This is a genomic window from Sphingomonas sp. Leaf28, assembly GCF_001421685.1.
Lineage (GTDB): Bacteria > Pseudomonadota > Alphaproteobacteria > Sphingomonadales > Sphingomonadaceae > Sphingomonas > Sphingomonas aurantiaca.
The window spans coordinates 1-227554 of the sequence record NZ_LMKX01000011.1 but is presented as its reverse complement, the minus strand read 5'-3'; the positions used below and the strand labels follow the sequence as shown (position 1 = coordinate 227554).

222 protein-coding genes, 3 tRNA genes and 1 pseudogene (1 of these 226 cut by a window edge) are annotated in these 227554 nt (G+C 65.9%); 119 read left to right on the top strand and 107 right to left on the bottom strand.

All coding sequences use genetic code 11. From position 1 onward, the window contains the following. The 3 genes in view from ASE79_RS18675 to ASE79_RS18665 are tightly spaced (at most 14 nt apart) and all read left to right on the top strand, a layout consistent with a single transcriptional unit that may run on beyond the window. Positions 1-1636, top strand: the 3' portion of a protein-coding gene (locus tag ASE79_RS18675; RefSeq protein WP_056420265.1) for a glycoside hydrolase family 127 protein. Its footprint begins 737 nt before the window's first position; 1636 of the gene's 2373 nt are visible here — the last part of the coding sequence; its start codon lies off the left edge, out of view; its stop codon occupies positions 1634-1636. 14 nt (positions 1637-1650) lie between these two features. After that, on the top strand, positions 1651-2652 hold the full coding sequence (locus tag ASE79_RS18670) for an Ldh family oxidoreductase (RefSeq protein WP_056420578.1): 1002 nt from the start codon (positions 1651-1653) through the stop codon (positions 2650-2652). 2 nt (positions 2653-2654) lie between these two features. Beyond that, on the top strand, positions 2655-4418 hold the full coding sequence (locus tag ASE79_RS18665; protein WP_321163348.1) for a DUF885 domain-containing protein: 1764 nt from the start codon (positions 2655-2657) through the stop codon (positions 4416-4418). Between the two features lie 115 nt (positions 4419-4533). Here the strand turns inward: ASE79_RS18665 and ASE79_RS18660 are convergent, their stop codons facing one another. Together ASE79_RS18660 and ASE79_RS18655 are read right to left on the bottom strand one after the other, a co-directional pair. Beyond that, the gene (locus ASE79_RS18660) at positions 4534-5709 is read right to left on the bottom strand and encodes a M24 family metallopeptidase (protein WP_056420259.1); all 1176 of its coding nucleotides are present in this window, start codon (positions 5707-5709) and stop codon (positions 4534-4536) included. After that, a complete protein-coding gene (locus ASE79_RS18655; protein ID WP_056420575.1) occupies positions 5706-6953 on the bottom strand; it encodes an NAD(P)/FAD-dependent oxidoreductase in 1248 nt (415 codons plus the stop codon). Before ASE79_RS18655 ends, ASE79_RS18660 begins: the two co-directional genes overlap by 4 nt. Before the next feature lie 76 nt (positions 6954-7029). On the opposite strand from ASE79_RS18655, the gene ASE79_RS18650 reads away from it, so the two are divergent. From ASE79_RS18650 to ASE79_RS18635, 4 genes are all read left to right on the top strand, one after another. Next, positions 7030-7932 (top strand): dihydrodipicolinate synthase family protein, encoded by a 903-nt coding sequence (locus tag ASE79_RS18650; RefSeq protein WP_056420256.1) that lies wholly within the window; start codon positions 7030-7032, stop codon positions 7930-7932. Continuing rightward, complete coding sequence (locus tag ASE79_RS18645) at positions 7932-8930, top strand: 4-hydroxyproline epimerase (RefSeq protein ID WP_056420253.1); 999 nt, start codon at positions 7932-7934, stop codon at positions 8928-8930. The genes ASE79_RS18650 and ASE79_RS18645 overlap by 1 nt, the downstream gene beginning before the upstream one ends. A 63-nt stretch (positions 8931-8993) precedes the next feature. Next, positions 8994-9647, top strand: coding sequence for a GntR family transcriptional regulator (locus tag ASE79_RS18640; RefSeq protein WP_056420250.1), 654 nt, complete (start codon positions 8994-8996; stop codon positions 9645-9647). A 15-nt stretch (positions 9648-9662) separates the two neighbouring features. Then, a complete protein-coding gene (locus ASE79_RS18635; RefSeq protein ID WP_056420247.1) occupies positions 9663-11084 on the top strand; it encodes an amino acid permease in 1422 nt (473 codons plus the stop codon). 4 nt (positions 11085-11088) lie between these two features. On the opposite strand, the gene ASE79_RS20560 is transcribed toward ASE79_RS18635, so the two are convergent. Genes ASE79_RS20560 through ASE79_RS18625 form a run of 3 tightly spaced genes read right to left on the bottom strand, consistent with a single transcriptional unit; the run spans position 11089 to position 12901 of the window. Then, positions 11089-11229, bottom strand: a complete 141-nt coding sequence (locus ASE79_RS20560; protein WP_082444318.1) for a DUF2256 domain-containing protein — start codon at positions 11227-11229, stop codon at positions 11089-11091. Beyond that, positions 11229-12329 carry a 3-dehydroquinate synthase gene (gene aroB, locus ASE79_RS18630; RefSeq protein ID WP_056420245.1) on the bottom strand — a complete coding sequence of 367 codons (1101 nt, stop codon included), beginning with the start codon at positions 12327-12329 and terminating at the stop codon, positions 11229-11231. The genes ASE79_RS20560 and aroB overlap by 1 nt, the downstream gene beginning before the upstream one ends. Continuing rightward, on the bottom strand, positions 12326-12901 hold the full coding sequence (locus ASE79_RS18625) for a shikimate kinase (protein ID WP_082445440.1): 576 nt from the start codon (positions 12899-12901) through the stop codon (positions 12326-12328). The genes aroB and ASE79_RS18625 overlap by 4 nt, the downstream gene beginning before the upstream one ends. A 79-nt stretch (positions 12902-12980) precedes the next feature. Between ASE79_RS18625 and ASE79_RS21920 the strand changes: the two genes are divergently transcribed. The 4 genes from ASE79_RS21920 to ASE79_RS18610 are packed head-to-tail and all read left to right on the top strand — an operon-like array spanning position 12981 to position 16812. Next, positions 12981-13115: a hypothetical protein gene (locus ASE79_RS21920; RefSeq protein WP_267904487.1), complete on the top strand. Its 135-nt coding sequence runs from the start codon at positions 12981-12983 to the stop codon at positions 13113-13115. Beyond that, positions 13099-14937 (top strand): hypothetical protein, encoded by a 1839-nt coding sequence (locus tag ASE79_RS18620; protein WP_056420241.1) that lies wholly within the window; start codon positions 13099-13101, stop codon positions 14935-14937. Before ASE79_RS21920 ends, ASE79_RS18620 begins: the two co-directional genes overlap by 17 nt. Further along, complete coding sequence (locus ASE79_RS18615; protein ID WP_267904488.1) at positions 14934-15833, top strand: tyrosine-type recombinase/integrase; 900 nt, start codon at positions 14934-14936, stop codon at positions 15831-15833. Before ASE79_RS18620 ends, ASE79_RS18615 begins: the two co-directional genes overlap by 4 nt. Positions 15834-15864: 31 nt before the next feature. Next, positions 15865-16812, top strand: coding sequence for an acetyl-CoA carboxylase carboxyltransferase subunit alpha (locus ASE79_RS18610; protein ID WP_056420238.1), 948 nt, complete (start codon positions 15865-15867; stop codon positions 16810-16812). 123 nt (positions 16813-16935) lie between these two features. Here the strand turns inward: ASE79_RS18610 and ASE79_RS18605 are convergent, their stop codons facing one another. Further along, complete coding sequence (locus ASE79_RS18605; RefSeq protein WP_056420235.1) at positions 16936-17109, bottom strand: Flp family type IVb pilin; 174 nt, start codon at positions 17107-17109, stop codon at positions 16936-16938. 146 nt (positions 17110-17255) lie between these two features. Then, on the bottom strand, positions 17256-17459 hold the full coding sequence (locus tag ASE79_RS18600; protein WP_056420233.1) for a Flp family type IVb pilin: 204 nt from the start codon (positions 17457-17459) through the stop codon (positions 17256-17258). A gap of 32 nt (positions 17460-17491) precedes the next feature. Here ASE79_RS18600 and ASE79_RS18595 point away from each other — a divergent pair, with 32 nt between their 5' ends. Next, positions 17492-17920 (top strand): (deoxy)nucleoside triphosphate pyrophosphohydrolase, encoded by a 429-nt coding sequence (locus ASE79_RS18595; protein WP_056420229.1) that lies wholly within the window; start codon positions 17492-17494, stop codon positions 17918-17920. A gap of 285 nt (positions 17921-18205) precedes the next feature. Here the strand turns inward: ASE79_RS18595 and ASE79_RS18590 are convergent. Continuing rightward, a tRNA-Cys gene (locus ASE79_RS18590) sits at positions 18206-18279 on the bottom strand. A 432-nt stretch (positions 18280-18711) separates the two neighbouring features. Here ASE79_RS18590 and ASE79_RS18585 point away from each other — a divergent pair. From ASE79_RS18585 to ASE79_RS18560, 6 genes are all read left to right on the top strand, one after another. Further along, positions 18712-19395, top strand: a complete 684-nt coding sequence (locus tag ASE79_RS18585) for a protein-L-isoaspartate O-methyltransferase family protein (protein ID WP_056420567.1) — start codon at positions 18712-18714, stop codon at positions 19393-19395. Between the two features lie 5 nt (positions 19396-19400). After that, positions 19401-20933, top strand: coding sequence for a TolC family outer membrane protein (locus tag ASE79_RS18580; protein WP_056420226.1), 1533 nt, complete (start codon positions 19401-19403; stop codon positions 20931-20933). A 36-nt stretch (positions 20934-20969) separates the two neighbouring features. After that, a complete protein-coding gene (locus ASE79_RS18575) occupies positions 20970-21566 on the top strand; it encodes a DUF2497 domain-containing protein (RefSeq protein WP_056420564.1) in 597 nt (198 codons plus the stop codon). 52 nt (positions 21567-21618) lie between these two features. Continuing rightward, entirely contained in the window at positions 21619-23244 is a 1626-nt protein-coding gene (locus ASE79_RS18570) for a histidine kinase famiy protein (protein WP_235517055.1), read from the top strand. A gap of 39 nt (positions 23245-23283) precedes the next feature. Continuing rightward, positions 23284-25989 carry a valine--tRNA ligase gene (locus ASE79_RS18565; protein WP_056420222.1) on the top strand — a complete coding sequence of 902 codons (2706 nt, stop codon included), beginning with the start codon at positions 23284-23286 and terminating at the stop codon, positions 25987-25989. 404 nt (positions 25990-26393) lie between these two features. Next, entirely contained in the window at positions 26394-27881 is a 1488-nt protein-coding gene (locus tag ASE79_RS18560; protein WP_056420561.1) for an MATE family efflux transporter, read from the top strand. Between the two features lie 137 nt (positions 27882-28018). Here ASE79_RS18560 and ASE79_RS18555 read toward each other — a convergent pair whose 3' ends face one another. The 4 genes from ASE79_RS18555 to ASE79_RS18540 all read right to left on the bottom strand — a co-directional run bounded on the left by ASE79_RS18555 (position 28019) and on the right by ASE79_RS18540 (position 31975). Continuing rightward, positions 28019-28783, bottom strand: coding sequence for an NYN domain-containing protein (locus tag ASE79_RS18555; protein ID WP_056420219.1), 765 nt, complete (start codon positions 28781-28783; stop codon positions 28019-28021). A gap of 10 nt (positions 28784-28793) precedes the next feature. Next, entirely contained in the window at positions 28794-29174 is a 381-nt protein-coding gene (locus ASE79_RS18550) for a DoxX family protein (protein ID WP_056420216.1), read from the bottom strand. 220 nt (positions 29175-29394) lie between these two features. Further along, entirely contained in the window at positions 29395-29871 is a 477-nt protein-coding gene (greB, locus tag ASE79_RS18545) for a transcription elongation factor GreB (RefSeq protein ID WP_056420559.1), read from the bottom strand. Between the two features lie 118 nt (positions 29872-29989). Continuing rightward, entirely contained in the window at positions 29990-31975 is a 1986-nt protein-coding gene (locus ASE79_RS18540) for a transglycosylase SLT domain-containing protein (protein WP_416354524.1), read from the bottom strand. A gap of 124 nt (positions 31976-32099) precedes the next feature. Here ASE79_RS18540 and dapA point away from each other — a divergent pair, with 124 nt between their 5' ends. From dapA to ASE79_RS18480, 12 genes are all read left to right on the top strand, one after another. Further along, complete coding sequence (gene dapA / locus ASE79_RS18535) at positions 32100-32984, top strand: 4-hydroxy-tetrahydrodipicolinate synthase (protein WP_056420209.1); 885 nt, start codon at positions 32100-32102, stop codon at positions 32982-32984. 170 nt (positions 32985-33154) lie between these two features. Next, the gene (gene smpB, locus ASE79_RS18530) at positions 33155-33637 is read left to right on the top strand and encodes an SsrA-binding protein SmpB (protein WP_055879372.1); all 483 of its coding nucleotides are present in this window, start codon (positions 33155-33157) and stop codon (positions 33635-33637) included. A 78-nt stretch (positions 33638-33715) separates the two neighbouring features. Then, a complete protein-coding gene (locus tag ASE79_RS18525) occupies positions 33716-34210 on the top strand; it encodes a DUF2062 domain-containing protein (protein ID WP_056420556.1) in 495 nt (164 codons plus the stop codon). 84 nt (positions 34211-34294) lie between these two features. Then, positions 34295-36370: a M13 family metallopeptidase gene (locus ASE79_RS18520; RefSeq protein WP_056420207.1), complete on the top strand. Its 2076-nt coding sequence runs from the start codon at positions 34295-34297 to the stop codon at positions 36368-36370. Between the two features lie 179 nt (positions 36371-36549). After that, entirely contained in the window at positions 36550-38595 is a 2046-nt protein-coding gene (locus ASE79_RS18515) for a M13 family metallopeptidase (protein ID WP_056420205.1), read from the top strand. 198 nt (positions 38596-38793) lie between these two features. After that, entirely contained in the window at positions 38794-41196 is a 2403-nt protein-coding gene (locus ASE79_RS18510; protein ID WP_056420204.1) for a response regulator, read from the top strand. Positions 41197-41217: 21 nt separating this feature from the next. Further along, a complete protein-coding gene (locus ASE79_RS18505; protein ID WP_056420202.1) occupies positions 41218-41568 on the top strand; it encodes a response regulator in 351 nt (116 codons plus the stop codon). Between the two features lie 142 nt (positions 41569-41710). Further along, positions 41711-41995, top strand: coding sequence for a hypothetical protein (locus ASE79_RS18500; protein ID WP_156359759.1), 285 nt, complete (start codon positions 41711-41713; stop codon positions 41993-41995). Positions 41996-42059: 64 nt separating this feature from the next. Beyond that, positions 42060-43781 carry a dihydroxy-acid dehydratase gene (gene ilvD, locus ASE79_RS18495; protein ID WP_056420196.1) on the top strand — a complete coding sequence of 574 codons (1722 nt, stop codon included), beginning with the start codon at positions 42060-42062 and terminating at the stop codon, positions 43779-43781. Then, positions 43762-44169, top strand: coding sequence for a hypothetical protein (locus ASE79_RS18490; protein WP_056420193.1), 408 nt, complete (start codon positions 43762-43764; stop codon positions 44167-44169). The genes ilvD and ASE79_RS18490 overlap by 20 nt, the downstream gene beginning before the upstream one ends. Beyond that, positions 44166-45656 carry an NAD(P)H-hydrate dehydratase gene (locus ASE79_RS18485; protein WP_056420191.1) on the top strand — a complete coding sequence of 497 codons (1491 nt, stop codon included), beginning with the start codon at positions 44166-44168 and terminating at the stop codon, positions 45654-45656. The genes ASE79_RS18490 and ASE79_RS18485 overlap by 4 nt, the downstream gene beginning before the upstream one ends. After that, positions 45653-46870 carry a class I SAM-dependent RNA methyltransferase gene (locus ASE79_RS18480; protein WP_056420554.1) on the top strand — a complete coding sequence of 406 codons (1218 nt, stop codon included), beginning with the start codon at positions 45653-45655 and terminating at the stop codon, positions 46868-46870. Before ASE79_RS18485 ends, ASE79_RS18480 begins: the two co-directional genes overlap by 4 nt. Before the next feature lie 55 nt (positions 46871-46925). On the opposite strand, the gene truA is transcribed toward ASE79_RS18480, so the two are convergent. Both truA and fmt read right to left on the bottom strand, forming a co-directional pair. Beyond that, complete coding sequence (truA, locus tag ASE79_RS18475; protein ID WP_056420189.1) at positions 46926-47684, bottom strand: tRNA pseudouridine(38-40) synthase TruA; 759 nt, start codon at positions 47682-47684, stop codon at positions 46926-46928. After that, positions 47681-48607 (bottom strand): methionyl-tRNA formyltransferase, encoded by a 927-nt coding sequence (gene fmt / locus ASE79_RS18470; RefSeq protein WP_056420185.1) that lies wholly within the window; start codon positions 48605-48607, stop codon positions 47681-47683. Before fmt ends, truA begins: the two co-directional genes overlap by 4 nt. A gap of 53 nt (positions 48608-48660) precedes the next feature. Between fmt and recR the strand changes: the two genes are divergently transcribed. From recR to rmuC, 3 genes are all read left to right on the top strand, one after another. Then, a complete protein-coding gene (gene recR, locus ASE79_RS18465) occupies positions 48661-49257 on the top strand; it encodes a recombination mediator RecR (RefSeq protein ID WP_056420182.1) in 597 nt (198 codons plus the stop codon). A 58-nt stretch (positions 49258-49315) separates the two neighbouring features. Beyond that, positions 49316-49840 (top strand): peptide deformylase, encoded by a 525-nt coding sequence (def, locus tag ASE79_RS18460; protein WP_056420177.1) that lies wholly within the window; start codon positions 49316-49318, stop codon positions 49838-49840. A 440-nt stretch (positions 49841-50280) separates the two neighbouring features. After that, positions 50281-51639 carry a DNA recombination protein RmuC gene (rmuC, locus tag ASE79_RS18455; RefSeq protein WP_056420175.1) on the top strand — a complete coding sequence of 453 codons (1359 nt, stop codon included), beginning with the start codon at positions 50281-50283 and terminating at the stop codon, positions 51637-51639. 392 nt (positions 51640-52031) lie between these two features. Here rmuC and rplI read toward each other — a convergent pair whose 3' ends face one another. From rplI to ASE79_RS18435, 4 genes are all read right to left on the bottom strand, one after another. Beyond that, positions 52032-52628, bottom strand: coding sequence for a 50S ribosomal protein L9 (gene rplI, locus ASE79_RS18450; RefSeq protein WP_056420172.1), 597 nt, complete (start codon positions 52626-52628; stop codon positions 52032-52034). 11 nt (positions 52629-52639) lie between these two features. Then, a complete protein-coding gene (gene rpsR / locus ASE79_RS18445) occupies positions 52640-52864 on the bottom strand; it encodes a 30S ribosomal protein S18 (RefSeq protein ID WP_031393978.1) in 225 nt (74 codons plus the stop codon). 2 nt (positions 52865-52866) lie between these two features. Continuing rightward, positions 52867-53301 (bottom strand): 30S ribosomal protein S6, encoded by a 435-nt coding sequence (gene rpsF / locus ASE79_RS18440; protein ID WP_055879421.1) that lies wholly within the window; start codon positions 53299-53301, stop codon positions 52867-52869. Between the two features lie 172 nt (positions 53302-53473). Next, entirely contained in the window at positions 53474-53830 is a 357-nt protein-coding gene (locus tag ASE79_RS18435) for an RcnB family protein (RefSeq protein ID WP_056420170.1), read from the bottom strand. 194 nt (positions 53831-54024) lie between these two features. Between ASE79_RS18435 and fabD the strand changes: the two genes are divergently transcribed. From fabD to mltG, 6 genes are all read left to right on the top strand, one after another. Then, entirely contained in the window at positions 54025-54984 is a 960-nt protein-coding gene (gene fabD, locus ASE79_RS18430) for an ACP S-malonyltransferase (RefSeq protein WP_056420167.1), read from the top strand. Positions 54985-55017: 33 nt separating this feature from the next. Then, positions 55018-55440, top strand: a complete 423-nt coding sequence (locus ASE79_RS18425; RefSeq protein ID WP_056420164.1) for a GxxExxY protein — start codon at positions 55018-55020, stop codon at positions 55438-55440. 14 nt (positions 55441-55454) lie between these two features. Then, positions 55455-56192 carry a 3-oxoacyl-[acyl-carrier-protein] reductase gene (fabG, locus tag ASE79_RS18420; RefSeq protein ID WP_056420162.1) on the top strand — a complete coding sequence of 246 codons (738 nt, stop codon included), beginning with the start codon at positions 55455-55457 and terminating at the stop codon, positions 56190-56192. Positions 56193-56269: 77 nt separating this feature from the next. Beyond that, positions 56270-56506, top strand: coding sequence for an acyl carrier protein (locus ASE79_RS18415; protein WP_031393971.1), 237 nt, complete (start codon positions 56270-56272; stop codon positions 56504-56506). Between the two features lie 119 nt (positions 56507-56625). After that, positions 56626-57888, top strand: a complete 1263-nt coding sequence (gene fabF, locus ASE79_RS18410) for a beta-ketoacyl-ACP synthase II (protein WP_055879441.1) — start codon at positions 56626-56628, stop codon at positions 57886-57888. Between the two features lie 72 nt (positions 57889-57960). After that, positions 57961-58929: an endolytic transglycosylase MltG gene (gene mltG / locus ASE79_RS18405; RefSeq protein ID WP_056420158.1), complete on the top strand. Its 969-nt coding sequence runs from the start codon at positions 57961-57963 to the stop codon at positions 58927-58929. 98 nt (positions 58930-59027) lie between these two features. On the opposite strand, the gene eda is transcribed toward mltG, so the two are convergent. The 8 genes from eda to ASE79_RS18365 form a co-directional block, all read right to left on the bottom strand. Continuing rightward, the gene (eda, locus tag ASE79_RS18400; RefSeq protein ID WP_056420155.1) at positions 59028-59648 is read right to left on the bottom strand and encodes a bifunctional 4-hydroxy-2-oxoglutarate aldolase/2-dehydro-3-deoxy-phosphogluconate aldolase; all 621 of its coding nucleotides are present in this window, start codon (positions 59646-59648) and stop codon (positions 59028-59030) included. Further along, entirely contained in the window at positions 59645-60613 is a 969-nt protein-coding gene (gene glk / locus ASE79_RS18395; RefSeq protein ID WP_056420152.1) for a glucokinase, read from the bottom strand. Before glk ends, eda begins: the two co-directional genes overlap by 4 nt. Positions 60614-60755: 142 nt before the next feature. Then, positions 60756-62570, bottom strand: coding sequence for a phosphogluconate dehydratase (edd, locus tag ASE79_RS18390; protein ID WP_056420149.1), 1815 nt, complete (start codon positions 62568-62570; stop codon positions 60756-60758). A gap of 2 nt (positions 62571-62572) precedes the next feature. After that, positions 62573-63277, bottom strand: coding sequence for a 6-phosphogluconolactonase (gene pgl, locus ASE79_RS18385; protein ID WP_056420145.1), 705 nt, complete (start codon positions 63275-63277; stop codon positions 62573-62575). Between the two features lie 171 nt (positions 63278-63448). Further along, on the bottom strand, positions 63449-64912 hold the full coding sequence (gene zwf, locus ASE79_RS18380) for a glucose-6-phosphate dehydrogenase (protein ID WP_056420143.1): 1464 nt from the start codon (positions 64910-64912) through the stop codon (positions 63449-63451). A gap of 36 nt (positions 64913-64948) precedes the next feature. Next, the gene (gene argC / locus ASE79_RS18375) at positions 64949-65872 is read right to left on the bottom strand and encodes an N-acetyl-gamma-glutamyl-phosphate reductase (RefSeq protein ID WP_056420140.1); all 924 of its coding nucleotides are present in this window, start codon (positions 65870-65872) and stop codon (positions 64949-64951) included. Next, a complete protein-coding gene (locus ASE79_RS18370) occupies positions 65869-66291 on the bottom strand; it encodes an SH3 domain-containing protein (RefSeq protein ID WP_234422718.1) in 423 nt (140 codons plus the stop codon). The genes argC and ASE79_RS18370 overlap by 4 nt, the downstream gene beginning before the upstream one ends. Next, on the bottom strand, positions 66215-66547 hold the full coding sequence (locus ASE79_RS18365; protein WP_056420547.1) for a MarR family transcriptional regulator: 333 nt from the start codon (positions 66545-66547) through the stop codon (positions 66215-66217). The genes ASE79_RS18370 and ASE79_RS18365 overlap by 77 nt, the downstream gene beginning before the upstream one ends. A 235-nt stretch (positions 66548-66782) precedes the next feature. On the opposite strand from ASE79_RS18365, the gene secG reads away from it, so the two are divergent. From secG to ASE79_RS18315, 10 genes are all read left to right on the top strand, one after another. Then, positions 66783-67181, top strand: a complete 399-nt coding sequence (secG, locus tag ASE79_RS18360) for a preprotein translocase subunit SecG (protein WP_056420137.1) — start codon at positions 66783-66785, stop codon at positions 67179-67181. An 85-nt stretch (positions 67182-67266) separates the two neighbouring features. Next, positions 67267-68901, top strand: a complete 1635-nt coding sequence (locus ASE79_RS18355; RefSeq protein WP_056420134.1) for a CTP synthase — start codon at positions 67267-67269, stop codon at positions 68899-68901. Between the two features lie 255 nt (positions 68902-69156). Next, positions 69157-71580, top strand: a complete 2424-nt coding sequence (locus tag ASE79_RS18350) for a TonB-dependent receptor (RefSeq protein ID WP_056420130.1) — start codon at positions 69157-69159, stop codon at positions 71578-71580. A 240-nt stretch (positions 71581-71820) separates the two neighbouring features. Then, positions 71821-72219 (top strand): hypothetical protein, encoded by a 399-nt coding sequence (locus ASE79_RS18345; RefSeq protein WP_235517052.1) that lies wholly within the window; start codon positions 71821-71823, stop codon positions 72217-72219. Between the two features lie 63 nt (positions 72220-72282). Continuing rightward, positions 72283-73143, top strand: coding sequence for a 3-methyl-2-oxobutanoate hydroxymethyltransferase (gene panB / locus ASE79_RS18340; RefSeq protein ID WP_056420124.1), 861 nt, complete (start codon positions 72283-72285; stop codon positions 73141-73143). A gap of 70 nt (positions 73144-73213) precedes the next feature. Next, entirely contained in the window at positions 73214-73954 is a 741-nt protein-coding gene (locus ASE79_RS18335; protein ID WP_056420121.1) for a tetratricopeptide repeat protein, read from the top strand. Beyond that, positions 73951-75273 (top strand): PQQ-binding-like beta-propeller repeat protein, encoded by a 1323-nt coding sequence (locus ASE79_RS18330; RefSeq protein WP_056420119.1) that lies wholly within the window; start codon positions 73951-73953, stop codon positions 75271-75273. The genes ASE79_RS18335 and ASE79_RS18330 overlap by 4 nt, the downstream gene beginning before the upstream one ends. A gap of 163 nt (positions 75274-75436) precedes the next feature. Next, positions 75437-76825, top strand: coding sequence for a ribosome biogenesis GTPase Der (gene der, locus ASE79_RS18325; protein ID WP_055879492.1), 1389 nt, complete (start codon positions 75437-75439; stop codon positions 76823-76825). Positions 76826-76840: 15 nt separating this feature from the next. After that, positions 76841-77050, top strand: coding sequence for a sulfurtransferase TusA family protein (locus ASE79_RS20555; protein WP_267904489.1), 210 nt, complete (start codon positions 76841-76843; stop codon positions 77048-77050). Between the two features lie 83 nt (positions 77051-77133). Beyond that, entirely contained in the window at positions 77134-77571 is a 438-nt protein-coding gene (locus ASE79_RS18315; protein ID WP_056420116.1) for an Hpt domain-containing protein, read from the top strand. Between the two features lie 87 nt (positions 77572-77658). On the opposite strand, the gene bfr is transcribed toward ASE79_RS18315, so the two are convergent. The 5 genes from bfr to map all read right to left on the bottom strand — a co-directional run bounded on the left by bfr (position 77659) and on the right by map (position 83404). Next, on the bottom strand, positions 77659-78174 hold the full coding sequence (gene bfr, locus ASE79_RS18310; RefSeq protein WP_055879504.1) for a bacterioferritin: 516 nt from the start codon (positions 78172-78174) through the stop codon (positions 77659-77661). Positions 78175-78276: 102 nt separating this feature from the next. Beyond that, positions 78277-78447 carry a (2Fe-2S)-binding protein gene (locus ASE79_RS21795; protein ID WP_037527780.1) on the bottom strand — a complete coding sequence of 57 codons (171 nt, stop codon included), beginning with the start codon at positions 78445-78447 and terminating at the stop codon, positions 78277-78279. A 65-nt stretch (positions 78448-78512) separates the two neighbouring features. Beyond that, positions 78513-79778, bottom strand: coding sequence for a DUF418 domain-containing protein (locus ASE79_RS18305; protein ID WP_082445437.1), 1266 nt, complete (start codon positions 79776-79778; stop codon positions 78513-78515). 450 nt (positions 79779-80228) lie between these two features. Continuing rightward, entirely contained in the window at positions 80229-82457 is a 2229-nt protein-coding gene (gene purL, locus ASE79_RS18300; protein WP_056420113.1) for a phosphoribosylformylglycinamidine synthase subunit PurL, read from the bottom strand. A 119-nt stretch (positions 82458-82576) separates the two neighbouring features. Next, positions 82577-83404, bottom strand: a complete 828-nt coding sequence (map, locus tag ASE79_RS18295) for a type I methionyl aminopeptidase (RefSeq protein WP_056420109.1) — start codon at positions 83402-83404, stop codon at positions 82577-82579. Positions 83405-83454: 50 nt separating this feature from the next. On the opposite strand from map, the gene ASE79_RS18290 reads away from it, so the two are divergent. Next, positions 83455-84213, top strand: a complete 759-nt coding sequence (locus tag ASE79_RS18290) for a competence/damage-inducible protein A (protein ID WP_056420104.1) — start codon at positions 83455-83457, stop codon at positions 84211-84213. A gap of 13 nt (positions 84214-84226) precedes the next feature. On the opposite strand, the gene ASE79_RS18285 is transcribed toward ASE79_RS18290, so the two are convergent. From ASE79_RS18285 to ASE79_RS18275, 3 genes are all read right to left on the bottom strand, one after another. After that, positions 84227-84646, bottom strand: a complete 420-nt coding sequence (locus ASE79_RS18285) for an HIRAN domain-containing protein (RefSeq protein ID WP_056420101.1) — start codon at positions 84644-84646, stop codon at positions 84227-84229. A 177-nt stretch (positions 84647-84823) separates the two neighbouring features. Next, a complete protein-coding gene (locus ASE79_RS18280; RefSeq protein ID WP_056420098.1) occupies positions 84824-85063 on the bottom strand; it encodes a hypothetical protein in 240 nt (79 codons plus the stop codon). Between the two features lie 219 nt (positions 85064-85282). Next, positions 85283-86071 carry a metallophosphoesterase family protein gene (locus tag ASE79_RS18275; protein ID WP_056420095.1) on the bottom strand — a complete coding sequence of 263 codons (789 nt, stop codon included), beginning with the start codon at positions 86069-86071 and terminating at the stop codon, positions 85283-85285. A gap of 185 nt (positions 86072-86256) precedes the next feature. Here ASE79_RS18275 and ASE79_RS18270 point away from each other — a divergent pair, with 185 nt between their 5' ends. Next, entirely contained in the window at positions 86257-87249 is a 993-nt protein-coding gene (locus ASE79_RS18270) for a M48 family metallopeptidase (protein WP_056420092.1), read from the top strand. Here the strand turns inward: ASE79_RS18270 and wecC are convergent. Next, the gene (gene wecC / locus ASE79_RS18265; RefSeq protein ID WP_056420087.1) at positions 87206-88516 is read right to left on the bottom strand and encodes a UDP-N-acetyl-D-mannosamine dehydrogenase; all 1311 of its coding nucleotides are present in this window, start codon (positions 88514-88516) and stop codon (positions 87206-87208) included. The genes ASE79_RS18270 and wecC overlap by 44 nt on opposite strands. Then, a complete protein-coding gene (gene wecB / locus ASE79_RS18260) occupies positions 88500-89687 on the bottom strand; it encodes a non-hydrolyzing UDP-N-acetylglucosamine 2-epimerase (RefSeq protein WP_082445436.1) in 1188 nt (395 codons plus the stop codon). Before wecB ends, wecC begins: the two co-directional genes overlap by 17 nt. A gap of 145 nt (positions 89688-89832) precedes the next feature. Here wecB and galU point away from each other — a divergent pair, with 145 nt between their 5' ends. Continuing rightward, positions 89833-90705, top strand: coding sequence for a UTP--glucose-1-phosphate uridylyltransferase GalU (galU, locus tag ASE79_RS18255; protein WP_056420086.1), 873 nt, complete (start codon positions 89833-89835; stop codon positions 90703-90705). Positions 90706-90872: 167 nt separating this feature from the next. Here galU and ASE79_RS18250 read toward each other — a convergent pair whose 3' ends face one another. The 4 genes from ASE79_RS18250 to ASE79_RS18235 form a co-directional block, all read right to left on the bottom strand. Further along, positions 90873-91172, bottom strand: a complete 300-nt coding sequence (locus ASE79_RS18250; protein ID WP_056420083.1) for a hypothetical protein — start codon at positions 91170-91172, stop codon at positions 90873-90875. Positions 91173-91379: 207 nt separating this feature from the next. Further along, entirely contained in the window at positions 91380-91907 is a 528-nt protein-coding gene (moaB, locus tag ASE79_RS18245) for a molybdenum cofactor biosynthesis protein B (RefSeq protein ID WP_056420079.1), read from the bottom strand. Between the two features lie 5 nt (positions 91908-91912). Continuing rightward, on the bottom strand, positions 91913-93799 hold the full coding sequence (locus tag ASE79_RS18240) for a lytic transglycosylase domain-containing protein (protein ID WP_056420077.1): 1887 nt from the start codon (positions 93797-93799) through the stop codon (positions 91913-91915). Next, on the bottom strand, positions 93796-94566 hold the full coding sequence (locus tag ASE79_RS18235) for a uracil-DNA glycosylase (RefSeq protein WP_056420075.1): 771 nt from the start codon (positions 94564-94566) through the stop codon (positions 93796-93798). The genes ASE79_RS18240 and ASE79_RS18235 overlap by 4 nt, the downstream gene beginning before the upstream one ends. Before the next feature lie 138 nt (positions 94567-94704). Between ASE79_RS18235 and ASE79_RS18230 the strand changes: the two genes are divergently transcribed. From ASE79_RS18230 to ASE79_RS18205, 6 genes are all read left to right on the top strand, one after another. Then, complete coding sequence (locus ASE79_RS18230) at positions 94705-96366, top strand: electron transfer flavoprotein-ubiquinone oxidoreductase (RefSeq protein ID WP_056420544.1); 1662 nt, start codon at positions 94705-94707, stop codon at positions 96364-96366. Positions 96367-96406: 40 nt separating this feature from the next. Beyond that, entirely contained in the window at positions 96407-97792 is a 1386-nt protein-coding gene (locus ASE79_RS18225; RefSeq protein WP_056420070.1) for a tetratricopeptide repeat protein, read from the top strand. A gap of 290 nt (positions 97793-98082) precedes the next feature. Continuing rightward, positions 98083-98958 (top strand): 4-(cytidine 5'-diphospho)-2-C-methyl-D-erythritol kinase, encoded by an 876-nt coding sequence (locus tag ASE79_RS18220; RefSeq protein WP_056420067.1) that lies wholly within the window; start codon positions 98083-98085, stop codon positions 98956-98958. A 232-nt stretch (positions 98959-99190) separates the two neighbouring features. Beyond that, positions 99191-100264: a recombinase RecA gene (gene recA / locus ASE79_RS18215; protein WP_056420064.1), complete on the top strand. Its 1074-nt coding sequence runs from the start codon at positions 99191-99193 to the stop codon at positions 100262-100264. Positions 100265-100855: 591 nt separating this feature from the next. Next, positions 100856-101692, top strand: a complete 837-nt coding sequence (locus tag ASE79_RS18210) for a class I SAM-dependent methyltransferase (protein ID WP_056420061.1) — start codon at positions 100856-100858, stop codon at positions 101690-101692. A 35-nt stretch (positions 101693-101727) separates the two neighbouring features. Then, positions 101728-102351 carry a glutathione S-transferase family protein gene (locus tag ASE79_RS18205; RefSeq protein ID WP_056420058.1) on the top strand — a complete coding sequence of 208 codons (624 nt, stop codon included), beginning with the start codon at positions 101728-101730 and terminating at the stop codon, positions 102349-102351. Between the two features lie 210 nt (positions 102352-102561). Here ASE79_RS18205 and ASE79_RS18200 read toward each other — a convergent pair whose 3' ends face one another. After that, positions 102562-103899, bottom strand: a complete 1338-nt coding sequence (locus tag ASE79_RS18200) for a dicarboxylate/amino acid:cation symporter (RefSeq protein ID WP_056420053.1) — start codon at positions 103897-103899, stop codon at positions 102562-102564. A 78-nt stretch (positions 103900-103977) separates the two neighbouring features. Here ASE79_RS18200 and ASE79_RS18195 point away from each other — a divergent pair, with 78 nt between their 5' ends. Together ASE79_RS18195 and alaS are read left to right on the top strand one after the other, a co-directional pair. Next, on the top strand, positions 103978-105252 hold the full coding sequence (locus ASE79_RS18195; RefSeq protein ID WP_056420541.1) for a M24 family metallopeptidase: 1275 nt from the start codon (positions 103978-103980) through the stop codon (positions 105250-105252). 287 nt (positions 105253-105539) lie between these two features. Then, a complete protein-coding gene (gene alaS, locus ASE79_RS18190) occupies positions 105540-108185 on the top strand; it encodes an alanine--tRNA ligase (RefSeq protein WP_056420050.1) in 2646 nt (881 codons plus the stop codon). Between the two features lie 295 nt (positions 108186-108480). Here the strand turns inward: alaS and ASE79_RS18185 are convergent, their stop codons facing one another. After that, on the bottom strand, positions 108481-110127 hold the full coding sequence (locus ASE79_RS18185) for a thiamine pyrophosphate-binding protein (protein ID WP_056420046.1): 1647 nt from the start codon (positions 110125-110127) through the stop codon (positions 108481-108483). Between the two features lie 122 nt (positions 110128-110249). On the opposite strand from ASE79_RS18185, the gene ASE79_RS18180 reads away from it, so the two are divergent. The 15 genes from ASE79_RS18180 (at position 110250) to nadA (ending at position 121907) form a co-directional block, all read left to right on the top strand. Beyond that, on the top strand, positions 110250-111149 hold the full coding sequence (locus tag ASE79_RS18180; RefSeq protein ID WP_056420044.1) for an SMP-30/gluconolactonase/LRE family protein: 900 nt from the start codon (positions 110250-110252) through the stop codon (positions 111147-111149). A gap of 53 nt (positions 111150-111202) precedes the next feature. Beyond that, positions 111203-111913, top strand: a complete 711-nt coding sequence (locus ASE79_RS18175) for a CoA transferase subunit A (protein WP_056420041.1) — start codon at positions 111203-111205, stop codon at positions 111911-111913. 101 nt (positions 111914-112014) lie between these two features. Next, positions 112015-112821 carry an HAD family acid phosphatase gene (locus tag ASE79_RS18170; protein WP_416354523.1) on the top strand — a complete coding sequence of 269 codons (807 nt, stop codon included), beginning with the start codon at positions 112015-112017 and terminating at the stop codon, positions 112819-112821. Continuing rightward, positions 112821-113144: a DUF5076 domain-containing protein gene (locus ASE79_RS18165; protein WP_162237063.1), complete on the top strand. Its 324-nt coding sequence runs from the start codon at positions 112821-112823 to the stop codon at positions 113142-113144. Before ASE79_RS18170 ends, ASE79_RS18165 begins: the two co-directional genes overlap by 1 nt. Next, positions 113144-113779, top strand: a complete 636-nt coding sequence (locus tag ASE79_RS18160) for a 3-oxoacid CoA-transferase subunit B (RefSeq protein WP_056420035.1) — start codon at positions 113144-113146, stop codon at positions 113777-113779. Before ASE79_RS18165 ends, ASE79_RS18160 begins: the two co-directional genes overlap by 1 nt. After that, entirely contained in the window at positions 113779-114672 is an 894-nt protein-coding gene (locus ASE79_RS18155; protein WP_056420032.1) for an alpha/beta hydrolase, read from the top strand. The genes ASE79_RS18160 and ASE79_RS18155 overlap by 1 nt, the downstream gene beginning before the upstream one ends. Before the next feature lie 115 nt (positions 114673-114787). Continuing rightward, positions 114788-116224 carry a 3-isopropylmalate dehydratase large subunit gene (leuC, locus tag ASE79_RS18150; protein WP_416354522.1) on the top strand — a complete coding sequence of 479 codons (1437 nt, stop codon included), beginning with the start codon at positions 114788-114790 and terminating at the stop codon, positions 116222-116224. Between the two features lie 97 nt (positions 116225-116321). Then, positions 116322-116951 (top strand): 3-isopropylmalate dehydratase small subunit, encoded by a 630-nt coding sequence (gene leuD / locus ASE79_RS18145; RefSeq protein ID WP_056420028.1) that lies wholly within the window; start codon positions 116322-116324, stop codon positions 116949-116951. Next, positions 116914-117912, top strand: coding sequence for an NADPH:quinone oxidoreductase family protein (locus tag ASE79_RS18140; RefSeq protein ID WP_200910413.1), 999 nt, complete (start codon positions 116914-116916; stop codon positions 117910-117912). Before leuD ends, ASE79_RS18140 begins: the two co-directional genes overlap by 38 nt. 112 nt (positions 117913-118024) lie before the next feature. Beyond that, positions 118025-118348, top strand: coding sequence for a DUF1476 domain-containing protein (locus ASE79_RS18135; RefSeq protein ID WP_056420021.1), 324 nt, complete (start codon positions 118025-118027; stop codon positions 118346-118348). A 1-nt stretch (position 118349) separates the two neighbouring features. Further along, the gene (locus ASE79_RS18130; RefSeq protein WP_056420018.1) at positions 118350-118580 is read left to right on the top strand and encodes a BolA family protein; all 231 of its coding nucleotides are present in this window, start codon (positions 118350-118352) and stop codon (positions 118578-118580) included. Between the two features lie 10 nt (positions 118581-118590). Further along, the gene (gene grxD, locus ASE79_RS18125; protein ID WP_056420013.1) at positions 118591-118914 is read left to right on the top strand and encodes a Grx4 family monothiol glutaredoxin; all 324 of its coding nucleotides are present in this window, start codon (positions 118591-118593) and stop codon (positions 118912-118914) included. A gap of 420 nt (positions 118915-119334) precedes the next feature. Next, positions 119335-120192 carry an MBL fold metallo-hydrolase gene (locus ASE79_RS18120; protein ID WP_056420009.1) on the top strand — a complete coding sequence of 286 codons (858 nt, stop codon included), beginning with the start codon at positions 119335-119337 and terminating at the stop codon, positions 120190-120192. Further along, a complete protein-coding gene (locus tag ASE79_RS18115; RefSeq protein WP_056420007.1) occupies positions 120174-120896 on the top strand; it encodes a DUF4230 domain-containing protein in 723 nt (240 codons plus the stop codon). Before ASE79_RS18120 ends, ASE79_RS18115 begins: the two co-directional genes overlap by 19 nt. A 27-nt stretch (positions 120897-120923) precedes the next feature. Then, positions 120924-121907 carry a quinolinate synthase NadA gene (gene nadA, locus ASE79_RS18110; RefSeq protein WP_056420006.1) on the top strand — a complete coding sequence of 328 codons (984 nt, stop codon included), beginning with the start codon at positions 120924-120926 and terminating at the stop codon, positions 121905-121907. Between the two features lie 53 nt (positions 121908-121960). Here the strand turns inward: nadA and ASE79_RS21145 are convergent, their stop codons facing one another. Beyond that, positions 121961-122107 (bottom strand): hypothetical protein, encoded by a 147-nt coding sequence (locus ASE79_RS21145; protein WP_156359758.1) that lies wholly within the window; start codon positions 122105-122107, stop codon positions 121961-121963. A gap of 166 nt (positions 122108-122273) precedes the next feature. On the opposite strand from ASE79_RS21145, the gene nadC reads away from it, so the two are divergent. The 3 genes from nadC to ASE79_RS18095 are packed head-to-tail and all read left to right on the top strand — an operon-like array spanning position 122274 to position 124360. After that, positions 122274-123122, top strand: a complete 849-nt coding sequence (nadC, locus tag ASE79_RS18105; RefSeq protein ID WP_056420003.1) for a carboxylating nicotinate-nucleotide diphosphorylase — start codon at positions 122274-122276, stop codon at positions 123120-123122. A 58-nt stretch (positions 123123-123180) separates the two neighbouring features. After that, entirely contained in the window at positions 123181-123654 is a 474-nt protein-coding gene (locus ASE79_RS18100; protein ID WP_056420000.1) for a hypothetical protein, read from the top strand. After that, positions 123644-124360, top strand: coding sequence for a ribonuclease T2 family protein (locus ASE79_RS18095; RefSeq protein WP_056419997.1), 717 nt, complete (start codon positions 123644-123646; stop codon positions 124358-124360). Before ASE79_RS18100 ends, ASE79_RS18095 begins: the two co-directional genes overlap by 11 nt. 29 nt (positions 124361-124389) lie before the next feature. Here the strand turns inward: ASE79_RS18095 and ASE79_RS18090 are convergent, their stop codons facing one another. Beyond that, entirely contained in the window at positions 124390-124815 is a 426-nt protein-coding gene (locus tag ASE79_RS18090) for a DUF4112 domain-containing protein (RefSeq protein ID WP_056419994.1), read from the bottom strand. 5 nt (positions 124816-124820) lie between these two features. Further along, complete coding sequence (locus ASE79_RS18085) at positions 124821-126017, bottom strand: ABC transporter substrate-binding protein (RefSeq protein WP_235517050.1); 1197 nt, start codon at positions 126015-126017, stop codon at positions 124821-124823. On the opposite strand from ASE79_RS18085, the gene ASE79_RS21790 reads away from it, so the two are divergent. Then, positions 126016-126216, top strand: coding sequence for a hypothetical protein (locus tag ASE79_RS21790; RefSeq protein WP_235517049.1), 201 nt, complete (start codon positions 126016-126018; stop codon positions 126214-126216). The two genes, ASE79_RS18085 and ASE79_RS21790, sit on opposite strands and share 2 nt — an antisense overlap. Positions 126217-126274: 58 nt before the next feature. Here the strand turns inward: ASE79_RS21790 and ASE79_RS18080 are convergent. From ASE79_RS18080 to rpsA, 3 genes are all read right to left on the bottom strand, one after another. Next, a tRNA-Leu gene (locus ASE79_RS18080) sits at positions 126275-126358 on the bottom strand. Between the two features lie 94 nt (positions 126359-126452). After that, positions 126453-126731 (bottom strand): integration host factor subunit beta, encoded by a 279-nt coding sequence (gene ihfB / locus ASE79_RS18075; RefSeq protein WP_055879632.1) that lies wholly within the window; start codon positions 126729-126731, stop codon positions 126453-126455. A 160-nt stretch (positions 126732-126891) separates the two neighbouring features. Next, positions 126892-128610, bottom strand: a complete 1719-nt coding sequence (gene rpsA / locus ASE79_RS18070; protein WP_055879635.1) for a 30S ribosomal protein S1 — start codon at positions 128608-128610, stop codon at positions 126892-126894. Positions 128611-128886: 276 nt separating this feature from the next. Here rpsA and ASE79_RS18065 point away from each other — a divergent pair, with 276 nt between their 5' ends. Further along, complete coding sequence (locus ASE79_RS18065) at positions 128887-129144, top strand: SemiSWEET family transporter (RefSeq protein ID WP_056419993.1); 258 nt, start codon at positions 128887-128889, stop codon at positions 129142-129144. Between the two features lie 246 nt (positions 129145-129390). Here the strand turns inward: ASE79_RS18065 and cmk are convergent, their stop codons facing one another. Together cmk and aroA are read right to left on the bottom strand one after the other, a co-directional pair. After that, positions 129391-130026, bottom strand: a complete 636-nt coding sequence (cmk, locus tag ASE79_RS18060; RefSeq protein WP_056419990.1) for a (d)CMP kinase — start codon at positions 130024-130026, stop codon at positions 129391-129393. A gap of 1 nt (position 130027) precedes the next feature. After that, positions 130028-131362: a 3-phosphoshikimate 1-carboxyvinyltransferase gene (aroA, locus tag ASE79_RS18055; RefSeq protein WP_056419987.1), complete on the bottom strand. Its 1335-nt coding sequence runs from the start codon at positions 131360-131362 to the stop codon at positions 130028-130030. A 99-nt stretch (positions 131363-131461) separates the two neighbouring features. Between aroA and ASE79_RS18050 the strand changes: the two genes are divergently transcribed. Both ASE79_RS18050 and ASE79_RS18045 read left to right on the top strand, forming a co-directional pair. After that, on the top strand, positions 131462-131788 hold the full coding sequence (locus ASE79_RS18050) for a TIGR02300 family protein (protein WP_031395784.1): 327 nt from the start codon (positions 131462-131464) through the stop codon (positions 131786-131788). 82 nt (positions 131789-131870) lie between these two features. Then, a tRNA-Ala gene (locus ASE79_RS18045) sits at positions 131871-131946 on the top strand. Positions 131947-132062: 116 nt separating this feature from the next. On the opposite strand, the gene ASE79_RS18040 is transcribed toward ASE79_RS18045, so the two are convergent. The 3 genes from ASE79_RS18040 to ASE79_RS18030 form a co-directional block, all read right to left on the bottom strand. Further along, positions 132063-133868, bottom strand: a complete 1806-nt coding sequence (locus ASE79_RS18040) for an autotransporter domain-containing protein (RefSeq protein WP_056419984.1) — start codon at positions 133866-133868, stop codon at positions 132063-132065. A 104-nt stretch (positions 133869-133972) separates the two neighbouring features. Further along, a complete protein-coding gene (locus tag ASE79_RS18035; protein ID WP_056419981.1) occupies positions 133973-134971 on the bottom strand; it encodes an inorganic phosphate transporter in 999 nt (332 codons plus the stop codon). A gap of 183 nt (positions 134972-135154) precedes the next feature. Further along, a complete protein-coding gene (locus tag ASE79_RS18030; protein WP_056419979.1) occupies positions 135155-136273 on the bottom strand; it encodes a DUF47 family protein in 1119 nt (372 codons plus the stop codon). Positions 136274-136467: 194 nt separating this feature from the next. Between ASE79_RS18030 and ASE79_RS21480 the strand changes: the two genes are divergently transcribed. Continuing rightward, positions 136468-136632 (top strand): hypothetical protein, encoded by a 165-nt coding sequence (locus ASE79_RS21480; protein ID WP_199860947.1) that lies wholly within the window; start codon positions 136468-136470, stop codon positions 136630-136632. A 39-nt stretch (positions 136633-136671) separates the two neighbouring features. On the opposite strand, the gene ASE79_RS18025 is transcribed toward ASE79_RS21480, so the two are convergent. Beyond that, entirely contained in the window at positions 136672-137997 is a 1326-nt protein-coding gene (locus ASE79_RS18025) for an MFS transporter (RefSeq protein WP_056419976.1), read from the bottom strand. A gap of 115 nt (positions 137998-138112) precedes the next feature. Here ASE79_RS18025 and pgsA point away from each other — a divergent pair, with 115 nt between their 5' ends. Genes pgsA through ASE79_RS18010 form a run of 3 tightly spaced genes read left to right on the top strand, consistent with a single transcriptional unit; the run spans position 138113 to position 139358 of the window. Continuing rightward, positions 138113-138664, top strand: a complete 552-nt coding sequence (gene pgsA / locus ASE79_RS18020) for a CDP-diacylglycerol--glycerol-3-phosphate 3-phosphatidyltransferase (protein ID WP_056419973.1) — start codon at positions 138113-138115, stop codon at positions 138662-138664. A gap of 2 nt (positions 138665-138666) precedes the next feature. Continuing rightward, the gene (gene moaD / locus ASE79_RS18015) at positions 138667-138924 is read left to right on the top strand and encodes a molybdopterin converting factor subunit 1 (RefSeq protein WP_056419971.1); all 258 of its coding nucleotides are present in this window, start codon (positions 138667-138669) and stop codon (positions 138922-138924) included. Continuing rightward, complete coding sequence (locus ASE79_RS18010) at positions 138921-139358, top strand: molybdenum cofactor biosynthesis protein MoaE (RefSeq protein WP_056419968.1); 438 nt, start codon at positions 138921-138923, stop codon at positions 139356-139358. Before moaD ends, ASE79_RS18010 begins: the two co-directional genes overlap by 4 nt. Before the next feature lie 124 nt (positions 139359-139482). Here the strand turns inward: ASE79_RS18010 and ASE79_RS18005 are convergent, their stop codons facing one another. The 3 genes from ASE79_RS18005 to ASE79_RS17995 all read right to left on the bottom strand — a co-directional run bounded on the left by ASE79_RS18005 (position 139483) and on the right by ASE79_RS17995 (position 141923). Then, the gene (locus ASE79_RS18005) at positions 139483-140103 is read right to left on the bottom strand and encodes a fasciclin domain-containing protein (RefSeq protein WP_056419965.1); all 621 of its coding nucleotides are present in this window, start codon (positions 140101-140103) and stop codon (positions 139483-139485) included. Between the two features lie 135 nt (positions 140104-140238). Then, entirely contained in the window at positions 140239-140865 is a 627-nt protein-coding gene (locus ASE79_RS18000; RefSeq protein WP_082445435.1) for a fasciclin domain-containing protein, read from the bottom strand. 155 nt (positions 140866-141020) lie between these two features. Continuing rightward, on the bottom strand, positions 141021-141923 hold the full coding sequence (locus ASE79_RS17995; protein WP_056419963.1) for a hydrogen peroxide-inducible genes activator: 903 nt from the start codon (positions 141921-141923) through the stop codon (positions 141021-141023). A 148-nt stretch (positions 141924-142071) separates the two neighbouring features. Here ASE79_RS17995 and ASE79_RS17990 point away from each other — a divergent pair, with 148 nt between their 5' ends. Further along, a complete protein-coding gene (locus tag ASE79_RS17990; RefSeq protein ID WP_055879693.1) occupies positions 142072-142617 on the top strand; it encodes a peroxiredoxin in 546 nt (181 codons plus the stop codon). Positions 142618-142747: 130 nt separating this feature from the next. Beyond that, positions 142748-143266: a carboxymuconolactone decarboxylase family protein gene (locus ASE79_RS17985; protein WP_056419960.1), complete on the top strand. Its 519-nt coding sequence runs from the start codon at positions 142748-142750 to the stop codon at positions 143264-143266. A 190-nt stretch (positions 143267-143456) separates the two neighbouring features. Here ASE79_RS17985 and ASE79_RS17980 read toward each other — a convergent pair whose 3' ends face one another. Then, complete coding sequence (locus ASE79_RS17980) at positions 143457-144230, bottom strand: sulfite exporter TauE/SafE family protein (protein WP_156359757.1); 774 nt, start codon at positions 144228-144230, stop codon at positions 143457-143459. A 177-nt stretch (positions 144231-144407) separates the two neighbouring features. Here ASE79_RS17980 and epsC point away from each other — a divergent pair, with 177 nt between their 5' ends. Continuing rightward, positions 144408-145112 carry a serine O-acetyltransferase EpsC gene (gene epsC / locus ASE79_RS17975; protein WP_056419957.1) on the top strand — a complete coding sequence of 235 codons (705 nt, stop codon included), beginning with the start codon at positions 144408-144410 and terminating at the stop codon, positions 145110-145112. Between the two features lie 16 nt (positions 145113-145128). After that, complete coding sequence (locus ASE79_RS17970) at positions 145129-145470, top strand: DUF2794 domain-containing protein (RefSeq protein ID WP_056419954.1); 342 nt, start codon at positions 145129-145131, stop codon at positions 145468-145470. Positions 145471-145606: 136 nt separating this feature from the next. Here the strand turns inward: ASE79_RS17970 and ASE79_RS17965 are convergent, their stop codons facing one another. Together ASE79_RS17965 and pncB are read right to left on the bottom strand one after the other, a co-directional pair. Next, positions 145607-148504 carry a TonB-dependent receptor plug domain-containing protein gene (locus ASE79_RS17965; RefSeq protein WP_056419951.1) on the bottom strand — a complete coding sequence of 966 codons (2898 nt, stop codon included), beginning with the start codon at positions 148502-148504 and terminating at the stop codon, positions 145607-145609. A 169-nt stretch (positions 148505-148673) separates the two neighbouring features. Beyond that, a complete protein-coding gene (gene pncB / locus ASE79_RS17960; protein WP_056420523.1) occupies positions 148674-149978 on the bottom strand; it encodes a nicotinate phosphoribosyltransferase in 1305 nt (434 codons plus the stop codon). An 82-nt stretch (positions 149979-150060) separates the two neighbouring features. Between pncB and ASE79_RS17955 the strand changes: the two genes are divergently transcribed. Together ASE79_RS17955 and ASE79_RS17945 are read left to right on the top strand one after the other, a co-directional pair. After that, positions 150061-150663, top strand: a complete 603-nt coding sequence (locus tag ASE79_RS17955; RefSeq protein ID WP_056419948.1) for a cysteine hydrolase family protein — start codon at positions 150061-150063, stop codon at positions 150661-150663. Positions 150664-150974: 311 nt separating this feature from the next. Then, a complete protein-coding gene (locus ASE79_RS17945) occupies positions 150975-151556 on the top strand; it encodes a Spy/CpxP family protein refolding chaperone (protein ID WP_056419943.1) in 582 nt (193 codons plus the stop codon). A 39-nt stretch (positions 151557-151595) separates the two neighbouring features. On the opposite strand, the gene ASE79_RS17940 is transcribed toward ASE79_RS17945, so the two are convergent. The 3 genes from ASE79_RS17940 to ASE79_RS17930 are packed head-to-tail and all read right to left on the bottom strand — an operon-like array spanning position 151596 to position 154468. After that, positions 151596-152294, bottom strand: a complete 699-nt coding sequence (locus ASE79_RS17940; protein WP_056419940.1) for a hypothetical protein — start codon at positions 152292-152294, stop codon at positions 151596-151598. 33 nt (positions 152295-152327) lie between these two features. Further along, positions 152328-153725, bottom strand: coding sequence for a sensor histidine kinase (locus tag ASE79_RS17935; RefSeq protein ID WP_235517048.1), 1398 nt, complete (start codon positions 153723-153725; stop codon positions 152328-152330). Next, a complete protein-coding gene (locus ASE79_RS17930; protein WP_056420517.1) occupies positions 153722-154468 on the bottom strand; it encodes a response regulator in 747 nt (248 codons plus the stop codon). The genes ASE79_RS17935 and ASE79_RS17930 overlap by 4 nt, the downstream gene beginning before the upstream one ends. Before the next feature lie 224 nt (positions 154469-154692). Here ASE79_RS17930 and ASE79_RS17925 point away from each other — a divergent pair, with 224 nt between their 5' ends. Further along, a complete protein-coding gene (locus ASE79_RS17925; protein WP_082445432.1) occupies positions 154693-155541 on the top strand; it encodes a response regulator in 849 nt (282 codons plus the stop codon). Positions 155542-155556: 15 nt separating this feature from the next. Here ASE79_RS17925 and ASE79_RS17920 read toward each other — a convergent pair whose 3' ends face one another. From ASE79_RS17920 to ASE79_RS17905, 4 genes are all read right to left on the bottom strand, one after another. After that, positions 155557-157350, bottom strand: a complete 1794-nt coding sequence (locus tag ASE79_RS17920; RefSeq protein ID WP_056419937.1) for a putative bifunctional diguanylate cyclase/phosphodiesterase — start codon at positions 157348-157350, stop codon at positions 155557-155559. A 65-nt stretch (positions 157351-157415) separates the two neighbouring features. Then, entirely contained in the window at positions 157416-159008 is a 1593-nt protein-coding gene (locus ASE79_RS17915) for a GGDEF and EAL domain-containing protein (RefSeq protein WP_235517071.1), read from the bottom strand. Positions 159009-159299: 291 nt separating this feature from the next. Then, on the bottom strand, positions 159300-160052 hold the full coding sequence (locus tag ASE79_RS17910) for an SDR family NAD(P)-dependent oxidoreductase (protein WP_056419931.1): 753 nt from the start codon (positions 160050-160052) through the stop codon (positions 159300-159302). A 92-nt stretch (positions 160053-160144) separates the two neighbouring features. Continuing rightward, positions 160145-160636 carry a TetR/AcrR family transcriptional regulator gene (locus tag ASE79_RS17905; protein WP_234422726.1) on the bottom strand — a complete coding sequence of 164 codons (492 nt, stop codon included), beginning with the start codon at positions 160634-160636 and terminating at the stop codon, positions 160145-160147. A gap of 213 nt (positions 160637-160849) precedes the next feature. Between ASE79_RS17905 and ASE79_RS17900 the strand changes: the two genes are divergently transcribed. From ASE79_RS17900 to zwf (ASE79_RS17880), 5 genes are all read left to right on the top strand, one after another. Next, positions 160850-162067: an efflux RND transporter periplasmic adaptor subunit gene (locus tag ASE79_RS17900; protein WP_056420511.1), complete on the top strand. Its 1218-nt coding sequence runs from the start codon at positions 160850-160852 to the stop codon at positions 162065-162067. 6 nt (positions 162068-162073) lie between these two features. Further along, positions 162074-165274 (top strand): efflux RND transporter permease subunit, encoded by a 3201-nt coding sequence (locus ASE79_RS17895; RefSeq protein ID WP_056419929.1) that lies wholly within the window; start codon positions 162074-162076, stop codon positions 165272-165274. 5 nt (positions 165275-165279) lie between these two features. Continuing rightward, the gene (locus tag ASE79_RS17890) at positions 165280-166833 is read left to right on the top strand and encodes an efflux transporter outer membrane subunit (RefSeq protein ID WP_235517047.1); all 1554 of its coding nucleotides are present in this window, start codon (positions 165280-165282) and stop codon (positions 166831-166833) included. Between the two features lie 253 nt (positions 166834-167086). Further along, positions 167087-168634: a cation:proton antiporter gene (locus ASE79_RS17885; protein WP_056419923.1), complete on the top strand. Its 1548-nt coding sequence runs from the start codon at positions 167087-167089 to the stop codon at positions 168632-168634. A 95-nt stretch (positions 168635-168729) separates the two neighbouring features. After that, entirely contained in the window at positions 168730-170229 is a 1500-nt protein-coding gene (zwf, locus tag ASE79_RS17880; RefSeq protein ID WP_056419920.1) for a glucose-6-phosphate dehydrogenase, read from the top strand. A gap of 52 nt (positions 170230-170281) precedes the next feature. Here zwf (ASE79_RS17880) and ASE79_RS17875 read toward each other — a convergent pair whose 3' ends face one another. Genes ASE79_RS17875 through ASE79_RS17865 form a run of 3 tightly spaced genes read right to left on the bottom strand, consistent with a single transcriptional unit; the run spans position 170282 to position 173269 of the window. Beyond that, on the bottom strand, positions 170282-170569 hold the full coding sequence (locus ASE79_RS17875) for a hypothetical protein (protein WP_055879746.1): 288 nt from the start codon (positions 170567-170569) through the stop codon (positions 170282-170284). A gap of 25 nt (positions 170570-170594) precedes the next feature. Beyond that, positions 170595-170825: a hypothetical protein gene (locus ASE79_RS17870; RefSeq protein ID WP_056419918.1), complete on the bottom strand. Its 231-nt coding sequence runs from the start codon at positions 170823-170825 to the stop codon at positions 170595-170597. Positions 170826-170884: 59 nt separating this feature from the next. Continuing rightward, complete coding sequence (locus tag ASE79_RS17865; protein ID WP_056419915.1) at positions 170885-173269, bottom strand: hypothetical protein; 2385 nt, start codon at positions 173267-173269, stop codon at positions 170885-170887. Positions 173270-173411: 142 nt separating this feature from the next. Here ASE79_RS17865 and ASE79_RS17860 point away from each other — a divergent pair, with 142 nt between their 5' ends. The 4 genes from ASE79_RS17860 (at position 173412) to ASE79_RS21785 (ending at position 178150) form a co-directional block, all read left to right on the top strand. Beyond that, positions 173412-175412, top strand: coding sequence for a Tad domain-containing protein (locus ASE79_RS17860; RefSeq protein ID WP_082445430.1), 2001 nt, complete (start codon positions 173412-173414; stop codon positions 175410-175412). After that, positions 175409-175996 carry a TadE family protein gene (locus ASE79_RS17855; protein WP_056419908.1) on the top strand — a complete coding sequence of 196 codons (588 nt, stop codon included), beginning with the start codon at positions 175409-175411 and terminating at the stop codon, positions 175994-175996. Before ASE79_RS17860 ends, ASE79_RS17855 begins: the two co-directional genes overlap by 4 nt. After that, on the top strand, positions 175993-176655 hold the full coding sequence (locus ASE79_RS17850; protein ID WP_235517045.1) for a TadE/TadG family type IV pilus assembly protein: 663 nt from the start codon (positions 175993-175995) through the stop codon (positions 176653-176655). The genes ASE79_RS17855 and ASE79_RS17850 overlap by 4 nt, the downstream gene beginning before the upstream one ends. 184 nt (positions 176656-176839) lie before the next feature. Continuing rightward, a complete protein-coding gene (locus ASE79_RS21785; protein ID WP_056419902.1) occupies positions 176840-178150 on the top strand; it encodes a hypothetical protein in 1311 nt (436 codons plus the stop codon). Positions 178151-178394: 244 nt separating this feature from the next. Here the strand turns inward: ASE79_RS21785 and rplL are convergent, their stop codons facing one another. From rplL to ASE79_RS17800, 9 genes are all read right to left on the bottom strand, one after another. Further along, entirely contained in the window at positions 178395-178769 is a 375-nt protein-coding gene (gene rplL / locus ASE79_RS17840) for a 50S ribosomal protein L7/L12 (protein WP_031392842.1), read from the bottom strand. A gap of 64 nt (positions 178770-178833) precedes the next feature. Beyond that, on the bottom strand, positions 178834-179349 hold the full coding sequence (gene rplJ, locus ASE79_RS17835; protein ID WP_055879768.1) for a 50S ribosomal protein L10: 516 nt from the start codon (positions 179347-179349) through the stop codon (positions 178834-178836). A gap of 277 nt (positions 179350-179626) precedes the next feature. After that, positions 179627-180400 carry a HesA/MoeB/ThiF family protein gene (locus ASE79_RS17830; RefSeq protein ID WP_056419898.1) on the bottom strand — a complete coding sequence of 258 codons (774 nt, stop codon included), beginning with the start codon at positions 180398-180400 and terminating at the stop codon, positions 179627-179629. A 5-nt stretch (positions 180401-180405) separates the two neighbouring features. Beyond that, a complete protein-coding gene (locus ASE79_RS17825; RefSeq protein WP_056419895.1) occupies positions 180406-180876 on the bottom strand; it encodes a hypothetical protein in 471 nt (156 codons plus the stop codon). Continuing rightward, positions 180873-181310, bottom strand: a complete 438-nt coding sequence (gene dut, locus ASE79_RS17820) for a dUTP diphosphatase (RefSeq protein ID WP_056419893.1) — start codon at positions 181308-181310, stop codon at positions 180873-180875. The genes ASE79_RS17825 and dut overlap by 4 nt, the downstream gene beginning before the upstream one ends. Continuing rightward, positions 181307-182494, bottom strand: a complete 1188-nt coding sequence (gene coaBC / locus ASE79_RS17815; RefSeq protein ID WP_056419890.1) for a bifunctional phosphopantothenoylcysteine decarboxylase/phosphopantothenate--cysteine ligase CoaBC — start codon at positions 182492-182494, stop codon at positions 181307-181309. Before coaBC ends, dut begins: the two co-directional genes overlap by 4 nt. Positions 182495-182503: 9 nt before the next feature. Further along, a complete protein-coding gene (locus ASE79_RS17810) occupies positions 182504-183592 on the bottom strand; it encodes a hypothetical protein (RefSeq protein WP_235517044.1) in 1089 nt (362 codons plus the stop codon). A 61-nt stretch (positions 183593-183653) separates the two neighbouring features. Beyond that, positions 183654-185186 carry a 2-polyprenylphenol 6-hydroxylase gene (ubiB, locus tag ASE79_RS17805; protein ID WP_056419884.1) on the bottom strand — a complete coding sequence of 511 codons (1533 nt, stop codon included), beginning with the start codon at positions 185184-185186 and terminating at the stop codon, positions 183654-183656. A gap of 247 nt (positions 185187-185433) precedes the next feature. Continuing rightward, complete coding sequence (locus tag ASE79_RS17800) at positions 185434-186183, bottom strand: class I SAM-dependent methyltransferase (RefSeq protein ID WP_056419881.1); 750 nt, start codon at positions 186181-186183, stop codon at positions 185434-185436. 56 nt (positions 186184-186239) lie between these two features. Here ASE79_RS17800 and mutM point away from each other — a divergent pair, with 56 nt between their 5' ends. From mutM to dnaA, 3 genes are all read left to right on the top strand, one after another. Further along, a complete protein-coding gene (gene mutM, locus ASE79_RS17795) occupies positions 186240-187055 on the top strand; it encodes a bifunctional DNA-formamidopyrimidine glycosylase/DNA-(apurinic or apyrimidinic site) lyase (RefSeq protein ID WP_056419879.1) in 816 nt (271 codons plus the stop codon). 94 nt (positions 187056-187149) lie between these two features. Next, a complete protein-coding gene (gene rpsT / locus ASE79_RS17790) occupies positions 187150-187413 on the top strand; it encodes a 30S ribosomal protein S20 (RefSeq protein WP_031394736.1) in 264 nt (87 codons plus the stop codon). Positions 187414-187858: 445 nt separating this feature from the next. Next, positions 187859-189343, top strand: coding sequence for a chromosomal replication initiator protein DnaA (gene dnaA / locus ASE79_RS17785; protein WP_056420507.1), 1485 nt, complete (start codon positions 187859-187861; stop codon positions 189341-189343). Between the two features lie 154 nt (positions 189344-189497). On the opposite strand, the gene trpS is transcribed toward dnaA, so the two are convergent. From trpS to secB, 3 genes are read right to left on the bottom strand one after another with little or no spacing between them, the layout of a single operon-like run. Continuing rightward, positions 189498-190505, bottom strand: a complete 1008-nt coding sequence (gene trpS / locus ASE79_RS17780; RefSeq protein WP_056419876.1) for a tryptophan--tRNA ligase — start codon at positions 190503-190505, stop codon at positions 189498-189500. Positions 190506-190514: 9 nt separating this feature from the next. Next, the gene (murJ, locus tag ASE79_RS17775) at positions 190515-192080 is read right to left on the bottom strand and encodes a murein biosynthesis integral membrane protein MurJ (protein ID WP_056419872.1); all 1566 of its coding nucleotides are present in this window, start codon (positions 192078-192080) and stop codon (positions 190515-190517) included. Positions 192081-192106: 26 nt separating this feature from the next. Beyond that, entirely contained in the window at positions 192107-192631 is a 525-nt protein-coding gene (secB, locus tag ASE79_RS17770) for a protein-export chaperone SecB (RefSeq protein ID WP_056419870.1), read from the bottom strand. Between the two features lie 212 nt (positions 192632-192843). Between secB and ASE79_RS17765 the strand changes: the two genes are divergently transcribed. From ASE79_RS17765 to ASE79_RS17755, 3 genes are all read left to right on the top strand, one after another. Further along, entirely contained in the window at positions 192844-193443 is a 600-nt protein-coding gene (locus ASE79_RS17765) for a Tim44/TimA family putative adaptor protein (protein WP_416354525.1), read from the top strand. Positions 193444-193676: 233 nt separating this feature from the next. Beyond that, positions 193677-194819, top strand: a complete 1143-nt coding sequence (locus tag ASE79_RS17760; RefSeq protein WP_056420504.1) for a murein transglycosylase A — start codon at positions 193677-193679, stop codon at positions 194817-194819. Continuing rightward, a complete protein-coding gene (locus ASE79_RS17755; RefSeq protein ID WP_056420502.1) occupies positions 194794-195423 on the top strand; it encodes a Smr/MutS family protein in 630 nt (209 codons plus the stop codon). Before ASE79_RS17760 ends, ASE79_RS17755 begins: the two co-directional genes overlap by 26 nt. A 17-nt stretch (positions 195424-195440) precedes the next feature. Here ASE79_RS17755 and dapE read toward each other — a convergent pair whose 3' ends face one another. From dapE to ASE79_RS17715, 9 genes are all read right to left on the bottom strand, one after another. Further along, entirely contained in the window at positions 195441-196604 is a 1164-nt protein-coding gene (gene dapE, locus ASE79_RS17750; protein WP_082445429.1) for a succinyl-diaminopimelate desuccinylase, read from the bottom strand. Then, positions 196576-197247: a glutathione S-transferase gene (locus ASE79_RS17745; protein WP_056419864.1), complete on the bottom strand. Its 672-nt coding sequence runs from the start codon at positions 197245-197247 to the stop codon at positions 196576-196578. The genes dapE and ASE79_RS17745 overlap by 29 nt, the downstream gene beginning before the upstream one ends. 73 nt (positions 197248-197320) lie before the next feature. Beyond that, on the bottom strand, positions 197321-198748 hold the full coding sequence (locus tag ASE79_RS17740) for a S41 family peptidase (protein ID WP_082445428.1): 1428 nt from the start codon (positions 198746-198748) through the stop codon (positions 197321-197323). A 101-nt stretch (positions 198749-198849) separates the two neighbouring features. Continuing rightward, positions 198850-199446, bottom strand: a complete 597-nt coding sequence (gene yihA, locus ASE79_RS17735; RefSeq protein WP_056420495.1) for a ribosome biogenesis GTP-binding protein YihA/YsxC — start codon at positions 199444-199446, stop codon at positions 198850-198852. An 80-nt stretch (positions 199447-199526) separates the two neighbouring features. After that, entirely contained in the window at positions 199527-201236 is a 1710-nt protein-coding gene (gene yidC / locus ASE79_RS17730) for a membrane protein insertase YidC (protein ID WP_056419861.1), read from the bottom strand. Further along, positions 201233-201481: a membrane protein insertion efficiency factor YidD gene (yidD, locus tag ASE79_RS20540; RefSeq protein ID WP_082445447.1), complete on the bottom strand. Its 249-nt coding sequence runs from the start codon at positions 201479-201481 to the stop codon at positions 201233-201235. Before yidD ends, yidC begins: the two co-directional genes overlap by 4 nt. Before the next feature lie 193 nt (positions 201482-201674). Beyond that, positions 201675-202052 carry a ribonuclease P protein component gene (rnpA, locus tag ASE79_RS17725; protein WP_082445446.1) on the bottom strand — a complete coding sequence of 126 codons (378 nt, stop codon included), beginning with the start codon at positions 202050-202052 and terminating at the stop codon, positions 201675-201677. A 2-nt stretch (positions 202053-202054) separates the two neighbouring features. After that, positions 202055-202189 (bottom strand): 50S ribosomal protein L34, encoded by a 135-nt coding sequence (gene rpmH, locus ASE79_RS17720; RefSeq protein WP_031393806.1) that lies wholly within the window; start codon positions 202187-202189, stop codon positions 202055-202057. An 87-nt stretch (positions 202190-202276) separates the two neighbouring features. Beyond that, positions 202277-202579 (bottom strand): hypothetical protein, encoded by a 303-nt coding sequence (locus ASE79_RS17715; RefSeq protein WP_056419855.1) that lies wholly within the window; start codon positions 202577-202579, stop codon positions 202277-202279. A gap of 118 nt (positions 202580-202697) precedes the next feature. On the opposite strand from ASE79_RS17715, the gene ASE79_RS17710 reads away from it, so the two are divergent. Continuing rightward, positions 202698-203639, top strand: a complete 942-nt coding sequence (locus ASE79_RS17710; RefSeq protein WP_082445425.1) for a YifB family Mg chelatase-like AAA ATPase — start codon at positions 202698-202700, stop codon at positions 203637-203639. Positions 203640-203653: 14 nt separating this feature from the next. Here the strand turns inward: ASE79_RS17710 and ASE79_RS22080 are convergent, their stop codons facing one another. Further along, positions 203654-203890 (bottom strand): helix-turn-helix domain-containing protein, encoded by a 237-nt coding sequence (locus tag ASE79_RS22080; RefSeq protein ID WP_082445692.1) that lies wholly within the window; start codon positions 203888-203890, stop codon positions 203654-203656. 798 nt (positions 203891-204688) lie between these two features. Between ASE79_RS22080 and ASE79_RS17705 the strand changes: the two are divergent. Continuing rightward, positions 204689-205359, top strand: a pseudogene (locus tag ASE79_RS17705) (recombinase family protein). Between the two features lie 69 nt (positions 205360-205428). On the opposite strand, the gene ASE79_RS17700 reads toward ASE79_RS17705, so the two are convergent. After that, the gene (locus ASE79_RS17700; RefSeq protein WP_056420491.1) at positions 205429-205935 is read right to left on the bottom strand and encodes a MucR family transcriptional regulator; all 507 of its coding nucleotides are present in this window, start codon (positions 205933-205935) and stop codon (positions 205429-205431) included. 532 nt (positions 205936-206467) lie between these two features. On the opposite strand from ASE79_RS17700, the gene ASE79_RS17695 reads away from it, so the two are divergent. Further along, complete coding sequence (locus ASE79_RS17695; protein WP_082445423.1) at positions 206468-207385, top strand: GGDEF domain-containing protein; 918 nt, start codon at positions 206468-206470, stop codon at positions 207383-207385. 213 nt (positions 207386-207598) lie between these two features. On the opposite strand, the gene ASE79_RS20530 is transcribed toward ASE79_RS17695, so the two are convergent. After that, a protein-coding gene (locus ASE79_RS20530; protein WP_156359755.1) for an IS5 family transposase occupies positions 207599-208362 on the bottom strand; the annotation gives its coding sequence in 2 pieces (ribosomal slippage) (positions 207599-208035 and positions 208035-208362; 765 coding nt in all). Between the two features lie 103 nt (positions 208363-208465). Here ASE79_RS20530 and ASE79_RS17680 point away from each other — a divergent pair. Further along, positions 208466-208750, top strand: a complete 285-nt coding sequence (locus ASE79_RS17680; protein WP_162237060.1) for a response regulator — start codon at positions 208466-208468, stop codon at positions 208748-208750. Positions 208751-208824: 74 nt separating this feature from the next. On the opposite strand, the gene ASE79_RS17675 is transcribed toward ASE79_RS17680, so the two are convergent. Then, entirely contained in the window at positions 208825-209469 is a 645-nt protein-coding gene (locus ASE79_RS17675; RefSeq protein ID WP_235517041.1) for a Crp/Fnr family transcriptional regulator, read from the bottom strand. A gap of 409 nt (positions 209470-209878) precedes the next feature. On the opposite strand from ASE79_RS17675, the gene ASE79_RS17670 reads away from it, so the two are divergent. Further along, positions 209879-211363 carry a PAS domain S-box protein gene (locus ASE79_RS17670; RefSeq protein WP_056419837.1) on the top strand — a complete coding sequence of 495 codons (1485 nt, stop codon included), beginning with the start codon at positions 209879-209881 and terminating at the stop codon, positions 211361-211363. 4 nt (positions 211364-211367) lie between these two features. Here ASE79_RS17670 and ASE79_RS17665 read toward each other — a convergent pair whose 3' ends face one another. The 3 genes from ASE79_RS17665 to ASE79_RS17660 all read right to left on the bottom strand — a co-directional run bounded on the left by ASE79_RS17665 (position 211368) and on the right by ASE79_RS17660 (position 214434). Further along, entirely contained in the window at positions 211368-211775 is a 408-nt protein-coding gene (locus ASE79_RS17665; RefSeq protein ID WP_056419836.1) for a response regulator, read from the bottom strand. 696 nt (positions 211776-212471) lie between these two features. Beyond that, positions 212472-213206: a Crp/Fnr family transcriptional regulator gene (locus ASE79_RS21140; RefSeq protein WP_156359754.1), complete on the bottom strand. Its 735-nt coding sequence runs from the start codon at positions 213204-213206 to the stop codon at positions 212472-212474. Between the two features lie 577 nt (positions 213207-213783). Then, positions 213784-214434 (bottom strand): recombinase family protein, encoded by a 651-nt coding sequence (locus ASE79_RS17660; protein WP_056419832.1) that lies wholly within the window; start codon positions 214432-214434, stop codon positions 213784-213786. Positions 214435-214702: 268 nt separating this feature from the next. Between ASE79_RS17660 and ASE79_RS17655 the strand changes: the two genes are divergently transcribed. Both ASE79_RS17655 and ASE79_RS17650 read left to right on the top strand, forming a co-directional pair. Continuing rightward, complete coding sequence (locus tag ASE79_RS17655; RefSeq protein WP_056420488.1) at positions 214703-214948, top strand: AbrB/MazE/SpoVT family DNA-binding domain-containing protein; 246 nt, start codon at positions 214703-214705, stop codon at positions 214946-214948. Further along, on the top strand, positions 214945-215331 hold the full coding sequence (locus ASE79_RS17650) for a PIN domain-containing protein (protein ID WP_056419829.1): 387 nt from the start codon (positions 214945-214947) through the stop codon (positions 215329-215331). The genes ASE79_RS17655 and ASE79_RS17650 overlap by 4 nt, the downstream gene beginning before the upstream one ends. A gap of 364 nt (positions 215332-215695) precedes the next feature. Here ASE79_RS17650 and ASE79_RS20520 read toward each other — a convergent pair whose 3' ends face one another. From ASE79_RS20520 to ASE79_RS17630, 6 genes are all read right to left on the bottom strand, one after another. Then, positions 215696-216166, bottom strand: a complete 471-nt coding sequence (locus ASE79_RS20520) for a GFA family protein (RefSeq protein ID WP_082445421.1) — start codon at positions 216164-216166, stop codon at positions 215696-215698. Between the two features lie 539 nt (positions 216167-216705). Continuing rightward, positions 216706-217035 (bottom strand): hypothetical protein, encoded by a 330-nt coding sequence (locus tag ASE79_RS21135; RefSeq protein WP_156359753.1) that lies wholly within the window; start codon positions 217033-217035, stop codon positions 216706-216708. Positions 217036-218200: 1165 nt separating this feature from the next. Beyond that, positions 218201-218593, bottom strand: coding sequence for a hypothetical protein (locus ASE79_RS17640; protein WP_235517039.1), 393 nt, complete (start codon positions 218591-218593; stop codon positions 218201-218203). Between the two features lie 269 nt (positions 218594-218862). Continuing rightward, positions 218863-219096, bottom strand: a complete 234-nt coding sequence (locus ASE79_RS21130) for a hypothetical protein (protein WP_156359752.1) — start codon at positions 219094-219096, stop codon at positions 218863-218865. Positions 219097-219331: 235 nt separating this feature from the next. Then, positions 219332-220078: a Crp/Fnr family transcriptional regulator gene (locus tag ASE79_RS20515; RefSeq protein ID WP_082445419.1), complete on the bottom strand. Its 747-nt coding sequence runs from the start codon at positions 220076-220078 to the stop codon at positions 219332-219334. 1281 nt (positions 220079-221359) lie between these two features. Then, positions 221360-222325 (bottom strand): hypothetical protein, encoded by a 966-nt coding sequence (locus tag ASE79_RS17630; RefSeq protein ID WP_056419816.1) that lies wholly within the window; start codon positions 222323-222325, stop codon positions 221360-221362. A 351-nt stretch (positions 222326-222676) separates the two neighbouring features. On the opposite strand from ASE79_RS17630, the gene ASE79_RS17625 reads away from it, so the two are divergent. Continuing rightward, positions 222677-223267, top strand: a complete 591-nt coding sequence (locus tag ASE79_RS17625; protein WP_056419814.1) for a hypothetical protein — start codon at positions 222677-222679, stop codon at positions 223265-223267. A gap of 627 nt (positions 223268-223894) precedes the next feature. Here the strand turns inward: ASE79_RS17625 and ASE79_RS21125 are convergent. From ASE79_RS21125 to ASE79_RS21915, 3 genes are all read right to left on the bottom strand, one after another. Next, positions 223895-224326 (bottom strand): hypothetical protein, encoded by a 432-nt coding sequence (locus ASE79_RS21125; RefSeq protein WP_156359751.1) that lies wholly within the window; start codon positions 224324-224326, stop codon positions 223895-223897. 694 nt (positions 224327-225020) lie between these two features. Next, entirely contained in the window at positions 225021-225167 is a 147-nt protein-coding gene (locus tag ASE79_RS21120; RefSeq protein ID WP_156359750.1) for a hypothetical protein, read from the bottom strand. Positions 225168-225562: 395 nt separating this feature from the next. Continuing rightward, positions 225563-225691: a hypothetical protein gene (locus ASE79_RS21915; protein ID WP_268796174.1), complete on the bottom strand. Its 129-nt coding sequence runs from the start codon at positions 225689-225691 to the stop codon at positions 225563-225565. A gap of 138 nt (positions 225692-225829) precedes the next feature. Here ASE79_RS21915 and ASE79_RS21775 point away from each other — a divergent pair, with 138 nt between their 5' ends. The 3 genes from ASE79_RS21775 to ASE79_RS17610 are packed head-to-tail and all read left to right on the top strand — an operon-like array spanning position 225830 to position 227323. Continuing rightward, positions 225830-226699 carry a glycoside hydrolase family 108 protein gene (locus tag ASE79_RS21775; RefSeq protein ID WP_235517037.1) on the top strand — a complete coding sequence of 290 codons (870 nt, stop codon included), beginning with the start codon at positions 225830-225832 and terminating at the stop codon, positions 226697-226699. Beyond that, entirely contained in the window at positions 226678-227109 is a 432-nt protein-coding gene (locus ASE79_RS17615; protein WP_056419811.1) for a hypothetical protein, read from the top strand. Before ASE79_RS21775 ends, ASE79_RS17615 begins: the two co-directional genes overlap by 22 nt. After that, on the top strand, positions 227075-227323 hold the full coding sequence (locus ASE79_RS17610; RefSeq protein WP_056419809.1) for a hypothetical protein: 249 nt from the start codon (positions 227075-227077) through the stop codon (positions 227321-227323). The genes ASE79_RS17615 and ASE79_RS17610 overlap by 35 nt, the downstream gene beginning before the upstream one ends. The last annotated feature ends 231 nt before the right edge of the window (positions 227324-227554 follow it).

The window sequence follows — 227554 nt, the reverse complement described above, 5'->3', positions numbered from 1 at the left end:
GTCGGCACGCACCGGCGACAAGACATGGCTGGCCGTGGCGGAACGGCTGTACGATCGCAAGATGCTCGACCCGATGGTCGCGGGCGAGGACAAGCTCGCCAACTTCCACGCGAATACGCAGGTGCCCAAGCTGGTCGGCCTCGCGCGCATTCACGAACTGACCGGCAAGCCCGCGCCTGCGAACGCCGCGCGGTTCTTCTGGAACACCGTCACGCAGCATCACAGCTATGTGATTGGCGGCAATGCCGACCGCGAGTATTTCTCCGCGCCCGACACGATCGCGACGCATATCACCGAGCAGACGTGCGAGCATTGCAACAGCTACAACATGCTCAAGCTCACGCAGCATCTCTATGGCTGGCAACCCGACGGCGCGCTGTTCGACTATTACGAGCGCGCGCATCTGAACCATGTCATGGCGGCGCAGAACCCGAAGACTGCGGGCTTCAGCTACATGACGCCGCTGATGACCGGCACCGCGCGCGACTATTCGACGGCGAAGGACGATGCGTTCTGGTGCTGCGTCGGCAGCGGGATGGAGAGCCATGCCAAGCACGGCGAGGCGATCTTCTGGGAGGGCGAGGGCATGCTGCTCGTCAATCTCTACATCCCCGCCGAGGCGCGGTGGCAGGCGCGCGGCGCGGTGCTGACGCTCGACACGCGCTATCCGTTCGAGCCGGAGTCGCGGCTGACGCTGACGAAACTGGCCAGGCCGGGGCGCTTCCCGATCGCGTTGCGCGTGCCGGGCTGGGCGAACGGCCGCGCGACGGTGACGGTCAACGGCGCGCCGGTCGAGCCCGTGATCGCGAAGGGCTATGCGATCGTCGAGCGCCGGTGGAAGGCGGGCGATATCGTCGCGATCACCGTGCCGCTCGACCTGCGGCTGGAGAGTGCGCCGGGCGACGTCGATACCGTGGCGGTGCTGCGCGGGCCGATGGTGATGGCCGCAGACTTGGGACCGGCCGAGGCGAAATGGGAGCAGGCGGATCCGGCGATGGTCGGTGCGGACCTGCTCGCGGCGTTCACGCCGACGGTCGGCACCGCCGCGACCTATGCGACAAAGGGGATCATCCGCCCGGCGGACCTCAGCTTCGTGCCGTTCTACAGCCAGTATGACCGTCGCAGCGCGGTGTATTTCAAGCGCTTCGGCGAGGCGGCGTGGACGACACAGCAGGCGGCGTTCCTGGCCGATCAGGCGCGGCTGAAGGATCTCGCCGCGCGGTCGGTCGACGTGATGCACCTCGGCGAGATGCAGCCCGAGCGCGATCACGGCCTGACGTCCGAGATATCCTATCCCGAAAGCTATCGCGGGCGGAACGGCCGCGATGCGCGCTCGGGCGGGTATTTCGAATTCGCGATGAAGACCCGGCCCGGGCCCCTGCTGTTGCAGGCGACCTATTGGGGCGACGAACGCGCACGCGATTTCGATATCCTCGTCGACACTGTGAAGGTCGCGACGCAGCATCTCGAGGCGGACCAGCCGGGCAAGTTCTTCGATGTCGAATACCCGCTCCCCGTCGCGCTGACCAAGGGCAAGACGAGCGTGAAGATACGCTTCGTACCGCATGACCGCTCGTCCGCTGGGCCGGTATTCGGGGTGCGGATGGTGGTCGCCAAACCGGGTGCGGCCGCGTGAGCGAAGACGTGCGGATGACGCTCGACGCGGTGCGCACGCTGGCGAGACGCGTGCTGCTCGGCGCAGGCCTGTCGCGCCCGCATGCCGAGGCGGTGGCGGAGACGATGGTCGCGGGCGAGCGCGACGGCTGCGCGAGCCACGGCATCTACCGCTTGCTGGTCGCGGCGAACAGCATCGCCAAGGGCGTCGTCGCGGTCGATGCCGACCCGGTTATGAGCGAGCCCGCACCGGCGCTGGTCCGCGTCGATGGCGGCGGCGGCTTTGCGCAACTCGCGTTCGAGCGTGGCCGCGTGCGGCTGGAGGAGAAGGCGCGCGGCTACGGGATCGCCGCGCTGGCGCTGACCAACGTCGTGCATTTCGCCGCCTTGTGGCCCGAGGTCGAGGCGCTGGCGGAGCGCGGTCTGGTCGCGCTCGCGGTCACGCCGAGCCATGCCTGGGTCGCGCCCGCGGGCGGCACGCAGCCGGTATTTGGGACCAACCCGATCGCGTTCGGCTGGCCACGTCCCGGCGACCATCCGTTCGTGTTCGACTTCGCGACCAGCGCGGTCGCGCGCGGCGAGATCGAACTGCATCGGCGCGCGGGCAGGCCCGTCCCCGGCGACTGGGGCTATGACGCGGACGGCCAGCCGACGACCGACGCGGCGGCGGTGCTGAACGGTGCGATGCGGACGTTCGGCGGGCACAAGGGCTCTGCGCTGGCGGCGATGGTCGAGCTGCTCGCGGGGCCGTTGATCGGCGACATGACCAGCCGCGAGTCGCTCGACGCCGACGCGGCGCGTGGTGGGTCGCCGATCGGCGGCGAGCTGATCGTCGCGATCGATCCTGCCGGGTTCCTCGGCGATGCGGTCGCCGATCACCTCGCGCGCGCCGAGGCGATGTTCGCGGCGATCGAGGGGCAGGGCGCACGCCTGCCGTCGCAACGGCGCTATGCGGCGCGGGCGCGAAGTCTGGCAGAGGGTGTGGTGATACCCGCGGCCTTGTACCGCGACATCATGGCGCTGGTTCCGGGAGAATGACGATGAAGGCGATGATCCTGCTGCTCGCGCTGGGCTCGACCGCGGTGGGCGCGATGCCCGCCAAGCCGCCGCAGACGGCCGCCAGGACGGGGGCCAATGCGCGGTTCAAGGCGCTCTACACGTCGGAATATGCGTGGCGGCAACGCCAGATGGCGCAGGGCGAGGACAATCCGGGCGCGGCGGCGCGCCTGCCCGACGTCGGCCCCGCAGCCCAGGCCAAGCGCCTCGCACGCTGGACCGACGTGTCGCGCCAGCTCGCGGCGATCGCACCCACCAGCCTCTCGTCCGCCAATCGCGTCAACTATGCGGTCTATGCGCAACAGATCGACGCGCTGCTCGCCGAGCAACGCTATCGCGAGTACGAAAAGCCGCTGACCGCGGATACGAGCTTCTGGGGCGATGTCGCCGAGGGCGCGCGCGGCACGTTCAAGTCGGTGAAGGACTATCGCGACTATATCGCGGTGATGCGCCAGATCCCGCGCTATTTCGACCAGCAGACGGGCAACATGCGCGCCGGGCTCGCGCGCGGTTTCACGCCCGCGCGCGTGACGCTGACTGGCCGCGACATCGGCGTCGCGCAGGTCGCCGAGGCGAAGACGCCGCAGGACTCGCCCTTCTACGAACCGTTCAAGACCTTCCCGTCAACGATCCCGGCGGCGGATCAGGCCGCGCTGCGCGCGGAAGGGACGGCGGCGATCGCGCAGGCGGTCGTGCCCGCCTATGCGACGCTGCTGAAATTCCTCCGCACCGACTATATTCCGCATGCCCGCGAGGGGCTGGCTGCGTACGACCTTCCCGACGGCAAGGCCTATTACCAGTCGAAGATCCGCGAATACACCACGCAGAACCTCACGCCCGACCAGATCCACGCGCTCGGCCTCGCCGAGATCGCCAAGATCCGCGGGCGGATGGACGGCGTGATGCGCAGCGTGAAGTTCGACGGCGACCTGCAGGCGTTCTTCAACCACCTGCGCACCGATCCGCAATTCTATCCCAAGACGCCCAACGACCTGCTCTACCGCGCGGCGTGGATCGCCAAGACGTTCGACGGCAAGGCCTCGCAATGGTTCGGGCATCTGCCGCGCAGCCGGTTCGCGATTCGGCCGGTGCCCGCGGACATCGCGCCCTTCTACACCGGCGGGCGCGGGGGCCCGGGCATCTATCTGGTCAACACCTACGCGCTGCCGTCGCGGCCCTTTTATTCGCAGGTCGCGCTGACACTGCACGAGAGCGCGCCGGGCCACGCGTTCCAGATGCCGCTCGCCGCGGAGAACACGGCGCTACCCGCGTTCCGGCGCGACACCTATCTGTCGGTCTATGGCGAGGGATGGGCGCTCTATTGCGAGACGCTCGGCGAGGACATGGGAATGTACGAGACGCCGTACGACCTGTTCGGGATGCTGAGCTACCAGGCGTGGCGCGCCGCGCGGCTGGTGGTCGATACCGGCATCCACGCCAAGGGCTGGAGCCGGGCGCAGGCGCAGGCCTATCTGCACGACAACACCGCGCTGTCGGACCACGAGATCGAGACCGAGGTCGATCGCTACATCGCGTGGCCGGGGCAGGCGCTGTCCTATTACATGGGCCAGATCGCGTTCCAGACCGCGCGGAAGAAGGCGCAGACCGCGCTGGGGGCGAAGTTCAACATCCGCGCGTTCCACGACGCGATGCTCGCGATGGGATCGGTCCCCGTACCGGTGATCGAGGCGCGCACCGACCAGCTGATCGCGGCAGGCGGCAGGGGGCCCTATCCCGACGAGGAGTGAGGGCGGGGGTGTGCTTATACCCCCGTCATCCCAGCGAAGGCTGGAATCCAGAGCCAAGCAAAGCCTGCGTCCGTGGCTCTGAATCCTGGGTCGAGCCCAGGATGACGGAAACTGCCTAGCCGAACGGTCGGTCGATCGAGGGTTGCGGCTCGGTGAACCAGGCCGCGCCGGTGTCAGTGACGTGGAAATGATCCTCCAGGCGTATCCCGAAGCGGTCCGGAACCACGATCATCGGCTCGTTCGAAAAGCACATGCCGGACGCGAGCGCCGTCCGGTCGCCACGCACGAGATAGGCGGGCTCATGGATCGACAAACCAATGCCGTGCCCGGTGCGATGCGGCAGCCCGGGCAGGCGGTAGTCGGGCCCAAGTCCCGCCTTCTCCAGCACCGCCCGCGCGGCGGCATCGATCGCTTCGCAGGGCACGCCCGGCTGCACCGCGTCGAACGCCGCAGCCTGCGCCTCGTGCTCGATATCCCAGATCGCGCGCGCCTCGTCGCCGACCTCGCCGAACGCATAGGTCCGCGTGATGTCGGAATGATAGCCCTCGACCTGGCAGCCGGTGTCGATCAGCACGAGCTGATCCTCCTCCAAGAGCTGGTCGCCGGGCAGGCCATGCGGGAAGGCGGTCGCGCGGCCGAACTGCACCGCGCAGAAATACGAGCCCGACGACCCGATCGCGCGATGCGCATCGTCGATGAAGCGGATGACGGCGCTGGCGGCGATGCCGGGTTGAAGGATCCGCGCGGCGCGGCGCTGGACGTCGAGCGTCATCGCCTTGGCCTGGCGCAGCAAGGCGAGCTCGGCCGGGCTCTTGATCATCCGGCACGCGTCGATCACCGCCGCGCCATCGCCGAGATCGAGCCCGGTCGCGGCAAGCGCGCTCGCCATCCCGTAAGGCAGCTGCGGATCGAGCAGCAGCCGACCGCGCACGGCATCGGCAACCAGCGCATAGGGGCTCTCATCCTCTTCCCAGAGGCGCAGCTCGGCCTCGATCTCGACCGCAGCCTCGAGCGAGCCCTGTTCAAAGCGCGGACAGACCAGGATCGGCTGGCCCTTCACCGGCAGCAGCAGCGCGACCAGCCGCTCGGTCGCGCCCCACGGAATCCCGGCGAAATAGCGCAGGCTCGCCCCCGCACCGATCAGCAGCGCATCCGCACCCGCCGCCTCGACCAGCGCGCGCGCCTTGTCGAGCCGCGCCATCCGCTCGGCCAGCGCGATGCGCGGCGCCGGCGTCGCCCAGGGGGCGATGGTCGCCAGTTCGTCGGCTATCGAAGATCCGCCGATGGTCATGCGCGAGGTCCTTTTTTAGCGAAGCGGTCGAGGTCGAACGGCGCGAGCGACACCGCCGGGGCCGTCCCCGCCACCAGTGCCGCGACCAGCTGTGCGGTCACCGGCGCCAACGTCAGCCCGAGATGCTGGTGGCCAAAGGCATAGACGAGGTTGGCGCTTCTGGTCGAGCGGCCGATCGCGGGAAGGTAATCGGGCAGCGTCGGCCGCGCCCCCATCCAGCGTTCGAACGGCCCCTCGATCGGCAGCCCGAGCGTGCGGACATGGTGTTCGAGCCGCGCCCATTTGCGCGGATCGGGCGGCGCGTCGGGATCGCCGAGCTCGACGAAGCTGGCCGCCTGCACGCAGTCGGCATAGCGCGTGACGATCATCGCATGATCCTCGAACACCAAAGGCGGCAGGTCAGCGGGCCAGCCATCGGCGCGCGCGCGGATATGATAGCCGCGCTCGGCGATCATCGGCACGCGGTAGCCGAGCGGTTCGAGCAGCGCGCGCGATCGCACCCCGGCCGTCACCAGCACAAGGTCGACGTCGTGCTCCGCGATCCCGGTCCGCCCGGCGTCGTCCGTCAGCCGCGCCGCCTCCCGCACGATCCGGCCGCCGCGGGCCGAGACGGCAGCCTCGAGCGTGGTCGCAAGCCTGCGGAGATCGACGATCTGCCCGCTGCCCGTGAACCGGATCGCCCCCCCGACCGGATCGGCAAGGAAGCCGAGCCGCCGCAACAAGGCGGGTTCCGCATCGACGATCCGCGCCGTCCCGATCGCGCTCCGCGACCAGCGTCTGCGGCCGGCCTGCGCCTGCGCGGGCGTGTCCCAGATCACGACATGGCCATCCGCGCGCACCAGGTCGGGCGCGCCGATCGTCTCGACCAGATCGCGCCAGGCAGGCATCGCCCCCGCCAGCAGCGGAGTCAGCGCCGCGGTTCCCGCCGCGAACCGCGCCGGCGTCGACGCGGCGATCAGTCGGACGGCGAAGGGAAGCCACCGCGCCGCCATCGACGGCGGCAAGGCGAGCGCACCGCCCGCGCTGAACAGCCGTGCTGGCACCGAACGCAGCGCGGCAGGCGAGGCGAGCGGTTCGACCTGCTCGACCGCGATATGCCCCGCATTGCCCCAGGATGCGGCGTTGTAATCGCCATCGGGTTCGAACACACTCACGTCATGCCCGCGATCGAGCAGCGCGACCGCACAGCACAAGCCGACCACGCCGCCGCCGACTACACCGATCGCGCGCCTGTTCGCCGTCACGTCATTCTCCTGTTGCACCGCGTCAGTCGCTTTCGTATACGGTATATATATTGAAACGCAGGAAGGTCGATACCCAATGTCTGTCGAATGGAAAGGCGTATTTCCGGCCGTAACGACGCAGATCCGCGAGGATATGAGCGTCGATCTTGCCGATACCCAACGCGTCGTCGACGACCTGATCCGCGACGGCGTGACCGGGGTAATCGCGCTCGGCACGGTCGGCGAGAACAACTCGTTCGATTATGATGAGAAGGTCGCGGTGCTGACCGCGATCGTCGAGGCGGTTGCCGGGCGCGTCCCCGTCATCACCGGCGTCTCCGAATATGATACGCGCCGCGCGGTGCGCTATGCGCAGGCCGCGGAAAAGGTCGGCGCGGACGGCCTGATGCTGTTGCCGCCGATGGTCTATGTGCCCAAGCCGCATGAGCTGGTGGCGCATTTCAAGGGCGTGGCCGAGCAGGTCGGCCTGCCGATCATGCTCTATAACAACCCGCCCGCCTATCGCACGCTGATCGACAACGACGTGCTCGCCGCGCTGGTCGACGTCGCGAACATCGTCGCGGTCAAGGAGTCGGCGCCCGACACGCGGCGGTTCACCGACGTGAAGACCGCGTTCGGCGACCGTTACGTGCTGTTCGCCGGGCTCGACGACGTCGCGCTCGAGGGGCTGTATCTGGGCGCGCAGGGCTGGGTGTCGGGCCTCACCAACGCATTCCCGCGGGAATCGGTCGAGCTGGTCAACGCGTTCGCGCGCGGCGATCATGCCAAGGCGATGGAGATCTATCGCTGGTTCATGCCGCTGCTCCACCTCGATGCCGAGCATGACCTGGTCCAGTCGATCAAGCTCGCCGAACAGGTCATGGGTCGCGGCTCCGAACGCGTCCTGCCGCCGCGCTATCCGCTGATCGGCGCCCGCCGCGCCGAGGTGATCGCGATGGTCGAGCACGCAGCCGCAACGCGCCCGGTGCTCTCGAACTGATGCGCCACACCTTCTTCTGCATCGACGGCCACACCGCCGGCAACCCGGTCCGCCTCGTCGCGGGCGGGGCGCCGTTGCTGAAGGGCGCGTCGATGTCGGAGCGGCGGCAGGACTTCCTCACGCGGTTCGACTGGATCCGCACCGGGCTCTGCTTCGAACCGCGCGGGCACGACATGATGTCGGGCGGGTTCCTCTACCCGCCGACGCGCGACGATACCGATATCGGCATCCTGTTCATCGAGACGAGCGGATGCCTGCCGATGTGCGGGCACGGCACGATCGGCATGGTGACGTTCGGGCTCGAGCACGGGCTGATCCAGCCCGCGCTTCCCGGCCGGTTGCGGATCGAGGTGCCCGCGGGCGTGATCGACGTCGCCTATGAGACCGAGGGCGCGAAGGTGACGGCGGTCCGCATCACCAACGTCCCCGCCTATGTCGCCGCGCGCGATATCCGCGTGGACGTCGAGGGGATCGGGCCGCTCGGCATCGACGTCGCCTATGGCGGCAATTACTACGCGATCGTCGAGCCGCAGGGCCGGTACACCGGACTCGACGACCTCGGCGCGGCCGAGATCATCGCGCTCAGCGGCCGCGTTCGCGAGGCGGTGCGCGCGCAGTTCGAGCCCGTCCATCCGCTCGATCCGACGATCCGCGGCGTCAGCCACGTGTTGTGGGCCGATGTCCCGCGCGGTGACGGCGCCGATGGCCGAAACGCCGTCTTCTACGGCGACAAGGCGATCGACCGCAGCCCGTGCGGCACCGGCACCTCCGCTCGGCTCGCGCATCTGGCCGATCAGGGCCGCTTGTCGGTCGGCGACCGGTTCGTCCACGAAAGCTATATCGGCAGCCGCTTCATCGGCCGCGTCGAGGCCGAGACCGCGCTCGGCGACACCCCCGCGATCATCCCGTCGATCGAGGGATCGGCGGTCGCAACCGGGTTCAATACGATCTGGATCGACCGCGAGGATCGTTTCTGGGAGGGGTTCCAAGTTTCGTGAACCGTTTTCCATGAATATTGGGCTATGCTGGCGCTGCACTTCTGCCCCCGGAGCCTTCTTCCTATGAGTATCGTCGTCCGCACGCTGTCCGAACAGGTGTTCGAGATCGTCCGCGAACAGATCGTCACGGGCAAGCTCGCGGGTCATACCGCGATCCGCCAGGATGCGCTGGCGACCGAACTGGGGGTCAGCAAGATCCCGCTGCGCGAGGCACTTGCGCGGCTCGAGCAGGAGGGCCTGCTGACCAGCCACGCCAATCGCGGCTATTCGGTCCAGCCGATGTCGGCGGACGAGGCGGACGACATCTTTGCGCTCCGCCTCAGCATCGAACCGCAGGCGGCGGCCTACGCCTCGACCGTCGCCAACGACTCGGATCGCGCGATCGCCATCCTCGCGTTCGAGGAACTCGACAGCGCGGCGTGCGAACGCCTCGCCGAGGTCGCGATCCGCAACCGCGTGTTCCACACCGCGCTCGTCCGGCCGGGCCGGCGCCTGCTGACGACGCAGATGGTCGAGCGGCTGGCGATCCTCGCCGAGCGCTACGTCGTCGCGCATCTGCGGCCCGCGGGGCGCGAGGACCGCGCGCATCTCGAGCATCGCCAGCTGCTCGACGCGTGGCTCGCGCGCGACGACGATCGCATGCTGACGCTGCTGACCAGCCATATTCAATCGACGCTGACCGATCTGCGCGCGCAGTTCGACGCAGTCCGAGACTAGGGAGCATAACCGGGGATGGGCATGTTTGGACCGCGTAAATCGTTCGAAGCGTCTGCCCATGGCCAGGACCACAGCTTGGCGAAAACGCTGAGCTGGCCGCATCTGATCGCGCTCGGGGTGGGGGCGATCGTCGGCACCGGGATCTACACTTTGGTGGGCGTCGGCGCGGAGCGCGCGGGGCCGGGCGTGATCCTCGCCTTCGTGATCTGCGGCGTGATCTGCGCGTGCGCCGCGCTCGCCTATACCGAACTCGCGACGCTGATCCCCGCCGCGGGCAGCGCGTACACGTTCAGCTACACCGCGCTCGGCGAGACCGTCGCCTGGGTGGTCGGCTGGAGCCTGATCCTCGAATATTCGCTGGCATGCTCGACCGTCGCGGTCGGCTGGTCGGGCTATCTGGTCGGCTGGATCGAGGCGGCGGGGGTGCATTTGCCGCATGCGCTGCTGGTCGGGCCGCATGGCGGCGGCCTCGTCAACATGCCCGCGGTGCTGGTCTCGCTTGGCGTCATGGGGATGCTGATCCTCGGCACGCGGCAGAGCGCGACTCTGAACATCGTCCTCGTGCTGATCAAGCTGGTCGCGCTGACGATCTTCGTGGTCTACGCAGCCCCCGCGTTCAAGGCGGACAATCTCCACCCGTTCATGCCCTACGGCTTCGGCTCGACCGAGCTCGGCGGGCACAAGCGCGGCGTGATGGCGGCGGCGGCGATCGTCTTCTTCGCCTTTTACGGCTTCGACGCGGTCGCGACCTCGGCGGAGGAAACCAAGAATCCCAAGCGCGACCTGACGATCGGGATCGTCGGCTCGATGCTGGTGTGCACCGTGATCTACATGGCGGTCGCGGTCAGCGCGATCGGCGCGCTGCCGTTCACGCAGCTCGCCAATTCGCCCGAGCCGCTCGCGCTGGTGCTGCGCCAGCTGAGCCAGCCCTTCGCCGCGCAGCTTATCGCGCTGGCCGCAGTGATCGCGCTGCCCTCGGTGATCCTGGTGATGATGTACGGGCAGAGCCGCATCTTCTTCGTGATGGCGCGCGATGGCCTGCTCCCGCGCGGTCTCGCCAAGGTCAGCAAGCGGACCGGATCGCCGACGCTCATCACGCTGCTCACCGGTCTGTCGATCGCCGCGGTCGCGGGGTTCTTCCGCCTCGACGAGATCGCCGAACTCGCCAATGCGGGGACGCTGATCGCGTTCATCTCGGTCGGGATCTGCCTGATGGTCCTGCGTCGCACCGCAGCCCATCTGCCCCGACTGTTCCGCTGCCCCGCGGCCTATGTCGTCGGCACCGTGACCGTCGTCGGCTGCCTGTACCTGCTGGCGAGCCTGCCGTCCTCGACGCTCGCCCGCTTCGTGATCTGGAACGCCGCCGGGCTCGCGCTCTACTTCGCCTATGGCCGGCGCAAGAGCGACGTCGGCAACCCGGTGGCCCGCACGGCGTGACGCGTCACCGTTTCTTGCGGCACGCGTCCGAGCAATAAATCACGCTATCCCAGTCGCGCGCCCATTTCTTGCGCCAGGTAAACGGGCGCTCGCACGCCGGACACACCTTGGTCGGCAGGTTCTGCTTGGCGACACCGTTGGGCATCAGCGGGCCTGCGCGTCGAGGAACGCCGCGACATCGGTGAGGTCGACGGTCTTGTCGAGATAGGTCCCGCCGATTCCGCGCGCGAGCAGGAAGGGCAGCGTCCCCGCCGCCATCTTCTTGTCGTGCCGCATATGATCGACGAGCCGCGCGCCGCTCGCGTCGACCCCCGCCGCCGCCAGCCCGTCGGGCAGCCCCGCGTCGCGCCAATGCGCCGCAACGCGCTGCGCGTCCTCGTCCGAACACAGACCCTGCGCCGCCGAAAAACCGAACGCCAGCGAACAGCCCGCCGCCACGCCCTCGCCATGGATCAGCGCCTGCGAGAACCCGGTCTCCGCCTCGAGCGCATGCCCGAACGTGTGGCCGAGGTTGAGCAAGGCCCGCGTCCCATTGGTCTCGTGCTCGTCCGCCGCGACGATCCGCGCCTTCGCCGAAACGCTGTGCGCGATCGCATATTCGCGCAAGCCCAGGTCGCCCGCGAGCAACGCCGCGCCATTGGCCTCGCACCATTCGAAGAAGGCGATATCGTCGATCAGCCCGTATTTCACGACCTCGGCATAGCCCGCGCGCAACTCGCGGATCGGCAGCGTGTCGAGCACCTTCGGGTCGATCAGCACCATCGCGGGCTGATGGAACGCGCCGATCAGGTTCTTGCCCGCGCGCGTATTGATCGCGGTCTTGCCGCCGACCGAGCTGTCGACCTGCGCGAGCAGGCTCGTCGGGATCTGCACGAACTGGCACCCACGCTTGAGGATCGCGCAGGCGAACCCCACGAGATCGCCGATCACGCCGCCGCCCAGCGCGACGACATGATCGCCACGCTCGATCCCGAGTTCGAGCAGCCGGTCGCACAGCATCTCAAGCGTCGGCCAGCTCTTGCTGCCCTCGCCGGGCGCCAGCACGATCGCCTCGGACTCGAGCCCCGCCGCCGCCAGCGAAGCCTGGAGCGTCGCCAGATGCATCGTCAGGTTCGCATCGCTGACGATCGCTATGCGCCGGCCCTTTGCCAGCGGCGCGACGAATTCGCCCGCGCGGCCAAGCAGTCCTGCCGCGATATGGATCGGGTAGGTCCGCGCGCCCAGTTCGACGGTAATGGTCTTCATCGGCCTAACGCTCTCAGGATTGCAGCGACGGTCGCTTCGTGCGGCGTCTTGTTGCTGACGATATGGATATGCGCCTGCGCGTAGATCGGGTTGCGGACGCGCGCCAGTTCGGCGAGCACCTTGCCCGGATCGCGGTTGCGCAGCAGCGGGCGGGTGTCACGCCGCCCGACACGCTCGACGAGGATGTCGGGATGCGCGCTCAGCCACACCGACACCGCGTCGCGCAGGATCAGCGCGCGCGTGTCGTCGTTGATGAACGCGCCGCCACCCGTCGCGATGATCTTGGGCGTACCGTCGATCAGCCTCGCGATCACGCGGCGTTCGCCGTCGCGGAAATATTCCTCGCCATATTTGGCGAAGATCTCGGCGACGGTCATCCCCGACGCCGCCTCGATCTCGTGATCGGCATCGACGAACGGCAGGTTCATGCGCAGCGCGAGGCGGCGGCCGACGGTGGTCTTGCCGACGCCCATCAGCCCGACGAGCACGATCGGGCGATCGATCGGGGCAGCGCGGCGACTGCCGGCAGGGCCGCCTGGAGGCCCACCTGAAGGGTTGTGGCTTTGCAACATCGTGAGCCGCGCTATACAGCGGCACCGCGCAAGGGCAAAAGCTCTTGGCGCCTGTTTGTCCACTACAAGGTTACGTCGCATGTCCCGTTTCATCGTCTCGGTCGTCGTCGTTCTTGTGGTCGTGGTCGGCGGCCTGTTCCTGCTGGCCGGCCGCGCGACCGAGCGTCCGCAGAGCCGCGTCGAGAAGGCCGTGACGCTTGCGAACCTCTCTTAAGGCGACACTGGCGGCGGCGGTTGCCGCCGGGGCTCTCGTCGCGCTGGCACCGGCGATCGGGCAGGATCGCCCCGAATCGATCCTGCCGCCCGGGTTCGGCGATCCGACCCCGGCGCCCGCGCCGCGGCCGGCGCCACCTGCGGGCACGCCCACGCGGCCATCCGGCACGCCGCAGCCGACCGTCCCGCAGCCGGCGCCCGCCGCGCCGTCACCCGGCGCGATGATCCAGCCGCTGCCGCCGACGACGCCGACCGGCATTCCCCCGGTGGCGCCCGCCGCGACGCCCGCGGCCATCGATCCCGCCGTGCTCGCGCGGTACGAGATGCCCGAATCGGCACGGCGCTCGCTCGCGACGGTCGGGCCGGTGGCATCGCGTGAGGGTGGGCTGGAGACCGACGCGTTCGGCGAGGCCGACGGCCATTATGTCGAGACGCTGATGCGTCGGCTGACCGCGCCCTTGCCGTCGCGCTGGATGTCGATCCTGCTGCGCCGCGCGCTGGTATCGCGCGTCGATACGCCTGCGCGCATCAACGGCGCGGACTTTGCGGCGGAACGCGCCTGGCTGTTGCTGCGGATGGGCGAATCGGTCGCCGCGCGCGCGGTCACGCAGAGCGTCGACACCGACAACTACACGCCCAAGCTGTACCAGGTCGCGATGAACACGGCGCTGGCGACGGGCGATCCCGCGGGCTTCTGCCCGCTCGTCCCCGGCGCGATGCGTCTTGCACCGGCGCGTGGCTGGACGATGGCGCAGGCGATGTGCGCTGGCCTCTCGGGCAACCCAGCGCAGGCGACCCCGCTGATCGCGACCGCCAAGCGCCGCAACGTCGCGAGCGGCGTCGACATGCTGCTCGCGCAGAAAGTCGTGGGGGCGGGGGCGCAAGGCCGCCAAGCGGTGACGATCGAATGGGACGGCATCGACCAACTCACTGCGTGGCGGTTCGGGCTTGCGATGGCGACCGGCGTCGCGGTGCCCGACGCGCTCTATGCGAGCGCGGGGCCGCAGGTGCGATACTGGCAGGCGCTGTCGCCGTCGGTGCCGCTGGCGGCCCGGCTCGCGCCCGCCGAATCAGCGGCGGGGCAGGGGGTGCTCTCCAGCGCCGCGCTGGTCGATCTCTACGCCGCCGCCTCGACCGACGACGATACGCAAAGCATTGCGGCCGCGGCCGCCAACGATCTGCGCACCGCTTATGCCGATCGCAGTTTCGAGACGCGGCTGAACGCCCTGCGCCAGCTCTGGGGCAGCGCGGACACGCGGCCGTCCTATGCGCGGCTCGTACTCACCGCACGCGCGGCGGCACGGATGAACCCGGCGCTGGCCAAGGCCGAGGCGGATCATCTTGTTGCGTCGATGCTGTCGGCGGGGCTCGACCGCACCGCCGCACGCTGGCTCGGCACCGTACCCGCGGGCGGCGACGCCTGGGCGATGATCATGCTCAGCGATCCCGATGCGCATCGCCGGCTGACCTATGCCGACCTCGCCTCCTATTCGGGCGGCGAAGGCGATTCGGCGCTCAAGCAGCGGATGTTGTTCGCGGGGCTCGCCGGGCTCGGGCGGCTCAACACGGGGGATATCGAGCGTGCCGCCCAGTCGCTGGGCGTACCGATCGGCGCGGACAATGCCTGGACGCGCGCGCTCGATCGTGCCGCGCGCGCCGGCCAGTCGGGTACGGTCGTGGTCCTCGCGGCGATCGGCATGCAGGCCGCCGGCTGGAAGGATATCCCGCCCGAGGCGCTGTACCGGATCGTCGGCGCGTTGCGGGCCGTCGGGCTCGACGGCGAAGCACGGATGATCGCCGCCGAGGCGATTGCACGGGCGTGACCCGCGCTACCGACCGTGCGCTGATCGACCGGTTCCTGGAGATGATGGCGGCGGAGGCGGGGGCGGCAGCGAACACGCTCGCCGCCTATCGCAGCGATCTGATGCTCGCGTCGCAGGCGCTCGAAGGCGGCTTGGTCGACGCGGATGCCGCCGCGCTCGCGACCGTGTCGGGCGGGTGGTCCGCGCTCTCGCGCGCGACCGTTGGCCGAAAGTCCGCGTCACTCCGTCGCTTCTTCGCGTTCCTCGCCGAAGAGGGGCACCGCGCCGACGATCCCGGCAAGGCGCTGCCCAGGCCCGGCCCCGCTCGGGCGCTACCAAAGGTGCTGAGCCACGCCGATATCGACCGGTTGTTCGCCGCGATCGCCGAGCGTGCCGCGCGCGATCCGCTCGACCCCAACGACCTTCGGCTCTCCGCGCTGTTCGAGCTCCTCTACGGTTCCGGCCTGCGCGCGACCGAGCTCGTCAGCCTGCCGCGCAACGCGGTCCACCCCGATCGCCCGTTCCTGATCCTGCGCGGCAAGGGCGGACGCGAGCGGATGGTGCCGATCTCCGACCGTGCGCGCGCCGCGGTGGCGCTCTGGCGCACCCATGTTGCCGCGGACCGTCTCTGGCTGTTCCCCTCGGGCAAGGGCCACCTCTCGCGCATCCGCCTGTACCAGATCGTCAAGGCGCTCGCCGCCGAGGCGGGGATCCCGCCCGACCGGGTCAGCCCCCACGTCCTGCGCCATGCGTTCGCGACTCACCTGCTCGCAGGGGGCGCCGATCTGCGTGCGCTGCAATCGATGCTCGGCCACGCCGATATCGCCACCACCGAGATCTATACGCATGTCGATTCGAGCCGCCTGGTCGAGCTCGTCAACACGCGTCACCCGCTGGCGGATATGCCGCCGCGTTGACGCGGACGGCGCCGCACCGTAACCGCCGCGGATGCCAAGCTTCCTCGACTTCGAGAAACCGATCGCCGAACTTCAGGGCCGGATCGACGAACTCCGCGACACCGCTGCCGAAGGCAGCGTCGACCTGGCCGCGGATATCGCGCGTCTCCAGGCCAAATCCGACAAGCTGCTGAAGGATACCTTCGCGCGGCTGACGCCGTGGCAGAAGGCGCAGGTCGCGCGCCATCCCGAGCGTCCGCACTTCAAGGACTATGTTGCCGCGCTGTTCGACGAGTTCGTCCCGCTCGCCGGCGACCGCGCATTCGGCGACGATCAGGCGATCCTCGGCGGCTTCGCGACGTTCCGCGGGCGCAAGATCATGGTGCTCGGCCATGAGAAGGGCGACGATACCGCGAGCCGCCTCCGCCACAATTTCGGCATGGGCAAGCCCGAGGGCTATCGCAAGGCGATCCGCCTCGTCGAACTCGCCAACCGATTCGGCCTGCCGATCGTGACGCTCGTCGACACCTCGGGCGCGTTCCCAGGGATTCAGGCCGAGGAGCGCGGCCAGGCCGAGGCGATCGCGCGCTCGACCGAGGCCTGCCTCAACGCGGGCGTGCCGATCGTCGCGGCGATCGTCGGCGAGGGCGGTTCGGGCGGCGCGGTCGCGCTCGCCGCGGGGAACCGGGTGCTGATGTTCGAACACGCGATCTATTCGGTCATCAGCCCCGAGGGCTGCGCCTCGATTCTGTGGCGCACCGCCGACAAGGCCCCCGAGGCCGCCGAAGCGATGCGGATCACCGCGCAGGACCTGAAAGCGTTCGGCGTCATCGACGATATCGTCGCCGAACCACTCGGCGGCGCGCACCGCGACCGTGCGTTGGCGATCGAATCGCTCGGCAATGCGCTGGCGTCGGCGCTCGCCGACCTCGTCGCGCTTGCGCCTGCCGATCTGCGCAAGGATCGCCAGGCCAAGTTCCTGAAGATGGGTAGGCTCTAACCGCGCATCGACCCGCGTCGGAGCACAAGAAAAGGGCGGCGGAACCGGAGTTCCGCCGCCCTTCTTCGTAGCGCATCGTGCTGGCGGGAGACTCGTCGCCGACTCGCCCGCCCGCTCAGCGGCTTACGTGGTCGAGCTGTTGAGCTTGGTCGAGACGTTGTTGAACGTCTTGTTCAGGCTGTTGCCCAGGCCCTGCATCGCAGCGATGGCGGCGACGGCGATCAGCGCGGCGATCAGGCCGTACTCGATTGCGGTTGCGCCCTTGTTGTTCTTGAAAAACTTGCGGATCGTCTTCATTCCGGTCTCCATCGTTGGATTGCTTCAGTGTCACCCGGCTGGACCGGACGGGCCGGATCAGCACAGACACGATTAGAAGTGGTGGGTTGAGAAAGGCTTAAGGTCGGCAGTTTTCGTCGAGCGATGTACAAAACCACCGCGCGCGGTCAGCGTGCCCCGGCGACCTTCGTATCGACCTTGCCCCACATGCCCGTCGTCGAATCGGCGAGCGCGGTCAGGCCGGCGATCATCGCGATGACGATGAACGCCAGGATCAGGCCATATTCGATCGCGGTCGCGCCGCGGGTGGTGCGCAGGGCACGCAGCAGCGTCCGGCCGGCGATCGTGGCTAGGGAAACGACAGACTTCATAAGCCCCAGTGTACGCAAAGGAAAATTAAGGAATGACCAACGATCGGCCCGTTTCGGGCGTGTCGTCCTTGTTGCCCGTCGTCGCCGCGGCGATGGTCGATCTCGAGGGGCGCGTGCTGCTCCAGCAGCGGCCCGAGGGGAAGTCGCTCGCCGGGCTCTGGGAGTTTCCCGGTGGCAAGGTCGAGCCCGGCGAGACCCCCGAGGCCGCGCTGATCCGGGAGCTGGAAGAGGAACTCGGCATCGCGGTGCCGCACGCCTGCTTGGCGCCCGCGGCCTTCGCCAGCGCACCGCTTGGCGACCGTCATCTTGTCCTGCTTCTATACATCACCCGAAAATGGACCGGCGTCCCCCGCGCGCTCGAGGCGACGGCACTCCGCTGGGTGCGGCCGAGCGAGATGCACGCGCTGCCGATGCCGCCCGCGGATCGCCCGTTGATCGGTCTGCTCGACGCGCTGATCTGACCAAACCGCGTACGGAAACGGGACGGTTTCCGCTCGGCGGCGCCGCATACTTCGCGTTCGAAAATATGCACTTGATCTGGTGTCGGCGGTGTCGCAAAGCAGCGTTTCCGGCGTGCGTCCCCAAGACCGCACGCAGGCGTTGGACCGCGGCTCGCGCGAGTTATTCCCTTTTCTCGAGCGAGCCGTTTCCGGTCTTGCTGCCGTCCGACGCGCCGCGATCATGTACGGTCTCTGGCGCCTGAGCGCGGCGCAGTCTCTCGACCGTCGTTCCGATGATGTAGCGATTGGAGGCCCGACCGGGAATCGAACCCGGGTGCGAGGATTTGCAGTCCTCTACGTCACCACTCCGCCATCGGGCCTCGATGCGGACGGCGCAAATGCTTCCTTTTGTCCGCGCGGTCAACCGCGACGTGCAACGCTGCGCGAATTATCCTTGTCCGGCACGTTGCAGGGGAGTCCGGGCGTGCAGCCTGACGCACTCCAAACGGGGTGTCTGGGAGGTGCCAAAAGCCACCCATGTCCCATTTTGGGCGACGCGGCCGGCATTCGCTGCTAGGAATCATCGCAGAGGTAGTGCCGTGGTCTTCCGCATGCGCCCTCGACGTCCCGCCCGCGACATCTTCGGTGTCACACGGGCGGGCGGGGCGTCTACACCGCAAAATCGGTCCATCTCGTACCCGCCGTGCACAACTCCGGCTTGGCGCGGCCGATGCCGCACGATACACATCGACGCGACAACTAGTGTATTGCATGGCTAAAACAGTTGTGCGACAGGATGGGTTATGACGACGATGAGCCTCGAGACCGAGACCCCTGCTTTGGCCCCCGCCGCGGCATTCGATACGATGCGTCACGCGATGGTCGCGAGCCAGCTTCGCACCAATGCGGTCAGCGACCAGCGCGTCGTCGCGGCGATGGCGCGCGTGCCCCGCGAGACGTTCATGCCAGAGGGCGTCCGGTCGATCGCCTATCGCGACGCCGCGATCCCGCTGGGTGGCGGTCGCTACGCCAATCTGCCGATGGCGACCGGCCGGTTGCTGACCGAGGCCTATCTCACCCCTACCGATCGCGTTCTGCTGATCGGTGCCGCGTCGGGCTATACCGCCGCCGTGCTCAGCGAGATCGTCGGTTCGGTGGTCGCGGTCGAAAGCGATCCCGCGTTGCTCGCCACCGCGCGCGCTGCGCTCGCCGGGGTTGGCAATGTCGAGATCGTCGCCGCGCCGCTGAACGAAGGGCACGCTGCCGGCGCGCCCTATGACGTGCTGATCGTCGACGGCGCGATCGAGGCGATTCCCGATGCGCTGATCGCGCAGGTCCGCTCGGGCGGCCGCGTCGTGTCCGGAATCGCCGAGCATGGGCTGACTCGTCTGGCGTCGGGCCGAAAGACCGATGGCGGGTTCGCGCTGGCGGCGTTCGTCGATGTCGAATGCGTCGTGCTTCCAGGTTTCGACACCCCCAAACCCTTCAGGTTCTAAGCCTTATGATCACGCGCACCGCTCGAATCCGCTGCTTGCTCGCAAGTGTTGCGCTGATCTATAACGCTGCACCAGTCGGTGCGGAGACGCTGCGTGAGGCGCTGGTCAAGGCGTACACGACCAACCCGATCATCACCGGCCAGCGCGCAACGTTGCGCGCGACCGACGAGAATGTCCCGATCGCGCGCGCCTCGGGGCTGCCCTCGGCCAATGTGACGGGCGACTATACCGAATATGTCGTGACCGCGGCGAACAGCTTCATCGCGCTGCCGCGCCAGGCGGTGGCGCGCACCAACGTGTCGGTGCCGCTCTATCAGGGCGGACAGGTCCGCAATTCCGTCGCCGCCGCCAAGACCAGGGTCGAGGCGGGCCGCGCGACGCTGCGCGGGACCGAAGCGGATTTGTTCACCAACGTCGTCGCCGCCTATATGGACGTGATCCGCGACGAGGCGATCGTCGGCCTGAACACGCAGAACGTCCGCGTGCTCGACGTCAATCTGCAGGCGAGCCGCGACCGGTTCCAGGTCGGCGACCTGACCCGCACCGACGTCGCGCAGTCGGAGGCGCGCCTCGCACTCGCCCGCGCACAGCTCCAGTCCGCCGAGGCGCAGCTGATCTCGAGCCGGGAAAACTATATCCGCTATGTCGGCACGCCCGCCGGCACGCTCGAAACGCCCCCGACGCTCCCGCATCTTCCGGACAGCCCCGCCTCGGCGGTGACCGTCGCGATCGAGAACAACCCGGTCCTCATCGCCGCAGCGAAGGAGCGCGATGCGACCCGCTATGATGTCGGGGTCGCCCGCGCGAGCCGCCTGCCGCAGGTCAGCGCGACCGGTTCGGCCAGCTATACCAACTATCTCGGTTCGGCCTCGACGACGGACGGCAGCGTCAACACGTTTCCCAACGCCAACAAGGCGGTGCAGGCGGGCCTCTCGCTGACGCTGCCGCTGTTCCAGGGCGGTCGCCCCGCCGCGCAGGTCCGCCAGGCCGAAGCCTTTCAGAGCCGCGCGATCGAGAACGTCACCGCGACCGAACGCAACGTGATCTCGCAGGCGCGCTCCGCCTTCGCCGTCTGGCAGTCGTCGGAACAGGTGATCCAGTCGTCCGAAACTGCGGTCAACGCCAACAAGCTGAGCCTCGAAGGCGTCCGTGCCGAGAACAGCGTGGGCACGCGAACCATCCTCGACATCCTCAACGCCGAGCAGGAACTGCTCAACAGCCAAGTGACGCTCGTCACCGCGCGGCGCGACGCGTATGTTGCCGGGTTCGCGTTGCTCGCGGCGATGGGGCAGGCCGAGGCGCGCGACCTGGGGCTCGACGGCGGGGTACTCTACGATCCGGTCGCCAACTATCAGCGCGTCCACCACAAGATCTGGGACTTCGGCGGCCATGGCGAGCCGGTGCCGGTCGGCACGCGGACCGTCCAATCGCCTGCGCAGGATGCGCACGTCCAGCCGCAACGCGATCCGTTGCTCGATACGCCAGTTGACAGGAACCCCGCCTTAACCACAGGTAAGAACGCGCCGAGCCGCCAATAGGGGTGTTGCGCGGCTACGGGGTTTGGGATGGTCCGGATGGGGGACGTGAACGGCGAGCCGTCGATGGAGGAGATTCTGTCGTCGATCAAACGCATCATCGCGGAGGAGGGCGACACGCCCGGCCGTTCGCGGCGTCCCGCGCGGACGAACGCGGCGCCTGCCGATCGCGATTCGGCCTATCATGAGCCCGCCTATCGCGACGCCGCCTATCTCGACGACGAGATCGACGACGATGAAGTTCTCGAATTGAGCGATCCCATGCCGATGGTCGACCGTACGCCCCGCCCGCCGAAATCCCCGGTCCTGACCTCGGTCGATGCCGCGCCCGAACCACGCCAGGCAGCGCCCAAGCCGCAGCCCCAGTCGCACGCGCAGCAGCCGCCGCACGCTGCGCCGGAGCCCACGTCCGAATCGATCGTCTCGCGCGAGACCGCCGCGGCAACGCGCGCGCCGCTCGAGGCGTTGACCCGGATGATGATCAAGCCCGACACCAACAGCGACGGCACGCTCGAGGGGCTCGTGCGCGAAATGTTGCGGCCGATGCTGCGCGAGTGGATCGACGCGAACCTGCCCAACATGGTCGAGGACATGGTCGCGCGCGAAATCGCCAAGATCATGAACCAGCAGCCTTAACCCCGGCGCACCCCGGCGGAACCAGCACGGTTCCGCCGGGGTTACGCTCTCCATGTCTGATCCGAGCGCGCAGCAACCAGTGGCCGGGATGGACCCGGCTGAAGCCCCCATACAGGGCGGGGAGTGGCGCGGCTCGAACGAAGCCATCGTCCCGGCTAAGGCGGGCAGCGATATCTTCTTTGCGGCGGTGAAGACCACGCGGATGCCGATGGTCGTCACCGACCCGCATCGCCCCGACAACCCGATCATCTTCTGCAACGAGGCGTTCTCGTTCATGACGGGCTACTCGCAGGACGAGATTCTCGGCTATAACTGCCGCTTCCTGCAGGGTCCCGAGACCGACCAGACCGCGATCGACGAGGTTCGCGCCGCCATCGCCAAGCGCGAGGAAGTCGCGGTCGAGGTCCTCAACTATCGCAAGAACGGCTCGACCTTCTGGAACGCGCTGTTCGTGTCGCCGGTGTTCGGCGACGATGGCGAACTCCGCTATTTCTTCGCCAGCCAGCTCGATATTTCCCGTCGCCGTGAGGCCGAGGAAGCGCTGCACGAGGCGCAGCGTATGGAAGCAGTCGGCAAGCTGACCGGCGGCATCGCGCATGATTTCAACAATCTGCTGCAAGTCATCCAGGGCTATGCGGACATTCTCGATGCACGGATCGGCCCCGACGACCGGTCGGCGCGACGTGCGGTCGATGCCATTTCCACCTCCGCGGCACGCGCGGCGACGCTGACGCAGCAACTGCTGGCATTTGCGCGCAAGCAGGAACTGCGCGACCGGCTGATGAACCTGAACCAGCTCGTCGGCGATTTCCGGCCGATCCTCGAACGCAGCGTAGGCGCCGGGATCACGCTGAAACGCGATCTTTCGTCCGACCTGTGGAATTGCCGCGTCGACCCCGTCCAGACCGAGATGGCGCTGCTCAACATCATCGCCAACGCGCGCGATGCGACCGGCGGTGCGGGCACCGTCACGATCACCACGCGCAACGCGGTGCTGCCCGAGGATGCCAGCGTCGCCAAGCTCGAACCCGGCGAATATGTCGTCGCCACGATACGCGACGATGGTCCCGGGATCGATCCGACGGTCGTCGAGAAGATCTTCGAACCCTTCTATACGACCAAGGAGATGGGGAAGGGCGCCGGGCTCGGCCTCGCTATGGTCTATGGTTTCATGCGCCAGTCGGGTGGGATCGCCACCGTCCAGAACGTGCCCGGCGGCGGTGCCGCGTTCTCGCTCTATTTCCCGCGCGCGAGCGGCGCGGTCGAGCGCAAGCCCACAGGCCCGGTCGCACCGCGCGCGGGCGGTGCCGAACGCGTGCTCATGGTCGAGGACCAGATCGAGGTCGGCGAGCTCGGCAAGACCATCCTCGAGGATCTCGGCTACGAAGTCGTGCTGGTCGACAGCGCGCGCGCCGCACTCGACACGCTGCACGGTGATTCGGATTTCCGGCTGTTGTTCACCGACATACTGATGCCCGGCGGCATGAACGGCGTCGCGCTCGCGCAGGCGGTGCGGCGCGACTATCCGCACACCGCGGTGCTGCTGACGACCGGGTTCGCGGACGAGGCGATCGACGCCGGCAGCCGCTCGTTCGAGCTGATCCGCAAGCCCTATCGCCGCAACGAACTCAACGAACGGATTCGCGCGGTGCTCGACAAGCCCGGCGCGCGGACGTGACGCTGGCCTAGCCCGGACGCGCTCGCTAAGGCTTCCGCCATGAGCGAGCTTCCCAAAACCTTCGACCCCGCCTCCATCGAATCGCGCTGGTATGCGCATTGGGAGGCCAGCGGCCAGTTCCGCCCCGACCGCCCGAATGCGGAGCCGTGGACGATCGTCAATCCGCCGCCCAACGTCACGGGCAGCCTGCATATCGGCCATGCGCTCGACAACACGTTGCAGGACATCCTCACGCGCCACGCCCGCCTGAAGGGCAAGGACGCGCTCTGGGTGGTCGGCACCGATCACGCCGGCATCGCGACGCAGATGGTCGTCGAGCGCCAGATGGGCGCGATGTCCCCGCCGCAGAAGCGCACCGACCACTCGCGCGAGGACTTCATCGCCAAGGTCTGGGCGTGGAAGGAAGAGAGCGGCGGCGAGATCACGCAGCAGCTCCGCCGGCTCGGCTGCTCGATGGACTGGGCGAACGAACGCTTCACGATGGACGAGGGCTTTTCGAAGGCCGTCCTCAAAGTGTTCGTCGACCTCCACAGGCAGGGGCTGCTCTACCGCGACAAGCGCCTCGTGAACTGGGATCCGGGTCTCGGCACCGCGATTAGCGACCTTGAGGTCGAGACGCGCGAGATCAAGGGGAGCTTCTGGCACCTGCGCTATCCGCTCGCCGACGGATCGGGCTTCATCGAGGTCGCGACGACGCGGCCCGAGACGATGCTCGCCGACATGGCGGTCGCGGTGAACGGCGCGGACGAACGCTACACTGCGCTAATCGGCAAGCAGGTGAAGCTGCCGATCACCGGACGGCTGATCTCGATCATCGCCGACGACCATGCCGATCCGGAATTGGGCTCGGGCGCGGTGAAGATCACGCCGGGGCACGACTTCAACGACTTCGAGGTTGGCAAGCGCGCCGGCATGGCCGCGGGCGCGATGCTCAACATGCTCGATGCGAAGGCGCGTGTTGTGCAGGTGTCCGACGGGCTGATCCCCGCCGACCTGCTCGGGCTGACGACCGCGGAGGCTCGCAAGGCCGTCGTCGCGCAGCTGAAGGCCGAGGGCTTCCTCATCGCGCACGTCGACAAGGAGGGCGTCGAGCACGACGCCGAGCCGCGCACGATCCAGACGCCGTACGGCGATCGCTCGGGCGTGGTGATCGAGCCGTGGCTGACCGACCAATGGTATGTCGACGCCAAGACGCTCGCGCAGCCCGCGATCGAGGCGGTGCGCGTCGGCGCGATCGATATCGTGCCAAAGACCTGGGAGAAGACGTTCTTCAACTGGATGGAGAACATCCAGCCCTGGTGCGTCTCGCGCCAGCTGTGGTGGGGACACCAGATCCCGGCCTGGTTCGGGCCGGACGGCACGCCGTACGTCGCCGAGACGGAGGCCGAAGCGCAGGCGCTGGCCGGCGCAGGCGTGGCGCTGGTTCGCGATCCGGACGTGCTCGACACATGGTTCTCGTCGGCGCTCTGGCCCTTCGCGACCATGGGCTGGCCCGATGAATCCGATCCGACGCTCGGCGGGCGCTACCCCAACGATGTCCTCATCTCTGGTTTCGACATCCTGTTCTTCTGGAACGCGCGGATGATGATGCAGGGGCTGCACTTCATGAAGGACGTGCCGTTCCGCACGCTCTACCTGCACGGCCTCGTCCGCGCGGCGGACGGCGCGAAGATGTCCAAGTCGAAGGGCAATGTCGTCAACCCGCTTGGGCTGATCGACCAATATGGCGCCGATGCGCTGCGCTTCTTCATGGCGGCGATGGAGAGCCAGGGCCGCGACATCAAGATGGATGAGAAGCGCGTCGAGGGCTATCGCAACTTCGCGACCAAGCTGTGGAACGCGGCGCGGTTCGCGCAGGCCAACGGCATCGTCGCGAGCACCACGCTCGAAGCCCCGCGTGCCGAGCTCGCGGTCAACAAGTGGATCATCGCCGAGACGATCGCGACCGTGCAGACGGTCGACCTCGCGCTCGCCGATTACCGCTTCGATGGCGCCGCCAACGCGATCTACCAGTTTGCGTGGAGCCGGTTCTGCGACTGGTATCTCGAACTCATCAAGCCGCAGATGGTCGGCGACGAGCGCGGCCAGATCGACGACGAATCGAAGGCGGTCGCGGGCTGGGTCCTCGACCAGATCCTCGTCCTGCTCCACCCGTTCATGCCGTTCATCACCGAAGAGCTGTGGCACGCGATGGCCGATCCCGCCCACCCGCGCGAGCACGACCTGATTGTCGCGCAATGGCCAATGGCGGATGCGCGCTCGCTCGATCCCGAGGCGAGCAGGGAGGTCGACTGGCTGATCCGGCTGGTTCAGGAAATCCGCACCGCGCGCAACGAGCTGAACGTGCCACCGGGCGTGCGTCTGCCGCTGCACGTCCGTGACGCCAACGCGGCGACTCTGGCGCGGCTCGAACGCCAGGCGCCCGCGCTCGCACGGCTCGCACGGCTCGCGCGCGTGACGCATGCCGAGGGTGAAGTAACCGGCGGCGCGGCGCAGGTCGTGGTCGACGAAGCGACCTTCGTCCTGCCGCTCGAGGGTGTGATCGACCTCGACTCCGAACGCGCGCGTCTGACCAAGGCGATCGCGGCGGCGGAGAAGGAGCGCGACGCGCTGTCGGGCCGGCTGGGTAATGCGAGCTTCGTCGAGCGCGCCAAGCCCGAAGCGGTAGAAAAGGCCAAGGCCGACCACGCCGACAAGGCCGCCGAAGCCGCGCGGCTACAGGCGGCGCTGGGCCGCCTCGGCTGACCCTGCTCCCCTCCCGCTCGCGGGAGGGGTTGGGGGAGGGGCGTGCCTCAAAAGCCGGACGCCAGTACGTACGTCGCACCCGCCCCTGACCCCTCCCGCGAGCGGGAGGGGAATGCGCATCCGGCCAAATCCCGTCACGCCAGCGAACGCTGAGGTGACCGTTGAGAGTGGTAGACTGGCTCGGCAGAGTTCATCCGACCGCCTCCTTGTTCTCCCGCGGAGGCGGGAGCCCAGTCTGGGTCCCCGCCTTCGCGGGGAAACATGGAACGCTCGCTCCTGAGGGGGGACCTGCCGACTTGTTCCCGCGTTCATTCCGCGGCTAGGCATGGAGCCTGAGGGGGCGTCCGCCCGTCCGCCGGTGGATACCGGACAATCCGGCCAGACGGAGTGACTGTGTGAGCGATCTGCCATCCAACGTCGACACAAGCGCTCACGCCACCCCCAGCCCCAAACCCGGCGGCAAACCCGGCCAGCGCGATCTCACCACCGGCCATATCGGCCGCACGCTGCTCGCCTTCGCGCTCCCGACGCTGGGCTCGAACATCCTGCAATCGCTCAACGGCTCGATCAACGCGATCTGGGTCGGGCGCTATCTCGGCGAGGGCGCGCTGGCCGCGACCTCGAACGCCAACATCATCATGTTCCTGACGTTCGGCGCGGTGTTCGGGTTCGGGATGGCGGCGACGATCCTCGTCGGCCAGAGCTTCGGCCGCCACGATATCGACGGCGCACGCCGCGCGTTCGGCTCGGCGGTGGGACTGGTGCTCGGCGGGGCGATCGTCATCGCCGCGCTCGGCTGGGTGTTCGCGCCCGAGATCCTGCACCTCCTCGCGACGCCCGGCGATGCGATGCCGCTCGCGCTCGCCTATCTGCGCGTGATCTTCCTCGGGCTGCCCGCATCGATGATGATGGTGCTGCTGATGATGGGCCTGCGCGGTACCGGCGATTCGATGACGCCGCTCTGGTTCATGCTGCTCAGCGCGATCCTCGACAGTGGGTTCAACCCGTTGCTGATCGCCGGGATCGGGCCGTTTCCGCAGTTGGGGATCGCCGGGTCGGCGATGGCGACGCTGATCGCCAGCCATGTCTCGCTGCTCGGGCTGGTCCTCTATATCTACCGGCGCGACCTGCCGCTGCGGCTGCGCGGGCCCGAGCTGCGCTACCTAATCCCCGAGCGTGCGCTGACCGGCACGATCGTGCGCAAGGGCCTGCCGATGGGCGCGCAGATGCTCGTCATGTCGACCGCGGGGCTCGCGATGGTCGGGCTGGTCAACCGGCTCGGCGTCGATACCGCGGCGGCCTATGCGGTGTCGCAGCAGCTCTGGACCTATATCCAGATGCCCGCTTTGGCGATCGGCGCGGCGGTCAGCTCGATGGCGGCGCAGAATATCGGCGCGGGCCGCTGGGACCGGGTCGGCGATATCACCAAGTACGGCCTGCTCTTCAACATCGCGCTGACCGGCGCGATGGTCGGCGTGGTGATCCTGTTCGACCGGCCGGTGATGACGCTGTTCATCGGCGGCGACAGCCCGGCCTTGCCGATCGCGCGGCATATCCAGCTGATCGCGAGCTGGAACTTCATCCTGTTCGGCATGACGATGGTGCTGTTCTCGACGGTGCGCGCAAACGGTGCGGTGATCGCGCCGCTGATCGCGCTGATCATCGCGTTGTACCCGGTGCGGATCGGCTTTGCGCTGTTGGCGAAACCGTGGCTTGGGCCGGATGCGCTGTGGTGGAGCTTTCCTCTGGGATCGGCGGCGACGCTCGCGATCGCGATCGGCTATTACCGCTACGGAAATTGGCGGAAGGGCGCGCTGGTGGTGCCCGAGGATTGCGAGGAGGGCGCGCTCGCGATGACCGAACCGGGCGGGCGGTTGCAGCCGACGGGGTAACCTGAGCTACCACCCCGGCGGAGGCCGGGGCCCAATTGGGAAGGTCGTAGTAACGAAGCGCCGCCCGTCGTCGTCGACGTCCCCCAATTGGGCCCCGGCCTTCGCCGGGGTGGTGCAGATGGTCTCGGCGTTCCGCCCTACCGCAGCCGCTTCACGAACGACCGGCCACCCTCGCGGCGCTCGTGCTGGAAGTTCGGGATCGTCTCGATCAAATCTGACAGCCGGTTGAACCCGTAATTCCGCGCATCGAAGCTCGAGCGGTTGCCCGCCAGCTGGCCGAGTTCGGCGACGCTCGCATAGCCCTTCTCGTCGCGCTTCACCGCGTTGTACGCGTCGATCAACAGCTTGATCACCTGTTCGTCGATCGGTTGCGCAGTCTTGGGGCGGGGGGCCGGGGCAGGCGCCGCTGCCTTCTCGCCCGCGACCGGTGCCGGGGCGGGCGCGGGCATCGGCTGCGACCTCTCGTTCAGCGCGCCCACGTCGATGAACCGCGTGCAGGCTTGGCGGAACCCCTCGGGCGTGCGGCTGGTACCGAAGCCGTAGACGGGGATGCCGTCCTGCCGGATGCGCGTCGCCAGCGGCATGAAATCGCTGTCTGACGACATGATCCCGAACCCGTCGATCCGCCCGCGGAACAGCAGGTCCATCGCGTCGATCGTCATCTTCATGTCGGTTGCGTTCTTGCCCTTGGTCAGGTCGAACTGCTGCTGCGGCTCGATGCCGTGCTTGATCGACATGTCGCTCCACGCCTTCAGCGCGGGCTTGGACCAGTTGCCATAGACCCGCCGGACGTTGACCGTGCCGAGCTCGGCAAGGACGGTCAGCACCGGGTCGAGCGTGGCGGCGGACGCGTTGTCCGCGTCGATCAGGAGGGCGACGTTGCGCGTTGTGGTATCGATCATGCGCGCAGGATTAGACGCGCCCGCGCCCCGCGTCCACGCTCCACGCGCCGCCGCCCGCCGCGGCAAGGTACAGGAAGACGAAGCAGTACAGCACCGCCGCCTCGCCGCCATTGGCGATCGGGAAGGGGCCCTGCGGCAGATGCACCATGAAATAGGCGACCGCGGACATCCCCGACAGCACGAACGCCACCGGCCGCGTGAACAGACCGACGATCAGCAGCCCGCCGCCGACGACCTCGATCACACCGGCGGCGGTCAGCAGCGGGGTCATCGGCATCGGGAACGGCGGCAGGCCAAAGAACTTCGAGATGCCGTGGCTGAAGAACACGAGCGCGACGATGATCCGCATGACGCTGAGCAGGCGGGCGGACCAGGTGGCGGGTATCGGCATGGGGAAATCCTCGGTGTCGTTGCGACCCCGAAATGTCCCACGCGGCACGTCTGGTCAATTTACGTAATTCGAAACGGATCGTTGACGGGCGTTCCAATCCTCCCCCGCCAGGGGGAGGTGGCACCGAAGGTGACGGAGGGGGAGGATACGGAACAGCCGTTTCGCTCACCGTCCCCTCCGTCTGGCAAGCGCCAGCCACCTCCCCCTGGCGGGGGAGGATTCAGGGATACGCGATCGCGATCACCTCATATTCACGCTCGCCCGCGGGCAGGTCGACGCGGCGCACGTCACCGATCGCCGCCCCGCGCAGCGCCCGCGCGAACGGCGAGTTCCAGCCGATCCGCCCGTTGCTCGCGTCGGTTTCGTCGTCGCCGACCAATGTCAGAATGCGCTCGACATCATCCTCGTCCGCGACCGTCACGCACGCCCCGAACCAGACGCGCGAACGATCCTCCTGCGCGGCGGGATCGACGACCTTGGCCGCCTTCATCCGCTTCGACAGCCAGCCGAGCCGCCGGTCGATCTCGCGCAGCCGCTTGCGGCCGTAGATGTAATCCCCGTTCTCCGACCGGTCGCCATTGCCCGCCGCCCACGAGATCGTCTCGACAAGCTTGGGCCGCTCGCCGACGAGAAGGTGTTCATATTCCTCGCGCAGCACGGTGTAACCGGCGGGGGTGATATAGTTCGGGCGATCCATACGCGTCCGTATCATGTTCTGCGCGACCGTCATCCTGACGAAAGTCAGGATCCAGAGCCACGAAGGACCATCGCGCGTTACCCTGGATCCTGACTTTCGTCAGGATGACGAAAAGGCCTCAGCCTGGCCGGTTCTTCCCCAGATACCACGACAACCTCGCGGCGCCCCGGCTCTTCGCCCGCGCGGGGTTCATCAGGTCGTACACCACCGCGTTTTCCAGCACACGCTGCACATAATTGCGCGTCTCCTGGTACGGGATCGCCTCGACCCAATCGACCATATCCACAGCCCCCGTGCGCGGATCGCCGTTCGCGCGAAGCCATTTGTTCACGTTGCCGCCGCCCGCATTATACGCCGCCACCGCAAGCGGATAGCTGCCGTAATTGGCGTAGACGCGCTGGAAATAGCTCGATCCCAGCATGATCGACATGTTCGGATCGGTCGTCAGCGCCGCCTGGTTATACGCCAGCCCGATCTTGCCCGACTGCTCGCGCGCGGTGGCGGGCATCAGCTGCATCAGCCCGCGCGCACCGGCGTGGCTGACCGCGGCGCGATCGAACTGGCTTTCCTGGCGCGAGATCGCGTGGATGATCGTCCAATTGTCCTCATATCCCGCGGGCACCGCGACCATCGGAAAGCCGACCGCGGAATAATCGCTTAAGCCGTTCGCCAGCGCGCTCCGCCCGACCATCACGCCCAGATCGGGGCGGTTGATGCTCTTCGACAGCTCGGCGGCGAGCAGGTGATCGGTGTCGGTCGTCGCGTCGGCGGCGATCTGGCGAACGAACGCGGTCTGGTCCTGCCAGTCGCCGATCTGGCCGAGGAACTTCACCGCGCGCACCACCTCGCGCCGGTCGAACGCGGCGCGTGCCGCCGGATCGATCGCCACCGACGCCACCGATGGCGGCGCGACCAGCGCGCGCCCGGTGCGCTCGTTCGCGAGTTGCCCGTAATATTGATCGCGGTACCCGGCCGCCTGCCCGTAGAACGCCGCCGCCTGCGGCGCGAGCCCCGCCGCTTCGGCCGCACGCCCCGCCCAGTAATAGCCCTTCGACCGGACCTGCGGCGAGCGCGAGCCACGCGCATAGCGGTCGAACAGCGTCATCGCATCCGCCGGCCGCCCAAGCTGTTTCATCGCGACGCGGCCGCCGAGCCAGGCGAGATTGGTATATTCGTCGCGCTCGGCATAGGATTTGGTCGAGACGTCGGCGCCGTAAGGATAGGCGTCGTCGATCTGCCGCGCGATGTCATAGGCGACCTGATACTGGCTGTCGTTCGCCGCGCCGTTCGCGTTGGTGACGAGCACCTCATACCATTCCGCCGCATTCCCCGGCCGCGTCGTCAGCGACCGCGGCCGCGCCAGCCACGCGCGCGCCGACGGGCTCGCGCCCGAATTGCGCAACCACTGCGCCCGGTCCGCGACATAGCCCGCGTCGTTGGCATACAAGGTCTGCGTCGAAGCCGAGATGTCCGAGGCATTCGGCGCATTCGTCCGGAACGCGAGCCGCGCCGCGAACACCGGTCGCCGCGCCGCGCTGGTCCATACCAGTTGCCGCTGCGCCGCTCCGGTCTGGCCCGCCCACAGCAGCGCATCCATCCGCGCGTCCTGATCGTCCGGCGTCAGCGCACCGGGGAAGCCCGACACGACCATCGCCTCGTCGGTCGGCGTCAGCCCGCTGCTGCGCCACGCGGTCCGCACCGCAGCATAGGCCTGATCGCGCGCGCCCGTCGCCTGCAGAGCCCGCGCATAAGCGACACCGCCCGAGGCCGTTTGCGGCGGATACCGGCGGAAGAATGCGGCGACGCTGGCGGGCGAACCCGTCGCCGCCTTGCGCTCGGCCGCACGCCGGTTCGCAGCCTCGTTCGGCCAACCCGGATGCGCCATCAGGAAGCCCGCATAGCTGTCGAACGGCAGCGCGTCGGTCTGCTGCAACGCGCGCCACTGCGCGATCGTCGCGGCGATCGCACCGTCGCTTGCCATTGGCTGCGCATTGGGCCCCATATTGGCGAGCTGCGTGCTGTAGCGATCCAGCGTCTGCTGCCCGCCTCCGGACGCGGCGACCGTCCCCGCCACGACTGCAAGAAGAAGGCTCGTTTTCAACATCGATGCTACCATGTGGACAGCATACGCCTCGAACCCGTATCTGTCCTGAACGAAATCCGGATTCCACCCGGTATTTGGCGCAACAGGCCAGACTTTTCTTCTCGCAGGGACGCAAGGCTACCGCATGTTTTCAGGATCGATTCCGGCACTCGTCACGCCGTTCGCCGCCGATGGCAGCTTCGACGAACCCGCCTATCGCGACTTCATCGAGTGGCAGATCGCGGAGGGCTCGTCGGGCCTCGTCGCGTGCGGCACCACCGGCGAGGCGGCGACCTTGTCGTATGACGAGCATTTTCACGTCGTCCGCGTCTGTGTCGATCAGGCGAAGGGCCGCGTCCCCGTGATCGCCGGCGCAGGCTCGAACGACACGCGCGTCGCCTCCGCCAATTTGCGCGCCGCCAAGGACGCCGGTGCCGACGCCGCGCTGATGGTCCCGCCTTATTACAACCGGCCGGGGCAGGAGGGCATCTTCCGCCATTTCGAGGCGCTCGCGCAGGCGACCCCGTTGCCGATCATCCTCTACAACGTGCCCGCGCGCACCGTGACCGACATCCAGCCGGCGACGCTCGCCCGGATCGTCACGGCGTTCCCCGCCGTGTTCGTCGGCGTGAAGGATGCCAGCGGCGTGCTCGCCCGCGTGTCGCAGCACCGCGCGGCGTGCGGCCCCGACTTCTGCCAGCTCTCGGGCAATGACGACCTCGCGCTCGCGTTCAACGTGATGGGCGGCACCGGCTGCATCTCGGTAACCGCCAACGTCGCGCCCAAGCTGTGCGCAGAGTTCCAGGCGGCGTGCCAGTCGGGCGATTTCGTCAAGGCGCTGACCTATCAGGACCGGCTGTATCCGCTCCACGAAGCGCTCTTCACCGACGCCTCGCCGGGCCCGGTGAAATACGCGATGACGAAGGTCCGCACAGGCTTCCCCGAAACGCTGCGCCTGCCGATGACGCCCGCCGGCGAGCCGTCACGCGCCGCCGTCGACGCCGCGTTGGCGCACGCCGGTCTGGCCTGATCCCACGCCGTCATCCTGACGAAAGTCAGGACCCAGAGCCAAGCAGCGCACCGCGCCGTAACTTTGGGTCCTGACTTTCGTCAGGATGACGTGGGGGCAGACAAGAAACGCACACCTGCGCCCCGCCACCGCTTCCCCTAAGCCCCGCGACCTCCTACATCGCGCGTCCCATGGCACGTCCCAAACCCCCCACCTTCGAGAAGACCAAGATCGTCGCCGAAAACCGGCGCGCGCGGTATGATTATTATATCGAGCAGGTGTTCGAGGCGGGCATCGCGCTGACCGGCACCGAGGTGAAGGCGTTGCGCGGCGGCGAGGGCTCGATCGCCGAGGCCTATGCCGAGGTGAAGGGCAAGAATGTCGTCCTGGTGAACTCGAACATCCCCGAATTCAGCCACGGCAACCGCTTCAACCACGAGCCCAAGCGGCCGCGCAAGCTGCTGCTCCACGAGCGCGAGATCAACAAGATGTTCGGCGCGGTCGCGCGTCAGGGCATGACGCTCGTACCGCTGATGATCTACTTCAATTCGAAGGGCCGCGCGAAGATCGAACTGGCGCTCGCCAAGGGCAAGCAGAACCACGACAAGCGCGATTCGGTGAAGGAACAGGACTGGAAACGCGAGCAGGGCCGGATCATGCGGGATCGCGGATAGCCTGTGTCGAAGGCGCCGGGCAGCATATTCTCGCGTCTCGCGGCGTGGTCGCATCGTAACCTGCCCACGCGCGAATCGATGGAGAAGAACCGTCTTCTCCGCCCCGTCGCGCACCGCGTGCTCGCGCCCGAACTCTGGCGCTTCACTCGCCGCTCGGTCCCGCGCGGCGTCGCGCTCGGGATGGTCGCGGGCATCCTGATCCCGGTCGCGCAGACCCCCGTTGCGGCGATCTTCGCGCTGCCGTTCCGCGCCAACGTGCCGACCGCGGCGCTGACCACGTTCATCACCAATCCGCTGACGACGCCGCCGCTGTGGATCGCAGCCTATTGGATCGGCTCGTCGCTGCTGCGGCTCGACGAGCATGTTCCCGGCCAGCCCGTCGCCGAGGCCGCCGCGCGGACCGAATGGATCCCTTGGCTGATGCAGGCGGGGCCCGCCACCGCGCTGGGGCTGCTGGTCATCACGATCGTCTGCTCGATCGGCGGCTATGCGCTCAGCGCGCTGGGCTGGCGGCTGTGGATCGCGCGCAAATGGCGGAACCGGCACGATAATCGCGGCGGCGACGTTTCGTAACATTTGACACCGGTTGGAATTGACGGACCGTCTTATCGGCGTAGAACACACCGTATCCAGACGGTCTTTTCTCCGAGGTTCTTGATGCGCAAGTCGATTGTTACCGTGATCCTGCTCGCGTCCGCCGCATCGGCGATCGCGCAGACCGCCCCGCGGACCGCCCCGCGCACTGCGACGCCCCGTTCCTCCACGCCTGCGCCGGCGACCAAGGACGCGAACAAACCGCAGATCGGCGATTTCGGATTCGACATGGCGGGCCGCGATACCAGCGTGACGCCCGGCACGGACTTTTTCGACTACACCAATGGCGGCTGGGTGAAGGCCACGCCGATCCCCGCCGATCGCTCGTCCTACGGTATGTTCCACGTCCTGCAGGACCTGTCGCTATCGCGCACCCGCACGATCCTCGATGTCGCCGCCACGAAGCCCGGCGACAAGGTCGGCGATTTCTACACCAGCTTCATGGACGAGGCGGCGGTCAACGCGAAGGGGGCCGTGCCCGTCAAGCCGATGCTCGCCGCGCTGCGTGCCACCAGGGACAAGACCGCGCTCGTCACCGAGATCGCCAGGCTTCAGCGCCAGGGCGTCGGCGGCCTCGTCGGCGTCGGCGTGCAGCAGGACGACAAGGATCCGACCACCTATGTCGTCGGCCTCGGCCAGAGCGGCCTCGGGCTGCCCGATCGCGATTATTACCTGAAGGACGACGCGAAGCTCGCGACGATCCGCACCGCCTATCAGGCGTATCTCACGCGGATGCTGACGCTGGCGGGCGAGCCCAACGCCGCCGCGCGCGCCGCCGCGGTGTTCAACATGGAGAAGGGCCTCGCCACCGCGCACTGGACCCGGATCGAGAGCCGCGATGCGGACAAGACCTACAACAAATGGACCGCCGCCGACTTCGCGGCAAAGGCACCGGGCTTCCCCTGGGCGCAGTACATGACCGCGATGGGCGTCGCGGGCCGTCCATTCTACCTCGTCGCACAGCCGACCGCGTTCACCGGCGAGGCCAAGGTGTTCGCGGACACGCCGCTCGCCGTGTTGCAGGATTACGCGATGCTCAAGGTGCTGCGCGCCTACGCGCCGTATCTCTCGAGCGATTTCGACAAGACCAACTTCGGCTTCTACGGCACCACGCTGTCGGGCACGCCCGAGCAGCAGGTCCGCTGGAAGCGCGGCGTCTCGACCGTGTCGGGCGCGATGGGCGAGGCGATCGGCCAGCAGTATGTCGCGAAATATTTCCCGCCCGCGTCGAAGGCCGCGGCAGACGATCTCGTCAAGAACGTGATCGCGGCGATGGGCGAGCGTCTCAAGAACCTCGAATGGATGGCGCCCGAGACCAAGACCAAGGCGCTCGCCAAACTGGCTGCGTTCACCCCTAAGATCGGCTATCCCGACAAGTGGCGCGATTATTCTGCGCTCCAGATCCAGCGCGGCGATCTCGTCGGCAATGTCTCCCGCGCCAACGCGTTCGAATATGATCGCGACCTCAAGAAGCTGGGCCAGCCGATCGACCGGGCCGAGTGGTTCATGACGCCGATGACGATCAACGCATACGCCAACCCGACGATGAACGAGGTCGTCTTCCCCGCCGCGATCCTCCAGCCGCCCTTCTTCGATCCGAAGGCGGACCCGGCGGTCAATTACGGCGGCATCGGCGCGGTGATCGGTCACGAGATCAGCCATCACTTCGACGACCAGGGCCGAAAATACGATCTCAACGGCAAGCTCACCGACTGGTGGACGCCGCAGGACGTCGCGCGCTTCAAGGTGTTCACCGATGCGCTCGTGAAGCAGTATGACGCGTATGAGCCGCTGCCCGGCCAGCACATCCAGGGCGGCCTGACGCTCGGCGAGAACATCGCCGATCTGGCAGGGCTGACGGTGGCGTACGACGCGTATCACAAGTCACTCGGCGGCAAGCCGGCACCGATCATCGACGGCACGACCGGCGACCAGCGCTTCTACTACGGCTGGGCGGGCGTCTGGCGCACCAAGTTCCGCGACGCAGCGCTCCAGCAGGCACTGCTCTCGGATCCGCATTCGCCGGGCCATCAGCGCGTGCTCACCGTCCGCAACCTCGATCCCTGGTACGCCGCGTTCGGCGCCAAGCCCGGCGAAGCAAGCTACCTCGCCCCCGCCAACCGCGTTCGGATCTGGTAACAAGACCCCGCCGCACACCCCGACCACGCACCCCACCCCGGCGAAGGCCGGGGCCCAGTTGGGGGACAGCCGTAACAGCGGACTGCCCCTCGTTACCGAGACCTTTCCCAACTGGACCCCGGCCTTCGCCGGGGAGGTCGTGTCGGTGGTATGTGCCAACGAAATTCTAGGAGAACCCCATGAAGTCCTTCCTCGTCGCCGGCCTTCTCGCCGCAACCGCCATCACCGGCGTCACCGCCGCCATCTCGCAAACGGCTGAGCCGACCCCGCCAGCGCAAGCCTCCACCGGCGCGCAATACGGCACGTTCGGCTTCGACGAGAAGGGCATGGACAAGACCGTCCAGCCCGGTGACGACTTCTACACCTTCGCCAACGGCAACTGGTCGAAGGCCAACCCGATCCCCGCCGACAAGTCGAACTACGGCTCGTTCAACCTCCTGTCCGACCTGTCCGAGACGCGCACGCGCGGCATCCTCGACACCGCCGCGAAGGACAAGGGCTCGAAGATCGGCCGCGCCTACGCGACGTTCCTCGACACCGGCACGATCGAGGCCAAGGGCCTCGCCCCGATCCGCCCTTGGCTCGGCAAGATCGCCGCGCTGAAGGACCGCGCCGGCTACCCCGCGCTGCTCGCCGAAGCCGACCGCGCCGGCATCCGTGGCCCGTTCGGCGGCGGCGTCGGCCAGGACGACAAGCTGCCCGAGCAATATGCGCTCTCGCTTGGCCAGTCCGGTCTCGGCCTCCCCGACCGCGATTATTACCTCAGCACCGACGCGAAGCTGGTCGAGGCACGCAATGCCTACCGCGCGCACATCGCCAAGATGCTGACGCTCGCGGGTGAACCCAATGCCGAGGCGCGCGCTGCTGCGCTGCTGGCGTTCGAGACCGAGATCGCCAAGGTCAGCTGGACTCGCGTCGACAGCCGCGACGCCACCAAGACCTATAACAAGATGACCGTCGCCGACCTCGCCAAGCGCGCGCCCGGCTTCGATTTCGCGGGCTATTTCAAGGGCATCGGCACGCCCGTCGCGACCGTCATCGTCGCACAGCCCTCGGCGATCACCGGCATCGCCAAGCTCGTCTCGACCGCGCCGCTCGGCGTGCTGAAGGACCAGCTGATGCTCCGCTCGCTCGACGGCTATGCCGACGTGCTCCCCAAGGCGTTCGATGCCGAGCAGTTCGCGTTCTACGGCACCGTCCTCGGCGGCACGCCCGAGCAGGAAGCCCGCTGGAAGCGCGGCGTCCAGTTCACCTCCGGTGCGCTCGATGACGAGGTCAGCAAGCTCTACGTCGCGCAGTATTTCCCGCCCGAGACCAAGGCCGCGGCCGACAAACTCGTCAAGAACGTGCTGGCCGCGATGGGCCGCCGGATCGACAAGCTCGAATGGATGGCGCCCGAGACGAAGGTGAAGGCGCACGCCAAGCTCGCCGCGTTCACGCCCAAGATCGGTTATCCCAGCCAGTGGAAGGATTTTTCGGGCCTGGAGATCACGAGCGGCGACGCGTTCGGCAACGAATGGCGCGCCAACGAATGGCAGCATCAGGACAATATCTCGAAGCTCGGCAAGCCGCTCCAGCGCTGGGAATGGGGCATGACGCCGATGACGGTGAACGCCTATGCCAATTTCGGCATGGTCGAGATCGTCTTCCCCGCCGCGATCCTGCAACCGCCGTTCTTCGATCCCAAGGCGGACGATGCGGTCAATTACGGCGGCATCGGCGCGGTGATCGGTCACGAGCTGAGCCATCATTTCGACGATCAGGGCTCGAAATACGACGCGCACGGCCAGCTCACCGACTGGTGGACGCCCAAGGACATCGCCGGCTTCCAGGCGCTCACCGGCAAGCTCGGCGCGCAATATGACGCGTACGAACCGCTGCCCGGCATGCACGTGAAGGGCCAACTGACGATGGGCGAGAACATCGCCGATCTCGCCGGGCTTACGGTCGCCTATGACGCCTACCACACCGCGCTCGGCGGCAAGGCGGCGCCCGTGCTCGATGGCTTCACCGGCGACCAGCGCTTCTATCTCGGCTGGGCGCAGGTCTGGCGCCGCAACTACCGCGAAGCCAATCTCCGCAACCGCTTGCTGACCGATCCGCACTCGCCGTCGCAGCAGCGCGCCTGGGTCGTGCGCAACCTCGACCCCTGGTACGCGGCGTACAAGCCGACCGCGGGGCAGAAGCTGTACCTGACGCCCGAGCAGCGCGTCCGGATCTGGTAAGCGGCGCCCCGTGCGATTGGAGGAAGCCCACCAGAATTACTGCTGGCGGGCTTCCTCATCGCCTAACTATGCGGGGGGACGCACCACCCCAACCACGGGGAGAGGGTAGGGCGCGCCGCCTGCAGTCCGCGCGCCCCACCCCTAGAAACCCACCAACGCGCTTGACGCCTAACCCCGCTCCGGCGGAAGACCGTCCCGATGGCATCGATCGCTTTACCCACCCCCGTCCGCAACGCGGCGCTCGTCGCCGCCGCCTCGGGCATCGCTGCCGCCGCGATCATATTGCTGCTGGTCGGCAGCTGGATCGTCGCCGCCGGTTTCTTCGCCGCCGCCGTCATCGTCATCGGCGCGCTGATCGCCTGGCGCCTGCTCAATCCGGTCACGAACGACGCGTCGCGCCCGGTCGACTGGGACCTCACCCGGACGGTAGCCGAAGCCGGCTCCGACGCGCTCGCGATCACCGACCGCGCAGGGCGCCTCGTCTGCGCGAACGACGCGTATGAGGCGCTGTTCGCAGGCTTCCCGACTCCCCCCGGCCTCCCGCTCGACGACGCCGGCACCGCAGCCCTCGCCGACGCCGGCCGAGCCGCGTGGCGCGACGGCAGCGCGCATGTCGACCGGCTCGCCGCACGAGACATCGCGCTGTCCGCGCAGATCGCGCGCGCCGGCGACGATGCGGACATGCTCGTCTGGCGCTTCGTCACCGCGCAGGAGCACGACCTCGCAGAGACACTTGCCGCCTTGCTCGCGGGCCCGACCGGAGACCGGCTCGGCGGCAGCGGCATCATGGCCGCCTTGCTCTCGCCCGACGGCCGCGTCCGCACCGCCAACCGTGTGCTCAGGGCGCGCGCGTGCGGCGACGAATATGACGCGATCGAAGGCCGCGACTTCGCCCGCTTCCTCATCACCGACAGCCGCGGCCTCGTCCGCTTCGAACGCGAGGGGCTTGAGGGCACGCCGCTGCGAGTCCTCCAGATCCCGTTCCTCGACGGCGACGACGCGCCCGTGCTCGTCGCATTGCTCGACGACGAGGAGGACGCGCCCGCGCTCGGCGCCAGTGCCTCCGCGCATGTCCGCAGCCTGGTCAGCATGATGCCGTTCGGCATGGCGCTGGTCGATCGCGACGGCCGCTTCCTCCAGATGAACGACTCGTTCCTGCGCGCGGCGGGCGTCAATGCGGTCGCACCGCCGCTCTACCCCGGCGATCTCGTCGTCCGCGAGGACAAGGCCGCGGTCGCCGACGCGATCCGCAAATTCGCCGGCGGCGCGACGCACTCGACCGACATGGCCGTCCGTCTCAAGGATCACCCCGACGAGCCGGTCGCACTCACCATCGCCGGTGCGCGCGGCCTCGGCGATGCGGCGGTCCTCCTCAGCCTCAAGGACAATAGCGAGGAAAGCCGTCTCAAGCGCGAAGTCGCCCAGGCCACCAAGATGCAGGCGGTCGGCCAGCTCGCGGGCGGCGTCGCGCATGATTTCAACAACATCCTCACCGCGATCATCGGCCATTGCGACCTGATGCTCATGCGCCATTCGCCCGGCGACAGCGATTATGACGACATCCAGCAGGTCCGCACCAACTCGAACCGCGCCGCCAGCCTCACGCGCCAGCTGCTCGCCTTCTCGCGCCAGCAGACGCTTCGCCCGCAAATCCTTCAGCTCCCCGACGTCGTCTCCGAAGTCTCGAACCTGCTCAAGCGGCTGATGGGTGAGACCGTCCGCCTCGACATGACTCACGGCCGCAATCTCGGCCCGGTCCGCGCCGATCCCGGCCAGCTCGAACAGGTCGTCGTCAACCTCGCGGTCAACGCACGCGACGCGATCGTCTCGGCGAATGCGCGCGGCGGCGGCGTGCTCACCATCACCACGCGCGCGGTGCCCGCGTCCGAAGTGCGCGAGATGGCGTCGGATATCCTGCCGGTCGCCGACTATACCGCGCTGATCGTGCAGGACACCGGCACCGGCATCCCGCCCGACGTGCTGCCCAAGATCTTCGAACCCTTCTTCACCACCAAGGAATTCGGCAAGGGCACCGGGCTCGGCCTCTCGACCGTCTATGGCATCGTCAAACAGTCCGGCGGCTACATCTTCGCCGACAGCAAGCCGGGGCAGGGCGCGATCTTCTCGATGTACCTGCCGGTGCACTCCGCGCCCGCCGCCACGCGCCCGGCGGTTCTCAAGCCGACGCCCAAGCCCGTCGATCTGTGGGGCACCGGCACGATCCTGCTGGTCGAGGACGAGGACATGGTCCGCGCGGTCGCCGAACGCGCGCTGGTGCGGCAGGGCTATACCGTGCTCACCGCCGAGAATGGCGAAGTCGCGCTCGAGGTGCTCGCCAAGCACGGCCGTCCCGACCTGCTGATCAGCGACGTCGTCATGCCGCAAATGGATGGCCCGACGATGGTGCGGCATGCGCGCGAGAGCTATCCCGACCTGCCGATCCTGTTCATGTCGGGCTATGCCGAGGAGCAATTGCGCCGCTCGATCGATCTCGACAACGTCGCATTCCTGCCCAAGCCCTTCTCGGTGCAGGAACTCGCCGAAGCGGCACGAGACGTGCTCGCGACGCGCCGACACGAACAAGATGTTGGCAAGTCGTAACAATCCCGACTATGGCAGGGGATGACCGTTTCCCAGCAGATCCTCATCGTCGAGGACGAACCGTTGATCGCCATGATGCTTGAGGATTTCCTGGAGGTGCTCGACAAGGGCGTCGCCGGGTCCGTCGACACCGTCGCCGACGCGCTCAAGCGGATCGAGCAAGGCGGCGTCGACGGCGCGATCCTCGACGTGAACCTGCGCGGCGGCGAAAAGAGCACCGCGGTTGCCGAGGCCCTCGCAGCCAAGGGCGTCCCCTTCGTGTTCGCGACCGGCGGCGGCGACGACGGCGTCGCCCCAGAATTCCGCGACCGCCCGCGGCTGCAAAAGCCCTTCACGATGGACGGCGTGGCAAAGGCGCTCGAGGCGCTCTGACTGCCACGGCTGGAGCGGTAGAAGCCAGTCCGTCATCCTGACGAAAGTCAGGACCCAGAGCCAAAGGCGTGATCAGCTGTAACTCTGTCTACTGACGTCCGTCAGGATACCCGGCGCTGACGGGTCGGGCGCGCTTGCACAAATGGTGCCCGAACGGCACCATCCGGTTCATGCCTCCACCCAGCCTCAACTGATGCGCGTTACGGGCGCGCGGGCGGTCACGCTCCTGTGCGTAGTGTCGGCCTTGAGTGTCGGCTACGGTTTGGGCGGCACGGGCGTCGCCGTCGCGGTCGGCATCCTTTCGCTTCCCGCGCTTGCCTGGGCTTACGACAACGCAACCGGGACGTTTCTGGTGCTCACGAGTCTCTTCGTGCTTACAGTCGGGATTATGGTGCTCCTGATCGCGCTCATGGCGTTGGCACGGTAAATCGCAGGCTCGGTGTCGCAACTCTCTTGCGCAAATACCCCCTCCCGCGACATAGGCGTTCGCCATGACCCGCACATTCGATAAATCGCGCCTGCCGAGCCGCCATGTCTCCGTCGGTCCCGAACGCGCCCCGCACCGCAGCTATTACTACGCGATGGGCCTCGACGAGGAGCAGATCGCGCGGCCGTTCGTCGCGCTCGCGTCCGCCGGCAACAACTCCGCGCCCTGCAACACCACGCTCGACGCGCAGGCCGATGCCGCGCAGGCGGGCGTCATCCAGGGCGGCGGCATGCCGCGCCGGTTCAACACGATCACCGTCACCGACGGCATCGCGATGGGCCATCAGGGGATGAAGGCGAGCCTCGTCAGCCGCGAAGTCATCGCCGATTCGGTCGAACTCTCGGTCCGCGGCCATTGCTACGACGCGCTCGTCGGGTTCGCGGGCTGCGACAAGTCGCTCCCCGGCATGATGATGGCGATGCTCCGCCTCAATATTCCGTCTGTGTTCGTCTATGGCGGCTCGATCCTGCCAGGCCGCTATCAGGAGCGTGACGTCACCGTCGTCGACGTGTTCGAGATTGTCGGCAAATATGCGGCGGGCGCGTGCCCGCTGTCCGAGGTCCATGCGCTCGAGAAGGTCGCATGCCCCGGCCACGGCGCGTGCGGCGGCCAGTACACCGCCAACACGATGGCCTGCGTCGCCGAAGCGATCGGCCTGTCGATCCCGAACAGCAACATGGTGCCCGCACCCTACACGACGCGCGAACAGATCGCCGTCGCCGCCGGTGCGCAGGTCATGGACTGCCTCGCCGACAATATCCGCCCGCGCGACATCTGCACGCGCGAGGCGTTCATCAACGCCGCCCGAGTCGTCGCCGCGACCGGCGGCTCGACCAACGCCGCGCTGCATCTGCCCGCAATGGCGTCCGAAGCCGGGATCGAGTTCGACCTGTTCGACGTCGCCGAGATCTTCAAGACGACCCCGTACATCGCCGACCTCAAGCCCGGCGGGAAATATGTCGCCAAGGACATGTACGAGGCCGGCGGCGTCTACATGCTCATGAAGACGATGCTCGCGGGCGGTTTCCTCGACGGCAACTGCCTGACCGTGACGGGCAAGACGCTGGGCGAGAATATCGACCAGGTGACGTGGAACCCCGACCAGAAGGTCATCTACGACATCAACACCCCGCTGACCCCCACCGGCGGCGTCGTGGGCTTACGCGGCAGTCTCGCCCCCGACGGCGCGATCGTGAAGGTCGCGGGCATGCACCGCCTCCAATTCTCGGGTCCCGCCCGCGTGTTCGATTGCGAGGAGGATACCTTCGCGGCCGTCGAGAACCGCGAGATCAACGAGGGCGAGGTCATCGTCATTCGCTACGAAGGGCCCAAGGGCGGACCCGGCATGCGCGAGATGCTGTCGACCACCGCCGCGCTCTACGGCCTCGGCATGGGCGAGAGCGTCGCGCTGATCACCGACGGGCGCTTCTCGGGCGGCACGCGCGGCTTCTGCATCGGCCATGTCGGTCCCGAAGCTGCAGACGGCGGCCCAATCGCGCTCGTCGAGAATGGCGACATCATCCACATCGACGCCGAGGCGGGCACGATCGACCTCGACGTTCCCGAGGACGTCATGGCGGCGCGCCGCGCCGCCTGGGTGCCGCGCACCAACGATTACGGCTCGGGCGCACTCTGGCGCTATGCGAAAACCGTCGGCCCCGCGTACAAGGGCGCGGTCACGCACCCAGGAGCCGCAGCCGAAACCCATGTCTACGCGGATATCTAAGCGGCTTCAGTGTCTTGGCGCGCTTCTCTCGCTCCCGCTCGCTGCGTGCGGGCGGGAGCAGCCGACCGACACCGCGGTCGCCGCGCAACGGCAAGCCACCCCCGCAGATGAAGCGCGCATCGCATGCGCGCGCGGCGATGCCGCACTCGCTGCGACCTGCACGATCGAGCAGGCGCAAGGCCGCGACGGCCTGATTCTCACGGTCCGCCATCCCGACGGCGGGTTCCGTCGGTTACTTGTCACGCAAGACGGTCGCGGTGTGATCGCCGCGGACGGGGCGGAGGTCGCCAAGGTAACGGTCCTGGGTGCGGACGGGATCGAAGTGGCGCTGGGCGGCGACCGCTACCGCCTGCCCGCCACGATCAAGGGCGCAGCCAAACCCTCATGACCCCAATCGAAGGCCAGCCCATCCTGACCGCCGCCGAGATGCGCGCCGCGGAAGACGCGGTGATCGCCACCGGCGTCCCGGTCGAAACGCTGATGGACCGCGCCGGCACCGCAATCGCCCACGCCGTCCGCCGCCTCGCCGGATCGAACCACGTCCTGATCCTGTGCGGCCCCGGCAACAACGGCGGCGATGGCTATGTCGCTGCGCGCGTGCTGGCGGACATGGGCGCGACGGTCCGCGTCGCGGCGCTGTCCGAGCCCAAGACCCATGCGGCAAAGTCGGCGCGGGCAGGGTGGTCGGGGCCGGTCGAGACGTTCTCGGAAGCCAAGCCAGCCCCGGTCCTGCTGGACGCGCTGTTCGGCACCGGCCTGACGCGTGCCCTCGGTGTAACCGAGACCCAAACCCAAAACTCCCCCCCGGCGGAGGCCGGGGCCCAGTTGGGCAACGCCATCGATAAATCGCCCGGTTCACCCAACTGGACCCCGGCCTCCGCCGGGGAGGGGACTATTGTTGGGTGCCTCCATCGCCTCGCCACCGCCGCGAGCCTCACTATCGCCATCGACCTCCCCAGCGGCCTCGCCACCGACTCCGGCCAAGCCCTCAGCACACCCCCCGTCTTCGACCTCACGCTAGCCCTCGGCGCGCTGAAGCCCGCGCACCTCCTCCAGCCCGCCGCGCGCTACTGCGGCCAGATCCGCCTGCTCGACATCGGCGTCCCCGCCACCAGCCAGGCCGAAGTCCTCGCAACCCCAATCCTCCCAACCCCCGGCCCCGACTCGCACAAATACACCCGAGGCATGGTCGCGATCGTCGCCGGCACCATGTCGGGCGCCGCCGACCTCGCAGCCCTCGCCGCGATGCGCGCCGGCGCGGGCTACGTCACGCTGCTCGGCGACAGCCACGGCCCACCCCACGCGCTCGTCCGCACGCCGTTCTCAACCCACGCGCTCGCCAACGACCGGATCGGCGCGCTCGTCATCGGCCCCGGCCTCGGCCGCGAAGACACCGCCAGGACCCGCCTCGACGCTGCACTAAGCGCGGGGCACCCGCTGATCATCGACGGCGATGCGCTCCGCCTGATCGACCCCGACCGGATCAAGGCGCTGCAAGTCCCCGTCATCCTCACCCCCCATGCAGGCGAGTTCGACGCGCTCTTCGGCAAGTCCGATGCCGACAAGATCACCCGCGCCCGCGACGCGGCTGCCCGCGCGCACGCGGTCGTCGTCTTCAAGGGCGCCGACACCGTCATAGCAGCCCCCGACGGTCGCGTCCGCATCGCGCAGGGCGCCAGCGACTGGCTCTCGACTGCAGGCACCGGCGACGTGCTCGCCGGGGCGATCGGCGCCATATTAGCGATGGGCCTCGACCCGCTCGACGCCGCCGGCGCCGGCGTGTGGCTCCACGGTGACGCCGCCCGCCGATTGGGCGCAGCATTTATCGCCGACGACTTGGCGGACGCGCTGCGGTGCGCCAGAGCGGCGCTATGACTTCTGAACAGACGATCGACACCATCATCCGCGTCGCGGCGCGCGGCGACGGGATCACCGCCGACGGCCGCCACGCGCCGCTCTCGGCCCCCGGCGACACGCTCGCCGCGGACGGCACCGTCATCCCCGGGCCGCACCACCAGACGCCGCCTTGCGTCCACTTCCCGACCTGCGGCGGCTGCCAGCTCCAGCATCTCGACGATGAGAGCTATGCCGCGTTCGTCACCGACCGCATCGCCTCCGCGCTCGACGGGCAGGACCTGTCCGCCCCGATCCGCACCCCGCACATCTCGCCGGAAAGAAGCCGCCGCCGCGCGACGCTCCATGCCGAGGGCAAGGGCGGCAAGATCACGCTCGGCTTCACCGCCGAGAAGGCGCACACGATCGTCGACATCAAGGAATGCTGGATCCTCGATCCACGTCTGTTTGCCCTCGTCCAACCCTTGCGCCAGCTGCTCCGGCGCCTGAACTTCCGCCGCCGCGCCGACATCCACCTGACGCTCGCGGACCAGGGCGCGGACATCCTGATCACCGGGTTCGCCCCCGAAGGCCTCCCCGCGGCCGAGGCCCTCACCAAATTCTGTGAAGACCACAAGATCGCGCGCGTCGCGTTCGACGACGGTCTCGGCCCCGAGACTCGCTGGGAGCCCGACGCGGTCACGATCACGCTCGGTGGCGTCCCCGTGCCGCTGCCCCCCGCCTCGTTCCTGCAGGCGACCCCCGACGGAGAGGCCGCGCTGACCGCCGCGGTGCTCGAAGCGATCGGCAAGGCCAACACCGTGGCCGACCTGTTCGCCGGGCTCGGCACCTTCACGATGGCGATCCCCGCCAAGGTCTACGCCGCCGAAGGCGCACGCGACGCGCTCACCTCGCTGAAGGCCGCCGCGCACCGCACGCAACGCCCGGTCTACCCAGAGCACCGCGACCTCTACCGCCGCCCGCTGACGGCGGCCGAACTCGACCGCTTCGACGCGGTGGTGATCGATCCCCCGCGCTCGGGCGCGCGCGAGCAGGCGACCGCGCTGGCGGAGTGCAAGACCCCGGTGATCGCCTATGTCTCGTGCAATCCGGCCACCTTCGCCCGCGATGCGAAGGAGCTGTGCGACGCGGGCTGGCGGATCGACTGGGTCCAGCCGGTCGGCCAGTTCCGCTGGTCGACGCATGTCGAGCTGGCCGCGAAGTTCACGCGACCCGTACCCCCATCGTCATCCTGACGAAAGTCAGGACCCAGAGCCTCGAACGCTGCGCCGCGTAACCCTGGGTCCCGGATCAAGTCCGGGATGACGGGGGCGGGTAAACGGCACTCACGAAGAACAACCCATCGGGCGGTGCATTCAGCCCCAGCATCGCCCGATCCTTCGCCGCCAGCGCGTCCGCCACATCGCAGACCGCCCAGCGGCCCATCCCGACCAGCGCGAGGCAGCCGACCATCGACCGTACCTGATGATGCAGGAACGACCGCGCCGCCGCGTAGATGAACAGACGCTCCCCCTCGCGCACGACATCGAGCCGGTCGAGCGTCCGCACCGGACTGTCCGCCTGGCAATGCGCTGACCGAAACGTCGTGAAATCATGCCGCCCGAGGAGCGCCTGCGCCGCCTCTGCCATCGCCTCCGCATCCAAAGACTGCGGCACCTGCCACGCCAGCCCCGCCTCGAAACTCAGCGGCGCCCGCCGGTTGACGATCCGGTATTCGTACGACCGCCCGACGCACGAAAACCGCGCATGCCAATCGTCATCGACGACCTCACACGCCAGCACCGAAACCGGCGCCGGCTTCACCAGGGCATTCAGCCCCTCCATCAACCGAAACGCCGCGACCGGCTTCTCGATATCGACATGCGCGCGCATCGCCATCCCGTGCACGCCCGCATCGGTCCGTCCCGCCGCCTGCACCGACGCCGTCTCGCCGGTCATCTTGAGCACCGCCGCCTCAAGCGCAGCCTGCACGCTGGGGCCGTGCTTCTGCCGCTGCCAGCCCATGAACGGCCGCCCGTCGAATTCCACCGTCAACGCGAACCGCGTCAAAGCTGAGTCCCCGAGCGAATCGCAAACCCGCGTAGCAGCTCGTCCGCCGAGGTAACGCCGCGCCCGGCCCGCTGCACCAAGGTCGGCCGGATCGCGCCGTCGCCGCACCCGATCGTCAGCGCGTCGTTGACCGTCAGCCCCTCGCACCCCAGAAAACTGAACGGCAACACGTCCGCCGCGAGCACTTTCACCCGCTCGCCGGCGACCTCGAACCACGCGCCGGGCGCCGGGTTCATCGCGCGCACCAGCCGCTCGACCTCGACCGCCGACCGCTCGAAATCGATCCGCGCCTCCGCCTTGTCGATCTTGGCGGCATAGGTGACGCCCTCCTCGGGCTGCGGCCGGGCAGGGTAGGCGTCGAGATCGCCCAACACCTCGACCATCAACCGCGCCCCCATCGCCGACAGCTCGGCGGTAAGATCGCCCGCCGTCTTCCCCGCAACGTCGGTCCGCCCCTCGAGCCGCACCGCCCCGGTATCCAGCCCGGCCTCCATCTGCATGATCCCGACCCCTGTCTGCAGATCGCCCGCCAGGATCGCGCGCTGCACCGGCGCCGCCCCCCGCCACCGCGGCAACAGCGAGCCGTGCACGTTGAGGCACCCGAACCGCGGCGCGTCGAGCACCGCACGCGGCAGTATCAGGCCATACGCAGCGACGACCGCAACATCCGCCCCCAAGGCCGCAAACGCTTCCCGCGCGGCGAGACCCTCGGGCAACGACGCCTTGAACGACACCGGCGTCCGCACCTCGATCCCTAGCGCCTCCGCCCGAACCTGCACCGGCGAAGGCACCAGCTCGCGCCCGCGTCGCCCGCCCGGTCGCGCCGGCTGGCAATACGCCGCCACCACGTCATGCCCCGCCGCGACGAGGGCCTCCAGCACCGGCACGGCGAAGTCCGGCGTTCCCATGAAGATGATCCGCATGGCGCCTCTCGAACACGCTGGCGGGGAGCGACGCAACCCCCTATCTGTTCCCGATGGCATCCCCCGAGATCGAGGCGCTGACGCAGGCGCTGGCCCGGCTCCCCGGCCTAGGCCCCCGGTCCGCACGTCGCGCCGTGCTGCATCTGCTCAAGAAGCGCGACGCCGCGCTGGGCCCCTTGCGCGAGGCGCTGACCGCGGTCGACGAGCGGCTGGAGAACTGCACCACCTGCGGCAACGTCGATACCACCAACCCCTGCGCGATCTGCGCCGACCCCCGCCGCGACCAGCGGTCTTTGTGCGTGGTCGAAGAGGTGGCCGACCTCTGGGCGCTCGATCGCTCGCGGTTGTTCCCCGGCCGCTTCCACGTGCTGGGCGGCCGGCTGTCCGCGCTTGAAGGCATCCGCCCCGAGGATCTCAGCATCGACAGCCTGGTCCGCCGGATCGAGGCGGGCGGCATCGACGAGGTCGTGCTCGCGATGAACGCCACGCTCGAGGGCCAGACCACCGCGCATTACATCGCCGAGCGGATCGAACGCTTCCCGGTCCGCGTCACCCAACTCGCGCACGGGCTGCCGGTCGGCGGCGAACTCGACTATCTCGACGAGGGCACGCTGGCGCAGGCGTTGCGCGCGCGCCGCCCGATGGCCTGATCCCCGCGGCTTGCGCCAAGTGCTTGACGGCCCCCCGCGCTGTACTTAGCTGCGCGGTATGACCGTAATGACCGTTCTCGAAGTCCCCGATCCCCGCCTGCGCCTCGTCGCCGAGCCGGTGGACACGGTCGACGATTCCATCCGCACGCTCGTCGCCGACATGATCGAGACGATGTACGACTTCAACGGCATCGGCCTGGCCGCGACCCAGGTCGGCGTGCAGAAGCGCGTCCTCGTCATCGACCTTCAGGAAGAGAAGGACGAGGAGGACAAGCCGATCAAGGCACCCAAGGCCTATATCAACGCCGAGATCCTGTCGGTCAGCGACGAGATGTCGACGTACAACGAAGGCTGCCTCTCGATCCCCGAGCAATATGCCGAGGTCGCCCGCCCGTCGCGCTGCGTCGTCAAGTGGCTCGACGAGACCGGCGCTGCGTTCGAGGAAGAGCTCGACGGCCTGCTCTCGACCTGCATGCAGCACGAGATCGACCATCTCGATGGCGTGCTGTTCATCGACCAAATCAGCCGCCTCAAGCGCGACATGGTGCTGAAGAAGCTCGCGAAGGCCCGCAAGCTGGGGTGACGCGTGTGGGTGCGCCCGGATGAGCACCTGAAAGGGCGCGCCCGTCCACCCAACACGCCACCACCCCGGCGAAGGCCGGGGCCCAAATGGGGGACGGTGCTGACAAAGCGCGGTCCTTCGTTACCACGACCTCTCCAATTGGGCCCCGGCCTCCGCCGGGGTGGTGCCCAGGTATTGGGGTAAGTACCGCCCCCCTCTAGTTCTCCCGCGAAGGCGGGAGCCCAGAACCACAAGCGCCACCGCGCGAAACCCAGACCTCCCGCCCCCGCGCGACAGCACGATATTCACACTGTCCTACCCCACGCGTTCGACGTATGTTCCACGCATGACGTCCCCATACCCCTCCCAAACCCGCCCGCCACCCCGCGCATCCTCGCCAGAAACGATGCTGCACGTGCGTCTATACTTCCTATACTTCACTCCGGTTTCGGCCACGCAAAATGGCTGAGTTCGCCATCATCGCCGTCCTCGCGCTCGCCGCGGGCGTCCTCCTGGGCTGGCTGCTGGCCTCCCGCCGCGCTACGACCCTCGCCAGCGATCTCGCCGTAGCCCGGACCAAGGCCGCCGACGCCGACCTCCTCCGCACCGCCCGCGACGCGGTCGAGCGAGAGCGCAACGAGGCGCAGCGCGACCTCGCCCGCCTCCAGGCGCAGAGCGAGGAACGCCAGGCCGCGCACCTCGTCACTTTGTGCCAGTTAAAGGACGCCAACGACGCGATGACTGCGCAGTTCGGTGCCGCCGCCGCCAAGGCGCTCGAGGCGGCGCAGGTGCAATTCCTCGACCGCGCCGACGCACGCTTCCGTCAGTCGGAGGAAACCGCCGGACAGAATCTCAAGTCGATGCTGCAACCCGTCAGCGATCGTCTGCAACGCTATGAAGAGGGCGTCGCCAAGGTCGAGGCCGAGCGCCGCGATGCGTTCGGCGACCTCAAGGGTCAGATCGAACAGATGCGGCTCGGCCAGGAGAAGGTGTCGACCGAGGCCGCCAAGCTGGTCAATTCCTTGCGCAACGCACCCAAGTCTCGCGGCCGCTGGGGCGAGCAGCAGCTCAAGAACGTCCTCGAAACCTGCGGCCTAAGCGAGCACACCGACTTCCAGACCGAAGTCAGCGTCGCGGTGGGCGATGACGGCGCTAGGTTGCGCCCGGATGCGATCATCCGCGTCCCCGGTGGCCGCGCGCTGGTCATCGATGCGAAGGTGTCGCTCAACGCCTATCAGGACGCATTTGGCGCGGTCGACGACGCCGAGCGGCTGATCGGTCTCGCGGCGCATGCGGCGTCGATGCGCGCGCACGTCAACGGCCTCGGCAACAAGGCCTATTGGAGCCAGTTCGCCGACACGCCCGACTATGTGATCATGTTCGTCCCCGGCGAGCATTTCCTCTCGGCGGCGCTAGAGCATGATCCGACGCTGTGGGATTTCGCCTTCGAGAAGCGCGTGCTGCTGGCGACGCCGACCAACCTGATCGCGATCGCGCGTACGGTGGCGGCGGTGTGGCGTCAGGAAAAGCTCGCCAACGAGGCGCGCAAGATCGGTGAACTCGGCAAGGAGATGCACGATCGCCTCGCCAAGGTCGCGGACGACCTGCGCAAGGTCGGCGTCGGTCTCAACAGCGCGGTGAAGAATTTCAACGGGTTCACCAACTCGTTCAACGGCCGCCTGATGGTCACCGGCCGCAAGTTCCGCGACCTCAACATCGAAACAGGCGCCCGCGATCTGGAAGACGTGTCCTCGGTCGACGCGCTGGCGCTAGGCGAGGGACCTGCGCTGATCGAGAAGCCCGAAGACGCACAAATCTGACACCAACACACCACCCCGGCGAAGGCCGGGGCCCAGTTGGGGACGGTGCCAACTGGGCGCAGGACGCCGTTACATCTGCCATTCCAATTGGGCCCCGGCCTCCGCCGGGGTGGACAAGCAATCCCGTTCCAGCCACAAAAACCGATCGGTACAAAATTCGTTCACCTGCGGGAAACCTTTCCCAAGGCCGCGCATTATCCCGGCAACACCTCTCAAAGAGTGACCCGGCCATGAAGCATCTCGTCCCCATCTTCTGCGCGCTCATCCCCTTCGCCGCCGTGATCGGCGCCTGCGTAACCTGCCCCTGATCCGCATCTAAAATGCGCAAAAAAAAGGCCCGCCCGGATCGCTCCGGGCGGGCCTTTTCGTAACAGCCGGATAAGGCGAGGGGATTAGCCCTGCGCCTCGTCCTCCTGGTCGCGCGGTGCTTCGGCGGTGGCGCCGGGCTCTGCGTTCGGATCGTAATCCTCGACGAAGCCAGCCTCGTCACGCTCGAACATCGACGACATCACGTCGACGCCCGAAGCCTGCATCTCGGCCTCTTCCGGCGAGCGGGCGACGTTGACCTTGACGGACACCGACACCTCGGGGTGGAGTGCAACCTTGACGGTGTACACGCCGATCGCCTTGATCGGCTTGTCGAGCACGATCGCCGACTTTGCGACCTTGTGACCATCGGCCACCAGCGCGTCGACCAGATCGCGAACCGCGACCGAACCGTAGAGCTGACCGGTGTTCGACGCCTGACGGATCAGGGTGATGGTCGTGTCGTTGAAGGTCTTCGCTTCGGTCTCGGCATCGCTGCGACGCGATGCGTTGTCCGACTCGATCCGCGCACGGTTCGATTCGAACACCTTGCGGTTGGCTTCGTTCGAACGAAGCGCCTTCTTGTTCGGGAGAAGGAAGTTACGGGCGTAGCCGTCCTTTACCTTCACCACGTCGCCGATGGCGCCGAGCTTTTCGACGCGCTCAAGCAGAATGACGTCCATGTGGGCGCTCCTTACTTAACGATGTAGGGCAGCAGGCCCAGATGACGCGCACGCTTGATGGCCTGGGCCAGTTCGCGCTGCTTCTTTGCGGCCACCGAAGTGATACGCGACGGGACGATCTTGCCACGCTCGGACACGAAGCCCTGCAGCAACCGGACGTCCTTATAGTCAATCCGGGGAGCGTCTTTGGCGGAGAACGGGCAGCTCTTGCGGCGGCGGAAGAATGGACGTGCCATGATTATTCAGCTCCCTCTTCGCGGTCACGACGGGGACCACGGTCCGGACGATCGCCGCGGTCAGGACGGCCTTCACGGCCACCTTCGCGGTCGCCACGACGCTCACGGTCGCGGTCCGACTTGCGCATCATCACGGTCGGGCCCTCTTCGAGGGTGTCGACCTTGACCGTCATGTAACGAATGATGTCTTCGTTGATCTGCGTCTGGCGCTCCAGCTCTGCGATCACGCTGCCCGGGGCATCGATCTCGAGCATCACATAGTGCGCCTTGCGGTTCTTGGCGATCTTGTACGCCAGCGAACGCAAGCCCCAGTTCTCGGTCTTTACGACCCGACCTTCGTTGTCGTTCACGATCTTGGTGGCGATTTCCGCCAGAGCGTCCACCTGCGCTTGTGCCAGATCCTGGCGCGCAAGGAACACGTGCTCGTAAAGAGCCATGTCTTGTCCTTCGTCTTGGCCGATCGCTGATACACGCCCCATGCGTGCACCCCTCCGGCTGTCGTCTAGAATGCAAACAGGGGCGAGAGACGCGAATCTCTCACCCCGGTTGCAATGGCCCTTACCCGATTATCGGGGAAAGGCAAGATTGGTTACGACCCTACCGGTTCGATTACCGGAATGCGCCGCCGCGAACCTGCACCACGTTGCCGCGGCCGTTGATCAGGATCGCATCATTGCCCGAGCGGACCCACTGGCTGCCACGCGGCGGGGCGGCGAGGCGATAGTTGCGATACGTCGTGATCACGCGATAGTTCTGCGCCTGGCGACGATCGAAGCGCTGGCCGGCGCGCCAGTTGCGCTGCTGCGGTGCGCGGACGACCGTCTTCTTGGTGACGACGGTGCGGCCGTTGTTGTTCTGGCGCACGGTGGTCACTTCGCGGCGCTGCTGCGCTTCGGCCGGGGCGGCGGCGAGCAGCGGGCTGGCGACGAGGGTGGCGGCAAGCGCGCTGAGGATGAACTTCTTCATGGTAATCTCCCGTTGAAACACGGCGCCGTTGCTGCGGCGTCCTCCATAATCTGGGGGCCGGTTGTCGCAGGCGCTTGTCGCAGGGACGGCGAAATGGTCGCAGTTTGTCGCAAATCCGGCGGGTTCGTTCAGGTTCGCGCAGTTGCAACTCGGCCCGCACCTTTCTAGTCCGCCCGCTTCAAAGAGGAGAGGTCATGCGCGCGTTCATCTTCCCCGGCCAGGGGAGCCAGTCTGTCGGCATGGGCAAGGCACTCGCCGACGCCAGCGGCACCGCCCGCGAGGTCTTTGCCGAAGTCGACGAGGCGCTCGGCCAGCATCTGTTCCGGCTGATGAGCGAGGGGCCAGCGGACGACCTGCTCCTCACCGAGAATGCGCAGCCCGCGATCATGGCGAATGCGATCGCCACGTTGCGCGTCGCCGAGAAGGAGGGCGGTCTCCGCCTTGCCGACAAGGCCGACTATGTCGCTGGGCACAGCCTCGGCGAATATACAGCCTTGTGTGCCGCGGGCGCGCTCGACCTGTCGACCACCGCGCGGCTGCTCAAGCTGCGTGGCCGGGCGATGCAGGCGGCGGTACCGGTCGGCGAGGGGGCGATGGCGGCGTTGCTCGGCGCGGATCTGGAAAAGGCGCAGCTGATCGCGGGCGCCGCGGTCGATTCGATCCTGGCCGAGGGCGGGCCCGAGCTGGTGTGCACGGTCGCCAACGACAATGATCCGTCGCAGGTGGTCATCTCCGGCCACCGCCTCGCGATCGAGAAGGCGATCGCGCTCGCCAAGGACCTGGGCGCCAAGCGTGCGGTCCTGCTCCCCGTCTCCGCGCCGTTCCACTGCCCGCTGATGCAGCCCGCTGCCGATGCGATGGAGGCGGCCTTGCTCGATGCCGACCTGCGTGCGCCGCTGGTGCCGGTGTTCGCCAATGTCGACGCGGTCGCGGTCGCCGAGCCCGGCGCGATCCGGCATCTGCTGGTTCAGCAGGTTACGGGCATGGTTCGCTGGCGCGAATCGGTGCTGGCGATGCACGCGGCGGGGGTGGGGCAGTTCGTCGAATTCGGCGGCAAGGTGCTCGGCCCAATGGTCAAGCGCATCGCCCCCGACGTCGAGACGCTCAGCGTCATCACGATGGACGATATCGAGGCATTGGTTAAGGTGCTTTAGATTTCGCGCAGAGGCGCAGAGGACGCAGAGGTTATGAAAGATATCGATGCGGTCAGTGGCGACGTCCTTGATGTCGCACTGCGCCTGCATCGGGATCTAGGGCCGGGGCTTCTCGAAAGCGTCTACGAAGCGGTTCTTGCCGGTCGGTTGGTGGCGATGGGCTACAGCGTTGCGCGACAACGGGCGATCGATATCGAGTTCGAAGGCTTACGCTTCGAGGCGGCTTTCCGGATCGATCTGCTGGTTGACGACCGATTGGTCGTCGAGATCAAGTCGGTCGAGCGCCTTCTGCCCGTCCACGCGAAGCAACTGCTGACCTATCTCAGATTGACCAAACAGCCCGTCGGTTTGCTCATCAACTTCGGCGGGGACACACTGAAAGAGGGTGTCCGCCGTCTCGTCAACAACTACCGCCCCTCTGCGTCCTCCGCGCCTCTGCGCGAACAAATTTCTTGAATCTGGAGATTAGAATGTTCGACCTCACAGGCATGACCGCGCTGGTTACCGGCGCATCCGGCGGGATCGGGTCCGAGATCGCCAAGGCCCTCGCCACGCAAGGCGCGCGGCTGGCCGTATCCGGGTCCAACGCCGACAAGCTGGAGGCGTTTCGCGCCAGCCTCGGTGGCGATCACGTCGCGCTGCCATGCAACCTGTCGGATGGCGCCGCGGTCGATGCGCTCGTGCCGCAGGCGGTCGAGGCGCTCGGCAGACTCGATATCCTCGTCAACAATGCCGGCGTCACGCGCGACAACCTCGCGATGCGGATGAAGGACGAGGAGTGGGACAGCGTCATTCGCGTCAATCTCGAAGCCGCGTTCCGCCTCATGCGCGCCGCTGCCAAGCCGATGATGAAGGCGCGCTTCGGCCGCATGATCTCGGTCACGTCGATTGTCGGCGTCACCGGCAATCCGGGGCAGGCGAACTATGCCGCGTCGAAGGCGGGGCTGATCGGCATGTCGAAATCGATGGCGCAGGAACTCGCCAGCCGCGGCATCACCGTCAACTGCGTCGCGCCCGGTTTCATCACCTCGCCAATGACCGACGCGCTGCCCGAGGCGCAGAAGACCGCGCTGACGACGAAGATTCCGGCGGGTCGCCTCGGTGAAGGCGCAGACATCGGCGCCGCCGTCGTGTATCTCGCAAGCCGCGAAGCCGGCTACGTCACGGGACAAACCGTGCACGTGAACGGCGGGATGGCGATGATCTGAACTTGCGCGCTGAACTGCCGCGTTCTAGGTGCGTTCAGGAAATACCGAAAACCCCCAGATTTGAAGAGGGAACTACCATGAGCGAGACCGCTGACCGCGTGAAGAAAATCGTCGTCGAGCATCTCGGCGTCGAAGCCGACAAGGTGACCGAGGACGCGAGCTTCATCGACGACCTGGGCGCAGACAGCCTCGACATCGTCGAACTCGTCATGGCGTTCGAGGAAGAATTCGGCGTCGAGATTCCCGATGATGCCGCCGAGAAGATTGCGACCGTCAAGGATGCGATCACGTACATCGACGAGCACAAGGCCTGATCAGGGCGTGAGGTCCGGGCAACTGGGCCTACCCTGATGGGTTGAATTTAAGCGGCTCCCCGTCCTTGCTGAGAGGGCGGGGAGCCGTTTCGTTTTGAGAGCAGACGGAGTTTGAAGCCATGCGGCGTGTCGTCGTAACCGGGTTAGGCCTGGTCACCCCCCTGGGGGCCGATGTTGAAACGGCTTGGGCGAATATCCTCGCCGGCAAGTCGGGTGCGGGCCCGATCACGCGCTTCGACGCGTCCGATCAGGTATGCCGCATCGCCTGTGAGGTGAAACCGGCCGACCATGAGTATGGCTTCGATCCCGGCAAGCGGGTGGATCACAAGGTCCAGCGCCAGGTCGATCCGTTCATCATCTACGGCATCGACGCGGCTGGCCAGGCTCTGGAAGACGCCGGGCTGACCGAGATGACGCTCGAAGAGAGCTGGCGTGCCGGTGTCTCGATCGGCTCGGGCATCGGTGGCCTGCCGGGCATCGAGAGCGAATCGATCGTTCTGCACACCAAGGGCCCGCGTCGGGTGTCGCCGCACTTCGTGCATGGTCGACTGATCAACCTGATTTCTGGTCAGGTTTCGATCAAATACGGGCTGCGTGGTCCGAACCACGCGGTCGTCACCGCCTGCTCGACCGGTGCGCATGCGATCGGCGACGCCGCGCGGATGATCGCGATGGATGATGCCGACGTGATGCTCGCGGGCGGTGCGGAGGGCACCGTCTGCCCGCTCGGCATCGCCGGGTTCGCGCAGGCACGTGCGCTGTCGACCAACTTCAACGATTCGCCCGAAAAGGCTTCGCGGCCGTACGACAAGGACCGCGACGGCTTCGTGATGGGCGAGGGCGCTGGCGTGCTGGTGCTCGAGGAATATGAACACGCCAAGGCACGCGGCGCGAAGATGTACGCCGAAGTCATCGGCTATGGTCTGTCGGGCGACGCGTATCACGTCACCGCGCCGCATCCTGAAGGCGATGGCGCGTTCCGCTCGATGCAGATGGCGATCAAGAAGTCGGGCCTGAAGCTCGAGGACATCGATTACATCAACGCGCACGGCACCTCGACGCCGTTGGGCGATGAGCTCGAACTCGGCGCGGTGCGTCGTCTGTTCGGCGATGCGATCGCGGGTCTGTCGATGTCGTCGACCAAGTCGGCGATCGGGCATCTGCTCGGCGGTGCCGGTGCGGTGGAGAGCATCTTCTGCATCCTCGCGCTGCGCGACCAGATCGTCCCGCCGACGCTGAATCTCGACAATCCGAGCGACAGCTGCGTGGGCGTCGACCTCGTCCCGCATGTCGCCAAGAAGCGCGAAGTCCGCGCGGTGCTGAACAATTCGTTCGGTTTCGGCGGGACGAATGCCTCGTTGGTGATGACGAAGGTTCAGTAAAAGGGTTTGTTCCCCCGCGAAGGCGGGGGCCCAGACTGGGCTCCCGCCTTCGCGGGAGAACAAGAGGTAGTGATGCGCAAGGTCGGCTGTTTCGGACTCGTCTTAGGCCTGGCGGCCGTCGTCGCGCTGTTCCTGGGCGTTCGAGGCTGGGGCGGCGCCGGCCCAGCCCCCCGCACGCTGACCGTGCAGATCGGCGAAGGCAGCACGCTGGCGGGTGCTGCCACCGAACTCGAAAAGGCCGGCGCGATCCCCTCGGCCCGACGCTTCCGCCTGTACGCGCGCGTGTTCGGCTCGGGCGATCCTATCAAGGCCGGCGAATACCGCATAGCGCCGCGCGCGAGCCAGTCGGACATCCTCAAGCTGATGCAGGGCGGCAAGGTCGTCCAGCGACTGGTCGCGGTTCCCGAGGGCTATCCCTCGGTCCTCGTCCACGACGCGCTGATGAAGGCGGACGGCCTCACCGGCGACGTGCCCGTCCCTGCGGAAGGTTCGATCCTTCCCGACAGCTACGCGTTCCAGGCGGGTGACACACGCGCGTCGGTCGTCACGCGCATGCAATCGGCGATGAAGACCTATCTCGCCAAGGCATGGGCCGCGCGCAAGCCGGGCATCGCCGTGACGACCCCCGAACAGGCGATCATCCTCGCCTCGATCGTCGAGAAGGAAACCGGCAAGCCGTCCGAGCGCCGCACTGTCGCCGCGGTCTATGGTAATCGCCTGCGCAACGGCATGCCACTCCAGGCCGATCCGACCGTGATCTATCCTATCACCAAGGGCCGTCCGCTCGGCCGCCGCATCCTGCGGTCGGAACTGCACGCCAAGAACGGCTATAATACTTATGCGAGCGCCGGGCTGCCTGTCGGGCCGATCGCCAACCCCGGCCGTGCGTCGATCGATGCGGTGCTCGACCCGGCGCAGACCCAGGCGCTGTATTTCGTCGCGGACGGCACCGGCGGCCATGTGTTCGCGAACACGCTGGCCGAGCACAACGCCAACGTGAAGAAATGGTACGCCATCCGCAAAGCCCGCGGCGAGATGTGACGCGCAGCCGCCATCCACGCTAATTCGTCATCCCAGCGAAAGCTGGGATCTCCCGCGACAGGAGACCCCAGCTTTCGCTGGGGCGACGATCTGCACGATTACCCGCGCAATGCGTTTGCGGCGCGGGCCTTGATCTCGATCTCCGCCATCGTGCCGCCGGTCACCCAGCTGCCGCCGACGCACAGCACCGGCTTGAATGCGAGCCATTCGGGGGCGCTCGCCTCGGTGATGCCGCCGGTCGGGCAGAAGCTGCACTGATAGAACGGCGCCGCGAGCGCCTTCAAAGCCTTCAACCCGCCATTGGCCTCGGCGGGGAAGAACTTGAAGTGCGTGAGGCCCAGGTCGAGCCCGGTCATGATGTCGGCCGCATTCGCGATGCCCGGCAGGAACGGGATGCCGCTTTCGATGATCGGCGTCGCGAGGCGTTCGGTGAGGCCCGGCGAGACGATGAACTCGGCGCCCGCATCGCGGACCTGCGCGAATTGCTGCGTGTTGACGACGGTGCCGGCACCTACGATCGCGCCCGGCACCTTCTTCATCTCGGCGATCGCCTCAAGCGCGGCGCCGGTGCGCAGCGTCACTTCGAGCACGCGCAGGCCGCCGGCGACCAGCGCCTCGGCAAGCGGGCGCGCAAGCGCCGCGTCCTCGATCACCAGCACCGGGATGACGGCGCTGGTCTGCATGATGTCTGCGATAGTCGGGGCGGGGGTGACGGTCATTGCGTGTGTTCCTGTGCGAAGGCGGCCGCGGCGCCGAACAGGCCGGGCTGGGGGTGAGTGATGAGCTTGACGGGCATCGCTGCCATCATGCCCTGGAAGCGGCCCTTGGCGACGAAGCGCTGGTCGAAGCCCGAGCGGATCAGGCGATCCTTGATCCGGAAGCCCAGGCCGCCTGCGATCACGACGGCCTTTGCACCCTGCGCAAGCGCGAGATCGCCCGCCACCGCGCCGAGCGCGAGGCAGAAGCGGTCGAGCGCCGCCAGCGCGATCGAATCGGTGCCGTCGATCGCCTCGGTCCAGATCGTCTTGTCGTCATGGCTGGGGACCGCGCGGCCCTCCAGCGCGGCGAGCGTCTCGTAGATCGCGACGATGCCGGGGCCGGCGACGACGCGTTCGGCCGAGACGCGCGTGAACGTCTTGCGCAGGCGCTTGAGCAACGCATCCTCGATTCCGTCGAGCGGCGCGAAATCCATGTGGCCGCCCTCGGTTTCGAGGACCTGATAGCCGGTCTTGCGCCGTAACAACTGCGCGACACCGAGCCCGGTGCCGGGACCGCAGATCGTCGTGATGCCCTCGGACGGCAGTGGTGTGTCGGGGCCGCAGAGGTGGATGAAGTCGCTGCTCGGCACCTGCGCGACCGCATGGCCGACTGCGCCGAAATCGTTGACGACGACCCACTGGTCCGCCTTCAGCCGCTCGGTGATCAGCGACTTGCGGATGATCCAGGGGTTGTTGGTGAGGCGGATGACGTCGTTCGCCACCGGCGAGGCGACCGCGATCGCCAGCGCGCGGGGGAGGGGGCGACCAAGGCCTGCCTCGAACGCCTGGTAGGCGGTCTGCAGCGACGCGTGGTCCGCGGTCTTCATCGTCGCCGGCTCGCCGAGCGCGACGACGCGGCCATTCTCGACCTCGGCGATCGCGAAGCGCGCGTGCGTTCCGCCGATATCTGCCGCTACGATTTCCATGTCATCTCTCCTGATTCCTGCCGTTCGTCCCGAGTAGCCATCGAGCTTGTCGAAATGGCCTATCGACGGACAGGCCGCGGGGGGTGTCCGTCGATACGGGCTCTCGGCTTCGCTCGATCCCTACTCGGGACGAACGGATTTATTAAAGCCCTGCCCCCGCCAGCATCGCCGAGGCGCCCTTTTCGGCTTCGTCGGCGAGCCCACGGAACATCCCGAACAGCTCGCGGCCCATGCCGCTGACCGGTGGCGGTGTCGCCTCCATCCGGCGCGTTGCCCAGACGTCCGGGGCGACCAGCGCCTCCAGCGTGCCGTTGACCGCATCGACGCGAATCATGTCGCCGTCGCGGATCAGGCCGATTGCGCCGTCGAGCAGTGCCTCGGGCGAGCAATGGATCGCGCACGGCACCTTGCCGCTCGCGCCGGACATGCGGCCATCGGTGACGAGCGCCACCTTGAACCCGCGGTTCTGCAGCACGCCGAGAGGTGGGGTCAGCTTGTGCAGCTCGGGCATGCCGTTCGCGCGCGGCCCCTGGAAGCGGACGACGACGACGACGTCCTTCTCCAGCTCGCCGCGCTTGAATGCCTCGATCACGTCGAGCTGATCGTCGAACACCGCGGCGGGCGCCTCGACGATCCAGCGCTCGCGCTCGACCGCGGACACCTTGATGCACGCGCGGCCGATATTGCCCGCGAGGATCCGCATGCCGCCATCGGCCGAGAAGGGCGCAGTGGCGGGACGTAGGATCGTCTCGTCACTGCTGTCGGGGGTGTCGCGCCATTCAAGCGCACCGTCCGCGACGACCGCGGTCTTCGCATAGGCCGACAGATCCTGCCCACCGATCGTCATGATGTCGCCGTGGAGCAGGCCTTCGCTCAGCAGTTCGCGGATGACATAGGGCATGCCGCCAGCCGCCTCGAACGCGTTCACGTCGGCCGAGCCGTTGGGATAGACGCGCGCTATCAGTGGCACCGCGGCCGACAGGCGGTCGAAATCCTCCCAGTCGATGATGATCCCCGCCGCGCGCGCGATCGCAGGAACGTGAAGCAGGTGGTTGGTCGATCCGCCGGTCGCGAGCAGGCCGACGGCCGCATTGACGATCGCCTTTTCATCGACGCAGTGGCCGAGCGGCCGGTAATCGTCGCCGCGCGCGCCGATTTTCGCCAGCCGGTGGACGGCGGCGCGCGTGAGTTCCTGTCGTAGTTTCGTGCCCGGATTGACGAACGCCGCACCCGGCATGTGGAGGCCCATGACCTCCATCATCATCTGGTTCGTGTTGGCGGTGCCGTAGAAGGTGCACGTGCCCTTCGAATGATAGGCGCCGATCTCGGCTTCGAGCAGCTCCTCGCGGCCGACGAGTCCCTCGGCGAACTTCTCGCGTACCGCTGCCTTCGCCTTGTTGGGCAGGCCGGTCGGCATCGGGCCGCCCGGGATCAGCACCATCGGCAGATGCCCGAATCGCAGCGCGCCCATCAGCAGGCCGGGGACGATCTTGTCGCAGATGCCGAGCAACGCCGCGCCCTCGAACGTGCCGTGGCTGAGCGCGATCGCAGTGCTCAGTGCGATCGTGTCACGGCTGAACAGCGACAGCTCCATGCCCGGATACCCTTGCGTCACGCCGTCGCACATCGCCGGCACGCCGCCCGCGACCTGCGCGGTGGCGCCGGCCTCGCGCGCCCAGACCTTCATCAGCTCGGGGTAGCGGTAATAGACCGCGTGCGCGGACAGCATGTCGTTATACGCCGTCACGATGCCGATGTTCATGCCGGCATCGGCCTTCATCGCATCGCGATCCTCCTCGGTCCCGGCATAGGCGTGCGCGAGGTTCGCGCAGCCGAGACCCGGACGCCGGACCTGCGAGGCCGCCTCGCGCTCGATCAGCGCGAGGTATGCGGCGCGGCTGTCGCGCGAGCGTTCGATGATCCGGTCGGTGACCGCGGCGACGACGGCGTTTAGCATGGTCAGGCGGCCCAGTGGACGTCGACGGGCAGCTCGACCTCGGCCAGCACGCGGCCGATCGGGTAGGACGAGGACGGACCCTGCTCGATCGCCTGTTCGAGGACCTTCTTCTTCTCGTCGCCAGTGATCATGATCATCAGCGCCTTCGACGAGGCAATCGCCGCCGCCGACAGCGTCACCCGCGCCAGCGGCGCCTCGGGCGGCAGCGGATCGGGCATCACGCCGAGCGCGCGGCGTTCCTTGGGACCGCTGAGCGCCTCGTCATAATCGGGGCCGGGGAAGATCGACGCGGTATGGCCGTCGCTGCCCATGCCGAGCAGGCAGAAGTCGAGCGGCCAGTGCAGGTCCTGCATAAGCGCATCCGCCGAACGGCCCGCTGCCTTGTAATCGGACATCGCCTCGGGGACGATCGGCTTCACGCGCGCGCCCTTGGGCAGGAAGATCTTGGCCAGCGCGGTAACGTTCGACAGCGGATCGCCGAGCTTCACGATACGCTCGTCGCCGGGGATGATCGTGACCTTCTTCCAGTCGAGTTTCGCCTGGGCGAGCTTCTCATACGCCGCCATCGGCGTCTTGCCGCCGGCCAGCGCGATCACCGCCGAGCCGCGCGCGTCGAGCGCGCTCTCGATGACGAACTGGATGTCACCCGCGACGGCGTTGGCGAGCTCGTCCGCGTCCTCGTAATCCCACCATTCGATCTCGGTCATATGCTCAAACTCACTCAGAAAATTGCTGTCAAAAATGCCGTTCGTGCCGAGTAGGGATCGAGCGAAGCCGAGAGCCCGTATCGAGGTACAATGCCACAATCGGGCCTATCCCTCGATACGCCTTCTCGACTTCGCTCGAAGGCTACTCGGGACGAACGGAAAGAAACAAACTCAGTCGTCCTGCCAGGTCACCCCGTCGCGCTCGGTCAACGCGATCGCAGCGGAAGGGCCCCAGCTGCCCGATGCATAGCTTTTGGGCTTCATCGCGTTCGCCTTCCACCCCTCGCGGATCGCATCGATCCAGGTCCACTGCGCCTCGACCTCGTCGCGGCGCACGAACAACGTCTGGTCGCCCTCGATCAGGTCGAGCAGCAGGCGTTCATAGGCGATGCGGCGACGCGAGCCGGCAAACTCGGCATCGAGGCTGAGGTTCAGCGGCACCTCGCGCAGGCGGACGCCTTCGCGGTCGAGCCCCGGCTCCTTCGCCATCACGAGCAGCTGGACATACTCCTCGGGCTGCAGGCGGATGATCAGCATGTTGGGCTGCAACAGCCCACCGCGACCCGCGAACATCGAATGCGGCACTGCCTTGAACTGGATCGCGATCTCGCTCTGGCGAGTCGCCATGCGCTTGCCGGTGCGCAGGTAGAACGGCACGCCCTGCCAGCGCCAATTATCGACATGCGCCTTGATCGCGACGAACGTCTCGGTCGTCGAGGGCTTGCCGAGTTCGTCGGAATAGCTCTTGACGATCTTCCCGTTCACCGCGCCTTCGCCATATTGGCCGGTCACCGTGACATGCGGCGCCTCCTCGGGCTTGATCATCCGCAACGACCGGAAAACCTTCGACTTCTCGTCGCGAACGTCGGTGCCCTCGAACCGCGCAGGCGGCTCCATCGCGATCAGCGCGAGCAGCTGGAGCATGTGGTTCGCGACCATGTCACGCAGCGCACCCGCGGTCTCGTAATAGCCCGCTCGCTCCTCGAGCCCGACCGTCTCGGAGATTGTGATCTGGACGTTGTCGATCCCCTGCGCATTCCAGACGGGCTCGAAGAACGAGTTGCCGAAGCGCAGCGCGAGGATGTTCTGGACGGTTTCCTTGCCGAGATAATGATCAATCCGGTAGGTCCGGTCCTCGGGGAAGGCCTTCGCGACCGCGTCGTTGATCTCGCGGCTGGTTGCCAGATCGTACCCGAGCGGCTTTTCGAGGCCGACGCGTACGGTTTCGCCAGCGAGGCCGACCTTGCCGAGCCCTTCGATCGCGGACTCGAACAGCGAGGGCGCGGTCGACAGGTAGATGGCCAGGCCGCCCGAAATGTCGCCGATCTTGTCCGCGAGCGGCTGGAAGCTCGCCGGATCGGACAGGTCGGTCGGCTGGTAATGGATCCGGTCGAGGAACGATCCGATCGCGGCCTCGTCCTTGCGATCGTCCGACAGAAACTCGTCGAGCGCCTTCTTGGCGAACGCCCGATAATGCTTGTCGTCATAGTCGTGACGCGCCGCGCCCGTGATCGTCAGTTCGTGGGGCAGCAAACCGTCGGCGTGCAGGCCATACAGCGAGGGCAGCAGCATGCGCTGTGCGAGATCGCCGGTCGCGCCGAACAGGAGCAGCTTGGCTACGGGATTACGGTGCATGAAAGCTCCTGGAACTAGCCGGTTGGGACGCCGGTCTTAGAAAACGAGGCCGGCCACGGGATCGACACCGGCCATGATGTTGAGGTTCTGGACCGCCGCGCCGCCGGCGCCCTTGCCCAGATTGTCGAGCGTGGCGACCAGCCGTGCATGGCCGACCGCATCGTTGCCGCAAACGCGTAGCGTCAGGCGGTCGGTGCCGGCATTCTCCTCGATATCGATCGCACCGATATCACCAGCCGCGACCGAAACGAGCGTCGAGCCGTCGAACGCAGCGCGCAAGACGTCCTCGATCGCCGCCAGACTTGGGCGGCCGGGTAGCGCGTGGAGATGCAGCGGCACCTCGACGACCATGCCGCGATAGGCGTTGGCCACCGCTGGCGCGAAGATCGGCGCGTGGACGAGGCCGGCATGCTGAGTCATCTCAGCAATATGCTTGTGCGCGAGGCCCAGAGCATAGGCGCGGAACGCCGTCGTCGTCCCGCCCGCTTCGAACTCGGCGATCATTGCCTTGCCGCCGCCGGAATAGCCCGACGTCGCATTGACGCTGAGCGGCAGGTCAGCGGGAAGGAGCTTGGCCGCAACGAGCGGCGCGACGAGCGCGAGGAAGCCAGTCGGATAGCAGCCGGGGTTTGCGATGCGCATCGCGGTCGCGACCATCTCGGCTTGGCCCGGCAGTTCGGGAAAGCCGTAGGTCCAGCCAGCCGCGACACGGTGCGCGCTGGAGGCGTCGATCACGCGGGTGCGGGGATTGTCGATCAGTGCGACCGCCTCGCGCGCGGCGTCGTCGGGCAGGCAGAGGATGACGAAATCGGCATCGTTCAGCGCCTCGCGCCGGGCGGCGGGATCCTTGCGCCGGTCTTCGGCGAGCAGCGCGATCGAAATGTCATCGCGCCCGGCCAGCCGTTCGCGGATTTCGAGACCGGTGGTGCCGACCGCGCCATCGATGAAGACGCTGGTCATGCGGAAGCGTCCGGCGCCAGATCGAGCGCTTCGGCTTCGACATAACCGACGAGTCCGCTCGGGCGTGCGACACCCCAGGCGGAAACTCCAGCAATCTCCAGTACTTCGAAACTGTCGCCGGGATTGAGGTCGACCATCGTATCGCTCGCTTCATCTCGTCCGCTGCGCAACAAAGCTGTGCGCGCGACGGGCCGTATCATCGGCACGGCATAGTGTGGAGCGAATACGTATTCGGCGAGGCGAATGTCGGCGATATCGCGGCGAACGGCGTGCGTGCGCGGGTCGAGCTGGACCGAACGGCCCGTCAGCGCGAAGCTGGCACGGGCCTTGTCGTCGAACGGCTCAAACGTGAGCGGCGGTGTGGCCGTTTGCGCCGGCTGGGGCGGGGCCGTCGCCGATGAATTGCCCGAACTCTTCAAGAAAATCTGCCCCTTCGGTCGTGCGCGCGACGAAGATATTGCGCTTGTCGCTGTCGTCGCGTTGCCGGCGCAGATAGCCGAGGGCACCCAATCTGTTCAAGGCGCGCGTGACGACCGGCTTCGATACGTTGAGCGCACGGGCCAGCCCGCGCACGGTATGTGGCCCCGGTTTGAGGTAGACGAGCAGAAGCAGGGCCATCTGACGATTGGTCAGATCGGGTTCGCCCGAGCGGACATAATCCACCAGAGCGGTCATCCAGGTCGATAAGGTATTGGCTGCCATTGATGCCACAGCGTTGATCCGCCATCTGAATTTATATGCACGATACCCAGTCATGAGCGTCATTACGGGTTCATAACGCCCGCCTGCGCGGCTTGTTTCCGTAGTTTTGAGGGGGGCATGCGATATGCGGTGTCCGGGTTGCGGTTGATCGCAGCCGCAGCCTCGACTATGTGCGCGCCTTCGCAAAAGTTCCGGGGTTTTCCGCGCAATGTTCGCCTTTCTGCTCGTCATCCACGCGATCATCGCGGCCGCCCTCGTCACGGTGATCCTCATGCAGCGGTCGGAAGGCGGCGGTCTGGGCATGGGCGGCAGCCCGTCCGGCCTTATGTCGGCCCGCGGCGCGGCCGATTTCCTGACCCGCGCGACCGGCGTTCTTGCAACGATGTTCGTGCTGTTCTCGATCCTGCTCGCCGTCCTCGCGGCGAATCACCGCACCACGACGATCGACACCTCGCTCGCGCGTACCCCGGCAGCGGCCGCGACAACGGTTCCGACCGCACAGCCCAAGGGTGATGCGGCACCGTTCGCCGGTGGCGCAGAAAACGCCGGCGCTCCGGCGGCGGCAACGGCACCTGCCGACAACGGCGCGGTCCCACTCGCCCGATAAACACTCCATTCGCCGATAATTAGCCCCTGCGTGAACCGCGGGGCTCTTGTCGTTCGTCCCCAACACACGCTACGAGACTCTTCCCATGGCTCGGTACATTTTCATCACCGGGGGCGTGGTTTCGTCGCTCGGTAAAGGTCTCATGGCGGCATCGCTTGCCGCTCTCCTCCAGGCACGCGGCTACAGCGTCAGGATCCGGAAGTTCGATCCGTATCTGAACGTCGATCCCGGTACGATGTCGCCCTATCAGCACGGCGAGGTCTACGTCACCGACGACGGCGCCGAGACCGATCTCGATCTCGGCCATTACGAGCGCTTCACCGGCGTTCCGTCGCGTCAGTCGGACAACGTCACCTCGGGGCGCATCTATCAGCAGATCATCGCGCGCGAGCGCCGCGGCGACTATCTCGGCGCGACCGTGCAGGTCATCCCGCACGTCACCGACGCGATCAAGGCGTTCGCGCGCGCCGAGACCGACGATCTCGATTTCGTGCTGTGCGAGATCGGCGGCACCGTCGGCGATATCGAATCGCTGCCGTTCATCGAGGCGATTCGCCAGCTGAAGAACGAGGAGGGTCGCGGCAAGGCGATCAGCATCCACGTGACGCTGGTGCCTTACATCGCCGCCGCGGGCGAGCTGAAGACCAAGCCGACCCAGCATTCGGTCCGCGAGCTCGCCGCACTCGGCGTCCAGCCCGACGTGCTGGTATGCCGTTGCGAGCACCCGCTGCCGCCGTCGGAGCGCGCCAAGATCGCGCTGTTCTGCAACGTGCCCGCCAGCGCGGTCATCCCCGCGCTCGACGCGAAGAGCATCTATGCGGTGCCGCTCCAGTATCACGGCGAAGGCCTCGACATCGAAGTGCTGCGCGCGTTCGGGATCGAACCCGCGGAGGCGCCCGATCTGTCGCGCTGGACCGAGATCATGGACCGGCTGACCAACCCGCAGGGCGAAGTCACGATCGGCGTAGTTGGCAAATATGTCGGCCTGCAGGACGCGTACAAGTCGCTCAACGAGGCGCTGGTCCATGGCGGCATCGCCAACCGCGTGAAGGTCAACGTCCGCTGGATCGACGCCGAGCTGTTCGAGAATGCCGAAAACGACATCGCCGGCCAGTTGGAGCCGTGCGACGCGATCCTCGTCCCCGGCGCGTTCGGCGAGCGTGGCGCCGAGGGCAAGATCGCCTCGGTCAAGTTCGCCCGCGAGCGGAAAATCCCGTATTTCGGTATCTGCTTCGGGATGCAGATGGCGTGCGTCGAGGGCGCGCGTCATCTCGGCGGCGTCGCCGATGCCTCGTCGACCGAGTTCGGTCCGACCGAACAGCCGGTGGTTGGCATGATCACCGAGTGGATGGGCCGCGAAGGCCTCGAAACGCGCGCGGCCGAGGGCGACATGGGCGGCACGATGCGACTCGGCGCCTATGACGCGACGCTCGACGGCAACAGCGTCGTCGCATCGATCTATGGCGGGACCGATATCTCGGAGCGTCATCGTCACCGCTACGAAGTGAACACCGGGTATAAGGCAGCGCTTGAGCAGGGCGGCCTCGTCTTCTCGGGCATGTCGCCCGACGGCACGCTGCCCGAGATCGTCGAGCGTCCCGATCATCCCTGGTTCGTCGGCGTCCAGTTCCACCCGGAGCTGAAGTCGAAGCCGTTCGATCCGCACCCGCTGTTCGCCAGCTTCATCGAGGCTGCGGTCAAGCAGAGCCGCCTGGTCTGATTTTCCTCTCCCGGCGGGAGAGGGGGCGTGGGCTATTGCTCGCGATCGTCAATCCCGCGGGGCGGGAACCCACAATAGCTGACCTCCGTGTCTCTGGATCCCCGCCTCCGCGGGGATGACGGACCACCGGTCAAGGCAGCCGACGTTCGAGCCGACGAAGCGCGAAGTCCGGCTTTGCCGGACCCAAGACGACGCCACATTGAATCCCCCCTGAATTACTGGACATTACGCGCCAGGGTTCAGGGGAAATATTCGATGTCGCTTACGCTCGCGCTGCTGTTGGCTGGTCAAGCCGCTACCGTTCCAACGCCCTCCACTCCGCCTACTGCGCCGCAAGCCCCGGTCGATGAGCAGGCGCGCGGGCGGCTCGGCAACCAGCAGCAGGGTGGGGGCGATGTCGTCGTCACCGCGCGCCGTCGCGCCGAAACGATCCAGACGGTGCCGATCGCGATGTCGGTGATCGGCGGCACCGCGCTCGCGGAGACGGGGGCATACAATGTCAGCCGGCTCACGCAGCTTCAGCCGACGCTGCAATTCTATTCCACCAATCCGCGCAACTCGGCCGCGAACATCCGCGGGCTCGGCGCGCCGTTCGGCCTGACCAACGACGGGATCGAGCAGGGCGTCGGCATCTATGTCGACCAGGTCTATTACAGCCGCATCGCCTCGGCGACGTTCGACTTCACCGATACCGAGCGGATCGAGGTGCTGCGTGGTCCCCAGGGGACGCTGTACGGTAAGAACACCACCGCGGGCGCAATCAACATCACCACGCGCAAACCCAGCTTCACGCCCGAGGCGCGGATCGAACTGACGGGGGGCAATTACGATTTCTTCCAGGGCAAGGCGTCGGTGTCGGGCCCGCTGGTCGACGACAAGGTCGCGATCCGGCTGTCGACGTCGATCACGACTCGGCGCGGCACGATCTACAACGTCCGCACCGGCGAGCATCTCAACAGCCAGGACAATCTCGGCTTCCGGGGCTCGATGTTGTGGCAGGCGGCGCCCAATCTCGATCTGACGTTGTACGCCGATTACAGCCGCCAGAATCCCGATTGCTGCGTCCAATATTACGTCCGCACGGGCGCGACTCAGCGGCCGACCAACCGGCAATATGCCGCGCTAGCCGCCGCGCAGGGCTATGCCGTCCCTTCGACCAACGCGTTCGACCGCGTGACCGACGTCGACACCCCGCTTCAGGCCAAGCAGGAGCTGGGCGGCCTGTCGCTGCTCGCCAATTGGGATATCGGCGCGTCGACGATTACGTCGGTCAGCGCGTTCCGGTTTTGGCATTGGGATCCGTCTAACGATCGCGACTTTACCGGCCTGCCGATCACCACCGTGTCCGCCAACCCGTCGCAGCAGAGCCAGTATAGCCAGGAACTGCGGATCGCCTCGAACGGGAAGCACACACTCGATTACGTGCTCGGCGCGTTTTATTTCTACCAGACGATCGATACGCAGGGCCTGCAGGTCCAGGGGGCGGCCGCGAGCGCGTTCCTGCTCAATCCGACCAGCGCGGGCGGGCGTAATCCGGCGACGCTGAACGGGCTGACCGCGCGCAACACGATCGGTTTCACCAACACGAGCGCCGCGTTGTTCGGCAAGCTGACCTGGAACGTCAGCGACCGGCTCCAGATCGTGCCGGGGCTGCGGTTGAACTATGACAAGAAGAAGGGCGATTACGTCTCGGTCGTCACCAACGGCACGGGCACCGCGCTGACCGCGGATCAGCGCGGCGTGCTGGCGCCGCAGAGCTACCAGCCCGATTTCGACAATTGGAACCTGTCTGGCGATATAACCGCCGCCTACACGGTGACGTCCGACATCCACGCCTATGCGACCTATGCGCGCAGCTACAAATCGGGCGGGATCAACCTGTCGGGCCTCCCGCTCGACGGCGCCAGCAACCCGATCCTGTCCGCGGCGACCGTGAAGCCCGAAAAGGTCAATCATTACGAGCTTGGCCTGAAGACGCAGCTCGCCGACCGTCGCATCACGCTCAATCTCGCGGCGTTCTGGACCGAGATCAGCGATTATCAGGCGACCGTCACCAACGGCCAGCTCGGCGTGCTGCGCGGCTATCTCGCCAATGCCGGCAAGGTCCGGACGCGGGGGCTCGAATTCGATTCGGCCTTCCGCCCGTCGTCGCGGTTCAGCGTCTATGCCAACGGCGCCTATACCGATGCGAAATACGTAAAGTTCGTCGATGCGCCATGCCCGCCGGAGCTGTCCGGCGGCACGACCGCGACCGCAGGCCAGACGCCCAGCGCGCCCGGGACCGCCGGTGGGATCAGCCCGCAGAATTGCGACATTTCCGGGCAACGCCTGCCCGGCGTGTCGAAATGGGCGTTCTCCTATGGCGCGGAATATGATCTCCCCGCGCGGATCGCCGGGCTCGAGGGGCAGGTCTATCTCGGCTATGACGGCAGCTACCGGTCGACCTTCTCGTCCAACCCGTCGCGCTCGGCCTATACCGATATCAACGGCTATGCGCTCAGCAACTTCCGCCTCGGGTTCAAGGCGAAGGACAGCTGGAACGTCTTCGGCTGGCTGCGCAACGCGTTCGATGAGAAGTATTACGAGGTGCTCGCGCTCCAGTCCGGCAGCACCGGGCTCGTCGTCGGCCAGCCGGGTGATCCGCGGACCTATGGCCTCACCGTCTCGCGATCATTCTGATCGTCACGACGCGTTCAGGTTTGACGGTCTATAAAGCAGGATACGGCCCGGAGAGGCATCGCAGTCGGAAGCTCCCGATGTCTCTCCGGTTCGCGTCGCGCGGAGGCTGCAAGAGGCCTCCCGAGCCATCCCCTTGCGCACACCCGCTGCGAAGCGCAGTCTGCCGACCCGAGGCAAACACGCCGGGACAACAGGGGTGGCCGCATGTTCTTCGTACGACAGGGGCCCTTGTGGTTTCGGATGACCACCGGCGTCCTCGTCGCCTGGGGCCTTATCGGCTGCTTCATGTGTCTCCAGCAGGTCCGGCTCGGTGCCGACGCGATGGGCCATGCGACCACCTACGACCGTGCGCTCTACGCGGCGCTGCCGGGCTGGTATGATCCGCTGTTCGCGGTCGTGGTCCTGACCGGCCTGATCGGCGCGGTCCTGTTGTTCATGCGCCGTGCCAGCGCCCGCCCTTTCCTGATCGCATCGCTCGCCGCGATGATCGTGCAGTTCGGCTGGCTGTTCGCCTCGACCGACATCGTCGCGCACAAGGGGGCCAGCGAGACGCTCGTCTTCCCGATCGTGATCGTTGCCGTCGCCGCCTTTACGCTCTGGCTCGTTGGCCACGCCCGGCAAAAGGGCTGGGCGGTTTGACCCGCGTTGAGCTGAACCGGGTTAGGCTGGGCGAGACGCGGCACTGGCGCTACTAGCGGTCGCATGTCCACGACCTACACCCTCGACACCGCGACGAGTCGCGCGAACCCGACGCCGGCGCCGCTCAAGCGCCTGACGATCCCCGCGATCCGACGGCAGAAGGGCAAGACGCCGCTCGTCATGCTTACCGCCTACACCGTGCGGACCGCGCAGCTGCTCGATCCGCACTGCGACATGCTGCTCGTCGGCGACAGCCTGGGCCAGGTGGTTTACGGCCTGCCGTCGACCGTCCCCGTCACGCTCGAGATGATGGCCGCACACGGCGCGGCGGTGGTCCGCGGCAGCTATCACGCGGTGGTCGTCATCGACATGCCGTTCGGCAGCTACGAGGCGTCGCCCGAAAAGGCGTTCGAGAGCGCAGCGTGGCTGCTGAAACAGACCGGCGCGGCGGCGGTAAAGCTCGAGGGCGGCACCGCGATGGCGCCCACCGTCAAGTTCCTCACCGAGCGCGGGATTCCGGTGATGGGGCATGTCGGCCTCACTCCGCAGGCGGTGAACGTGCTCGGCGGCTATGGCGCGCGTGGTCGCACGCCCCAGGAAGCGGCCAAGATCGTCGCCGACGCGCAGAGCATCGCCGAAGCCGGCGCCTTCGCGCTGGTGATCGAGGGCGTCGTCGAGCCGATCGCGATCGAGATCACCACCACGATCGCCTGCCCGACGATCGGCATCGGTGCGTCGGCGCAGTGCGACGGGCAGGTGCTGGTCGCCGAAGACATGCTCGGGATGTTCGAGCGTACCGCCAAGTTCGTGAAGCGCTTTGCCGATATCGCAGAAACCATCGCGTCGGCGGCGCAGACCTATGCCGAGGACGTCCGCACCCGCGCATTTCCGGGGCCTGAGCAGGTCTACGCCCCCAAGGATTGATCCGCTTCCGTTTCGGTCCCGGCGCGGCTAAGGTCCGCGCCGTCCATCCCCCAATATTCCGGAGCTGTCCTTGGCCCTCCCGCCGAAAACCGATGAAGCATTCCTGCGCGAGGTCGACGAAGAACTCCGTCGCGACAAACTCGCCGGATTCTGGACGAACTGGGGTATCTGGGTCGCGATCGGCGTCGTCGCCGCGCTCGCCGCGCTTGCCGGCTTCCTTTACTGGCAGCATCACAATGGCGAGACCGCCGGCGTTGAGGGTGAACAGCTCCAGGCAGCCTACGACTCGCTCGGCGCGAACAACGCTGCCGCCGCGTCCAAGCCGCTCGCCGAACTCGCCAAGTCGAACCGCGACGGCTACCGCGCGCTGGCGATGTTCACGCAGGCCGACATCCTTCTCCAGAAGGATGATCTGAAGGGCGCTGCCGCCAAGCTCGGTACGATCGCGGCGGACAGCTCGCTGGCCAAGCCGTTCCGCGATCTCGCGCTGGTCCGCCAGACGTCGGCCGAGTTCGATACGCTCAAGCCGCAGGTCATCGTCGAGCGCCTCCGTCCGCTCGCGGTCCCCGGTGGTCCCTGGCTCGGCAGCGCGGGCGAGATGGTCGCGATTTCCTATCTCCGCATGAACCAGCGTCAGCAGGCGGGCACACTGTTCGGCCAGATCGCGCGCGACACCGGGGTGCCGGAGACGATTCGTCAACGTGCCGTTCAGATGGCGGGCGTACTGGGCGTGGACGCTGTTGCCAGTACCGGGCCTACCGCCGGGACACCGACCCCGGTCGCATCAAACGAGGATACCAAGGCGCAATGATGAAGACATATCGGGTGACGGTCGCCGTCGCCGCGCTGATGGCGCTCAGCGGTTGTGGGATCTTCAAGGGCGGCGTGAAAAAGACGCCGACGGTCGGCGACCGCGTCTCGATCCTGGTCTCGGAGAACGAGGTCGAGGCCGACAAGACGATCGCCGACGTCCAGGTCCTGTTGCCGGCCCCCGCGGTCAACGACGCCTGGGCACAGCCCGGCGGCAACCCCGCCAAGTCGATGGGTCAGCTCGCGCTCGGCGACCAGCCCAAGCGTGCCTGGCAGGCGTCGATCGATGGCGGCTCTAACCGCGAGCGTCTCGGCGCCGCACCGGTTGTTGCCGATAACAAGCTGTTCGTGACCGACGTCACCGCGACCATCCACGCTTTTGCCGCCGACACCGGCGCGGCGCTGTGGAGCGCGGGGATCACCGAGGGCAAGCTCAACAAGGCGGCTCGGTTCGGTGGCGGCGTCAGCTATGACGACGGCAAGCTGTATGCGACCGATGGCGTCGGCGACGTCGTCGCGATGAACGCGGCCGACGGCGCGATCCTGTGGCGCGCCAAGCCCGGTGCGCCGCTGCGTGGATCGCCGACTGTCGCCAATGGCGCGGTCTATGTCCTGACGCAGGACAATCAGGTCTTCTCGCTCAACCAGACCGACGGCAAGGTCCAGTGGGTCCAGTCGGGGACGCTCGAAACGCAGGGCGTGTTCGGCGTCGCGGCACCCGCGGTCAGCCAGGGCACCGTCGTGGCGGGCTTCTCGAGCGGCGAGCTAAGCGCCTATCGCTACGAGAACGGCCGTATCCTGTGGCAGGACGCACTGTCGCGCACCTCGGTGACCACGTCGGTTTCCAGCCTGTCGGACATCGATGCCGCACCGGTGATCGACGGCGGCCGCGTCTACGCGGTCGGGCAGGGTGGCCGCATGGTCGCGCTCGAACTGTCGACCGGACAGCGTCTTTGGGAGCAGAATTTCGCCGGGATCTCGACCCCGTGGATCGCAGGCGAATGGCTGTTCGTCGTCACCGACGATGCCCGCTTGGTCTGCCTGTCGCGCTCGAACGGCAAGGCCCGCTGGATCGCGCAGCTGAAGCGGTTCCAGAACGAGAAGAAGCGCAGCAACGCGATTACCTGGTTCGGCCCGATCCTGGCCGGCAACCGCCTCGTCCTGACCAACTCGCGCGGCGAGATCAACTTCGTCTCGCCGACCGATGGCACGGTCAGCTCGACGATCGAGACGAAGACGCCGTTCTCGCTGCCGCCGATCGTCGCCAACTCGACGCTCTATACGCTCGACCAGAAGGGCAAGGTCACCGCGTACCGCTGACCCAACTCCCTCTCCCCGCCGGGGCGAAGCCGGGTGGGAAGGGTGAGGGGCGTGAGGCGCGGATCACCCGCCCGAACTCCTCGTCCCCCCACGTCCCCCTCGCTCTCCATCAAGCGGAGAGGGACTAGGTGACCTTTGCCGCGACACGCGCTAAGGGCCTGCCATGTCCAAACTCCCCGTGGTCGCGATCGTCGGCCGCCCAAATGTCGGCAAGTCGACCCTGTTCAACCGCCTCGTCGGCAAGAAGCTCGCGCTGGTCGACGACCGGCCCGGCGTCACGCGTGATCGGCGCGAGGGCGATGCGTCGCTGATCGGGCTCGAATTCCGCATCATCGACACCGCCGGTTACGAAGACCACGACGCGCAGACTCTGCCCGGCCGGATGCGCCAGCAGACCGAGGCCGCGGTCGAGCAGGCCGACGTCGCGCTGTTCCTGTTCGACGCGCGCGCCGGGATCGTGCCGCTCGACGAAGAGATCGCGCGCTGGCTGCGCACCGCCGACGTCCCCGTCATCCTGGTCGCCAACAAGGCCGAGGGCCGCGCGGGCGAAGACGGCATCCTCGAGTCGCTCGCGCTCGGCTTCGGCGATCCCGTCCAGCTGTCGGCCGAGCATGGCGAAGGCCTGGGCGACCTGTTCGAAGGCCTGCTCCCGCTGCTCGAAGGCAAGGAAGAGCCGCCCGAGGAACAGCCCGACAACGAATATGAGGGGCCGCTGAAGCTCGCGATCGTCGGCCGCCCGAACGCCGGCAAGTCGACGCTCGTCAACCGTATCCTCGGCGAAGACCGCATGATTACCGGCCCCGAAGCGGGCATCACGCGCGATTCGATCAGCGTTGATTACGACTGGCACCCGACCGGTGGCGAAGCGCGGAAAGTGCGGCTGATCGACACCGCGGGCATGCGCAAGCGCGCCAAGGTGCAGGACAAGCTCGAGAAGATGTCGGTCGAGGACGCGCTGCACGCGGTCGACTTCGCCGAGGTCGTCGTGTTGCTGCTCGATGCCACGCTCGGGCTCGAGGCGCAGGATCTGCGCATCGCCGACAAGGTGCTGCAGGAGGGCCGCGCGCTCGTCATCGCGCTCAACAAATGGGACATCGCCGAGAGCGCGTCGTCGCTGTTCAACGGCGTCAAGCGCGCGCTCGAGGATGGCCTGAGCCAGGTCAAGGGCGTCACCGTGATGACGGTGTCGGGCGCGACGGGCAAGGGCATCGACCAGTTGCTCCAGGCCTGTTTCGATACGCGCGATGCCTGGTCGAAGCGCGTCGGCACCGGCGAGCTGAACCGTTGGTTCGAGCGCGCGATCGAGGCGACCCCGCCGCCGGCGCCGGGCGGCAAGCGGATCAAGATGCGCTACGTCACGCAGGTCAAGACTCGCCCGCCGAGCTTCGTGATCTTCGGCACGCGCGTCGATCAGCTGCCGGCGAGTTATGAGCGCTATCTGGTCAATTCGATGCGCAAGGACCTCGGCTTCGGCGCGGTCCCGGTTCGTCTGATGTTCCGAGCGCCAAAGAACCCCTATGACGATAACGGCAAGGGCGGCGGCGGCAGCTAGGCGCTGGTGTCCGGGGTGGTCCGCATCGACGCGCGGGGGATGCGCTGTCCCTGGCCGGCGATACGGCTCGCGCGCGCGTTGCGCGATGGTGCGCACAGCGTCGAGTTGCTCGCGGACGACCCGCAGGCCCCGGCCGAGCTGGCGGCAGTCGCCAAGGCGTCGAATGCCGCGCTAGAGATCATTTTGGACGATTTTTACCGGATCTTTGTCGTAACTTGTCGGTAGTATGACAACATTGTATTTACACGAACCGGATACGATGCGGTTCTGAGTTTCGTGGCGCTATTGCTTAACGGGAGAAGGCGACAGTGTCGTTCGAAGGAAGCACCTTGGTCGACTGGCCGGCCTTTTCGCAGGCGCGGGCTGAGCTGGGTGCCGGGTTTGTCCGTATCCTCGGCTATTTTCGCGAGGACGGTGTCAAATCGGTCGCGTTGATCGAGGCGGCGATGCGGTCGCTCAACGCGGCGGCGATGGTGATCCCGGCGCATACGCTCAAGGGCGAAGCGCGGCAGTTTGGCGCCGAGCCGCTGGCCGATCTTGCGGAGGCGATCGAGACGATCGCGCGCGACTGTCTTGAAATGCAGGATACCCCCGAAGAGGCGCTGGAGCATATCGTCAATCTGCGGCCGCTGTTCGACCAGACGCTGACGTTGCTCGAGCGTGAGGCCAACCCGATCATCGCGCGGAAACCCGCGGCGGGGGGCTTCGGTCGTCGCGCCGTGCCGACGGGCTTCGGCGAAGACTAGGATCGAGGCGGGCTGCATCCTCCGCCAGCTGGCGCAGGATGCAGCCCGTTAGGGGCCGGCGATACCCGGGAGGGTATCGCCTGGCGATTACCCCTTCAGATACGGTGCCGCGCCAGCCTTGGGCGAATCATGCTCGGAGATCGAGTTCAGCTGGATGTAGTTGTGGATGCCCATCCGCGCGATCATCTCGAACTGGCGCTCGAGCGTGTCGACATGCTCTTCCTCGCTGGCGAGGATGCGCGCGAACAGGTCCCGGCTGATGTAATCCTTGACCTCTTCGCAGTAGGAGATCGCGCCCTTGAGCTGGACGGTCGCCTCGACCTCGAGCGCGAGATCCGACTTCAGGACCTCCTCGACGGTCTCGCCGATGCGCAGCCGGCCGAGCAGCTGGAAGTTTGGCAGGCCGTCGAGAAAGAGGATGCGCTCCGACAACCAGTCGGCATGCTTCATCTCGTCGATCGACTCCATCCGCTCATACTGGGCGAGCTTGTAGACGCCCCAATGCTCGAGCATCCGGTAATGGAGCCAATATTGGTTGACCGCGGTGAGCTCGTTCTTGAGCGCCTCGTTCAGATAGTCGATTACTTGGGGGTCGCCGCGCATGGCCATATCTCCGTCACCTCTGCGCAGTATGTAGCGGGCTAACCTGGATCACGGCAACCCCGAAAACTCCAGGATTTCTGCGGGTTTCAGCGCTTGCGAGCGCTACGCAGCAGCGCGTTCCTCGTTGATAATCGCACGCGCTACCGATGTGCACTGGCCGCATTTGGGCTGGCGACCGAGCGAGCGGAAGGCCTGGCACGGCGTGGTGCACCCGCCGCGCGCGCAGCTGCGGACATCGGATTCTCGTATGGCATTGCAAACGCAGACGACCATGGAAGCTCCTTCGTGTTGGAGCTGGAATACCGATAATGCGAACCAGTCGCAAGCTGTTTTGCGTCTTATTCGCAACAACCCGAACGGCTCGCCGCGCTTGGCGAACCGCGCATCGGTTGCCACGCGAATCGCGACAGGCTGCGCCACAGCCATTCGAGCGGACCGTATCGGAACCGATCGAGCCACGGCTTCGACCAGGCGAGCATCAGAAGCCAGATCGGAACGACGACGAGGTACAGCTGCGCGCGGGAAAGCTCGCCGTACAGGCCGAGGCCGTAGCCGTAGAATATGGTGGTGCAGATCACGGTCGTGCCGAGATAGTTGGAGAACGCCATGCGCCCCGCCGCCGACACGCGCGTCGTCAGCCAGCCGCCCGGGCGCGCCAGCACGATGATCGCCGCGGCATAGCCCATGATCGTGAGTGGCCTGAGCGGCGTCGCAAGCGCCAGCCACGACAGCGCGACATAGCGGGCGTCGAACCCGTGGCCGATGTCGAATGCGACGATCCCAGCAGAGCCGACCCACCCGATCGCGATCCCTGTGACGGCGACGACGATGTAGCGTCGTCGCGTCCAGTCGCCGGTAAGGAACCCCGAGCGCAGGCCCGCCATGCCGAGCAGCATGAAGCCGAGCGTTTCGGGGCCTCCGACCGTCAGGAACGTGATCGGCCCGACCGCGTGCGTCCAGCGCCACGCGACCAGATCGTGCCACGTGCCACGCCCGATCGCGAGTTCGCGCGCCACGGCGGCGGGGGAGGGCTGGCCGAACTGATCCGCCAGCGATTGCCAGTTCGCGATCGTGCGTGCCGTTGCGCCGGCCTTGTGCGCGGCGGCGTGGAGGTCGAACGCATAGGCGGTCAGCGTGCCGAGTTCGAGCGTCTGTACCGCGATACAGGCAAGGCCGAGCCCGATCAGCCAGCGGACCGGTAGCCTCGCGAACATATACGCGATCGCCCCGACGAGCGCGTAATGCGCGAGGATGTCGCCCCACCACAGCAGGTAGAGATGCGCGACGCCGAACACGAACAGCCACGCCATTCGGCGCAGGTGGATGGTCGCGGGGTCTTCGCCGTTCGCGCTCGCGCGGTCGATGACCAGCAGCATCGACGCGCCGAACAGGAACGAGAACAGCCCGCGCATCTTGCCGTCGATGACGATGAACGTCGCGGTCCATGCGATCAGGTCGGGCGTGCTCGGCGAGCCCATCGAGGCGGGCGTCATATAGGCGAATTCGGGGAAGCCGAATGCGGCGATGTTCGCGGCAAGGATGCCCATCACCGCGACGCCGCGGATGATGTCCAGGGTGACGATTCTGGTGGGGGCGGGGGTCATGCCGGCAGAGTGAAGTATAGGAAGTATAGACGCTCGCGCGGGTCGCGATGACCGACTGGTGTGGCGTCGTGCGACGGTACTTTAGTGCGGGAGGGGAGCGGCGGTGCCATGCCGGATTGCTGGCATAGGCGAGGCGCGTAGGACAGCGTGATTTTATCCGGTCGCCGTGCGCACCGTCAGGGCAGGCTCTGGGGGCTGCGGTCTCCCTGTTCTCCCGCGAAGGCGGGAGCCCAGTCTGGCCCCCGCCTTCGCGCGGGAACAAGCGCGGTTCGTGCTGGCCGTCCGCGCTCCGCAGATCCCACCACCCCGGCGAAGGCCGGGGCCCAAATGGGAAGGCTTTAGTAAGGATGGCAGCGCGAGGTTACTGCGGCCATTCCAATTGGGCCCCGGCCTTCGCCGGGGGGGCGTTTGTGTGTGGGGGGGCTCTAACTTACCCGCCCCCCGATCCCATCACGCCAGCGCGGCGTCGACCCCCATCAGCTTGGGGAAGAAGCCTTCATGCGCGGTACGAAGCGTTTCCAGCGCGATCACGTCGTCGCGGTCGGGGCGTTCGAAGATCAGGCGCTTGCCGCCGGTGCGACCGAGCGGCTCCGCCTCGACGTCGGCCGCGTGCGCCGCACCGAGGAAGTCGAGCAGCGCATGATCCTCGACGGTGACGATATAGACGCCCTGGTCCTCCGCGAAGAACGCGCGCGCGCAGTCGAACGGCTGCTTGCGGTCGATCATCGCGCCGATGTCGCCTGCGAGCGCCATCTCGGCGAGCGTCACCGCGATGCCGCCGTCCGAGACGTCGTGGACTGCGGTGAGCTGGCCGAGCGCGATCGCCTCGCGGATCAGGTCGCCCACGCGGCGTTCGGCGGCGAGATCGACGGGCGGCGGCGGGCCGGCGTCGAGCTGTTCGCGGCCATGGCATTCGCGCAGCCAGAGCGACTGGCCGAGATGCCCGCCGCGCGTGCCGACCGCGAGGATGATGTCGCCCGAGCCCTTGAACGCGATCGTCGCATTCTTCTGCCAGTCCGCCAGCAACCCGATCGCACCGATCGCGGGCGTCGGCAGGATCGCCGAGCCGCCGCCGGTGGCCTTCGATTCATTGTAGAGCGAGACGTTGCCCGACACGATCGGGAAGTCGAGCGCGATGCACGCGTCGCTCATCCCCTCGAGACAGCCGACGATCTGGCCCATGATCTCGGGGCGCTGCGGGTTGGCGAAATTGAGGCAGTTCGTCACCGCCAGCGGCAGCGCGCCGACCGCGGTGAGGTTGCGCCACGCTTCGGCGACCGCCTGCTTGCCGCCCTCGACGGGATCGGCGAAGCAATAGCGCGGCGTGCAGTCGGTGGTCATCGCCAGCGCCTTCTGCGTGCCGTGGACGCGGACGACCGCGGCATCGCCACCGGGGCGCTGCACCGTGTCGGCGCCGACCATGTGGTCATATTGCTCCCAGATCCACCGGCGCGAGGCGATGTCGGGCGAGCCCATCAGTGTCACCAGATCGGCGGCGATGTCGTTGCTGTGCGGCGCGTTTTCGAGCGGCGCGGGCTTGGGCGTCGGCACGTGCGGGCGATCGTAGAGTGGCGCCTCGTCGGCGAGCGGCCCGAGCGGAATGTCGCAGACCGTCTCGCCCTTGAACGTCAGCACCATGCGGCCGGTGTCGGTCACGCGGCCGATGACCGCGAAATCGAGCTCCCACTTCCGGAAGATGGCCTCGGCCTCGGCTTCGCGACCGGGCTTGAGGACCATGAGCATCCGCTCCTGGCTCTCGCTCAGCATCATCTCGTACGGCGTCATGCCGGTCTCGCGCTGCGGCACGTCGTCCATCGTCAGTTCGATGCCGACGCCGCCCTTCGACGCCATTTCGACCGCCGAAGAGGTGAGGCCGGCGGCGCCCATGTCCTGGATCGCGACGATGACGTCGGTCGCCATCAGTTCGAGGCAGGCCTCGATCAGCAGCTTTTCGGTGAAGGGATCGCCGACCTGGACGGTCGGGCGCTTGGCGTCCGAATCCTCGCCGAAGTCCGCGCTTGCCATCGTCGCGCCGTGGATGCCGTCGCGGCCGGTCTTGCTGCCGACATAGACGATCGGATTGCCGATGCCGCTGGCGGCCGAATAGAAGATCTTGTCCTGATCGGCGATCCCGACGGTCATCGCGTTGACCAGGATGTTGCCGTCATAGGCCGAGTGGAAGTTCACTTCGCCGCCGACGGTCGGGACGCCGACGCAATTGCCGTAGCCGCCGATGCCGTGGACGACGCCCGAAATCAGGTGGCGCATCTTGGGATGATCGGGCCGGCCGAAGCGCAGCGCGTTCAAATTGGCGATCGGCCGCGCGCCCATCGTGAAGACGTCGCGCAGGATGCCGCCGACGCCGGTCGCCGCGCCCTGATAGGGCTCGATGTACGACGGGTGGTTGTGGCTCTCCATCTTGAAGATCGCCGCCTGATTGTCGCCGATATCGACGACGCCGGCATTCTCGCCGGGGCCGCAGATGACGCGGGGGCCCTTGGTGGGCAGCTTCATCAGGTGGATCTTGCTCGATTTGTAGCTGCAATGCTCGGACCACATCACCGAGAAGATGCCGAGCTCGACGAGATTGGGCTCGCGGCCGATCGCGTGCAGGACGCGCTCATATTCTTCGGGGGACAGGCCGTGGTCGGCGACGATCTGGGGCGTGATCTCGGTCATGGGGCGGGCTTTAGCGGGGTAGGGCGCGCCCGTCACCTGTGCGCACCCCGACAAATTGCGCGCGGGGGGATTTATCGCGGCTATGGGGGGCGGGGCGATTGCCCGCGCCCCCGGCCTAATCAGCCGTACGGCGGCTGCGTGTAGCCCTTGGGGCTCAGCGTGAAAATGTCGCAGCCCGTCTCGGTGATTCCGATCGAATGTTCGAACTGCGCCGAGAGCGAGCGGTCGCGCGTCACCGCCGTCCAGCCGTCGTCGAGCAGCTTCACGTCGGGGCGGCCGATGTTGATCATCGGTTCGATCGTGAAGATCATGCCGGGGCGCAGCTCGGGGCCGGTGCCTGGCTTGCCGACATGGACGACCTCGGGCGCGTCGTGGAACAGCCGGCCGACGCCGTGGCCGCAGAAATCGCGGACCACGCCGTAGCGGTGCTTTTCGGCATGGCGCTGGATCGCGTTGGCGACGTCGCCCATGCGGTTGCCGGGCTTGGCCTGTTCGATGCCGAGCATGAGGCACTCATAGGTGACCTCAACGAGGCGGCGTGCCTTGATCGGCACGTCGCCGATCAGGTACATCCGGCTCGTGTCGCCGTGCCAGCCGTCGAGCAGGGGGGTCACGTCGACGTTGACGATATCGCCCGATTTCAACGTCTTCTCGCTCGGGATGCCGTGGCAGACGACATGGTTGATCGAGATGCAGACGCTGTGCGTGTAGCCGCGATAGCCGAGCGTCGCGGGGACGCCGCCGCCGGCGACGATGAAGTCGTAGATCAGCCGGTCGATTTCGGCGGTCGTCACGCCGGGCACCATGTGGGGGACGATCATGTCGAGCGTCTCGGCGGCGAGCTGGCCCGCCTTCATCATGCCTTCGAACGCGGCGGGGCCGTGCAGCTTGATGGCGCCGGTGCGCGCGTCGGGCTGGTCGGAGGTGACGGTTACATATTCGGTCATGACGCGCGATATAGCGTAGCGACGGCTCTTTTGCGAGGCTATGCGGGGGCATGGCACAAGAACGCATCTGGACCGCCGCGCTGACGATCATCGGTGACGAGATCCTGTCGGGCCGCACGCAGGACAAGAACGTCGCGCAGATCGCGGCGTGGCTCAACGTGCAGGGCATCCGCCTCGCCGAAGTGCGCGTCGTCGCCGACAAGACCGAGGCGATCGTCGAGGCGGTCAACACGCTGCGCGCGCGCAACGACTATCTGTTCACGACCGGCGGGATCGGGCCGACTCACGACGACATCACGGTGGATGCGATCGCCGAGGCGCTGGGCGTCGCGGTCGAGCATCATCCGCGCGCGATGGCGGTGCTGGAGGCCTATTACGCGACTCGCGGCGGGCTGACCGAGACGCGGGCGCGGATGGCGCGGGTGCCGGTCGGCGCGGACCTGATCGACAACAAGGTGTCGGGCGCGCCGGGGATCCGGATCGGCAATATCTTCATCATGGCAGGCGTGCCGCACATCACCGCGGGGATGCTCGACGCGCTGACCGGGACGCTCGAGGGCGGGCGGCCGGTGGTGTCGAAGACGATCGGCTGCTGGGTGGCGGAGAGCGAAGTCGCCGACCTGTTGCGCGATGCCGAGAAGACGCATGAGGGCGTCGCGATCGGCAGCTATCCGTTCTTTCGCGACGGGCGGACGGGCGCGAATTTCGTCGTGCGGAGTTCGGACGAGGCGCTGGTCGATCGCTGCCTGGCGGACCTGACTCGCGATCTCGAGGCGACAGGTCGGGTCGTTACCGCGCAGGGCATCTAGCGCGGCGCGGAGTTCAGGCTCCCCATTCGGGCCCTTCGGGATCGGGATAGAAGGCATCCGGATCGAAGGTCGCGGTGCGGTTGGGCGCGGGTGCTTCCGCGTCGCCCGGAGCGGGCAGGGTCGGCGCGCCGCCGCCGAAGCGGATGCGGACATAGCCCATGCTGCCGGTCAGCGCCTGGAACACCGCGACATGTTCCTCCTGCTGCATCCGCCTGCCGATGAGCGGTGCTCGCTCAGCGGAGAGATATCCGATCTGCACGCCGCGGCCACTGAAGACCGCCACGGCGTTGGCATCATGCGGGTTCTTCGGCTCGCGACGGAGATCGACCGGATCGCCCGGCACGCAGAGCATCAGCTCCATCCGCCGGTTGCTCTTGCTCTTGTCCGCGTTGGGAAAGTCGATGCCGACGACGGCGAGGGTCAGTTCGTCCATGCCGTGTCCCTAGTTTTCACCGCGCCTTGATGAACCGCGCGAGTCGCGGAGGTCGGTAACCACGAGATGCACGAGTCGCGAGCCGCAGCCCAAGGATATCCCGCCGGCGCGTGATCGACGCCAGGCAAAAAAATAGCGGCCCGAAGGCCGCTATTTCCTTCAACCAAGTCGTAAGACTTAGTTGCTGTCTGCGTTATCATCGTTGTCAGCAACGATGATGATGCCGGCAACGACTGCTGCCGCTGCCAGGATAGCGACGATGATGCCGCCGCCAGCCAGCTCGTTCTTCTGAGCCGAAACCGAACCGGTGCGAACCGACTTCGAAACCGACAGGCTGGCTGCTGGATTTGCTGCCATGGCCGGAGCAACTGCCATCGTGGCTGCTGCTGCGGTCAGGATGTACTTCCCAAGACGCATGTTGAACTCCCTTTGTGCTCGTCGCATCGCAATTGGCACGAAACCACTCGCAAGGCAACCGAGGTAACGGGTACGAAACGGAAGCGTTCCATACTGTTGCGGCAGTGCAACATGCATCTGCCGCGATCGCGTATAGAGGCTCGCGAAGCTTCGAAAAGGGGCCGTGTCGCCGCACGGCGATATATTCCTGCCAAAACGGTGGGTGTTTTCCCCAGCGGCCTAAGCCGTTGGCGCGGAACCGGGCGATCCCTTGGTCTGCACCTGCCACACTTCGCCGCCTTCCAGCCCCAGCGCGGTCAGCTTGCCGGATGCATAGGCGCCGGTATCCACGCCGATCCGGTGACCGCGATGCTCGACCTCATCGGTCATCGTATGGCCGTGGACGATCGTCTTATCGAGCTTGGCGCGGTGATCGAGGAAAGGGTCGCGAATCCACCGGAGATCCGACGATCGCTGGCGATCGAGCGGGACGTCGGGGCGGACGCCCGCGTGGACGAAGGCATAGTCGCCGATCACGATCATGTCCTCGAACGCGCTCATGAACGCGCGGTGTTCGGCGGGGACGAGGTCGGCGAGGCGGTGGACGAGTTCCTCGTAATCCAGCCGCTCATATTCGGCAGCGTCCATGCCATAGCTCAACACGGTCTCGCGCCCGCCGATCCGGCAGAACAGGCGCAGCGCCTTGGGTTCGCCGTCGAGCGCGCCAAGGAAGATTTCCTCGTGATTGCCGAGCAGGAACCTGACCGATCCGCGGGTCGCGGCCAGGTTACGCAGCCGCTCGACCACCGCGGCAGAGGCCGGACCGCGATCGACGACATCGCCGAGGAAGATCAGCGTTGTCTCGGCGGGGCCGCGCTGCGCATCGTCCGCATCGATCAGTGCGACCAATTCGTCGAGCAGCGCGACGCACCCATGGATGTCGCCGACGGCATAGACCCGCTGCCCCTCCGGCACGACCGATGTTGCGGCCTTGGCGACCGTACGCGACTTGAAAAGCTTGGAAATCATGATGCCGACAATGTGTGGAGCCCGGTATCGAACGGCAATACCGGTAAAGCGGCGCGCATACCGGCTCGTGCGGCAAGTCGCAATCTTGGCACGGCGACGCGTTGGAGGCCGCCCGCTCGGCGCACACCTGCCGCGGTGCGCACCAGAGGCATGACGCGCGCGCTGAACAGGGCTAATGCGCGGTCATGACTCTCATCGCCCGGCTGATGCCGCTTCTCCTGCTGACCGCGGCGGCGCCCGCCAAGGACGCCGCGCCCGCTCCGGCATTTTTCGAGGCGCTGCGGGCGGCGGACCTGCGGCTCGCGACGATCGCGTATCGGCTGACGACCGCGAATGCGCCCTTGTGCGACGTGCTCCAGCCGCAGATCGGCATGCCGATCCATGCGCTGACCCAATATGCGCCGGCGGCACGCGCATCGGCGGCAGCGGTCTTCGGGTTCGAGTCGCTGATCGGCGTCGAGGCGGTGGTGGCCAGCGCGCCAGCGCAGCGCGCAGGGATCGCCGCGAACGATTCGCTGGTGGCGATCGGGGATGTCGCGTTGCCGGGCACGCCGCCCGCGAACGCCCCCGAAAACGCCGCGAGCCGGGATAGCGCGGAGGCAGCGATCGCCGCGGCCCCGCTCCGCCAGCCGCTGCGCCTGACCGTGCTGCGCAAGGGGCAGCGCCAGTCGATCGCGGTGACCCCGGTTACAGGCTGCCGGTCGCGGTTCGAGATCCTGCTCGGCAGCGGTCTCGATGCCAGCGCGGACGGATCGGTGGTGCAGATCGGCGAGCGGTTCTTCGAGGGCTATACCGATGCCGAGATCGCGGTCGTCGTCTCGCACGAACTCGCGCACAACATCCTGCGCCACCGCGCGCGACTCGATGCGGCGAAGATCAACCGCGGGCTGTTGGCGGAGCTCGGGCGCAACGGCCGGCTGATCCGCGAGACCGAAGACCAGGCCGATCTGCTCGGTATCTATCTGCTGACGAATGCCGGGTACGACCCGATGTCCGCGCCGAACTTCTGGCGGAACAAGGGCGGCGCGGTCGATGGCGGACTCTTCCGCAGCCGGACGCACGCCTCGTCAAAGGCGCGCGCCGAGACGCTCGAGGCGGCCGCGCGATCGATCGCGGCCAACCCGGCGAGGCCGATCATCCCGGCTGTCGTTGCGACCCGGACCGTGCCGCTGCGCTGATCACCGGCCGCGGCTGATCGGGCCAGATCCCGCGCGTGTCGAGCACCGCCTTGTCGGCGCGCTCCTCGAGCGGGATCGATTTGAAGACGTCGTGATCGACCAGCACGACCATGATCGGGCAGGTCTCGATCGCGGTGTCGACGTCGATCAGCGTGGCGCCGGTCTCGGCAAGCGCCGCGGGCAGCGTCCTGGCATAGGGCTCGACGATCCGGACCCGGTCGCCGAACGCCTGCGCGACCGCGTGCGCGACCTTGAGCGCGGGGCTTTCGCGGAAATCGTCGATATTCGCCTTGAACGCGAGGCCGAGGCACGCGACCGGCGCGCCGGGCATCGATTCGACGAGGGCTGCCACCTGCGCGATGACATGGTCGGTCTTGCCGTCGTTGACCTCGCGCGCGGTCCGGATCAGCGGCGTCTGGTCGGGCGCGGCATGCACCAGGAACCACGGATCGACCGCGATGCAATGCCCGCCGACGCCAGGACCGGGCTGAAGGATGTTCACGCGCGGATGGCGGTTGGCGAGCCGGATCACCTCCCACACATCGACGCCCATCGTGTCGGCGATCAGCGACAATTCATTGGCGAACGCGATGTTGACGTCGCGAAACGCGTTCTCGGTCAGCTTCGTCATTTCCGCCGCGCGCGCCGTCGTCGTGACGCAGGCGCCGCGGACGAAGCGCCGGTAGAAGGTGAGTGCCTTGCGCGCGCATCGCGGCGTGATCCCGCCGATGACCCGGTCATTGTCGATCAGTTCGACCAGGATCCGGCCGGGCAGGACTCGCTCGGGGCAATAGGCGATCGCGATGTCCGCCTGCTCGCCCGCGCGGCCTGGAACCCTGATATCGGGGCGCAGCTTTGCCAGCAGATCGCGGACCTGCTCGGTCGTGCCGACCGGCGAGGTCGATTCGAGGATGATCGTATCGCCGGGCTTCAGCACGGGGGCGATCGTCGTCGCGGCGTTCAGGACATAGCCGATATCGGGCGCATGATCGTCGTCGAACGGCGTGGGGACCGCGATGACGAACACGTCCGCGGGCTCGATCGTCATCGACGCACGCAACGTACCCCGCGCGACGACGCCCGAGACGAGCCCGTCGAGATCGACCTCCTCGATATGCACGCGTCCCGAGTTGATCGTCTCCACCACCGATTCGGTCACGTCGACGCCGAGCACGCGCGCGCCGGTGCGCGCGATCACCGCGGCCGTCGGCAGCCCGATATAGCCGAGGCCCATGACGACGACGGTGAGTTCAGTCTCGGTCAGCATGCGCGGCAGTTCCTGTGGGATTCGAGGGGGCGGCTTCCGGGGTGGTCCCGGCAGCGAGGAAGTCGGTGACGATCGCGGCGATGCGCGCCGCCGCATGGCCGTCGCCGAACGGGTTGTGCGCGCGCGCCATCGCAGAATAGGCCGCCTGGTCATCGAGCAGCGTGAAGATTTCGGCAACGATTCGGTCCTCGTCGGTGCCGATCAGCCGCGCGGTGCCTGCCGCGACGCCTTCGGGCCGCTCGGTCGTCTCGCGCATCACCAGTACCGGTTTGCCGAGCGCAGGCGCCTCCTCCTGGACGCCGCCCGAATCGGTCAGCACGATATCGGCCATGCCAAGCGCGCGGACGAAATGCGGGTAATCGAGCGGCGCGATCCTGGCGACGTTGCCGCGGTCGCCCAGTATTGCGTCCATGACCGAGACAACGTTGGGATTGGGGTGGACGGGGAACACCACCGCGACGTCGTCGCGCGCGGCGATGCGGCCGATCGCGCGCGCGATCGCCGCCATCCCGTCGCCGAAATTCTCGCGTCGGTGCGTCGTGACCAGCACGATCCGCTTGCCGGCAAAGCGCGCGGCGATCGAGTCGAGCCCCGCGGCCAGCGCCGGATCTTCGGCGACCTTGGCGCTGGTCCAGTGGAGCGCGTCGATCACGGTGTTGCCGGTCACGTGGATCGTGTCGGCGGCGATGGTCTCGCGACGTAGCGCCTCTGCCGACGTCTCGGTCGGCGCGAGGTGCAATGCGGCGATCGGCGCGACGATCCGGCGGTTCACCTCCTCGGGCCAGGGATGATAGATATCGCCCGATCGCAAGCCTGCCTCGACATGCGCGACCGGGACCTTGCGGTAATAGGCGGCGAGCGCACCGGTCATCGCGGTCGCGGTATCGCCCTGGACGATGACCAGATCGGGCCGTTCGGCGTCCATCACGTCGCCCAGGCCGGTCAGCAGCCGCGCAGTCAGCCGGTCGAGCGTCTGCCCCGGCTCCATCAGATCGAGATCGATGTCGGGCGCGAGATCGGCGATCGCCAGCACCTGGTCGAGCAGCCCGCGATGCTGCGCGGTGACGCAGGTGCGTACGGTCAGGCCCGGAACCCCGGCCAGCGCGCGGATGACGGGGAAGAGTTTGATCGCTTCGGGACGCGTGCCGAATATGATGAGGATCTTGGACATGGAACCCTTGTAGCCCAACGCGTTTAATGACGCGCTAACCGGCTGCGACGTTTCGTCGATCGGGCGGCCCGATTTGCACGGACCCGTAACGACCGGTAAATACGGCATCGAAATTGACGACCTTACGACAACATTTGGAGTTCGAATGACCATCAAGCCACTGCGCAAAGCCGTGTTCCCGGTCGCTGGACTCGGCACTCGCTTCCTCCCCGCCACCAAGGCGATGCCGAAGGAGATGCTGACCGTCGTCGACAAGCCTCTGATCCAGTACGCCGTCGAGGAAGCGCTCGAGGCGGGCATCGAGCAGATCATCTTCGTGACCGGGCGCGGCAAGGGTGCGCTCGAGGATCATTTCGACATTTCCTACGAGCTCGAGGATACGATGCGCGCGCGCGGCAAGTCGCTCGACGCGATCAGCCAGATCCGGATGAAGCCGGGCTCGCCGGTCTATGTCCGCCAGCAGGAACCGCTGGGCCTCGGCCATGCTGTGTGGTGCGCGCGCGAGATCGTCGGCGACGAGCCGTTCGCGGTGCTGCTGCCCGACGAACTGATGGTCGGCCAGCCCGGCTTCATGAAGCAGATGGTCGAGGCGTATAACAAGGTCGGCGGGAACGTCATCGGTGCGCTCGAAGTCGCGGATTCGGAGACCGACAAATACGGCATCATCTCGCCGGGCGCGATTGACGGGCGCCTGACCGAGGTCACCGCGCTGATCGAAAAGCCAGCACGGGGTACTGCGCCGTCGAACCTGATGATCCCGGGGCGCTACATCCTCCAGCCCGAGGTGATGCGGATCCTCGAAACGCAGGAAAAGGGTGCGGGCGGCGAGATCCAGCTGACCGACGCGATGGCGCAGCTGATCGGCAACCAGCCGTTCCACGGCTTTACGTTCGACGGCCAGCGTTATGACTGCGGTGACAAGGCTGGATACATCCAGGCGAACCTGGCGATCGCCTTGTCGCGCGCCGATATCGGTCCGGGCGTCCGCGCCTTTGCCGAGCGACTGCTGGCGAACTGATCTGATCCTCGCCCGTCGGGGGGGCTATACTGAACGTAAAGAGCGGAAAGGGGGCACTCGTGTTTCGAGTCCTCCCTTTCCGTCGGTTTTCCTCGGGTCGGGTAAACGTGCCCGGCTATCGACGCGCGGGGCGAAACCCCCAAGGGGCTGCCCCGCCGCGTGATGCGTCATCGCTGGGCGATCGTGGCGACCGGTGCGACCGTCGCGACTGTCGCGATCGGAATGCTGGGGTCGGCGATATGTGGCTTCGGCATGTCGAGCCCGGCGGCGCTCCACTGCGCCGAGGTCTTGCAGGTCTGTTGCTGGAGGTGACTGCCGGTGACGGCGGGATCGATCGCGCAGTATTTCTGCATCTTTGCGTTGTATTTGAGCTTCGTCGTCGGTTGCGACGCGCCGGCGGCGAGGACCGGCGTGGCGGATACGAGCAGCGAGGCGGCGATGAGGCTGTTCAGGAAGAGCGAGCGCATGATGGCGTCCTTCGGATCGTTGGTGTCGCAACCCGATCGGGCTGCATGACGACCAATGCACCGAGTGTGCCAGTTTAGTAATACAGCAGCGCACCGGCGCAACGCGTTCGGATCTCGCGATATTTTCCCGAGCTTGGGTGCGGTACGAGAACGTGTACCCTGTACGTCCCGCCATCTCTTGGCGAGAAGTACAGAGCATTGGCGTTTTCAGCGCTCGAGCAGCCGCGGCATCAGTTCGACGAAATTGCAGGGGCGGTGGCGACTGTCGAGCTGGTCGCGCAGGATGCCGTCCCAGCCGTCCTTCACCGCGCCGGTCGAGCCGGGCAGCGCGAAGATATAGGTGCCGTGCGACACGCAGGCACAGGCGCGCGACTGCACGGTCGAGGTGCCGATCGTCTGGAAGCTCAGCATGCGGAAGAGTTCGCCGAAGCCGGGGATCATCTTCTCGGCGACCTGCTCGATCGCCTCGGGCGTCACGTCGCGACCCGTCACGCCGGTACCGCCGGTGGTGATGATGCAGTCGACCGCGGGATCGCCGATCCAGGCATGAAGCCGCGAGACGATCGTCTCGACATCGTCCTTCTCGATCCGGCGGTCGGCGAGGATGTGCCCCGCCTCGGTTAGCCGCGCGACCAGCGTATCGCCCGAGCGATCCTCGGCGAGCCCGCGCGTGTCCGACACCGTCAGCACGGCGATCCGTACCGGCAGGAACGTCCGGCTTTCATCGATCGGCATGGCGATCAGTCCGCGCGCGTGAGGGTTGCGGACTGCGGGCTGACGCTCGCGTTGACCGCGACCGTCGTGTGCACGGGCGACACGCTGGCGCTCGCACGCGCGTTCGGCGTCGCATTCATCCGGACCGCGGTCGCACCCGGCAGGCCGGGGAAGCGCGGCCACATGCCCTGCGCGAGCGCGTTGCGGCTGGTCGATGCCTTCTTGCCGTCCTGCGCCTCGTACATCCAGTAGTTGCGCAGCACGGTGGTGACGTAGCCGCGCGTCTCCCAATAGGGGATGCTCTCGATATATAGCAGCGGATCGCCATTATCGTGGACGATCGCGTTCCAGTCGCCGACCGGGCGCGGCCCCGCATTATACGCCGCGATCACCTTGGGCAGCAGGCCGCCGGTGACTCCCGCCATGTCGCGCAGCCGTTCGAGGTGACGCTGGCCGATATCCATGTTGGTCGACGGCTTGGTCAGCGCCTTCATGTCGATCGCGGTGCCGCGTTCGCGCGCGAAGTCGGTCGCGGCGGCGGGCATGATCTGCATGAGGCCATAGGCGCCCGCCGGACTCTTCACGGTGTTGCGGAACCGCGATTCCTCGAGCGTGTGCGCATAGACCAGCGCCTTGTCGATGTGCCAGCCGCTGTCGGGCGTCCAGTTCGGCGTCGGATAGCGCGCCTCGGCGGTCGAGGTAACGCCTTGCGGGCAGTTATGCGCGAGCCACACGGTCGTCGCTGGCAGGCTCAGTGCCTCGGCGACCCGGACCAGGTTGCCGAATTCGCGCGGGTCGCCGATCTTGGCTTGCTGGCGGATGACGGTATCGGCCAGGTCGGTCTCGCCGACCTCGACCAGTGCCGCCGCGACGCGGACGTTGGGCCGCTTGCCGACGACCTTCCAGTCGCTCGCGACCAGCCCGCCGACCGCGGTGCCCTTGTCCTTCATCGCGAGCTGCTGGCGCGCGAGCTGGCCGTAGAAGCTCTCGCCGAACTGCGCCGCGGCCTTCAGGCGCCCCTCGATCTTGTCGGGGCGCGAGCAGACCATGTCCGCGCGCGACGCCCAGTAGAGTGCGGCGGCGCGCAGGTCGACGTCGCCGGCGCGCGCTGCGACGCCTTCGAACCCGGCCTCGGCATTCGCGCAGTCATTCTGGCGCCATGCGGACAGCGCGCCGACCCAGCGGCCCTGCACCGCCCAGTCGCCGACTCCGTCCTGCGCCTTGGCGGCCATGACGCGCGCGTTCGCATCGTCGCCCTGGAGGAAATAGATCCACGCGATCTTCTGCTGCCACTCGGTCAGTGCCTCGGGGGTCAGCCCCGGCGTGCTATCGAGCAGCGACTGCGCCTCGCGCCCCATGTCCGCCTTGACGTAAGGCTGCATCTTGAGCGCGAGATCGGCGGCGATCAGGTCGCCCTGCAGGCTCTTGGCGCGGACTCGACGCGGTGCGCCGTCCTGCCAGATCAGGCGTTGCGCAGCGGGCAGGGGGGGCAGGTCGACCGCGCCGCGCGTCATCGCCAGGCGAGAGATTTGCGCGGCCTCGGGCAGTTCGGGCGCTTCGTTGAGCAGCGCGACCAGCGGCTCCATCTCGACCCGGGGCGAACCCTTGGCCGTGTACATCTCGGCGCGCGCGATCGCGTGCAGCGGGCCGGGCTTCATCGTGTCGAGCCCGATCTGCGCATCGGTCCATTTGCCGTCGCGGATCGCGGCGAAGACGGTCTTGTACGCCTCGCGCTGTCCGGCATCGAGCTGGTCCGGAATCTGTTCCAGCGTCGGCGCGCCGACCAGCTGCGGCGTGCCGAGCCGGGCATCGCCCGCGGGCTCGCCCGGCAGCGTCGCGGCGAAGGCCGGGAGGGGAAGGGCGCTGAGCCCCAGAACGAGCGCTGCCCGCGAGATCGACCGGGTCCGGATCATCGTGCGCCCTTTTGCGATATCTGTTCGCCCATCAGCATCTGCAAATCCTTCCAGGCCTCGGCCTTGGCCGCGGGCTTCTCGATCAGAAACCGCGGATGATAGCTCGCGACCACCGTCGTCACATCCGACGCGTCACCAGCCCCCGTTTGTGCGGTCTTATGGTTAAACCGGTGTAAACGCCCGCGCGCCGCCTGTAATTCCGTCCCGAGGATGGCACGGCTCGCCGCATTGCCGAGCAGCAGCAACTGCCTCGGTGCAACCAAGCCGATGTGATGCTTGGCGATTTCGGCGAGCCGATCCTCGACCTCGATCTGGATCCGCCCCGCCGTCGGCCGCTTCGCGCACACCGCCGCAACGTGCACGGCGTCGCGCGCGAGGCCGATCGCCGCGAGCATCCGGTCGAGCAATCGACCCGACCCCCCGCTCAGCAACGCACCGGCATCGCCGTCGTCCCGGTCGGGACAATCGACAAGCACCATGACCGTAGCGTCAGCCGGCCCGCTGGCGGAGAGCGAAATCCCGCTCCAGCTCGCCTCGGGAACCTCTGCCCCGCCCCGCCAGTTGAGGAAGTCTGCCAGCACAAGCGGCATTGTGGATGGCGATACGGCCGGCGCAACAGGTGTCGCGGGTGCGACGACAAGCGGCTCAGGCGCCGCGAACCAGTCGCGGGGGACATCGTCGACCAGCGTGTCGACGCCAGCCTCGTGCCACCATTCGAGCGCGCTCGCCGCGGCATTTCGCCAATCGATGGTTTGGTCCGCCCCCACAGGGTAACCTATGCTGCACGGTTGACGTGGCGGTCAACTCGCGCAATCGCCATATTGGACAAGACGGTGCCAGCCCGAGCCCGAACGAGGGGGGGTCCGTGAAGCTGGGCAAAGAGGGGATATCCCCGGGAGACGATGATGACGACACGTGAATCGATGCCCTATGATGTGGTGATCGTCGGCGCAGGCCCGGCCGGTCTTTCGGCAGCGATCCGTCTCAAACAAATGGCGGCGGAGAAGGACGCGGAGATCAGCGTCTGCGTGCTCGAAAAGGGCTCCGAGGTCGGTGCGCACATCCTGTCGGGCGCGGTCATCGATCCCAAGAGCCTCGACGAACTGCTGCCCAACTGGCGCGAGGATGGCTGTCCGCTGGCGGAAGTGCCGGTGACCGAGAACCATCACTGGATCCTCAGCAAGACGAAGAAGAGCGAGATGCCGCACTTCGTCACGCCGTCGTTCATGCACAACAAGGGCACCTATACCGGCAGCCTCGGCAATCTGTGCCGCTGGATGGCGGGCAAGGCGGAGGAACTCGGCGTCGAGATCTTCCCCGGCTTCGCCGCCGCCGAAATCCTGTTCAACGACGATGGCTCGGTCAAGGGCGTCGCAACCGGCGACATGGGCGTCGCGCGCGACGGCACGCACAAGGGCGATTACACGCCGGGGCTCGAACTCCACGCGAAGTACACCTTCTTCTCGGAAGGCTGCCGTGGGCACCTGACCAAGCAACTGATCGCCAAGTTCGATCTCGCCAAGGACAGCGATCCGCAGGTCTACGGCCTCGGCATCAAGGAGCTGTGGGACATCGATCCCGCGCTCCATTCGCCCGGCCGCGTCATCCACACGCAGGGCTGGCCGCTGACCGAGACCGACGGCTCGAACGGCGGCGGCTGGATCTATCACCAGGCGAACGGTCAGGTCTCGATCGGGTTCGTGACGTGGCTCAACTACACCAACCCGCATCTCTCGCCGTTCCACGAGATGCAGCGCTGGAAGACGCACCCCGAGATCGCCGCGCTGCTCAAGGGCGCCAAGCGAGTGAGCTACGGCGCGCGCGCGATCAGCGATGGCGGGTTGCAGTCGATCCCCAAGCTCGTGATGCCCGGCGCCGCGCTGATCGGCGATAGCGCCGGTTTCCTCAACGTGCCGCGGATCAAGGGTACGCACACCGCGATGAAGTCGGGCATGATGGCCGCCGAGGCTGCGGTCGAGGCGATCGTCTCGCAGCGCGGCCATGACGAGCTCGCCGCCTATCCAGAGGCGTTCGAACGGTCGTGGGTCAAGAAGGAGCTGTCGGTCGTCCGCAACGTCGTGCCGCTGGTCAAGAAGTTCGGCGACCTGGTCGGGTCGGGGCTTGCCGGCGTGACGATGTGGCTCGAGCATCTGGGGATCAAGGTTCCCTTCACGATGCACCATCATCCCGACCATGAAAGCCTGTGGCGCAAGGATCTGGTCAAGCCGATCGACTATCCCAAGGCCGACGGCGTCCTCACCTTCGATCGCCTCTCGTCGGTGTTCATCTCGAACACCAACCATGAGGAGGACCAGCCGGTCCACCTGACGCTCAAGGATCCGGCGGTACCGATCACCTACAACCTGCCGATGTACGACGAGCCCGCGCAACGCTATTGCCCGGCCGGCGTTTACGAGGTCGTCGGCGTCGAAGAAGGCGATCCGAAGTTCGTCATCAACGCGCAGAACTGCGTCCACTGCAAGACCTGCGACATCAAGGACCCCACCCAGAATATCAACTGGGTCGTACCCGAGGGCGGCGGAGGCCCCAATTATCCCAACATGTAAGCCCCTGCGTCTGCCTCTCCTCCTCCTGCTCGGTCTCGCCGTGGCGGCACCCGCCGCGGCCGAGACGGGGGATCTCTCCGCCTATCTGAAGGCCCGCGCCGCCGATGCCGCGGGCCGGCCCGATCTTGCCGCCGCCAGCTATGCGAAGGTGCTGGCGGCGGCGCCCGACGATCCGGTCGTCGCGATCCGCGCGTACCGCGAGGCGCTCGAGGCGGGCGACATGCCGCTCGCCGCGCGCGCCGCCGCCGTCCTGAACCGGGCAGGCGTCGCCCCTGCGGATGCCGCGCTCCTCCCGTTGGCCGACGCCGCGCGCGCGGGGGATGCCAAGGCTGCCAACGCCGCGATCGCGACGCTTTCCACCGGGCCGCTTGTGGTTCTCGCACCGTCGCTCTACGCCTGGGTCGCGCATGCCGAGGGTCGCGATCCCGAACCGTCGCTCGCCACCGCCGCCAAGGACCCCGTCGCCAACCGCTTCGCCACCGAGGCGCGTACGCTGATCGCCGCCGCACCGCGCCGCCAGCCGCTTGCGATCGGCGTCTCGCGGCTGCTCGCCCGGCTCGCCAGCGATCTTGCGGCGGGCGAGCCCTCGCCGCTGTCGATCGCGCTGACGCAGGCGGCATTGCGCGCGGACTCCCGCTACGACAGTGCGCGGCTCCTGCTCGCCGACGCGCTCGCCCGTAACAGGATCGTCGATCGCGCGCTCACCGTCCTCGACGAGGTCGATCCGAAGGGCGCGTTCGCCGCCGCCGCCGCTGCCGAGCGGGTCGAGATCCTCGCCAATGCCGACCGCGACGGCGAGGCGCTGGCCGCCGCCAAGAACCGGGTCGACCAGGCGGACGCCGAACCCGCCGACTGGCAGCGCTATGCCGACTTGCTTCTGACCACCGGCAACCCCGCCGAAGCCGCGACCTGGTATCGCCGCATCATCACCGCGGACGGGGCGAATGGCGGCAGCTGGGGCTTATGGCTGCAATATGGCGGTGCGCTCGACCAGGCGGGGCGCTGGCCCGAGGCGCGCGACGCGCTCGAAAAGGCGGTCGCGCGGGGTCCTGCACAACCGCTTGCGCTCAATTATCTTGGTTTTGCGCAGGTCGAGCATGGCGATGACATCCCCGCCTCGATCCGGCTGCTGGAACGCGCCAGCCGCCTCGATCCGGCCAATGCGTCGATCACCGACTCGCTGGGTTGGGCTTACCATCTCGCGGGCGACACCGCGCGTGCGCTCCCGCTGCTCGAACGCGCAGGGCAGGGCGATCCCGCCAACGCCGAGATCGGCGATCACCTCGGCGATGCCTATTGGACGGTCGGCCGCCAATATGAGGCTCGCTACGCCTGGCGCGCCGCGCTGCTGACCGCCGAACCGAGCGACACTGCCCGCCTCACCGCCAAGATCGCCAATGGCCTCCCGCCGAAAGCTCGTCGCTGACTCGTTTTCCTACGGGGGGAGCGGGCTCGCACGGCTTCCGTGGGGAGGGCGATGCCGACGGCGGCAATGAGCGTAACGCCGCGCGCACCTGGCCCGCACAGGGCGAAGCGTGCGCAACGCCCCCTCCGTCATCCTGACGAAAGTCAGGACCCAGAGTAACGACCGATACCCTGCCTGGCTCTGGATCCTGACTTTCGTCAGGATGACGGACGCTAGAAGCAGAGCGGAACGTTGCCAGTGCCCCTCCATCCGCTAAGCCAAGCCCAACCCGCCAAACCCCGAGACCCACGATGCCCGCCACCACCGAATCCGCCCCGGCAAAGATCAACCTGGCGCTCCACGTCCGCCGTCGCCGCGAAGACGGCTATCACGATCTCGAAACGCTGTTCGCCTTCGCCACCGACGGCGACATCGTCACCGTCGAACCGGCCGCCGCGAACCGCTTCACCATCACCGGCCCCTTCGCGGATGCGCTGCTCCCCGCCCCAAAACACACCGCCACCCCGGCCTCCGCCGGGGTGGCGGCATGGAGTGGCAACCTCGTCACCGCCGCCGCCGACGCCTTCACCGCCGCATTCGCCCCGAACGCTCGTCACGCGATAACGCTGGAAAAGCACCTGCCCATCGCCTCGGGCATCGGCGGAGGCTCGGCCGACGCCGCCGCCACGCTTCGCGCGCTCGCTCGCCTCCACGGCGTCGCCGCGACCGATCCCCGCCTCCACGCCATCGCCGCAACGCTTGGCGCGGACGTCCCGGCATGCCTCGCCAACCGCACCACGCTCGGCACCGGCAAGGGCGATACGCTGACAAACCTCGAAGGCCTGTCCGGCACGCCGCTCCTCCTCGTAAACCCCGGCGTCGCGGTCTCCACCGCCGCGGTCTTCAAGGCCTGGGACGGCCAGGATCGCGGCCCGATCCCCGAAGGCGACCTTCTCACGCGCGCAACCGCCGGCCGCAACGATCTGGAGCCCCCCGCGCTGGCGTTGGCGCCCATCATCGCCGACGTCCGCACGTTGCTCGACGCGGCGCCCGACGTCCTGCTGTCCAGAATGTCCGGTTCCGGCGCCACCTGCTTTGCCCTCTTCCAGACCGCCGAAGCCAGAGACTCGGCTGCAACCGCGGCGCAAGCCTGCGGCTGGTGGACCCTCGCAACGACGCTCGCCTGAACGGACGCCCCCACCACCACCTGCCGTCATCCTGACGAAAGTCAGGACCCAGAGCCAAAACCGACTACGCTGGCCACTACCAAGCGCGCGCCTGAACGACCCATTCTCGACCAGACTCTGCCTTTTTCGCCCAAACCCGATGTTCCGTACTTGTTCCATGAGAACAAAGAGAATACATGGCGTTTGACGCGTTGAATGGCACGCGCGCTTGCTTTAGCGATGGAGCTTATCAATGGCCGCTAATCTGAAAGTGATCGACACCGGCATGGCAACCGCAACCAACGACCGGCAAAAGGCGCTGGACGCCGCGCTCGCGCAGATCGACCGCGCGTTCGGCAAGGGCTCGGCGATGCGCCTGGGCTCCAAGGAAACGATGCAGGTCGAGGTCATCTCGACCGGCTCGCTCGGGCTCGACATCGCGCTCGGCGTCGGCGGCCTGCCGCGCGGCCGCGTGATCGAGATTTACGGCCCGGAAAGCTCGGGCAAGACTACGCTCGCGCTCCACGTGATCGCCGAAGCGCAGAAGAACGGCGGCACCGCCGCGTTCGTCGATGCCGAGCATGCGCTCGACCCGGTCTATGCCAGGAAGCTCGGCGTCAACATCGACGAGCTGATCGTGTCGCAGCCCGACACCGGCGAGCAGGCGCTCGAGATCGTCGACACGCTGGTACGCTCGAACGCGATCGATGTGCTCGTGGTCGACTCGGTCGCGGCACTCGTGCCGCGCGCGGAAATCGAGGGCGAGATGGGCGACAGCCATGTTGGCCTCCAGGCGCGCCTGATGTCACAGTCGCTGCGCAAGCTCACCGGCTCGATCAGCCGCTCGCGCTGCATGGTGATCTTCATCAACCAGCTGCGCATGAAGATCGGCGTGATGTACGGCAATCCGGAGACGACGACGGGCGGCAACGCGCTGAAGTTCTACGCCTCGGTCCGTCTCGACATCCGCCGCATCGGCGCGGTCAAGGCCGGCGAAGAGGTCACGGGCAACCAGACGCGCGTGAAGGTCGTCAAGAACAAGGTCGCGCCGCCGTTCAAGCAGGTCGAATTCGACATTATGTACGGGCAGGGCGTATCGAAGCTCGGCGAGATCCTCGATCTCGGCGTGAAGGCGGGCCTCGTCGAGAAGTCGGGTGCCTGGTTCAGCTACGACAGCGTCCGTCTCGGCCAGGGTCGCGAGAATTCGAAGACCTTCCTCAAGGACAACCCCGAAACCGCCGACCGCCTCGAAAAGCAGATCCGTGCACGCACCGACAAGGTCGCCGAGGAAATGATGGTAGGCCCCGGCGCCGAAGACGACGCATAACACGAACGCTCCCCCGTCAAGCTAGAGCCGGACTGCTTGACCCTCTCCCCTCGGGGGAGAGGGAGGGGCCCATTGCCCTTGCAATGGGAGGGTGAGGGCACGCGAGGAAACGCGTCGCCCCCAAGCCCACACCACCCCGGCGAACGCCGCGGCCAGTTGGGAAGCCCGCTCATGTCGAGTGCCACGACGACGCAAGCCCGCACCACCCCGGCGAAGGCCGGGGCCCAGTTGGGAAGGCCTCACAAACCGAGCGCTCGGACAACCCAAACCCATACCATCCCGGCGAACGCCGGAGCCAGTTGGGAAGGCCGCTCATGTCGAGTGCCACGACAATCCAAACCCACGCCCCCCGGCGAAGGCCGGGGCCCAATTGGGATGTCTTCTCAACTCAGGTGCTACGACGCGCCCGCGCCAATGGTCTCCCGCGAAGGCGGGAGCCCAGGCTGGATCCCCGCCTTCGCGGGGAAACACGGATACGCAATCTACCGCGTCCACGAAAAATCCCTCGACGCAAAACCCGTGCGAGCGTCTATACTTTCTATACTTCACTCCCCCAACGCCCCCGAACCCCAAGCATGAAGCGCCCCGCTGATGACCACAGGCTTTGACTGGACCGGCAGGATTGGCGATATTTGGGCCGAGGAATGGCGCCGCACCGACCGCAGCTTCGCGAACCTCACGCCGCAACTGAACGCCGCGATCCTCGCCGCCGCGTCTCCGAAAACCGCCAAGGTCATCGACATCGGCTGCGGCGCGGGCGCGACCACGCTGGCCACCGCGCAGGCGCTGCCGAACGCGACCGTCACCGGTATCGACCTGTCCCCCAATCTGATCGAGACCGCCCGGCAACGCGCCGCCGACCAGGGCAACGCGCAGTTCGAATGCGCCGACATCACCGCCGCCGCCGCGCAGCACGCCCCGGTCGATCTTTACGTCTCGCGCCACGGCGTCATGTTCTTCGCCGACCCCGTTGCCGCCTTCGCCACGCTTGCCGCGGCCGCCGCGCCGAACGCGACGGTCGTCTTCTCCTGTTTCGCCGAACGCGCCGCCAATCGCTGGGCTACCGAAACCATCGGCGCCACCGGCGGTGACGCCGACGCGCCGGCGACCACTGCGCCCGGTCCGTTCGCGTTCGCCGACCCCGGCCATGTCGCCGCCATCCTCGCCGACGCCGGCTGGCAGGCAGGACCGCCCAGCCGCATCGACTTTGCCTATCGCGCCGGCGGCGGGTCCGACCCCGTCGCCGACGCGGTCGACTATTTCCGCCGCATCGGCCCCGCCGCCTCCGCGATCCGCGACGCCGCGCCCGCGGAACGCGCGCGCCACATCGCGCGTCTCACCCAGGTCTGCGACCGTCACCGCACCGGCGACACGGTGGAATTTCCCGCCGTCGCCTGGATCTGGACGGCGCGCACCGCGGCCCGATAAGCGTGTCGGCGGGATAGAAGAGCAGGGGAGCCAGCATGATCATCGTCCACCACCTCGAAAACTCGCGATCGCAGCGGATCCTGTGGATGCTCGAGGAACTTGGCCTCCCGTACGAGATCAGGCGCTACGAGCGGAACCCGGAGACCATGCTCGCCCCGCCCGAACTCAAGAAGGTCCATCCGCTCGGCAAGTCGCCGGTGATCGAGGATGGGGATCAGATCATCGCCGAGACCGGCGCGATCGTCGAATATCTCGTCGACAAGGCGGACGGCAAACTCGGTGCGCCCGCAAACCGCGGCGATGCGCTGCGCTACCGCTTCTGGCTGCATTATGCCGAAGGCTCGATGATGCCGCCGCTGCTGTTGAAACTCGTCCTCGCGCGCATCCCGATCATGGGCAAGGTCGCGGTCAAGAAGATCCAGCCGATGATCGACGTTCATCTCGATTACGTCGAATCCGAACTCTCGCAACGGCCGTGGTTCGCGGGCGCAGAGATGACCGCCGCCGACATCATGATGAGCTTTCCCTTGGAGGCTGCGCGCAGCCGCGGCGGCCTGAACGAGTCGCGCCCCGCCACGATCGCCTGGCTCGCCAAGGTGCACGCCCGGCCTGCCTATCAGGCCGGGCTCAAAAAGGGCGGCCCCTACGCCTACGCCTGAGCGCTAGGATCACGCCACCGCCTCCCCACGCCCGTCATCCGGGGCTCGACCCAGGATCCAGAGGCACGAGCGCGCCGATTGCGGCTCTGGATCCCAGCCTTCGCTGGGATGACGGAAGTTGTTGGCATGACGGAAGTTGCTGGGATGGCGGAAGGCGCTGGGATGACGGGCGATCCGGGGATGACGGGCGTCGCTAAACCTCCGCCCGCCTCAACCCTGACCCGGCCCGATCTTGTCGAAGCTGTCGATATTGGTCTTCGGCCCATGCCCGGTCGGCGCCACCGGTGGATCACGGTCGGCGGGCTCGCGCTCGTCGAGCCCGCCCTCCCACTTCGCGACCACCGTCGCCGCGACCGCATTGCCGATCACGTTGGTCGCCGAGCGCCCCATGTCGAGGAAATGGTCGACCGCGAGGATCAGCAGGATGCCCGCCTCGGGGATCTTGAACATCGACAGCGTCCCTGCGATCACCACCAGCGACGCGCGCGGCACGCCCGCAATCCCCTTCGACGTCACCATCAGCACGAGCAGCATCGCGATCTGCTGCCCGATCGGCATGTGGATGCCATAGGCCTGCGCGATGAACAGCGACGCGAACGTCATGTACATCATCGACCCGTCGAGATTGAACGAATAGCCCAGCGGCAGCACGAAGCTCGCGATCCGCGGCGGCACGCCGAACCGGTCGAGCGCCTCCAGCGTCCGCGGATACGCCGCTTCCGACGACGCCGCCGAGAAGGCGAGGATCAGCGGATCGCGGATATAGCGCACCAGCAACCGAGTCCGCGGGCCGATCAGCACGAACGCAATCCCGATCAGCAGCGCCCACAGCAGCGCCAGGCCCAGATAGAAGCACAGCATGAAATAGCCGAGATCGCCGAGAATGCTCGGGCCGCGCTCGGCGAGCGTCGCGGTCACCGCGGCGAACACCGCGAACGGCGCGAACCGCATCACGTAATTGGTGATCTGGAGCATCACCGCCACCAGCGCCTCGATCGCCTTGACCAGCGGCGCGGCCTTTTCGCCGACCGCGGTGATGGCCACGCCGACGAACACCGAGAACACGACGATCTGCAGGATCTCGTTGCTCGCCATCGCCGCGATCATCGAATCGGGTACGATGTGCGAGATGAACTTGGCCAGATCGAACGCCGCGGGATCGACCCCGCTCGACGCGGTCGCGGGCGGGATCGCGAGCTCGAGGCCGACGCCCGGCTGCAACACGTTGACCAGGATCATGCCGAGCGTCAGCGACAACAGCGACGCGCAGATGAACCAGCCGAGGCTGCGCAGGCCCACCCGGCCCAGCGCGCCCGTGTCGCCCATATGCGCGATGCCGACGACCAGCGTCGAGAAGACCAGCGGCGCGATGATCATCTTGATCAGCCGCAGGAACAGCGACGTCACGATCGAGAAATAGCCCGCAATGTCCTTCAGCCGCGCGGCGGACGCGGCGGTGCCGTCGTCGATCGACGCGTTGAGGATCCAGCCGACGACAAGGCCCGCGACCAGCCCCAGCAAGATGTAATAGGTTAGCCGCTTGGCCATTAATCGCTCCCGAAATACGTGCGCAAGGGAAGGGGATTGCGGCGCTCGGGTCAAGCACCCTATCGTCCGGCGATGTCGATGCCCACCTTTACGCCCCCCTTTACGCCGTCGCGTCGCACGCTGCTCGGCCTCGCCGCCGCGGCGCCTTTGCTGTCCACCAGCGCGTTCCTGCGCGCCGCGGAACCAGACCTCGCCGCGCTGTCCGATATCACCGGCGGAGCGAAACCGATCGACGCCACCGAGCGCGCTGCGCGGCTCGTTCGCGCGCAGTCGCTGATGAAGGCGGCGGGGATCGGCGCGGTGCTGATCGAGCCCGGATCGTCGATGATCTATTTTACCGGCGTGCGCTGGCATACCAGCGAGCGGCTAACGCTGGCGGTCATTCCGGTCGAGGGGACGCCGTGCATCGTCACGCCGTTCTTCGAGGAGCCGTCGGTGCGCGAGACGCTCGCCGTCCCCGCCGACGTGCGTGTGTGGCAGGAGGACGAGGATCCGCTGCGCGTCGTCGCCGGGTTCCTGCGCGATCGCACACTCGCCGCGCGGCCGATCGGGCTGGAGGCCGACGTCCGCTATTTCGCCTATGCGGGCCTCGCGCGCGTGCTGCCCGATGCGAAGATCGTGTCGGCCGATCCAGTCGTCCGCGCCAGCCGGATGATCAAGACCCCCGCCGAGATCGCGCTGATGCAGGCGGCGACCGACGTCACGCTCGCCGCCTATCGCTGGACCAAGGCCCGCCTCGAAACCGGCATGACCGGCCCGCAGATCGGCGCGCTTATGACCGCCGCGACGAAGGCGCTGGGCGGCGCGCCCGAATTCTCGATGGCGCTGGTCGGCGAGGCGTCGGCCTATCCGCACGGCAGCCGCGAGATCCACCGCGTCGCCGACGGGCAGGTCGTACTGATGGACTGCGGCTGCACCGTGCAAGGCTATCAGTCCGACGTCTCGCGCACCTGGGTTCACGGCACCGCGACCGCCGACCAGCGCAAGACCTGGGATCAGGTCGCACGTGGCCAGCAGGTCGCCTTCGCCGCTGCGAAGATCGGTGCCACAGCTGGCAGCGTCGACGATGCGGTCCGGCGCTATTACGAGACGCTCGGCTATGGTCCGGGCTACACGCTTCCCGGCCTGTCGCATCGCACCGGGCACGGGATCGGCATGGATGGCCACGAACCCGTCAACTTCGTCCGTGGCGAGACGACGCGGCTCGCGGCGGGGATGTGCTTCTCCGACGAACCGGGGATCTACACGCCGGGCAGATACGGCGTCCGGATCGAGGACTGCTTCCACATGACCGACGCCGGGCCGCGCTGGTTCAGTGAGCCGCCAAGATCGATCGACGCACCTTTGGGGTAGAGTAACCTACCACACATTCCGCCACCCCGGCGAAGGCCGGGGCCCAGTTGGAAAGGTGGTAATAACGAAGCACGATCTTCCGTTATTGCCGTCCCCCAACTGGGCCCCGGCCTTCGCCGGGGTGGAGGCTGTGGCCAGCGACACCCAGCACGTCCGTGTTCTCCCGCGAAGGCGGGAGCCCAGTCTGGGTCCCCGCCTTCGCGGGGAAACATGCTACTTTGGTTGATGAAGCCACGCCTCTACACCTCTACTTGAGCGAACCGCCGCGCTCGCCTAAGTCCCCCCGCATGACATCGACGAACGACATCCGCCGCGGCTTCCTCGACTATTTCGGTTCGCAGGGGCACCAGATCGTGCCCTCCGCGCCGCTCGTGCCGCAGAACGACCCGACGCTGATGTTCGTCAATGCCGGGATGGTGCCGTTCAAGAACGTCTTCACCGGTCTCGAATCGCGCCCCTACACGACCGCCACCTCGTCGCAGAAGTGCGTCCGCGCGGGCGGCAAGCACAATGATCTCGACAATGTCGGCTATACCGCGCGGCATCACACCTTCTTCGAAATGCTCGGCAATTTCTCGTTCGGCGAGTATTTCAAGGAACAGGCGATCACCCACGCCTGGACGCTGCTGACGAAGGAATGGGGCCTGTCACCGGACAAGCTGACCGCGACCGTGTACCACACCGACGACGAGGCGTTCGACCTCTGGAAGAAGATCGCGGGCCTCCCCGAGCACCGCATCATCCGCATCCCGACCAAGGACAATTTCTGGTCGATGGGCGACAACGGGCCGTGCGGGCCGTGCTCGGAGATCTTCTACGATCACGGCGACCACATCCCCGGTGGCCCTCCCGGCAGCCCCGACGAGGACGGCGATCGCTTCGTCGAGATCTGGAACCTCGTGTTCATGCAATATGAGCAGGAAAATGCCGAGATCGTCGGCAATTTGCCCAAGCCCTCTATCGACACCGGCATGGGGCTCGAGCGGATTGCCGCGGTCATGCAGGGCGTCACCGACAATTACGACACCGACACGTTCAAGGCGCTGATCGCCGCCTCGGGCGCGCTGACGCATACCGCGACCAACGGCGCGAACACCGCGAGCCACCGCGTGATCGCCGATCACCTGCGCACCGCGGGCTTCCTGGTCGCGGACGGCGTGCTGCCCGCCAACGAAGGCCGCGGCTATGTCCTGCGCCGGATCATGCGCCGCGCGATGCGCCACGCGCATATCCTCGGCGCGAAGGAGCCGTTGATGCACCGGCTGGTCCCCGCGCTCGTCACCGAGATGGGCGCCGCCTATCCCGAATTGTCGCGCGCGCGCCCGCTGATCGAGGCGACGTTGCAGCAGGAGGAGACGCGGTTCCGCCAGACGCTCGACAAGGGGCTGAAGCTGCTCGACGAGGCGACCGCGGAGATGACCGAGGGGACGCTCGCGGGCGACGTCGCGTTCAAGCTCTACGACACCTATGGCTTCCCCTACGACCTGACCGAGGACGCGCTGCGCGAGCGCGGGCTCGCGGTCGACCGCGATGGCTTCGACACCGCGATGGCCGAGCAGAAGCGCGCGGCGCGCGCCGCCTGGAAGGGCTCGGGCGCGAAGGCCTCGGACGACATCTGGTTCGACATCGTCGAGCAGTCCGGCGGTACCGAATTCCTCGGCTATGCGTCGGACACCGGCGAGGGCGAGGTCGTCGCGCTGGTCAAGGACGGCGCGCGCGTCGGCCATGCGACCACCGGCGACACGGTGTCGATCGTCGTCAACCAGACGCCCTTCTACGGCGAGAGCGGCGGGCAGGTCGGCGATACCGGGCATATCTCGACCGACACCGGGCTGCGCGCAACCGTCACCGAGACGTCGAAGCAGCTCGGCCGCGTGTTCGTCCATCATGCGATCGTTGACGCGGGCGGCATCAAGGTCGGCGAGTCCGTCAAGCTCCAGATCGACGTCGCGCGCCGCGCGCAGATCCGCGCCAACCACTCCGCGACGCATCTGCTGCACGAGGCCTTGCGTGAACGCCTCGGCAAGCATGTTGCGCAGAAGGGGAGCCTCGTCGCGCCCGATCGCCTGCGCTTCGACTTCTCGCAGCCGGTCGCGATGACCCCCGCCGACATCGCGCAGGTCGAGGCCGACGTGAACGCGCAGGTCCGCGGCAACGGCGCGGTGACGACGCTGCTGATGACCCCCGACGACGCGATCGCGATGGGCGCGATGGCGCTGTTCGGCGAGAAATATGGCGACGAGGTCCGCGTCGTGTCGATGGGGACGCAGGACGACGGAAAGACCTATTCGATCGAGCTGTGCGGCGGCACGCACGTGACCGCGCTCGGCGATATCGGGCTGTTCAAGGTGGTCGGCGAGGGCGCGGTGTCGAGCGGCGTGCGGCGCGTCGAGGCGCTGACCGGCGAGGCGGCGCGCGCCTATCTGACCGGGCGCGACGACCGTCTGCGCGAGGCGGCGGCGGCGCTGAAATCGACGCCCGACGAAGTGCCCGCGCGCGTCGCAGCGCTGATCGAGGATCGCCGGCGTCTCGAGCGCGAACTCGCCGATGCGAAGAAGGCGCTGGCGCTCGGCGGCGGCGGCGCTGGTGAGGCTGCTGGCCCCGAGGAGATCGGTGGCGTCGCGTTCATCGGCCAGGTGCTCAACGACTTTGAAGCAAAGGGTCTGCGCGGCGCGGTCGACGAGGCCAAGCAGCGGCTGGGGTCGGGGATCGCGATGCTCGTCGCGATCAACGACGGCCGCGCCTCGGTCGCGGTCGGCGTGACCGCGGATCTGGTCGCGAGCCGCAACGCGGTCGACCTGCTGAAGATCGCGGTCGCGGCGCTTGGCGGGCAGGGCGGTGGTGGCCGTCCCGACATGGCGCAGGGCGGTGGTCCCGATGGCGCCAAGGCAGCGGATGCGGTGGCCGCGGTGCGGGCGGCGCTGGCGGGCTGAGGGCCGCGTCGTTCCCTGCTGATAAGGGCAGGGACTACCTGCCGTTCCCCCGCGGACGCGGGGGCCCAGCTAAATACCGATAGCGCCCGGTACCCTGGGCCCCCGCCTTCGCGGGGGAACGGTTTGAGTGAATGGCGGCACCAGCATCACCACCACCCCGGCGAAGGCCGGGGCCCAATTGGCAAGGTCGATGTAACGGAGGATCGTCCGCGGTTACTGCTGTCCCCCAATTTGGCCCCGGCCTTCGCCGGGGTGGGGCTGTGGGTGGGGTCGTGGCCCCATCACCACCTAAGGATCACGCCGCCCCGCGCACCTTCCCCAGCGTCGTGCCCGCAGTAATCGCCTCGATATCCGTCACCAGGTGCAGCAGCCGCACGCCCGACTGCCCCATCGCCCGGTCCAGCGCATCGACGAAATCGCCCGTCTGCGTTACCGTCTCCGCCCAGCACCCATAAGCGCGCCCGAGCGCGGCGAAGTCCGGATTGCGCAGCGCTGTCCCCGACACGCGGCCCGGATACTCCCGCTCCTGATGCATCCGGATCGTGCCGTACCCGCCATTGTCAACGACCAGCACCAGCATGTCCGCCCCGTGCGCCACCGCGGTCGCCAGTTCCTGCCCATTCATCAGGAAACACCCGTCGCCCGCCAGCGCCACGACCGTCCGCTCGGGATGTCGCAGCGATGCGGCGACCGCCGCGGGCACACCATACCCCATCGCTCCAGCGGTCGGCGCAAGCTGCGTCCCCGGCCCGGCATAGGGCCAGTAGCGATGCCACCAGCCCGAATAATTCCCCGCGCCGTTGCAAATGATCGCATCCGCGGGCAGCCGCTCGCGCATCGCGGTCACGCACGGCCCCAGATCCATCGCGAGATCGCGCGGACGTGGCGTCGACCAGTCGCGCCATTCGGCATGCGCCTCCTGCCCGGCGGTGCGCGGCGGCAGGTCGAGCAGCAGCAACGCCTCGGCGAACTCCGCCATTCCCGCGCACACCGCGACGTCGGCGCGGTAGGCACGCTGCAACTCGTCGGGATCGGGGTGGACGTGGATCAGCCGCTGCCCCGGATGATCGGGCGTGATCAGCGCATAGCCATCGGTCGTCGCCTCGCCCAGCCGCGGTCCGACGACCAGCAGCAGATCCGCCGCCTTCACCCGTTCGACCAGCTTGGGATTGGGGCCATAGCCCAGATTGCCCGCCCAGACCGGGCAGTCGTTCGGGATCGCATCCTGCCGCCGGAACGCCGCGGCGACCGGAATGCCGTTGCGATCCGCCCAGGTCGAAAACGCGCCCGACGCGGCGACGTCCCAGCCCGCGCCGCCGACGATCGCGACGGGCCTCTCGGCGGTGGTCAGCAAATCGGCGAGCAGATCCATTGTATCGGCGTCGCAGCCTTGCGCGACGCGCTCGACCCGCGGCCGATCCACCGCCTCCACGACGTCGAGCAGCATGTCCTCGGGCAGCGCGAGCACCACCGGCCCCGGCCGCCCCGAAAGCGCGGTCGCGTACGCGCGCGCGACATATTCCGGGATCCGTCGCGCATCGTCGATCCGCGCCGCCCATTTGGCGATTGGTGCGAACATCGCCTGGAAATCGATCTCCTGGAACGCCTCGCGGTCGCGCGTGCCGCGATCGATATCGCCGACGAACAATATCATCGGCTGCGAATCCTGCATCGCGACGTGCACGCCGATCGACGCGTTGGTCGCGCCCGGTCCGCGCGTCACGAACGCGACGCCGGGCCGATGCGTCAGCGTGCCGTCCGCGCATGCCATGAACGCGACGCCGCCCTCCTGCCGGCACACCACCAGGTCGATCGCCGGCGTATCGTGCAGCGCGTCGAGGACGGCGAGGAAGCTTTCTCCAGGGACGGTGAAGATCCGGTCGCATCCCTGTGCGACGAGTTGGTCGACCAGGATGCGGCCGCCGGTGCGTGTGGTGCTCATCGCGGCATCCTGCCGTCCGTTTCGCGCGAAGTCGAGAAACGTCGTGCGCCCGCGGCGTTCTCGCTTACTCTTGCCGCGTTCGCGAAGCCGGGGCCGAACCCGACTCGCGCCAGGAGAGGATCATGACCGAATTCACCACCGTCGCCAGCGGCTTGCGCTTTCCGGAGGGCCCGGTCGCGATGCCCGATGGCAGCATCCTCCTCGTCGAGATCGAGGCCGGCCGCATCACGCGGATCGCCGCCGATGGCACCAGGACGACGGTCGCCGAACCCGGTGGCGGTCCCAACGGGCTCGCGATCGGTCCCGACGGCAAGCTCTATTGCTGCAACAATGGCGGGTTCGCCTGGCGCGAGGCGAACGGCTTCCTCACCCCGCACGGCCAGCCGCACGACTATTCGGGCGGCCGCATCGAACGGATCGACATCGCCACCGGCGCGGTCGAGACGCTCTACCGGGACGGCGACTTCGGCTGCACGCTGCGCGGCCCGAACGACATCGTCTTCGATTCGCATGGCGGCTTCTGGTTCACCGATCACGGCAAATCGCGCGATCGGGCCCGCGACATCACCGGCATCTTCTACGCCAAGGCCGATGGCAGCCACCTCGAGGAAGTCATCTTCCCCAGCGAAAATCCCAACGGCATCGGCCTCTCGCCCGACGGCACGCGGCTGTACGCGGCGGAAACCTTCACCTGCCGACTGATGGCGTTCGACATCGTCGCGCCGGGCAGGGTCGCCAGCGCCGCGGGAATGCCACTCTACCGTCCCGCCGGCTACAAGTTCTTCGATTCGCTCGGCGTCGAGGCGAGCGGCAACATCTGCGTCGCGACGATCGGCGAATGCGGGATCAGCGTGATCTCGCCGGAAGGCGCGCTGGTCGAGTTCGTCGCGACCGACGATGTCTTCACCACCAACATCTGCTGGGGCGGCGCGGACGGGATGGATGCCTATATCACCTGCTCGGGCAGCGGCCGGCTCGTGAAGACGCGGTGGAAACGCCCCGGTCTTGTGCTCGCTTACTAAGTTGCCGAGCGCCGGACGGCGTCTTATGCGAGGCCAAAGCTCTAGGAGGATGCATGGCGAACAAGCGCTACACCGATGCGGCAATGGCACTTGAGGGCGTGCTGTTCGACGGCATGACGATCTGTGCGGGCGGGTTTGGGTTGTGCGGCATCCCCGAGCGGCTGATCGACGCGATCGAGGCGTCGGGCGTCAAGGATCTGACGATCGCCAGCAACAATGCCGGGATCGACGGGCAGGGCCTCGGCAAGCTGCTCCGCTCGCGCCAGGTCAAGAAGATGATCTCGTCCTATGTCGGCGAGAACAAGGAGTTCGAGCGGCAATATCTGAGCGGCGAGCTCGAGGTCGAGTTCTGCCCGCAGGGCACGCTCGCCGAGCGCTGCCGGGCGGGCGGCGCGGGTATTCCCGGCTTCTACACCAAGACCGGCGTCGGCACGCTGGTGGCGGAGGGCAAGGAGGTGAAGACCTTCGACGGGCAGGACTATATCCTCGAACGCGGCATCCGCGCGGACCTGAGCATCATCAAGGGGTGGAAGGCGGACGAGAGCGGCAACCTGATCTTCCGCAAGACCGCGCGCAACTTCAACCAGCCGATGGCCACCGCGGGCAAGATCTGCGTCGCCGAGGTCGAGGAGATCGTCCCCGTCGGCAGCCTCGATCCCGACACGATCCATCTGCCCGGCATCTATGTGAAGCGGATGATCGTCGGCGCGCCCTACGACAAGCAGATCGAATTTCGCACCGTCCGCGAGCGGGTCTCGGCGTGAAATCGGCGCTGTTCTCCGGCGAACGCAGGAGCCTAAGGTCGCGGGCGCTATCCTGGGCGCCTGCGCTCGCAGGCGCACTGGCTTTGCAGGGATGCGTCAGCGTGTCCGCGCCGACGTCGATCGCCGCGGTGCCTGTGACGGTCGACGGCGTCCCCGCGGGGATGCAGTATCTCTACGCCTCGGGCGAGGCCGCCGCGGTCAGCATCCAGGCGTGGAACGCGCTCGTCGGGTACGTCCGCGCGCAGCGGACGCCGATATCGGTCGTCCTCGCGCCCGGCGCGTCGCTCGCCGCGCCCAGCTGGACCGCGTGCGGCAGCAAGCCCAGGGCGGCGGTGTTCGACGTCGACGAGACCGTCCTGCTCAATCTCGGCTTCGAATATGACGCATCGTCGGGCCGCCCCTGGTCCGAACCGCGCTGGCAGGAATGGGAGCGTACCGGGCTCAAGCAGGTCGCGCCCGTCCCCGGCGCGCTGTCCGCGCTCGGGAAATTGCGCGCGATGGGCGTGACGGTGATCTTCAACACCAACCGCGCCGCCGCCAACGCCGCGCAGACGCAGGCGACGATCGAAGCCGCCGGCCTCGGCCCCGCGCGCCACGGCGAGACGCTGTTCCTCGCTGGCGACGACGCGATGGGATCGAAGAAGGACGGCCGCCGCGCCACCATCGCCGCGAAATACTGCGTCGTCGCGATGGGCGGCGATCAGCTCGGCGATTTCAGCGATCTGTTCAACGCGGGCCAGACCCCCGCCGCGCGTCGTGCCGTGGTGCAGTCGCCCGCGATCACCGCGAAATGGGGGGCAGGGTGGTTCGTGCTGCCCAACCCCGTCTACGGCACCGCGCTGAAAGGCGCGCGTGACGACGTGTTCCCGCCCAACGTCCAATGGGCCCCGACTGGAGGCATGCGCTGATGGCCGATCATCCCGCCGATCACCCCAATGCGATCAAACTTGATGCAGGCGCTGCACTGACCGACGAATCGGTCGAGGTCGCGCGCATCTGGATCACCAACAATGCGGGCAGCAACGTGCTGATCGATGCGGGCGTGCTCGAGGATCCGACGGTGTTCGGCTATCTGCTCGCCGACACGATCCGCCACGCCGCGCGCGCCTATGCCGCCACCTGGGGCATTGCCGAGCATGTCGCGTTGCAGTCCATCGTCGAGGGCGTCAGCGCCGAACTGCGCGACCAGGTCACGACCATCTCGACCATCCAGGAAGGAACGCTCAACTGATGCCGTGGGATCGCAACCAGATGGCCGCGCGCGCCGCCAGAGAACTCAAGGACGGCTATTACGTCAATCTCGGCATCGGCATCCCGACGCTGGTCGCCAACAACATCCCCGACGGCATGACCGTCACGCTCCAGTCGGAGAACGGGATGCTCGGCATCGGCCCGTTCCCCTATGCGGGTGAGGAGGATGCCGACCTGATCAACGCGGGCAAGCAGACGATCAGCGAACTGCCCTCGTCGGTCTATTTCAGCTCGTCCGACAGCTTCGCGATGATCCGCGGCGGGCATATCGACCTGACGGTGCTCGGCGCCATGGAGGTCAGCGAAGACGGTGACATCGCCAACTGGATGATCCCCGGCAAGATGATCAAGGGCATGGGCGGCGCGATGGACCTCGTCGCAGGCGTCAAGCAGATCATCGTCGTGATGGATCACACCGCCAAGGACGGCACGCCGAAGTTCATCCCGTCGTGCTCGCTGCCGCTGACGGGGAAGAACGTCGTCGACATGATCGTCACCGACCTCGCGGTGTTCCAGCGCCCCGATCACGACTCGCCTTTCAAGCTGATCGAACTCGCCCCCGGCGTCACCGCGGACGAGGTCGCGGCGAAGACCACCGCGCACTACACCGCCTGATGAAGCGTGCGGCCATCGTCCTGGCGTTGATCGTGATGCTGATCGCGGGTGCGGCGTTCACGGCGGGGCCGGGGACGCTGAGCGTCCTCGACGGCGTGATGGGCGGCGGTCGCGGCACCGCGCGCGTGCGGGAGGGGGTGCCGTTCGGCACGCATGGCCAGAAGCTCGACGTGTGGCGCCCGTCGGGTGGCGCGAAGACCGGGCTGCCGGTGCTCATCTTCTGGTATGGCGGCGGCTGGGTTCACGGCTCGCGTGGTGCCTATGCGTTCGCGGCGCGCGCCTATGCGAAGGCAGGCTACGTCGTCGTCATGCCCGACTACCGCAAGGTCCCCGACGTGCGCTTCCCCGCCTTCCTCCAGGATGGCGCCGAAGCTGTGAAATGGACCCGCGATCACATCGCGCAATCGGGCGGCGACCCCAACCGGATCGCGGTCACGGGACATTCCGCAGGCGCGTACACCGTCGCGATGCTGACGCTCGACCAGCGCTGGCTGAAGGCGGAGGGCGTTGATCCGCATATCATCAAGGCTGCGGTCGGGCTGTGCGGGCCGTACGACTTCTACCCCTTCACCGCCAAACGCGCGATCGATACGATGCAGGGCGCCCCCGACCCGATGATGACCCAGCCGATCCACTTCGCGCGCGCGGATGCGCCGCCGATGCTGCTGGTGACGGCGGGCGACGACACGCAGGTCAAGCCGCACAACGCGATCAACCTGACCGCGCGGCTGAAGGCGCTGGGGGCGCCGGTGACGCACATCGATTATCCCGGCCTCAGCCACGAGAACGTCGCGATGGCGCTGTCGAAACCGTTTCGCGGAAAAGCCCCGGTGCTGGCCGACAGCGTCGCGTTCCTCAATGCGGCGATGCCCGCTCCCCCACCGTCATCCTGACTTTCGTCAGGATGACGGATGGAGGCCGATGCGCGCCGCATCGCCGTATTCCTGCGACCGAAAATTACATCAAACCTTGGCGTCGCAGCCCTTTTCGGTTACCGCGCGCCCCATCATGGCTATTCCACAAACGCTGTACGAAAAGATCTGGGCCGCGCACGTCGTCGAACGTCGCGACGATGGCACCTGCCTGATCTATATCGACCGTCACCTCGTCCACGAGGTCACCAGCCCACAGGCGTTCGAAGGCCTCCGCGTCGCCGGGCGGAAAGTCCGTCGTCCCGACCTGACGCTTGCCGTCCCCGATCACAACCTGCCGACGACGCCGCGCAAGGACGCCGCCGGGCGTGTCCTGCCGATCGCCGATCCCGAAAGCGCGCAGCAACTCGATGCGCTGCGCCGCAATACGACCGAGTTCGGGATCGACTATATCGACGCGACCGCGGCGGAGCAGGGCATCGTCCACGTCGTCGGCCCCGAGCAGGGCTTTACGCTGCCCGGCACGACGCTCGTCTGCGGCGACAGCCATACCTCCGCGCATGGTGCGCTCGGCGCGCTCGCGTTCGGGATCGGTACCAGCGAGGTCGAGCACGTCCTCGCCACGCAGACTCTGCTGCTGTCGCAGGCCAAGACGATGGAAGTCCGCGTCGACGGCGAACTCGGCTTCGGCGTCAGCCCGAAGGATGTCATCCTCGCGATCATCGGCAAGATCGGCGCGGCGGGCGGCACCGGACACGTCATCGAATTCACCGGCAGCGTGATCCGCGCGATGTCGATCGAAGGCCGGCTGACGATCGCGAACATGTCGATCGAGGCGGGCGCACGCGCCGGGCTGATCGCGCCCGACGACACGACCTTCGCCTATCTCAAGGGCCGGCCGATGGCGCCGACCGGCGAGAATTGGGACAAGGCCGTCGCGTGGTGGCGCAGCCTCGCGACCGATCCTGGCGCGAAGTACGACAAGTCCGTCGTGCTCGACGCAGCCGATATCGCCCCCGGCCTCACCTGGGGCACCAGTCCCGAGGACGTCGTGCCGATCACCGGCGTCGTCCCCGAGCCGACGAGCTTTGCCGACCCCGCCAAGCAGGCGGCGGCGCAGAAGTCGCTCGACTATATGGGGCTGACCGCTGGCACCGCGATGCGCGACGTCACGATCCAGCACGTCTTCATCGGCAGCTGCACCAACAGCCGGATCGAGGACCTGCGCGCCGCCGCGGCGATCGCCGACGGGCGGCATGTCGCCGATGGCGTGCGTGCGCTGGTCGTCCCCGGCTCGGGGCTCGTCAAGCGGCAGGCGGAAGCCGAGGGGCTCGACCGGATCTTCATCACGGCAGGGTTCGAATGGCGCGAGCCCGGCTGTTCGATGTGCCTGGCGATGAACCCGGACAAAGTCCCTGCGGGGGAGCGTTGCGCTTCCACGTCGAACCGTAATTTCGTCGGCCGACAGGGTCCCGGAGCGCGTACGCATCTGGTATCACCCGCGATGGCGGCGGCGGCGGCGGTAACGGGCAAGCTGAGCGACGTCAGAGAGTTAATGGGGGCAAGCGCATGAAGAAGGTTTTCGTATTGCTGGCGGCGGGCGCAATGCTCAGCGGCGTAGCGGCTTATGTCGCATCGGCACGCGTCGTCCCGGAGCGCACGGAACAGCGATGACTCCCGTCACCACCGTCTCGGGTCGCGCCTATCCGTGGGGCGCGAAGAACATCGATACCGATGTCATCATCCCCGCGCACTGGCTCAAGACGATCACGCGCACCGGGCTCGGCCGCGGCGCGTTCGAGACGGTGCGCGCGCAACCCGGCAACATCTTCGACGACCCGCGCTACGCCGGATCGCCGATCCTGATCGCGGGCGACAATTTCGGCTGCGGCTCGAGCCGCGAGCACGCCGCCTGGGCGCTTGCCGACATGGGCATCACCGCGGTGATCGCGCCGAGCTTCTCCGACATCTTCTCGGGGAACGCGTTCAAGAACGGGATCGTGCCCGTCGTCCTCCCGCAGGAGGCGATCGACCGCCTGCTGGAGGTCGCACAGGACCAGATCGTCACCGTCGATCTCGAGACGATGACCGTGACCACCCCGTTCCAGGATCGCTTCAGCTTCGAACTCGACGCATTCCGTCGCCAGTGTCTCATGGAAGGGCTGGACGAAGTCGGCCTGACGCTGGCAAGGGATACCCAGATTTCGAAATTCGAGGAGGCGGTCGCATCGAATCGCCCCTGGACGACGGTGGAGAGCGGGTATGCGAGCATTGGTGTCGAAGGCGATCGGCGGACCTGAAACTCTGGAAATGGTCGAGCTGCCCGATCTGGTGGCTGGCCCCGGACAGGTCGTCGTCGCGGTCAAGGCCTGCGCGATCAACTTTCCCGACGTCCTGATCATCGAGGACAAATACCAGTTCAAGCCGGAGCGGCCGTTCGCACCGGGTGGCGAGATCGCCGGCACGATCGATTCGATCGGCGAGGGCGTCGCCGGCTGGGCTGTCGGTGACCGTGTCATTGCGATGCTCGGCCATGGCGGTCTTTGCGAGAAGGTGATCGCCGACCCCGCCAAGCTCTACCGCCTCCCCGAGGGCCGCAGCTTTGCCGAAGGCGCGTCGCTGATCCTCACCTACGGCACGACGATCCACGCGCTGCTCGACCGCGGCCATATCAAGGCGGGGCAGACGCTGCTGGTGCTGGGTGCGGCCGGCGGCGTCGGTCTGGCCGCGATCGAGCTGGGCAAGGCGTTTGGGGCCAAGGTCGTCGCCGCGGTGTCGTCCGAAGAGAAGGCCGCCGCGGCGAAATCCGCGGGTGCCGACGACACGCTGATCTATGCCCGCGCGCCGTTCGACAAGGCGCAGTCGAAGACGCTCGCCGAACAGTTCAAGGCAGCGGTCGGTCGCGATGGCGCACACGTGATCTACGATCCGGTGGGCGGCGATTATGCCGAGCCCGCGTTGCGCTCGATCGCCTGGGAGGGGCGGTACCTCGTGGTCGGCTTCCCCGCCGGCATTCCCAAGCTGCCGCTCAACCTGACGCTGCTCAAGAGCTGCGACGTCTGCGGCGTCTTCTGGGGCGCGTTCGCGGCGCGCGATCCGAAGGCCAACCAGGCGCATATCGAAACGCTGTTCGATCTCTGGGCAGAGGCGAAGATCGCGCCGCGAGTCACCGAAATGTTCGCGTTCGAGGACGGTGGCAAGGCGATCGCAAAGATGGCCGCGCGCGGTGCGATCGGCAAGCTGGTGGTCGACATCGGCTGACGCCACCGCGTCGGCGATCGACAAGTCGCGCCCGGCGGGTGCGGCATTGTTGCGCATGCGCCGTGCGCGACCTATCTCGGAGCCGTATGAGACTGCACCGGGGACCCGCGCTATGACCACATTCGACGATCGCGATCGTGCCAGCGAGGCGCATTTCGTGCGCGAGGATGAAATGGCATTTCGGATCACCGCGCGGCGCAATCGCCTGCTCGGTGTGTGGGCGGCACATGAGATGAACCTGACGCCTGAGGAAACCGACGCCTATGCCACCGCGCTCGTCCATGCCGACATGGAAGGCGGCGGCGATGACGACGTCGTCCGCAAGCTGGTCGGCGACATGACGGCCGCCGGGCTAGACCATGACGAGGCGACCGTCCGCCGCGCGCTTGCGCAGCAGATGATCGAGGCACGTCGCCAGTTGATGGAGGCACAATAAGATGCCGATGGCTGCCGATGACATCGCGACGATGATCCGCGACGCGATTCCCGATGCGCAGGTCGAGATTACCGATCTTGCCGGTGACGGCGATCATTATGCCGCGAAGGTCGTTGCACCGAGTTTCGCCGGCATGAGCCGCGTGAAGCAGCACCAGGCCGTTTACGCCGCACTCGGCGGCCGCATGGGCGGCGTGCTGCACGCGCTCCAGCTTACCACTGCAATTTCCTGAGGACGAAGACATGACCGACGACACAAACGCCCGCATCGACGCCGTGGTGAAGGCCAGCCCCGTAGTATTGTTCATGAAGGGCAGCCCGCTGTTCCCGCAGTGCGGCTTTTCCAGCCGCGCGATTGCGATCCTCAACCATCTCGAGGTCGAGTTTGAGAGCGTCGACGTGTTGCAGGACCAGGGCATCCGCCAGGGTATCAAGGCGTACTCGGATTGGCCGACGATTCCGCAGCTCTATGTCGACGGTGAGTTCGTCGGCGGTTCGGACATCATGATGGAAATGTACGAAAGCGGCGAACTCGCGCAGCTGTTCGAGCAGCAGAAGACGGTCTGAAGTTGCGGTGGGGTAGGGCGCAGTATCCCGTGGATCACCGCGCTCAGTATGCCTCACCTCACCTCCGTCATCCTGACGAAAATCAGGATCGAGAGACACGAAAAGCGGCCCTTCGTCATCCTGGATCCTGACATTCGTCGGGATGACGAGTGCGGTGCGCATGTATCTTGAGGTGGCACCGGGGAGGGTGGATCGACGCGAGACCGGAAGGAAGCGGTCGATCCACCCTGCATGAACGCAGCAGCGTTCGGTGACATTCCCAACCTTGCACCCTGCGTGCCAGATTCCAGCGACCGCGGTTTTGTGCGGTACACGATAGTTAATCCCGATATTGGGTTGCGGCGACTTGTAAAGATCGCCGACATTCGGTCGTAACACTGAGGTATTGCCATCAGCTTACGAAGCCGCCATTTCGATCCCATGGCTGAGCATCCGACCGGTACCCCGATCCAGCTCGAGCCGCTCGTTATCCGCGTGCTCGCGCCCAATCCGTCGCCTTTCACGCACACGGGTACCCAGACGCATATCGTCGGCCGTAGCGACGTGGCGGTGATCGATCCCGGACCCGACGATCCCGCGCATATCGCTGCCTTGCTGCGCGCCATCGATGGTCGCCCCGTGACCGCGATCGTCGTCACGCACCACCACCGCGATCACAGCCCTGCGACACGACCGCTACAGGCGCTCACCGGCGCGCCGATCGTCGGCGCCGCGCCGTTCGATCTGGATGATGCCGGCGCGCGCGCGGATGCGTCGTTCGACAGCGCCTATGCGCCCGACCGCGTGATGGTCGAGGGGGATAGGATCGAGGGCAATGGCTGGACGCTGGAGGCGATTGCGACGCCGGGCCATACCTCGAACCATCTCGCCTTCGCGTTGCCTGAGACGGGGGCGCTGTTCTCCGGCGATCACGTGATGGGCTGGTCGACGACGATCGTGTCGCCCCCCGACGGCAACATGACGGCGTACATGGCGAGCCTCGAAAAGCTCATGGGCCGCGATGACCGCGTTTATTATCCCGGGCACGGCGAGGCGATCGAGAAGCCGCAGCGGCTCGTCCGCGGCATGCTCGGCCATCGCAAGCAGCGCGAGGGGCAGATCCTGCGCCTGCTCCGCGAGGCCGCGCGGTCGATCCCCGCGATGGTCGAGCGTATGTATGCAGGGCTAGACCCGCGGCTCGTGCCCGCGGCCGAGCGATCGGTGCTTGCGCATCTCTACGATTTGCAAACCCGCGGACTGGTGATCGAGGAAGGCGAAGCATGGCAGACGACAACCTGACTCCCGCACGCGGTGGCGGCATCGGCGGCTTCCTGGCCAAGGCGGTCGGCGTGGTCGTCATCCTCGTCCTCGCCAGCCTGCTCGCGCTCTGGGGCGTGCAGCGCTATGTCAGCGACCGCCTGACCCCCGACCCCACCACCATTGCGAGCGCGAGCCTCCAGGGCCTGCGCGAACAGAATCGCCTTTCCGCCTTCGCCGCGCGCTATGTCGCGGTCGTCACCTCCAAACAGTCGCAGCTCGGCTTCACCACCGAGAAGACGCTGATCATGCCCGGCATGGTGCGCTACGAGGTCGACATGGCCAAGCTCACCCAGTCTGATGTCGCCTGGGACGGCGCGAGCAAGACGCTGTCGGTGCGCCTGCCCGCAGTCGAGGCGGATGGCCCGCAAGTCGACCTGAATGCGGTCCGCGAATATGGCTCGGGGGGTGTGCTGACGACGTTCACCGACGCCGAAAAGCGTCTCGACGCCGCCAACCGCCGTGCCGGCCAGATCGAGCTGATCCGTCAGGCGCGCGAGCCGGCGATGATCACGCTCGCGCGCGATGCCACGCGCCGGGCGGTCGAGCGGAGTTTCGCGATGCCGTTGCGCGCTGCCGGGATCGACGCCACCGTCGCGGTGCGCTTCGCCGACGAGCCGACCGCAAGCACCGAGCGCTGGGATACCTCGCGCTCGTTGCAGGACGTGCTAGGGAACAGGCCTTAAGAGACGGGCAGCACTCGGGATACGACCATGGAATTGAACCAAAACTTCGCCGGCATCGACATTCGCGCCGAGATCGAGCGGCTCCGCAAGGAGAAGAACGCCGTCATCCTCGCGCATTATTACCAGAAGCCCGAGCTTCAGGATCTGGCGGATTTCGTCGGCGACAGCCTCGATCTGTCACGCAAGGCCGCCGCTACCGACGCCGATGTGATCGCGTTCTGCGGCGTGCGCTTCATGGCTGAGACCGCCAAGATCCTGTCGCCCGACAAGATCGTCGTATTGCCCGACATGGATGCCGGCTGCAGCCTCGAGGACAGCTGCCCGCCCGAGCAGTTCGCCGCGTTCCGCGCCAAGCATCCCGATCACATCGCGCTGACCTACATCAACTGCTCGACCGAGGTGAAGGCGCTGTCCGACATCATCGTGACCTCGTCGTCGGCGGACACGATCCTCGCGCAGATCCCGCCCGAGCAGAAGATCATCTTCGGCCCCGACCGCAATCTCGGCGGCTATCTCGCGCGCAAGACCGGTCGCGACATGCTGCTGTGGCCGGGCGTGTGCATCGTCCACGAGGCGTTCAGCGAAACCGAGCTGATGAAGCTCAAGGCACAGCATCCAGGGGCACCCGTGGTGGCGCATCCCGAATGCCCGCCGATCATCCTCGATCACGCCGATTATGTCGGCTCAACGCGCGGTATCCTCGATTACGCGCTGGCGATGCCGGGCGATACGCTGATCGTCGCGACCGAGCCGCACATTATCCACCAGATGGAAAAGGCATTGCCGAACAAGCGCTTCATCGGTGCACCGGGCGCGGACGGCAACTGCAACTGCAACATCTGCCCGTACATGGCGCTCAACACGCTCGAGAAGCTGTACGTCGCGCTGCGCGATCTTTCGCCGCGCATCGAGATCGAGGAGGGGCTGCGGCTTCAGGCCAAGAAGAGCCTGGATCGGATGCTGGAAATGGCGTCGAATACGGTAGGTAAGGGCGATCTTGGCCCCAAGTAAGGCGGGCAACGGTCGGGGAGACGAGTCTGCCTCTCCGACCGTATAGCTAGCCGTCAGGCGGTGGGCTCGTCTCCGCCGAGTTCAGCCAGCGCCTGGTCAATATGGATCGCCGCCAGCGGCATCTGCAACGCGTCCGCCAGCGCGAGAGCCTCATGCAGCAAGGCGCTCAAACGTGCTGTGTCGGTCGTCGTGGTATGCATAGCTAAATCCTCGGATAACGTTCGCGAAACCCGCGAACCACTTATTCGTTCCGGCCCTTGTAAAATATTATACGGGCTGCTCACCGGCGTAAATCTGCTGTTCCGGAGCACCGATTTTTGGCACCGGATCCGGCATCGCCGACCGGTGATATTTGGGAGACGCTAGGTGAACGCAACATTGCCCGACTCGTTCGATATCGGCGCCTTCGTCGCCGCGACGCTGGCGGAGGATCTCGGGACGATCGGCGACATCACCTCGGCCGCCGTCATTCCCGCCGACGCGCGGTTTACCGGCGTGATGGACAGCCGTGATCCGATCGTCGTGGCCGGACTGGCGCTTGCCGAAGCCTTTTTCCGCACGCTCGATCCCGATGTCCGGATCGAACGGCTGGTGCAGGACGGCGACTTGGTGGCGGCCGACACCGACCTGCTCCGGCTGGAGGGGGCAGGGCGCGCGTTGCTGACGGCGGAGCGTTCGGCGCTCAACACCGTCCAGCATCTGTCGGGCATCGCGACGATGACGCATCGGTACGTCGACGCGATGGCGGGGACAGGGGCGATCCTGCTCGACACGCGCAAGACGATCCCCGGGCTGCGCGTGCTCGAGAAATACGCAACCCGGATGGGCGGTGCGCAGAACCACCGGATGGGGCTGTGGGATGCGGCGATGATCAAGGACAATCATGTCGCGGTCGCTGGCGGCGTCAGCGAGGCGGTGCGCCGGGCCAAGGCCGCGGGGATCGCGCATATCATTGTCGAGGTCGACCGGATCGACCAGATCGAGCCCGCGCTCGCGGCGGGCGCGACGCACCTGTTGCTCGACAACATGCCGCCGCCCACCTTGCGCTGCGCGGTCGCGCTGGTCGCCGGACGCGTGCCGACCGAGGCGTCGGGGGGCGTCAACCTGGAGACGATCCGGGTGATCGCCGAAACCGGCGTCACCTATGTCTCGGTTGGCCGCTTGACGCAGTCCGCACCCGCGGCGGATATAGGGCTGGATTTTACGACCGCTTGATCGCCGTTGCAGTGCGGTGTGGCGTCCGTGACGCACTACCGGGCAAAGGGCCGAGACTATGAACAGACCGCCATCCATACGCTGGTACGAACGGCTGTACCTTGCGTCGTTCGTGCTGGGGCTCGTCGCTTCCGCGGTCAGCTGGACGCAGCGTTCCGCGGTCCTGCACGCCAATCCGATCCTGGCCAAGGCCGAGTGGATCCTGCCGACGACGCAGGCGATGAGCATCGCGATCGCGCTGCTGCTCTGGTACTTCACCGCACGCCGCCCGAACATCGTCGCCAAATGGGTCGTCGTGGTGTTCGCGGTGATCGGCGCGCTCAGCATCCTGCTGTCGCTCGGGACGCTGGCGATGGCGCGCGCGGTAAACGGCACGACGTTGTCGCTGTCGGTGCTGGCCAACCTGCTCTACATCGCCGCCGCGGTGATGCTGTTCAAATTCGACGCGCAACTATGGTTTGGCGAGACGCCCGAGATGGACGACGAGGGTGACGACTATGTCAGCGATAGGGACGTGCCGCATGTCGGGTAAGATGACACTCGCCGCCGTCGCGGTGTTGGCGGTACCGGTTGCGGCGCACGCGCAGGCCTATCAATGCTCGGCGCCGTCCTCGGTCGAGCGAGTCCACCAGGATCTGCCGTCCGAGAGCCAGCCCAAGCGCGTCATCCCGATCGGCAGCTATACGCTTGCGATCACCTGGGCCCCGCAATATTGCCGCGACAATGGTGATCGGCCGGGGTCGGCGTTCCAGTGCGGGGCGGAAAACCGGTTCGGTTTCACGCTGCATGGGCTCTGGCCCGACGGTGTCGGCAAGGACTGGCCGCAATATTGTCGCGAGGCCGAATTCGTCCCGCCGCCGGTGATCCGGGCGCATCTGTGCACGACGCCGTCGGCGCAGTTGCTCCAGCACGAATGGGCAAAGCATGGCACCTGCATGCCCGGCTATCGTCCGGCGCAGTATTTCGCGCAGTCCGCTGCGTTGTACGGCAAGCTCCGATTCCCCGACATGGACGCAGCGTCGCGCACGTTGCTGACGGCGGCGCGGTTCGCGGCGCTGATGGCCGGCGCCAATCCCGGGCTCAAGCCGGACATGATGCGCGTGACCGCCACGAAGCAGGGCTGGCTCGACGAGATCTGGATCTGTCTCGATCGTCGGTTCCGCTACCGCCGATGCCCGGTTCACCAGGGCGGGCTTGCCCCCGCGGCGCCGCTCAAGATCTGGCGCGGCGCGCGCTAGTCACGCGCGCCGCCTCGACCGTTACGCGCTCAGAGGTCGAGCGTGGCGGTCGAGGGGTGATGCTTGTCGAGATGCCGCTTGATGATGCGCAGGTTGCGCGTGTTCGAGCGGAAGAAGAAATCGGGGATCGCGCCGACGAACGGGATCATCCCCAGCGCCCAGTCGACGCCGACATTACCGAACATCCGCGCCATCTGGACCTTTGACATGCCGATGTTGCGCGCTTCCCACGCCATCCAACCGCCGACCGCCGCCGCGATCGTGCTGCCGGCAAAGGGAATGACGTCGAGGATCACGTCGAGACCGACCTTGCGGTTCGTCCCGGGGATCACGAACAACCCCTCCATGACTCGCTCCATCGCCTCCACCCGGCGGCGGACCGACAAGGCGTCGCGCCCCATCGGCAGCGTGTCGAGGATCGATCCGGGCGCTAGGCGTGTCGGGCGTTGTGTCATGGATATCAGTTGGTGTCGGCGCGCAACCGGTTCAACGGGTGCCAGGCGCGGACGTTGGGCTGCCACTGCCTCAACCGCGTGGACACCAGAGACCATCGGAGCGGCCGCGCGAGCGGAATGAAGGCGACGTCCGCATTCATTGCGGCATCCGCCTCGGCGATCCGTCGGGCGCGGTCGGCAAGAGTCGGTGCCTCGCGCGCGGCGGTGATCGCTGCCTGCGCACCGTCCCCGCACAGGACGCAGGCGGTGGCGAGGTACCAGCGCGCGCTGTCATAGGGCGCGACCGCATCGACCAGCACCAGCTCGGCTTCGGCATCCTGTGCGACACGCTCAGGCGTGATCCCGACGGCGATCAGCGAGGCCGCGACCTGCGCATAGAGCAACGTCGCACCGGGGCCGCTCGGGACTGCGATCCGGAGCGACACCGGTCCGCCCGACCATGCGGCCACCCGCTGCCGTGCCGCAATCCGGCGCTCGTCCTGTGTCAGCAGCGTCCAGCCTGGAACCTGCGGCAGCGCGGCGGAATCGAGGATGTCGGGCAGGATGCGATCCGCCGCATCCCAGTTCGGCGCGATCGCGGCGGTCAGCGCGGTGCGATCGATCGCCTCCGCCACCGCCTCGCGGTTCGCGGCATCGGCGAGGAACCCATCGCGGCGCACGATCGCGAGTCCGAACAGGCCGGCGGCAGGATCGACGCGGAGGTTGGCCGGAGACACTTCGGCGGTCGCCAGCAAGGGCCAGTCGACGAAGCTGCCACCGCTGACCAGATCCGAATCATGATGCGCGAATCGTGCGATCGCGCGCGCTGCCCGCTCGCCGATCAGCCGGACGTCCTCCTCGGGTCTGGTCGCGCGCTGGTCTTCGGGGTCGGCCTGGTTGGGATCGAAGGCGGGGCGCAGCAGCGGCGACCGCCCGCGCGAGGCGACGCGAAACGGTCCGCTTCCGCCGGCGGGCGTCACGCGGAGAAGCGCAAGCTCGGGCTGCGCGAACAGCTTGAGCAGGTCGGGGCGCGGGCGGCCCAGCCGGACTTCGATCACCTGCGGGGTCATCGCGACGATCTCGTCGATCGCGGTGAGAAACGGTGCGAGCGGATTGCGCGAGCCGGATGCGATCTGTCGGTTGAGGATCGCAACGACCTGGTCGGCGGTGACTGGCGTACCGTCGCCCCAATCGCCTTCGCGCAGGCGGAAGATATAGCTCATGCCGCCGTCGATCACGATCCAGCGCTCGGCCAGGCCGGGCTCGATCTGGCCTGCGGCGTCGAACCGGACCAGGCCTTGCGCGGTCGAGTCGATCAGCAGGCGGCTCGGCGTGTCGATCGGCTGGCGGCGGGGATCGACGAGACGGGGCGGGGCGCCGATCGCGCTAACGATGACGGGCCCGGTATCGGGACGTCGCTGATCGCAGCCGCTCAGTATCGTGCCGAGCCCACAGCAGAGGCTTATAAAGAGAGCCGCTTTGGTGCGGACGGCGGGACTCGAACCCGCACTCCTAGGGAGGGAGATTTTAAGTCTCCTGCGTCTACCGGTTTCGCCACGTCCGCACACACCCCCAACAAGACGACGCCGTCCGTCGGGTCAACCCATCAAGGGTAGAAACTCGACCGAACGGCGCCGGATGCTGGAAATTGACGCGCGTCACACGTTCAGGCGTGCGCGCATTTCCTTGCCAGGCTTGAAATAGGGAACGCGTTTCGCGTCGACCGCGACGACTTCGCCGGTGCGTGGGTTGCGGCCGGTGCGCGCATCGCGTGCCCGTGTGGAGAAGGCGCCGAAGCCGCGCAGCTCGACCCGGCCGTCAGCCGCCAGGCGCTTCGAGATCTCGTCGAAAAACGTGCTGACGATCAACTCGACTTCGTTCGGTTGCAGGTCCGGATGCGCCTCGGCGATCTTGAGGACCAGTTCAGATCGAATCATTCGTTTTCCCGCTCGTTTGGCAGTTCCGCTTGTTGACCTAAGTCAACTTGCGAAGCGTTAGCACTAAATCGAGCGTAATGAAAAACCAAAATGGAATAGGCAATAAAAAGCCCGGCATGTTTGGGACATGCCGGGCCAATTTATCGGTAAGGCGTTAACCTTACTTCTTTTCGGCTTCCGTGCGAGCCTTCAAGGCTTCGCCCAAGATGTTGCCCAGAGTCGCGCCGGAATCCGACGAACCATACTGTGCGACAGCCTGCTTCTCTTCCGAGATCTGCATTGCCTTGATCGAGAAGGTCGGCTTCTTCGAACGATCGAAGCCCGTCACCATCGCGTCGAACTTCTGGCCGACCTGGAAACGCTCCGGACGCTGCTCGTCGCGATCGCGACCCAGATCCGTGCGCTTGATGAAGCCGGTCGCGCCATCGTCGCCCTGCTGTACTTCCAGCCCTGCGTCGCGGACTTCGAGAACGGTGACCGTGACGATCGCGTTCTTGTTCAGCTTGTCGCCTGCTGCTGCGATGCCGCCGGCCGAAGGCCCGCCACGCTCGAGCTGCTTCATGCCGAGCGAGATGCGCTCCTTCTCGGCGTCGATGTCGAGCACGACGGCCTCGACGGTCTCACCCTTGCGATGCAGGTTGAGCGCGTCCTCGCCCGAAACGCCCCAGGCGATGTCGGACATGTGGACCATGCCGTCGACGTCGTTGTCGAGGCCGATGAACAGACCGAATTCGGTCGCGTTCTTGACTTCGCCCTCAACGGTCGAGCCGATCGGATGCGCGGCAGCGAAGGCCTCCCAAGGATTGGCCTGAGCCTGCTTGAGGCCGAGCGAGATGCGACGCTTCTCGGAATCGACTTCGAGGACCATGACGTCGACTTCCTGCGAGGTCGACACGATCTTGCCCGGATGGACGTTCTTCTTGGTCCAGGACATTTCCGACACGTGGACGAGGCCTTCGATGCCCGCTTCCAGCTCGACGAACGCACCATATTCGGTGATGTTCGTGACGCGGCCGGTGAGCTTTGCGCCGACCGGATACTTGACCATCGCGCCATCCCAGGGATCGCTCTCCAGCTGCTTCATGCCGAGGCTGATGCGCTGGGTATCCTTGTTGATGCGGATGATCTGCACCTTGACGGTGTCGCCGATGTTCAGGACTTCGCTCGGGTGACCGACGCGCTTGTAGCTGAGATCGGTGACGTGCAGCAGGCCATCGATGCCGCCGAGGTCAACGAACGCACCGTAGTCGGTGATGTTCTTGACGACGCCGTCGATGATCTGGCCCTCGGCGAGGCTGAGGATCAGGCCCGAACGCTGCTCGGCGCGCGTCTCTTCGAGAACGGCGCGACGCGACACGACGATGTTGCCGCGCTTGCGGTCCATCTTGAGGATCTGGAAGGGCTGGGGGATGTCCATCAGCGGGGTGACGTCGCGCACGGGGCGGATATCGACCTGCGAACCCGGCAGGAACGCGACGGCGCCGTTCAGGTCGACGGTGAAGCCACCCTTCACGCGGCCGAAGATCACGCCCTCTACGCGGGTCGTCTTCGAGAATTCGGTTTCCAGCTTGTCCCATGCGGCTTCGCGGCGCGCACGATCGCGGCTGAGCATTGCTTCGCCATGGACGTTCTCGACGCGGTCGACATAGACTTCGACTTCGTCGCCGACCTTGAGGTCAGCCTTCTGGCCCGGCGCTGCGAATTCGCGAAGCGGCACGCGGCCTTCCGACTTCAGACCGACGTCGATGACGGCCATGTCGTTCTCGATGCCGGTCACGGTGCCATGCACCACGCGGCCCTCGAAGCTGTCGGCGTCGCCGAGCGTTTCGTTCAGCATCGCCGCGAAATCGTCGCGGGTCGGCATTACCTGGGTTGCCATAGAATTCAGTAATCCTAGTCTGTTTCCGGCCAAGCGGTTGGGTCCGCTGGTCTTGGCCTTCGTTGCCGCGACGACCGAATGTCGAACGCGGCATCCGGACGGCACGAGGCGCAGAGGACGTAGACGCTGCATGCGAAAACGGCGCGTGAGACTCACAGGTCTCCGCGCCTTCCTCCACGAGCATCGCTCGCCGGACGTCTCCGTGTAGCGGAAACCACGTCTCGGAGCAAGTTCGCCGCTGCAGCGTTAGGGGCTGCTCACAACAGGAGCGAAGATTTGAGCGAACGCGGCATTCTCGTGCTGGGCTGGATCGCCACGGCGACGGCGATCGTGATGTATCTGTCGTATATCGACCAGATCATGCTGAACCTCGGCGGGCAGAAGGGTTCGGTGGTCCAGCCGTTCGCGACGATGGTCAATTGCGGGCTTTGGGTGGCGTATGGCGTGCTGAAGAAGAAGCGCGACTGGCCGATCGCGGTGGCGAATTTTCCGGGGGTGGTGCTTGGGGCGATTACGCTGGCGACGGCGCTTTAAGGGGGAGGCGGCTGCCAGCTTGCCTTGTTCTCCCGCGAAGGCGGGAGCCCAGTCTGGGTCCCCGCCTTCGCGGGGAAACAGTGTTAATGCACGGAGCCCTAACCCAACCCAAACACCACCCCGGCGAAGGCCGGGGCCCAAATGGGGGACGGTACTGGCCTAGGATAGCGCTTCGTTACGGCGAATTTCCCAATTGGGCCCCGGCCTCCGCCGGGGTGGTGTTCCTCTCCTTGTGAGAGGAAAGGCTTAAACCGCCGCCTTCTTCGCCCGCTGCGCCTCGACCAACGCCACCGCGCGCTGCACCGAGGCCTCGATCGACAGGAAGCTCGTATCGAGCAGCGCCGCATCCGCCGCCATCACCAGCGGCGCGGTCGATCGCCCACTGTCGCGTGCGTCGCGGGCGCGGATGTCTGACAGGACGCGGTCTTTGCTCGCCGTCCCGCCGCGTGCCTGCAACTCCGCATGCCGCCGCTGCGCGCGAATATTTGGGGTCGCCTTCACGAACAGCTTGGCGTCCGCATCGGGTGCGATCACCGTCCCGATATCGCGCCCGTCGAGAATCGCGCCGCCCTCCTGCGCCGCGAACCGCTTCTGCCGCTGCATCAGCGCCGCGCGGACCAGCGGGTGCGCGGACACGATCGAGGCCAGCGCGCCGATATCGTCGTCGCGCAGTGCCGGATCGGTCATCATCGCATCGTCGAAATCGCACGCCGCGACCGAGTCGGCTTCGCTCTCGGGATCGAGCCCCATACGCGCCACGTTCAACGCGACCGCGCGGTACAGCAGCCCGGTATCGAGGTAGGGAAGCTTGTAATGCTTGGCCAAGGCGCGCGCGATCGTGCCCTTGCCCGATGCCGCCGGGCCGTCGACTGCGATGATCATCTTAATTCCCCTGGCCGGTAAGCGCGTCGAGCGACCGGAAGAACACGGGGTAGCTCGTCGCCACCGGCGATACATCATCGATCGTGACGGGCTCGTCGCTCCCAAGTCCAGCCACCACCATGCTCATTGCGATGCGATGATCGAGTTTCGAGGCCACCCGAGCGCCACCGCGAATCGCCGCGCCACCCGACCCGGTGATCGCCATGCCGTCCTCATATTCCTCGCACACGACGCCGCACGCCTCGAGCGCGATCCGCATCGTCGTGATCCGGTCCGATTCCTTGACGCGCAGCTCGTGCGCACCGCGCGCGACCGTCGTGCCGGTCGCGAACGCGGCGGCGACGAACAGCACCGGATATTCGTCGATCATGCTCGGCGCGAGGTCGGCGGGCACCTCGATCGCGGTCAGGGGCGCGTGCCGCACCCGCAGGTCCGCGACCGGCTCGCCGCCGACGGTCCGCGAGTCGAGCTCGGTGATGTCCGCGCCCATCATGCGGAGCGCCGTGACGATGCCGATCCGTGTCGGGTTCAGCCCGACATTGCGTACCACGATATCCGACCCCGGCACGATCGACGCCGCGACCAGCCAGAATGCCGAGGACGACGGGTCGCCCGGCACGACGATGTCCTGGGGCCGCAGCTCCGCTTCCCCGGTGATCGAGATCACGCGGCCCGCCTCGGTCTCATCGACGGTCAGCTTCGCGCCGAACCCGGTCAGCATCCGCTCGCTGTGATCGCGCGTCGCGACCGGTTCGATCACCGTCGTGATGCCCGGCGTGTTGAGCCCCGCCAGCAGGATCGCCGACTTCACCTGTGCCGACGCCACCGGCAGCGTGTAGCTGATCGGAACCGCGGGGCAGATCCCGCGGACCATCAGCGGCAGCTTGCCGCCGGGCGACGCGGTGATGTCCGCGCCCATCTGCGACAGCGGCGCGATCACGCGGCCCATCGGCCGTCCCGACAGCGAGGCATCGCCGGTAAAGGTGCAGGTGATCGGATGGCTCGAGACGAGCCCCATCAGCAACCGCGTCGAGGTGCCCGAATTGCCCATCTCCAGCGCGGTCTCGGGCTGGAGCAGCCCGCCGACGCCGACGCCGTCGACGACCCAGATGCCGTCGTCCTGCCGCGCGATCGTCGCGCCCATCGCACGCATCGCCGCCGCGGTGGCGAGCACGTCCTCGCCCTCCAGCAGCCCGGTGATCCGGCTGGTGCCGACCGCGAGGCTGGCGAACATCAGCGCGCGGTGGCTGATCGACTTGTCGCCGGGAACCGCGATCGAACCGGTCAGGGGACCGCGCGCGACCACGTCGAGCGGCTGGGGGAGGGGGTGTGTCATGGGCCCGGGCTTTTGACAGTGGCCTTGCGCTATGGCAAGGCGCGCCCACTTTGCGAGGGTATCCCCCCGCAATCCATTCATCCGAAAGGTTCTATCGGCATGATCAAGCCGGAATGGGGCACGAAGCGTTCGTGCCCGAAATGCGCGACGCGTTTCTACGACCTCGAAAAAGCCGACCCCGTGACTTGCATCGAATGCGGGTATGCGTGGGAGCCCGAGCCCATCCTGAAGTCGAAGCAGCCGCTGCCGTTCGAGGTCGCCAAGCCCGACACCAAGAAGCCCGATGCGGATCTCGAGGGTGACGAGGAAGAGGATATCGCCTCGATCACCGGCGAGGACGAAGAGCCATCGGCAGACGACGAAGTCGATCTGGGCGGCGACGACGACTTGGGCGTCGAGACTCCGCAGGACGAGCACGAGCGGTAATTCGAATAAATTTGGCAAGCGGTGTTTACGCCGCTTGCCAACCCGGGCGGCTCCGGTTAGTGAGCCGCCTCCCAACGGGAATGGGGCCGTAGCTCAGCTGGGAGAGCGTTCGCATGGCATGCGAAAGGTCAGGGGTTCGATCCCCCTCGGCTCCACCATTTCCGTTGATGATCGGTCCACAGGGCCGGTGGCCCAGATCGTATAGACAAGGCCTTTGGCCGGTCTGGGACCTGTCCGGGATGCACACTCTGCACATCCCGAACCAGCACCATCTCTAGAACGCCGCGGATAGCCCGGCGAATGCCGTCACGCTGTCGCGATCGTCGCGCAGCGCGTACCCCGCGACGCCCGCGCGAAGCGACAATTGTCCGGCGACCGTGCCGTCGACGCCCATCGCATAGCTCATATAGTTGCGATCGGCGCGTTCCACCGTGCTCGTGAAGCTGATCGGCGCGCCGGTCGGCGTCATCGTCAGCGTGCGCGGGTCGTCGTCGAACTCGCGCTCATAGCCGGCGCGGGCGAAGAATCGCACGGGTTGGCCCGGTACCGTCCGAATCACCGCACCGAAGCGGCCGGTCAGGCTCTCGATCTCCTGCTTGCCGAACGCCGCCGCGGTCGAGAGGCCGCCGGCCTCCGCATAGCCCGCGATGCGGACTCGGTCATATTGTGCGGCGAGGTCGGGGCCGAAGGCTACGCCACCACGCGTGATCAGGTCGAACGCGGCGGTGATCCGTCCCGCGACATACGTGCCGTCGGTTTCGCCCTCATGCGTGCGCAGGGCAGGTCCGAGCTGAACGCTGCGGCGGATATGGCGATAGTCGATCTCGCCATAGGTCCCGTCCGCGAGCAGGCGCACCGGTCCAAGCTCGCCGCGCGCATAGCCGCTGACCGACCAGGCACGCGGCTTGTAGGTGCCGGCGCCGGCCTTGAAATCGCCCGTGCCGTCCGAATAGCCGCCGGCGATGCCGACCCCGGACGCATCGCCGATCGCGAGGTCGGCGCCCGCGGTGCCGCTGAACCCGCGTTCGGTGACGCCGACGCGCTGCGCCGAAGTGCCGCTCGCATAATAATGATAGCCGGCACTGCCGAACACCGACAGCGCCTGGCCGTCGCGTTGCGCGCCGCCGCGCTCTGCCGCTTCGATCAGGTCGCGCTGGCCGCGGAACATCGCCTGCGCGGCATAACCGAGCCCGGCGATCTGGTCGGGGGCCTGGACGAGGCTGGCGATCGCCTGGCCCTGGATCCGCTGCGTCTTGCCTGACGGGTGGACGCTGTCGGCGAGGATATAGGTCTCGTTGGCGTCGGCCGAGACGAGCGTCGCGCGTGTGCAGGCGAGCGACGAGGGCACCGTGCACGCGACGCCGGTGATGTTGGTGTAGCCATAGGTCGCAGGGCTCGCGACGAGCTCGCCGAACAGCCGGTCGGTATCGAAATACAGCGCGTTGACGTTCGCCGCCGCCAGCGCGGCCGCATAGGTCCGGTTGAACAGCTGCAACCCCGCCGCGCCGCCCGACTGGACCGCGAGCGTCACGATCCGGCTCGCACCCGCGGCCTGGAGCCGGCTGACCTGCGACGCGAGCTGAGTCGCGGCGGTCGTCAGGATCGCGGTATTGGTGCTGCCCCCGGCCTGGAACGCGAAATAGTCGTTCCCGCCGCCCTGGATATAGACGAGATCGCGCGCGCCGAAGGTGCCGCCTGCGGCGAGGAAATTGGTGATCTGCGTCGTGACCGGGATCGACAGCGCGTTGGCGGCGGTAACGCGCGCGCCGCCGACCGCATAGTTGGTCCCCCCCTTGCCGTAGACCGGATCGAGCGGGAGCCCGAGTCGCGCGGTGAGAACTTCGGGTGCGACCGGATCGGGGTTGGTTGTGAAGCTGCCCGCGTCGCGCGCCAGGCGCGGGTCGAGCGTCAGATAATAGCCGCCGTCGGCGAGGCTGTCGCCAAACACCACCATGCGGTTATAGGGTTCGCTGCCCGATGCGCTGGTTGCGTTGGTCGTCGTGCTGGCGGTCTGTGCGTGGCCCGGACTCGCGACGCTCAGCGCGGTCCCCAACAGCAACGCCGTATAGGTCGTCTTCATGATACCCTCTCCCTGGCGGCGAAGGATCACTGTCCTTCGCTCGCCGGGGAGTGTCGTAGGGCTTTACGATTGCGTCAATAGACTGAGTTTGGCCGTCAAACCGTTCAAACGAACAGTCCGACCAGCAGATACGTCCCCGCGCCGATCAGCCCGGCCGCGGGCAGCGTCAGCGTCCAGGCGACGACGATGTTGCTGGCGATGTTCCAGCGGACCGCGGAAAGGCGCCGCGCGGCGCCGACGCCAACGATCGACCCGGTGATCGTGTGAGTCGACGATACCGGGATGCCCCAGAAGGTCGCGGCGAACAGCGTGATCGCGCCGCCGGTCTCTGCACAGAAGCCCTGTGCCGGGGTGAGGCGGGTGATCTTCGACCCCATCGTATGGACGATCCGCCAGCCACCCGACAGCGTGCCGAGCGCCATCGCTGCCTGGCACGACAGCACGACCCAGAGCGGCACGTGGAAAGTGCCGCCGAGCAGCCCCTGCGAATAGAGCAGCACCGCGATGATCCCCATCGTCTTCTGCGCGTCGTTGCCGCCGTGTCCGAGCGAGTAGAGCGCGGCGGAGATCAGCTGGAGCTTGCGGAACCGCTTGTCGACGCCGAGCGGGGTGAGCCTCAGGCTGGTCCAGGCGACGAGCAGCACCAGCACGAGTGCGAGCATCAGCCCGATCGCGGGCGAGGCGAAGATCGCGACGACGGTCTTGATCACGCCGCTCCACACAATCGCGCCGAAGCCGATCTTGGCGATGCCGGCCCCCAGCAGGCCGCCGATCAACGCGTGGCTGCTGCTCGACGGGATGCCGAGCACCCAGGTGATGACGTTCCACGCGATCGCGCCCATCAGCGCGGCGAAGATCACCTGCGCATCGATGACATGCGCCTGGACGATCCCGGTGCCGACGGTCTGCGCGACGTGCAGGCCGAAGACCGCGAACGCGATGAAGTTGAAGAACGCCGCCCACAGGACGGCATATTGCGGCTTCAGGACGCGCGTGGAGACGACGGTGGCGATCGAGTTCGCCGCGTCGTGCAGGCCGTTCAGGAAGTCGAACAGCAGCGCGATGCCGATCAGGCCGATGAGGAGGGGGAGGGAGAGGATCATCCGCGTCCACCTACGGGTACGCGGATTAGGGGAACCGCCGCTCCCTCAACCAAGCTACCACCCCGGCGAAGGCCGGGGCCCAGTTGGAGAGGTCGCAGTAAGAGCGCGCCGTCCTCAGTTATCACGGTCCCCCAACTGGGCCCCGGCCTTCGCCGGGGTGGGGCACCTATCGAAGACTGACTCTCAAGCATGGTCGATGACCAGCCCCTGGATCTCGTTCGCGACGTCTTCGAAGCGGTCGACGATCTTTTCCAGGCTGCTGTAGATTTCGCGGTTGATGATGAACGTCATCGGGTCCGCGCTGATCTTCGAGGCTTGGAACAGCGCGCGCAGGCCGGTGTCGTGGATGTCGTCGGCATGCCCCTCGATCTGGATCAGCCGCGCGGTCAGGTCGTGCAACCGGCCCGCATTGGTGCCGAGCGAGCGGAGCAGCGGGATCGCCTCTGCGGTGATCCGCGCGGCCTCGACGATGATGCCCGCCATGTCGCGCATCTGCGGGGAGAACTCGGTCACCTCGTACAGCGCGATCGCGTTGGCGGTGCCGTTCATCTGGTCGATCGCGTCGTCCATCACGCCGATTAGGTCGGTGATCGCGCTGCGGTCGAACGGCGTCACGAACACGCGGCGGACGTCCTGCAGGACCTCGCGCGTGATATCGTCGGCCTCGTGCTCGCGTTTGACGATCTCGGCGATCTGCCCCTCGATCGAGCCTTCGCCGTGGAGCAGCCGTGCGAGTGCATCGGCACCGGCGACCAGCGTCGCGGCATGCGCGTCGAACAGTTCGAAGAACCGTCCCTGCTTCGGCATCAGCGACTGGAACCAGCCCAGCATCGGAATTCTCCTTTTCGCACTCGTGCGTACGACGGGTAAGATACGTTGCGCGAGCGTCGCCGGGATCGGCGGCTCGCGGAAAGCAGCGATAAGCGCCTTCAGGCCGGGCTCATTGACAGCCTCCGCCGCGCGATCAAGCGTAAACCAGCGCGTGTCGCGCTGATGCCGCTCGGGCCAGTCGTCGAGTTGCTCGACAAAGGCGAGCGGAAACACCGTCACGATCATGTCGCGGTAGCGGCCGGTGCGACGCCGTTTGCGGTAGCCGAACTCGCCGACCGCGGTGGGGCAGGGGATGCCGCGAATCCCCGCTTCCTCATACGCTTCCTGCGCGGCGGCCTCGTGGCTGGCGAGCCCGACGATGGGATTGCCCTTGGGGATCACCCAGCGACCGGTATCGCGTGAGGTGATCAGCATCACGCGGGCATGGCCGTCGCTGTCGATGATGTAGGGAAGTGCCGCGATCTGCTGGATAATTCTGATCCTTTGCCCCGCAGAGTCGCGGCGATTCGCGCGAGCTTATACGGCAGGACGGGGCAGGAACAGGGGGCGCCGGACGGCTTTGGCGCGGCGTCCGGCGCGGTGATTCCGTCCCATTCCCGGACGGCGCCGGCTTAACCACTTTTCGCGCTGGTCGATTTAGTAAACGCGGCGTTAACGTTTGCATCATGACCAGACGCCTAGTCCTTACCAACGAAGCCGCCCGCCATCCGCTGCGCCGCGCATTACCGCCGCCCGTGGCCGCGAATCCCAGCGACGACGATCATGACATCAAGCTGTTTCTGCTGAGCTTCGCTGCGTTCTTTACCTGCTTCTACAGCTTCTTTCTCTGAGCGCAGACGGCGGGTCGGCCGCCTGACTTCATAATCCGCCTAGTGGTGAAGCCCCGGCAGGCATCCATTCGCGTCGTCGTCGCAGGCAAGGTGCAGCTTCTGTGCCAGCCAGGCCGAGACGAGGCACATCGCAGCGACCAGGAACAGCATGTTCTCCGGCGTCACGCCCAGCGCAGTGATGCCGATGACCAGGATCGAGCCGATCGTCATCGCGCCCGAATTGACCACGTTGTTCGCCGCCACCGTCCGCGCAGTCTGGTCGCGTTCGACCGTCGTCGTCAGGAACGCGTAGAGCGGCACCACGAACATCCCGCCGGTGATCGCGATCGCCAGCAGCGTCGCCAGCACGGGTATCGCGCCTGGCTGGCGGATGAACCCCGCCCAGTCGTAGAACTGCCCCGGCGGCGCAGGCGTCCAGTTCCGCGCGAGGAACGAGAACAGCACGACGAAGCCGCCCATCGCGATGACCGACGCGGGTGAGAACTTCGCGGAGATGCGCCCGCGGAGCATCGAGTTGATGACCACCGACCCAATCGCGACCCCGACCGAGAAGACCGCGATTACGAAGCTCGCGACGCGCTCGTCGGCGGTGAGCACGTTCTTCACCAGCGGCGGGAACACGATGATCAGCACCGCGCCGATCGTCCAGAAGAAGCTGATCGCGATGATCGCGAGGAACAGCCGCGGAATGTGCAGCGTCGCGCTGATCAACCGCCACGACGCGGTGAACGGGTTGTAGTCGAGCTTCAGCGGCGGCCCCTCACGCGGGGCGGGCGGGACCTGGCGGCCGGAGAACCAGCCGATCACCGCGACGATCAGCACGCTGGCGGCGGCGCCCTCGATCGGGATCCAGCCCGCCGTCACGGTGCCGAGCAGGATTGCGAGATAGGTGCCCGCCTCGACCAGCCCGGTGCCGCCGAGCACGTCGCCTGGGGCCAGATGCTGCGGCAGAATCGCGTATTTGATCGGGCCGAAGAATGTCGAATGGACGCCGAGGCACAGCACCGCGCCGAGCATCAGCCCGATCCCGAGGCTCGGGTGGCCCGCGCGCGCGACCATCAGGCCGGTCGCGCCGAGCAGCATGATGCCGATCTCGACCGTCTTTACGATCCGGATGATTCGCGCCTTGTCGTGGCTGTCCGCCAATTGCCCCGCGAGCGCGGACAGCAGGAAGAATGGCAGGATGCCGAGCCCTGTCGCCAACGCGTTGAAATTGGCCTCCATCTTCGGATCGTTGAAGACGGCATAGGTGGCGAACAGGACCATCGAGGTCTTGAACAGGTTATCGTTGAACGCACCGAGAAACTGCGTCGTGAACAGGGGCAGGAAGCGACGTTGCTTCAGCAACCCAAGGGCATTGAGCATGACGAGAAATAGCCCTGATCGTTGCGAAAATACGCGAAACCCTTAGCCCAGCGTCATCGTCGCGCCAACGCTTAAACCGGTTTCGCCCCGCGACCGACCGGTATAGAGGTGGTGGGTGCTAAGCTTGCCTAACCTCCTGACATTGTCGCGGATCGTCGCGGTGCCCCTGCTGGTCTGGTTCCTGTGGTGGCCCGACTGGGAGGCGGGCTATGGCATCGCCTTCGTGCTCTACTGCCTGATGGGCATCACCGACTATTTCGACGGCTATCTCGCGCGGTCGAGCGGCGCGGTGTCGCGGCTCGGGATTTTCCTCGATCCGATCGCGGACAAGATCATGGTCGCGGCGGTGATCCTGATCCTGGTGGGCACGCGCGATATTCCCGGTGTCCACGTGATCGCCGCGCTGGTGATCCTGCTGCGCGAGATCGCGGTGTCCGGTTTGCGCGAGTTCCTGGCGCAGGTGCAGGTGTCGGTGCCCGTGTCGCAACTGGCGAAGTGGAAGACGACGCTGCAACTCGTATCACTCGGCGGGATCATTCTCGGCGGTGCGGTGCCCGATATGGCCTGGGTGCATAATGTCGGCATCGTCGCGCTCTGGGGCGCGGCCGTTCTTACCGTACTGACCGGATGGGATTATCTCCGCGTCGGCCTGAAGCACATGGACTGAGCATGACGATACGGATGGTGTATTTCGCCTGGGTCCGCGAGCGGATCGGCACGGGCGAGGAAATGATCGACCCGCCTGTCAGCGTCGTGACGGTGGCCGACTTGATCGACTGGCTCGCCAAGACCAGCGCGCCGCACGCCGAAGCATTCGAGAACCGCGCGCGCTTGCGGGCGGCAATCGATCAGGACTTCGTCGCGCTCGATACGCCAATCGGTGCGGCGCAGGAAATTGCGATATTTCCCCCGGTGACCGGCGGATGATCCACATCTCGGTCCAGCAGTCCGCGATCGACATCGCGGCGGAAATGGCTCGCGCCGAGGCGGCGGGGGCAGGCGCAGTCGCGACCTTTACCGGTCTGGTGCGTGCGGATGACGGCGTCGGTACGCTCGAGCTCGAACATTATCCCGGTGCAACCGAGGCGGCTTTGCTCAAGGTTGCGGAGGGGGCGGTCGCACGCTGGAGCCTGTCCGCGGCGATCATCGTGCACCGGGTCGGGCCGATGCATCCGGGTGAGCGGATCGTCTTCGTCGCGGCGACCGCGGCGCATCGCGGTGCGGCGCTCGAGGCGTGTGCGTATCTGATTGATCGGCTCAAGACTGACGCGCCCTTCTGGAAGCGCGAGACACGTGGCGCTGCGTCGAGTTGGGTCGAGGCGCGCGATCACGATCACGCGGCTGCTGCTCGCTGGGAATAGGCGGTAAGTTTAATCAGGAGTTGGGCTCCCGCGAAGCCAGAAGCCCAGACTGGATCCCCGCCTTCGCGGGGAAACAGGGCAATGCGGGCCGCGCTCTCCGTGGAGGTCGCGGCCCGTGATCGCGTTAGCCGAGCTTCGGAACGCTCATGCCGTTGGTCAGGTGGACGACGCCGTTCGTCTCCTTGATGTCGGCCGTATCGACGTACGCCTTGATCCCGGCGGTATCGGTCAGCTCGATGTTGCCGTTCGGACCGACCGACGCGATCAGGGGCTGGCCGGCGAGCGTGGTCAGCGTGGCCTTGCCACCGCCCGCGGTGATCTGCGCCTTCAGCTGCTCGGACGTGATGGCACCGGCGACGACGTGATACTTGATGATCGTCGCCAGCGTTGGCGCCGACTCAGGCTTCAGCAGCGTGTCGAGCGCGCCGGCGGGCAGACGGGTGAACGCCTCATCGCTGGGGGCGAACACGGTGAAGGGGCCGGGGCCTGCGAGCGTGGTCTGCAGCTTTGCCGCGGTAACCAGCTTGGTCAGCGTCGCGCGGTTCGGCAGCGTCGGCAGTGCGGCGGCGATCGTCGTCGTCGGCGCGGCGGTCGGCGCTGCTGGAGCGGCGGCTGCGGGCGCCGCCGGGGCCGCCTGCGCCGTACGCGCAGCGGTCGTCTCGACAGGGGCCGTCTGTGCGACCGCGCCGGTGGCAAAGACCATGCCCGATGCGGCGGCAATCATAAGGTTCGTCTTAAAAGTCATCTGTGACTCCAAATATAATGGACGGGACAGTTGGAAACTCAGTGCAAAAGCTAGGGTCAGGGTAGTCGCATCTGCAATGTTTTGGCGGACCAGCCGTAGCATCGATGCGATGAACCGAACCCGGAGGCCTTTGAATCAGCTCAGTTTCGGGACGATTACACCGTTGACGACATGGACGACGCCGTTCGACTGGCGAACGTCCGCAGTCTCGACATAGCTCTTGTTGCCGTTGACGTCGGTCAGCGTGATCACTGCGCCGACCAGCGTCGCGGTGATCGGATCGCCCTCGACCGTGGTTAGCGTCGCGGTGCCGCCGCCGGCCGCGATCCGCTGGCGCAGATCGTCCGCGGTGATGACACCCGGCACGACGTGATAGGTCAGCACCTTGGTCAGCGAGGCCTTGTTCTCGGGCTTCAGCAGCGTATCGACCATGCCGGGCGCAAGCCGTCCAAACGCGTCGTTGGTCGGTGCGAACACCGTGAAGGGACCCGGACCGGACAGCGTCCCGACCAGATCCGCTGCCTTCACCGCGGCGACGAGCGTCGACAGGTTCGGGGCGGCCGAGGCATTGTCGACGATCGTGCGCGTGGCCATCATTGGCACGCCGCCGACCGTCGGGTTGGCGACCGCGGGCGGACCGTTCGGTACGGCGAGCGCGGGATTGGTTGACGGACTGGCCACGTCGTCCTTCGATTTGCCGCTGCATGCAGCGAGCGCCAGCGCACTCGTCATCACCAGTAGCGGAAGCGTCTTCGACATCATCGGATCTCCAGCGGAAAGTGCGGAAGATACGATCGAACGTCGAGATGGTTGCGCATCCGTCCCGATCAGACGTCGGGCGATCGATCGGGCGGGGCATGGTCGAGACAGCCGCCCGGCCCCCGACGGTCGCGCGCACATGGAGAGCGGCAGACGCTTTATTGAATATCGGCGAGCGCCTTTGCCAACAGCTCAAAGTCCTTCTCGCGCGGGCTGGCGCGGCGCCACACCAGTGCGATCTTGCGCACCGCGTTGATCTCGTCGAGCGGCCGTGCGGTAATGTTGGTATTGTCCAGGATGCCGGCCTTCAACGCCATCTCGGGCAGCATCGTGATGCCAAGCCCGTTGTCGACCATCTGCACGATCGTGTGCAGCGAGGTCCCCAGCATCGTCGCCTCCGCGCGCAGCTCGGGGCGATTGCACGCCCCCAGCGCATGATCCTTGAGGCAATGCCCGTCCTCGAGCAGCAATAGCCGGGTCTCGTCGATCGCCGATGCGGGGATCGCGGGCAGCGCGGAGGGCACCTCGCCCGATGGGTAGGCGACGAACAGCCGATCCTCGAACAGTGTCTCGGCCGTCACCTCGCCGCAAGCATAGGGGAGTGCCAGCAGCACGCAGTCGGTGCGCCCGTTATGCAGCCCCTCGCAGGCCGCACCACTGGGCTCCTCGCGCAGGAACAGCTTCAGGTCGGGATAATCCTTTCGCAACCGCGGCAGGATGCGGGGCAGCATGAATGGCGCAATCGTCGGGATCACGCTCATCCGCATGTCGCCCGACAGCGGCTGGCCGGCGGCACGCGCCATGTCGCCCAGCTCCTCCGCCTCGCGCAGCACGCGCCGCGCCTTGTCGGCGATCGAATCACCCAGCGGTGTGAACCGGACGACGCGGCGCGTACGCTCGACCAGCACCACGCCGATGAGTGTTTCGAGCTCGCGAAGGCCCGCCGACAGCGTCGATTGCGTCACGAAACACGCTTCGGCGGCGCGGCCGAAATGACCATGGTCCTTCAGCGCCACCAAATATTGCAGCTGTTTCAACGTCGGTAGGTAAGTCGCAGCCATTAATCGCCTCTATCGATCATCAGGTGATAAATAGAGCGTTTGATCGATTACACCAGTCCCCATATACCGCATTGCACAACGAACGAGCGGGCCAACCGCCGCCAGTGAGGATGCCTGGAGCAAAGATTTTTCCCAGGAGGCTTCCATCATGTTGACCATCGGCGACCAGTTCCCATCGATGACCATCCCCGTCCAGCAGGGCACCGCAGCGCTGCCCGCCGGCGAGACGCTCGACCTGACGACGGCCTATCCCGGCAAGTGGAAGGTGCTGTTCTACTGGCCGAAGGACTTCACCTTCGTCTGCCCGACCGAGATCGTCGGCTACAGCGACATTCGCGGCGATTTCGAGGACCGCGATGCCGTGCTGATCGGCGCGTCGACCGACACCGCACACGTCCACCTCGCCTGGCGCAAGTCGGACGCGGACCTTGCCGCTGCTGACTTCCCGTGGTTGGCGGATAACGGCGCCAAGCTCGCCGACGCGCTCGGCATCGTCGACAAGAACGAGCATGTCGCGTTCCGTGCGACCTTCATCATCGATCCGGACAACGTCATCCAGGCGGTCCAGGTCAACGGCCTGAACGTCGGCCGCAATCCCGCCGAAACGCTCCGCGTGCTTGACGCGCTGCAGACCGACGAGCTGTGCCCGTGCAACTGGAACAAGGGCGACGACGTCCTCCAGCTCGCCGCGTAAGTAAAACGCCCCTCCCGCGTGCGGGAGGGTTTGGGGGAGGGCGTGTCCATTCGGACCGCCCTCTCTTTTTGCCTCCAGTCCCTCCCCCGACCCCTCCCGCAGGCGGAAGGGGAGTAGAAGGAAGAAGATCATGTCGCTCAAGGAATTCGCGGGGCAGCTGCCCGATTACGCCAAGGACATCCGTCTCAACGTCGGTTCGCTGCTGAACGAGACGCATCTGACCGATCAGCGCAAGTACGGCCTGCTGCTGACCTGCGCGCACGGCTCGGGCTACAAACCGCTCGTCGAGGCGGCCGAAGCCGAATGCGCGCCCAAGCTCAGCCCCGAGGCGGCCAATGCGGCGCGCGCGGCGGCGGCGGTGATGGCGATGAACAACGTCTATTATCGGTTCACGCATCTCGCCGGGAACCAGGAATATCGCAACATGCCGGCCAAGCTGCGCATGAACGTGATCGGCCAGCCGGGCATCGACAAGGTCGATTTCGAGCTGTTCAGCCTGGCGGTGTCGGCGATGAACGGCTGCGGCATGTGCATCGACAGCCACGAGCAGATCCTGAAGAAGGCGGGCGTCACCGCCGAGGCAATTCAGACGTCGGTCCGCATCGGCGCGGTGATGGCCGCCGTCGCGACGATCCACGCGACGCTGTAAGCGCTGTTCCCCTCCCGCTTGCGGGAGGGGTTAGGGGAGGGGCTGGCTGCGACTTTGTGTCGTCACCTGGCTGCGCCCCATATCCTCTGTCATCCTGACGAAAGTCAGGATCCAGAGCCATAAAGGAACGCGTCCCGTTACGCTGGATCCTGGCCTTCGCCAGGATGACGGAAAGTCGGGCGGCGAGGCTCTAGTGCCAGATCGCGCGGTAGAGGCCGAACAGACTGGTGATCGTCAGGATCACGCCGACCATGATCATCAGCGTCTTGGCCGGCACGCGCTTAGCCAGCATCGCGCCGAACGGCGCCGCGAGCACGCCGCCGATCAGCAGCCCTACCGTAGCCTGCGTGAACGCCGCCCAGCCGAGCTGGGTGATGAACGTCGCCGAGATCGTCGCGGTCAGGAAGAACTCCGCGGTGTTGACCGTTCCGATCGTGGTGCGCGGGGACGCCCCCTGAACAAGCAGGTTCGACGTCACCACCGGCCCCCAGCCGCCACCGCCCGCCGCATCGAGAAACCCGCCGATCAGCCCGAGCGGCTCGACGATCTTCGGCTCCTTCTGCTTGGGCGGGAAGCGCAGCCCGCGGTAGAGCAGATACACGCCGATCGCCGTCAGATAGGCGAGGATGAACGGCTTGGCGGTGCTCGCATCGATGTTCGACAGCACATAGGCGCCGAGAATACCGCCGATCACACCGGGGATCATAAGCCGCAGGAACAGCCGCCAATTGACGTTCTTGTGCAGCACATGGCTGATCCCCGACACCGCGGTGGTGAACGTCTCGACCGTATGCACGCCCGCGGACGCCGCAGCCGGCGGCACGCCGACCCAGAGCAGCAGCGTGTTCGAGATCACCCCGAACGCCATTCCCAGCGCGCCATCGACGACCTGCGCGGCAAACCCGACCAGAATGAACGGTATCAGCGTCTCGAAGCTCACGGTCGTCAGATCGAACATCGGCATCCCCTCAAAATCGCGGCCAACCTGCAACGTGCGGGCTTATCCCACAACAAAGATAGGCTTTACCCCGATCCCGGCGATCCGCGCCCGCATCCCGGCACGGGGCAAGGCCGGGCGGATGCGGTTCTGGAAATCGGCGGTTCGATATCCTAGATACGCACATCGCGAAGGGGACTGTCGATGTCGAGCGGATTACTGGCTTATCTGGATTCGATCCGCGCTCGCGATCCCGCTCCACATTCGCGCGCCGAGATCATGCTGTACCCCGGCGTCTGGGCACTCGGCTATCACCGCATCGCGCACCGCCTGTACAAGGCGAAATTCTATTTCCTTGCGCGGTGCGTCAACCACTGGTCGCGCTTCACGACCGCAATCGACATCCATCCCGGCGCGACGATTGGCCGCAACTTCTTCATCGACCATGGCTTCGTCGTGATCGGCGAGACTGCGGAGATCGGCGACGACGTCACGATCTACCAGTGCGTCACGCTCGGCGGCACCAGCCCCGACAATGGCGTGCAGGGCAAGCGCCATCCGACCATCTCCGACGGCGCGATCATCGGGTCGGGCGCACAGGTCCTGGGACCGATCACACTCGGCAAGCGATCGCGCGTCGGCGCCAATGCGGTCGTCACGCGCGACGTCGCGGAGGGGACGACCGTCGTCGGAATCCCCGCGCGGACGACCACGATCGAGGGTGGCAACGCGCCTGAAATGCCGCGGTTCGTTCCCTATGGCACGCCGTGCACCGAGATGTTCGACCCCGCGACCCAGAAGATGGAGATCATGCGCTGCGAGCTCGAGACGATGCGCAAGCGTCTCGACGCGCTGCTCGCGGACGGGCAGGGCGAGGACCGCCTAGAGGATCGTCGCGACCGCGCATGAACGAAAAGCGCACCTGATGGGTATCGTCACCCCGTTCCCGACCCCGTCCAAGGCGACCCAGATCGGCTTCGATCGGCTCGAATTGATGCGGATCCTCGATCTTTACGGCCGGATGGTCGCAGCGGGCCATTGGCGCGACTATGCGATCGATCTCGGCAAGGACGCCGCGGTCTTCGCCGCCTTCCGCCGCGCCGCCGAACGCCCCGAGTTCCGGATCGAGAAACGCCCTGCGCTGCGCAACAAACAGGGCATGTGGGCGCTGATCGGCGAAGGCGGCGCGGTGGTGAAGCGCGGGCACGAGCTGGGCCCGGTGCTCGCGCCGGTAGAGCGGCGCTTCATGAAGCTCGTCGAAAACTGAGGGGCTTCGTCGTCCTGATGACAATCAGGATCGAGAGTAACGCGCGATATCCGTTGTGACTCTGGATCTGACCTTCGTCAGGATGACGAAAGGGGGTGGCGGCCTGCCCGCTTAGGCTGACCGCCACCTCGATCGATCAGAGCCCCCAGGACAGGCGGATATAGCCGAACTGGCCCGGCACGTCGTAGGTCGTCGGATCGTAGTTCGGGCCCGTGCAGCTGTAGCAGGCAGGCGGATCCTGGTTGAAGATGTTGTTCACGCCGATCGTCAGCCCCAGCCGGTTCTCGAGCCAGCCCGGTGCCAGCGTCAGCTGGACATCGCCGTAGAAGGTGTTGTCGAGCCGCTTGCCGTCGGCTTCCTTCACGCTCTTGATGTAGCGCCCCGTGAACGAGGCGCGCATCAGGCCAATGTCCCAATCCACGACCGCGTTGCCCTTGAACTTCGGATAGGATTGTTCGGGTGAGCCGCGGGTCGTGCCCTGGTAGTTGGTCGTGGTGAAGCCGACCGTCGCGGGGAAGCTCTCGGCATATTTCAGCAGGATGTTGCCGTTGAGCGAGAGCCCGAACGTGCCCACCGAGGTCCGTGGCGAACGATAGACCGCGGTGACGTCGACGCCGCGCGTGCGGATGCCGCCGATATTCTGCAGCTGCGCGTTGATCCGCGAGATCAGGCCGTTAGGTGTCCGCGTGATGGCGGCGCAGCTCAGCGCGTCCGCCGCCTCCGCACAGCGGCTCAGCGTCAGCGTCGCATCGGTCGCCGCGATCGCGTCGTCGACCTTGATGTCGTAGTAATTCCCCTCGATGCTCAACTGGCTGGCGATGCCGCTCGTCCGTGCCCAGCTCGGGGCGTAGACCGCACCGAACAGCCAGGTCCGCGACGTCTCGGGCTTCAAGGCCTTGTTACCGCCGGTCAGGACGCCGAGCTGGCCGCCATTCGGCTCCTGGTAGCTGCCATTGGCAGGGACGCCGTTGGCGATGCAGTTCGTGCGCACGGTCGGCGAGGTCTGAAACGGCGAACCCGCGACGTTGGTGCAGGGGTCGTCGATCGACGCGTCCGATCGCGATTCGGCGCCGAACAGCTCGCCGATGCTCGGCGCGCGGAAGCCTTGCGCGTAGGAGGCGCGCAGCAGCAGGTCGCTGAACGGCTTCCACAGGCCGCTGCCGGTATAGGTCGTGTTGCTGCCGCTGATCGAATAGTTCGAATGCCGCACCGCGCCGCCCACTTCGAGCGACTTGATGAGTGGCGTGTCGTGGATCAGCGGGACGCGCAGCTCGGCATAAACTTCGTCCGAATTGAAATGGCCGCGCGCTGGCTGCGCGGGAATGTCCGCGCCGAGCCCGGCGGTGATCAAGGGATCGGGCGTGAAGCTGCCATATTGCACGCGGTGCTCATAGCCTGCCGCAATCCCGACCGGCCCGGCGGGCAGGTCGAACAGGTCGCCCGAGATGTTGGCGGTATAGTCCTCGAGGCTCTGCGAGCTGCGTGCCCGCTCGTCGAACGCGATATAGCCGAGCATTTCGGGGGTAACCGACCCGACGCCGCCGAAGATGTTGAACGGCACGCACGCCCCGGTGCAGTTAGCGACGGGCCCGAGCGCGCGGGCGAGATTGGCCGCGTTGATGTTGCCGGTGAACAGCTGCTTGGCATCGTTGAAGCCGAGGACCGCGTTGACGTCCCAATAGAATTTACGCGCGCCGATATTGAACGATCCATCCAGCGTCGCGGTCGCCGACATCGTGTCGACGGTCTGCGAATAGGTGCGCTGCCCTGCCTCGACCAGGCGGCGGCGGACCGTCGAGTAATTTGCCGGGCCATTGCCCGCGCCGCCCGCCGACAGCGTGTAGCCGAACGGGTTGTACGGGTTGGTTGCGTCGATCGAGATCGTGTCAAGCAGGTTGCCGTTGCCCGCGTCGGGGCCGAGCACCAGCGGCAGGAACGCCGCCTGGTTCTGCGAATTGCGGCGCGTGTAGTTCAGCTTCACGCGCAGGTTCACCGCGTCCGTCAGTTCCTGCTTCGCGCTGACGAAGAAGCCATAGCGTTCGGACGGCGTCAGGAAATAGTTGAACGGTGCGAAGTTGAAGCGGTCGGCCGACGTGAATGCCTTGAAGTCGCTGTTCGGCCCGGTCGGGTTGGCCGCATCATAACGCGGCCGCCCGGCGATCGGTCCGGATTTCAGGGTCAGGTTTTGCCCGCCGACTTGAAAGAACCCATTGGGCGTCGCACCCGAACAGCCGCCGATAACGTCGGAGCAGCTGGTCTGGCCGGGGTTCGGGAATTGCGAGATCGACCGATCGCCGGTCCGCACCGCCTCCTGCTTCACATAGCTGCCGCCGAAGACCACGCTCGTCCGCGGCGCCTGGATGCCGTAGCTGACGTTATAGTCCTGCGTATGCCCGTCGCCCTGCCGGAACGTGCCGAACTGGGCGGACGCCTTCAGCCCCTTTTGCTGCGACTTGGTGATGATGTTGACGACGCCGGCTAGCGCGTCCGACCCGTAGAGCGGCGACTGGCCTGACTGGAGGATCTCGATCCGCTCGATCGAGCCGACCTGGATCGTGTTGAGATCGACCGTCGACGGGATCCCGCTTGCCGATGCGCCGTTGACGAAGCGCAGGCCGTCGACCAGCACCAGCGTGCGCTTGGCGGTGAGATAGCGCAGGTCGATCTCGGCCGACCCGGCACCGACGCCGCCGCCGTCGGGCGGATTGCCGATGTTGCCCGAATTGTTGACCTTCGAATTCAGCCCGCCCGCCGCGCTTGGCAGCCGCTGGAGCACGTCGGCGACCGACGAAAGCCCGGTCCGCTGGATCGATTCCGCGTCGACCGTGACGACCGGCGATGGCTGATCGAGCGGGTTACGACGGATGCGCGATCCGGTGACGACGATGTCTTCACCGGCCGCCGCCTCTGCGGTTTGTGCAGTGTCCGCGGCGGGCGTGGTCACGGCTTGCGCCGATGCCGACGTTCCGGCGAGCATCGTCGCCAACGCCAGCCCACCGGCGCCGGCATACATCCAGGTCTTCAATACGCGCATCAAAAAGTCCCCCTGTTCGCGCCCGTCGCGACATCCCCGTCATTATCTTGTGACAGGATGATGGCTCAGGATCGGTACGAAGCAAGACGGGATCGGTGAATGGAGTAATTTTGTTACAGAATGCGCCGATTATGTTGCGCATCGGCAACGATCGGTTTGCCGGGTGGAATCACACCAAAACCGGGGTCACGGACCGGTCGGCTTCGCCGAAGACGCGGAGATAGCGCGCGATTTCCGCCGGTTCACCGGTCGCCTTGGCAGGGTTGTCCGACAGTTTGACCGCGGGACGGCCGTTCGCCTCGATCACCTTGCAGACCAGCGAGATCGGCTCCAGCGCCGCTGCGCCGTCGGGATCGCAGCCGCGGAAATCGTTGGTGAGGTTGGTCCCCCAGCCGAAACTCATCCGCACGCGGCCGTTGAAATGCCGATAGGTCTGCTCGATCGTGTCGATATCCATCCCGTCGGAAAAGATCAGCAGCTTGGTCCTCGGATCGACGCCCTGTTCCTCCCACCAGCGGATGATCTGCTCGCCGCCCGCGATCGGCGGCGCGCTGTCGGGGCGGAAGCCAGTCCACTCGGCCAGCCAGTGCGGCGCATTGCGCAGGAACGCTGTCGTTCCAAACGCATCGGGCAGCGCAATCAGCAGGTTGCCGTTATAATGTTGCCGCCAATGCTCAAGCACCCGGTAAGGCGCCTGCGCCAGCTCCGCGTCGCTCTCGGCAAGCGCGGCGGTCACCATCGGCAGTTCGTGCGCGTTGGTGCCGATCGCCTCGAGGTCCGCGTCCATCGCCAGCAGCACGTTCGAGGTGCCGATGAACCGGTCGCCAAGCCCTTCCTTCAGCGCCTCGACGCACCAGCGCTGCCACAGGAACCCGTGCCGCCGCCGCGTGCCGAAATCAGACAGCACCAGGTCGGGCATTTCGCGTAGGCGCTCGACCTTCTCCCACAACTTCGCCTTGGCGCGCGCGTAGACGATATCGAGCGCGAACCGGCCGCGGTTGCGCAGCGCCGCGCGTGATTTGAGTTCGTTGATGATCGTGAGTGCCGGGATCTCCCACATCGTCGTGTGCGTCCACGGGCCCTCGAAATGCAGTTCATATTGCCCGTCGACCTTTCGCAGGTCGTAGGCGGGCAGGCGGAAGTCCGCGAGCCAGGCGAGGAACTCGGGCCCGAACATCTTCTGCTTGCCGTAGAAGCTGTTGCCCGCGAGCCAGATCAGCTCCTTCTTGGCGAAGCCGAGCGTGCGCGCGTGATCGAGCTGCGCGCGCAGTTCGTCCTCGTCGACGATCTCGGCCAGCCGCACGGTCTTGGTCCGGTTGATCAGCGCGAAGGTCGCGGTGCCGTCCGGATAAACCTGCCGGATCATCTGCAACATCAGCAGCTTGTAGAAATCGGTGTCGAGCAGGCTGCGCACGATCGGGTCGAGCCGGAAATTATGGTTGTACGTCCGGGTGGCGATATCGGTCACGGCCATGCGCGTGGGCTCCTGCTTCATTCGGCCTGCGGGTGTCCGAGAAGACGCGAGTGTGTCAAGCAGCGGCCAAAGGAGACGGGCGATGTCGCGGTTCGTGGTCGTGGTGGATACGCAGTGGGATTTCATGGCCGGCGAGGGCGCGCTGAGCGTCGCGGGCGCGGCGGCGCTGGTCGCGCCGATGCAGGCGTGGCTGTCGGCGTTGCAGCCTGCAGACGTCGCCGGCGTGCTGTTCACCTTCGACACGCATTTCCGCGAAACCTACGCTGCGTCGCCCGAAGCCAAGATGTTTCCGATCCACTGCGTTCGCGACACGCCGGGCTGGGCGAACATGCTCGACATCGCGCTGCTCGATCTGGCGATCCCGGCATGGCGGATCGAGAAGGGGGTGTTCGACATGTGGGCCGAGCCCGGGCTGGCGATCGAGGACGCGCGCGATCCGGGCGCGCCATCGATCCCGCGCGAGGCGTTCTTCAGTCACCTGGCTGCGCAACACACGACGGACGTCATGGTGATCGGCGTCGCTGCGGACTATTGCGTCCGCTGGGCGGTCGAGGGGCTTGTCGAGCGCGGTTTCGCGGTCACCGTTCCGGCCGGCCTGACGCGCGGGATCGACCGGCAGATCGACACCGTCGCCGCGGAGGATTTCGCGGGCAGGCGGCTCACCATCTCCACCAGCCCGGCCTAATCCATGCCGGCAGCGGGCCGGCACGTCGATGAAATACTGCGGACAAGAATGCCGCGCATGCCGTCTCCGGGGATCTCGGAAGGGCAGAGTCATGCGCAGGGTCGTGCAGCGTCAGTTGGTACCATCGCCCGAATGCGCGACCGGGCGTCATGCGCCGCGTTCGCGCCATCGGGATGTCCTGGGCGAGCCGATCCAGCGATCCGCGTGTCGTCGGTGCGGCGCCACGATCGTCAAATCCGCGGTCAGCCGGCGCTGGATCGTTTCCGGGCTGCTCGGCTGAGACCCGCATCATCATCGAAAAGGGGAAAGACATGACATCGAAGATCGTACCGGTGCTCGCATTGCTGCTGGCAGTGCCGGTCGCCGCGAGCGCGCAGATGCACCGCGCAGGGCCACCGAGGATCGATTTCGCCAAGGTGCGACAGCGCGAGGCCGACGACATGGCGTTGCTGCTGCGCTTGCGCCCGGCGCAGCGCCCCGCGCTCACGGCGTTCCTGCAGTCGTTTGCGCCGCCTGCGCCGCCGCAGCGCGGGGAAGAGCTGCGGGGGCCGATGCCGGACGACGGCTTTGCCCGCCAGCTCGAGCGGATGACGGAGATGACGGCACGCCGCGCAGCAGACGATACCCGCCGGATCGCCGCCGCCCGCAGCTTCTACGACAGCCTGGATGCGACGCAGCAGGCCGCGTTCGAGGCGCTGATGCGTTTGCGCCACGGCATCCCGATGATGGAGCCGAGGCCGATGGGGCCGATGGGTCCCATGCCGGGCGGTCCGATCGATCAGGGCCCTCCCGGCGGTGGTCCGTTCCCCGGCGGGCCGGGGCGTGACGGCCCTCCGTATCCGGGGCCGCAGTCGCTGCCGAGTTCGCCCAACGGCGCGGATGGCGATCGGTAGCAAAGACCGGGTGACCGGGCGCCGGGAAGGGTTGAGCCGTCAGCCCTGTCCCGGTGCCCCGTCGCGATCGGGCGTGGCGGGGGCATCGGATCCGTTGCGCCATGTCTCCGCCCCGCTGCGCGGCAGTTCGCCACGCGTGATCGCACCGTCATGGTTGCGGTCGAGCGCGGCGAAGCGGATCGTTGCCGCGCTCGCAAACTCCGCGGCATCGACGCCGCGGTTGCCGTTGCTGTCGGCGGCAATCACCGGTTCGGGGAAGTCGAAGAATCCGAACCGCGCTGCGCCCAGGCGTTCGCGCGGCGCCGCCGTCTTGCTGCCGCCGCCGTTGCCGAAATGCATGCCGTCGCTGCCGCCTCTGCCGCCGCCGCCGTTACGGCCACCCGGTTCGGGCGAGCGGCGGCCGCCGACGACTCGGATCTCGGGCACGAGGACGTTTTCGTAGAATGCGATATCGTCCGGATCGACCTCGCCGTCCTTGCCGCGATCGAGCACCGCAAAGAACCGCATCGCGTCCTGCCGGAACTCGGCGAGCGTCACGCGGCCGTCGCCGTCGGTATCGGCGCCCGCGAACCACAGGCCTTGGGCAGCACCGGGGCGCAGGATCGTGCGGAAGGGTTCGCCCATCGGGCTGACGAACAACTGGCCGCGGCCGCGTTCGGGCGGACCGCCGGGCCGCGGGACGGTGGCGGCACAGCCCGCCAACGCGCCGGCCAGCCCGATCAGGATTACGCGTCGCATGGTGGTTCCTTGCATATCGATACGGAAAACCGGTCAGCCCGGCAGCGTGATGCGCGCGCGCAACCCGCCTTCGGGCCGAGTCTCGAGCGTTGCGTCGCCGCCATGCGCGCGCGCGACCGCGCGGACGCTGGCGAGGCCCAGCCCGATCCCCCCGGTATCGCGGTTGCGCGATTGTTCGGCACGGAAGAAGGGTTCGAACGCGCGGATCAGGTCGTCGGGTTGCATGCCCGGGCCGCGATCCTGCACCTCGATGACGACCGTGTCGCGGTCGCGGTACAGCAGCACCTCGGCATGGCCGGCATATTTGATCGCATTGCCGACCAGATTGCCGATCAGCGCCTTCAGCGACGGCGCGTCGCCCTCGATCGTCAGCGGGTCGCCGGCCTGGAGCACGACGTCGTCGCCGCGGTCGGCGAACTCGTCGGTGACGCTCTCTGCCAGCGATCGCAGGTCGAGTCGCTGGCGACGGACGTTCCTGGTCATGTCGCGAACGAAGGCCATCGCTGCGCCGATGCGGTGGCTCATCTCCTGAATATCGTCCTCGGTGGCGATACGAAGCGCCTCCGGTGCCTTTTCGAGGCGCAACGACAGCCGCATCAACGGCGTGCGAAGGTCATGCGCGACCGCGGCGATCAAGGTCGTCCGATCCTCGACATAGCGATTGAGCCGTTCCTGCATCACGTTGAACGCGCTGGCCGCCTCGGCAATCTCGGGTGGGCCGGTGAGCGTCAGCGGTTCCGCGCGCGGGTCGCGGCCCAGCCGCTCGACCGCCGCAGTGAACTGGCCGATCGGCTTGACCACGCGTCGCGCTAGCAGCCAGGCGATCGGCGCGACGACAGCCAGCGCGACGAGGAACCACAGGATGATCCGGATCCGCCACGGTCCCATGATCGCGCTGTTGGGACGGATCACGCGCCACCGCCCGCCGCCGGTATCGATCGAGACGACGAACGGCCCGAACAGTGCATTCTCCAGCGCGGCGAAATTGCGATGCCGGCGGGGGCCCAGCGGCGGCCCCATCGGGATCGGTGGGCGCAGCGCATCGGCGAACATCGGTCGCCCGGACCGCTCCGCCTCGACGACGACCGCGCTCGCCGGCAGCCCGAGATCGGTGGCGATGATCGCGCCGAGCCGGCGATCGCGCGGACTGTCGGTCGGGTCGGGGCGGCGTGTCGAGATTTCGGTCTTGAGCAGCCTGGCGGGATCGACGCCGGTCCGCGCGAACGCCGCGATCCGGGTGGTGGAGAAGATGATCGGCGTCGGCGGCGGCATCAACAGCAGCGTGGCGAAGTTTAGCACCTGCACCAGCAGCACGGTGATCAGCATCAACGCGAAGATCCGCAGGAACAGCGGCCAGGATTGCGGCAGGCGGCGCACCCGCCCGTCGTCCGCACCCGTGTCTCTGGCACTCGCCGCGGCGGCCGTGCTCACAGCCGCACGACCCGTGGCACAAAGAAATACCCTTCGTTGCGGATCGTCCGGATGATGTCGTCGCCCCGTGAGCGCAGCTTGCGGCGCAGGCGGCTGACCTGGACGTCGATCGCGCGGTCAAAGGCATCGGTATCGGGCCCGCGGGCGGCCTCCAGCAGCGCATCGCGCGCCAGCACCCGGCGCGGACGCTCGACGAACGCGCGCAACACCGCGAACTCGCCATCGGTCAGGTCGATCAGCGTGTTGTCGGCATCGAACAATTCATGCGCGGCGAAATCGACCCGCCAGCCGAGGAAGCCATAGGATCGTCCCTCGCTGGCGTCCTGGATCTCGCGCGCGCGCAATGCGGCGCGGACGGTCGCGAGGATCTCGCGCGGGCTGCACGGCTTGGTGAGATAGTGACTCGCGCCGATCTCGAGCCCCAGGATCCGGTCGGGCTCTGCGCCCAGCGCGCTCAGCATCACCACCGGCGGTCCGGCGGTGCGCGCAAGGCGGCGGCATACCGACAGTCCGTCCTCGCCCGGCATCATCACGTCGAGCAGGATCAGCGACACCGACTGGCGTGCGAGCACCGAGTCCATTTCCTGCGCGCTCATCGCGGTCTCGACATTGTAGCCGTGCATGCCCAGGCTTTGCGCCAGCAGCGTGCGGATCATGTGGTCGTCGTCGACGACCAGCAAAGTCGGTTTCGGCACCACGCCGCCGGTGGTCGGGCTGAACGATTCGGGGACGGGATTCGACATCATGCGGCGATCCTAGCGGGCGCGTGTGTTCGCGATGTTTCCGCATGCGCCAAAGCACGTCGTCTTACAGCGATTCGTTGCCCCGCTGCCCGCCGGGGTTACCGCGCAACGCCTCTGTGTCACGTCGGGGCAGGGGATGTCGCATCGGGAAACATCCCGGACAAACACCGGGTGCAGGGGGATGAGATGGCTCACCGTCTCCCTCTCCTCGAAAGTCGCCGGCGATGAACGTTTCCCAGCATTACGACTCCGCAATCCCCCGCCCGCCGATCGTCACGACATGGCAGGACGATGCGACACAGGATCTTGCGGACGACGCCGGCTATCAGTCTGCCCGCGTGATCATCGTCGACGACGACCCGGGTCTTCGCGAGCTTCTCACCGAATTCCTCGTCGACAACGGCCTCGGCGTCGAGGCGGTGTCGAGCGGCGCGGCGTTGCGCGCGCGCCTCGTCCAGCGGCCGTGCGATCTCGTCATCCTCGACATGATGATGCCCGGCGAGGACGGCCTGTCCGTGCTGCGCGGGCTCGCCCAGTCGGACGATCCCCCCGGCGTGATCATGCTGTCGGCGCTGTCGAGCGAAGTCGACCGGGTCGTCGCGCTGGAAATGGGCGCGGACGATTATGTCACCAAACCATCGACCCCGCGCGAGATTCTCGCCCGGATCCGCTCGGTGCTGCGGCGGCGCAACCGGACGGCCGCGACCGGAACGGACAGCGCCGGCACGGTCGAGCAGGGCGACGCGCCGCGTTTCCATACCACCTATCGATTTGCGGGATGGACGCTCAATTGCCGGATGCGATCGCTCCAGTCGCCCGGTGGCGAACTCGTGTCGCTGACCGAGGGGGAGTTCCAGATGATGGACGCGTTCGTCACGCATCCGCATGCGGTCCACACGCGCGAAGATATGATCGCGTTGTCGGGGCGTGCCGATACCTCGTCGAAGGACCGCACGATCGACGTCAACATCAGCCGCCTTCGCCGCAAGCTCGCGGCGTTCGACCGGACCGAGATCATCCGGACGGTCCGCGGCAAGGGCTATCTGTTCATCGCCGACGTGATCGGTGCCTGACCGGAGTTCGCCCCGTCAGGCGGCGGCGCGCGGGGTCCGCGCCGGATCGCCCGGATGCGCGATGGACCAGGCGCGGAATGCCGCCGCCGGCATCGGTCGCGCGAACAGGAACCCTTGGGCTTCGTCGCAGTCCATCGTCGCGAGGCAGGCTGCGACGCCCTCGGTCTCGACGCCTTCGGCGACGACCCGGTAGCCCAGTTCGTGCGACAACCGGATCATCGTCCGCACGAGCGTCTGTTCGTCGCCGCCGTTGGTCGTCGAATCGAGGTCGCGCATGAAGCTCTGGTCGATCTTGACGACGTCGACGGGCAGCTGCTGGAGATAGGCGAGGCTGCTGTAGCCGGTGCCAAAATCATCGATCGCGAGCCGGATCCCGGCGGCGCGCAACGCGGCAAGCTGTTCGCGCGCCTGCGCGACGTTGCGCATGATGGCGCTTTCGGTGACTTCGAGTTCGATCCGGTCGGCACGGACACGGTGCTTGAGCAGCAGCAACTGGACCCGCGCGGCGAAATCGGGCTCCTCGAGATTGTTGGCGGACAGGTTGATCGACAAATTGCCGTCAAATCCGTCGGCGATCCAGCCGGTCAGCTGTTCCAGCGCGCGGTCGATGACCCAGTGCGTCAGCGGTTTGGCATGCAAGGTCTGCTCGATCAGCGGGATGAACTCGGCCGGCGACACCTCGCCCAGCACCGGATGGGTCCAGCGCAGCAGCACTTCGGCGCCCAGGCATCGGCGGTCCGTCATGTCGACCCGGGGCTGGTATACCAGGCTCAACTGGTCGTCGCTCTCCAGCGCGGGCTCGAAATCGCGCAACAGTTCGTAGCGGCGGCGATGCGCGGTGTCGTTCGCCGAGGAGAAGAAGCAGACGGTCGCCTCCTGCGTCCGCGCGTCCTGTGCGGCACCGTGCGCGAACCGCAGGAGGTCGGTCGGCTCGACCCGGCCGAGCACGACCGGCACGACGCCGACCGCGATCGTGGTGGCGAATCGCATCGACGATTTGATGCTGCACTCGGCGATCTTGTCCGTCAGCACCCTGACATAGGCGGCGTCCTCGATATCGGGCTCGGCGAAGAACACGAACTGGGTCGCCGCGACATGATAGGCGCGCCGGGTCTGCGACAGCGCGTCGCGCAGTTGCAGCGCCGCGAGCCTGACCATCTCGACGACGTGCTCGGAGCCGAGCACGCGAGTCATGTTGTCGATCTGGTCGGTTCTTGCCAGGTCGAGCATCACCAGCAGGCGACGCTCGCCGCCGTGATCGCGCGTGAAATCGTCGAGATCGTCGAGGAATTGCTGGCGGTTCGGCAATCCGCTGATCGGATCGATCCGGCCAAACGCATGTTGCAGCTCGATCTGCGCCATCGCCATCGCGGCCAGATCGCGCAGCGCTGCCATCTCGTCGCCCGTCGCGGTGCGCGGCTCTTTCCCGAGCACGCACAACGCGCCGAGGCCATAGCCGTCGCGAGTCGTCAGCGGTGCGCCGGCGTAAAATCGCGTGCCCGAACGTGCCAGCTGGCTCGACGCGTAGAAGGGATCGTCGAGCAGATCGGGGATCACCAGCGGCGCGGTCTTCTCGGCGACTTCGGCACAGGGCGCACGGGTCCGGCCGAGTTCGGTATGGTCGAATCCGACGCGAGACTTGAACCATTGGCGATCCTCGTCCGTCAACGAGATCGCGGCGACCGGCAGGCCGAATATCTGGCTCGCCATCCGCGTGATCCGGTCAAAGCTCTCGCTGGGTGGGCTATCGAGGATATCGAGCTGTTTGAGAGCGTCGAGCCGCGCTGCTTCGTGCACCGGTTTAGTCATAGTAACACTCTGGCAAATATGACTTAAGTGAGTGTGAATACTCACCAGAATGATCATAACCTAAGTTAAGCGGCGCGTATAGGGTGCGTCTGTCGGCTTCGCTTGGCGGCGTAGAGCGCAGCATCAGCACGCGCCCATGCCGCGGCGAAGCTCTGCGCCGCTGGCGTGGTACGCGAGCCCTGCATGAGCGCGGCGCCGACGCTGCCGCCGACCGGCAGCGTGATGCCGTTGTTGACCAACCGCTCACACAAGGCGCGTTCGATTCGATCGGCGACAACCGCCAGCCGGACGTCGTCGGCGTCGGGCAACAATACGGCGAACTCGTCGCCGCCCAGCCGCGCAAGATGATCGCCGGCACGTACGACTCCGCGCAATCGCCGGGCGACCTCGACCAGCACGGTATCGCCGACGCTATGGCCGAACCGGTCGTTGATCGCCTTGAACCGGTCGAGATCGATCGCGACGATGCCGACGGACACACCGTCATCGGTCTGCGCGAGACGCTGGTCGAGCCCACGACGGTTGAGCAGCCCCGTCAGCGGATCGGTTTCCGCCGCGGCCATCGCGCGCAACTGCCGTTCGCGGTCTTCGGAGATGTCGATCGTCACGCCGACGATCCGCAACGGGCTCCCGTCCGAGGCGCGCAGCAGCTTGCGGTCGCACCGCATCCAGCGGGGGCCGTTGACCGTCGCCAGCTCATATTCGACCGACGCGTTGTCGATCTCGCCGTCGAGCAGTGTCTGGACCGAGGCGGCATCGCGGTTCGCCGGCGCGATATATTCGCCATAGGTATCGAGGTCGATAGGCCCCGATCCGCCCGGCCCGCGCACGAACCGGGAGAAGCTCGGCGAGGTTTCGAACCGCCTGGATTCGACGTCGATATGCCAGAAGCCGCCGCGCACGGCTTCCATCGCCAGCGTCATCCGCGCGTTGATCTCCTGGAGCGCGCGATCCGCGCGTCGCCGCTCGGTAATGTCCTGGACATGCGCAATCATCCGGATGAGCGTCCCGTCAGGCGCGCGAACCGCCGACACCGCGAGCGAGGCATGGACCGGTTCGCCGCTCGGATGAAGGTAGCGCTTCTCCAGCGTATACGTGTCGCGTTCGCCCGCCACGATCTCATCGAACAACGTCACGTCGGCATCCTGATCATCGGGATGCGTGATCGTCCGGAAATCGAGACCCGCCACGTGATCGATCGACAGCCCAAGCATCGCGGCGAACGCGGCGTTGACGCGCTCCATCCGTCCGTCGGCGCCGGTGACGACCATGCCGACGGGGGCATGCTCGAACGCATCGTTGAACATGATCTCGTTCTCGGCGATCCGCGCCTCGAGATCGCGTCGCACGCTGATGTCGGTGACCAGCACGACGACCCCGCGGACGATGCCGTCGGCGTCGATATCGGGGACATAGCTGCCCTGCACGCGGCGCGCATTGCCGCCATCGAACAGCGAATATTCATAGGTGACGCGCGTACCGCTGAGCGCCTCGGTCAGGCGCGGCAGCACGGTCGGGAAATTGGCCTCGCCGACGATATCGCGGCAATGACGCCCGATGATCTGGTCGGGGCCGATCCCGCGCCATGCGGCATAGGTCGCATTGGCGAACCGATAGGTCAGGTCCCGGTCGAAATACGCGACCAGCCCCGGCAACATGTCGAGCACGGCCAGCGCGCAGGGCAAGCCGTCCGGCGAACGACCGGCCCCGCTCAAAATAGATCCATTTTGAAGTCTATCTGGCGCGGGGGTAGGGCGGTGGGTCATGACGCTCCATACGACCGGCATGGTTAAGTGATCGTTCGCACTGCCGTATACTATCGCATCCCAGTCGGCCAAAGCACTGGGGAGTCAAGCAATTGCGCGGTGACGCCGGTGAAGATGTCACCGCGGCACGCGCGCAATTGTACAAAGCTCATCAAGCCCGGCGGCTTGACGAATACTCCGTCTTCAGCCGTTCCGTGCGACCTGGAACCCGGCGAAGGACTGGCTCACTGGCATGATCTCGAGCCGGTTGATGTTCAGGTGTGGCGGCATTTGGGCGATCCACAACAGCGTTTCTGCAAGGTCGCCCCCCGTCATCGGATCGGCACCGCTGTACAGCGTGTCCGACGCGGCCTGATCGCCCGCGGTGCGGACCAGCGTGAACTCGGTTTCGATCATCCCCGGCTCGATCGACGTCACGCGGACGCCCTTGCCGTGCAGGTCCGATCGCAACCCCAGCGAGAATTGCTCGACGAACGCCTTGGTGCCGCCATACACGTTGCCACCGGTATAGGGGTAGGTCGCGGCGACCGACGAGATGTTGATGATCGCCCCCTTGCGCGCGATCAGCCCCGGCAACAGCCTGTGCGTCATCGACACCAAGGCGGTGACGTTGGTCGCGATCATCGTCTTCCACTGGTCGACATTCGCCTGGTCCGCGGGTTTCGTCCCCAGCGCCAGGCCGGCATTGTTGATCAGCAGGTCGATATCGGCAAACGCGACAGGCAAGCCGGCAAGGGCGGCATCGCGCGCGGCCTCGTCGCAAATGTCGAAGACCAGCGGATGAACCCTGTCCGCACCCAGCGCGGTGACCAGTGCATCGAGCCGTTCGGCCCGGCGTCCGGTTGCGATCACGCGCCAGCCTGCGCCCGCAAAGGCGTGCGCGGCGGCCTCGCCGATTCCGGAGGTGGCGCCGGTGATGAGGACGGTTCTGGTCATGATGCTTCCTAGCCGAGGTCCACCGCGCATCGGTGGCAGGCGCTATGTAGGCGCGATCCCCACGGTCGCAAACGACACGCCGGCGGGAACGCCTAGAGCGCGCGGACCGCGGCCAGGATCATTCGGCCCGTCAATCGCGCCGTCTCGCCTTCGGACAGTTGCGGCCGCGACAGGGTGCGATGGCCAAGCCCGAACATGAACGCCAGGATCAGCTCCTCCGCGCCTTCGAGATCGTTGTCCGACAGGTCAGGGTTGGCGACGCAGGCGAGCTCGCGGATCATCTGCCGGAAATCGCGGCACAGGTCGGCGATCGTGTCCGCCACGTCGGCATTGCGGTGCGCCTCGGCCATGATCTCGAACGACAGCGCCTCGTCGCCCTTGGACAGGGCACGCTGCGCCAGCGCGACGAACCCTTCCTCGATCGAGAACTCGCCGGACTTCACCGACGCGTTCATCGCCTGGAGCTCGGTCATCTTCGCCGCCGTGTCTTCCGTGACGATCGCCTGGATCACCGCGTTCTTGCCTGTGAACAGGCGATAGATCTGGCCGACCGATACGCCCGCCGCGACGGCGAGTTCGGACATCGGAGTCTGATGAAACCCTTGGGTCGCGAACAGGTAACGGGCGGCGGCAACGATACGCTCGCGGCTCCCGATCTCATGTTGCACTGCACGCAAAACCATATCCTCAACGCGTTTTTTGGTTGACCCGCCGCTCGCACAATCCTAGCGGGCAGGCAAGCGGAATGAACGTTCATTCCGGTAAAACCTATCTGCACGGACGTCGGGATGCTCAACATGCAGCGATTGAATCTCAAGGGAACGGTGGCTTTCGCCGCGCTTGCACTGATGACCGCGTGCAGCAAGGAGGAGGCGCCCCCGCCGCCGCCCACGCCAACCGTCGGGGTCGTCAACGTCGCCGAGGAATCGGTCGTCCTTACCTCCGAGCTGCCCGGCCGGATCGCTGCGGTGGAGACGTCGGAAGTGCGTCCGCAGGTCAGCGGCGTGGTCCGCGACCGGTTGTTCACCGAGGGCGCGATGGTCAGCAAGGGTCAGGTTCTCTACGCGATCGAGGACGCACCCTATCGCGCGGCACTCGCCAGCGCGCAGGGCCAGCTCGGCGCGGCGCAATCGCAGATCAACGCGACCCGGCTCCAGGCGCAGCGCTACGGCCAGCTCGTCGCGCTGAACGCGGTCAGCAAGCAGGAGGCGGACAACGCCACCGCGTCCGCCCAACAGGCGCGCGCCAATGTTGCAGCGCAGCAGGCGTCGGTCCAGTCCGCGCGCGTCAACCTCGGCTTCACGCGCATCAAGGCGCCGATCTCGGGTCGTATCGGCCGGTCGCTGGTGACCGTCGGCGCGCTTGTCCAGACCGGCCAGACCGATCCGCTCGCGACGATCCAGCGGACCAACACCGTCTATGTCGACGTCGTACAGTCCGCCGCGCAGCTGCTCGATCTCAAGCAGGCGATGGCGACCGGCGGCGTGACCCGCGGCGACGGCAGCGCACGCGTCCAGCTCATCCTGCCGAACGGCCAGACCTACCCGATCGAGGGGCGTCTCCAGTTCGCCGAAGTCACCGTCGACCAGACCACCGGCGCGGTCACGCTGCGCGCGAGCTTCCCCAACCCCAACGGCCTGCTGCTGCCGGGCATGTATGTCCGCGCGAAGCTGGTCGAGGGCACGCGTCGCCAGGCGATCATGGCGCCCACCGCGGGCATCACGCGCGATCCGCGCGGCGGTGCGACCGCGCTGGTCGTCAACGCACAGAACAAGGTCGAGCAGCGCACCGTCACCACCGACCGCGTGATCGGCGACAAGTGGATCGTCACCAGCGGGCTGAAGCCCGGCGACAAGCTGATCGTCGAGGGCCTGCTGAACCTGCGTCCCGGCGCGACCGTCAAGCCCGGTGCTCCGCAGCAGATCGGCAAGGCCGCCGGCGCGCCCGGGGCTGCACCCGGAGGCGGCGACGCGTCCGGCGCGACCAGCAACAGTTCCGCGCAGGCCGGGAAGTAACCGCCCATGTCACGCTATTTCATCGATCGACCCATCTTCGCATGGGTCATCGCGATCATCCTGATGCTGGCCGGCATCCTCGCGATCCGCTCGCTGCCGATCGCGCAGTTCCCTGAGATCGCCGCGCCCAAGGTGACGGTCGCGACGTCCTATCCGGGCGCCGACGCACAGACGCTCGAGAACACGACGACCCAGATCATCGAGCAGCAGATGAAGGGGATCGACAACCTTCGCTACTTCGCCTCGACGTCTGACGGCTCGGGCAACCTCGCGATCACGCTGACCTTCGAGCAGGGTACCGATCCCGACATCGCGCAGGTCCAGGTGCAGAACAAGCTGCAACAGGCGACTCCGCTCCTGCCGCAGGAAGTGCAGCAGGCGGGTCTCCGCGTGACCAAGGCGACCGCCAACTTCCTGCTCGTCATCGCCGCCTATTCCGAGAATGGCGCGCATGACCAGGTCGATCTCGGCGATCTGATCGCGTCGAAGCTCCAGGATCCGCTCAGCCGCATCAAGGGCGTCGGCGACACGCAGGTGTTCGGCGCGCAATACTCGATGCGGATCTGGGTCGATCCGTTCAAGATGTCGAACCTTGGCGTTACCGTCACCGACATCACCTCGGCGCTGACCGCGCAGAACGCGCAGGTTTCGGCCGGCCAGGTCGGCAGCCTGCCCGCGGTGAAGGGCCAGTCGCTCAACGCGACCGTCACCGCGCAGACTCGTCTCCAGACGCCCGAGCAGTTCCGTGCGATCATCGTCCGCTCGGCGACCAGCGGTGCGACCGTGCGTCTGTCGGATGTCGCCCGAGTCGAGATGGGTTCGGAAAACTACAGCTTCCAGGCGCGCTACAACGGCAAGCAGGCCGCAGGCTTTGGCGTGAAGCTGGCACCGGGCGCCAACGCGCTCGATACCGTCACGCTGGTCAAGGCCGAGGTCGCGCGGATCGCCAAGCAGTTCCCGCCCGACGTCAAGGTCGCCTTCCCGATCGACAACTCGACGTTCGTCCGGCTGTCGGTCGAGCAGGTCATCCACACGCTGATCGAGGCGATCGTCCTCGTCTTCCTCGTGATGTTCCTGTTCCTCCAGAATTTCCGCGCCACGTTGATCCCGACGATCGCGGTGCCGGTCGTGCTGCTCGGCAGCCTTGCCGTGCTTCAGGTCGCGGGGTTCACGATCAACACGCTGACCTTGTTCGGCATGGTGCTGGCGATCGGTCTGCTCGTCGATGACGCGATCGTCGTCGTCGAGAACGTCGAACGCCTGATCCAGGAAGAGGGGCTCTCTCCCAAGGAAGCCGCGAAGAAGTCGATGGACGAGATCAGCGGCGCGCTGATCGGTATCGGCCTGGTGCTGTCGGCGGTGTTCCTGCCGATGGCGTTCTTCAGCGGCTCGACCGGCGTGATCTTCCGCCAGTTCTCGATCACCATCGTGTCGGCGATGGCGCTGTCGGTGCTGGTCGCGTTGATCCTGACGCCCGCGCTCTGCGCTACGATCCTGAAGCCTGCCAAGGACGGGCATGGCGAGAAGAAGGGCTTCTTCGGCTGGTTCAACCGCACCTTCGACAAGGGCGTCGGCAAATATGGCAACGGCCTGCGCCGCGTCGAGAAGGGCTGGGTCCGCACGATGCTGGTCTATGCCGTGATCGTCGTCGGCATGGCGTTCATCTTCCTGCGCCTGCCGTCGGGCTTCCTTCCCGAGGAAGATCAGGGCGTCATGTTCGCACAGGTCTCGATGCCGTCGGGAACCCCGATGGAGGAAACCGCGCGGACGATGGACAAGGTCCGCGATCACTTCCTGATTGACGAAAAGGCCAATATTTCGGGCATCTTCACGATCAGCGGGTTCGGTTTCGTCGGCCAGGGCCAGAATGTCGGCATCGCCTTCATCCAGCTCAAGCCGTGGGAGGATCGCAGCGGCAAGGACAACACCGTCGCCGCGGTCGCAGGGCGCGCCAACAAGGCACTCGCCGGGATCCGCGCGGGCATGGTCATCGGCTTCGTGCCGCCCGCCGTGCAGGAACTCGGCAACGCCAACGGCTTCGACTTCATGCTGAAGGACAATGCCGGCGTCGGTCACGAGAAACTGCTCGAGGCGCGCAACATGCTGCTCGGCATGGCCAGTCAGGACAAGCGCCTGATGCAGGTCCGCCCCAACGGCCTTGAGGATGCGCCACAGCTGAAACTGAACGTCGACCAGGCGCAGGCCGGCGCGCTCGGTCTCAGCCAGTCGGACATCAACACCACCGTCAGCACCGCCTTCGGTGGCGCCTACATCAACGACTTCATCGACCGCGGTCGCGTGAAGAAGGTGTATGTGCAGGCCGACGCACCGTTCCGCACGACGCCCGCCGATCTCGGCAACTTCTACGTCCGCGGCACGACCAGCAACGCGATGGCGCCGTTCTCGTCCTTCTCGACGACCAACTGGCAATATGGCCCGTCGCGTCTCGAGCGGTACAATGGCGTGGCCTCGTTCGAGATCATGGGTTCGCCGGCGCCGGGCGTCAGCAGCGGCACCGCGATCAAGGCGATGGAGGAGATGGCGGCCAAGCTGCCACCCGGCATCGGCTATGAGTGGACCGGCCTGAGCTACGAGGAAAACCTGTCCGCTGGCCAGTCGACCACGGTCTATGCGCTGTCGCTGCTGATCGTGTTCCTCTGCCTCGCGGCTTTGTACGAGAGCTGGTCGATCCCGATCGCCGTCCTGCTCGTGGTGCCGCTCGGCGTCCTCGGCGCGGTGGCCGCGGCGATGATCTTCGGGCTGAACAACGACATCTACCTCCAGGTCGGGCTGATCACGACGATCGGCGTGGCGGCGAAGAACGCGATCCTGATCGTCGAGTTCGCCGAGGAGAAGATGGGCGACGGGATGAACGCGGCCGATGCCGCGGTCGAGGCGGCGAAGCTTCGCCTTCGCCCGATCCTGATGACGTCGTTCGCGTTCATCTTCGGCGTGTTGCCGCTCGCACTGTCGAGCGGCGCCGGTGCCGGCGGTCAGAACGCGATCGGCTGGGCGGTGGTCGGCGGCATGCTGTCCGCGACCGTCCTCGCGATCTTCTTCGTGCCGCTGTTCTTCCTGCTCGTGAAGCGCGTCTTCAAGCAGGACAAGGCCGGCGCGGGGCAGGACCGCGATCAGGTACGCAATGACGACGACACCCGTGACGGCGATCCCACGCCCCCCCACGACCAGCGGCCGCAGGAGGCCTGATCCAGATGTTCGCCCCTATGATCTCGCGCAAGACCGCGCTCCTGTTCGCCGCCGGGCTCACGCTCGCCGGCTGTAACCTCGCCCCGAAATATGTCCGGCCCGAATTGTCGGTGCCGGCAACCACGCCGACTGGTCCCGCTTATGCGGCGACCGATGCGGCGGGGGCGATCATGCCCGCGGATACGTCGTGGGAGGTGTTCTTCACCGACGATCGCCTGCGCCGCGTGATCCGCACCGCGCTGGAGAACAACCGCGACCTTCGTGTCTCTGTCGCCAACGTGGCGCAGGCGCGCGCGCAATACCGCGTCCAGCGGGCCGATCTGTTCCCGACCTTTGCGGCGAGCGGCAGCGCAAGCTACGCCAAATCGCCGTTCAACAATATCGGCGGCGGCGCGACGGGCGGCACGGGCACTGGAACCGGAACCGGAACCGGAACCGGAACCGGAACAGGCACGGGGACCGGGACCGGCGCCGGCGCGGTCACCACGGGCAGCGGCCGGACCGATATCTACTCGGCCAATGTCGGCGTCTCGGCGTGGGAAATCGACCTGTTCGGCCGAGTCCGCAACCTGACGCAGGCGCAGCAGGAACAGTATTTCGCTGCGGAGGAAAACCGCAACGCAGCCCAGGTGTCGCTGATCGCGGAGATCGCGACTCAGTGGCTTACCATGGCGGCCGACCAGGATCGTCTCAAGATCGCCCGCGACACGGAAAAGGCCTATGGCCAGACCGTCAAGCTGACGCAGGACCGGTTCCGGATCGGCATCGCGTCCGAACTCGAAGTGCGCCAGGCGAGCACCAGCTATGATCAGGCGCGTTCGGACATCGCCGATGCGACCACGCTGATCGCGCAGGACCAGAATGCGCTGAACCTGCTCGCCGGCACGACGCTGACCGCGGACGTACTGCCGGCGCGGCTCGAGGAAACCAGCCCGACGCTGGAGAATCTGCCGTCCAACCTGCCGTCGGCGGTGCTGTTGCGCCGCCCGGACATCGCCTCGGCCGAGCATCAGCTGATCGCCGCCAACGCCAATATTGGCGCGGCACGCGCGGCGTTCTTCCCGAACATCTCGCTCACCGCGGCGTTCGGCACGATCAGCCTCGGCCTGTCGAACCTGTTCGGCAGCGGCAGCCAGAACTGGTCGGTCGCGCCATCGGTCAGCCAGACGCTGTTCGACTTCGGCAAGAACAAGGGCAATCTGCGCTACGCACAGGCCACGCGCGATGCCGCGGTCGCGACATACGAGAAGAGCGTCCAGACCGGCTTCCGCGAGGTCGCCGATGCGCTCGCGCGGCGTGGCACGATCGGTGCGCAGTTGCAGGCGCAGACGTCGCTGCGCGACAACGCGGCAGGCGCGTTCCGGCTGTCGGAACTGCGTTTCCGTGCGGGCATCGACACGTTCCTCAACACGCTCGATTCGCAGCGCTCGCTCTACACCGCGCAACAGACGTTGCTGGCCGCGCGGCTGACGCGTGACAGCAACTCGGTGGAGCTGTTCCGCGCACTGGGCGGCGGCGTCACGATCGCCCCCGCCACCGCCGACACGCGCCGGCCCTAACGCTTACGCACGAGTCCTCCCCCGCAAGGGGGAGGTGGCAGGCGATAGCCTGACGGAGGGGGAGGTAAGGGGGAACTGCCGTTCCGTGTCCGCCCCCTCCGTCGCTTCGCGCCACCTCCCCCTGGCGGGGGACGATGATGCTTTGTGTTACGTCCCGGTATAGTCCAAACGCGTGCCCCGCGTCGGATGCAAAGCGGGGGCGTCGCCTGGCCACCAGCCGGGCCCATTGCGCGGCGCCGACCGTTGCGCATGCGTGCAGATATTTGAAAGTCTCGACGCGATCCTGCTGACCGCGCTGGTCCTGCTGGTCCTCGCGCGCAAGCTCAACATGCCGTATCCTACCTTGCTGGCGGTTGCCGGGCTGGGCTTCGCGGCATTGCCGTTCGCGCCGCGGATCACGGTCGAGCCCCATCTGGCACTCGCACTGTTCATCGCGCCGGCGCTGCTTCACGCCGCCTATCACACCAGCCCGCGCGCGCTGCGGCGCCACTGGTTCCCGCTGCTGTCGCTCGCGGTGTTCGCGGTGCTCATCACCACCGCGACCGTCGCGCTGGTCGGCGTGACGCTGGGCGGACTGCCGCTTGCCGCCGCGTTCGCGCTCGGCGCGATCGTCGCGCCGCCCGACGCCGCGGCCTCGGAAGCGGTCCTTGGCGAAGTCGGCATTCCACGGCGCGGGCTGTTGTTGCTTCAGGGCGAAAGTCTGCTCAACGACGCGACCGCACTGTTGCTGTTCGGGCTCGCGGTCGCGTTCGCGACGCATGCCGACACGCCGGTGACGCCGCTCGCGCTCGCCGCCGCGGTACCGGGTGGGATCGTGTTCGGAGCGATCGCCGCCTGGGGCTATCTTCGGATCGTACCGCTGTTCGCGGGCACGCTGGGCGCGGGCCTTGCCGATTTCGCGGTGACGTTCGCGATCTGGCTGGTCGCCGAGCGGCTGCATATCTCGCCGGTTCTGGGAATCGTGACGTTCGGCATGATCGTGTCGCAGCGCCGCCCGATCGACCAACCCGCGCGCGACCGGTTGCAGGGCGCCGCGGTCTGGTCGGCGGCGGTGCTCGTCCTCAACGTGATCGCGTTCGCGCTGATGGGGCTGCAGTCGCGCGACGTGCTGGTCGGCCTGCCGGCCGAGCAGCGTTGGCCCGCGATCGGGTTTGCAGCGGTGGTGCTCGCGACCGTGCTGATCACCCGCGTGGCGTGGGTGTTCCTCGTCCGCTTTATCGAAGGCGCGATCGCCAAGCGCTATGCGCCGTCCTGGCTGCCCAAGCCGCCACCGTGGAACGCGTCGATGATCCTGTCCTGGTCGGGTATGCGCGGGTTGCTGACGCTGGCGACGGCCTTCGCACTGCCGCAGTCGGTGCCGGGGCGCGACCTGATCGTGCTGGCCGCGTTCGGCGTCGTGATCGGCACGCTGGTGCTGCAGGGTCTCACGCTTGGCCCGCTGATCCGCCGCCTCGATCTCGGCGCGGACACCGGACTGGCGGACGAGATCGCGCCTGCCCGCAAGCGGCTGATCGATGCTGGCCTTGCGGTGCTGCCGGCGCGCGCGGGCGAGGCAGCGGATGCACTGCGCTTCCGCTACGGTGCCGCGGGCAAGGTTACCGCCGAGGCCGAAGATCCACAGGCGACCTCCGAATTCGACGTGCTCCACCTCGAGATGATCGCCTGCCAGCGAGTCACGCTGCACGCGATGCGCGACAAGGGCGAGATTGCAGAGGACGTCTATCGCCGACTTCAGGAGGAGCTCGACTGGGCGGAGGTCGATGCGCGCGCGTTCGGCGACAACATCCTGACCGCCACCTGAGGCACGCGCGGGGCCGGGGTCGGGAACATCGGCACCGGCTACGCTGTTTGGGGAGACCATAACCGAAAGGGTCGATTCATGTCCGAGGCGTCTTCGTGAGCAAATCCGTCAAGCCCGCACCGCCGACGACTCTCGTGATCTTCGGGGCGTTCGGGGACCTGACCCGCCGTCTACTGATGCCTGCACTGATCAACATGACCCGGCTGGGACTGGTCGGTGGGGATTTCAGCGTGCTCGGCGTCGGTATCGACAAGGGGAACGACCAGTCGCTGCGCGATGCGCTCGGGAATTTCGATGCGAAGGGCGGCGAGGGGGCCGGGGAGAAGGGAGACGCCTGGGCGCGGCTCAAGGACCGCGTCGGCTATCTCCAGGGCGATTTCACGAAGGACGACGTCTACGCGCAGCTCAAGTCGCGGGTGAGCGGCAACGTCGCCTTCTATCTCGCGGTGCCTGCCAAGTTCTTCGGCGAGATCGTCGACAAGCTCGCCGACCACGGCCTGATGCGCGAAGACGCGCACGCATTCCGCCGGATCGCGATCGAGAAGCCGTTCGGCCATGATCTCGCGTCCGCCCGCGCGCTCAATGCGCGCATCCTCGCCAAGGTGTCGGAGGCGCAGGTCTACCGGATCGATCATTTCCTCGGCAAGGAGACGGTCCAGAACATCATGACCGCGCGGTTCGCGAACATGATGATCGAGCGCGTGTGGAACGCCGACTGCATTGCGCACGTCCAGATCACCGCCGCCGAGACGGTCGACGTCGGCACGCGCGGCAAGTTCTACGATGCGACCGGCGCGTTGCGCGACATGGTGCCCAACCACCTGTTCCAACTGCTCGCGATGGTTGCGATGGAGCCGCCGGCCAGCTTCGATGCCGAGGCGATCCGGAACGAGAAGGGCAAAGTCCTCAAGGCCGTCCGCGTCTATTCGCCCGCCAAGGCGAAACGCAACGGCGTGCGCGGCACGTACACAGCTGGCACGGTGAAGGGCAACGCCGTGCCCGCTTACACCGCCAGCGCCGATGTCGCGCCCGACAGCCGGACGGAGACCTATGTCGCGCTGAAGCTGATGGTCGATACGTGGCGCTGGGCAGGGGTGCCGTTCTACCTGCGCACCGGCAAGGCGATGACCTGCCGAGACACCGAGATCGCGATCACCTTCAAGCCCGTACCGTTCGCCTCGTTCCCCGGCGCGCCAGCCGACATGCTCCCGCCCAACCGGCTGATCATCCAGATCCAGCCCGACGAGGGGCTGAGCATGGACATTAACATCAAGCGCCCCGGCCTTGAGGTCGCGACCGCGCCGATCGCGCTCGATTTCCGCTACGCCGACGCGTTCGATATCGGCCACCTGACGGGGTATGAATCGCTGATCTACGATCTGTTCGTCGGCGACCAAACGCTGTTCCAGCGCGCCGATGCGATCGAGGCGGGATGGGCCGCGGTGCAGCCGTTCCTCGATCTGTGGGCAAGCGATACGAGCACGCCCGAGCTTTATGAGGCGGGTTCGATGGGCCCCACCGCGGCGGATGCGCTCCTGGCCCATGACGACCATAGCTGGCACGAACTCGCCCCGGCAGGCCAGACGGTACCGTAATCTGCCCTCCATTCCCCCGCCTCCGCGGGGGAACAGGGCGGCAGACGACAGATCAGACGCGCTCGGTCAGCTCGATCTCGCCCTCGACTTCCATCTCGTCCTCGTCGCCCATCTCGTCCATGTCGGGCATCGTGAAGTCGGCCTTCCAGTCATACACCTTCTCGACGCCGCCCTGCACCCAGACTCGGACCGCGCCCTCGGTGATCTCGCCGCCCATCGCGCCGACGAAATCGGCGACCAGCGAATCCGCGGCATCCTCGTGGTCGGTCGCGCCGGGGATCGTCGCAGGGGTCATCTCCTCGTCGAGTTCGATGATCTGCGCCCAATATTGCTTTGCCATGTTCAGCTCCTGATAAATGCCGCGGTCAGCCGGCGGTGATGATGGGGTGATCCTCGCGCAGCCGGTCCGCCAGCCGCTCGACCGCGTCGACCTCGCTCGCGCTGCCCGACGGCGTCACCGCCCAGTTGCAATGCGCGTGCGTCGCGAGGCTGTAGACGCGGACGTCGCCGACGATCAGCCGCCACCGTCGCCGGTCGCCGCTATTGTACCGGACGAGGTTGGTCACGAACAGGCTCTGGAGATCCGATGCGGTCATCCGCGCCCCATAGCGACAAGTGGCCATCCGCCGCCACCGCAAACGGGCCGGCTTTGCGGTCAGGGTTTGACGGCGACCGTCGCCGTCACCGCCGGATCGTCCCGCAACCGCAGGAACAGCGTGCCGCCGGCCGGTTGCGGCACCGCCAAAGTTGCGCCGGTATAGCCTTCGGGCACCCGAACGGCACCCGCAAACCCGCTGCTGGCCGCGACCGAGTCGATCAGGAACAGGTTGCTCCCCGCCAGCATGCAGACCGTGTTGCAGGTCACCCCCGCCAGAACAGGCACGCGAACGAGCGTCGTCAGCGGCACCCAGTCGCCCGCGACGTCGCCCTGCACCAGCCGCCAGACGAGCGGCCCATGCGCCGACACGCCCAGCGCCTTGCCCGGCTCGACCGACACCACCGCGATCCGGTCGTCCTGCACGGTCAATCCGCGCCCCGACGTGACACTGGTCGTCATCGCGCCATCCGCCGTCGCGATCTCGATGCTGTCGCCCGGCGAAAACCGCGTTCCCTCGGCGCGGACGGAAAATGTCAGGCGCGCATCCTGCGCGATAGCCGTATCCCCGGCGAGTACCACCGGCAGCCCGGAGGCGGGCGGCGACACCGCGCTCTTGGCGATCAGCGTCGCCTTAGGCCGCGCGGCGGCGACCGCGAACTTCACCGAACGCTTGCGCCCATCGCTCAACGTGACGAGCGCGGTCTTTGCCTGGCCCGCGGCGAACGGCGGCGCCGTATCTGCCACCAGCGCCAATCGGTCGGTCTTGTCCGCGCGCACCACGTCGCCCGGCTTGAACGTCACCCCGTCGACGCTCATCGACGCCACCAGGTCGAGCCGGGTCCCCGCCAGCGTGCCCGACGCATCGCCCGCATGCACCGTGAATCCATCGATCCGCCCCGCCTCGGCGAGCGCGGTCAACGCGATCCGCTCGGGCGCCTCGACGCCATATTGCTTCACGAGCAACGCGAGTTTCCCCGGCGTTGCCTTTGCCAGCGGCAGGGTCAGCCCGATCCGATCGCCGGTCGACGTCCACGCCAGCGGCACGTCGCCCGCGGTGCCGACCAACGTCACCGACTCGACGCAGCTCGGCGTCGGTCCGCTCAGCGCCACCGCGTTGTCGCGCCCGACCACCAGGCTCTCGGGATCGGTATCCACCATCTGCCACCCGCCGGCGCGCGGCACCTGCAAGCGGAAGCGCGGCCCGTCGAACGGCGTGAAGCCCCAGCGCCCGTGCAGCGTCGCATCGGTCACGCTGCCGAGCCCTGCGGTCCGCATCCCGACCTGGTCGAGCACATAACCGCCGCGCTCGGCATCGGCCTCCACGGGCAATTCGACCACGCCACCCTGCGGCGTCGTGACCCTCAGCATCATGTCGTGCGCAAACTGCGTCGCATAGATCAGCGGCGCGCCCTCGACCGGCAGGACGAGATCGGGCTTGGCCGCGCAGACCAGCCGGTCGGCCTCGGCGCGCCGCATCGTCGGGGTCTGGGCTGCCCCGGTCTCGATCACCGGCATCGCCACGACCATCACCGATTTCGGACTCGCGAACGACGGCGCGGCGTTCAGCAGCAGCGCCAGCCGGTCGTCACGCGCGCGCGCGAGCGCGGGAATATAGCGAAACTGGGTCGACTGGAACGCGCCGAAGATCTTCGCCAGATCGCGCACCACGCCGATATACGGGCTGTAATAGCCAAGCCCGCCCTCCGGCGTCGCGCTCAGTTGCAACGCCAGATCGGTCGGCGCGCCGACCAGCGTATCCGCCAGCGTCGAGCTCTGCCCGTCCGCGAGCACCAGCGAATCGCGGCTCTGCGTCAGGCACGATGCCTGGAGGTCCGCGGCGAGATCGAGGCATTCGGCCTTGAGCTTGATCGCCAGGCTGCGCGACAGCAGCGGCGACACCGCCTCGATCCGCTCCGGCCGGGTCCGCTCCAGCGCATGGATGCCGTCGAGAAAAGCGTCGAGCCGCGCGCGGTCGAGCGATGCCTGATCGAGATCCTGCACCGCGCGCACGAACGCCCCCGGCTGTTTGCGCACCGCACTGATCACCGCATCGAACCCGCCGCTTTCGGGCACCAGGAACACCACCAGCTGCCGCGCGCCCTCGGGTACCGTCAGTGCAAGCGTGTTCTTCTTGGCCTTCCACGTCTCTGCCTTGAAGAACCATGACTTGGGCGGCGGTTCGGTCGCCCCGCGCAGGAACGCGGCGACCAGCAGATAGCGCGTGCCATCGTCCTTCTTTCCCGTCGGCAGGTCCGCCGCGACCGAGACGCGGTCGCCGGTCGCGAGCTTGGGGACCTGTGCGATCGGCAGCGTCGTCGTCCCGTGGGTCACGCCGACGCGCAGGGTCGGCCCGGTCAGGTCGAACGGCGCGGGGTCGGCCTGCGCCGCCATCGGCACGAGCAGGGCGGCGATCAGGCAGGAGGGGAAGAGTCGGAGCTTCATCGTGGCGCGATCTCGGATTGTCGACGACAGGGTGTGTCTCGCAGGCGGTGTGCGCCCGGGCGGTGTCGATTTTGAGGCACGCGGGGTGCCGGCCCGGCCGCCGCGAGCCCTACTTAAAAAAGGCAATAATAACCGCAATTTAATGTTCGGCTGCGATTCAACCAAAATGAACGGAACCGGGTCCGATCCGGTTCGAGGGGGATGGATGCTACAGGGCAAGACACGAGCCAGCGGCCCGCGAGGGTCGCTCGGCGGCGCATTACGGCGCCTGCGCGGTAACCGCAGGGGATCCGCGATCGCCATGATGGCGGCCGGGCTCATCCCGGCGATCGCGGCGCTGGGCTCGGCGATCGACGCGGGGCGGATCTATATCGTGAAGTCGCAATTGCAGACCGGCGTCGACGCGGCGGCGCTCGCCGGCGCGCGCGCCTTCTCGGTATCGGGCACCGCCAGCAACTCGCGCGAGAGCCAGGTCGCGGCCTATTTCAGCGGCAATTTTCCCGACACCTATATGGGTGTCACGAACCTGAAGGTGGCGCCCGCCTTTACCGTGATCAAGGACATCAACACCACCACGGTCGTCGCCACCGCGACGCTGCCGATGTCGTTCATGCGGTTGTTCGGCTTCATGCAGCAACCCGTGCGTGCGACCGCGCGGGCGGCGATCAACCCGCACCCGCTCGAAGTCATGATGGTGCTCGACAACACCGGTTCGCTCAAGGCCAACCTGCCGCGCGACTCGAACGGTGTCGTCAAGACCCGCATCACCGCGCTGAAGGACGCGGCGAAAAGCTTTAACGAGATCCTTTTCCAGGGCAGCGACACGCGCAAGGATCTGGCGATGGGGTACGTCATGTACGACATCACCGTGAATGTCGGCAAGTTGCTGACCGACTGGCGATCGTCGTCCGTCCGCCAGATGTTCGGGTTCAACGACGTGGTCGCCAACACCTATGGCGGCACATGGCCCAGCAACAAGCTCGGGTGGAAGGGCTGCGTATTCGGGGACGATACGGTCAAGGATCTGACCGCGACGCTGACATACCGGGATCCGAACGCGTGGGATATCGATCGCACGCTGCCGGGCGAAGGCGCGCATCCGCCGGTAAAACCGTATTTCATCCCCCCGATGTACGTCCCGCAGATGCCGGGTAACGCGGTCGCGACCGGCGCCAAGGCGAACCCGTCGAGCGCCTATTATAGCGTTGCTAATGTCGAGCCGAACAACAATCTCTACAAGTTGCACCCCAGCTATTACGACCAGATGCTCAACCTGGATTTCTACGGCAACCAGTTCGCGAACAACCCGTACCGCGAGGCCTTTTACGACGCCTATATCGACCTGAACGACAACGCCGCCAAAGCCGACAACGACGTGATCGTCCGGGCGGACAATGGCGGCTTCTACGATCCGTCGAGCAACCCGTGGAACTTCACGACGCGCACCGGCACGCAGTTCCGCGTGCGCTACGACAGGATCCCCCAGTTCAACAACTGGAAGGACGCCACCGAATATACCGTCAACCCGCTCGGCGGCAGCGTCGACGACGGCGCACGGAACAAGACCGAATTCCCGTCGCCCAACTGGCAATGTCCGGAGGCCGCGACCAAGGTCGATTACGGCCGGTCGCGCAGCTTCTACGACGACGTCATCGATCGCCAGAACGCCGCCATCTATCCCGCGAACGGGACGTTGCACCATGCCGGGTTGCTCTGGGGCTATCGGTTGCTGGTGCGCGACGACGTCTTCAAGCGAACGCCGCCGCGTGGGCAGGAGGAACCCAAGCGGGCGCTGGTGTTCATGACCGATGGCGAGACCGCGCTCGGCACCAGCCAGAACGGCTATGACGACCGGACCTGGACCTTCTACGGCAATTATGCGGACTCGCCGATCTCGTCGAGCAAGGGGGGGCTGATCGGTCAGTCCGAACGGCGGTTTGCCAAGACCTGTGCCGCACTCCAGGCGGAGGACAATGCGCCCAAGGTCTACATCGTCGCGCTGACGACGACTGACCGGAACACGTTGGCGATGTTCGAACAGTGCGCGCCGGGGCACGTCTATCAGACGTCCGACACCGCGACTCTGAAGGCGGCGTTCGACGATATCGCGTCCGAACTCGTCGACCTCCACCTCGTCCAGTGACGGTTTCCGCCAGGCTGCGCACCGACGTGCGCGGCGTCACCATCGTCGAGTTCGCGATCATCCTGCCGGCGATGCTGTCGCTGATCTGCGGCGCGATCGAGTTCGGCCACATGCTGTTCGCGCGGGTCGTGCTGGAGGGCGCGGTGACCGAAGCCGCGCGCGCCGCGACCGCCACACTCGAGACCAAGGAATCGGAGCGCACCGCGATCATGCGCGCGAGCATCGCCAAGTCGATGAGCGATTTCGGCACCGCGCCCGGCAAGTCGATCGAGATCGTCACCACCGTCTACCGCGATTTCAGCACCGCATTCCCCGAAACCTACACCGACGCGAACGGCAACAAGCAATATGACAAGGGCGAACCCTATGTCGATCGCAACCGGAACGGCATGTGGGACAATGCTACCCAGGTCGCCGGCAATACGCTGGGCGGGCCGGGCGACGTCGTGAGCTACACCGTGAGATTCCCCAAGCGGGTCCTGTTCGGGTTCGTGGGGACCGCGATCGGCTATGGCGCGGGCGTGATCCCGGTATCGGCCTCGACGGTGGTCCGCAACGAAGCCGTCGTGACGAGCGCGTCGTGAGGCGCGCCCCGCTGATACCCGCGCTGCTGCCCGCACTCATGCGCACGCGGCGCGCGGTCGCGATGCTCGAATTCGCGCTGGCGCTTCCGCTGTTCCTGGGGTTCGTGCTGACCGCGATCGAGTTCGGCAATTACATCATGGCCAATAACCGCGTGCAGCGGCTTGCGGCGATGAGCGCGGATCTCGTCGCGCAGAGCGGTACCGGCGATATCGGCATCGGCGAGGCGCAGATCTACGACCTGTTCAGCGCACTCGACCTGACCGCGCGACCCTATGATCTGCGCAACGACGGGCGGATCGTCATCACCGGCGTGCGCGGGACCGACACCGACAATAACGGCACGACCGAGAACCAGATCCTGTGGCAACGCTTCGACGGCGGTTATGTCATCGCGCCGCAGGTGGGCTGCAACAAGACCGTCACCACCGCGTCGCTGCCCGCTGGCCGGCGGTTGCCGCTGGGCGAGATCCTGTTCCACGTCCAGGTCAGCTATCGCTATCGGCCGATCCTGACGGATATTCCGTTCCGCATGCTCTCGCTGCCGGTCGATTTCACGCGCACCGCGATGTTTCGCGCGCGCAACAAGGATTTCCAGTCGCCGACGCCCGACGACCGGTTTCCGCCCAAGGACAAATGCACGACCGCGAGCGGGCTGTGAGCGATCGTTCGGCCGCTGCGCGTGCCGGGCAGGCGGGCAAGGGAGCGGCCTGAAGCACCCGCGCGGTCATCACGTTTCACCGCTACCCCGGCGCGGCTCGTCGCATCGCGGGTTGCCGTCGGGCGTCGTTCAGCCTCCCCCGCCCACAACGCCGCGACGACCGCGCGCAGGGGATTTTTCGACGATGAAGACCGATCGCGGGGCGCTGGCCGCCCTGCTCGCCACCATGACCGTGATGACGTTCGCGATCCCGGCAACGGCACAGACCGACCAGACCGCGCCGGTCCGCGGGCTGGAGGGGCTTGCCAATCCTGCCCCGCAGACCACGACGATCCCGATCCCCGACACGCCCAAGATCGCGCTGCCGACCGAGACGCCGGCACCTCGCCGCGCGGCCCGTCCGCGCGCGAAGGACGAGTCCGCTCCGGAAAAGACCACCGCCGACCGTCCCGCCGCACGCGACGAGCAGCAGACGCGGCAAACCCGCCCCTCGACGACCGCGACCCGCTCACCGGCTACCGAGCCTGCGCCGGTGACTAACCGGACGCCCGAGACGGCATCGCCGCCACCCGCGCAGGACGTGGCTCCGACCGACACGCAGCCTGCCGCTCCCCAGACGGCCCCGTCCCCGCAACCCGCTGTCGAGCAAACCTTACCGGCTCCGGCTCCTGTCACGCCGGCCGAATCGACGGTCTCCGCGCCGGAGACGGGAAGGGCGATGCCGCTCTGGCTCTCGCTCGCAGCGATCGGCGTGGTGCTGGGCGCGCTCTGGGCGCTCCGCCGCACGCCACGCAGACGCAGGCAGGACCGGATCGAAGCCGAACCTGTCGTCGAGCCGATCGCGCCGCCGGCCCCGCAGCCTGTTGCGCCCGCTCCCGTCGTCGCGCCGGTCGAGCCCGTGACGACGCCAGTCGCTCCTGCCGCCGTGCTGCCTGCCGCCGCGGTCGCAGCACCGCAATTCCTCGAACCCCGTGCAAAGACGCCGGCGGCTGCACCACGTGCGCGCCTGACCTGCGATCTCCGCCCGTTGCGCGCCGGGCTCAACATGCTCAGCGCGACCGTCGAGTGCGAGCTTGTCGTCACCAACACCGGGACCGTGCCCGCCACCGCGATCCGCACGGGCGTCGCGCTCCTGACTGCGCACGCAGGCCAGGACACCGATCTCGCCCAGTTCAATGCAAGTGCGGTCAGCCGACCGGCCGCGCCGCCATTTGCGCTTGCGCCGGGCGAGACGCGCACGATCCGCACGGTCGTCGCGATCGCGCGCGAGGCGATCCAGACGATGACCGCCGCCAACCGCCCGATGTTCGTTCCCGTCGTCGCCACCAACATCCTTTACGCCACCGCAGGCGACGACGCGCAGACTGCGCGCGCGTGGGTCATCGGCATCGAGCGCGTCGACTCTGCCAAGCTCGCGCCGTTCTGGCTGGATGGTCCCGCCAAGATGCATACGAGCGTCGCGGCACGGCCCCACGCGGCGACCTTCGACCGCTAGGCGTTGGCGGCCGCGCTCTTCGGGGCGCGGTCAGGCTGCTACGCGTCCATTTCTGTGCGCCTTGGGTGCGCGTTTGGGCGGAGGGCACATACGAAAAAGGGCGACCCCATCGCTGGGGCCGCCCTTTTTTGTAGCTGCAGCCAGCAGGGGCAAAGCCCCTGCTTCGTCGGTCGGCATGAATGCCGCCGGCCGGCCTTGCTGGAGTGCGATTTAGCCGAAGCTAAATCGTCTCTCCCGCTGCGGCTTACTTGACCTCGACGGTCGCGCCAGCTGCTTCGAGCTGTGCCTTGATCTTGGCGGCTTCGTCCTTCGACACGCCTTCCTTGACGGCCTTGGGAGCCGACTCGACCAGCGTCTTTGCTTCGGTCAGGCCGAGCGACGTGATTGCGCGGACTTCCTTGATGACGTTGATCTTCTTGCCACCGTCGCCGGTCAGGATGACGTCGAATTCGGTCTGCTCTTCTGCTGCAGGAGCAGCTGCGCCGCCGCCTGCTGCCGGTGCTGCAACCGCTGCTGCGGCCGAAACGCCCCACTTCTCTTCGAGCAGCTTCGAAAGCTCAGCTGCTTCGAGAACGGTCAGTTCGCTCAGGCTCTCAACGAGCGCGTTCAGGTCTGCCATGATAAATCTCCATCTCGGGGCACATGCCCCATCAGTTCAAAAAGTAACGAGAAAGCCTGCAAGATCAGGCGGCTTCCTTCTCCGCGTAGGCGGAAAGCACGCGCGCGAGCTGCGCTGCCGGAGCCTGCGTGATCGTTGCCAGCTTCGTGGCAGGTGCCACGATGAGGCCAACGATCTTGGCACGCAGTTCGTCCAGCGAGGGCAGCGTTGCGAGCGCCTTCACACCGTCGACGTCGAGGGTCGTCGCGCCCATCGCCCCACCCACGATTTCGAACTTGTCGTTCGTCTTCGCGAATTCCACGACCACCTTGGCGGCCGCGACGGGATCGATGGAGCTGGCCAGACCGACCGGACCCGTGAGCATGTCGCCCAGCGAGCTGTAGTCGGTGCCGTCCATGGCGATCTTGGCAAGCTTGTTCTTCGAGACCTTGTAGGTCGCGCCGGCATCGCGCATCTTGTTCCGCAGCACAGTGGACTGTGCGACGGTCAGGCCGAGGTTGCGCGTCACAACGACGACGCCGACCTCGGAGAAGGTGCGGTTCAGCTCGGCTACGGCCGCGGTCTTTTGATCACGATCCATGCCATTCTCCACGTTTTCAGGTTCACCATTTGCATGGTGGACCCGGTTACTAACCGGAGGCGCAGACAAGCCCGCGTCTCCGGGTGTCTCGTCGATGGGGCATGGGAGAGGGGCGGCACGCAAATGGGCCGACAAAATCTCATTCCCCGTCTAGGTGGGAGATTAAGCACCGGCAAACCCGGCGCACCCACTGTCTCGGACGGAGTTCGACGAGCAAGCCCGCCGAACGAAGCCGCGCCTTAGCGGAACTGACGGGGGAGTCAAGGCTGTGCGGGGCTTAGTCGGCCAGCCGGGCGGACCCCGATCCGCAGCCCCGGCAACCCGGATCCTTGTGCAGCCGGATCGTCCGGAACCGCAGCGCGAGCAGATCGATCAGTAGCAGCTTGCCCGCCTGATCGTCGCCAAACCGCGCGATCGCGCGCAGCACTTCGAGCGCGGCGAGGCTGCCGAGCACGCCCGTCACCGGGCCGAGCACGCCGTCCTCGGCACAGCTCGTCTCCGCGCGCTCGGGATCATCACCGACGAAACAGCGGTAACACGGCTTGTCGGCTTCCCACCCGCGATAGGTCGCAAGCTGCCCTTCGAACTGGCCGACCGCGGCGGATACCAGCGGGATGTGCAGCGCATGCGCCGCGTCCGCCACGCAGAACCGGGTCGCGAAATTGTCGCAGCCGTCGAGCACGACATCGGTGCCCGCCAGGAGTGCGGCGGCATTGGCGGCATCGATCCGGACGCGGTGAGTCGTGACGGCCACGTGCGGGTTGATCCGCTGCGCGGCATCGGCCGCCGCCGAAACCTTCGGCACGCCGGTATCGGCGGTCGTGAAGATCGTCTGGCGCTGGAGGTTCGAAGGCTCGACCGTGTCGTCGTCGATCAGGATCAGCCGACCGATACCCGCGGCCGCGAGATACTGGATCGCGGGCGAGCCGATGCCACCTGCACCGACCACCGCGACCGTCGCGGCCTTTAGCTGCGTCTGCCCGGTGCCGCCGAATTCCTTCAGGACGATATGGCGGGCATACCGGGTCAGCTCGTCGTCGGACAGCGTCATGCCGGTCAATTGCCCGTCCACGCGAAGGTCATGCTGGTGCGGTACCAGGTATCGCCCTGCGGATCGCCGAGGTCGAGCGAATCGCGCGGCGTCCCGACAAGCACGCCGGCGGCATATTGCTCCACCGTCGGGCAATCGATCGCGCGCGGCGTGACCCGGCGCAGCCTGCCTTGCGGCGTCGCGAGCACCGCCAGATCCAGCGTCAGCGTCCAGCCGCTATCGGTCCGGACCGCCTTGTCGCATCGTCCGGCAAGCACCTCGCCATGGACATAGGTCGACGTGTTCGCCTGCGTCGTCGCGGACCGGCGCATGCGCAGGACGGGAAGCCCGCTCCAGTCCTGCGGGGCCAGCGGGACGCCGGTCGACGGGCCGCCAGAGGGCGGAAGGCTCGGGACCGTCGGCGGCGAAGGGATGGGAGGTGTCGTCTGGGTGGGCGTCGCGACAACCTGGAGCAAGGCGAGCAGCGTGGCGATCATCGGCCGGTCGATCCGAAGCCGCCCGCGCCGCGTGCCGTGTCCTCGAGCGCGTCGACTTCATCGATTGACGCGCGCAGCACGATCGCGGGGATGAGTTGCGCGATACGGTCGCCGCGCGCGATCGCGAACGGATCCTGGCCGAGATTGGCTAGGATCACCTTCACTTCGCCGCGATAGTCGCTGTCGATCGTGCCGGGGGTGTTGAGACAGGTGACGCCGTGCTTGAGCGCGAGGCCGGAGCGGGGGCGGACCTGGACTTCGTGGCCGGCGGGGATCGCGATCGCAAAGCCGGTCGCGACCGCGGCGCGCGCGCCGGGGGCGAGCGTCAGCGCCTCGGCGGAAACGACGTCCATGCCCGCGGCGCCCTCGGTGGCATAGGCAGGCAGGGGCAGGCCTTCGCCATGCGGCAGGCGTTTCAGTTCGATATGAATCATGGCGCGGCTTCTAGCGCATCGGCGGTACGCTCCGCCAGTCGGGTGGCGACCGCGTCCTTGGGCAGCCGCTCCCAGCTTTCGACGCCCGATGGGGTGATCAGGTGGACGCTGTTGTCCGCGCCGCCCATCACGTCGCCCGAAACGTCGTTGGCGACGATCCAGTCGGCGGTCTTGCGCACGCGCTTGGCAACCGCGTGTTCGATGACGCGCTCGGTCTCGGCGGCGAAACCGATCAGCAGGCGGGGACGATGCGGGCTGCGCGCCAATGTGGCGAGAATATCTGGGTTTTCCGCCAGCTTCAGGATCGGCGTGGCATCGCCCTTCTTGATCTTCTGCGGCGCCGAATCGACGTGCCAGTCCGCAACCGCGGCGACCATGACCGCGGCATCGGCGGGCAGCGCACGGTTCACCGCGTCCGCCATCTCGCGCGCGGTCTCCACGTCGACCCGGTCGACTGCGGGCGGGGTCGGCAGAGTCACGGGGCCCGCGACCAGCGTCACGCGTGCGCCGAGCCGTGCCAGCGCTGCGGCGATTGCGAAGCCCTGTTTGCCCGACGAGCGGTTGGCAATGTAGCGGACCGGGTCGATCGGCTCGTGCGTCGGTCCTGCGGTAACGAGGATATGGCGGCCCGCCAGCCGTTTCGGCGGAGCAGGGGCGAGCATTGCGTCAATCGCGGCGACGATCGCGGGCGGCTCGGGCAGGCGACCGGGGCCGTATTCGCCGCAGGCCATCATCCCCTCGTCGGGTTGCATCACATGCACGCCGTCGGCGCGCAGCTGGGCGACGTTGCGGACGGTCGCGGCATGGCGCCACATCCGCACGTTCATCGCCGGCGCGACGAGGACGGGCTTGTCGGTCGCGAGCAGCAGCGTCGTCGCCAGATCGTTCGCGAGCCCGGCGGCCATCCGCGCCATCAGGTCCGCGGTGCCGGGCGCGACGACGATCAGGTCGGCCTGCCGGCTGAGCTGGATATGCCCCATCTCGGCCTCGTCCTTGAGATCCCACAGCGTCGTGTAGACCTTGTCCTCGCTGAGCGCGGCGAGCGTCATGGGTGTGACAAAATGGTGCGCGGACTCGGTCATCACGCAGCGTACGGCGTGGCCGCGGGTCTTGAGCAGGCGGATGAGTTCGGCCGCCTTGTACGCGGCAATGCCGCCGCCGACGATGAGGAGGATACGCGTCATGGGATGCGTCTAGCGGATTACGCGCGTCACCGTAATGCGCCGCGTATCGCGCGCGGCCGCGATCATGTCGCGCAGGCCGTCGACCGCGAACACGATCCCGACCAACAGCACCGGCGTCGTCATCAGCGCCCAATAGAAATTGTCGCTGCGCGCGAGCAGCGCGATCAGCGCGGCATAGCCGGCAAACACCGCGAGCGCGCGGGTTGCCGTGGCATCGCGCCACGCCAGCCAGCCAAACAGCGAAGTGCCCAGCACAAGCGACGCGAGCCACTGCGGCAGCAGGTCGAGACCGGACGAGATCGTCGCGAGCGTCACGTAGAAGCCGAAGCCTTCGCGCCCGCTCCAGCCCGGCGACACGCGGTCGAGCGGGCCGGTGACCAGCGCCACGGCATGGGCGTGAAACGCCAGCACCCCCGCGAAGATCACGATCGCACCCAGCCAGGCCAGCGTCTCGCGCCGCTCGCCTTCGTTCCAGGCAAACACCGCCATGATCGCCACGTATAATAAAGCGGTCTCGCGGATCAGCATCGCCGACAGTCCGAACGCGACCGCGGACAGCCAGTGACCAGGCCGGCGCAACGCGAGCGACAGCGCGATCAGTGGCCCGGCCCAGACTTCGTGGAACACCACGAAACTGGGATCGAGGTTCACGTAGAGCCCCCCGACCACCAGCAGACCAACGGTACCGAGTGCGACGAGCCCGGTCGTCTCTGGTCGAAGCCGCGTCACCCAGGCCAGGATCGTGGCGACGCACAACAGCAGGAGCAGCAAGTTCACGATCGTCGGCGGCAACGCGGCCTGGATCACCGCCAGTGTCGGCAGGCGGACGGCGAAGAAGGGCTTCAGCGGATAATGCCCCATCCGCTGCGACTCGGCAGCGACGGTGTAGTAGTTTGCGCCGCTACCGACCCCGGATACGATCGTCTGGTACAGGAGCAGGTCGGTTTGCCCCGGCGGTGGGCCGTCGGCTGTAGCGACATTGGGGGCTGAGCCCGACCCTGCACTGGGCCGTGGCCCCGGCGATCCGAGTGCGGTCAGGCAGGCGGCGAGAAGCAGCACGAACAGGCCAAGGCCGATCCTCGCCTGCGTGCGTGGCATTCCTGCGAACCGGCTCGGGCTGAGCAGCCATATCGGAGCAGCCCGACGTGTCCTCATGGCGTCAATTGAAGAGCAGCGTCGCCACGACGCCCGCCACCCCGGCGAGGACCGCGACGAGACCGTAGCGCCAGCCGCCGCCGATCCGGATCACTTCGATCTCGCGCAGCGGCATCGTCGGCGGGGCGCCACCGGGGGCGGGGTAATGCGCCTCGATCCGGCGGACCAGTTCAGGCAGCCGGGTCAGCGTCTGGAAATCGGCGATCAGCCGGTCGGCGATCATCGCCTCGGGGCCGAGTTCGCCGCGGATCCAGTCGCGCACGAACGGCTCTGCCGCCTCCCACAGATTGATGTCGGGGTCGAGGCTGGTCGCGACACCCTCGACCATCACCATCGTCTTCTGGAGCAGCAGCAGATGCGGCTGAGTCACCATGTCGAAATCGCGCGTGATCGAGAACAGGCTGTCGAGCATCATGCCGATCGACATGTCCTTGACCGGCAGCCCACGCATCGGCTCGCCGACGGCCCTGAGCGCGGTGGCGAATTCGGCGACGTCGTGGTGCGCAGGCACATAGCCCGCCTCGAAATGAATCTCGGCGACGCGCTTATAATTGCCGGTGATCAGGCCGTAGAGGATCTCCGCAAGCCAGACGCGCGCGCGCCGGTCGATCCGGCCCATGATGCCGAAATCGATCGCGGCGATCCGGTTGCCGGGCAGTGCAAACAGGTTTCCCTGGTGCATGTCGGCGTGGAAGAACCCGTCGGCGATCGCCTGGCGCAGGAACGCGCGAACCAGCGTCTGCGCAAGACCCGGCAGGTCGTAGCCGGCCTCGACGAGCGCCGGCCGGTTCGACAGCTTGATGCCGTCGATCCACTCGATCGTCATGACCTTTGCGGTCGAGCGCGCCCAGTCGATCGCGGGGATGACGAAATCGGGCTCGGCGGTCATGCCCTCGGCGAGCTCGGACGCGGAGGCCGCTTCGCGGCGGAAGTTGAGTTCGCGCAGCGTCCAGCGCTTGAACGTCTCGATCGTGAGGCGCGGGCGAAGACGCATCGCCTCGGGGCTGAGCGCCTCGAGCTGTGCCGCCGCCCAGCTATAGGTGTCGATCGCGCGCGCGAAATCATCCTCGACGCCGGGCCGGAGGACCTTGACCGCGACCTGGCGGCCGTCGGTCGTGACCGCGCGGTGGACCTGCGCGATCGACGCCGCGCCAACCGGAACTTGCTCGATGCGCGAGAACAATGTCTCCAGCGGCTTGCCGAAGCTTGCCAGCATCGCCGCTTCGATCGTCGCGTAGGGGACAGGGGAGAGCTGGTCCTGCAGCCGCAGCAGGTCGTGCGCCGCGTCCTCGCCGACGAGATCGGGACGCGTGGCGAGCGTCTGGCCGAGCTTGATCGCAGCGGGGCCGATCGCCTGGAATGCATCGGCATAGCGCGGCACGGCGGGCACGCGCGCGCCTAACCGGGCGATCCGCGCAAGGCGACGGACGGGCGCTGGCGTATTGGGATCGCGCTCGATCCCGCGCAGCGCGCCGTGGCGGGCTAGGATGCGGCCCCATTTGAGAAGACGCCAGACGTGGGTGGTCGAGGCGGTCACAGTTGGTGCGTGTCCGAAAGAGAGATCGATTCACGCGAAGGCGCGAAGGCGCAAAGAGAAGTGAGAATGGGTTCGCGCGGAGGCGCGGAGGCGCGGAGGGGGGGCGCCTCGCCGCGGCTGCGGCTGCGGCTTTTCATCACCGGCGAAGGGGGAGCAAAGCGCTGTCGCGCGGGAGCGGCGCTTACTCTCCGCGTCTCCGCGTCTCCGCGTGAACCCCTCTTCGCGTCTTCGCGCCTTCGCGTGGTCACTAAATCTTCCAACCCGAGTGGATCGCGACCAGTCCGCCCAGCAAAGGCTCGACCTTGGTCTGCACGAAGCCCGCATCCGCGATCATGCCCTTGAACTTGGGCATGTCCGGGAACCGGCGGATCGACTCGATCAGATAGCGATAGCTGTCCGCATCCTGCGCGAGCAGCTGGCCGAGCTTCGGGACCATCTTGTGCGAATAGGCGTCGTACACCTCGGCGAAACCGGGCCACACCGTCGTCGAGAATTCGAGGCAGTAGAACCGCCCGCCACGCCGCAGGACGCGGTGCGCCTCACGCAGCGCCTTGGGGATGTCGGTCACGTTCCGGATCCCGAATGCGATCGTGTACGCATCAAAGAACCGGTCGGGGAAGTTCAGCGTCTCGGCATTGGCTTCGGTCCACACCAAGCCGTCGAGACCGCGCTTCTGCGCACGCTCCATACCGACTTCAAGCATCTGCGGGTTGATGTCGGCGACCGTGATCGACGCGCCCGATGGCTCCATGCGGAACGCGATGTCGCCCGTGCCGCCTGCCATGTCGAGGATCTGCTCGCCCTCGCGCGGTTTCACGCGGCGCACGAAGCGATCCTTCCACAGCCGGTGCATGCCACCCGACATCGCATCGTTCATCAGATCATATTTGCCCGCAACGTTCGAGAAAACGCCGCCGACGCGGGCGGTCTTCTCGGTGGCGGGAATATCCTCATAGCCGAAGGAGACGGTTTGGGGCGCGGGCACAATATCGTTCATAGCCTGCGCTCTAGCCGCGCCTTGTGGCGCGAGCAAACGCAACCTAGCTGCAAAGCGTGCCAGAGTTACCAGAAGTCGAAACCACCGTGCGCGGGCTGGAGCCCGTGCTGAAGGGCCAGCGCCTGACCTCGGTCGAGCCGCGCCGCGCCGACCTGCGCAAAGCGATCCCGGTCGACCTGCGCCAGCGGATGACGGGGGCGACCGTCACTGCGCTCGGTCGCCGCGCGAAATACGGGCTGATCGACACCGATCGCGGGGATACCCTGGTATTCCATCTGGGCATGTCGGGACGCTGGCGAGTCGATCCGAGCGAGCTCCTCGCGCATGATCACCTGCTGATCGGCACCGAGGCGGGGCGGGTCGTCGCGCTCAACGATCCGCGGCGATTCGGCTTTCTCGATCTTTGGCCGACCGACGATATCGCCAATTACCCTCCTTTCCTCAGCATGGGCCCCGAGCCGCTCGGCCCCGATCTGACCGCGGCATATCTACTGGCGGCGCTCGAAGGGCGCGGCGCGTCGATCAAGGCGATGTTGCTCGATCAGCGAATCGTCGCGGGGCTCGGCAATATCTATGTGTGCGAGGCGCTCCACATGGCGAGGATCGCGCCGACCCGGGCGGCGGGGCGAATCTCGGTGGTCCGACTCGAACGTCTGGTCGAGGCGATTCGCACGGTGTTGACCGCCGCGATCCTGGCAGGCGGCTCGTCGCTGCGCGATTATGTCAGGCCCGACGGCGAACTCGGCTATTTCTCCAAGCAGTGGCGAGTCTATGGTCGCGAGGGCGAACCGTGCGAATGCGGCGCGATCGTCAGGCGGCGGACCGAGGGCGGACGGTCGACCTTCTGGTGTCCAACGTGCCAACGCGGTTGACGATCTGACGCAAAGTGGCTAGGGCCGCGGCTTCGAGAGGGCGTAGGAGCAATCCGGCGCCCCTTTTTATTCATTCGAACATCCAGAGGGCTTCATGGCGAACACGCCGCAGGCGAAAAAGCGTATCCGTCGCAACGACCGTCGCGCGGAAGTGAACGGCAACCGCGTCGGCCGTATCCGTACCTTCATCAAGAAGGTCGAAGCAGCACTTGCTTCGGGCGACAAGGGCGCAGCGACCACCGCACTGGCCGCGGCACAGCCTGAGCTCCAGCGCGGCGTCGCCAAGGGCGTGCTGCACAAGAACACCGCGAGCCGCAAGTTCGCGCGTCTGACCAAGGCCGTGACCGGGCTCGCCTAAGCGATCCGTCATTGCTGCGTGGATCACCCGCCGGGGTCTCTCCGGCGGGTTTTTTGCGTCTGCGAACAGAACATAGGATAAGTTCGCAGAACCCGAGGATTCCCCACGATTCGAGTGGTGCACGATTACGTCATGGCAAGTCTAAATTCGCAAAAAATGCGTAAAGACAGCCACTTATAAAAATATCGACGCATTTCCGCGGCTTGATCAAGTCAACCCGCTTTATTTCGAAAATGTGACGCGTCGGGGCCTTGCTCGGATCGCCGATCGCTTCATAACGGATCCCACAGCGACGGTGGTTTCCACCGCTGCAGCAACAATCGGGGCGAAGATGCCGGGTGACCCTTTGGGTCGTCGGGGCACCATTTTCTGTCGGGACTATATCACCTGCGCGCGTGTCGCGCGGGGTCGGAGAAGTGTGCGCGTGACGAAGTGGCAAGGAACGATGACCCACGCGACCGAGGCCGAAAAGGCCTGGGCTCGTGTGCGTACGTCCCTGCGGGAGTCGGCGGGGGCACGCTTGTTTGAGCAGTGGCTCAAGCCGATCGAGCTGATCCCGGGCGAGGATCGCGACACGATCCGCCTGGCGCTGCCCTCGGCGTTCATGACGAACTGGGTTCGCAACCATTACGCCGATCGACTCGTGCTCGAGTTCAAGCAGATCCTGCCCAACGTGCGTACCGTGCAGATCGAGACACGCGCTGCCGCGCGCGCGCCGGTCGTGCTGGCGATCGAGCCTGCGCCCGTCGCGGCGCCGGTCGTCGAACCCGAGGTCCTCAAGCCAAAGCCACCTGAGCCGGCGGCCGAGCCCATCCAGGTCGTGATGAAGTTCGGGGTCGATCCCTCGCTCAAGCCCGCGCCGGCGGTGCCCGTCGCCGCCCCGGTGGTGATGGCCGTGCCCGCCGAGCGCCCGCCGCTCGACCCGCGCTACACCTTTGCGCGATTCGTCGTCGATCCGTCGAACAAGGTCGCGTTCAACGCGGCCAAGGTGCTCGCCGAGCCCGGCCCGGTGCGGTTCAGCCCGCTGTTCCTCCACAGCGATACGGGGCAGGGCAAGACCCACCTCATGCACGCGATCGGCCATGCGTTCCTCGAGCATAATCCGCACGCGATCGTGCTGTGCATGTCCGCCGAGCGCTTCATGTATGATTTCGTCGCGTCGATGCGCGCGCGCGACACGCATGCGTTCAAGCAGCGGCTGCGCGGCGCCGACCTGCTGCTGATCGACGATCTCCAGTTCATCGCCGGCAAGGACGCGACGCAGGAAGAATTCTTTCACACGGTCAACGAGATCATGGCGGCGGGCAAGCGGCTGGTGATCTCCGCCGATCGCTGCCCGCAGGCGCTCGAGGGCGTCGAGGCGCGGATCGTCAGCCGCATGTCGGTGGGGCTCGTCGCGGACATCAAGGCGCCCGACCTCGTGCTGCGCCGGACGATCCTCGACCGCAAGCTGGTCGACCTGCCCGACATGCGCGTGCCGACCGACGTGCTCGACCTGCTCGCCAGCCGCATCCATGCGAACATCCGCGAGCTCGAGGGCGCGCTCAACCGAGTCGTCGCCTATGCGCAGCTGACCGGCGACACGATCGATCTCGATTTCGCGGTCGCCACGCTCGGCGAGGTTTTGCGCGGGGCGCAGAAGCGCGTGACGATCGACGAGATCCAGAAGCTGGTGTCAGCGCATTTCGAGCTTAAGCCGCTAGACCTGATTTCGGCCCGGCGCGCGCGGGCTGTCGCGCGGCCGCGGCAGATCGCGATGTATCTGGCCAAGCGGCTGACGACTCGCTCGCTGCCCGAGATCGGGCGGAAATTCGGCGGGCGCGATCATTCGACGGTGATCCACGCGGTGCGCAAGATCGAGGAACTGCGCGATTCGGATCGCGATATCGACGCGGCCGTGCGCGTGCTGATGCGCGAGCTGGAAGGCTAAGGCTCTTCCGCGTCATCCTGACGAAAGTCAGGATCCAGAGCCACAAACCGCAACGATCTTGACCCTGGATCCTGACTTTCGTCAGGATGACGGGAAGGGGGGCGGCGCTTATTCGTGCCGCCCGTCAGCGTTAGGGTACGCGCCCGGTCTCAGCTCAGACCTGCAATCCCATCGCGTCCTGCGTCTGCTTCAACACCGGCGCTGCCAGCGCGCGTGCCTTCTCCGCACCCGCCTGCAACACCGCGGTCACCGCGCTGCGATCGTCGAGCAGGCGCACCATCTCGTCACGGATCGGCCCGAGCTTGGCCACCGCAAGATCGGCCAGCGCGGGCTTGAACGCGCCGAACCCCTTGCCGCCATATTCAGCCAGCACGCTCGCCACGTCCGTATCCGCCAGCGCGGCATAGATCGTCAGCAGGTTGCGTGCCTCCGCGCGGTCGCCGAGTTCGTCGGCGGTCGCGGGCAACAGGTCGGGATCGGTCTTCGCCTTGCGGAACTTGTCGGCGATGGTGTCGTCGCTGTCGATCAGCTTGACCACCGACTGCTCGGACGGATTGGACTTCGACATCTTCGCCGACGCATCGCGCAACGACATGATCCGCGGCGCGGCCTTGCTGATAAGCGGCGCGGGGAGCGTGAACAGGTCGACGCCGTAATCGCCGTTGAACTTGGTCGCGATGTCGCGCGCGAGTTCGAGATGCTGCTTCTGGTCCTCGCCGACGGGCACGTGGGTCGCGTTGTAGAGCAGCACGTCGGCGGCCATCAGCACCGGGTAGTCATACAGCCCGACGCTTGCGCCCTCGCGGTTCTTGCCCGCCTTGTCCTTGAACTGCGTCATGCGGTTCAGCCAGCCGACGCGCGCGACGGTGTTGAGCAGCCATGCCATCTCGCTGTGCGCGGGCACGCGCGCCTGGTTGAACAGGATCGACTTGGCCGGATCGATGCCCGCCGCGATCATCGTCGCGGCGACCTCGATCGTGTGCGACGACAACTCCGCCGGTGCGATCCATTCGGTCGGCGCGTGCAGGTCGGCGATGAAGAACATCGACTCCCCGCCCTGCGCCGCGACGTCGTCCTGCAGCGTCACCCACTGCTTCACCGCCCCCAGGTAATTGCCGAGATGGAGATTACCGGTGGGCTTGATGCCGGAGACGACGCGCATGGAGAAACCTTACTTGGAACGACGCAGAAGCGTGGAGATGTCGCCCAGCCGGAACGCGCCTGTGAGCAATGTCGCGATCGCATAGACGACGCCGCCGGTCGCGACCAGCACAAGCATCGCGCCCCAGCGCTCGACACTGCTGCCCGTCACGAACGGCTGGAACAGGTCGTTGAGGAAATACATCACGCCGCCCATGATCAGCGCTGCGACCACCAGCCGCCATGTCCGCCGGACCAGCCGCGCGTCGGGCGTGAAATGGCCGCGCCGGACGAGCGTGCGATACAGCATCGCGACGTTGACCGTGCTCGCGATCGCGGTCGCGAGCGGCGGGCCCATATGGCCCAGCGGCTTGATGAAGGCGAGGTTGAGGACGAGGTTCACGACCATTGACATCGTTGCGTAGCGCACCGGCGTCTTCGTGTCCGAGCGCGCATAATAGCCCGGCGTCAGCACCTTCACGAGAATGTACGACGGCAGCCCGATCGAGAAGGCGGCGAGCGCCTGCGCGGTCAGCACGCTGTCGTCGAGCGCGAACTTGCCGTGCTGGAACAGCGCGCCGACGATCGGCACGCCGCACACGATCAGCGCGACGGTGGCGGGCAGCGTCAGGAACAGAGCGAGCTCCATGCCGCGATTCTGCGTCGCCATCGCCTCCGCCTCCTCGCCACGGCCGAGCTGGCGCGAGATGGTCGGGAGCAGGACGGTGCCGAGACCGATCCCGATCAGCCCGAGCGGCAACTGGTTCAGCCGGTCGGCGAAATAAATGTACGACACCGAGCCCGCAGGGAGGAGAGCTGCGGCGAGCGCGGTCGAGACGACGAGGTTGATCTGCACCGCGCCTGCGCCGGCGGCGGCGGGCCAGATCAGCGACATCAGCTTCTTCACGTCGGGGTTGAGCTGCGGGCGCTTGAGGCGGAGCGAGACGCCCGACTTACGGCAGGCCCAGATCAACCAGCCGAGCTGCAGCGCGCCCGACACGGTGACCGCGATAGCCTGGTTGCGCGCGGTCAGCAGCGGCTGGTGATCGTGGAACAGCAGCAGCGCGGCGATCAGCGTCGCGTTCAGCAGGATCGGCGCCGCGGCGTTGATCCAAAATTTGTGCAGCGAATTGAGGATGCCCCCGAGCAGCGAGACAAGGCTGATGAGCAGCAGATAGGGCAGGGTGATCCGCGACAGGTGGACGACATAGTCGAACCGCTCTGCGCTCGCGCCGTTGAACCCGAAGGTCAGGAGCCAGGTGACGGGCCAGGCCGCGATTTCGAGCAGCACCGTCATGCCGATCAGCACCGGCAGCAGTACCGACAGCGCGTCCTCGGCAAAGGCGATGCCGTCGGGAAGGCCACGGCCATTCTTGTCGCCCACCTTCCGATTGAACATCGGAATGAACGCGGCGGCAAACGCGCCCTCGGCGAAGAGGGCGCGGAACATGTTGGGGAGGCGGAACGCGATCAGGAACGCGTCCGACGCGAACCCGGCACCGACGAACCGCGCAAACAGCGAATCGCGTACCAACCCCAGGACACGGCTGGCAAGCGTCAGCCCGCCGACCGATCCCAGCGCCTTGGTCAGGTTCATCTAGAGTGCGCTCCGCCCCCGGTCGATCAGGCCTGGCCGAAATCGCCGACATTGGGCTGGATGCCCTGCTGCTCCGATTGGGTCAGGTACAGCTGACCGAAATCGATCGGCTCGAGCAGCAGCGGCGGGAAGCCGCCGTCCCGCACCGCATCCGACAGCACGCGGCGTGCGAACGGGAACAGCAGGCGCGGGGCCTCGCCCAGCAGGAACGGCTGGACATGCTCAGCGGGGATGTTGCGCAGTCCGAACAGGCCTGCGTACGACAGGTCTACGATGAACGCGACCTGGCCCTCGGTCTCGGCGCGGACGTCGATCTTCAGCACGACTTCGTGCACCTCGTCGCCGACCTGCGCCGCGCCGATGTTAAACTGCACGTCGATCGCCGGCGGGGTCTGGTTCTGGTAGACTGCTGGCGCGTTCGGGTTCTCGAACGACAGATCCTTGACGTATTGCGAGATCAGGCCGGCCGCGGGGATCGTGTCCTCTCCATTCGCGAGCGGCTGGTCGCCCATCTGGCCGGGCGCGGTCACGCCATTGTCCTGATCATCCATTCGTCGTGTCCTTGCGAAGAAGCGTGAAATAGGGACCGAAGCGGCACGCTTGCGCGTTCATATCGGTCAGGTGGCTGCGAGTAGCAGTGCCGACCGGGCGTTTCAACGGGCCCGGGTTTGAATAAGCGCAGCTTTGGCCTATGTTAGCCCGAAGATCGGAGGCACGGTTGTTTTACGTAGTTCTTCTCGCGATGGTTGCAGGCTTCTTGGCGATGCGACTGTATAGCGTGCTCGGCAAGCGGACAGGGCATGAACAGCCCTTGCCGCGTACGGCCGAGGACCGTCCCGCGATCGCCGCCGTTCCGCGAACGGTCGATGCGACGCCCGAGCCACGCGAGGTCGTCAGCCGCAATATCGAGCCGCGCGCCGAAGCTGGCCTGCGCGCGATCGTCGCCGCCGAGTCCGGGTTCGACGTGAACCAGTTCCTCGAGGGCGCGCAAGGCGCCTATCGAATGGTGCTTGAGGCGTTTTGGAAGGGTGACGAGGACGAACTCGGCTATCTCGCCGAGGACGACGTCCGCGCCGCCTTCGCCGAGGCGATCGCAGCACGCGTCGCGGCGGGCGAAGTGCTCGACAATCGTCTCGTCTCGATCGAGCGCGCGGTGATCGCGGACGCGAGCGTGTCGGGCCGCGATGCGCGGATCACGGTACGCTTCGACGCGGACATCGCCGCGGTGACGCGCGATGGCGAGGGCACTGTCCTGGCCGGATCGCTGACCGACGCGGTCGAGACGCACGACGTCTGGACCTTCGCACGGACGCTCAAGAGCAGCGATCCGAACTGGAAGCTCGCCGACACCGACGAGGCGTGATCGTGCAGCTCAGAGCGCGCGCGCTCGGGGGCCTGGGTCTCTCGTTGCTGGTCAGCGCGTGCGTCGGTGGCGTTGAGCCGCCACGCTCGGGACCTGGGCCCGTCGGTCGCGGCAGCACGGTCGACAGCGATTCTCCCCGGGAACCGGTGCGCGTCCATCCCTCGCGCGATACGGGCGCTTCGCCCAATATCCGCGGGATCCAGATGCCCGCGCGGATCGTCGGCGCGGTGCCGATGCTTCCGGTTCCGGTGATCGCCTCGACTGCGCCGGTCAACGCGGCCGCTGCAGGCGTTGTCGCTGGCCCGGCGATCGCGAGCCTCCCGATCGACGAGACGCAGGCGCAGTCGGCGCTGTCCGCCTTCGTGACCAGCTGCCCGTCGCTGGTGCGGCGTACCGATACGTCCGGTCTCACGCGTGGCGCCGATTGGCAGCCTGCATGCACTGCGGCGGCCTCGGTCCCTCGCGGCGGGGCGCGCGTCTTTTTCAGCCAGTGGTTCGAGGCGGCGCAGGTCGGCGACGGCAAGGCGTTCGCGACCGGCTATTACGAGCCGGAGATCGCAGGGTCGCTCGAGCGTCGTGAAGGCTATGCGCCCATCTACGGGCGGCCGAACGACCTGATCGATGTCGATCTCGGCGCGTTCTCGACCAGCCTGAAGGGCAAGAAGGTCCGCGGTCGCGTCGAGCGCAGCAATCTCGTGCCCTATTATGATCGTACCGCGATCGAGCAGGGCGCGATCGACGGCCGGGCGCCGATCCTCGCCTGGGCGCGCGATCCGGTCGAACTGTTCTTCCTCCAGATCCAGGGATCGGGGCGGTTGCGCCTGCCCGACGGCAAGATCCTGCGGATCGGCTATGCAACGCAGAACGGCCGTGATTATACCGGCATTGGCGCGCTGATGAAGTCGCGCGGGCTTCTGCAACCCGGGCAGACGTCGATGCAGGGCATCGTCGCCTGGTTGCATGCGCATCCCGCCGACGGCCAGGCAATCATGCGCGAGAATAAGAGCTTCGTGTTCTTCCGCGAGTTGGAGGGCGCACCGCTGGGTGCGCTTGGCCTGCCCGTGACCGGTCAGGTCAGCGCTGCGGCCGACGTCAAGTTCGTGCCGCTCGGCGCGCCCGTGTTCCTCTCGCTCGATCGCCAGGACGCGAGCGGGATGTGGGTCGCGCAGGATACCGGCGGCGCGATCAAGGGCAGCAACCGATTCGATACCTTCTGGGGCGCAGGTCCCGCCGCGGAGTCGACCGCGGGCGGCATGGCGGGGCGCGGCACCGCGTTCCTGCTGCTGCCGATCGGCACCGTGCAGCGGCTCAACAGCCAGCGGTTCAACGGTCTAGCGAATGGGGCGCAAGATGGCGGGCCGACCGCTCAACCCTGACGAGGCGCAGCTCTGGGCGCGCGTGATGGCGAGCGTCCGGCCGATGCGCGTCGTCGCGGTCCGTATCCCGGATCGCGCGCCGCCATTGCCGCCACCGCCCAAGCCGCTGATCGGGCCCAACGGGAAGATCATCCCGCCGCCGCCCGCGCCGATGGGCCGGGTCAAGCCGCTCGTCCGGACCGTCGTCACGCCGTTCGCCAGCCGACCCGGCGCAAAGCCGGTCGTCGCGCCGCGAGCGGTCGCAAGACCCATTACCGCGAACACGCTCGACGGCGGCTGGGACAAGAAGCTGACGCGCGGCGCGGTGATCCCCGACAGTTCGATCGATCTGCACGGGCACACGCTGGCGTCGGCACATGCGATGCTCGATGTCGGGCTCGGCCGGGCGATCGCGCGCGGTGATCGCGTGCTGCTGCTGGTAACGGGCAAGCCGCCGCGACCCGAGAGCGAGCGCCCGCATGCCCGCGGCGCGATCCGCTCGGCGGTGACGGACTGGCTTGCAGGGTCGCGTCACGCGGACTCGATCGCCGCCGTCCGTGGCGCGCATCCGCGGCATGGCGGGCAGGGGGCCTTGTACATCGTCCTCCGCCGCGGGCGGGAATAGCGCGCGGCCGAACGACGCTAGCGCAGCGCCCTGGCGATCACGTCCGCATAGATGTCCGCCAACGTTCGCAGGTCCTCGACCGCGACCGCTTCGTCGACCTTGTGCATCGTCGCGTTGATCAGCCCGAACTCGACCACCGGGCACAGCTTCGACAGGAACCGCGCGTCGGAGGTGCCGCCGGTGGTCGACAGCGCCGGCGTGACCCCGGTCGCCGCGACGATCGCCTTCGACAGCAAGGTCGAGAAGGCGCCCGGCTCGGTCAGGAACGCCTCGCCCGAGACCTTGCCCGTCACCACCGCACCCGGCGCATGACGATCGGCGATCTTGCGGATCCGCGTGATCAGGTCGTCGCCGCGATGGCGATCGTTGAACCGGATGCTGAGCCTTGCCGACGCGTGCGCCGGTATGACGTTGTGCGCGGGGTTGCCGACCGTGATGTCGGTGACCTCGATATTTGATGGCTGGAACCAGTCGGTCCCTTCGTCGAGCACGACGGTCTCGATCTCGGCGAGGATCGCGATCAGCCGCGGGATCGGGTTGTCCGCCAGATGCGGGTAGGCGACATGCCCCTGCCGCCCCGGCACGTCGATCCAGATGTTGACCGAGCCGCGCCGCCCGATCTTCACCATGTCGCCAAGCCGTTCGGTCGAGGTCGGCTCGCCGACCAGGCACAGCTCGGGGACGATCCCGCACGCGGCCATGCGCTCCATCAACGCGACGGTCCCGTAGGTCGCCGGGCCTTCCTCGTCGCCAGTGATGACCAGCGACAGCGTGCCCGTGTCGGCATCGCTCCGGCTGGCAGCGGCGACGAAGGCCGCGACCGCGCCCTTCATGTCGACCGCGCCGCGTCCGTACAACAATCCGCCGCGGACTTCGCCGGACCAGGGCGATCCCGTCCAGCCCTCGCCGGGCGGAACGACGTCGACATGCCCGGCAAATGCGAGGTGGCGTGGGCCGTCGCCGCGCGTGGCGAGCAGATTCTCGACCGGGCCGTCCGGTGCCTCGCCGACCACGAACCGGTCGACCGCGAAGCCGATCGGGATGAGCGCCGCTTCGAGCACGTCGAACACCGTGCCCCGCGCGGGCGTGACGCTGTCCGCACGCAATAGCGCCTGGGTCAGGTGGACGGGGTCGATCACGCCGCGCTGCCGATCAGGCAGGTGTGGCGACCGGCTGCTCATATTGCTCGAGCACCCATTCCTCTTCCTGCGCCGACGCGATCCAGTCCTGCATGAAGGGATGCTCGAACATCGCCTGCATATAGCCCGCGGCAAAGCGCGCGATCGGCAGCTGATAGGTGACGATCCGCGTGACGACCGGCGCGAACATGATGTCTGCGGCACCGAACTGGCCGAACAGGAAGTCGCCACCGCCGCCGAAGCGCGCGCGCGCCTGTGCCCAGATCTCCATGATCCGCTGCAACTCGGCGAGCACGTCGTCATCGGGCGTCCGTGCCGGGAACACCTGCCGCACGTTCATGCTGTGCTTGCGGCGCAGCGCGGCAAAGCTCGAATGCATCTCCGCCGCCATCGATCGCGCCATCGCGCGCGCGGCATTGTCCTCGGGCCAGAACCGCTCTCGACCGACCTTGTCGGCGAGGTAGTCGACGATCGCGAGGCTGTCCCACACCACCGCGTCGCCGTCCCACAGGATCGGCACCTTGCCCGACGACGGCGCGAACTCGTCGCCAGCGCGACGCTTTTCCCAGTCGGCGTCGTACATCGGCACGACCACCTCCTCGAACGGCAGCCCCGACTGCTTGCACGCGAGCCAGCCGCGCAGCGACCAGGAGGAATAGGCCTTGTTGCCGATGATCAGTTTCATGCGCGCGGTGCTAGGCGAGCGGGCGACAAGAGGCAATCGCCCGCTCATATCTCCGCTGCACCGCGTGCACGGGTCAGAACAGCCCCGGCACGTCGCGCTGCGCGGTGCCCGGACGATCCGGGATCAGCAGGTCCTGCCGCGCGGTCGACGTGCGCAGCGAGCGGGCGCTCGCATCGCCCGTGATCGGCGTGCAGCTGCGCCCGGCGAGGAAGTTGAGCGCCTGCCGCGTTGACGATTCGAGCGGATCGCCAAGCTGGTAGGCGATCTCGTCCGATGCCTGGCACGATGCCTCGACGGTGCTTGCCAGCCCATCATAGTAATTGCCGTTGCGCGCCGCATTCTGCGTCGCCAGCGCCACCACGCGCAGGCGATCGTCGCATGCTTCCTTGTCGAGCGCGATCTGGCCGACGGGCTTGCCATAGGTGTTGGTGCCGATCAGCCCGGCATTGGTGTGCAGGTACGGCGTGAACGCGTTGATCACCAGTTCGCTCGCCGATGCGGTGCCGCCGGTGCCGATGAACGCGATCCGCGTCGGCGCGATCGATTCGGCCTTTGGCGCGAAGAACCGGGTCGTGTTGTTCGACGCCTTCTCGGTGCGGAACGTCACATAGTCGAAGACTTCGGAGGTCGATCGCGCCCCGCCGAGCAGGTCGCCCAGATATTCCGCGGTCTCGATCAGGCCGCCGCCATTGTAGCGCAGATCGATGATGACCCGCGTCACGCCCTTCGCGCGGAAATCGGCAAAGGCGGTCTTCAGCGCGGGTTCGGCGGTTTTGATGAACGTCCGAAGGTTGATATAGCCGACGCTCTGCCCGCCATCTTGGATGATCTTGGCGCCGTAGCGCGTCGATACCGGCAGCAGCGAGAAATCGGCCTTGGTCACGGTGACGGTCCGCGTGCCTGCCGCGTCGCTGACCTGCATCACGCGCGCGGTGCCGACCGTATCGGGGCCGAGCGCATTGGTCAGTCCGGCCGTCCCCTCGGCGGCGATGATCGCGCTGACGGTGCGCAGATTGGCCGACGTCGTACCGATCGCCACGATCTCCGTACCGCGATCGATTCCCGCCGCGAGCCCTGGCGCGCCTTCGAACGCCTCCGCCGCGAACAGCCGGCGGCCGCTCTGATCCAGCGCGAACCGCAGCCCGAAGCCCGCGCTCGAGCCGGAAGCATAATAGGCGTCTTCTGCCTTGATCGAGGTCAGATAGGTGAAGAACCGGTCCTTACGCTGCGATCGCGCGGTGGCGGTCAACGCGTCGATATAGTCGTCGACCGTCGTGTAAGCGGCGGGGCTGAGCGTGGCGGGCAGCGTATCGGGGAACAGGTACCATTCGCGCAACTGCGATGCGGCCCAGTCCTGGCGCTCGCGGAGCGAACAGCCGGTCGACGCTGTCGGCGTCGGCGAAGGCGTGCTGCCGCCCGTCGAGATATTGCCGCTGTCGCTGCCCCCGCAGCCCGACAGCATGGCGGCCATCGCCAGAATCGCCCCTGTACGCTTACGCATTACTCACTCCCCTTTTGCGGGAAGCTACGAAGTTTGACGGACCGTGTCAGGTGCTAAAAACAGGTCGAACCGATCTCGTTGCAATTGGTGCGAGTGTCGTCTCAGCTGACCGCTTCGACCACCGCGGCGCGCAATTCGGGGATGCCCATGCCGTATTCGCTCGACGTGACGAGGATGTCGGGATGCGCGGCCGGGCGCTTGCGCGCCTCGAGCGCGGTACGCTCGGTGACCTCGACCAGCTCGGACGCCTTGATCTTGTCCGCCTTGGTGAGGACCATGCGATAGCTGACCGCGGCCTTGTCGAGCATCTCGAGGATCTCGCGGTCGACATCCTTGATGCCGTGACGCGAATCGATCAGCACCAGCGCGCGCTTCAACACGTCGCGCCCGCGCAGGAAGTCGTTGATCAGGAAACGCCATTTCTTGACGACATCCTTCGGCGCCTTGGCAAAGCCATAGCCGGGCATGTCGACGAGGCGGAACGCAAGTGGCGCGCCGACGTCGAAGAAGTTCAGTTCCTGCGTGCGGCCCGGCGTGTTCGACGTACGCGCCATCGAGTTGCGGCCCGTCAGCGCGTTGAGCAGTGACGACTTGCCGACGTTCGAGCGACCGGCAAACGCCACCTCCGGCACCGTCGCGTCGGGCAGGAATTCGAGCGTCGGCGCCGACTTCAGGAAGCCGACATGCCCTGCAAACAATTTGCGGGCATGTTCGAGCTGTTCCGCGGTGAACGGCGCGTCGGACTTCTCGAGGTCAGGCCCAAGGTTGGGAACGTCGTTCACTTGGTCACCGGCACTTTCAGGCCCGGATGCCGGGCGTAGAGCAGCTTCTGCTGCAGGATCGTCAGGCAGTTCGACGTGATCCAGTAGACCTGAAGGCCGACCGCGAACGGCGCCATCACGAACATCAGCACCCAGGGGAGCAGCGCGAAGACCTGCTTCTGCGTGTCGTCCATCGGCGTCGGGTTCAGCTTGAACTGGAAGTACATGCTGATGCCCAGGATGATCGGAACGACACCGATCGCGATGAAGTGCGGCGGCGTGAAGGCGAGGAGGCCGAACAGGTTGAGCGGCGTCAGCGGATCGGGCGCGGACAGATCCTTAATCCACGCGACGAACGGCTGATGACGCATCTCGATCGTCAACATCAGCACCTTGTACAGCGCGTACATGATCGGGATCTGGAGCAGCGTCGGCGCGCAGCCGGCGAGCGGATTGACGCCCTCGGCCTTGTACAGCGCCATCGTCTCCTGCTGCAGGCGGACCTTGTCGTCCTTGTGCTTCTCCTGAAGCGCCTTTGCCTTGGGCTGGACCGCGCGCATGGCCGCCATCGACTTGAACTGGCGCTGCGCGATCGGGAACAGCAAGCCGCGGATCGTTACCGTCAGCAGGATGATCGCGACGCCGAAATTGCCGATCACGCGGAACAGCCAGTCGAGATAATAGAAGATCGGCTTCTCGACGATGCGGAACCAGCCCCAGTCGATCGCGTAGTCGAGCTTGGCGACGCCGCCGGCCTGATCGGAATAGCGATCGAGCAGGCGGACTTCCTTGGCACCCGCGAAGAAGCGCGAGACCTGCGTGATCGCCTGGCCCGGCGCGAGCTGCTTGGGCTGGAGCGCGTAGTCGGCCTGGTACGCCTTGTTGGCGCCGGCGCGGAACTGGCCGTCGAACGTCTGGCCCTGATCGGGGATGATCGCGGTCAGCCAGTATTTGTCGGTGAAGCCGAGCCAGCCGCCCGTCGTCGTGAACTTCTGCGCGGCCTCGTCGATGTCTTTGTAATTGGGACGATAGTGCGCGCCGCCATTGTCGACCGACATCGGCCCGACATGGATCGTCATCGACGACGGATCCTTCGAGATGCCGACCCGGTTAACGAGGCCATAGGTCGCGACGGGAACGGGCGCGGTGCCCGCGTTCAGGACGGTCTGGCGGACCGTGAACATGTAATCCTGATCGACCGCGATCTGGATGCGGAAGCGCTGGCCGGTGGCGTTGGTCGCGTCGAGCGTGACCGGCGTTGTCGGCGTCAGCGTGGTGGCGCCCGAGGGCGTCCAGACGGCGTCGGCAGCGGGCGGGGTCAGGCCCTGCGCACGCCAGCCGAAGCTCGCGAAATAGGCGTCGGGTGCGCCCGCGGGCGACAGCAGCCGGATCGGCGGCGAGTTCTTCGCGACCGTCTCGTCATAGCCCTTGAGCACGAGATCGTCGATCCGCGCGCCCTTCAAGTTGATCGACCCCGACACGCGTGGCGTCTCGATTCGCAGGCGCGGCGTCTCGGCGATCACCGCGGCGCGATTGCGCACGGCAGCCGCACCGTCGGCGGCGGGATCGGCGGCGGGGTTCGCGACCGGCTTGGTCTTGCCCCCCTCGATCTTCGTGACCGGCGGATTCGCGGTCGGGAAGAACTTGCCCTGGATCAGCGGCCATCCGAACAGGATCAGCGCCGCGATCACCGCGAACAGCACGAAATTCTGCTTGTCGTCTTTCACAGGGCGGCGTCTTTCAATTTCTCAGGCTTCAGCTCTGGGACTGGGTCGGGTCCATACCCGCCCCACGGATGGCAGCGTGCGATACGCTTCGCCGCCAACCAGCCCCCCTTACGCGCGCCATAGCGCCCAACGGCCTCGATTGCATAGGCGGAACACGAAGGATCGTAGCGACAGCTCGACGGCAGGACGAGCGAAGGGCCGAGTTGCCAGCCGCGCGCGATCAGGATGAGGAGGCGGGCTAACATGTCAGCGCAGGCGTTCGTGCCCCCCATTGTGTCCCCGCGAAGGCAGGGACCCAGACTGGGCTCCCGCCTTCGCGGGAGAACAAGACGCTGGGGGAGGTGGCCCCGTGGGCACCACGCCATCCGAACCCTAACAGCACCCCGGCGGAGGCCGGGGTTAAGTAGGGAAACGTTGCTAACGGATGGCGGTGCTTCATCACGACCGCTTTTCCATCTGGGCCCCGGCCTTCGCCGGGGTGGTGTCGGGAGCGGCCTGCGGCGTCACCTTGCGGAATGCCTTGCCAAGCTCAGTCCGCAACAGCGCGTAATCGCGCTCGATCCCGCCGCTGCGGCCGATCAGCACATGATCAGCCCCCGCAACGCCGCGTTCCGCCAATAGCTCACGCGCCAACGCCCGCAACCGCCGTTTCATGCGGTTCCGGACGACGGCGTTGCCAATCTTCTTGGTGACGGTGAAGCCGATTCGCATCGTGTCGTCACCGTCATCGCGGGGGCGCATGAGCAGGACGAATCCCGGCATCGGTGCGCGCTTCCCCGCATTCGCCGCGAGAAAATCGCGGCGTTTGTCGAGTATCGTTAGGCCGACAGCTTCTTGCGACCGCGCGCGCGGCGTGCATGGATCACTGCCCGGCCGCCGACCGTCGCCATCCGTGCGCGGAAGCCGTGACGGCGTGCGCGTACCAGGTTGCTCGGCTGAAAGGTCCGCTTCATTGGTCATTCCCTAGGTCATCAAATAGAAAACGGCCGCCACAGGGACGGCCTTGATGGTTGGGCGCTTACGGAAACGGGGCGGGTAAGTCAATTCGCACCGGCCTTGGCCATGGCGCTTTTCGACGCCTTAGCCCGCGCATGCCGCCGCATCGCGCTTTGTCGCCGCATCATGCGATCGACGAAATGCCCGGCGCGCGGCCAACGCCGCTTCAGCCGCGCCCATTTCAACCGCGCCCAGCTCGAATTGCGCAGGATCAGCACCATTCCGCCCGCGAACAGGAAGATCCCAGCCGGCCCCGGCAGCGGCGCGAGAATCGGTGCGCCGAGGATCAGGAGCACGCCCAGCACCAACTGGCCGATGCGCAGGATGGGAGAGCGGACGGCGTTCACGGAAGGCATGTGGGTCCGGTGTATTAGGTTGGCAAGACGGTGTTTGGCCGCTGGTCCTTGCAGACAAGGCAAATCGGGTATGAATAAGGCGTGACGTCATAGTCGCGGGGGAGCGGGCATGGCGGCGATCGTAGCGACGGTGGCGTATCTCGGGCTGGAGGCCCGCGCGGTCGAGGTGCAAGTCCAACTGATTCCAGGACTTCCTGCGTTCAACGTGGTCGGACTGGCGGACAAGGCGGTCGGTGAAAGCCGCGAGCGCGTACGCGGCGCGATCGCCGGCATGGGGTTGTCGCTGCCGCCGAAACGCATCGCGGTGAACCTGTCGCCCGCCGATCTGCCGAAAGAAGGATCGCATTTCGATCTACCGATCGCGCTCGCGCTGCTGGCCGCGATGGGCGTTGTCGATGCCGAGGCGCTGGCCGATTACGTGATCGTCGGCGAACTCGGGCTCGACGCGCGGATCACCGCCTCGCCCGGCGTGCTGCTGGCGGCACTGCACGCGTCTGAAGTGGGGAAGGGGCTCGTCTGCCCGGCGGCGCAAGGCTCGGAAGCGGCCTGGGCCGGCGAGATCGAAGTGATCGCCGCGCCCGACCTGCTGTCGCTGCTTAACCACTTCAAAGGGCACGGTCTGCTCAGTCCGCCCAAGCCGGGGATTGCCGAGCACGCCGATCACGGTCCCGACCTCCGCCAGGTCAAAGGACAGGAGACGGCCAAGCGTGCGCTCGAGATCGCCGCGGCGGGCGCGCACAATCTGTTGATGGTAGGGCCCCCGGGCTCGGGCAAGTCGCTGATGGCGTCGTGCCTCCCGGGTATCCTGCCGCCGCTCGATCCGGCCGAGGCGCTCGAAGTGTCGATGGTCCAGTCGGTCGCTGGCACGCTGACCGGCGGACGCCTCACGCGTACGCGGCCGTTCCGCGCCCCGCACCATTCCGCCTCGATGGCGGCGCTCACCGGCGGCGGTGTACACCCGGCGCTGGGATTTGCACTGATGCACTGCCGGTTGCAGTGGGGATCAAGCAATTGCACTCGGGCAATAAACCATTCGATGTGGGAGAGCTAGCGGTCGTTTCTGGTTCAGATGAGAGGATGCAGTTTAGCGTGAAGGTTCACAATCGAGCGAGCTTTTAGGTATTGATAGACGGTCGATCGAGCTACGCCGTACCTGTCCGCTATATCGATGACCTTCTCGCCGTTTTCGAATCGTCGACAGGCATCGGCTGCTTCGGAAAATGATAGGCTTGGTTGACGCCCCCGCAATCTTGACGGTTTTGCTGCACGGCTTGCTCTTTGATGAATGTGCCATCTCAACATCTCAAAAATGCAGATAAAGTCTAGTTCTAACCTATTGGATACTCTGAGCAGGCTCTGCATATCGAACAACTCGCAACCGCTATCAATTATAATCGCGCAAATATCTATGGTCTCTCGTTTCGAAAAGACTAGTTGTGGTAAATTGCTAAAGACAATGCTCGTGGCGGGCCGACTGGCGCAGAGCTTAGTCAGCTCGCGAGCCGCGCCTTTTCCAAATCGGATAGCAGTCTTTTTGTGCAAATGCGGCTTGGTAAAGACCAGTGGCATGTCACGTCGCTTAAAAAGTGAAGGGGCGTCTAAGTCAGTCACTACGTGACGACGCACGTACTCCAATTTACAACTATGAACTGTATCTAAATTCCGCAGATTACCGAAAAAAGTACACGTTCGACGCGATAGTAGAAGGGGGGTGTAACCAGTATTGCGAGATATAACGTTCAATGCGTCTTCTGAGGGGCTGTAGAAAAGATCGGCACTAGTAAGGTTATGAAAACCGTACTGTTCCATAAAACTCTCGACGGAGGGGTATCCGTATTGCTGGCCAATCCGTTTAACCCATTGGCCTAGAGATTCCCAGGCATGTGGATTAGGGGCAAGTAGCCATCTCATTCAAAGCGCTCCACCTAGCCTGCCGACCCGCCGCTACCGTAATCGAATGGTACTTTGCATTCTCTCAAACGATCGTTTTTGATGGGCCATCATGTGAGAACCTGTAGCAGTCGATGCAAGCGTCTCAAAACACTTTCGCGATTGGGCCCCGACATGTTAGGCGTCAGATATGAGTTTTGAGAATGCTTCATGCTGATCGGCTATGCCCGAGTGTCGACCCCGGAACAGGATCTGACCCCGCAGCTCGAAGCGTTGCGCAGTGCGGGTTGCGAACGAACCTTCTCTGATAAGGCCAGCGGAGCAAAAGCCGACCGAGCTGGCTTAGCCGACGCGCTTTCCCATGCGCGAACTGGCGACATTCTCGTAGTATGGAAGCTCGACCGGCTCGGCCGTACCATGAAAGGACTGATCGACCTCTCGTCCGACCTGGCGGCGAGGGGGATCGGGCTGAAATCAATTACAGACGGGATCGATACCGCAGGCACGGCCGGAAAACTCGTTTTCCATATCATGGCGGCGATGGCCGAGATGGAGCGTGACTTGGTACGTGAGCGCACGACGGCTGCGTTGATCGTCGCCCGGCGTGAGGGCATATCATGGCGGCGATGGCCGAGATGGAGCGTGACTTGGTACGTGAGCGCACGACGGCTGCGTTGATCGTCGCCCGGCGTGAGGGCAGGGTAGGTGGCCGAAAGACAGTAATGACACCCAAACGCCTCGAGGCCGCACGGAAACTTTTATCGTCTGGAATGACTGCCCGCGAAATAGCCCCAACCATCGGCGTCTCGATCGCGACGCTATACCGCCATTTGCCAGCGCCAGAACAAGAGGCAATTAGCGCGGAAGAGAATGTCGCTTAGCCGCATGCGGCTGATCTACCCGCACCATAAATGGCTGGCTCCTCGTTCCCTGAGAAGCCAGCCCCCAGATCATTCCGCCGCTGCTTCTTCGGTCTTGCGCTTGCGCGGAGCCGAAGCGGGCTTTGCGTCTGCCTTGGCTGCATTCGTCTGGCCAGGCTTGCGACCCAGCCCAATGCTCTTGGCCATCGTGCGACGTGCTTCCGAATAGGTAGGAGCGACCATGGGGTAATCAGCCTTCAGGCCATAACGCTCGCGATACTCCACTGGCGTCATGCCGTTAGTCGCGAGGTGACGGCGCAGCGTTTTGTACGGCTTACCATCGATCATGCTGATGATGTGATCGGGGCTGGCAAGCGACTTACGAGCGGTCACCGCCGGGGTGTACTCTTGAGCAGATGCTTCGGGTTCAGCAGCCGTCGAGTTTCCGCCGACCAGCACCGAAACAGTTTCGTACATCTTGTTTAGGAAGGCTGGAACGTCGTCAGCGTTGGTACGCGTGTTGGGATTGGCCAACCAAGCGATTGTCAATTCCGTGGCGAGTTCAACGGGGTTCAGGTCGAGGGTAGTGTCGGACATAGAAGTCTCCATTTCTGGACGCGCATCTAGGTACTTGATTGGTCGCTGGCAATCTCAGGTCGAGCTAGACCATCTATTTGAGATCGATGCATAAAATGAACCCGGGAATACGCCTTCCTAATGGCCATCCAAGACGTTGGCAGATTTGCTCCGTTGCTGACGCCGACGCTACCGACCGTTTGAATCTCGCCGGGTGTGCTCCAAACTCCTGATCGAATATGATTGATCAAGCTCTCATGCGCGGAGCGGTCACCGCTCGAGCCGTATCCGTCGCTGGGCCTAGGGGGCTAGTTCACAAACGCTTTCACGATCAACATGGAACGGTAATCGCCTCCGTTGCCCAGGAAGGATTGATCCGAATCATAAGGTGAATGGGTAGCAGCCTTCTGCTCGTTTCCGTGCGCCGAGGGGGCTAGCCCGCTCGTTCCGCCCCGCGGTCAGAGTAGGTCGCCGAGGCTATATCACCGTGCTAGTATCCATAATAACAGGCCGTTTTAAAGGCGTCCGCGACCATGCGAGTTGAGGACGGAAAATGCGCCGAACAATCTTCTCAACTTCGAGAAATCCTCAATCACAGTTGACCCCATTGGAGCTCGCGCTCCGCAAATCGGCAGACTTGAACCGTTCGGGAGCTGCCGTCGGACTGTCGATAATCTGGACAATCGTATTCGTCCTGGACGGATCCACCGGACCGCACTTCTCGCTAAATACGGTCTACCTGCTGCCACTCTGCTTTACCGTATGGTGCCTCGGCCGGATCGCAGGTTTGCTGTCAGGCCTGCTGGGCGTGGCTGTAACCCTGTATCTCAATGGCTTTGGAGACGGCCTCTCCGCACAGGCGTCGACCGTCCCTACTGCCACCGCTATCTGGAATGTAGGTGCGAGATCCTTCGGGGTCCTCTTTATCATTCTGTTCGTAAGCGCGTTCCGGCGAACCTTCGATCGGGAGCGTGCCGCAGCAAGCATCGATCCCCTCACAGGCCTCGGCAATCGACGATCCTTTCAGATCGAATGCGCTCGCCTGGAGTTAGCCAGTGCGCGTGACGATCGGATCCTTTTGTGCGGCGTGATCGACGTCGACGACTTCAAGTCGGTAAACGACCAACACGGCCATGCGGCCGGTGATGAGGTTTTACGCATCGTAGCAACAGCGCTTGCCTCCGCAGTTCGCCCTTACGACATCACAGCACGTCTGGGGGGAGACGAATTCGCCTTCTGTCTCGCAGTTCGCGACCAGGCTTCTGCCGAGCGAAAAAGCGGTAAGATCCACCGCGCTATCATGGCGGCGCTTCAATCAACTGACGTGTCGGCAACCTGCAGCCTGGGGGCGGCAACAGGGACCGATTTCACAGGCACATTGCTGACTGCCGATCAAACCATGTACCGTGCCAAGCAAGGGGGAAAGAGCTCGTGGAGGTTTAATAGCGCGCAAACTCCAGGTCATCGGTAGCACCTGCGTCGGAAAACACACGATTACCGATGGTTCCGACGAAGCCACGGACGCGGCCAATAATCGAGGTTTTAGCGTTTCCTGTAACGCGCACGGTATGTGGCGGCATTTTGATCGTGCTATATGGCGGCACGACAGCGCGACTTCTCACGAACGATCGTAAATCGAGAGGGTTGGCCTCGGAAATCTCGAACTAGGGTCAGGACTCATTGGTCATAGCCAGAAGATGACGGTGGCCGCGAGCGCGACGGCAGAGAAGAAGACGGTTGGACAGCGGTCGTAGCGAGTGGCGACGCGGCGCCAATCCTTCAGACGGCCGAACATGATCTCGATCCGGCTGCGGCGCCGGTAGCGGCGCTTGTCGTATCTGACCGGCTCGTTGCGCGATCTGCGGCCCGGGATGCAGGGCTGGATGCCCTTGGCTTCCAGGGCGTCCCTGAACCAATCGGCGTCATAACCACGGTCGCCAAGCAGCCACTGCGCTCTCGGCAGATCGTCGAGCAAGGCTGCCGCGCCGGTGTAGTCGCTGACCTGCCCGGCGGTCATGAAGAAGCTCAACGGCCGCCCATCCGCATCGCTGACGGCATGCAGTTTGGTGTTCATGCCGCCTTTCGTGCGACCGATCAGGCGGCCGAGATCCCCTTTTTTACCCGCAGACTCGATGCCGTGCAGTGTGCCTTCAGGTAGGTCGCGTCGATCATGACCGTTTTCGGCACGGCTTCCGCTGCCGCGAGCCCCTCCATCATGCGCAAGAAGACACCCCTCTCGCCCCACCGCTTCCAGCGATTGTAGAGCGTCTTGTGCGGCCCATACCCATAGTCCTTCGGCGCGTCACACCAGCGTAGCCCATTGCGATTGACGAAAACGATGCCGCTGAGCACCCGCCGATCATCGACCCGAGGCTTGCCATGGCTCTTGGGAAAGAACGGTTGCAGACGCGCCATCTGCTCATCCGTCAGCCAGTACAGGTCGCTCATCCACGCTCTCCTCACGGAGCCTGAATCAGATCGCGCCTCTCACATCAATGGGTCCTGACCCTAGAATGCCTGTGTGTCATGTTCTCATTATTGAAGATGATTGTTGATCGCCGATTATGTCGAGCATCTTGCCAGGAGCGCAGATGCAACCTCCGTTGAAATCGTTGACTGTGAGACGGACGCAATTGAAGCTGCGGCAGGCCAGCGCCCCGAGATCATTCTATCGGACGTAAATCTGCGAGCCGGAACGGGGCCGATAGCGGTGCAGATAATTCAGGAAAACTCGGGACCGATCCCGGTTATTTTCATCACCGCCATGCTTCAGGCCTGCATGCCTCGCGACGCGCAGGCCGTCATTCTAACAAAGCCCAAAAACTTCAATCGTTGACCGACACGTTCAAGCTGTTGGCACCAAGTGCGTGAGGCTTCGCAGATCGCGAAGCAGGTCTTCCCGTCTTCGTGCTACGTTGCCGGATAGATACCGTGCATCACGGTGTCATAATGGTCTTCGATGGCCGTCGTGCAGCCACACGACGTGTCGCGCAAAACCTGTTCGTCCTTGACGATGAAGACGCCTCGACGTGTCGCGATGATTCCCTCGTCACGCAACCGGGCGACGACCCGCGTCACGAACGTGCGCCCAACGCCGAGTACCTGGGCCAGCTGTTCCTGGGTCATCGCGAACTCGGAAGAATGCGTCCGGCTGACCGCGGCAAGTAGCCACTTCGCAGTCCGCTGGGAGATCGTGTGCGTGGCATTGCAGGCTGCGGTTTGAAACACCTGCGCCAAGAGGCAATCCGAGTAGCGGGAAAACCAGTGGCGTAGCGTCAACGAGTCGAGCTTCGCCTGTTCCAACGCCGATGTCTTGATCCGCAGGAAACGGCCTCCGTATCGCACCTGAGCGGTCGAATAGGCAGGAAGGTGGCCGTTAGACACAATACCGCCGATAGCCCCCTCACACCCTACCAGCGCGACCTCGACCGCGGTCGCGCTGTCGTTCATCGTGATGCAGAATGCCGCCATCGCGGGACCGCAGGGGAACCAGGTATGGATGACCTCCTCGCCTGCGGGTTGCAGAACGTCGTTCTGCTTCAGATCGAGAACCATCATATGCGGTGCGAGACGCTTGCGATCGGCTTCGTTCAGCGTCCCCAAGAGGACATTGTTCGATAGCTCGGTCGGTAAAGGGCCTAACATGTCCGCTCCTGGCGATGGTCTGCACGATAAAACGACGAGTGTGCACAAGTGGACCGACGCCGCTTTGTTCCTATGTTACTCGTGAACACAACCCGCCTCTTTTCATTGATTCATGCGGTTGCCACGTCGGTGATGTGGTTGCTCATCATCGTGTTCGGAATCAGCCGTTGCATTTATCAGTCGATTATTGCTGCCCCCGCGCCGTGCATAACGTGTCAGGTGCCGCGGCGTTTCCGGTGTGCGCGTCGTTTCTCATGGAGAGGAACCGGCGTATGCCTCTTCCCCTCCAGTGGACCACGGAGATCGATCGGGGTGCCCGATGATAAACGAGCAGGAACAGTCCCGGATTGAGCACGAGCTGACGCGCAAGGATCGCGGCACCGATCCATTTGCCGCGGCCGTTCGAGCGACCCGGATGCCTATGGTGATCACTGATCCCAGCCAGCCGGACAACCCGATCGTGTTCGTCAATGGAGCGTTCTCGAAGCTGACCGGCTTCACCAAGAGTGAGATTCTGGGACGCAATTGTCGCTTCTTGCAGGGCCCGGAAACAAGCCAGGACGATGTCGCGCGGTTGCGCGACGCTATTGCCAAACGCGAGTCGATTGAGCTCGAATTGCTCAACTATCGCAAGGACGGGACGACGTTCTGGAACCGGGTGCTGATATCCCCGGTCTTCGACGAAGAGGGCACCGCCACCTACTTTTTCGCGTCCCAGTTCGACGTGACGCTGGAGCGCGAAAGGCTGGTCCGGTTGCAACAGGACCGCCACGATCTTGAGGTAGAGATCGGACAGCGCACCAGTGATCTGCTTCAGACAGAGAACCGTCTGCGCTTCGCGCTTGAAGCGGCAAAACTCGGCTCCTGGAGCATTGACCTCGCTACCGAGCGCATGACGGTCACCGATGGCTGCAAGGATAATTGGGGGCGATCTCGATCGGAGCCATTCGGCTACAGCGATATCAAGGCTGCAGTACATCCCGACGATCGGGCGCGTCGTGATGAGGCGCTTCGCGTCGCGCTGGAGGACACCGATACCTACGATATCGAGTATCGTATCCAGACGCCCGCGGGCGACGAGCGTTGGCTGGCTGTTCGCGGGCAGGTATTCCGACGAGCCGACGGCTCGCCCCTGCTGCTGGTCGGCGTTTCCCAGGACATCACCGACCGTAAGCGGGCCGAGGAGCACCGGGCGCTGCTTGCGCATGAGCTGAGCCACCGTGTGAAGAACATGCTGGCGACGTTGCAGGCCATTGCAGGTCAGACGCTGAGGAACGCGACGTCGCTTGAAGGCGCTGCCGAGGCCCTAGCAGGCCGCATCCAGGCGATGGATTCCGCCAATAGCCTGCTCGTTGACGATCGCTGGGAGAATGCCGCGATGAGCGAGCTGGTGGGCAAGGCATTGGCCCCTTTCCGAACCGAGGACGGGCGGCGTATCAGGATGAACGGACCCGATGTCAGCGTATCGTCTAGGGTAGCGGTCGGTTTGGCATTGGCGTTGCACGAACTTGGCACCAACGCCGCCAAATATGGTGCCTTGTCCAATGCCGATGGTCATGTTGAAATATGCTGGACGGTTGATCGCGGTGTGGAGGCCGACCGACTCCAGTTCACATGGCAGGAAATAGGCGGGCCGGTCGTCGTTCCTCCGACCCGCACAGGATTTGGATCGAAACTCATTCAGCGAGTTCTCGCGAGCGAGATTAGCGGAACGGCGACTGTCGAATACCGACCGACTGGGGTCGTCTTCTCGGCGGTCACGCCGTTACCCACGCCGGCCGATGACCGGCTCACCAAAAACTGAGGCTTTAGACAGCCTGTTTGAGAGGCTCCGGCTTCTTGCCGTCAGGTAGCGTCTTGCGAAGATGCTCATGGACGATCGCCGCAGAGAACGGCTTGCCGATAAACGTGGCCTTGTCCGGCATTTCGCCCGGCTTTGGTTTGATGCGGCCACTGGCGATGACGATCTCGATCCACGGCCAGTGTTCGTCGACGTGGCGGGCAAGGGCAAAACCATTGGTGCCACCCGGCATTTCGACGTCTGAGAACAGCAGGGTAATGGTCTCGGCATGCTCGGGGAGCATGGCCTTGGCAGCATCGCCGTCGTCGGCCGAGTGACAGCGAAAGCCGGCATCTTCGAGAATATCGCACGTCGACATGAGCAGCAGCGGGTCATCATCGACGGCGAGGGCGTAGGGGACTGTGGACAGGGTCATGCGGCATCAACCCTGTGTTTTGAAAACGGCTCCAGGCCTCGATCGGTTTTTCTCGACGCTGCCTTGCCTCTTATGCACAGCGATCAATCGGCGCCGCTCCGCAAACCTGTGATTCGCCACTTCTTTTGGAGCGAACTAGAGCTCCATATCGCGATCCCTGAATCGACTAACGCGCATAATTGCAAGCACGGGCACGATCGTACATCTTTGTGGCAGAGTGAGCCCCTGAGGATTGGGAATGAGCTACAAGACTGACCATCGTAGCCGAGCGCGAGCGATCGCCGTGTATGGCGCCGTCATTTGCGTGGGAGCAGTTTTGGGCTTGCTTGTCAGGGCAGGCGTTATCACCGACCACGTGCTTTGGTAAAAGGTGGTGACGCCCCTCCAATCGTACGCCCGGCTTTCGCAAACGCCCGCGGACAGGCGGTCGTTAGGATTGAAGCACGAAGGATATGATATGTAGATACGAATGGAAGCACCGGGCGACGAGGATGCGATCTTTGCTGTGACTGAGGTGGAAGCGGGATGAAGACCCGTGAATGTCTAGGTTTGGGCGGTAGCGGAATGGCCAAGATGGGAAGGAAAGCAGACTGTCTGCTTACGGTATCAGGGATGAAGAGGTAGGCGACAATAGCCGACATCGAACCGCTTAACGTTTAACGCTAGATGTCAGGGTATCCGGGCAGTAATAATTATTCAGAAAAAATTATTGACTGTAAGAAAGCGTTCTGAGAATTGACCAGCTTGCCTAAACCCGTTGATATCAACTATTTTGTATTCTCTATTTTTGTGATTGATTAAGTCGCTTTCAACTAGCGACCTGATAGCCCTGTTAACGTGAACAGGTGTAATTCCGACGGCGTCCCCAATCTGCTCCTGCGATATGGGCAGGCAAAACCGCAATCCATCATTCAAGCCGCGTAACCTAGTTCTGGCAGCAAATTCGTTTAAGAAATGAGCTACACGAGTCCGTGCAGAACGCCCGCCTATATTCAACAGCCACTCCCGTAATTGGCGTGACTCCGCAGTAGTTATTAAATCTAAGGCCAGCCGAATGTATGAGTGGGAATCCATAAATGATTCAAACTCGAATTTTTGCACATACCCGATGCTGGATTTTTCGGCACAAACCACGTTATAGTCTAAATTATTCACAAATCTGTTTTCTGGATTAACTATGTCTTCAGGAATTATTAACGATACAATTTGCCGGTGACCGTCCGATGTCTGCTTTTGACGGAATAAATAACCCGATATCAAAAATGCATATTCTGAAAATGGCAAGCCTTCCCTAAATACGTAGCTTCCCGACTCGAAGGTTCTTGTTCGAGCCTTCAAAAGGCCCAAAGCTTCGTCGTCAAAAACCCGTATCTGCGAATGCGACGAGAGATTTTTTGCAATCAAACCGCGAGGGTCAATTTCTGAGATCAAAACGCAGTTCCCGTAATACCGGCGGGAGCATTGAGTCTCTCAGTTGCCAAGGGCCGTGCTCGGTCAGCAATTTATAATTCATATCATAGGTTGCCGAATAATACTTGATCTAGGCTAATTTTCACTGCGGCCTCTGCGGTACGGCGGCAGGTAAGGGTCGCAGATGGGGCAAATTTAAACCGGGAAAGATGCGCTGAACGAATGACCGTTATCGAGAGTCATGATTCGTGACCGGCGCGTCTGGAATTGGGCAAAATCACCCGGCCTGAGCACTTACTGCCTGCCGCGCACTGTCGTAAAACACATGATTGTCGTCAGGCGGCAGATTAGGTGACCGGGGCTGCCCCAACCTATGCGTGGCACATGCGACAAACCCTGTCGCCTTGTCCGATTGTGCGGAAACCAAGATCCGGCGGTTTCCCGTCACCTACCACCTAGGAAGGGAAATCACGCTCAGCGTCAATCCGGGTATACCCTAAGTGGGCATAGGCTTTGGTACACAAAACCCGTTCAAACAGGGTCGGTAGCAGAGAAATCGGACACCTCATTATGAGGGTCTAGAGTCTGCCTGAACACATTAAGGGTGCGCGTCTGACATTCCTGCGTCAGCCTCTGCCTGTCGACGGCGATCACGAGCAATCTTGGCTAGCAGCGTTCGACTGCACCCAGTCGCATCCATTATATCGCGCCAGCTTCGGCCATCGCGAAGAAGGCTCGAGATAGCAGCGTTGCGGGTCTTGTTCTCGGGACGCCCCTTATAAAGGCCCGCTGCCTTGGCTTTTGCGGTGCCTTCGGCTTGTCGACGACGGCGATCCTCATAGTCCTTACGGGCAACCGCGGCGAGTACGTCCAACATCATGGCGTTGACCGCTGCGAACATTCGGCCGGTGAACTCATCCGTCGGTGCCGTCAGGATCCACGACGTCGGCAGGTCGAGTGCAACAACCCGGACCTGCTTGGCGTCGATTATATTCCGCAGTTTGATCCAGTCTGGGGAGGTGAGGCGGGAAAGCCGATCAACCTGCTCGACCAAGAGCACGTCTCCCGGCTCGCAATCCGAAAGCAGGCGGAACAGCTCTGGCCGGTGAAGCTTGGCTCCACTTTCGTTTTCGACATAGCGGGCCGCAATCCGAAGCCCGTGCTCGGTCGCAAACACGTCGAGGGCGCTCTTGGCGCGCGACGCATCCTGTTCGGAGGTAGAAGCGCGAAGATAGGCTCGAATAAACATCCCGTAGTCTGCTATATGTGGTACTTATTAGTCTAGTCCTTTTTACGCCGTCAGGACGGGATTAAAGTACCAGCTATTGAGAGGTCTGCGAAAGGCATACCTTAAAAGCACTAGAGATTATGCTGACGGGCAGCTTCACGTCGGCGAGCCATAAACAAGGCGGTGTGGCACAAATGACGCTAGCTGGCACTCCGTGAGAACGGTTGCCGCTAGGCCGGTGATGGCCTAAAAGTCGATGACGATGCTGTTCGAAGGTACAGGGGCCATTATGACGCTACAGATCAACATAACGCCAAATGGACGCATGAGCCTACCTTCTGACGTTCGCAAGCGGTTGGGCCTGACGGGTGGCGGTGCGGTATATCTCGATGAAACCGAAGATGGCGTGGTTCTGCGAACAGCCAGCCAGGCGGTGGCAAGGGCGCAGGCGCTGGCCGCGCAATACACCGGCCGTAATCCCGATGCCTCGGTGGACGCATTCCTACAACGGCGTCGTGAGGACAGCGGCGAATGAGCGTGGTTCTCGACGCCTCAGCTCTCATCGCGATGATCAAGGGTGAAAAGGGATCCGCCAAGGTTGCAGCCGGTATCGCCGGTGCGCGAGTGAGCAGCGTGAACTACGCTGAGGTGGTGACCCACTTCATTCACGCCGGAATGCCCGAGCGAGAAGTTGATGCCATGCTTGATCCGCTGCCGCTGACGGTAGTGCCGGCCGACAAGGCCTTGGCGCAACTCGCCGGGCGACTGCGCGCCGCGACGGCCGAGGCGGGCCTGAGCCTTGGCGATCGCTTTTGCCTGGCGCTAGCCCGAGGGGATGGGTTGCCTGCTTGGACCAGCGACCAGAACTGGAAGAAGATCGCGGATGCGGTCGAGGTCAAGATCGTGACGATCCGCTAAAACTTGGCGGGAAGGGCAGGGGGCAACCACCTGTCGATCCTCTGCAAGCGGAAGGTCTGCATTCTGGTGGAAAGCTGCCTGACCGCTGTTGGGCGGCGTTTGGGCGAAAGCTGTCGGGCGACTTCCGACCCAAAGGCAGACGTAGCCGAGGCATGTTGCCGGTCTTGGAAGCTAACATTCTGAACCGGGGTTCTGACACACGCAAATGCCCGGAAAACCGTGGTCGCGTCTGCAGCGTCAAAACCGACCGGTTGTGACACTGCCCGCATTCTCGAAAAAGGATCGAATTTCGGGAATGGCCGGGATGGGAAGGAAAGCGGACCTTCCGCTTTAGGGAATGGGTCCAGGGAAAGCGGACTCTAGCTTATGTCTTCGGTGGCCAATCCGCGGTATCAAAATCCGGGTGCTGGAATGATATAATTCCTGCCAGGTGCGCAGCTGCTCGCGGCTCATCTATTGGATGTTCCGGCAAACTTGCCAATGCCTGAAAGTCCGCGATGCGCTCAGGCGAAGCAAGCTGCTCGCACAGCTTGAATGAGTGTGGTTTATCCATGGCGCCGAGCGCGAAACTGATGTTTCCTTTACCGTACTCAAAGGTGAGGGGCGTGCCACAATCCCGGCAAAATCCACGACGCACCTTATTTGAGCTCTGAAAATAACCGGGCCGGCCACGGGTCCAGCTCACTGCACTGAAGGGAGCTCCGACGTAGGGTCCGAATAGTCCGCCAGTCGCCTTCTGGCACATTCGACAATGACAGATGGAGGCTTCTTCGAGTTCACCCTCAACCCGGAACCGCACCGCTCCGCACTGACATCCGCCGGTACTGATCATCATGGCTGGATGATTTCATATCACCCAGACATCCGCAACGGTGCGGCAGCGAAACGGCCGTCATGGGCAGGAAAGCGGACGTCCGCTGAGGAGCGTCCTGACTTAGTTTCAAGCGCATGGTTCGTTAGAAACCGCACCGTCCACTATCAAGGTTCGGCAACTTAACTGACCAGTCTTGGCCTCGCATATGCCAGTTTGCTTGGTGGTGCCGTGGGCAGCACTAGATGTGGAAATGCACTCACCCTCGCAATCATTTCCATTCGTGCAGATCTTGCCTGCGTCTTTGTAACTGCGAATACAGCCTTCAGCATTGAACGCTATCATTCCCGGCAGCCCGCCTGCGGCGTAACAAGCGCGTAGCTCTTGAACGGATAGCCTTGTTATTGTTGGGCCATCCGGCAACGCATCCGCTGACGTAAGTACGACAAGCAATGGAATGGCAAGGAGCCGAGTTAAGAGAGCAGCCATACGTCTAGCTTAATCAGCGGACGAATGTCCGCAAGTGGGCGGAAGCGGAATGGCCGCGATGGGAAGGTTAGCGGTCATTTGTATGCATGCGAGACGGCGGGTATACGAGAAGCGCATTCCAATTCAGACCTCCGTTCCATCTTTTTGATTTTTACAAAAACGAATTGGTTCCCCGGCCAGTTCTGCATCATTGTCGGCTGCCGGGGAGCGAGATACCCTTGCCCGAAGACGCGGAAGCAGATCGTTTCCTCAGGACGAAATCTCATGGCCTCATTTATCGGCGCAGCATAGATTTTTTGCCATTTCCTCTCAATTAACTGAAAATCCATGACCTTAAGACCGGTATCCGGGTCAGGGAAAAAATTAGGATACTCCCAATGTGCTTCCAAGAAACCGCTAACCATCTCAATCTCGTCGCATCTACGGTCTCTTTACTAGCCAGCGGTGTCGATACTGTTGCGAAGACAGCGCATACGCTGATCGTGACAATTTTGATCATTCCGGTAGATTGGCACGGAGGTGTAATCTCCGCAATTGGGGGAAAGCGGAATGGCCGGAATGGGCAGGAAAGCGGACCATCCGCTTTGGGGGCAGCACCCTAGGAAACCGGCCACTGAGCCAGCATCCAACAGACATCAATCTTTGGCATCGGCGGAACCCTCGGCTTTCCGCCGCCCTTTGATCGATGCAAAACTTGTGAGTTTTGCCTTAGGCCAGCTTTGAAAATTAGATTTGAGTCAAAATTGCTGGTAAGCAGTTTAACTCTCGACGTGATCTCCTCCGACGTCGCAGTCGGCCTGTCTCACTGTTCCTGTTGCGTTTGAGACAGGCCGTAACCGATAGCTGTCTATCAAACATTAGGTACTTAGAATGGCCAAAGGGATAGCCCGAACTACTAATGGATGGGCAATAGTCGATTTCGGCCTGGCCGGCAAAGCGCCAATTTCTGAAAACATATATCGCGATAATCAATACGTGCCAGATTTCGACGATCTGCCTCTAGAAGTGACAGTAGCAAGCGATAGCTCTTAGTTCTGATGTAAAACTTTTGCTTTTTGTATCACCGGTGGCACCGGATTATTGAGGGCGATATTCGATAATGAGCAGCATGATAATCCTGCTTATAGCTCTAGCGTTGTTGGCGATTCCTCCTGTGCTAATAATGAATTTACCCCCACGATGGCTAGCGCTCGCTGCGCCTGCCGGTGTTTTGGCGATGTACTGGTTGGGGCACATTATGACCGAAGGAGACCTCGGCCCCGCAGGCATACTCATAATGGGATTTTTTAGTCTGATATTTTTTATCAATGCTATTGCCCTCGCCTTTCGTCTTCTGCGACTGTAGCAGAGCATTTGCTGCGAGACGTTTTCTACTGTCCGGTCCGCCGTCTTTCGCTGATTCAAAAACCTTGATTTTTGCATCATGTCATCGCCGGGTTTGGCATCATCGACATGAACAGATGACCGCTTTTGAGACTGCAAGCTGCCTACCCGATCGTCCGACTTTGGGCGTAATCAGCATAACGGATTTGCGCTGCGACGACCATGAGCATCGAGGCCGCGACATGGTCAGCGGCGCGCTTCAAACCAGTCGGTCGCATCCTCCCCATAAAGCGACAGGATCGCCAACGCTTCCAGCGCGAGTTGGAAAGCGGAGGTTGCAATGATCGCAGTGTCGTGCTCCGCCAGCGGTTGGATCAGCCCTGATCCGCGCAGAAACGCAACACTTGTCATGACACCGAGGATCCAGCGCAAAGCCAGCGCACCGCGAGCAGCGCGCGACGCCGAAAGTACTACCAGTAACATCAGAAGCAGGGCTAGCCCTAAGCCGACTGCCCGGATCGCTTGGATCCGCTTGACCAAAGTCGTCATCGCCTCAGGTGTGATCGGAAAGGCGAAGCTCATTGTGTGGGTGGCGTAGTAAGTCAGTACCGCTGAAAACATAAGACTGATCGCGAACAAGGCCGCGAACAACCGGATCGAGAGGGATGTCGCCAAGTTGCCTACTCCGGACGCGTGGCCCAATGCCACGTAGGAGCGCGGTCTAGCCCCTTAGGCCTTCACAGCCTTTAAGAGCCGCGTCGGACTCGCCTAACCGTGCAGCTATCGGATACTATTTTTTGGCAGAGACGCGGGCGCGCTCGAGATCGTTGCCGGCGGATTGGATTGAGGGGGAGAGGGTAGCGGCCCGACTGCTCCCAGCCAGCGCAGTTGAAGTTTGAGCAACGGCTCTACAACAGGTCATTCTTCATTTTGCGCGGCCAGGCAGGATCATAATCCGCCGGCCTCAAGCGGCGAATTGCAAGCCACAGCCCGATGAGGAGTAGGTCGACGGCTAGCATTAGCGGTGAGCGTCCAACCCACCATTCAAGGTTCGCAATGATGAAAACAGTCAGCGTCAGTATTTTAGCTACTGCCCAAGCAGGCACATATTCCATCTCGTCAATTTTGGGTTTTGCCGACACAGAACTATCCTGCAACCTATCCAACGACACGCTACAAGCCGTTACCCGAAATTGAATGAACGACCGGTTATGGGCAGGTCGTAAACAGCGCAAAATGTCCGTCATTGGGCGTTTTGTATCGGGGTATCGGCGGGGTACAACGTCAAACAGGGTGGCGAGAAACGACGTCTTTCCGTGGGTTGGGAAAGGCTGCGGCGGAGGGTATATCCGCCGCAGCCCGTCGGAATTACAGAGCTTATGCCCGGGACGCGGTTGCATCCATATGAAGATATCGGCTGTTGAAACCTGCCTCCGAAACCAATGACCCCCAATCAGGAATTGTCACGCCTCGCTTGCTATGGCCGATCAGGCCATCCTGCACGAGAGCCTTGATGGTCCGGTTGATATGAACAGGCGTCAAGCCAAGGGCATCTCCCATTTGCTCCTGCGTCATCGGTAGTTCGTATGGCTGACCATGCGGTAAGCCTCGCTTGTCGAGCCTAAAGGCAAACTCGCAGAGAAAATGCGCAGTACGGGTGCGTGCATCGCGGCGCCCGATATTCAGTGTCCATTCTCGCGACATTGAAAGCTCAACGATTGTCAATGCGAACAACGCGTGTGCCACCGAAGGTCGTTCAGATACCAGCGTACGCAGTGCGTCATGCGATATAGTAGCCACTTCACAACGTGTGAGAGACTGTACGTTACTGTCTGCAGTAGAGAGATGCAGCTGCTGCAGGTCGTATACTTCACCCGCAATAAGTATCGAAACGATCTGCCGGTGGCCGTCCGAGTTGATCTTATGGCGGTAGGCAAGTCCAGACACCAGCATACTGCACCGGTCAGGTTTGTCGCCCTCGCGAAGGAGATAACTTCCGGCATCGTAGGGTCGTAAGTCGTAAGGAAGCTCAAGCAGCCCGAGCCGGTCTTCAGTCGAAAGCGGTGCATGAAGCGCAAGCTTACCAACCAGTCCAAGTAGCGGACTGACGCTGCCTAATTTCATTAGCAATCCCTCAAAAATGCAGGGCGGGATTGCTCGCATTTAACCGTAAGGCAAATATCTCATGCCGTTAACCTCGGTACCACGCTAAGTAATTAGGTGCAACCACCGCTAACATTTGTTAATAAAAGCGATGAAGGATTTAGGTGGAAATTGATCCTTTATAATAGCTTGTCCCCAACATATGATAGCTTTCGGTAGCGACGGGGGAGGGTGCCTCTGCCGCAAAACAAACGTGAGCAGGGTAACCTAGTGCAATTTCGTGTGATCGTAGCTGGCGAGAACGCCGTTTATGTCCATACAAGAACCACGGCTTTAACCGCTGGAGACAGGTTCAAGATCACTTCCGACAGCCCAGAGGAGGTCCGCGTCCGGCATTTCGCATTCGATCCTGTCGGCTCGGACAGCCCTGAGATGCTGATCATCGCGGATCGCCTCGTATAACGATCCAAACCAACTGCCTGCGGCGGAGGGACCTCCGCCGCAGCGGTCGATAGTTTGAACCTGATAGCTCTATAAGCTCGGTAGATCAGATAGGGGTGACGTTAAGACGCTGAACAGGAATCTCTCGTAGACCATAAAGAATGCGCAAAGGGTCGTTCCTCACCGGCATATTTGGCCTGCCGGTACTCTTGGTCCTGCTAGTGATTGGCTACCTTGTACCGTCCTACGTACCGAGCCGATCCCTCATGAGTGCGGCAGCCTCAACCACCTCGGTTGACGTGGCGCAGAGGCGTATCATCGCTAGTTTCGTGGGCCGGTGTCGCTGGGGTCTGGCGCTAAATCAACAGCTGCTGAACCGAGATGTCACGCTTTACTCTTGGGAAAACGACACAGGAATTCTGGCGAGGACTGACATAACCTGTATGGCAGGAAAACCCTGTTCGGTCACCGCGCAAGCGCTTCTGGCGCCCCCCTCGTTTTCGCGACCTGATGGCTCGCGGCAGCCAGTACGGATCGCGGGCTGCAATAGGGCAACGCCGGACTGGCTCAGCGACGCAGCCGAATGAGCGGGTATTCGGGGTACTTCTCTATCTGAACACTGCGGAGAACCGTTATTGTGCCGGAGAGTGTCTCCGCTGCGGCAATGTTTGGTTTGGGAAGGAAAGCAGACGGGCGGCTTTCGGAGCTGCACTCCGAGAAACCTGCCATCGAATGCGCCCGCCAATTGCATCAGATTTTTGCATCGACGGATAACCAGCTTTCCTGCCGTTCCCTGGCCAATGCGAAATCCGTGAGTTTTGCATCATCAAGCGAAATAGTGGTTGAAAAACGGTCATAACGCTACGTCCGGCCAAGAGCCTCAACAGCATTTTCAACCCGCCAACTATGCCAAATGTCATCCTGAACAAGGTGTAGCACGTCGCCCCTGCCGGCGAGGAGCGCCGGTCGCTCCCAGATGAGATGCTCAGCAAGCGACGCATGCTCGTGTCCCAACGGAACACGGTCAACGAGTGGTAACCGCCACGAAGCGAGCATCCGTACCTCTTCACCCTGACCATCGCCGCCCAACTCAACTAGTGCAATACGCGCGGCGTCGTCTCCGAAACCGCCCGCGAGCAACGCGTGGTGGCCGTCTGTGGCGATTGCTTCTACTCCAGACAGTTTGTTGCGCCACCACCGGACCGGTTGGCCGGGGCGTAGGTGAAGAAGCGGATATTCGGTGTAGGGGCACACCCACGCGCCATCCTCAGATACTGTCATTGCATTAACGTCTGCTAGAAACCCGGCATCGCCTGGCACTGGTCCGATCGGCAGCATCGCACCGTTGGCGTCAAAGCAGGTCGCAACCACCGCCGTATGATCAATATTTTCGCGGAAGCGGTCCATGTTGTGGGAGATACCCTCGTCGAACCAACCCACCCAAATACGGTCAACGGAATCGACGCCTAGGTATTCGATAGCATCGCCGAGATGGAGGCGTGCCAGCAACATGCCATCGGGCGCGATCAATCGGCCGTTCGGCTCGTGGCGCCCATTCGTGGCGGCAATCAACCAGCGACCGTCCGGAAACCCGGCAAGTACAAGCGAGGGGCTTTCAAGCGGCACCCTCGGACCATCGTGGAGAGTCGTGCCGTCGAACCGCCACAGACGGGCGATACCACGAGCCGCCACCGACTGTGGTCCTTCCGCTGAGTCAGCCGCAAGCGGCTCGCTTTCCTCCAGCTGCAGCCGCACCCGCGCCCAAGCGCCCGCGAGATCGACATTGGTGCCCAGCAAGCCCAGCGATCCATCAGGCAACACCGTCATCGTTACTGGCTGCCAACCAGAGGGCAACGGCGGAAGATGCACGGCTGAGTGAAGAAGGTTTGTTGCTTGCACGCGGTCAGGCATGAGCGCGTTCTAGAGCGGCGGCAAGCTGTTGAGCAAAAGGTTCGTTCCAGCGATCACCGGGCTTAATGTCCGGTCGTGATCATCAGTCGACCAGCCGCTTTGCCCCCTGCGTTGATGCAAAACTTTTGAGAGGTGCGTCGCAGACCCTTCGCAGGCCGGCATCTTCGGCGTGATGCATATTCCGTGATTTTTGCATCATGGTCGCGGACGATCCATCAGCTCTAAGGGCAAGTTGACGTGGCGAACGCCTCTCATCACCATTGCCTGATGGTTGAGGGACAACCGACAGCTCGCGCCGATATGACAGCCGGGGCACTCTACGCGGTCGCGGGCGATGCCGATTGGGTGTACTATGGTCAGGTCACACCGGAGAAGAAAATTGGCTTCTTCCGCAAGCGCGACCGCGACCGCGACCTAGCCGATCCCGCGATCGTACTTGATGCGCCGGTCATGTCGGTGGTGAGTGTCGCCTACCCCTCGATCACAAGAGCAATACGGGCGGGGCGATGGAAGAAGTTGGGTCGCTTCCCGATTGTTCAGGCGCTGATCGATCCACGCCCATCGGTCCAGTGGCCGGTTGGAACCCTCACCGTCACGGTCTGGCTGGGGGACGAGCCCAATCATGATACGCGTGTGGATGATCCAGATATTCAAGACATGGAGCTAATGGCGGTTTGGGACGCGGAACATCACATACCTGGTCGGTTGGTTGCCGACTTCCATGCCGAGGAAGCGGAGTGGCATGTAGGTGGTTCAATACGTCGAGAGCGACAAATCAAAGAGGAAACGGCGAGGCGGTTTAGTCACCAGCCGCAGCACAAACTGCCCCCTGACTGGGTGCCGACAGCCGTGAGATAAGCCGCTTAGGGGTTGATGCAAAATCTTTCCTATAAATCGTTGGGAATTATGATGATTGACAGGTCGAAACTAGAAAACGGTTCGCCGGATGAACAATTAGATCAATTGTACGCTCTATCTGAAGATGATATATGTGCCGATAAGTCGATCGTTGGCATACTACGTCGAAATATCACATGGACCGATAATGAAATATTAGAAATATCAATTATGAGAATTGCTATCCGGGCAAAGGATATAGGCTCTGTGGATATGCTAATTATTGTTTTATCCGAAAATCAAGATGAACTAGTCCGATCAGCGGCTATTCGATCGCTTTCCGTTTTATACGGCATAGTGGTTCGAGAAGATGAGGTAAGGGCGGATGAGATTCTAAGTGCGGTACACCGTGCTAGCTTGGGTCCTAGCGAGCTTCAGCTGATTCAGAATGATTTCACGAGGCAAGCGCTCCGGTCCGACGTCCGCTTTGAGGGATGCTACTCCGGCCCCCGACGACCATAGTTGGGCGTCAGCCGGCCGGCTGCTTTGCCCCGCTGCGCTGCTGATGCAAAACTTTTGATTTTTGCATCAGGAATGTCCGGGATAGGCAGGAAAGCGGAACGGCAGGTATCGGGCATGCGAGCGCGGTTAGCTGCCGTTTGAGCGAAGCCAACTTGGTGTCGCTGGGCGCACATGATTGACCTGTTCGAGTTGAACGCTCGGCCTACCGAACGCAACGCCCACCACCTTGCCAACGACATCCATCTGAAAGAAGCGTCGCTCTGGCGGTTCGCTAAGAGGCGGTTTTTCGGGCGCGGGCAGGGTGAAGCCCTCAGGTAAATCGGCGACAACGCCGCCATCGCACGTCATAGGAAACATACTGGGCCTGGTGTCATCGCCACCAAGAATTAAGACCGTTCCACGGAACGTCGAGCCGTGATCCAAGTCGCTCGCTTGCCAACACGACGGCAGGCGCATTTCAGTCGAGCCGCATGCTCCGACCATCGCCGCCGCGATAATAGCGAAGCCAATGCGGCAGCGGGCAAAGGGTCGCAGCGTGCTCATTTCGATGATGTGCACCGCTGAATGAATGTCTGCAATCGGGATGAGGAATTATGCGCAGGAGCGGCAAAGATTGGGCGTAAGCGGACGAGCACGGGGGCATGATCCATCTTCGATTTAGTCGGCCACGAAGTGCCGCCTGCCTGGGGTATCGCGGGGGTACAACGCGATATGCGCTCTCAAGAAACCGCGTATTCGTGCGGCTTTACTAGACTGCGGCGGAGGACTCCTCCGCCGCAGCTAGCCCTAGTTGGAACGGGCGATGAACGTATTCTTCTGCGTAAGCGATAATGGCTTGGGTGCGTGAGCGCGGCCCTCAATACCCGCAGCAATCGTGCGAAGGTTTCGATCTGGGAATTTGGTTGACGTGCCGTATCGAATTTAATCAGCACATTCTCGGATTTTGCCAATCCATGTTGTAGAAGTCCGGTGATTTCCGGCTAGGCTCAATATATTAATGTAATTCTACTCTGGGTGAGGTTCACGTTTCATGACGCAGAGTAGTGAGCGCGGGCAAAAAGAAATAGAATATTGGTTGGCTCGCGAAAAAGCCGCGCGAGCCGCGCTAGATATCGCGATCCATCCCGCGGCGAAAGATTCTCATCACGTTCTCGCGGAGCATTACGCTGATCGCGCATGGAGTTTAGCGGAAGCAACAAGCGATCCGTCATTCGGGTCTTCCGTATAGTCGGGGTATCGCGAATATCTGCCGTTATTGACTGTCGCCGGTGGGCATCGCCTCGATCGCCATCGCCAGCCATGCAGCAGGCAGCGGATAATCATAATGATCTAGCAATGCCAGTAACGTCTCCATGCGTGATTTTAGGAGGTCCGCTGGGTGCGCCGGTTGTTCGTTCATGAGGGGACATTCTTACGCTGTGTCGTACATCGCACTTATCCTAGGTTTGGGACAGAATGTCTAACCTATGCATCGTTCTAAACCGGCGGCGGTACAGAACATATTCCCTGCTACGATGAGCGGTTCACACGCTGAGTAGCGGCAATATCAGATTCTCGCTATGTTCTCCCGGGGAGTGCGGGGTTAGAACGTTGATGGGATTACGCACGCGATCGAATACTGCGCCGCGCCGAATCGAAGCGCTGGCCTACATCATCGACCGGATCCAGCGGTCCGGTACCAGTCCGAGCTATGGCGAAATTGGGAGGGCGCTCCGCCCGACGGTTGTGCCGTCGCGGGCGCGCCAGCTAGTCGACCAGCTCGTGGTGCTTGGGGTTATTGAGAGGCCTCCGGCTTCACGCCGCGGCATCCGCATCCGCGACCTCCAGCGCTGCCGGGACATGATCGACGACGCGCTCGGCCGGACCGGCTGGCATCATTCCCGAGCGCTTGGCGATCTCGAGCCCCCCTGCACATTTGAGCACCTGCCAATCCTGCCGCTGATCGAGCTACCTCCCGATCTACATTGAGCGGGGAAACCATGGCGGTCGATACGAACAGCATGCGGGATTTGGTGGACTCCTCGCCTGGAGACCGCATGGCAATGGAGAAGCGTCATTTGCATGCGCTCATCGATGCAGCGCCAGGCGATCGCATGGCCGCTGTGGTCCGTGCGCATGTCCGCGCTCGGCGCCATCCTCACCGCCCTTGCCGCCGCTGCCCCTGACACGCTGCTCCAGATCTGGAACGGACTGCCCGACGACATTCGAGCGGTAGTTCCCGAGTCGGTTGCGGACCTCGTTCCGACGCTGTTGTTCGTCGCAACGATCGTCGTCCGCCTGATCCCGCAGAAGCCGGCCGGCGATCGCAAGAGCCTGTGGAAGTCGATCACCGGCAAGGTCGCGCCGAAGGCGGCCGGCGGCATTGCCACGATCGCGCTCGCCATGATCGCCAGCGTGATCGCCGTCGAGGGTGGCTACGTGAATCACCCTGCCGACCCGGGCGGCGAGACGCATATGGGCATCACGAAGGCCGTTGCCGTGCAGAACGGCTACACCGGGCCGATGCGGACGCTGCCGCGCGAAGTGGCGGAGAGCATCTATTACACGCGGTACCTGATGCAGCCCGGCTATGCCGCCCTGGTGCCGATCGACGCCGCGGTGACGGCCGAGCTGTTCGATACCACCGTGAACATGGGGCCGGCTCGCCCATCGACGTGGTTTCAGCAGTCGACCAACGCGCTGTGCGGCACCAAGCTGGTGACCGACGGCCGCGTCGGGCCGGGGACGATCGCGGCGTACCGCGCGTGCCAGGGCAAGCTCGGCGCCAGCAACCTGTGCGTCGCAACGCTGGTCAATCTCGATCGATCGCAGGCGGCGGAATATGCGCGCCTGGTCCGCGTGAACCCGAAGCTGAAGGTCTTCTACAAAGGCTGGATCGCGCACCGGGTCGGCAACGTCGATCGCGGCCGGTGCAAGGTCGCGACGTCGTGACGCGGGTCCGCGTGATCATCACGATCGTCGTCGCGCTGGCGATCGCCGCCGGCGTCGTGATCATTCGCCGCGGTGGAGAGACGGCCGGTGCCGCAAAGATCACCGCGACGAACGACAAGGCACACACCGCCCAAGTCGCCGAGGCGCGCGCCGACGAGCGTGCGGCCGCCACCGTCACACAGTCGATCGCCGCGCGCACCGTCCGGATCGATGCGCAGACCGACGCCTATGTCCAAGCCACGATCGAGGATCTCCGCAATGCGCTCGCCAATGTTCCGCCTGCAGCTGCTGACGCTGCTTTGCCTGCCGCTCCTGTCGACCGCATGTCAGACAGCCTCAACGCCGGGATCGCGCGCGCGAACCGAGCGGCCGACGATGCCGGCGCTGCCGGAGGAGCTGGTCGAGACTGAGCGCCTGGCGCCGATCGTGGGCAAGCCGTCCGGCGAGTTGGTATCGATCGACAAGGGCGTCCTCGCTGAGATCGCCGAGCGGCTCGCCCAGGCGGCCGGCGCGATCGAGCGCGGCAATAACCGCGCCGGCGGTGTCCGGAAGCTCTGGACGTGCGTCGACGCGATCATGCGCACCGGCGTTACACCGGCAGGGTGCGCGACCGCTCCGCGCTGATTGCGGCTTGCTAGATCGCATGGCATAGCAAGGCACGCTGATCTTCGTGCTTTCGAGTATCTATCCCGGCGTCAGCGCCGGGTATCGCCTACCTAAATGCGGGGTACATGCCCCGCTGAAACCCGCAGAAAACCGTCATTGCGGCGGAGGGTTTCTCCGCCGCGACAATGTCTGATTTTGGTGGCTAGCTGCCGTCCGTAAAAAGTGGCTTATCGGCGGAGAGAGGAACCA

What these genes read in the sequence shown, in the direction of transcription:
- ASE79_RS17655 (WP_056420488.1), top strand. Translation starts at nt 214,703, where the DNA reads ATGACGCTACAGATCAACATAACGCCAAATGGACGCATGAGCCTACCT.
- rplJ (WP_055879768.1), bottom strand. Translation starts at nt 179,349, where the DNA reads ATGGATCGTGATCAAAAGACCGCGGCCGTAGCCGAGCTGAACCGCACC.
- ASE79_RS17985 (WP_056419960.1), top strand. Translation starts at nt 142,748, where the DNA reads ATGTCGCTCAAGGAATTCGCGGGGCAGCTGCCCGATTACGCCAAGGAC.
- pncB (WP_056420523.1), bottom strand. Translation starts at nt 149,978, where the DNA reads ATGGCCGTGACCGATATCGCCACCCGGACGTACAACCATAATTTCCGG.
- ASE79_RS18130 (WP_056420018.1), top strand. Translation starts at nt 118,350, where the DNA reads ATGCCGATGGCTGCCGATGACATCGCGACGATGATCCGCGACGCGATT.
- ASE79_RS18650 (WP_056420256.1), top strand. Translation starts at nt 7,030, where the DNA reads ATGTCTGTCGAATGGAAAGGCGTATTTCCGGCCGTAACGACGCAGATC.
- nadA (WP_056420006.1), top strand. Translation starts at nt 120,924, where the DNA reads ATGGAATTGAACCAAAACTTCGCCGGCATCGACATTCGCGCCGAGATC.
- ASE79_RS17810 (WP_235517044.1), bottom strand. Translation starts at nt 183,592, where the DNA reads ATGCCACGCACGCAGGCGAGGATCGGCCTTGGCCTGTTCGTGCTGCTT.
- ASE79_RS18230 (WP_056420544.1), top strand. Translation starts at nt 94,705, where the DNA reads ATGACGACACGTGAATCGATGCCCTATGATGTGGTGATCGTCGGCGCA.
- ASE79_RS17825 (WP_056419895.1), bottom strand. Translation starts at nt 180,876, where the DNA reads ATGATCGCCACGCTGCTCGCCTTGCTCCAGGTTGTCGCGACGCCCACC.
- ASE79_RS21120 (WP_156359750.1), bottom strand. Translation starts at nt 225,167, where the DNA reads ATGAACGAACAACCGGCGCACCCAGCGGACCTCCTAAAATCACGCATG.
- ASE79_RS18175 (WP_056420041.1), top strand. Translation starts at nt 111,203, where the DNA reads ATGGCGAACAAGCGCTACACCGATGCGGCAATGGCACTTGAGGGCGTG.
- ASE79_RS18180 (WP_056420044.1), top strand. Translation starts at nt 110,250, where the DNA reads ATGACCGAATTCACCACCGTCGCCAGCGGCTTGCGCTTTCCGGAGGGC.
- ASE79_RS17905 (WP_234422726.1), bottom strand. Translation starts at nt 160,636, where the DNA reads ATGTCCGAACTCGCCGTCGCGGCGGGCGTATCGGTCGGCCAGATCTAT.
- moaB (WP_056420079.1), bottom strand. Translation starts at nt 91,907, where the DNA reads ATGCCGATCGATGAAAGCCGGACGTTCCTGCCGGTACGGATCGCCGTG.
- ASE79_RS17890 (WP_235517047.1), top strand. Translation starts at nt 165,280, where the DNA reads ATGTTCGCCCCTATGATCTCGCGCAAGACCGCGCTCCTGTTCGCCGCC.
- fabF (WP_055879441.1), top strand. Translation starts at nt 56,626, where the DNA reads ATGCGGCGTGTCGTCGTAACCGGGTTAGGCCTGGTCACCCCCCTGGGG.
- ilvD (WP_056420196.1), top strand. Translation starts at nt 42,060, where the DNA reads ATGACCCGCACATTCGATAAATCGCGCCTGCCGAGCCGCCATGTCTCC.
- recR (WP_056420182.1), top strand. Translation starts at nt 48,661, where the DNA reads ATGGCATCCCCCGAGATCGAGGCGCTGACGCAGGCGCTGGCCCGGCTC.
- ASE79_RS18120 (WP_056420009.1), top strand. Translation starts at nt 119,335, where the DNA reads ATGGCTGAGCATCCGACCGGTACCCCGATCCAGCTCGAGCCGCTCGTT.
- ASE79_RS17675 (WP_235517041.1), bottom strand. Translation starts at nt 209,469, where the DNA reads ATGGTTCTCGATCTGAAGCAGAACGACGTTCTGCAACCCGCAGGCGAG.
- ASE79_RS21795 (WP_037527780.1), bottom strand. Translation starts at nt 78,447, where the DNA reads ATGGTCGTCTGCGTTTGCAATGCCATACGAGAATCCGATGTCCGCAGC.
- rpsF (WP_055879421.1), bottom strand. Translation starts at nt 53,301, where the DNA reads ATGGCTCTTTACGAGCACGTGTTCCTTGCGCGCCAGGATCTGGCACAA.
- mltG (WP_056420158.1), top strand. Translation starts at nt 57,961, where the DNA reads ATGCGCAAGGTCGGCTGTTTCGGACTCGTCTTAGGCCTGGCGGCCGTC.
- ASE79_RS18160 (WP_056420035.1), top strand. Translation starts at nt 113,144, where the DNA reads ATGCCGTGGGATCGCAACCAGATGGCCGCGCGCGCCGCCAGAGAACTC.
- ASE79_RS18510 (WP_056420204.1), top strand. Translation starts at nt 38,794, where the DNA reads ATGGCATCGATCGCTTTACCCACCCCCGTCCGCAACGCGGCGCTCGTC.
- ASE79_RS18365 (WP_056420547.1), bottom strand. Translation starts at nt 66,547, where the DNA reads ATGACCGCTCTGGTGGATTATGTCCGCTCGGGCGAACCCGATCTGACC.
- ASE79_RS17915 (WP_235517071.1), bottom strand. Translation starts at nt 159,008, where the DNA reads ATGTTGCCGGGGCTGGTCGCGTATTTCGACCGGGACCTGACCTATCGG.
- ASE79_RS17830 (WP_056419898.1), bottom strand. Translation starts at nt 180,400, where the DNA reads ATGACGCTGTCCGACGACGAGCTGACCCGGTATGCCCGCCATATCGTC.
- rpmH (WP_031393806.1), bottom strand. Translation starts at nt 202,189, where the DNA reads ATGAAGCGGACCTTTCAGCCGAGCAACCTGGTACGCGCACGCCGTCAC.
- ASE79_RS18485 (WP_056420191.1), top strand. Translation starts at nt 44,166, where the DNA reads ATGACCCCAATCGAAGGCCAGCCCATCCTGACCGCCGCCGAGATGCGC.
- ASE79_RS18135 (WP_056420021.1), top strand. Translation starts at nt 118,025, where the DNA reads ATGACCACATTCGACGATCGCGATCGTGCCAGCGAGGCGCATTTCGTG.
- ASE79_RS17710 (WP_082445425.1), top strand. Translation starts at nt 202,698, where the DNA reads ATGGCGGCGATCGTAGCGACGGTGGCGTATCTCGGGCTGGAGGCCCGC.
- leuD (WP_056420028.1), top strand. Translation starts at nt 116,322, where the DNA reads ATGACTCCCGTCACCACCGTCTCGGGTCGCGCCTATCCGTGGGGCGCG.
- ASE79_RS18185 (WP_056420046.1), bottom strand. Translation starts at nt 110,127, where the DNA reads ATGAGCACCACACGCACCGGCGGCCGCATCCTGGTCGACCAACTCGTC.
- ASE79_RS18000 (WP_082445435.1), bottom strand. Translation starts at nt 140,865, where the DNA reads ATGATGTCGAAGACGCTTCCGCTACTGGTGATGACGAGTGCGCTGGCG.
- ASE79_RS18285 (WP_056420101.1), bottom strand. Translation starts at nt 84,646, where the DNA reads ATGGACGAACTGACCCTCGCCGTCGTCGGCATCGACTTTCCCAACGCG.
- leuC (WP_416354522.1), top strand. Translation starts at nt 114,788, where the DNA reads ATGGCTATTCCACAAACGCTGTACGAAAAGATCTGGGCCGCGCACGTC.
- ASE79_RS18165 (WP_162237063.1), top strand. Translation starts at nt 112,821, where the DNA reads ATGGCCGATCATCCCGCCGATCACCCCAATGCGATCAAACTTGATGCA.
- ASE79_RS20515 (WP_082445419.1), bottom strand. Translation starts at nt 220,078, where the DNA reads ATGAAATTAGGCAGCGTCAGTCCGCTACTTGGACTGGTTGGTAAGCTT.
- ASE79_RS18220 (WP_056420067.1), top strand. Translation starts at nt 98,083, where the DNA reads ATGCCCGCCACCACCGAATCCGCCCCGGCAAAGATCAACCTGGCGCTC.
- ASE79_RS18550 (WP_056420216.1), bottom strand. Translation starts at nt 29,174, where the DNA reads ATGCCGATACCCGCCACCTGGTCCGCCCGCCTGCTCAGCGTCATGCGG.
- grxD (WP_056420013.1), top strand. Translation starts at nt 118,591, where the DNA reads ATGACCGACGACACAAACGCCCGCATCGACGCCGTGGTGAAGGCCAGC.
- ASE79_RS18040 (WP_056419984.1), bottom strand. Translation starts at nt 133,868, where the DNA reads ATGAAGACGACCTATACGGCGTTGCTGTTGGGGACCGCGCTGAGCGTC.
- ASE79_RS17900 (WP_056420511.1), top strand. Translation starts at nt 160,850, where the DNA reads ATGCAGCGATTGAATCTCAAGGGAACGGTGGCTTTCGCCGCGCTTGCA.
- smpB (WP_055879372.1), top strand. Translation starts at nt 33,155, where the DNA reads ATGGCACGTCCCAAACCCCCCACCTTCGAGAAGACCAAGATCGTCGCC.
- ASE79_RS18605 (WP_056420235.1), bottom strand. Translation starts at nt 17,109, where the DNA reads ATGAAGACGATCCGCAAGTTTTTCAAGAACAACAAGGGCGCAACCGCA.
- coaBC (WP_056419890.1), bottom strand. Translation starts at nt 182,494, where the DNA reads ATGACGCGTATCCTCCTCATCGTCGGCGGCGGCATTGCCGCGTACAAG.
- ASE79_RS17875 (WP_055879746.1), bottom strand. Translation starts at nt 170,569, where the DNA reads ATGGCAAAGCAATATTGGGCGCAGATCATCGAACTCGACGAGGAGATG.
- ASE79_RS18050 (WP_031395784.1), top strand. Translation starts at nt 131,462, where the DNA reads ATGATCAAGCCGGAATGGGGCACGAAGCGTTCGTGCCCGAAATGCGCG.
- ASE79_RS18565 (WP_056420222.1), top strand. Translation starts at nt 23,284, where the DNA reads ATGAGCGAGCTTCCCAAAACCTTCGACCCCGCCTCCATCGAATCGCGC.
- ASE79_RS18005 (WP_056419965.1), bottom strand. Translation starts at nt 140,103, where the DNA reads ATGACTTTTAAGACGAACCTTATGATTGCCGCCGCATCGGGCATGGTC.
- ASE79_RS18350 (WP_056420130.1), top strand. Translation starts at nt 69,157, where the DNA reads ATGTCGCTTACGCTCGCGCTGCTGTTGGCTGGTCAAGCCGCTACCGTT.
- ASE79_RS17740 (WP_082445428.1), bottom strand. Translation starts at nt 198,748, where the DNA reads ATGCGTAAGCGTACAGGGGCGATTCTGGCGATGGCCGCCATGCTGTCG.
- ASE79_RS18155 (WP_056420032.1), top strand. Translation starts at nt 113,779, where the DNA reads ATGAAGCGTGCGGCCATCGTCCTGGCGTTGATCGTGATGCTGATCGCG.
- ASE79_RS17760 (WP_056420504.1), top strand. Translation starts at nt 193,677, where the DNA reads ATGCTTCCGGTTCCGGTGATCGCCTCGACTGCGCCGGTCAACGCGGCC.
- ASE79_RS18100 (WP_056420000.1), top strand. Translation starts at nt 123,181, where the DNA reads ATGAACAGACCGCCATCCATACGCTGGTACGAACGGCTGTACCTTGCG.
- ASE79_RS17625 (WP_056419814.1), top strand. Translation starts at nt 222,677, where the DNA reads ATGGTTGAGGGACAACCGACAGCTCGCGCCGATATGACAGCCGGGGCA.
- ASE79_RS18665 (WP_321163348.1), top strand. Translation starts at nt 2,655, where the DNA reads ATGAAGGCGATGATCCTGCTGCTCGCGCTGGGCTCGACCGCGGTGGGC.
- ASE79_RS21480 (WP_199860947.1), top strand. Translation starts at nt 136,468, where the DNA reads ATGACCAGACGCCTAGTCCTTACCAACGAAGCCGCCCGCCATCCGCTG.
- map (WP_056420109.1), bottom strand. Translation starts at nt 83,404, where the DNA reads ATGACCGAATATGTAACCGTCACCTCCGACCAGCCCGACGCGCGCACC.
- ASE79_RS18305 (WP_082445437.1), bottom strand. Translation starts at nt 79,778, where the DNA reads ATGACCCCCGCCCCCACCAGAATCGTCACCCTGGACATCATCCGCGGC.
- ASE79_RS18275 (WP_056420095.1), bottom strand. Translation starts at nt 86,071, where the DNA reads ATGATTTCCAAGCTTTTCAAGTCGCGTACGGTCGCCAAGGCCGCAACA.
- ASE79_RS18195 (WP_056420541.1), top strand. Translation starts at nt 103,978, where the DNA reads ATGCCCACCTTTACGCCCCCCTTTACGCCGTCGCGTCGCACGCTGCTC.
- aroB (WP_056420245.1), bottom strand. Translation starts at nt 12,329, where the DNA reads ATGAAGACCATTACCGTCGAACTGGGCGCGCGGACCTACCCGATCCAT.
- ASE79_RS17745 (WP_056419864.1), bottom strand. Translation starts at nt 197,247, where the DNA reads ATGAAACTGATCATCGGCAACAAGGCCTATTCCTCCTGGTCGCTGCGC.
- galU (WP_056420086.1), top strand. Translation starts at nt 89,833, where the DNA reads ATGACCATCAAGCCACTGCGCAAAGCCGTGTTCCCGGTCGCTGGACTC.
- ASE79_RS17895 (WP_056419929.1), top strand. Translation starts at nt 162,074, where the DNA reads ATGTCACGCTATTTCATCGATCGACCCATCTTCGCATGGGTCATCGCG.
- ASE79_RS18085 (WP_235517050.1), bottom strand. Translation starts at nt 126,017, where the DNA reads ATGAGCTATATCTTCCGCCTGCGCGAAGGCGATTGGGGCGACGGTACG.
- ASE79_RS18240 (WP_056420077.1), bottom strand. Translation starts at nt 93,799, where the DNA reads ATGATCCGGACCCGGTCGATCTCGCGGGCAGCGCTCGTTCTGGGGCTC.
- ASE79_RS21145 (WP_156359758.1), bottom strand. Translation starts at nt 122,107, where the DNA reads ATGCATACCACGACGACCGACACAGCACGTTTGAGCGCCTTGCTGCAT.
- wecC (WP_056420087.1), bottom strand. Translation starts at nt 88,516, where the DNA reads ATGCTGACCGAGACTGAACTCACCGTCGTCGTCATGGGCCTCGGCTAT.
- murJ (WP_056419872.1), bottom strand. Translation starts at nt 192,080, where the DNA reads ATGAACCTGACCAAGGCGCTGGGATCGGTCGGCGGGCTGACGCTTGCC.
- ASE79_RS18290 (WP_056420104.1), top strand. Translation starts at nt 83,455, where the DNA reads ATGGCACAAGAACGCATCTGGACCGCCGCGCTGACGATCATCGGTGAC.
- ASE79_RS18270 (WP_056420092.1), top strand. Translation starts at nt 86,257, where the DNA reads ATGACTCTCATCGCCCGGCTGATGCCGCTTCTCCTGCTGACCGCGGCG.
- epsC (WP_056419957.1), top strand. Translation starts at nt 144,408, where the DNA reads ATGTCGAGCGGATTACTGGCTTATCTGGATTCGATCCGCGCTCGCGAT.
- fabD (WP_056420167.1), top strand. Translation starts at nt 54,025, where the DNA reads ATGCGCGCGTTCATCTTCCCCGGCCAGGGGAGCCAGTCTGTCGGCATG.
- ASE79_RS18500 (WP_156359759.1), top strand. Translation starts at nt 41,711, where the DNA reads ATGGTGCCCGAACGGCACCATCCGGTTCATGCCTCCACCCAGCCTCAA.
- ASE79_RS18540 (WP_416354524.1), bottom strand. Translation starts at nt 31,975, where the DNA reads ATGTTGAAAACGAGCCTTCTTCTTGCAGTCGTGGCGGGGACGGTCGCC.
- ASE79_RS17920 (WP_056419937.1), bottom strand. Translation starts at nt 157,350, where the DNA reads ATGACTAAACCGGTGCACGAAGCAGCGCGGCTCGACGCTCTCAAACAG.
- der (WP_055879492.1), top strand. Translation starts at nt 75,437, where the DNA reads ATGTCCAAACTCCCCGTGGTCGCGATCGTCGGCCGCCCAAATGTCGGC.
- ASE79_RS18670 (WP_056420578.1), top strand. Translation starts at nt 1,651, where the DNA reads ATGACGCTCGACGCGGTGCGCACGCTGGCGAGACGCGTGCTGCTCGGC.
- ASE79_RS17995 (WP_056419963.1), bottom strand. Translation starts at nt 141,923, where the DNA reads ATGGCTGCGACTTACCTACCGACGTTGAAACAGCTGCAATATTTGGTG.
- ASE79_RS18035 (WP_056419981.1), bottom strand. Translation starts at nt 134,971, where the DNA reads ATGATCCTCTCCCTCCCCCTCCTCATCGGCCTGATCGGCATCGCGCTG.
- ASE79_RS21920 (WP_267904487.1), top strand. Translation starts at nt 12,981, where the DNA reads ATGTCCCGTTTCATCGTCTCGGTCGTCGTCGTTCTTGTGGTCGTGGTC.
- ASE79_RS18525 (WP_056420556.1), top strand. Translation starts at nt 33,716, where the DNA reads ATGGAGAAGAACCGTCTTCTCCGCCCCGTCGCGCACCGCGTGCTCGCG.
- ASE79_RS17800 (WP_056419881.1), bottom strand. Translation starts at nt 186,183, where the DNA reads ATGAACGATATTGTGCCCGCGCCCCAAACCGTCTCCTTCGGCTATGAG.
- ASE79_RS17860 (WP_082445430.1), top strand. Translation starts at nt 173,412, where the DNA reads ATGTTCGGCTGCGATTCAACCAAAATGAACGGAACCGGGTCCGATCCG.
- moaD (WP_056419971.1), top strand. Translation starts at nt 138,667, where the DNA reads ATGACGATACGGATGGTGTATTTCGCCTGGGTCCGCGAGCGGATCGGC.
- ASE79_RS17650 (WP_056419829.1), top strand. Translation starts at nt 214,945, where the DNA reads ATGAGCGTGGTTCTCGACGCCTCAGCTCTCATCGCGATGATCAAGGGT.
- ihfB (WP_055879632.1), bottom strand. Translation starts at nt 126,731, where the DNA reads ATGATTCGATCTGAACTGGTCCTCAAGATCGCCGAGGCGCATCCGGAC.
- dnaA (WP_056420507.1), top strand. Translation starts at nt 187,859, where the DNA reads ATGACCCACGCGACCGAGGCCGAAAAGGCCTGGGCTCGTGTGCGTACG.
- edd (WP_056420149.1), bottom strand. Translation starts at nt 62,570, where the DNA reads ATGCTAAACGCCGTCGTCGCCGCGGTCACCGACCGGATCATCGAACGC.
- ASE79_RS18435 (WP_056420170.1), bottom strand. Translation starts at nt 53,830, where the DNA reads ATGAAGAAGTTCATCCTCAGCGCGCTTGCCGCCACCCTCGTCGCCAGC.
- ASE79_RS17945 (WP_056419943.1), top strand. Translation starts at nt 150,975, where the DNA reads ATGACATCGAAGATCGTACCGGTGCTCGCATTGCTGCTGGCAGTGCCG.
- alaS (WP_056420050.1), top strand. Translation starts at nt 105,540, where the DNA reads ATGACATCGACGAACGACATCCGCCGCGGCTTCCTCGACTATTTCGGT.
- recA (WP_056420064.1), top strand. Translation starts at nt 99,191, where the DNA reads ATGGCCGCTAATCTGAAAGTGATCGACACCGGCATGGCAACCGCAACC.
- ASE79_RS18645 (WP_056420253.1), top strand. Translation starts at nt 7,932, where the DNA reads ATGCGCCACACCTTCTTCTGCATCGACGGCCACACCGCCGGCAACCCG.
- ASE79_RS18600 (WP_056420233.1), bottom strand. Translation starts at nt 17,459, where the DNA reads ATGAAGTCTGTCGTTTCCCTAGCCACGATCGCCGGCCGGACGCTGCTG.
- ASE79_RS18625 (WP_082445440.1), bottom strand. Translation starts at nt 12,901, where the DNA reads ATGTTGCAAAGCCACAACCCTTCAGGTGGGCCTCCAGGCGGCCCTGCC.
- dapE (WP_082445429.1), bottom strand. Translation starts at nt 196,604, where the DNA reads ATGAGCAGCCGGTCGCCACACCTGCCTGATCGGCAGCGCGGCGTGATC.
- ASE79_RS17940 (WP_056419940.1), bottom strand. Translation starts at nt 152,294, where the DNA reads ATGCGACGCGTAATCCTGATCGGGCTGGCCGGCGCGTTGGCGGGCTGT.
- argC (WP_056420140.1), bottom strand. Translation starts at nt 65,872, where the DNA reads ATGACCAGCGTCTTCATCGATGGCGCGGTCGGCACCACCGGTCTCGAA.
- ASE79_RS18250 (WP_056420083.1), bottom strand. Translation starts at nt 91,172, where the DNA reads ATGCGCTCGCTCTTCCTGAACAGCCTCATCGCCGCCTCGCTGCTCGTA.
- ASE79_RS20560 (WP_082444318.1), bottom strand. Translation starts at nt 11,229, where the DNA reads ATGCCCAACGGTGTCGCCAAGCAGAACCTGCCGACCAAGGTGTGTCCG.
- rmuC (WP_056420175.1), top strand. Translation starts at nt 50,281, where the DNA reads ATGGCTGAGTTCGCCATCATCGCCGTCCTCGCGCTCGCCGCGGGCGTC.
- ASE79_RS17865 (WP_056419915.1), bottom strand. Translation starts at nt 173,269, where the DNA reads ATGAAGCTCCGACTCTTCCCCTCCTGCCTGATCGCCGCCCTGCTCGTG.
- cmk (WP_056419990.1), bottom strand. Translation starts at nt 130,026, where the DNA reads ATGATCATCGCAGTCGACGGCCCGGCGGCATCGGGCAAGGGCACGATC.
- bfr (WP_055879504.1), bottom strand. Translation starts at nt 78,174, where the DNA reads ATGCGCGGCGACCCCCAAGTAATCGACTATCTGAACGAGGCGCTCAAG.
- ASE79_RS18415 (WP_031393971.1), top strand. Translation starts at nt 56,270, where the DNA reads ATGAGCGAGACCGCTGACCGCGTGAAGAAAATCGTCGTCGAGCATCTC.
- ASE79_RS18575 (WP_056420564.1), top strand. Translation starts at nt 20,970, where the DNA reads ATGGGGGACGTGAACGGCGAGCCGTCGATGGAGGAGATTCTGTCGTCG.
- fabG (WP_056420162.1), top strand. Translation starts at nt 55,455, where the DNA reads ATGTTCGACCTCACAGGCATGACCGCGCTGGTTACCGGCGCATCCGGC.
- ASE79_RS17665 (WP_056419836.1), bottom strand. Translation starts at nt 211,775, where the DNA reads ATGACCCTGTCCACAGTCCCCTACGCCCTCGCCGTCGATGATGACCCG.
- ASE79_RS18210 (WP_056420061.1), top strand. Translation starts at nt 100,856, where the DNA reads ATGACCACAGGCTTTGACTGGACCGGCAGGATTGGCGATATTTGGGCC.
- ASE79_RS17630 (WP_056419816.1), bottom strand. Translation starts at nt 222,325, where the DNA reads ATGACGGTGTTGCCTGATGGATCGCTGGGCTTGCTGGGCACCAATGTC.
- ASE79_RS17700 (WP_056420491.1), bottom strand. Translation starts at nt 205,935, where the DNA reads ATGTCCGACACTACCCTCGACCTGAACCCCGTTGAACTCGCCACGGAA.
- rplI (WP_056420172.1), bottom strand. Translation starts at nt 52,628, where the DNA reads ATGGACGTCATTCTGCTTGAGCGCGTCGAAAAGCTCGGCGCCATCGGC.
- yidD (WP_082445447.1), bottom strand. Translation starts at nt 201,481, where the DNA reads ATGTTAGCCCGCCTCCTCATCCTGATCGCGCGCGGCTGGCAACTCGGC.
- secG (WP_056420137.1), top strand. Translation starts at nt 66,783, where the DNA reads ATGTTCGCCTTTCTGCTCGTCATCCACGCGATCATCGCGGCCGCCCTC.
- ASE79_RS22080 (WP_082445692.1), bottom strand. Translation starts at nt 203,890, where the DNA reads ATGTTGAGATGGCACATTCATCAAAGAGCAAGCCGTGCAGCAAAACCG.
- ASE79_RS18205 (WP_056420058.1), top strand. Translation starts at nt 101,728, where the DNA reads ATGATCATCGTCCACCACCTCGAAAACTCGCGATCGCAGCGGATCCTG.
- ASE79_RS18345 (WP_235517052.1), top strand. Translation starts at nt 71,821, where the DNA reads ATGACCACCGGCGTCCTCGTCGCCTGGGGCCTTATCGGCTGCTTCATG.
- ASE79_RS18595 (WP_056420229.1), top strand. Translation starts at nt 17,492, where the DNA reads ATGACCAACGATCGGCCCGTTTCGGGCGTGTCGTCCTTGTTGCCCGTC.
- ASE79_RS18580 (WP_056420226.1), top strand. Translation starts at nt 19,401, where the DNA reads ATGATCACGCGCACCGCTCGAATCCGCTGCTTGCTCGCAAGTGTTGCG.
- trpS (WP_056419876.1), bottom strand. Translation starts at nt 190,505, where the DNA reads ATGCGCGTCGTCTCCGGCATCAAGCCCACCGGTAATCTCCATCTCGGC.
- ASE79_RS17955 (WP_056419948.1), top strand. Translation starts at nt 150,061, where the DNA reads ATGTCGCGGTTCGTGGTCGTGGTGGATACGCAGTGGGATTTCATGGCC.
- panB (WP_056420124.1), top strand. Translation starts at nt 72,283, where the DNA reads ATGTCCACGACCTACACCCTCGACACCGCGACGAGTCGCGCGAACCCG.
- def (WP_056420177.1), top strand. Translation starts at nt 49,316, where the DNA reads ATGACCGTAATGACCGTTCTCGAAGTCCCCGATCCCCGCCTGCGCCTC.
- ASE79_RS21790 (WP_235517049.1), top strand. Translation starts at nt 126,016, where the DNA reads ATGCCGCCGTCGATCACGATCCAGCGCTCGGCCAGGCCGGGCTCGATC.
- ASE79_RS17695 (WP_082445423.1), top strand. Translation starts at nt 206,468, where the DNA reads ATGCGCCGAACAATCTTCTCAACTTCGAGAAATCCTCAATCACAGTTG.
- ASE79_RS18355 (WP_056420134.1), top strand. Translation starts at nt 67,267, where the DNA reads ATGGCTCGGTACATTTTCATCACCGGGGGCGTGGTTTCGTCGCTCGGT.
- secB (WP_056419870.1), bottom strand. Translation starts at nt 192,631, where the DNA reads ATGGATGATCAGGACAATGGCGTGACCGCGCCCGGCCAGATGGGCGAC.
- ASE79_RS17980 (WP_156359757.1), bottom strand. Translation starts at nt 144,230, where the DNA reads ATGCCGATGTTCGATCTGACGACCGTGAGCTTCGAGACGCTGATACCG.
- dapA (WP_056420209.1), top strand. Translation starts at nt 32,100, where the DNA reads ATGTTTTCAGGATCGATTCCGGCACTCGTCACGCCGTTCGCCGCCGAT.
- ASE79_RS17990 (WP_055879693.1), top strand. Translation starts at nt 142,072, where the DNA reads ATGTTGACCATCGGCGACCAGTTCCCATCGATGACCATCCCCGTCCAG.
- ASE79_RS18515 (WP_056420205.1), top strand. Translation starts at nt 36,550, where the DNA reads ATGAAGTCCTTCCTCGTCGCCGGCCTTCTCGCCGCAACCGCCATCACC.
- ASE79_RS18660 (WP_056420259.1), bottom strand. Translation starts at nt 5,709, where the DNA reads ATGACCATCGGCGGATCTTCGATAGCCGACGAACTGGCGACCATCGCC.
- ASE79_RS18555 (WP_056420219.1), bottom strand. Translation starts at nt 28,783, where the DNA reads ATGATCGATACCACAACGCGCAACGTCGCCCTCCTGATCGACGCGGAC.
- ASE79_RS18505 (WP_056420202.1), top strand. Translation starts at nt 41,218, where the DNA reads ATGACCGTTTCCCAGCAGATCCTCATCGTCGAGGACGAACCGTTGATC.
- ASE79_RS18200 (WP_056420053.1), bottom strand. Translation starts at nt 103,899, where the DNA reads ATGGCCAAGCGGCTAACCTATTACATCTTGCTGGGGCTGGTCGCGGGC.
- ASE79_RS18025 (WP_056419976.1), bottom strand. Translation starts at nt 137,997, where the DNA reads ATGCTCAATGCCCTTGGGTTGCTGAAGCAACGTCGCTTCCTGCCCCTG.
- ASE79_RS20520 (WP_082445421.1), bottom strand. Translation starts at nt 216,166, where the DNA reads ATGATGATCAGTACCGGCGGATGTCAGTGCGGAGCGGTGCGGTTCCGG.
- ASE79_RS18140 (WP_200910413.1), top strand. Translation starts at nt 116,914, where the DNA reads ATGCGAGCATTGGTGTCGAAGGCGATCGGCGGACCTGAAACTCTGGAA.
- ASE79_RS17670 (WP_056419837.1), top strand. Translation starts at nt 209,879, where the DNA reads ATGATAAACGAGCAGGAACAGTCCCGGATTGAGCACGAGCTGACGCGC.
- ASE79_RS18610 (WP_056420238.1), top strand. Translation starts at nt 15,865, where the DNA reads ATGCCAAGCTTCCTCGACTTCGAGAAACCGATCGCCGAACTTCAGGGC.
- ASE79_RS17660 (WP_056419832.1), bottom strand. Translation starts at nt 214,434, where the DNA reads ATGTTTATTCGAGCCTATCTTCGCGCTTCTACCTCCGAACAGGATGCG.
- ASE79_RS18640 (WP_056420250.1), top strand. Translation starts at nt 8,994, where the DNA reads ATGAGTATCGTCGTCCGCACGCTGTCCGAACAGGTGTTCGAGATCGTC.
- ASE79_RS18330 (WP_056420119.1), top strand. Translation starts at nt 73,951, where the DNA reads ATGATGAAGACATATCGGGTGACGGTCGCCGTCGCCGCGCTGATGGCG.
- ASE79_RS18010 (WP_056419968.1), top strand. Translation starts at nt 138,921, where the DNA reads ATGATCCACATCTCGGTCCAGCAGTCCGCGATCGACATCGCGGCGGAA.
- ASE79_RS18425 (WP_056420164.1), top strand. Translation starts at nt 55,018, where the DNA reads ATGAAAGATATCGATGCGGTCAGTGGCGACGTCCTTGATGTCGCACTG.
- pgl (WP_056420145.1), bottom strand. Translation starts at nt 63,277, where the DNA reads ATGACCGAGATCGAATGGTGGGATTACGAGGACGCGGACGAGCTCGCC.
- ASE79_RS17755 (WP_056420502.1), top strand. Translation starts at nt 194,794, where the DNA reads ATGGCGGGCCGACCGCTCAACCCTGACGAGGCGCAGCTCTGGGCGCGC.
- ASE79_RS21135 (WP_156359753.1), bottom strand. Translation starts at nt 217,035, where the DNA reads ATGGTTAGCGGTTTCTTGGAAGCACATTGGGAGTATCCTAATTTTTTC.
- ASE79_RS18480 (WP_056420554.1), top strand. Translation starts at nt 45,653, where the DNA reads ATGACTTCTGAACAGACGATCGACACCATCATCCGCGTCGCGGCGCGC.
- rpsR (WP_031393978.1), bottom strand. Translation starts at nt 52,864, where the DNA reads ATGGCACGTCCATTCTTCCGCCGCCGCAAGAGCTGCCCGTTCTCCGCC.
- zwf (WP_056420143.1), bottom strand. Translation starts at nt 64,912, where the DNA reads ATGCACCGTAATCCCGTAGCCAAGCTGCTCCTGTTCGGCGCGACCGGC.
- wecB (WP_082445436.1), bottom strand. Translation starts at nt 89,687, where the DNA reads ATGTCCAAGATCCTCATCATATTCGGCACGCGTCCCGAAGCGATCAAA.
- rplL (WP_031392842.1), bottom strand. Translation starts at nt 178,769, where the DNA reads ATGGCAGACCTGAACGCGCTCGTTGAGAGCCTGAGCGAACTGACCGTT.
- fmt (WP_056420185.1), bottom strand. Translation starts at nt 48,607, where the DNA reads ATGCGGATCATCTTCATGGGAACGCCGGACTTCGCCGTGCCGGTGCTG.
- aroA (WP_056419987.1), bottom strand. Translation starts at nt 131,362, where the DNA reads ATGACACACCCCCTCCCCCAGCCGCTCGACGTGGTCGCGCGCGGTCCC.
- ASE79_RS18115 (WP_056420007.1), top strand. Translation starts at nt 120,174, where the DNA reads ATGGCAGACGACAACCTGACTCCCGCACGCGGTGGCGGCATCGGCGGC.
- ASE79_RS17610 (WP_056419809.1), top strand. Translation starts at nt 227,075, where the DNA reads ATGCCGGCGCTGCCGGAGGAGCTGGTCGAGACTGAGCGCCTGGCGCCG.
- ASE79_RS18520 (WP_056420207.1), top strand. Translation starts at nt 34,295, where the DNA reads ATGCGCAAGTCGATTGTTACCGTGATCCTGCTCGCGTCCGCCGCATCG.
- ASE79_RS18490 (WP_056420193.1), top strand. Translation starts at nt 43,762, where the DNA reads ATGTCTACGCGGATATCTAAGCGGCTTCAGTGTCTTGGCGCGCTTCTC.
- dut (WP_056419893.1), bottom strand. Translation starts at nt 181,310, where the DNA reads ATGATTCATATCGAACTGAAACGCCTGCCGCATGGCGAAGGCCTGCCC.
- ASE79_RS18095 (WP_056419997.1), top strand. Translation starts at nt 123,644, where the DNA reads ATGTCGGGTAAGATGACACTCGCCGCCGTCGCGGTGTTGGCGGTACCG.
- ASE79_RS17965 (WP_056419951.1), bottom strand. Translation starts at nt 148,504, where the DNA reads ATGCGCGTATTGAAGACCTGGATGTATGCCGGCGCCGGTGGGCTGGCG.
- purL (WP_056420113.1), bottom strand. Translation starts at nt 82,457, where the DNA reads ATGACCGAGATCACGCCCCAGATCGTCGCCGACCACGGCCTGTCCCCC.
- ASE79_RS21775 (WP_235517037.1), top strand. Translation starts at nt 225,830, where the DNA reads ATGCGCTCATCGATGCAGCGCCAGGCGATCGCATGGCCGCTGTGGTCC.
- ASE79_RS18570 (WP_235517055.1), top strand. Translation starts at nt 21,619, where the DNA reads ATGTCTGATCCGAGCGCGCAGCAACCAGTGGCCGGGATGGACCCGGCT.
- ASE79_RS17970 (WP_056419954.1), top strand. Translation starts at nt 145,129, where the DNA reads ATGGGTATCGTCACCCCGTTCCCGACCCCGTCCAAGGCGACCCAGATC.
- greB (WP_056420559.1), bottom strand. Translation starts at nt 29,871, where the DNA reads ATGGATCGCCCGAACTATATCACCCCCGCCGGTTACACCGTGCTGCGC.
- ASE79_RS18585 (WP_056420567.1), top strand. Translation starts at nt 18,712, where the DNA reads ATGAGCCTCGAGACCGAGACCCCTGCTTTGGCCCCCGCCGCGGCATTC.
- rpsT (WP_031394736.1), top strand. Translation starts at nt 187,150, where the DNA reads ATGGCGAACACGCCGCAGGCGAAAAAGCGTATCCGTCGCAACGACCGT.
- ASE79_RS18280 (WP_056420098.1), bottom strand. Translation starts at nt 85,063, where the DNA reads ATGCGTCTTGGGAAGTACATCCTGACCGCAGCAGCAGCCACGATGGCA.
- eda (WP_056420155.1), bottom strand. Translation starts at nt 59,648, where the DNA reads ATGACCGTCACCCCCGCCCCGACTATCGCAGACATCATGCAGACCAGC.
- ASE79_RS21785 (WP_056419902.1), top strand. Translation starts at nt 176,840, where the DNA reads ATGAAGACCGATCGCGGGGCGCTGGCCGCCCTGCTCGCCACCATGACC.
- ASE79_RS17930 (WP_056420517.1), bottom strand. Translation starts at nt 154,468, where the DNA reads ATGTCGAATCCCGTCCCCGAATCGTTCAGCCCGACCACCGGCGGCGTG.
- ASE79_RS17925 (WP_082445432.1), top strand. Translation starts at nt 154,693, where the DNA reads ATGAACGTTTCCCAGCATTACGACTCCGCAATCCCCCGCCCGCCGATC.
- rpsA (WP_055879635.1), bottom strand. Translation starts at nt 128,610, where the DNA reads ATGGCAACCCAGGTAATGCCGACCCGCGACGATTTCGCGGCGATGCTG.
- ASE79_RS18635 (WP_056420247.1), top strand. Translation starts at nt 9,663, where the DNA reads ATGGGCATGTTTGGACCGCGTAAATCGTTCGAAGCGTCTGCCCATGGC.
- ASE79_RS17870 (WP_056419918.1), bottom strand. Translation starts at nt 170,825, where the DNA reads ATGACCGCATCGGATCTCCAGAGCCTGTTCGTGACCAACCTCGTCCGG.
- ASE79_RS17765 (WP_416354525.1), top strand. Translation starts at nt 192,844, where the DNA reads ATGCGACTGTATAGCGTGCTCGGCAAGCGGACAGGGCATGAACAGCCC.
- ASE79_RS18090 (WP_056419994.1), bottom strand. Translation starts at nt 124,815, where the DNA reads ATGACACAACGCCCGACACGCCTAGCGCCCGGATCGATCCTCGACACG.
- ASE79_RS17910 (WP_056419931.1), bottom strand. Translation starts at nt 160,052, where the DNA reads ATGACCAGAACCGTCCTCATCACCGGCGCCACCTCCGGAATCGGCGAG.
- glk (WP_056420152.1), bottom strand. Translation starts at nt 60,613, where the DNA reads ATGGAAATCGTAGCGGCAGATATCGGCGGAACGCACGCGCGCTTCGCG.